Origin of the sequence: Sorangium sp. So ce131 (genome assembly GCF_051519095.1) — a bacterium.
Taxonomy (GTDB): Bacteria; Myxococcota_A; Polyangia; order Polyangiales; family Polyangiaceae; genus Sorangium.
Window position 1 is genome coordinate 4,246,201 of the sequence record NZ_CP150455.1, and the last position, 230,686, is coordinate 4,476,886.

Consider the following 230,686-nt stretch of genomic DNA (forward strand, 5'->3'; position numbering starts at 1 on the left):
GAGGTGGCGAAGGAGACCGGCAAGACCGTGGCGCAGATCGCGATCAACTGGCTGCTGCAGCGGCCGACCGTCGCGACGGTGATCATCGGCGCCCGGAACGAGGAACAGCTGCGGCAGAACCTCGGGGCGGTCGGCTGGAAGCTGACGGCGGAGCAGGTCGCGAAGTTGGACGAGGCGAGCAAGACGAGGTTGGCGTACCCGTACTTCCATCAGGCTACATTCCAGCAAGAGCGAATTCCGCCCATTGTGGGGTGAGCGCCGGGGAGGGCGCTGAAGTGATGGGGGGCGACTGGGGTAGGGTAGGTTATTGTGGTTGTTTGTGGTCTCTGGGGCGAGGAGACTCAACCTGGAGGAGGCTCAACCTGGGTCGGGTGGATGGGCCTCAACCTGGATCGGGTAGCTGCTGTAAATTTTGTGAAAAATCTCACCTCCGCGAGGGCTTAACCAGGTTCACCTCGGTGAGAGTTCAACCCGGGTGGATGGCGTTGGGTCGGGTGGGGGCGGGTGGGGGGCTCGACCCGGGTCGAGCAACGCAACGTAGGTAGCCGCAACCTCGGTCGGGCAGCCGCGACCTGGGCCGCTCGGGGCCAGGTCGTGCAACCTGGGTCGGGTCGCAACCCGGGTCGGGTCGCGCGCAACCTGGGTCGGGTCGCGGGTAGCGGGTGGCGGTATGCGTCCCGGGCATGCACACTCCGCACCGTGCTCATCCTCTGTGACTTTGACGGAACCATCACCAGCGATGACCTGACGAACCGGATCTGGGACGCTCATCTCCGCTACGACTGGCGGCAGGTGCTGCTCTCGCCCGCGGGGGGCGAAGAGCTCACGGCGCTGGAGCTCCTCCGCCGTGGATACGCCGACGTCGATCGACCGGAAGCCGAGCTCCTCGCCGAGCTGCGACCCCACGCCGCGCTACGCCCCGGCGTCGAGGACCTGCTCTCATTGTGCGCCCGCCGGGGGTGGATCTTCCACGTGGTCAGCCACGGCTTGCCGTTCTATATCCGCGAGTTCCTGCCGCCCGGCACCGCGTTCTCCTGCTTCGATGCCGTCTTCGACGGGCGCTGGCGCGTCACCGTGCCAGCGGCGGTGACGCTCGGCCCGGGAGACGACTTCAAGATCCGCGTGCTCGACCAGCTGAAGGCGGCAACCGGCGAGACCGCGACGGTTTACATCGGCGACGGCCGCCTGGACTACCCGGCGGCGCGGTGCTGCGACCGCGTGTTCGCCGTGCGGGGCAGCGCCCTCGACGCGCTCTGCGCTCGCGACGGCGTGCCGTGCACACCGTTCGAGCGCTTCGGCGAGATCTGCGCAGCGCTCGATCACCAGAGCGCAGTTGACGAGCGGCGCGCGCCGTAGGCCGCCGCTTCCTGGACATCCACCGCCGCGCCGCCGTCAACTCGCGCCGGCGGCACGCGCGCCGTGACGGAGTCGCCCCCGCGCAGCCCGAGCGTCGCGCCCGGCGAGCCGCCGGCCCATGGCGCCATCGCGTGAGCTCCAGGGCACACCCGCAGACCCGGCATCCCGCTGCTCGACGGCGAGCGATGGCGCCGCGGCGGCAGCAAACGAAAAGCAAACGATGCCGTCGTTGACTTGAGGCCTGTCCAGGCTATCTCATGACAGCTTGTCTTTTTTGAAACAACGTAAGTGACCCGTCCATCTTGTCTCCTGCGCGGCGGCGCCCGCGCCTCGGGCGGCCCGCAGAACGCCCCGCCGTTCTCCGGACGTCCGCACCGGAGGTGAGCAGCGCGCAAGGAAACGTGGGCGTGAATGACCTATGAGCAGCGGCCCGCGAGGGCCAGCAGGAGGAGATCTCATGAACAGGCGAGTGATCTGCGTGGCAGCTCTGATGTCCGTTGCGGCGTGCAGCGATACTCCGGACGCCGAGGTGGATGTAGGGATCGAGCACGAGCAGAGCGCCGTCGCGTTCGGCGGTCGAGGGGTGGTGGTCATCCACAAGGACGCCTGGGGGATGTCCCACGTCAGCGCGCGAGACGAGGACGTTGCGTATGCCGGCCTATGTTACGCGACGGCGCGCGACCGCCTCTTCCAGATGGATGTGAACCGTCGGAGCGCTCAGGGGCGCCTCGCGGAGATCTACGGCGCCGGCGACGGCGACAGCATCCTGGGCCAGGATCTCCTCGCGCGCGCGCAGAACCTGACCGCGTTCGCGGCCGCCCGCTACGCAGAGGCGGCGCCGCGGACGAAGCGCGTCCTCAGGGCCTGCGCCGATGGCGTGAACGAGTACATCGCCAAGGCGAAGGCGTCGAGGGGCGGCCTGCCACTCGAGTTTCAGATCCTGGGCTACGAGCCGGAGGCGTGGACGCCGGAGGACAGCGTCCTCGCTTATATCCAGGTAGGGGTCACCTTCGACACGCTGACCTGGTTCACCAAGCTCGAGCGCGCGGCCGTGGCGGGCATCGCAGGGCCGGAGGTCGCGGCGACGTTGATCAAGGAGGCCTCCGACGAGGTATCGATGTTCGACGCCGACGGCGACTTGACGCCGCTCGAGCGGTTCCTGGTGCCGCCCGGCCCGAGCGAGCCGACGGCGACCATCGTCCATCGGCCGCCGCCGTCTCCGCTGCTCGGTCCGCGCGCGCTCACGCAGCAGCTGCGGAGCATGGCGCCGGCGGGCGGGCGCGCGAGCAATGCCTGGGCGGTGGACGGGCACCGCACCTCGACCGGTAAGCCGCTCTTGGCGACCGATCCGCACTTCCCCCACGCGACGCCGTCCGCGGTCTATGTGGCGCAGCTCGAGGTGACCGGCCGATACAGCGTGACGGGCTGGATGATCCCTGGGTTCCCCGGGTTCATCAGCGGCCACACCCAGAAGATCGCATGGGTGCCGACCTACTCGCTGTTTGACAGCGTGGATCTGTACGTAGAGACGCTCCGCGAGGGGAGCGGCGGGGGCGAGGAGGTCTTGCACGAGGGCGAGTGGCGCCCGGTCACCACGCGCGTCGAGACCCTCCATGTGAAGGGGGGAGAGGACGTGGTGCGGACGTTCCGCACGACGTCCCACGGCCCCATCCTCAACGACGGCGTGGACGGGCTGGAGGCGTTCGGCGCGCTCGCCCTCAAGTCGATTGCGGGGCAGAAGGAGTGGAAGGTCGACGGCTACTTCGAGATGCCGGCGGCGCAGAACTGGGGGCAGTTCAGGCGGGCGGCGCTGAGGCAGGGGATCGGCTGGAACTTCATCTTCGCGGATTACGAGGGCGCGCATGGCCACATCGGCTACCAGAACTCGGGGCTCGCGCCGCAGCGAGAGAGCCCGGACAACGCGCTCTACCCGGTGCCGGGCGAGGGCGGGCACGAATGGACGGGGTACGCGACCGACGCCGAACTGCCGTCGGTGTACGATCCGCCTTCGCACATCCTGGTGACGGCGAACAACCGGATGGTCCCGCGCGATTATGCGCCTGAGGGGCGGCGGGTCCACCTCGCGAACTACTGGGACATGCCGTGGCGCGCGCAGCGGATCGCGACGCGGCTCGCATCTGCGACGGAGCCGCTCACGCCGCAGGACATGGCGTCGATCCAGCTCGACACGCAGACGACGATCGGCGTGCCGCTGCGCGACGGCTACCTGGCGGCGCTCGGGCGCGCCGGGTTGCCGGCGGGGGATCCGAGCGCCGCGGCGGCGGTTGCGGCGCTCGAGGCGTGGGACGGGAACGCGGCGGCGAGCAGCCAGGGGGCAGCCGTGTACGAGATGCTCACGCTGATCCTGCTGCGCAACACGGTACGAGGCGTGATCGGGCCCGAGGAGTACGCGCTTTTCGCGCCCAACGTGTTCCTCACGAACCAGCTCAGCGGGCTGATGGATGTGCTCGATAACCCGCGGGCGCCGTACTTCGGCATCCGCGATGGTGTCGATCCGGTCGCTGCGCGGGACGAGGCGGTGCGGGTCGCCCTGAGCGAGGCGAACGTGATGCTCCGCGACGCCTTGGGCGAGGACGTGAGCGCCTGGACTTGGGGAAGCATGCATGAGCTGACCTACAATCACCCGCTCGCGGGGGAGGACGATCGTTTCCGGATCGGGACCTTCCCGGCGACCGGCGATGTGGAGACGGTGAACCTCGGCGGGTGGTTCGCGAAGGTCGGGATCCTGGCGCTTTCGCCGGACGACTTCGAGGCCGCTGGCGGCGTGCGGGCGGCGCTGACTCAGGACGCGCTCAGCGCGACGCGGTTGGTCTGGAACCTGGCGCCGCTCGAGGGATCGCTCGGGGTGATGAGCACCGGCTTCAGCGGGGATCCGCGCTCGCGCCACTTTGCGGATCACGCGGCGGCGTGGAGGGCAGGGGAGATTTTTCCAATCCAGTGGCGATGACCTCGGGCCGATCGGACCGGGCGACATGACCGTGGGGGCGACCTGACCGTCAAGGCATGGCGGAGACGGGGGCGGGTCCAACTTGACCGGGCCAACCTGACCGTGGTTGGAATCCTGCCGGGTTGACCGGACCAACCTGACCGTGGTTGGAATCCTGCCGGGTCGACCTAGACCACCTGACCACCTGATCGTGGTTGGGTCGACCTGACCGCGGGGGCGACCGTGACCGTGGTGGAGGGGATCGACCTGACCTTGGTTGCGGTAGGCGGCGGTCGGCGGAGGCTGCGTTGGCGGGCATTCTGACCGAGGTTGTGTTGGGCGTGGGCGGGGACAGGGGGCCTGGCCGTGTGTACTGGCGCGAGCAGGCAGTGCGGCTCGGGCTGGCGGACGCGCGGTGAGGGGTGGCGGCCGCCACCTGCGGAACCACATCAACTCATCCAAATCGCGGCGTTTCACGCCTGGCACGGAGCTTGGTTACATCGCAATGCATGAGCCAGCCCCGCTCGATCGTACCAGGCGCTACGTACCTGCTCACCCGCCGCGTCCTGCGCCGCCACCTGCTGCTGCGTCCCGACGCCGCCATCACCCAGCTCGTGCTCTACTCGCTTGCCGTGTCAGCACGTCGTTTTGGCATCCAGGTACACGCGCTGTGCGCCATGTCCACCCACCTTCATCTTGTCATCACCGATATCAAGGGAGAATTGCCGTTATTCCTGCAGCTTTTTCATCGCCTCGTCGCGCTCGGGACGAAGGTGTTGCGGGCGTGGGAAGGTCCGATGTGGGGACCCGAGCCGACCAGTGTTGTGCACCTGATGACGCCCGAGGCCGTGGTGGAAAAAATAGCATACACGCTGGCCAATCCGGTGGCGGCGGGCCTGGTGAGGCGCGGGCGCGATTGGCCAGGCGCGAAGGTGCTCGTCGACGACTTAGGCCGTGGCACCCTGCGCGCCCAGCGTCCAGCCGTGTACTTCAACCCGGCCAATCCGCGGTGGCCCGACGAGGCGACCCTGCCGTTGGCGCTACCGCCGGGCGTCACCCCGGACACCGCCGACAGCTTTCGCCGGGCAGTCGGGGCGGAGCTCGAGCGGCAGGAGGCGCTGGCGTACGCCGAGGTGCAGCAGCGTGGCTATGATGTCCTCGGCGCCGAGCGCGCGCGCAACGTCTCGCCTTATGAGCGCGCTACGAGCCGCGAGCCGCTGCGCGACCGCAACCCGACGTTTGCGGTGGGCCGGGGGCAGCCGGGGGCTTGGGAGCGTGCGGCCACTACGGTGCGTGCTTTTCGTGCTGCCTACCGGGACGCACTCGTCCGCTGGCGTCTCGGCGTGCGCGACGTGGTTTTCCCTGCGGGAACATGGTGCATGCGTGTACTGCACGCCGCCTCGATCGAGACCTGCGTCCTCATCGTGTAAGCGGCTCAAGACAATCGGAGCTACGAGGGGGGCGGTTTGAGCTGACCTCAGCCCCGGGTCTACTGGATCACGGGATCGCGGCTCTGCGCGGTGAGCTGCATCTGAGGGCCACGTTATCGGTGAGTTCGTGGTGAGCGGTGGGAGGTGATCTGACGTTTGCCTTCTCCGCTTCACGTACCCCGGTGGCCTTCCTGCGTTCCGGGTCGCTCCGAGTCAGGCCTCAGGCTAGGTCACGTCCTGGATTGCCCCGAGTGCTGTCCAGATTTTCCTGGCTGCTGGCCTGGTGCCGAGCAACCTGGGCAGGAGCTCGGCCAAATGACGCCCGGACACCGAACGAGTAACAGAAGGATCTACCTCCTTGACCTGACCTGGTCGGGTTGCTCCTCATGGACCGGGCCGGGCTGCTGTTGAGCAACCTGGGTCGGGTCGCCCCTCCTCGACGGGTCACCTCCTTGACGTAGGCTGGCGCCGCACCAGACGACCGAGGGATGACGGAAACCAGCGAACACGACCTACGGGAGGTCTGCGTTGAACCCGAACGTGAGTAAGTTAACAAAAAATCACATCTCTGCCCCGCCTACGCTGGGGAGCCAGGAGGCTCGCGACACACTCTTCGCGGCGAGGGCGAGATCGATATGCGCCCCCGAACTGTTCGGCCATCGGCCCCGGCTTGAACTCGGTGCTCCAACCACGGCGCGCTCGCACCATCTTGCTCGCCCCACCAGATCTGTGCTCCTCCGTCGTCAAGTGCGCGACATCACGCTGCAACAGGGGACGCTTCACGCAAAGCCCGCGGCTGCCGCTCAGTGCCAGCGCCTCTCGCCGTAGTTGGCACGCTTGCTGCTCGTTCTCGTTAGGGATGGACGGTTCACAGGTGAATGAGGAACAGGAGAGATCACATGACAGCGACGACAGTTGGAGCTGAGAGCATCACCGTGAGGGCCTGTGGTGTCACCGACGTTGGGCGGGTGCGGAAGAACAACGAGGACACGCTCCTCATCGCGCACCTCTCGTCGGTCGCAAAGACCGCACCGCCTGCCCATACGGTCACCTTCGAGGCCGCCTATCCCGTCCTGCTCGCCGTCTCCGATGGCATGGGCGGCGCGGCGGCCGGCGAGATCGCGAGCGCCCTCGTGGTCGAGTCGCTCCGTCGGGCGATGGCTACGGCGCGCGGCAACTGGGACGATGCAACCCGGGTGGCCGTGGAGCGCGCGAACCGCGAGGTGTGGCAAGCCTCGCATCAACCTGGTCGCCATGGCATGGGGGCGACGCTCACGGCGGTCTGCGTGCACGGCCCCGAGGCGCACATCGCCGAGGTGGGCGACTCGCGTGCCTATCTGATCCGGAGCGGCCGCATCCGCCAGATCACCCACGACCAGAGCTTCGTGCAGGTCCTCCTCGACGCCGGCATGATCCAGCCTGAGGACGCGGAGCAGCACCCCATGAGGAGCATGCTCCTGCAGGCGATGGGCCTGGACCCCGACGTAAAGGCCAGCGTCGCGCGGCTCGAGCTGCGCCGCAATGATCGCCTCCTGCTTTGCTCGGACGGACTCTCGAACAAGCTCTCGGCCGAGGACATGCTCGCCGTGATCGAGCAAGGTCCCTCGCTAGAAGCGGCGTGCGAGCGGCTCGTCGCGCTCGCCAACCAACGCGGTGGGGAGGACAACATCACCGCCATTGTTGCCGAGCTCTACGGCGATGGCCTCATGCTGCCGATGAGGGGCGAGAAGGTGACGCAGACGCTCCACACCGTCGCGGAGTTCGAGCCGCCTAAGAAGCTGTGAGGGCAGCGCTCCACGCACGACCGTCACACCGCGCGCGTCACGCGCACCACCTTAATCAGAAAATTTCAGCAACTCGGATAGCTGGCGCCTAGGCAGGGGAGTGACCGTTGCGGGCGGAATACTGGTCAGGGCGGTGCCTCGCCCGGGTTAGCAACTACGGTGCCTCGGGGGGGGAACGCAATCGCGGTGCCTCGGGTGGAACGCAACCACGGTGCGGGTGACTACGGGTCCGCAACCACGGTGCCTCGATGGGGAGCGCAACCACGGTGCGGGTGGCTGGTCGCTGGCGGAGTGGGAACGCAACCACGGTGCGGGTGGCTCGGGTGGCTGGCAGGGTGGGAACGCAACCACGGTGCGGGTGGCTCGGGTGGCTGGCGGGGTGGGAACGCAACCACGGTGGGCTGGTGGCTGGGTGAGCACGCAACACGGGGTGCGCGCGGCTGGTGGGCACACAATTCCAGGATACAGCCGTTCCGGACAGATCTACAGCCCTTGACCCCCACCAGCCTCGCGCCCCCCCTCCATCCAAAAGCCCGGCCCACCCGGACCCTCACTGATGTCGCGCGCCCCCGCTCACGTGTGCTACGGGCGGACGGTATCCCAGGAGAGCCCACATGACGTCAGGTCCCTTCCGCGGTGTTGCCTTCGACTTGGACGGGACCCTGCTGCGATCCGACCACTCGATCTCCGCGGAGATGCGGTCCTTGTGCTCCACGCTGGCCGCCCAGGGCGTCCTGCTGACGTTGATCAGCTCGCGGCCACCCCGCTCCGTGGAGCAGCTCGCCCATGCCCTGGGCATCGGCGGCCCCTGGGCGGCTCTGAACGGCGCCCTCATTTTCGGCGCCGGCGGTGTGATACTCGACCGCTCACCGCTGCCGGAGCGCACCGTCCAGCACATCCTGGCGCGCCATGGACGCGGCGACAGCATCAGCGTGAACCTCTATTCCGGGTTCGACTGGATCGTTCATGCCATGGACCGGCGCGTCGCGGCCGAGGCCGAGATCGTGGGCTTCCTGCCCTCGATCGACCCCGGATTCGCAAGCCGCCCCGTCACCGAAAAGATCCTGCTCATCACCGACGCGGAGCGCTGCGCCGCCGCGCAGCTCGCCCAAGAGCTCGCGGCGTTCGACGAGGGCATCGCGGTCGCGCGCTCCAAGGAGAACTACATCGAGATCACCCGCCGCGCTATCGACAAAGGTCGCGCGCTCTCATTCATCGCCGCCTCCCGCGGGCTGTCGGCCCGCGACATGGTGGCGGCCGGCGACGGCGAGAACGACATCCCCATGTTGAAAGCCTCCGGCTTCCCCATCGCGATGGGACACAGCCCGCAGTCGCTCAAAGAGGTGGCCGAGCTCATCGTCGGCAGCAACGACGACGACTCGCTCACAAAAGCTGTCGGTCGTGCCTTCGGCGTGACCTCGCCTCGCTGACGTCCGTCAAGCGAAGGCGGAGCCTCTGTCCGTCCGGCCGTCTGTACTCGGCGTCGCCTCGCGAGCGCGCCCCTCCATCAGGCGCGGACATGCCTGGGCTCACTGCCAGTCCAATGAAGGCGATGTCGGCGCATCATCGGCCGAGATCGGCGCGTACACCGTAGGCGATCATTCGATGTAACCGTCCTCCCTGCTCCCGCGTGCTCGTCGGATCGCAGCGCGTCATCCCGCTCCTGACGCCGCTTCTGGTATTGAAGAAACTCACGGTTCAGGAGGTACGTTCATGGTTCGACGACGACGAGCGCTCAATACCCCCATTGCCGCGTTGCTCGCGCTTCCGCTCTCGTCGCTGCTGCTGCATTGCGGCGACGACGAGTCCACGACGCCGGTGGAGACCACGGCCGGCTCCGCCTCGACGACCGCCGCCACCACGGGCGCCGGCGGCGAGGCGGGGGCGACGGCCAGCGGCGGCGGCGGCGGCGGCGGCGGCGGCGGCGGCGGCGGCGGCGGCGGCGCGTTGCCCGACCTGGATCCGACGCTCGAGTGGTACGGCGACAACCGGCAGCGGCTCGACGCCCTGATCGACGAGCTCGGCGCGCTGAACCCCGCCTACGACCCCGACAAGAAGCCGGTCAGCGTGTTCGACTGGGACAACACCGTCATCAAGAACGACGTCGGCGACGCGACGCTGTTCTGGATGCTGCTCCACGACAAGGTCCTCCAGCCGCCCGACGGGAACTGGGCGCTGACGAGCCCCTACCTCACCGACGCCGCGGTCGCCGCGCTGGGCGACGCGTGCGGCCCCGCGGCCGATCCGGGCGAACCGCTGCCCACGAGCACGTCGGCCGCCTGCGCGGACGAGATCCTGAGCGTCTATGTCGACCACGAGACGACGGGCGGCGACGCCGCCTTCTCCGGCTACAACCACCGCACCATCGAGCCCGTGTACGCCTGGTTCGCGCAGCTCGGGGCGGGCTACGCGCCGGACGAGATCGCCGCCTTCGCCGCCGCCGCGATCCAGGAGAACCTCGCGGCCGAGGAGGGCGCCGTCCAGACCGTCGGCACGCGCGAGCGGCTGACCGCCTGGCTCAGGATCTACGAGCCGATCCGGGACCTCATCGACACGATGCAGAAGAACGGCTTCGACGTCTGGGTCGTCTCCGCCTCCCCGCAATCGGTGGTCGAGCCGTTCGCGGCCATGGTGAACATCGCCGCGGACCACGTGATCGGCATCCGGCAGGTGGCCACCGATAACGGCACGCTGACGTACGATCTCCAGGGCTGCGGCCCGATCCCCGACGGCACCAACGACGGCGCCGGCAGCTTCACGGGGAACAGCATGATCACCTACATCGAGGGCAAGCGGTGCTGGATCAACAAGGTCATCTTCGGCGACGCGGGCCCGACCGCGTTCCAGAGGAACCCGGACCTGTCGAAGCGGCCCGCCTTCGGAGCCGGCGACTCGGACACCGACCTGAGCTTCCTCCAGGACTCGACCGGGCTCAGGCTCGCGATCAACCGCAACAAGAAAGAGCTGATGTGCAACGCGTACAGGAACTACGCCGGCACCTGGCTGATCAACCCGATGTTCATCAGCCCGCGGGGCCGCCTCGACGCCGGTTACGCGTGCTCGACCAGCGCCTGCGTGGACGCGGCCGGCGAGCCCGTCCCGTGCCTCGACGAGGCCGGCGAGGTCATCCCGGATCAGGCTGACAACGTCTACTGATCTTCACCCCCGCTCTCCGCGCTGACCACGCTGGTCCGGGCGGCTCCCGTCGCGGAGAGTTTGCGCATCGGGGCAGCGCGATGCGGCGCCTCGACGCGCGCCCGCTCGGCAGGCGCATCCGTCTGCGCGACGCCGCGTACCACGTGACGGACCCGCGCCCCGCGGCACGCGTCATGCTTTTTGCAAGTGCACATCCCCATCCTGCCAACGGGCTCTGCCATGACTGCACTCTGCAACGACCCCGGCGATGGCGCCCCCGCCGCCCTCCTCCGGGACGACACCACCCGGCTGCACGAGGAGTTCCTCCTGCTCGCCGCCCACGAGATCAGGACGCCGCTCACCTCGCTGCTCCTCCAGCTCCAGCTGACGAAGCGGATGAGCGAGCGCGAGCCGGAGAACACCCCGGCGTGGGCCGCGACGATGCTGGCCGTCTTCGATCGTCAGCTCGGTCGGCTGGCGAGGTTGTGTGACGACATGCTCCAGGTGTGGCGCGTCACACCGGGCTCGTCCGTCCACCGCGCGCCCGCCTGCGAGCCGGTCGACCTCGCGGCGCTCGTCCGGGAGGCGGTCGCGGCCGCGGTCGCGCAGCGGCCGGCCGCACGCGGCGCGATCGCGATCGCGATCGCGGCCGACGGGGCGGTGGTCGGCCGGTGGGATCGGGCCCAGCTCGAGCGTATGGCGTTCCACCTGGTCAAGAACGCGATCACCTTCGGCGAGGACAAGCCGATCACCATCGAGGTGCGGGCGACGCGCGCGCACGCCCGGCTCATCGTGCGCGACCACGGCATAGGGATCGCGCGGGAGGACCAGCAGCGGATCTTCGCGCGGTTCGAGCGGGCGGTCCCGGTCGATCGCTTCGGCGGCCTGGGGCTCGGCCTGTACATCGCGCACGCGGCGGCGCGCGCGCACGGCGGCGCGATCCGCGTCGAGAGCGAGATCGGCCGGGGCGCCGCGTTCATCGTCGACCTCCCCCTCGCGCCGCGGTCGCCCGAGCACGTCCACCGCGGGCGCGCTCCCGGCGCGGCCCGCGCGCTCCCGTCGCGGCGCGCCCTCGCCCGGCGCGCGCCCGAGCTGCCGCGCGCCGAGCACCTCCGGCTCGCCCACCTCCGGCTCGCCCACCGTCGCCCGCCCCCGTGACACGCCCGCCCGATGGCGCGCCCGCCCGGTGATGCGCCCGCGCCCGGCCGCCGGCCGTGCTCGTCGCGGCTCGCCCGGCCGCCGCCCGCGCCCGGTCAGCCCTCGAGGAACCGGACCAGCAGGCGAAGCCCGATGTCCTGGCTCTTCTCGGGGTGGAACTGCGTCGCGGTCACGTTGTCCCGCTCGATCGCCGCGGTGATCCGGTGCGGGCCGTGCTCCGTCGTCGCGGCGACCAGCGCCGGATCGCTCGGGACGGCGTGGTAGCTGTGGACGAAGTAGACGAACGGGCTCTCCCCCGAGAGCACCCCGAGCGGGCCCGCGGTCTCCCGCGTGAGCGCGACGCGGTTCCACCCCATGTGGGGGATCTTGATCCCGGCCGCGGCCCCGGCGGCCCCCGGCGCCGCCTCGGCCGGCGCCGGGGTGAGGCGCTTCACGATCCCGGGGAACACCCCGAGCCCGCGCGCGCCCTCCGCCTCCTCGCTCGCGTCGAAGAGCGCCTGCATGCCGAGGCAGATCCCGAGGTACGGCGTGCCCTTCTGGATCTGCGCGCGCAGCGCCTCACCGATGCCGGCCGCGAGCGCGGCCGCGCAGTTGCGGAAGGCGCCCTGGCCGGGCACCACGACCTTGTCGGCCCGCGCGATGGCGTCCGGATCGCCGGTGCGCGTCACCGCGCACGGCGCGCCGGCGTCCCCGGCGGCCTGGAGCAGCGCCCGCTCCACCGAGCGCAGGTTGCCCATGCCGAAGTCGACGAGCGCGATCGATTGCATGATCAGAGGCTCCCCTTCGTGGACGGGATGCCGGCGACGCGCGGCTCGATCCGGGTCGCCTTCATCAGCGCTTTCGCGAACGATTTGAAGCAGATCTCGACGATGTGGTGCAGGTTGTCCCCCTCGATCAGGCGGACGTGGAGGTTCGCGCCCGCCCCGCGCGCGAAGCCCTCGAAGAACACGGGGGCGAGCTCGACGTCCCAGGTGCCGAGCTTCGCCTTCGGCAGGGGCACGCGCCAGACGAAGTACGGCCGCCCGGAGAGATCCAGCGCGCACTGCGCGAGCGCCTCGTCCATGGGGAGCGTCGCCTCGCCGTAGCGCGCGATGCCCGCCTTGTCGCCGAGCGCCTGCTGCACGGCCGCGCCCAGGGTGATGCCGCAGTCCTCGGTCGTGTGGTGGCCGTCGATCTCGACGTCCCCCTCGGCGTGGATCGTGAGATCGAACAGCCCGTGGCGGGCGATCTGATCGAGCATGTGCGTGAGGAAGGGCAGCGGCGTCTTGATCGACGAGCGGCCCTGGCCGTCGAGATCGATCTCGATGCGGATGTCGGTCTCGCGCGTCTTGCGCTCGACCTTGGCGGTGCGGGGCATGGCGCGTAGCGTAGTCGCCCCGGGCGGCCGTGGGGAGGCCTTGGAGGCCGGCGCGGGATCGCCTAAGGTGGCGCAGATGGGCGGCGTGCCCGCCGCAGGAGCTTGCGTGAGCGCACCGGTTGCCGAAGGTCAGGTTCTCTCGGGGAAATACCGGGTCGAGCGCATCCTCGGGCAAGGCGGCATGGGGGTGGTCCTCGCCGCGATGCACGAGCAGCTCCATCAGCGGGTCGCCATCAAGCTGCTCCACCCCGGCGCGTCGGCCGAGATGGTCGAGCGCTTCGAGCGCGAGGCGCGCGCGGCCGTGCGGCTGAAGAGCGAGCACGTCGCGCGCGTGCTCGACGTCGGGACGCTCGACACGGGCGCGCCGTTCATGGTGATGGAGTACCTCGAGGGGAGCGATCTCCAGCAGACGCTGCGGGAGCGGGGCCCGCTCGAGGTCGACGAGGCGGTGGCTTACGTGCTCGAGGCGTGCGAGGCGATCGCCGAGGCGCACGCGGCCGGCATCATCCACCGCGACCTCAAGCCGGCGAACCTCTTCCTGACGCGCGGGGCCGACGGCAGCGACATGGTGAAGGTGCTCGATTTCGGCATCTCCAAGGCCCTCGCGGAGCCGTCCGCGGCCGGGGGTGAGCCGGCGCTCGGCCTGACGAGGACGGCGATGGTGCTCGGATCGCCGCTCTACATGTCGCCCGAGCAGATGCGCTCGGCGCGCACGGTCGACGCGCGCGCGGACATCTGGTCGCTCGGCGCCATCCTTTACCAGCTGCTCACGTGCCGCGTGCCCTTCGACGCGACGTCGCTCTCCGAGCTCATCCTGATGATCAACAGCGACCCGCCGCCGCCCCCGAGCGCGCACCGGCCCGACCTGCCGCCCGGCCTCGAGGCGGCGATCCTGCGCTGCCTCGAGAAGGACACGGCGAAGCGCTTCCGGTCGGTCGCGGAGCTCGCGAGCGCGATCGTCGACTTCGGCCCTCCGCTCGCGGTGGCCTCGCTCGAGCGCATCGAGCGGACGCTGGGGCTCGTGCCCGCGGTCCCCTGGCGCGACCGGGCGAGCTCGCTGCGCGACCGGAGGAGCCAGCATCCCGGGGCGGCCGCGCCGGACCGGGCGAGCGGCGTCCCCGCGGCGACGGCAGAGGCGCGCAAGAGCAGCGTCGCGCCGCCGGGGGTCGCCGCGCCGCCGGCGGTCGCCGCCGCGACGGCGGGCGCCGCGGGCGGCCACATCGCGGGCGCCGCGGGCACGGCGCCGGGCTGGACGGCCGCAGGGGCGGCTGGCCCGGCGGCCGGCGGCGGCAGGCGGCGCGGCTTGGTGCTCGCGCTCGCCGGGGTGGGCGTCGCGGCGGTGCTCGGCGGGGTGCTGCGCCTCGTCACGTTCTCCGGCCACCCGGAGGACCCGGCGTCCCAGCAGCAGGGCACGGCCTCCTCGGCCGAGCCGTCCGTGCCCGCGGCGGCGCCGCCGGTGGTCCAGGCCGAGCGCGCGGCGACCCCGGCCGCGCCGGAGCCTGCTGCACCGGCGTTCGCGGCCGCGCCGGCGTCCGCGGCCACGCCGGCCGCCTCGGTCGCGCCGGCCGCCTCGGTCGCGCCGGCGTCCGCGGCCTCGGTCGCGCCGGCTCCAGCGGCCTCGGCAGCGCCGGTGACGTCGGCAGCAACGCCTACGGCCGCAGGGCAACGGCCGAGGCCCCCAGGGGCGACGTCCACCCGACCGAGCTCGGCGGCCTCGTCTGCGCCGGCCGTGTCGACCCCGGCCGCGCCGTCGATCCGCAACCCGCTCGACATCATCGATGGGAAAGTAGAATGAGCTTGTCGCGAAGCCGCAGGTGCGTCCCCCTCTGCGCCGCGCTCGCGCTCGGCGGCGCCGCGCTCACCGGGCCCACGCCCGCTGCGGCGCAGCCTGCGCCTGCACCTGCGCCGAGCGTGGCCCCGCCCGGCGCGAGCGCGACGGCCGCCGCGCGGCCGCTCTCCGAGACGCTGACGGGCGAGGCCAGGGCGGAGTACGAGGCCGCGCGGATCCTCTTCGCCGAGGGCGATTACCTCAACGCGATCATCAAGTTCGAGCGCGCCTACGAGCTCTCCGGCGACGCGCGGCTGCTCTGGAACATCGCCCTCTGCCAGAAGAACCTGAAGCGCTATGCGCGCCTGCTCGCGACGATCGAGAAGCTCCTCCGGGACGCGGGCCCGCAGCTCGCGGAGCAGGACCGCAAGGACGCGGCCACCCTCATCGAGGCCACGAAGGCCTACGTGAGCCGCCTCGATCTCCAGGCGAGCGAGGCGGGCGCCACGGTCCTCGTCGACGGCGAGGAGGTCGGCCAGACGCCGCTGCGCGAGCCCGTGCTGCTCGACATCGGCATCCGCAAGATCCGGGTGACCAAGAAGGGCTTCAAGGACGTCGAGGTGACCCAGCAGGTGCCCGGCGGCAGCGTCGTCACCATCACGGCCAAGCTGGAGCCGGAGGTCCATACGGGGCGGCTCATCGTCAAGGCGGGGCCGAACGACGTCATCTCGATCGACGGCCGCGTGCTCGGCCGCGGCGCCTACGACGGCCCGGTGCCGAGCGGCGGCCACGCGCTCCGCGTGACCGCGCCCGGCATGGTGTCGCACCAGTCCGAGGTCATGATCCTGGACAACCAGACGCGCACCGTGACGGTCTCGCTCGCGCCGAAGCCGAAGGAGGGGAACATCGAGCGCTGGATCTGGATCGGCGGCGGCGTGGCGGTGCTCGCCGGCGCGCTCCTGGTCGGCTTCGGGGTCTTCCAGGCGGATGAGCCGGTCCAGGGCAACACGTCCCCCGGCTCGGTCCCCCTGTCCGCGCCCGCGCGCGGCGGCGCGCCCTTCGTGATCCATTTCGGAGGCGGCCGATGACCCGCGCCCGCCGGGCCGCGCTGGTTGCGGCCGCCGCGCTCGCCGCGCTCGGGGTCGGCGGCTGCTCTCCGCCCGACGAGATCGTCGTCGCCGTCCCGACGGATCTCTCGTTGCCCGACGACCTCGACACCGTGCAGATCCAGGTGTTCGAGGGCGGCAGGCCCAGGTTCTCCGCGGCCTACGAGCGGCTCGGCGAGGACGACGCCGGGACGCTGCTGCCGGCGACCATCGGTTTCTACTCCGCGACGGGCGGGGGCGACTCCATCCGGATCAAGGTGACCGGCCGGACCGGCGGCGAGCTCGGCCCGGTGCGCATCCTGCGCGAGGCGGCGACGCGTATCCCGAAGAACCGCATCGTGCTCCTGACGATGCCGCTCAACTTCCTCTGCGACGGCTCGGGGCGCGACGACGGGCAAGGCAGCGTCGAGGACGAGCGCTGCGGGGAGGGGCAGACCTGCGTCGCGGGCGCGTGCGCCTCGAGCGAGGTCGACTCGAGCGCGCTGCCCGACTACTCGGTCAGGGACGTCTATGGCGGCGGTACCGGCGACGGCGACGGCGACTGCTTCGACGTGCCGGCCTGCTTCCAGGACGCGGCGCCGGCGGAGGTCGACGCGGCGGCGTGCGCCATCGCCGTCGATGACGGGGCCGCGCTCAACGTGGCGCTGGAGCTCCCGAGCGAGGACGGCATCTGCGGGAACGGCCGCTGCCTCGTGGCGCTCGACGCGGACAGCGACGACGGCTTCCGGGTGGACGGCGGGCGGATCCAGCTGCCGCCGGCGGTGTGCGAGCAGATGGCGGGCGGCAAGATCGGGGGCGTGGTGACCGCGCCCGTGACGGCGGCGTGCGCCCGGAAGACGGCGGGGCTGCCGACGTGCGGGCCGTGGTCGGCGTCGGGGTCGAAGGACCCGTGACCCGCGGCCCAGCGGCCGACCCGTCGAGGAGCCGCCCTGGCGACGTGATGCCCTGCGGCGCCTCGGCGGCTGCTCCCTGGGACACCTGGGACACCGATCACGTTGATCAAACGAGAATTTGAATCGCCAAGGCGCCAAGAGCGCCAAGAGCGCCAAGAGCGCCAAGAGCGCCAAGAGCGCCAAGAGCGCCAAGAGAAAAACATGTCTTGGCGCCTTGACGGTTTGAAATTCTGCTCGTTTCAAGCGGGTTCAACCCGTTTGCCCCTTTAGAGGCTCGCCCTCGTTCCGAGGACTCGAGCGACCGCGCCGAGGACTCGAGCGACCGCGCGCGGCGCGCAATGGCCCCCGCGCTCGGCGCGCGATGGGCCCTCGGTCGTCGCGTGCCGCGCCTCAGCGCCGCCGCCGGCGCCGGCCGGCGAGGATCGCCGCGGCGAACGCCCACGCCGCCGCCGAGGCCCCGGCCGCGCCCGCGCCGGCGCCGCCGGCCGCGAGCCCGCAGCCGTTGCCGTGCGCCCGCGGCCTGCCGCCTCCGCCCTCGGGCGCGCCGCCGTCGCCGCCGGCGCTGTCGCCGCCGGCGCCGCCTCCACCACCCGCGCCGCCCGCGCCGCCCTCCGCGCCGCCGCCGGCGCTGTCGCCGCCCGCGCCGCCTCCACCACCCGCGCCGCCCGCGCCCCCGCCGGCGCCGGTCGCGTCGTCGGGCACGCAGCCGCCGGCGATGCAGGTGCCGCCGGGGCAGCGGGCGCCCTCGTTCGAGAACAGGGCGCACTCGCCGAGCCTCGGGTGGCAGCGCGCCGCGGTGCACACGTTCCCGGAGGGCGCGCACTCGAGCGGATCGCTGCCCTGGCAGACGCCGCCCTCGCACGTGTCGGTCAGGGTGCAGGGGTCGCCGTCGTCGCACGCCGTGCCGTCGGGCTTCCGCGGCGCGTCGCAGGCGCACGCGTCGCCCGTGCCGTCGCCGTTCGTGTCCTCCTGCCCGCGGTTCGCCAGAAGTGGGCAGTTGTCGTCGGCGTCGATCACGCCGTCGTTGTCGTCGTCGTCATCGCACCGGTCGCCCGCCTCGTCGCCGTCGGTGTCGCGCTGGCTCGGGTTGGCGGAGGTGGGGCAGTTGTCGGCGCCGTCCGGCGCCCCGTCCCCGTCGTCGTCGCCGTCACACACGTCGCCCTCGCCGTCCCCGTCCGCGTCGAGCTGGTCGGGGTTGTAGGTGGAGGGGCAGTTGTCGGCGTCGTTCGGCGCGCCGTCCTCGTCCTCGTCCTCGGCGTTGATGTCGCACGCGTCCCCGGCGCCGTCGCCGTCCGCGTCTCTCTGATCCACGTTGGGGACGAAGCGGCAGTTGTCGGCCTCATCCGCGACGCCGTCGTTGTCGTCGTCGCCGTCGCACGCGTCCCCGAGCTCGTCCGGCGGCGACTCCGCGGGGTTGTTCTCCTGCCCGGCGTTGGGTGCCGACGGGCAGTTGTCGCGGTCGTCCGCCACGCCGTCGCCGTCGTCGTCGGGATCGCAGGCGTCGCCCGCGCCGTCGCCGTCGAGATCGACCTGGTCGGGGTTGCTCGCCAGCGGGCAATTGTCCGCCTCGTTCGGATCCCCGTCGTCGTCGGCGTCGGGATCGCAGGCGTTTCCGTAGCGGTCGCCGTCGGCGTCCAGCTGGTCGGGGTTGCTCACCAGCGGACAGTTGTCGTCCACGTCAGACACGCCGTCGCCGTCGTCGTCCGCGTCGCAGTCATCGCCCCGGCCGTCGCCGTCCATGTCGGACTGATCGGCATTCGGCACGTCCGGGCAGTTGTCGCAGGCGTCGCCGTCGCCGTCGCCGTCCACGTCCGCTTGATCGCGGTTCGACGCGAGCGGGCAGTTGTCGCCCGCGTCGAGCACGCCGTCGTCCTCGTCGTCGACGTCGCAGGCGTCGCCGGCGCCGCTGCCGTCGGTGTCGGTCTGCTCGGGGTTCGGCACGGACGGGCAGTTGTCGTCGAGGTCGCGATGCCCGTCGCCGTCGCCGTCGCCGCCGCCGTCCGGCAAGCTCCAGTTGATGACGCTGGCGCGCTCCGCCGCCGTCATCCCGTACAGCGTCCCGGCCGGGAGCGCGTCGATGGCGACGGCGCTCTCGTGGGCGGCGGCCCGGCTGGTGCGCTGTCCGCCGAAGTGCAGGAGGACCCGGGTCGCGCCCGGCGGCACCGGCACGACGAACGTCACGGCGGGCCCCTGTGTGCCTGTGCACTCGAAGACGGTCATCCCGACGCGCTCGGGCGTCGTCGCCGCGGACGGCCCGAAGAAGTTGAAGTGGAGGCTAGGATCCCCCGCGCCGTCGGCGTCGTCCGTGGCGAGCCACCGGTCCGCCGTCGTGAACTCGACATCCCCGGTGTGGGATTGCGTGATGGTGGTGCCGGCGTCCGACCCGAGGTTGGTCGCGATCTGCACGGCCGCCGTGATCGACGCGTCGGTGGGGTTGTGGAGGATCTCCAGGAAGCGGGCCCACCCCTCGGTCGTGGGCACGTACACCTTCCGCGTGACCGCCAGGTTGCCGAAGGTCGCCGGCCCGTGGACGAGCTGCCGCCCCTCCATCTCCACGCTCCGGGCGGCGGCGCGGAAGAAGGCGCCGTCCACCTGCAGCGTCATGCCGATGTCGAACGCATCGCCGTTCCCGTCGACGATCGTCCCCTCGGTCGCGACGTCCCAGCGGAAGCCGAGGCCGTCCGAGAGCAGCGCCAGGGGCTCGGAGCCGGTGCACTGCGCCGCCGCCTCCTGCGGCGCGGCCGCGATCCCCAGCGCGGCGCCGAGCGCCGTGGCCATGATCCTTCGCCTCATGATCTCCCTCGCTCCTCGGGTCTCTGTCCCATGGCCCGACCGCCCTCGTCCCCGCCGCGGCGCTCGGCCGCCGCTCCCGCCGGCGGCATGTTCGCCGCCGCTCCTGCCGGCTACTTCTTCTCCAGGACGAGGAGCTGCACCCGCCGGTTCTTCTCTCGCCCCGCCGCGCTCTTGTTGTCCGCGATCGGGCGGCTCGACCCGTACCCCTTCGCGACCAGCCGCTCGGCCGCGATCCCCTTGCCGACGAGCCACCTGCGCACGGCCTCCGCGCGCGCGGCCGAGAGCGTCTCGTTGAACCTCGCGTTGCCCGCGTCGTCCGTGTGCGCCTGCACCTCGATCTTCGTCCACTCCGGGTGCTGCTCGATCACGTCGCGCACCTCCGCGAGCACGGCCTCGCTCCTCGGATCGATCGGCGCCGGATCGTTCTTCAGCACGCGGAACACGACCGGCGAGAGCAGCACGACCTCCTCGCCCTGGACGCGCACCCGCGTCGGGCAGCCGCGCGCGGCCGCGTCGTCGCTCGCCGGGCCCCGCTCGCGCGGGCAGGCGTCGGCGTCGTCGAGCAGGCCGTCGCCGTCCTGGTCCGCGGGCTTCGGCGGCGCCGCGGGGCACCCGGGCCGCGCCGCGCCGCCCGCCGCCTCGCCCTTCTCCGCGGGGCACAGGTCGAGCGCGTCGGTCACGCCGTCGCCGTCCTGGTCCGCGGGGCAGCCGGGCCGCGCCGGATCGCCGCCCCCGCTGCCCGCGGCCGCCTCGGGGCACCGGTCGTCGGGATCGGCGATGCCGTCTTCGTCCTGGTCCTCGACGGGGCAACCGTTGCGCCGCGCGTCCGCGCTCTTCGGACCGTGCGCGTACGGGCACACGTCCGCCGCCCCGCTCACGCCGTCCTCGTCCGGATCCGGGCTCTCCGCGCGCTCGGGCGGCGGCGCGGGCGGCGCCCAGGCCACCATCCCCACCGCGCGGAACGACGGCGTGCCGATCGCCTCGCCGAGCCCCGGACCGGCGGCCGCGCCGACCACGAGCCCCGGGATCGGGCGCACCCGGGCCCCCACGAGGAGCTCCGCGCTCGTCGCCTGCTCCACCGCGACCCGCTCGCGCGCGGTGAGCGACAGCGAGCTCCCCTGCAGCATCGTCTCGGCGTGGAGCTCCGGGCCGACCTCGATCCGCTCGTCCCAGAGCAGCGCGGCCGCGCCCCCGCCGTAGGCGAGCGTCGACGGGTTCTCGGACCCCCGCATCACCGCGCCGCCCGCGACGCTCCACACGAGCCGCGCGGCGCGCCCGCCGATCACGAGCTGCGGCGTGACGCGGACCGCGCCCTCGCCCACGTACACGTCCGAGCTGCCGGTGGGCAGGTGCAGCGTCGCGCCCGTGCCGATCTGGAACGGATCGCGCTCGCCGCCGAGGAGCCGGACGCGCGCCCCGAGGCGCAGATCGCCGAGCGCGGGCGACGACGGCGCGGCGGGCTCGCCCGCGCCGGCCGCCGCGGCGGGGCCGTCGCCGCTCTGGGCCAGCGCGAGCGGCAGCGAGGCCGACACGAGCAGCCGGTCCCAGAGCGACAGCGATCCGCCGAGGTGGAGCAGCGACTGGCTGCCCACGATCACCCGATCCTCGGACGAGGCGCTCCCGCCGGAGAACGACAGCGGATCCTCCGCGTGGTCGAGCACGACGACCGCGCGCGGGACCAGGTGCCCGCCGACGAAGGGGGACGGCACGCCGAAGAGCGGGTCGCCCGCGGGGGTCGGCTCGAACCGGCTCAGCGCGATCGCGCCTGGCCCGTCCGCGCGCGCGGGCGACGAGCCCAGGGCGATGCCGCCGAGCGCGCCCGCGATCGCGGCGCCGACCGTGATGAGGCCTCTCATGGGCGCTGGATGGTATCCTCGCCAGCAGAACCTGAGCAGACGATTTGTCTACGACGTTCGTTGTTGCTCGCGCCGCGCGCGCATCGGTTAGCATCGCTCGCAGTGTTCGGAGCCCGGGCCGCGAGGCCGGCGCGGTCGCGCGTGAAGGGCGAGCGTGAAGTGCGTGCGTGGAGGAGGAGCATCGATGCGAGGCAAGCATCTGGGCCGGTGGGGGCGCGCCGTCGCGGTCGCGCTCGGCGTGGGGCTCGCGGCGGCCCAGCCCGCGCCTGCGGCGGCCCAGCCCGCGCCTGCGGCGGCCCAGCCCGCGGAGACGGCGGAGCAGCCGCTCTCCGCGTCGCTGACCGGGATGGCGAAGGCCGAGCACGGCGCGGGCGCCGCGCTCTACAAGGAGGGCGACTACGTCGGCGCCCTCGCGCGCTTCGAGCGCGCCTACGAGCTGTCGCGCGACCCCCGCGTGCTCTGGAACGTCGCGGCCTGCCAGAAGAACCTCCGGCGCTACGCCAAGATGCTCGCGACGCTGCGGCGGATCGAGACCGAGTCGGGCGACGCGCTGTCGCCGCGCGACAGGAAGGACATCGCCGAGCTGGTCCAGGCGGCCGGCGCCTTCGTGTCCCACCTCGAGGTGACGGCGAGCGAGCCGGGGGCGACGGTGTTCGTCGACGACGAGCCGGTCGGGACGACGCCGCTCGCCGCGCCCGTGCCGATCGACATCGGCGAGCGCCGCGTGCGCGTGTCGAAGCCCGGCTTCGTCGACGTGGTGCGCCGCGAGAAGGTCGTCGGCGGCGGCAGCGTCGCGGTCGCGGCGCGGCTCGAGCGGGCGGTGCACCGGGGTCGGCTCGCGATCACGGCCGGGCCGGACGACCTCATCGCCGTCGACGGCAAGGTGGTGGGCAAGGGCCGCTGGGAGGGCCCGGTGCCGAGCGGGACGCGCGCGCTGCGCGTCACCGGCCCCGGGAAGACGCCGCACGAGGCAGAGGTCCTGGTCCGGGACGACGAGCGCCGCCGCATCGACGTCACCCTGGAGCGCGCCCCGGAGCGGGGCGGCGCGGACCGGTGGCTGTGGATCGGCGGCGGCGCGGCGATCTTCGCCGGCGCCATCGTGGCGGGCGCCCTGCTCTTCGAGCCGGGGCGGCCGGCGGAGCAGGGCAGCCTGGGCACGGTCCCGCTCGGGTTCGGAGGGAGACGTTGATGCGGATGAAGCGGACGAAGGCGGCCTCGGCGGCGGCGGTGGTGCTCCTCTCGCTCGCGGGGGCGGCGGGGGCCGCGTCCTGCGGCGGATCCAAGGGGCAGCTCATGGTCGTCTTCCAGACGGACATGTCGCTGCCGAAGGACATCGACACGATCCGCGTCGAGGCGACGCTCGACGGATCCGTCGTCTACGACGAGACGTTCGAGCGGCTCGGGACCGAGGGCTCGATCCGCCTGCCGGCCACGCTCGGCTTCCTCACGCCGGACGACCCCACGCAGTCGCTCCGGGTGCGGGTCATCGCGAGCCGCGGCGGCGCCGACGGGGTGCGCCTCCTGCGCGAGGTGCTGACGACCGTGCCCGAGGGCCGCACCGCGACGCTCCACATGCCGATCCAGTTCCTCTGCGACGGCTCCGGCGAGGTCGAGCGCGACGCCGAGGGCAACCCGCTGCGCGACGCGCAGGGCAAGGTGCTCGTCAAGAACAGCACCTGCCTCGCGGGCGAGAGCTGCGTCGCCGGCTCGTGCGTGGCGCGCGAGGTCGACTCGAAGGTCCTCCCCGAGTTCGAGCCCGCGGACGTGTTCGGCGGCGGCGACGGCGACAATGACGGCCTCTGCTTCGACACGGTCCGCTGCTTCGCGAGCGCCGCGTCCGCGCCGCTCGACCTCGATGCGTTCGAAGAGGACGGCTCCGCGTGCAGGGCCGTCGCGCCGGGCCCGGACGTCAACGTCGCGCTGCTCACGCAAGGCGGCGGCATCTGCGGCGGGAGCGCGTGTTTCGTCCCGCTCGACGCCGAGAGCGACGCGGGCTACCGGGCCGAGGCGGACGGCACCCTGCTGCTGCCCGTCGCCGTGTGCAAGCTGGCCGCGGAGGGCAAGCTCGCGGGGATCGCGGTCGCGTCCGCGGGCGAGGGGACGTGCCGCAGGAAGGGCACGGACCTGCCGACGTGCGGCCCCTGGTCGTCGACGGGCGGGGGCGAGTACACGCAGCCCGGCGAGGCGCAGCCCACCCCGATCGCGGTCGCGCAGGTCCACCCGGTGTCGCTGCGCGTCTCGGCGAGCGGCGTGACCTGGGTCTCCGGCGCGACGTTCGAGGCCGACGTGCCCAGGCAGGACGGCGCGCTGAAGACGACGCCGCTCGCGGGCGGCGAGCCGCTCCTGGTCGGCGAGGCGCAGGCGTCGCCGCGGGATCTCGCGGTCGACGCGGAGCGCGGGCTCGTCTTCTGGACGAGCGCGGAGGCCGGCGCGCTGATGGTGGCCCCGCTCGGCGGCGGCGGCGCGCCGCGGGCGCTGCTCGACGATCGCGACCAGCCCGAGGGGCTGTCGCTCTCGGGCGACGAGCTCACCTGGACCGAGCTCAGGAGCGGCGGCGTCTTCAGGGCGACGCTGAGCGGCAGCGGCGCGGACGTCGCGCTCGGCCCCGTGGAGGAGCTCCCCCCGCCCGCCGTCTCCGGCGTGGAGCTCGCGTCCCCGTACCGCGTGGCCAGCGCGCCGGGCGTCGCGTGCTGGACCTACCAGGGCACGCTGGGCAGCGAGGAGGGCGTGGTCGCGTGTTACCTGGGCGGCGAGACGCTGACGGTCGCCGCGGCGGGGCAGTTCACGCCGCGGGAGATCGCGCTCGACGTGGACGACCAGGGGAACGCGACGGCGGTTTACTGGGTAACCTTCTCGGGCGGCAGCGTCTTCCGGGCGGACATCCAGGGCGGCGACGTCAGCGCGCCCGAGGAGATCGCGGCGGGGCAGGGCGACCTGAACGGCATCGCCGTGGACGACGCGAACGTCTACTGGACCAGCCGCGACGCGGGCGAGGTCGTGCGGTTGCCCAAGGCCGGCGGGGAGCGGGCGGTGCTCGCCTCGAAGCAGCTGCGGCCCGGCGACATCGCGGTGGACGACGCGGCGGTCTACTGGATCAACGAGGGCTCGTCGGCCCAGGAAGACGGCACCCCGGCGAGGGACGGGGCGATATTGAAGCTCGCGAAGTGACGGGAGCGCCGGCGGCGGTCCGTCCAAGGTCGGCGACGTGTCGGCGCGCGTCCCCCCACGCGGGGCGACGTGTCGGCGCGCGTCCCGAGCCCTCGGTCGTCCAGATCCTGCGCGCTCGGCGCCCCGTATGCTATGGCCGACCCGTGAAGCGCACGCTCCTTCTCCTGGTCCTCCTCGCGCTCCCCGCGTGCGGCTCGAGCTACGCGCAGCAGGGGCCGAGCGACACGCTCAGGGCCTACGCGCAGGCGCTCCAGGAAGGGCGCGTCGACGCGGCCTACCGGCTCCTGTCGGACGAGGCCAAGCGGTCGATGTCGCTCGAGGCCTTCCGGCGCGCGGTCCGCGAGAACCCGGACGACGCGCTCGAGATTGCCCGCGCCATCGCGCGGCCCGCGGCCGATCCGGTCGTTACGGCCACGGTCACCATGCCGAACGGCGAGGAGCTCCTGCTCGTCTTCGAGGGGGGTCGCTGGCGGCTCGACGCGGCGGCGGTCGACCTGTACGGCCAGGCCACGCCCCGGCAGGCGCTGGTCGGCTTCCTGCGGGCCTTCGAGCGCCGACGGTACGACGTCATCATGCGCTACGTGCCCGACGCGGAGAAGGAAGGGCTCGCCGAGGCGGCGGCCGCCGCCGCTCCCGGCGACGCCGCGGGCGGCGCGCCCGCGGCGCAGCCGGCCGACGCGGCGGGCGCGGCCGGCGCGGCGGACGCGGCAGGCGCGGCGGGCGCCGCCGGCGCTGACGCGGCGCAGAAGCCGGCGGATCGGCCGGGGACGGCCAGGGCGGCGGCCGGCGCGGCGCAGCTCACCCCCGAGAAGCTGAAGGCCGCGTGGGAGGGCCCGCAGCGGGAGCAGATCAACCGGATCGTGCAGGCGATCAAGGCGGCGCTGCCGACCGCGACCATCGAGGAGACGGGCGACAGCGCCTCGATGGCGTATGGCGCAGGCGGCACGGTCGCCTTCACCCGCGAGCACGGGGTCTGGAAGATCAAGGACTTCTAGCGGCGCGCCCGCGTCATGGCTTCGAGAAGAGCGCTGTACTAGGGTTGTCGGTATGCCGACCGGCGATCCTCCCTCGCGAACGCCCCCCTCGCCCGACGCCGACAGCGTCCCGATCCTCCCGCTCCGCAACTCGGTCCTGTTCCCGATGTCGGTCGTGCCGATCAACGTCGGCCGCCCGCGGAGCGTGCGCCTCGTCGAGGACCTCCTCGGCCGCGAGCGCGCGCTCGTCGGGGTGATCAGCCAGCGGTCGCCGGACGTCGACGAGCCGACGTTCAAGGAGCTCTACTCGGTCGGGACCATCGCGCGCGTCGTGAAGGTCATCCGGCTCGGCCCGAACAACTATTCGGTCGTGCTGAACGGCCTCGGCAGGTTCCGGGTCAAGGCGGCGTTCTCGCTGGAGCCGTACATGCGCGCGCGCATCGAGCGCATCCCCGAGTCGCTCGTGCGCGACGTGGAGCTGGAGGCGCTCGGCGCGGGCCTGCGCGAGGCGACGCGCGAGGTGCTCGGCCTGATGCCGAACCTCCCGCGCGACACCGCGGGCATCCTCGACAACGTGCGCGAGCCCGGCGCGCTCGCCGACCTCATCGCCTCGAACTTCCCGCAGGCGCAGGCCTCGGTCGGCGACAAGCAGGAGATCCTCGAGGCGTTCGACGTGAAGGCGCGCGTCCGCCTCGTGCTCGCGATGGTCGGCCGGCAGCTCGAGGTGCTGCGCGTGAAGAAGGAGATCTCCTCCATGGTCCAGGAGGAGATGGGCAAGTCGCAGCGCGAGTACATCCTCCGGCAGCAGATGAAGTCGATCAAGGAGGAGCTCGGCGAGGGCGGCGACGACGACGAGATCGAGGAGCTCCGCGAGCGGATCCGCCGCGCCAAGGTGCCGGCGGAGGTCGACAAGGTCGTCCGCAAGCAGCTGAGCCGCCTGCGCTCGATGGCGCAGCAGTCGGCCGAGTTCAACGTCACGAAGACCTACCTCGAGTGGATCGCGGATCTGCCGTGGTCCAAGACGACGGTGGACAAGCTCAGCGTCGACGACGTGCGGCGCTGCCTCGACGAGGACCACCTCGGGCTCGAGAAGGTGAAGAAGCGGATCGTCGAGTACTCGGCGATCCGGCAGCTGCGCGCGGACAAGAAGGGGCCGATCCTGCTCTTCATCGGGCCGCCCGGCGTCGGCAAGACGTCGCTCGGCAAGTCGATCGCGCGCAGCATGGGCCGCCGGTACGAGCGCATCGCGCTCGGCGGCGTGCGCGACGAGGCGGAGATCCGCGGGCACCGGCGCACGTACGTGGGCGCGCTGCCCGGGCGCATCCTGCAGGCGCTGAAGAAGGCGGGCACCAAGAACCCGGTGCTCGTGCTCGACGAGGTCGACAAGATGGGCGTCGACCTGCGCGGCGATCCGGCCGCGGCGCTGCTCGAGGTGCTCGATCCCGAGCAGAACTCGACGTTCCAGGATCACTACCTCGACCTGCCGTTCGACCTGTCGCAGGTGATGTTCCTGGCGACGGCGAACAACTGGGACGGCATCCCGGGCCCGCTCGTCGACCGCATGGAGGTCATCGAGGTGCCCGGCTACACGCGCACCGACAAGCTCGGGATCGCGCGGGAGTTCCTGGTGCCGAAGCAGCTCTCGGCGCACGGCCTGACGGACGAGCGCCTCGAGTTCACCGAGCCGGGCATCGCGTCGGTCGTCGACCACTACACGCGCGAGGCCGGCGTGCGCGGCCTCGAGCGGCAGATCGCGGCGGTGTGCCGGGCGACGGCGGTGAAGGTCGCCGAGGGCCACGACGTGCGCGAGGTGGTGACGCCCGAGCACGTCGAGCAGGTGCTCGGCCCGCACAAGCACCGCCCCGAGCTCGCCGAGCGGACGCTCCAGCCGGGGGTCGCGACCGGCCTCGCGTGGACGCCCGCGGGCGGCGAGATCCTCTTCATCGAGGCGACGAAGATGCCGGGCAAGGGCAACGTGGTCCTCACGGGCAACATGCGGAACGTGATGCAGGAGTCGGCGAGCACGGCGGTGAGCTTCGTGCGCAGCAAGGCCGACCGGCTGCACCTCGATCCGGAGTGGCTCCGGGAGATCGATCTGCACGTGCACATCCCGCAGCACGGCACGCCGAAGGACGGGCCGAGCGCCGGGGTGACGATGTTCGCCGCGGTGTCCTCGCTCCTGCTCGGCGCGTCGGTGCGCAGCGACGTCGCGATGACGGGGGAGATCTCGCTGCGGGGACGCGTGATGCCGGTCGGCGGCATCAAGGAGAAGCTGCTCGCGGCCCACCGGGCCGGCATCCGGCACGTGCTCATCCCCGCCAAGAACCGGCGCGATCTCGAGGACGTGCCGCAGGACGTCAAGGACCAGGTCAAGATCACGATGATCTCGACGATGGACGAGATCCTGCCGCTCGTGCTGGAGCCGCCGCGGAGATCGGCCTCGCAGAGCGCGGCGGCGGACGAGCTCGAGGAGCAGGCCGGGGCGTAGGCGGCGAAGGGTCGTCGAGGGGGGCGGCCCTCGTGGAGGGAGCTCGTCGCGCGGGGCGGCGATGGGCGGAACTCGCCTTGGACGTCGTGTCCCCTCCGTGCTGCGCACTCCGGAGACACGACGTCATCCGGGCTCAGACAACCGCCCATCGCCGCCCCGCGCGACGAGCTCCCTCCACGAGGGCCTGACGACATCGCGAGAGGGCTCGTCCGTGAGGCGGGGGGGTATAGTCCGGCGCATGCGGCGGATCGCGGTGGTGTCGGGCGGCAACCGGGGGATCGGGCTCGAGATCTGCCGGCAGCTCGCGGGTCGAGGGATCCACGTCGTGCTGGCGAGCAGGGACGCGGGGCGAGGGAGCGCGGCGGCGAAGGTGCTGGCGGAGCAGGGGCTCTCCGTTGAAGCACGGCAGCTCGACGTGTCGGACGAGGCGAGCGTCGCGGAGCTCGCGCGCGGGATCGAGGCCGAGCACGGGGGCGCCGACATCGTCGTCAACAACGCCGGGATCGCGATGGACGGGTTCAACGCCGAGGTCGCCCGCAAGACCATCGACGTGAACTTCTTCGGGGCGCTCCGGCTGACCGACGCGCTGCTCCCGCGCATGCGGGCGGAGGGCAGGATCGTGATGGTGACGAGCGGGCTCGGAGACCGGCGCAGCCTCTCCAAGCCGCTCAAGGCGCAGGTCGGGAAGGCCGACCTGACGCGCGACGAGCTCATCCGGCTGATGCGCAGGTTCGTCGACGATGTCGCCGCGGGGCGGCACACGGCCGAGGGGTGGCCGTCGTCCGCCTACGCCGTGTCAAAGATGGGGCTCAACGCGCTCACCGGGGTCGTCGCGCGGGAGCTCGCGGGGGACGGACGCGGGATCCTTTGCAACGCGGCCTGCCCGGGGTGGGTGCGCACGGACATGGGCGGGGCGCACGCGCCGCGGTCGGTCGAGGAGGGCGCCGAGACGCCGGTGTGGCTCGCGACGCTGCCGCCCGGCGGGCCGCAGGGAGGCGTGTTCCGCGACAAGGCGCCGGCGGCGTGGTGAGCTGGTCCCGAGGTCGCCCTGGCGCCGGTCGCTCCTTGGGCGGCCGCCCTGGCGCAGGCCGCGCCGCGCGCCAGCGCTAGCCGTGGCACGCCCGCACGAACCCGCAGCGCAGCCTGCGGCACGCCTCGACCGGCACCCCGTCGAAGCGGCCTTCGCTGGTCGCCTCGGAGAAGCGCTCCGCGAGCCGGGCGAGCTCGCGCTCGAACCGCGTGTGCTCCTCGTCGGACAGGGCCCCGCGCGCCCCTGAGCCCTTCAGCCACACGGGCTCCGCCTCCGCGCCGACGAACAGCACGCCCGCGCGGACCGGGCGGTCCGGGTAGCGCCGCTTCAGCGCGAGCGCAGCGGCGCGCAGGCGGAGCTCGTACGGCGCGAGATCGAGCCGCGGCCGCGCGCGTTTGTACTCGACGACATCGACGGGCCCGTCCGGGCGCAGCACGGCGAGGTCGATCGCGAGCGAGAGGGCGAGCCTCGCCCCGCGCCGCTGCCCGGCCGCGCTCGGCTCCACCTCCAGCACGAACGCCTCCTCCCGGACGAGCGCCGCCTCGTCCTCCCGCACCTGCCGCGCGTAGGGGCCCCCCAGGAAGCGGGCGATGCCCTCCGCGGTGCGCAGCGCCTCCGGGCTGCTCGGCGCGAGCCCCTCGAAGGCGAGCCGCGCCACGACGTCCGCGGGGTCGGTCGGCTCGCCCCAGCGCGCGCGCGGCCAGCGCTGGAGCACCCGGTGCGCGGCGCGGCCGGGAGGGCGGGGGTCCGCGCCGTCCTCGAGCTCGATCCGAGCCTCGCCCGGCAGCTCGGGCGGGCCCTCGACGTCGAACAGGCCGAGCTGGCCCTCGCCGGCCGGCTCGCTGATCCCGAGCAGGTGCCCGAGGCGGAAGCGGCGCGCGCACCCCTGGAACGCCGCGAGCGACGCCGTCGCGATCTGCACGGTCTGCGCGCGCGCCGGCTCCCTCGCCGGCGCCGGCCGGGGGATCGGCGCCGCGCGCGCGTACACGTCCGTGCCAGGGGCGGGCGGTCTGGCGTCCGCGAGCAGCGCGCGGGCCTCGAGCGTGGCGCCGATCGCGGCCGCGAGCAGCGCGGGGACCTCGCCCTCTCCCTTGAGCGTCAGCCACGCCGAGCCGCTCCGCGGCTTCGCCGCGCTCCCGACGAGCACGAGCTCGCGGCGGGCGCGGGTGATCGCCACGTACGTGAGCCGCTGCCGCTCCGCGCGCTCCCGCGCCCGCACCTCGGCGCGCGCCGCCTGGAGCGCGGGCGTGCTGATCGGCAAGAGCGGGCCGAGCGCCGCGGCGTCGTGGAGCGCGCCGGGCCCGGGCGGCCGGTCGAGGCGCCGCGCGTGGTGGCGCACGAGCAGCGCGGCAGGGCGGTCCGCGGCGGCGGGGATGTAGCTCAGGCCGGGGTGATCCGCGCGGGGCTCCGCGTTCAGGTCGAGCAGCACCACGGCCGGGAAATCGAGGCCCTTGCTGGCGTGGATCGTCGTGAGCCGCACGGCGTCGTCCTCGGGCGAGAAGACGGCCGCCTCGGGCTCGTCGGCCTCGTCGCGGATGCGGCGCTCCAGCCACCGGACGAAGCTCGCGAGCGCGCCGCCCCGGCGGCGGGCGATCGCGATCAGGCGGTCGACGTTGCCGAGCCGGGCCTGGGCCCGGGGGAGCGCGGCGAGGACGCGGTCGAGATCGAAGGCGGAGACCGCGGCGCGGATCGCCTCGCCCGGGGTGGAGCGGAGCGCCGCGCGGCGGAGCCCGGCGTAACGCGCGCGGAACAGCTCGAGGCGCTCGCGATCGGCCGCGGGCAGCCGCGCGAGCACGGGGGCAGGGCGCCCGTCGTCGGGCCCGTCGTCCTCCGGCCAGGGCGCCCGGTCCGCGTGCGCGGCCGCCCCGCCGGGCCAGCGGCCGAGCAGCGGGACCGTCAGCCCGCGGCCCGGCGGCGCGAGGATCGCGAGCGCCGTGTCCGAGAGGGCCACCATCGGGCCGCGGAGGACGGCCGCCAGGGCCAGGCGGTCGTTCGGATCGAGCAGCAGGCGGAGGATCGCGGCCACGTCGCGGACCTCGGCCGCGTCGAAGAGCGCGCGGCCGGCCACCACGTACGGCACCTCCAGCCGGGCGAGGGCGAGCTCGACGAGCGGGATCGTGCTGCGGCGGCGGGCGAGCACGGCGACGTCGCGGAAGCGAAGGTCGCCGCGCGCGCCCTCCTGTCCCTCGCCGCGCGCGCCCTCGAGCGCGCCGCCGCGCACGCGCCGCGCGATGTACGCGGCCGCGATCAGCGCCTCGCGCAGCTGCCCCTTCGCGTCCCGGACGAGCGCGTCGACCCCGTCCGGCGCGCTGCCGTCGTCCGCGATGAGCACGACCTCCGTCGGGCCCGCCGCGGCGCCGCCCCGCGCCGGCGCCGCGACCAGGTGCTCCGCCGCGCTGTAGGCGATCTCGAACTCGCGCCGCGCCGCCGCCGCGCCGCCGTTGTCGTTCGCGGCGGCGCCCTCCTCCCGCGCCCCCGCGGCGCTCCCCTGGGCGAAATCGCGCGCCGAGAACGCGTTGATGAACGCGAGCAGCTCGGGCGTCGACCGGCGGCTCTCGCGCAGCGCGACGAAGTCGGCGCTCGGATCGGGGGACCAGAGCGACGGCGCGAGCTCGAGCGCGCGGCCCGCGGCGGCGCCCGCGAGCTCCGCGCAGACGCGGCAGAAGATCGACACGTCGGCCCCGCGGAACCCGTAGATGGACTGCTTGCGATCGCCGACCAGGAACAGCCCGTGCCCCCACAGGCTCGCCGCGGCGGGGGCGGCGCCGGCCGGGCGCGCGAGCGCGGCGTCGCTCCGCTCGCGCAAGAGGTACACGAGATCGCGCTGCACCGCGCTCGTGTCCTGGAACTCGTCGACGAGCAGCACGTCGATCGACTCGCGGACCGCAGCGCCGATCGCCCTGTCGTCGCGCAGGCCGTCGCGGGCCGCGCGCAAGAGGTCCCCGAAGCCGAGGCCCCCCTCGGTGCGGCGGATCTCGGCCAGCCGCTCGCGGATCTCCTCCAGCAGATCGACGATCCGCGCCTCGCGGCGCGAGAGCCCGGGCGCCTCGCGGAGGAACCCGAGCAGGTGCTGCGCCTTGTCCCGGTGGGTCTCGCCCGGCAGCGCCTCCCGGAAGGCGAGCAGCGCCTCGTCCGCCGGCGTGCACTTGCTCTTGTGCGGCCGCCGCTGCGTCAGGAGCTCGATCAGCGCGGCGCTCGCCGCGCCCGCGGGCAGCGGCGCGCCCTCGCCCGCGCGGCCGAGCGCCTCGGCGAGGGCGGCCGCCGGCTCGCGGAACGCGGCGCTGCCGAGCGCGGCGCTCTCCGCGGCGAGGCGGCGGAGCTCCCGCGAGAGCGCGCGCGCCTCGGCGGCGTGGTCGGACAGCGCGAGCCGCCGCGGCGTGAGCCCGTCCTCGTCGAGCCGGTCGAGCAGCCGCGTGACCTCGCTCCGCGCGGCCTCCACGCTGCCCGTCGCGGCCACGAGCGCGCGCGCGGCCTCGGCGCGCTCGCCCCCGTCGGCGAGCGCCCGGCTCAGCGCCTCGTCGACCGCGAGGTCGCTCAGCGCCTGCGCCTCCTCCTCGTCGAGGATCCGGGCGGAGGGCGAGAGCCCCATCGCGATCGCGTGCCGGTCGACGATCTGCTTCGCGACGCCGTGGAGCGTGTCGATGCGCGCCGCCGGCAGGCGGGCGAGCGCCTCCTCCGCGCGCTTCCGCAGCTCGGCGAGCGGCAGCGCGCCGGCGTCCCCGAGGCCCCGAGCGCCGGATCGCCCCGCGACGGCCGCGCGCCGCGCGCGGAGGATGTCGGCGAAGGGGATCTCCGCCTCGCCGTCCCAGCGGGCGATCTCCCGGAGCGAGCGCTCGACGCGGTGGGCGATCTCGCGCGCCGCGGCGCGCGAGAACGTCGTCGCCACGATGCGGTCCGGCGGGACGGGCGGCGCGGCGGACGCGGCGTCCGGCTGGCCGACGGAGGTGAGGCCGAGCGTGAGCAGCACGTAGAGCGCCGTGAGGCGGTGCGTCTTGCCGGTGCCGGCGCTCGCCGCGACCACCACGTTGCGCCGGAAGGCGTAGATGAGCGCGTCGCCTTCGTCGAAGGACGCCGCCGCGCTCACGCGCCCTCCTCCGCGGCCTCGTCGGCCGGCACGACCGCGGGGCGCCGGCACACGTCGCGCGCGTCGCAGCGCGCGCACAGCGTCGGCAGCGCGGGCCGCGGCGTGGCCCGCCCCTGCCAGAGCGCGACGACGGCCGCCCGCGCCGCGCGCGCGGCCTCGGCCCAGCCCTCGGCGAGCGCGCGCTGCTCCTCGGCCGTGCGCGGCCACAGCTCCACGAGCCCGCGCTGGCGCACGCCGACGTAGACCGCGCGCACCTCCTCCGCGCCGAGCGCGCGCGCCGCGATGGCGCTGTAGAGCGGCAGCTGGAGCGCGCGCCGCCGCTCCTTCGCGTCGGGGAGCTTGCCGGTCTTGTAGTCGACGACCCGCACGACGCGCTGATCCGTCGAGCGATCGATCCGGTCGATCTGGCCGTCGACCCACAGGCTCGGCGCGCCGACCGCGCCCTCCTCGTCGTCGTCCGACGGGGGCAGCTCGAGCGGCTGCCACGGCGCCGGCTCCCCGGCGCCGAAGCGCCGCTCGGCCAGGAAGAAGCGGAGCTCCGGCGAGGCCGCGTCGTCGCCGAAGGCGGCGCGCGCCACGACCTCCATCACGTCCGCGATCGCCTTCTCGATCGCCTCGCGGCGGAGCGGGGCCATCGGCGCGGCGACGCCGAGCGCCTCCTCGGCCGCCGCGCGCGCCGCCGCGAGCTGCTCGGCCGGATCGCGGTCCGGCCCGAGCTCGCGCAGCGCCTCGAACGCGGCCTGCAGCGCGCGGTGGATCAGCGTGCCGCGCTCGCGCGCGTCGGCCGACTCGGCGAGGTCGTCCGCGCGGCGCACGTGCAGCACGCGGCGGGCGAACGCCGCGAAGGCGCAGCCCACGGCGCGCTCGATGTGGGTGACCGCGATCGGCCGATCCGGGCGCGCCCCGCCGATCGCCGCCGTGAGCTGCGCGACCAGCGCGGGATCCTGATCGAGCAGGACGCGCCCCGTGTGCCGGTCGATCGGCGCCCTCGGGTCCAGGAAGAAGTCCGCGCGGGCGCGCTCGACCCGGACCTGCTCCGCGATGTCCGGACCCGGCCGGGCGCCGGACGCGAGGGCGATGAGCTCCGCGTCGCGCGGCCCGAGCGCCGTCGCGTCCGCGGCGACGCGCGAGGCCGGCTCCGCGCGCTCGCGCACGCCCGCCGCCACGGCCGCCGCGAAGCGCGGGTGCGGCTCGTTCGGCTCGCTCTCGTCGCCCCGCGTGAAGCAGAGGGCGACGCTCCGGGCCCCGGCGAGCGCCCAGCCGAGCTCGGCGCGCTGGGCTGCCTGGCGCTCGCGCCCCGACGCGGGGCGGCTCGGCGCCGGCAGCCGGGCGCGGAGCGCCTCGCCGAGCAGCGTCTCGTCCGCGCCCGGGCTGCCGCCGTACGCGCGCGCGTCGAGCCCGGTGACCACGGCGACGTCGTGCTCGAGCGCCGCGAAGCCGGCGGCGACGTCGACGCGCACGGCGCCGGCGCGGCCCGCGTCGCCGCGCGCCCCGGCGCCCTGCTCGGCCGCGGCCCGCTCGAGCTCCGCGTACACCTCCGCCACGGCGGCGGGGCGCTCCTCGCAGCCGAGGTCGCGCGCGGCCCGGGCGAGCGCCTCGGCCTGCTCGCGGATCGCGCGCGCGGCCCGGGCGCCCTGGCCCATCGCCTCGAGCGCGATCCCGCCCGCGCCCCGCCGCTCGGCGCGCAGCGCGGCGCGGAGCTCCTGCGCCCCCGGCTCTCCGAAGCCCAGCTTGTCGAGGAGCGACAGGAACCGCCGCACGATCTCGGGCCGCGTCGTCGCCTCGCCGATCCATCGGGCGCTGGCGAGCAGCCGCTCGAGCGCGTGCGGCATCCACGCCTCGTCGTCGTCCCCGTGCGCGTCGCCCGCGGGGTGGGGCGCCTCGAGGTCGAGCTCGAGCTCCGCCCCGAGCGGCGCCGCGCGCGGCGAGGACGCCGTCCGCGCCGCCCGCGCCGGCCCGGCGCGGCGGTCTCTGCGCCGCGCGGCCACGACGGAGATGAGGCCGTCGATGAGCAGCCGGCCCGTGCGATCCACCTCGACGGGCACGTCGCGCAGCCGGTGGGCGAGATCGGCCGAGCGCTTCTCCGCCTCGGCGGCGGCGGTGCGGTCCATCCAGGCGCCGGCGTGCACGCCCGGCGCGCGGAGGATCTCGATCGCCTGCTCGCGGCGCACCGGCCCCACGGCGAGGCGGAGGATCGCGAGCGCGACGCGCCCGTCGGGGCAGCTCGCGGCGGAGCGGCCGCGCGGCTCCGAGGAGCGGATGCCCGCGTCGGCCAGCGCGGCCCGGAGCGGCTCGAGCGCGGCGTCGTCCAGCGCGGGCACGACGACGGCGATCCGCTCCGGCGGGATCCCGCGGCCGAGCGCCGCGGCCACCTCGGCGGCGGCGGCGCGCGCCTCCCCTTCGGGCGTCTTCGCGCTGATCGCGGCGAGCGGCTCCGCACCGGCGTCGGGCACCCAGGTGATCTCGGGCGGATCGCCGAGCGAGGCCCAGCGCCGCTCCAGCAGCTCGGCGACCGGCGCCGCGTCGTCGCCCTGGAGGGCGGGCAGCTCCACGGTGACCCCCGCGCCGCCCGAGGCGCGGACGGCGGCGTGCAGCGCCTCGACCCAGGCGAGGTCGTCGGGCTCCCAGGCGACGGCGCCGCGGATCGTGACCCTGCGCGGGAGGGGGAGCGCCCCGGACGACCCGGCGGCGCGCAGCGCCCGCGCGAGCAGGAACCCCGCGCAGCGCGGGTCCACGAGGCGCGCCGCCCGGAGCGCGGCGTCCGCCCGCTCGAGGACCTCCGCGACGGCGCTCGCGTACGGCGCGCCGAGCGCCCGCAGCTCTGCCGGCGTCGTGCCGGCGCGCCGGAAGCTCCCGACGGCGCGGTCCAGGGCGTGCGCGAGCGCCACGCGCGCGGCGGGCTCAGCCGGTTGCCGCAGCCGGCCTGGCGGCAGCGCGTCGAGGGCGAGCCGCGTGGCCAGCCGGGTGGCCTGCGGGCTCGCGATGGCGACGTCCGGCGCCAGCAGCGCGAGCGCCTCGGAGACGAAGCTCCACCGTGAACGGACTTCCTGGTCTGCGGCGCGCGCCTCGCGCGCCCCGGCGGCGGCGAGCTCGCGCTCCACGTGCCGCTCGGTCGGGACGATGAGCAGCGATGGCCTGCTCACCGCGGCCCGACGGCCAGCCGCCGCCCCTGGGGAGCGCGAGCGCCGCGGCCGGCAGGCCGCAGGGAGAGCGCCGGTGCGCCTGAATGCTCGTCCGGCAAGGGAAACCTCACCGCACAGGCTTTACTTCATGCATCCGTCCCCTCGCAACCTCCACCAGACGCCTGGCGTGTTGAATAAGTCGCGCCGAGCGTGGGAATTCCTGTGGGAAGATCGGAATGCGTGTTGAAAACCCTGTCGAGAACCAGGGACGGCACAGGTCAGGATCTTCCGTAGATCCGCGGATTTGCGCGCGAAACGAGCGCGTCAGCGCACGTCCGAGGCGCTTCGGAGTTCTCAACAGGCTCGGCGCTCATGGGTCGGCTCGAGCGACTGCGCACCACGACAGGCACCGTGACGAGCTCTACCGGGTGGAGCTCGGCCGCGAGCACACGTGTTGTACGGAGGGAAACCAGACGCTCGGTGAGAGAGAGGGGCTCGCCGGACGCCCTGTCAGGGAGCGCCCAGCGGGAGGAGGAGCTCTACCGACGCGCCACGTCCTTGTAGCGACGCACGTTGTCCTCGTCTGCCTCTGACAGCTCGGACACGCTCTCCTGCGGCGCGGCGGGGGTCGCCGCGCCGCTCTGCTCGCCTCCTTGCCTGGCAGCATCGGTGTTGCTCTCGGCGGCGGCGGGCGCGCTCGCGGCGGCGGCGGGCGCGCTCGCGGCCGCGCTCGGCGGTGTGCTGGGCGCGGCGGCCGACGTGGCCGTCCGCGCGCCGGCGGGCGCCGCGCCCTGCGCGCGGTTGCGCACCGCCGTCACCGCCTTGTCGGCCGCCCTGACGAGCTGTGCCGTGACCGCCGAGGGCGGGAACGGGAGCTTCGGGGCGACGAGCAGCTCGAGCTTCACGATCGTGTGGTGCTCGTCCACGGCGCGGAGCCGCCACCGGGCGCGGAAATCGGCGACGTTGCCGCGCTTGAACCGCCCGGTGATCACCTCGTCGGCGCCGTCCTTCGTGGGCGGCGACATGTCGGCGACGGTCCAGATGTGCGCGGCGCCGTTCAGGATCGGCACCTGGAGATACACCTCGCTCGTGCCCTTGCGCTTCGAGAGCACGCGGCTCTGGTCGAAGGGCGTGATGAACGTCTTGTAGCTCCCATAGGAGGTGACGATCTTCCGGACGGTCGCGAGGGGAGCTTTCACGAGGATCGCCGCGCCGCCCGTGTCGATCGCGGACGTTGGCTCCGTGGTCTTGAGCGTGTAGCGGAGCGCCTTGCCGAGGGCAGCGAGCTTCTCCGACTCGGCGTCCCCGGCGCGCGCCACGCGCGGCGAGAACGCGAAGGCGAGCACGGCGAGAGAGAAGGCGATCAAGGACACAGACCACAGCTTCTTCATGGGCTCTCCTGCGCAGCCGCGTCCGTCGCCGCGTGAGCTGCGGGCGACGTCGCGGGCGCGCGCCTCGGACGGCGAGGGCGCAGCTTTTTCACCATTTGTAACGCGCAGATCGGCCGACCGCACGCGGGCCCGCTGCAGAAAAGTTGTTGTCCGTCGCCCGATGTCGGACGTCAGCGCTCGTTATCCGCTCGTCCGGATCACTTCGCGGCGGCGCCGCGTTGCGCGACGCCGTCCTCGCTGCTCTTCGCGGGCTGTGCCGTGGCCTCGGCGTCCGGCTCGGGCGCCTCGGCGCGCTGGGATCGCTCACCGGGCTCTTCCTCAAGCGGAGCCATCTTGCAGGACCCATCGAACTGCACGCCGCGATCGATGAAGATGGCGGGCGCGTGCAGGGCGCCGGTCACCTTGGAGGGAGCGTAGAGCTCGATGGCGTCGCGGGCGCGGATGCTCGCCTCGACCTCCCCGCCCGTGACGATGCACGTCACGACGTGGATCTCGCCGACCACGAGCGCCCCTTCGCCGATCACGAGCACGTCCTCCCCGCGGATCTCGCCGCGGAAGCTGCCGTCGATGCGGACCCGCCCCTCGAAGTAGAGCTTGCCCTCGAAGTGGGTACCGCGGCCCAGCAGGGCGTTGATCTCGGTGGGCCGGTGGCCGCCGGCGTCGTCGCCGCGGGCGCCTCCGGGCGGTCGCGGAGAGAGGGGCGAGTCCCTGTCGCCCGGGAACGAGATCGGCTCCATCGACCGATGCCTTACTTCAGGCATCGTCACATTCGCAACGGGGGCGCGCGTCAGCCGCGTAACGCGCGCGCCGGCGGGACCGAAAAATTGCAATGGTTTCAGGTGTTTGTGCGGGTTTTGCGGCGGGGTACGTTTTCTGCATTAGGGGGCGGCCTGAGCGGAGCCTGGCGCGTGGACGCGCCGGGCGACGTGCGAAGCGCGGGCGGACCTCGGGTCCGGGCGCTTGGTGGAGAGCGGTGAGGGTCCGAGGCGACCAGGAGAGGGAGTGGAGATGACGTTCCGATCGTTGCTAGTGGCTGCCGGTGTCCTGGGCAGCATCTCGGTGGCGTCTGCGCAGACGCCGCCCGAGCCGCCGAAAGCTCCCCCGGGCGACGTGGCGCCGCCCGCCTCGCCGGCGCCGCCAGCCGAGCAAACCCCGCCGGTCGATCCGGCGGCCGCCGCGCCCACCGCCGCGCCGGGCGCGCCCGCCGCAGCCCCGGCCGCCCAGGCGGCGCCCGATGGGCCTGGGGCTCAGCCTGCCGAGCCGCCGCCTGCGCCGGAGCCGCCGCCCGAGACGAAGATCCCGGAGCCGAACGCCGGGGCGGTCGCGTCGCCGGCGGTGCGGTGGAGCCAGACCACCGGGGCGGACACCGTGCTGGAGGAGGAAGAGGAGACGCAGCTGCGGTGGCGCGGCTCCACGTTCACGTGGAACCAGGGCGGCACCACGACGATCTTCGGCGTCGGCCGGGACAACATCGGGAGCGAGGGCGAGTTCTACGGCTGGGATTTCACCCTGCGCCCGAACTACTACCTGCTCGATCGCCCCAAGGACAAGGTGACGCTCAACGCCGAGATCGGCTGGGTCACCGAGCTCACGAACAGCGACACCACCCAGTATTACCGGGAACCGCAGCTCAAGGACATGGCGCTCGGCGTCCGGTACGGCCGCGAGCTCTGGCAGCGCGGCAGCGCGGAAGGAGGCGACTACCGGACGGAGGCGGCGATGCGGCTGCGCGTGCTCCTGCCGACGTCGCCGACGAGCTGGAACGCCGGCAGGTACTTCTCCCTCTCGGTCGGCCCGCAGGTCGTCCAGAAGGTGAAGCTGCTCGGCTCGAAGGCCGACGGGCTCAACCATGTGACGGCGACGCTCGGCGTGACCTACGCCCACCTGTTCGCGGAGTCGTACACGCCGGTGAACGGCGACCTCAGGCGGACGCGGCGGATCGCGACCGGCGAGACGGTGATCGACGATCAGCTGAGCGGGTGGTCCCAGGACATGGATCGGCTGACCACGAGCCTCGATATCGACCTGCCGCTCTACAAGGATCTCTCCCTCGGGACGAGCTTCGGGCTGATCAGCCGGTTCAAGCACAAGTTCACGCACGGCTGCGACGAGGACTCGGGCGCCGACTGCACCGAGTACCGCTCCGTCCGCAACCCGGACCCGACGACCTACCTCGCGAACACGGTGTTCGACGTGAACCTGAGCCACCCGATCTACGACGTGGTCAACGTCACGCTCGGGTACAACAACACGTCCCCGCAGCTCGGCGAGGACGGCAAGCGCAGGGTCATGTTCTACAGCCCCGAAGCGCAGTTCTACCTCGACATCACCGCCAACCTCGACGCCATCTACTCGAAGGTCACCGGCCGCGGCGAGAAGAAGGACAAGCCGGGGACGGCGCGCGCGGCGCGCCAGCAGAACCTGTAACCAGGGGAGCCGATCGGGCGCCCTGCGAGGCGCCCCCGATCGATCGGGCGCCCCGTCAGGCGCGCCCGCGGCTCTCGCCCGTCGTCAGCCCGCCGGCGATGAGGTGCGCGGCGCGCAGCGGCTCGGGCAGGTTGCCGTGCACCGAGAGCCGCGCGATCAGCGCGCTCGTGTCCTCCAGCGAGATCCCGGCGCGCTGCACGTACACGCCGCCGACGGGCTCCATCGCGCCGGCGCGCTCGATGAGCGCCCACTTGCGGCGCCCTCCGCGGACGCGCGAGAGCAGCGCGTCGCGGATCGCCTCCAGGTTGGGGAGGCGCCGCGCCACCACCACGACGGGCAGGGAGAGGGCGTCGCGCAGTGACGCGATGTCGACCACATTGAAGCCCGCCACCGCGATGCCCTGGAGCATGACCACCTGCACCTGGGCATAGAACCGGGAACCGGAGACCATCGCGGCGATCGCCGTCGTGGCGTTCCGTCCGTCGCGGCGCACGCGGGTGGAGAGCACCCCCTCGAGGCGCAGCCCCGCGAAGACCGTCCCGACGACGGGCACGTCGCCGCGGTGGTCGCGGGCGAACGGCGCATCGTCGACGCCGATGACATGCGACAGGCGCCGGGGTCGAGCGGACACGGGGCGAGCTTACGCGCTCCCCGGACCCTCTGCGCCCTCCGCGCCTCGACGCATTCGACGTATTCGACGTATTCGACGTACTGTTCCGGGGCGAGCCGTCGTGCTGTACTGCTATCGTGCGACCCCCCCGGCATCTCTCCCTGGTCCTCCCGCTGGCCCTCGCCCTCGCGCCGTCGTTCGTCCTGGCGCAGGGCTCCGCAGGCGGCGCCCCGACGCCGGCCAAGGCCGCCGCGGCGCCGCCGAAGCCCGCCGCGGCTCCGGCGGCGAGCGCGCCGCGCGCGGGCAACGCCGGTAGGCCGCAGGCCGCCCCGCAGCGGTCCGGCCGCGCGCGCAAGCCGAAGCAGAAGGACGCGCAGCTCGCGGCCGACGGGAGGCCGCTCGCCACCTTCCCGGGCTTCCGCATGCTCCCGACCGGGGGCTCGCGCATCTTCGTGCAGGTCCACGGCGGCAAGGTGGACGTCGCCGAGTCGAAGGCCGCGGGGCGCCTCGTCTACCGCATGAAGGGTACAGGGGCGATCCAGACGAACCGCTTCCCCCTCGTCACCGCGTTCTTCGCCACGCCGGTGACCCGGGTGCAGCTGGTCGATCGCGGCGACGACCTCGACGTGGTGATCGACCTGCGCGCGGAGACCGACGCGGCCTACCGCGTGATCGAGACCGACCAGGGGAGCGTGCTCCAGGTCGATTTCCCCGCGGCCGTCCCCGAGCAGCGCGCCGCGGCGCCGGCCGAGGAGTCGCGCAAGCGCGCGGTCCGCCGCACGATCGGGAAGGAGCCCGGGGGCGACGAGGGGAGCTCGTCGGAGCCCTAGAGGGTCGCGACGGCTTCGGGCTGCGCCTTGTCGCCGCGCGGGCCGGAGGCTACCGCCGCGGCCGGCTCGCCCAGCGCGGCGGCGGCGAGCGTGACGAGGACCATCCACAGGAGGTCGGCGAGCAGCAGGTGGACGAGCTGCATCCACACCGGCGCGAGCAGGAGCAGGTTGAGGATCCCCGCGCCGAGCTGCAGCAGCACGAGCGCCCCGGTCGCCGCCCCGAGCCGCGCGACGAGGGGCGAGGGGCGCCGGGCGGCGATCGCGCCGCGGGCCGCGAGCAGGTAGACGCCCACGAACACCGCCGCGACCGGGTGGAGCGCGCGCAGCCGCAGCAGGAAGTGCGCCGCGGGCGAGAGGTCCTGGGCGATGCCCTCGCGGAGCGAGCCCGCCGCGAAGAGCGTGTCGCCGAGCGCGGCGATCGCGCCCGTCACGCCCACCACGAGCACGCCCGCGAGCGCGGCGCCGAGGAGCGCGCCCGTCGCGCCCTGGCCGCGCAGGCGCACGCGCCGGCCGCCGCGCCCCCAGTACAGCGTGCACGTCATCGCGCCGACGAGCAGGAAGGTGTTGATGAGGTGCACGGCCATCCAGAGCGCGCGGGCCGCCGACGCGTCGTGCGCGACGTACTCGAGCAGGACGATCCCGGCGCCGACCGCCGCCTCGGTGACCATGAGCAGCATCGACGCGGCCGCGCCGCCCCGCGCCGGGTGCCCCGACGGGAAGGCGCGGAAGGCCCACACGAGCTGCAAGGCCACGAGCAGGAACGCGAGGCCCGAGGTGGCCCGGTGCGTGAACTCGATGAACGTCGCCGCGGTCGGCGAGCGCGGGATCACGTCGCCGTTGCAGGTCGGCCAGTGGCTGCCGCAGCCCGCCCCCGAGCCGGTCGCGCGCACGAACGCGCCCCACAGGATCACGCCCAGCGTGAAGGCCAGCGCGACGGCCGCGAGCTTCCAGAACCGCGCCTGATTCATGGGGTCTCCTTACCGCGAAACCTGCGCGACGGCAGCCCGTGCGCGATCCGCAACGCGCGCGCAATTCATGCGTGCTCTCCGCGCGGGGGGCGCGCGTGGAACACGTGTCCGGACGCGTGGGCGAGCGCGCATCCGCGGGGCGCCCGCGCGGCGGCCGAACAGGCGGCCGGCGCCGCCGCGCGATCCCGTTGCGCCCGGCCGCGCCCGAAGGGAGGATGTGCCCGTGCCGCTGAGCGAGGACCTCCGGGGCGCCCTGCCTCCCATGCCCGTCGAGCTTACGGGCCCCCGTGCCGCCAGGATCGTGGTCGCGGACGACGACCGGCTCGCGCGCCAGATGCTGGTGAGCATCCTCCAGAAGGCCGGCTTCGTGGTCGACGCGGTGGACGACGGCCAGGAGGCGATCGAGCTCATCGGCCGGGGAGGGGTCGACCTCGCGCTGCTCGACATCGTGATGCCGAGGCTCACGGGCCTCGAGGCGTGCCGGCTGCTGAAGGGCATGACCTCGGAGACGTTCCTCCCCGTGGTGCTGGTCACGGCGAAGACGGACACGGCGAGCCGGGTCGAGGGGCTCAAGATCGGCGCCGACGACTACGTCTGCAAGCCGTTCGAGGAGGACGAGCTCCTCGCGCGCGTCGGCGCGATGCTGCGGATCAAGCGGCTGCACGACCACGTCGCCGCGCAGCGCTCCTACCTGGAGCAGCTCTCCATCCACGACGAGATGACCGGGCTCTACAACTACCGCTACCTCTTCACGCGCCTGAACGAGGAGTTCAAGCGCGCCGAGCGGTACCACGAGCCGTTCGCCTGCGTGCTCGTCGACATCGACCAGCTCAAGGCGCTGAACGAGGCCGGCGGGCGCACGCTCGGGGACGCCGTGATCCGGCGCGTCGCCGACGGGATCCGCCGCTCGGTCCGGGAGGTGGACGTGGTCGCGCGCTACGGCGGCGAGGAGTTCCTCGTGGTCCTGCCGAGCACACATTTCGCGGGGTCGCTGACGGTCGCCGAGCGGATCTGGCGCGAGGCCTCCGGCAACCCGGTCGAGTTCGGCGGGGCGGCGAGGCCCTGCAGCGTGTCGATCGGCGTCGCGCTCTACCCCTCGCGCGACGTGCGGACGAAGGACGCGCTGATCCGCGCCGCCGAGAGCGCGCTCCACCAGGCGAAGCGCGAGGGCGGCAACCGGATCTGCGTCTTCCAGCAGCACGGCCACATCTACACGCCGACGGGCGGCGGCGAGGCGCAGGCCCCGCCGCCGCCGCCGCCCAAGCTCCGGAAGTCGAGCGACCCGGCCTTCGCCGCGGCCCAGGACGAGCCGAGGGAGGCGCCCTCGCGGCGGCCCGGCGAGCTCTCGCCGCTCGCCTCGACGCGCAAGCCGATCGACCAGCGCTAGCCGCGCCGGCCGCTCCCCCCTCGGTTCCGTGCCCCGCCGCGAGCGCGCGGCCCGCTCGTGCTACGGTGCGCCGAAAATGGCCCGCCGCGCTGCACGAGGTGCCCTTGCCGCCGCCGCCGTCTCCCTCGCGGTCTCGCTCGCCCCGTCCCCCGCCGTCGCGGACACCCCCGGCGCGACGGCCCCCGCGCAGCGCGCGGCGGTCGTCCACGACCTCCCCCGGGTCCTCGCGCTCGCCGACCGCAATCACCCGAACATCGCCGCCGCCCGCGCGAAGCTGAGCCAGGTCCGCGCGCAGCTCGACGAGGCCCACTACGCGCCGTTCTCCCAGTTCAAGCTGACGGGCGGCGTCGCGCTCGCGCCGACCGTCCGCGGCAACAACGTCTTCAGCCCGAACACCGACGTCTCGCTCACATCGAGCCTCGGCGTCGCGTGGCGCGCGGGCATCGACGGCGTCGTGCCGCTCTGGACCTTCGGGAAGATCACGAGCCTCTGGGACGCCGCCGAGGCGAACGTCCGGGTGAACCAGGCGACCGTCGAGAAGGAGCGCGACGCGGTGCGGCTCGACGTCCGCAAGGCCTACTTCGGCCTCCAGCTCGCGCGCGACTCGCGGAGCCTGCTCAGGGACGTGCGGTCCGAGATGGACAAGGCCCTGCGGCGCCTCGAGGAGCAGGTCGAGGCCGACGAGGGCGACCCGATCGAGCTCCTCAAGCTCCAGACCTTCGGGGCCGAGCTCGAGGCGCGCGGGGCGGAGGTCGACAAGTTCATCGCGATCGCGCTCGCGGGGCTGCGCTTCTACACGGGCGTCCCGGACCTCGACATCCCCGACGTCCCCATCCGCCCGCCGGCGCACCGGCTCGGGCACGTCACCCGTTACCTGACGGCGGCGCGCCTGTACCGCCCGGAGCTCGCGCAGGCGCGCGCCGGCCTGGACGCGCGGACGGCGCAGGTGCGGCTCGCTCGCGCCCAGCTGTTCCCCGACATCGGCCTCGGCCTGCAGGTCGGGATGAGCGCCGCGCCCGAGGTCGCGAACCAGCTGAACCCGTTCGCCAGCGACCCCGGCAACTACTTCCACTACGGCGCCGCGCTCGTGCTGCAGTGGAAGCTCGATCTGCTCCCGCAGTCGGCCCGCGTCCGCTTCGCCGAGGCGCAGCTCGACGAGATGGCCGCGACGCAGCGCTTCGCCATGGGCGGGGTCGCCACCGAGGTCGAGACCGCCTACGCCGAGGTGGTCGAGGCGCAGCGGCGCCTCGACGCCTACGCCAAGGCAGCCAAGTACGGCAAGCGGTGGCTCGTGATGGTGCAGCAAGGAATCGACGTCGGGACCATGGCGGACAAGGATCTGATCGATCCGGCCAAGGCATACGCCACGAACCGATTTAACCAGCTGAACGCGACGATGGATCTCGACATGGCGATGTCGCGCCTCGCGAAGGCGACCGGCTGGGATGCGATCGCGCCGGACGGCACCTGAGCCTCGGGCCGGCGCGCCTCGTCTCGGCCGTCCGGGCATCACCCCGGCTTGAACGCGGCCGTCCTTGGCACTACGGTGGCCCGCCATCATGGGAGCCGACGACGGGCAGGCGCCGCGGAGGGCGGCTTTGGCAACGGGCGGTGAGGCGGCGAGGGGCGGCGCGCGAGGCGCCGGCGCGGCCTCCACCATCGGGTTCTCGGTGCTGCTCGCGGCGGCCGCCGCCGCGATCATCGGCACGCTCCACTTCGTCGCCTACGTCGTGCCGACGGAGGCCTCGATGGGGATCGTGCAGAAGATCTTCTACTTCCACGCCCCTGCCGGCTACGCGATGTACCTCGGCGCGACCGCCTGCTTCATCGGCTCCGCCGGCTACCTCGCGCGCGGCACCCAGTGGTGGGACTCGCTGGCCAAGTCCGGCGCGCAGGTCGCGGTGGCGATGGGCCTGATCGTCCTCATCACCGGTCCGCTGTGGGCCGCCAAGGCCTGGGGCGTGTACTGGACGTGGGACCCGCGCCTGACCACCTCGCTGCTGAGCGTCCTCATCTACGTCGCCTATGTCGTGCTCCGCGCCTTCACCGGCGACAGCCACGCCGAGCGCAAGTTCGCGGCGGCGCTCGGCGTGCTCGGCGCGGCGAACCTGCCGATCATCCACTACTCGGTGAAGATGTGGGGCGGCAACCACCCCACGGTCATCACGGGCAAGGGCGGCGGCCTCGGGCACCCTGACATGAAGCTGGCGCTCGGCTTCGGCTTCCTCTCGTTCACCCTGCTCGCCGTCGCGCTCCTGTGGGCGCGCCTCCGCGTCGATCTCGCGTCCGCGCGGCTCGCAGAGGTCGAGCAAGAGGCCCTCGAAGCCGGGATCGGAGAGGACTGAGAACGTGAATCCCCATCATCCCTTGTTCGCGCACGCGGCCCTGCAGCAGCAGCCGGCCACCCCCACGACCGGCACGACGACCGACGCCGGCACCGCGGTCGATGATCGCGCGCAGGCGTTCCGCGCCGTGCAGGGGGGCAACGATCTCCAGAGCGGGGAGAAGCTGCTCGTGGAGGCCTACGCCGCGATCTGGCTCATCATCTTCGCGCTGGTCTTCCTGTCCTGGCGCCGGCAGAAGCAGATCGACCGGCGCATCGACGCGCTCGAGGCCGCCTTGCAGAAGGCGCGCGCCGGCTCGGGCCAGGGGACGAGCTGATGCCCAATATCGGGGAGATGACCCCGCAGCACGCGCTCTACATCCCCGTCGTGCTGATGCTGGGGCTGATCGTCGGCTACATCCTGGGCAGCCGCGCCGTGCGCGCCGAGCTAGAGCGACGTAAGCGCAGAATGAAGGAGTGACGGGGGCGCGAGCTCTCGCCCCGTGTCGCCAGCGGAGCGCGGCCGTCGCCGCGCCCCGTGTTGCCAGCAGAGCGCGGCGTCGCCGCGCCCCGCCATCCATTCCGGAGGTCCAAGGTGGTCGATTTCTCTGTCAGCGAAGAGCACAAGGCGCTCATCGACACGGCGCGCCGCTTCACGAAAGAGCGCATCATCCCGATCGCGGCCGAGTGCGACCAGAAGTCGTACTTCCCGATGGACGTCTTCAAGGAGGGCTGGGACATCGGCCTCGTCAACCCGACGTGCCCGGCCGAGTACGGCGGCCCGGGGATGGGCGAGCTCGAGAACGCGCTGCTCGCGGAGGAGCTCTCCTACGGGTGTACCGGCATCCAGACGAGCTTCCTCGCGAACGGGCTCGCGCTGACGCCGATCAAGCTCGCCGGCAGCGAGGAGCAGAAGAAGAAGTACCTCGGCATGCTCACGGCCGAGCCGATCATGGCGAGCTACTGCACGAGCGAGCCCGACGCCGGCAGCGACGTCGCCGGCCTCAAGACCCGCTTCACGAAGCACGGCGACGACTACGTGCTGAACGGGCAGAAGTGCTGGATCACGAACGCGAGCTACGCGCGCTACTACGTCATCTTCGCGACCTCGAACCCGGAGCTCCGGCACAAGGGGATCGCGGCGTTCATCGTCGATCGCGACACGCCGGGCCTGCGCGTCGGCAAGAAGGAGGACAAGCTCGGCCAGCGCGCGAGCGACACCGCGCAGGTGTTCCTCGAGGACGTGAAGGTGCCGAAGGCGAACCTGCTCGCGCCGGAGGGGCAGGGGTTCAAGCTCGCGATGGAGACCTTCAACCAGACCCGCCCCGACATCGGCGCGGCGGCGACCGGCCTGATGCGCCGCTGCGTCGACGAGTGCGTCGCCTACGCCAAGGAGCGCAAGGCGTTCGGCCAGCCGATCGGCAACCACCAGCTCGTCCAGTGGATGATCGCGGAGATGGCGATCCGCGCGGAGGGCACGCGCCTGCTCTACCAGAAGGCCGCGTGGAACCTCGACCACGGCGTGCGCGACCCCATCGTCTCGAGCTTCGCGAAGGCGTACGGCGCCGACAGCGCGATGCAGACCGCCGTCGACGCCGTCCAGGTGTTCGGCGGCAACGGCTACGTGAAGGAGTACCCCGTCGAGAAGATGATGCGCGACGCCAAGGTCCTCCAGATCTACGAGGGCACGAGCCAGATCCAGCGCATCGTCATCGCGCGCCAGCTCCTCGCCTGACCGCGGCGCGCCGCCCCCGCCGGCCCCGGGGTCACGTCTGGGGGTGCCAGATCAACGTCAGCTCGGGCCCCAGCGTGAGGGCCAGCCCCTCGGCGGGGATCATCACCCGGCGGACCTTCTGGCCCCCGTACCTCGTCCCGTTCGTCGAGCAGAGGTCGAGGGCCATGATCTCGGCGCCGTCGCGCAGGAGCAGCAGGTGGGTCCGCGAGATGTGCGTGCTCAGGACGGCGCGCAGCCCGCGGTCCAGGCAGTTGTCGGCGCGCCCGAGCAGCACGCCGTCGTCGAGCGCGTGCTGCGGCAGCTCGACCGCGGCGCTGCGCTCGCTCGACTGCAGCGTGAGCCGCACGTAGCCCGACTTCGCCCGCGACGCGATCATCTCCTCGATGTGCGACACCGGCCGCACCGACGTGATGTGCGAGATCTCGCCGCGGGCGAAGCGGTGGCTCGTCGTGATGCCCTCGGTCGGAGACGGCACCGGCACCGGCAGCGGCGGCGGCGCGGCGTCGACGTCGGCCTTCGCCGAGACGCTCTCGAGGGCGCGCGGCGGCTCGCTCATGCCGCACGAGCTCACCTGCAGCACCTTCGACGCGGCGCGCGATCCGACGGGGAGCCCTCCGACCACGTGCTTGCCGATGCGCACGAGCAGCGGGCCGCTGACCACGATCGAGCGCCGCGGCACGTCGTCGTCCACGAAGAACGGGATCGAGGTCTGGAGATCCATGAGCCGCAGGCCGAAGCTGCCGTCGCCGAGGTTGCAGCAGGTGGCGACGAGGTGGCGGACGCACACGTCGTCGCCCGGCGCGAACTTCACGTCGCAGCGCGGGTGCGAGCCGAAGACGGCGTACGCGCCGCTGTTCGCGGGCAGGTCCATCCACGCGACGTCGCCGCCCGACACGCGGAACAGCCGGTACCCCTCGGCCATCGGCGACTCGGGCGGGTTCAGCGCCATGACCGCCTCGGCGGTCGACAGGGCGCGCCGCATCGTCGCGACGTCGATCCGAGGCTCCGCCATCATCGCGCGGCCTCGGCCCGGCGCGGCGCCGCGCCCGGCATCGTTCTGCGCGCCGGCCCGCCGATCTCGGGCGTGGACGGCGGGATCGCGGTGTGAGCCTGCGGCGACTCCGCGGCCTGAGCGAGCGTGGTGAATGGCAGACAGCAACGAGGCCTCATGCGGTCGAGCTGAATCCTACCGGAATTTTTTGGCTGAGGCTCTTTCGCTGCGCGCCTCGAATCTGCTGGGCCGGCGGGCTCGGGCCGAGGCGACGGCTGTCCGGCTCAGCCCACGCCGACGTTGACCTCCGCGACGAGCTCCCCGCCCCAGCGCCAGAAGGCCACCGAGCGGCTGAACAGGAGGATCACCTCCAGCCCGAGCCCACCGCCGAATTCGAGCCGAAATCGCCCGGCGTCCACCTCGATGAGTTGCATGCCCTCCGGTGACGCGAGAGTCGGGCCAGGCGTGAATCCGTGCGCATCGGACGCCGGTGTGTCCGCCGGGGGCACGGGCGCGCGCCGCGCCCGGCGAGCGGGGCGAGCGCGAGGGGCACGGGTGAGCGGGACGAGCCCGGGGACCACACGGGCGAGCGGCGCCTGCGCGGACGGCGGCGCGTGCGCGGACGGCGGCGCGTGCGCGGACGGCGGCGCGTGCGCGGACGGCGGCGCGTGCGCGGACGGCGGCGCGTGCGCGGACGGCGGCGCGTGCGCGGACGGCGGCGCGTGCGCGGACGGCGGCGCCTGCGCGGACGGCGGCGCCGCGTGAGGCGATCTGGCGCAGGGGGCGCGCTTCCGCGCGAGGCGAGCCGGCGCAGGGGGCGCGGTCCCACGCCAGGCGGGCCAGCGCACGGGGGCGCGCTTCCGCGCGAGGCGAGCCGGCGCAGGGGGGCGCGGTCCCACGCCAGGCGGGCCAGCGCACGGGGGCGCGCTTCCGCGCGAGGCGCGCTCCCGCGCGACGCGCAAAGAAGCGAGGCCGCCGCACGAAGCTGCTTTTGACGCCGCTCCCGCGGTGTCTATCCTGGTCGCGGTGTCCCGGATCCTCCCGCGCTTCGACTTTCGCATCGAGTTCGCCTCATCGACGGACGTCGGCCTCGTTCGTGAGAGCAACGAGGATCGGCTCCTCTGCTGCCCCGAGCTCGCCCTCTTCGCCATCGCCGATGGAATGGGCGGCCACGCCGCCGGCGAGGTCGCGGCCCAGATCGCGGTCGACACCGTGCGGGACGAGGTGCTCCGCCCGCCCGCCGCCGCGATCCTCGACGCGTACGTCGCCGACCCGAACATCGAGGCGCGCCGCGAGGTCTTCGCCTTGCTCCGCCGCGTGACCGAGGCCGCGCACGCCGCCATCCTCGAGGCGCGCCGGAAGGAGCCGAGCTACCAGGGCATGGGCACCACCCTCGACTTCGTGGTGCTCGCGCACAGCCGGGCCTTCTTCGCCCACGCCGGGGACAGCCGCGCGTACCTCGTCCGCCCGACGACGACCGTGCAGCTCACGCAGGACCACGCCCTCTACGACACGCTCCGCGCCGCCGGCAAGGCGACCCCCCCCAGGAACCCGCAGCGCAACCCGCTCGTCAACGCGATCGGCCTCGCGGGCACGGTCGCCGTCGACACCGTGTTCGTCGATCTCTCGCGCGGCGATCGCATCCTCCTCTGCACCGACGGGGTCCACAACGCGATCGAGAGCGAGGCGTCGCTCTCCCGCTTCTGCGCGAAGGGCAGCCCGGAGGAGGTCGCCGACGGCCTCCTCAAGCACGCCCGCGAGCGCGGTGGGCGCGACAACGCGAGCGTCATCGTGATCGACATCAAGGAGCGCTTCGTGAAGCGCGCGGACGACGCCGGCCCGTCCTCCCGCGAGCTCTCGGTGCTCTCCGCGTGCCCGCTGCTCTCCGGCATGAGCCCCGCCGCCGTGCTCGGCGCGCTCGCGGCCGGCGTCGAGGTGGAGCTCGCCGCGGGCGATCGGATCCCGCGCGACGTCGCGAACGATCTCGTCGCGTACGTCGTGCTCGACGGCGCCGTGGATCTGCCCGACGGCCGCAGGATCGCCTCCTCGAGCCTGCTGTTCCCGGAGTCGCTCGTGGGCGCGCGCAAGAAGGGCGACCTGCCCGTGGCCGCGGCGCGCACGCGGCTCATCCGGATCCGCAAGGACGACTTCGCCGAGGTCTGCGAGCACGATGCCGAGCTCGGCGCCGCCCTGTACCAGCGGCTCGCGCGGTACCTCGCCCTCGGGACCGGCTGAGCGCGGCCCGGCGCGATGCAGCTCCCCCTGCTTTACCTCGACGATCGCGTCGCGGCCTTCGCGAAGCCGTCCGGGCTGCTCGTGCACCGCGGCTGGGGCGACGCGCCGGTCGTGTTCGTCGATCTCGCCGAGCGCGCGCTCGGCCGGAAGGTGTTCCCGGTCCACCGCCTCGACCGGGCGACGAGCGGCGTGCTGCTGGTCGCGCTCGACGCCGTCGCGGCGGCGCAGCTCGGCGCGCAGTTCGAGCAGGGCCTGGCGCGGAAGCGCTACCTGGCGCTCGTGCGCGGCGTGCCGCCCGAGCGCGGGTGCATCGATCACCCGATCCCGCGGCGCGAGGGCGGCCCGCGCGTCCCGGCGGTCACGGAGTTCGAGCGCCTCCACGCGCTCGATCGCTACGCGGTGGTCGAGGCGCGCCCGCGCACCGGCCGCCTGCACCAGGTGCGCAGGCACCTCAAGCACATCAGCCACCCGATCATCGGCGACGTGAACTACGGAAAGGGCGAGCACAACCGCCTCTTCCGCGAGCGTTACGCGCTGCACCGCCTCGCGCTGCACGCGGCGGAGCTCGCCGTCGCCCACCCCGAGACGGGCGCCCCGCTGCGCATCGCCGCGGCGCTGCCGGACGACCTGCGAGGCCCGTTCGACCAGCTGGGCGTGCCGGCGTGGATCGGCGCGGCGCCGCCGGCCTGAGCGACGTGTGTAAGTGCCCGAAATCATTTGATTTTTTAGGATGGCCGCCGGGGCTGCGGCGGCTCAGCGCGCCGCGGCGTCCGGGTCGCGGCGCCTCGGGACGACGCCGTGCCCGGCGCGGATCCCGTCGAGCGAGAGCGCCGGGCCTGCCTGGGCGAAGCCGCCGTCGAAGGGGTTCTCGGCGAGGAACATCGGCGTGTCGAGATCGACGAAGGAGAACCCGCCGAGGCCGGCGGCGAGGCACGCCGACGTGGTCATCGCGAGCACCGACTCGACCATGCCGCCGATCATCAGCCCGAGGCCGGCCGCGCGGGCGGTCGCGGCGATGTCGAGCGCCTCGGCGATCCCGCCCTTCATCAGCTTGATGTTGACGATGGTCGCCGCGCGCTCGGCCGCGATGCGGAGCACGTCGCCCGCGCAGGTGACGCTCTCGTCGGCGGCCACGTCGACGCCGGCGCGGCGGGTGACCTCCTTCATCCCCTCCCAGTCGTCGCGCGGCACCGGCTGCTCCAGCAAGGCGACGGTCGCGCCCAGCCGGCGCGCGTGCGCGACGAGCGCGATCGCCCCCTCGGCCGTGAGCCCGCCGTTGCCGTCGAGGATCAGCGACGCGGACGGCGCGGCCGCGCAGATCGCCTCGATCCGCGCGGGGTCCGACGCGGCGAGGACGCCGCCGACCTTCACCTTGAGGACGCCGAAGCCCATGGCCGCGGCGCGCCGCGCGGCCTCCTCGGCGCGCTCCGGCGAGCCCGTGGTGATGGTGATGTCGGTCGTGAGCGCCGTCCCGGAGCCGCCGAAGAAGGCCCAGAGCGGCATGTGCGCGCGCCGCGTGAGCGCGTCGAGCACCGCCGTCTCGATCGCGCAGCGCGCCGCGCCCGCGCCCCCGCCGGCCGTCGCGCGGAGCGCGCCCGCGACGCCGCGCCACGCGCGCGCGTCGGCGCCGACGACGCCGGCCCCCAGCTCGAGGGCGGCGGCGCGCGACGCCTCCTGCGTCTCCCCGTTGAACGCCGGGAGCGGCGCCGCCTCGCCGAAGCCGAACGTCCCGTCCGCGAGCTCGACGGTGACGAGGAGGTTCGCCGCGCGCTCGTGCGCGCCGCCGGCGATGCCGAACGGCTCGTGCAGCGGGATGTCGAGCGTCTCGACCAAGACGCGCCGGATCTGGGATGGGGACATCGGGGGTGCCGCCGCCTCTGGAGGGCCTCAGGGGGTGGCGCCGGCGGCGTCGCGCGGCGCCGCCGCTGGACCTGGCGCCGCCGCGCCCGGAGCACCCGGCGCCGGCGCTGCACCCGGCGCCGGCGCTGGACCTGGCGCCGCCGCGGCCGGAGCACCCGGCGCGGGTGGCGCCTCCGCCGGAGGACGGCTCGCCGAGCGGAGCAGCGCCTCGATCTCGCGCGCGACCGCCTCCTCTTCGCCGTCCTCGTAGCCCGCGTGGACGTGGCGTACGACGCCGCCCTGATCGATGAGGAAGGCGGTCGGCATCCTCCGGGGGCGATACTGCTTCTCCGCGCGCTGGTCCTTGTCCCAGAGGATCTTGAACTTCACCTCGGCCTCGGTCGCGAACGCCGCGATCTGCTCCTTCGAGACGTCCTCCGGCGCGTCGACCGAGACCGCGAGCACGGCAAGGGACCCGCCGAAGCGATCCACGAGCTCCTGGTACTTGGGGAACGACTTCCTGCACGGGTGGCAGTACGTCGCCCAGAAATCGACGATCACCACCTTGCCGCGGGCCTCCTGGATCGTGGAAGGGCCCTCGCCCGTCACGACCTCGGCCGCGAGCTCGGGCGCCGCGGCGCCGATCAGGTCGCTGCCGTGTTCGGGCGCCGGCGTCGGGCCGACCGGCGCGGCGCCGCCGCAGCCGGCCGCGGGCAAGAGGGCGAGCGCGCCGCAGAGGACGGCGGCGGCGCGGGCGAACGACGGTAGCGAGCTCCAGCCCATCTCGACTCCTCCCTCCCTCAGGGCTCGCGATCCACGATGGACGCGAGCATCTCGCCCTCGGCGCAGAGCGTCCCGTCGACGCTCGCCTCGCCGCGCAGCTTCCAGACGTTCGAGCGGTGGTGCAGCACCTCGACGTAGAGGTCGAGCCGGTCGCCGGGCGTCACGGTGTGCCGGAACTTCGCCTTGTCGATGCCGAGGAAGAACATCAGGTTCGACGTCGCGTCGAACGGGTCGGACGCATAGGCCAGGATGCCGCCGAGCTGCGTGAGCGACTCCAGGATCAGCACCCCGGGCATGATCGGCCGCTGCGGGAAGTGCCCCTGGAACCAGGGCTCGTTGTACGTGACGCACTTGTAGCCGCGGATGCTCTTGTTGGCGTTCACCTCGGTCACCCGATCCACCATGACGAGCGGGTAGCGGTGCGGCAGGATCGACAGGATCTGATGGATGTCGAGCGTCACGGGCTCGTGGGTTCGGTCAGGCAAGGCCCGCTCCTTTCACGGCGTGGAGCGCGCGGGCAGCGCGCTACTTCGCGTCGTCCTTCTTCTCCGCCTGCTCGTCGCCCGCCTCCTCGCCGCCGCCGCCGGTGTTGTAGAGCTGGATGACCTGCTCGGTGAGATCGAGATCCGCGCGGACGTACGGGGCCGCCTGCTTGTCGAGGATGATCTCGTAGCTCGACTTCTTCGCGACCCTGGCGACGATGATCATCATCTTCTTGATGATCGGCCCGGTGAGCTCGCCCTGCTTCTTCTGGAGCTCCTTGTTGTAGTCGACGAAGACGGTCTGGAGCTCGACCATCTGGCGCTGCCAGTCCTCCATCCGCTTCTGCATCGCCTCGCGCGAGAGCACGCGCGACTGCTTCTCGATGTCCTCGCGCGCCCGCTGGAGCTCGGTCTGCTTCGCGTCGAGCTCCTGCTGCCGCCGGTCGAAGAGCTTCTTCAGCGTGGCCTGCGCGCGGATGCCGTCCTCGGTCTGCATCACCGCGTGCTGCACGTCGACCACGGCGATCCGGCTCTGGGCGGCGGCGACGCTCGGCGCCGCGAGGGCGACCAGCGCGGCGGCGGTGCGGGCGAGTCGGAGGAGGGACGGCGCGGGCCGATGCACGGGGGAGCGGGCGACCATCCGAGGCGATTACCCGCCGCGTGACGGACGGTCAAGGTGCGCGGGAATTGTGCGGGGAGGATGCGGGGAACACGCGGGATGGTGCGGGAGGACGCGCGGAATGACGCGGGGCGCGTGCGGTGAATGACGCGGGGCGCGTGCGGTGAATGACGCGGGGCGCGTGCGGTGAATGACGCGGGGCGCGTGCGGGGACGACGGCGGAGGTCCGGACTCATCGGTCGTCGTCCCGGATGGGGCCCGGGGCGTCGGGGCGGCGCGGCGCGCGCCGCCGGTCAGATGCACTCGCCGGAGATGCAGTCCTCGCCGTCGGGGCAGGGCGCGTCGATCGTGCATTCGGGCGCGATCTCTTCCCGCGTCTTGCAGAAGCCGTCCTCGCAGCGGACGAAGCGGCTGTCGTGCAGCAAGCAGGCCTGATCGCTGCTGCAGGGATAGTGGCAGTAGCCGTCGTCCATGCACTCCTGGCCGAGGGCCGCGCAGGCCGTGCCGCCGCAGCCGGGCTGGGTCGAGGGGTCGGCCATACACGCGCCGGTCGCCGCATTGCAGACCTCGCCGGACGCGCAGTCCGCGTGCGTCTCGCAGGCGGCGGTGCAGGCGCCGTCGACGCACCGCGCGCCGCCCTCGCACGGCGAAGCGTCGCTGCACTCGGGGTTCTCCGGGTCGGGGACGCAGACCCCGCGGTCGCAGCGCGCGCCGGGCTCCGCGCAAGGGACGCTGTCCGTGCAGCCGTCGGCGCAGGCGCCGTTCACGCACACCCTGCCGGCGCCGCACTCGTAGCTGAACTCGCAGGCCGCGATGCAGAGCCCGTCGACGCACCGCGTCCCGTCCGCGCACGCCGCGTCGCCGTCGCAGGGGCAGGTGGTGAGCTCCGCGTCGCAGGCCTCGCCGCCGCCCTCACCGCCCGCGCCAGCGGCGCCTGCGCCTGCGCCGCCCTCGCCGGCGCTGCCATGACCCCCGGCGCCGGCGCCGACGTCGGGCTCCGCCGGGCGACACCCGTAGCCGTCGCAGAGGAGACAGTTCTCGCCGTTGTCGTCGCACTCCAGCCGAGCGTCGCCGCAGCCATGACAGCCCGTCGCGGCCGCGGCGATCGCCGCGAACAGCACGCCTCGACCCAGGATCTTCGCAAGGGGTGAGTGAAGAAGCATCGAAGTCCTCCAGCGGCGGCCGGCACCGGCGCGGCCCTACCGCACGACTACCACGCCGCGCGCTATCACGCAGCGTGCCAGGGGGGCGGCGGCCGGGGAGCGCGGCGACGTAGGAGAGGTCGCTCGCGTTGTGAACCCGGGTTCACCTGTCCGGGGCGCGCGAGGTTCACTCGACGTCGGGTCGCGAAAGGTGGGGGCGTGAGCGGCCCGCGCCGCGGCGCGCGAGGGGACCTCCGCCGGCGCAGCGAGCGCGCGCTCTCCTCGGAAAGTGAGCGAGAGGGGCGCGCTCGCCGCGAGGACCGGGGCGGACGCCCGTGAGGCTCAGGAGCGGTAGCCGGCGTTCACGTCGACGTAGCCGTGCCCGAGATCGCTCGTCAGGTAGGCGAAATCGCCGGGGCCGCTGCCGAGGACGAGCTCGATGACGTAGGTGTCGCGCGCGAGCACCTCGTTCGCCTTCAGCTCGGCTTCGGGGCCGACCGGCCCGCCGCGCTGCACGATCGGGATCCCGCCGACGAGGATCTGGGCCTCGGCCGGGTTGAAGGGGACGCCGGCGCGCCCGGCGGCGGCGAGCAGCCGCCCCCAGTTCGCGTCCTTGCCGAACAGCGCGGTCTTCACGAGCATCGACGTCGCCACCGTGCGCGCCACGGCCCGCGCCTCGTCCCGCGTCGAGAGCCCGCGCACGCGGATCTCCGCGACGTGGGTGCTGCCCTCGCCGTCGGCCACCATCGAGCGAGCGAGGTCGCCGCAGACCTCGGTGAGGCGCGGCAGGAGCTCGTCGCGCGACACGCGGCGCTGCGACGCGCCGGAGGACAGGAGGAGCACCGTGTCGTTCGTGCTGGTGTCCCCGTCCACGGTGCACGCGTTGAAGGTCACGTCGCTGGCGGCCACGAGCGCCTCGTTCGCCTCGGCGAGGTCGAGCACGGCGTCGGTGAACAGGAACACGAGCATCGTCGCGTGAGGGGGCCCCACGTCGGGGTGGATCATGCCGGCGCCCTTGCCGATTCCGAGCAGCGTGCCCGCGCCGAGCTTCCGCTGCGAGAGCTTCGGCCAGCGGTCGGTCGTGCAGATCGCCTGGGCGAAGTCGAGGTAGCCCTTCGGCGACAGGCTGGCCGACAGATCGGGGACGCGCTCGACGATCCGGTGCGCCGGCAGCACGGCGCCGATGACGCCCGTCGACGCCGGCAGGACCTCGTCCTCGGAGGCGCCGACGGCCTGCGCGATCGCGCGCGTGGTGTCGAGCGCCGCCTTCCAGCCGGCCTCGCCCGTGCAGGCGTTGGCGCAGCCGCTGTTCGCGACGACCGCGCGGGCGCGCCCGGACCGGACGCGCTGCATGGCGATCTCCACCGGCGCCGCGCGGACCAGGTTCCGCGTGAACACGCCGGCCACCACCGCCGGCTGATCGGCCACCGCGAGCGCGACGTCGATCCTCCCGTCCTTCCGAATGCCGGCGCTGACGGCGCCGAAACGAAACCCTGCAACAGGCTCAAAGCTCATAGCGGCGCGGAGTCTACGCACGAAGCCGCGCCGGGAGAAAGCGGCAAGGGGACCTCCGCCGCGCGTGGGTTTGCAGGGACATGGAGGCGCGCCGCGCGAGCGTTCCCGCCGCTGCCGCCGCGAGCGCTTGACTTCCAGGCCGCGTCTGGCGTCCCTGTCCTCGCTTCGGCCGCCGGATCACCGGCAGAGGAGGACGCCCGTGCACATCGGTTTGCTGCTCTATCCGAGGTTGACCCAGCTGGATCTCACCGGGCCCTTCGAGGTCTTCGCCCGCATGGAAGGCGCCCGCGTGCACCTCGTCTGGAAGACCCTGGAGCCGATCACCTGCGACCGCGGGCTCGCGCTGCTGCCGACGACCCGCTTCGCCGAGTGCCCGCAGCTCGATGTGGTCTGCGTGCCCGGCGGGCCCGGGCAGATCGAGCTGATGGAGGACGACGAGACGCTCGAGTTCCTGCGCCGCCAGGCGAAGGGCGCCCGCTGGGTCACCTCGGTCTGCACCGGCTCGCTGGTGCTGGGCGCCGCCGGGCTGCTCCGGGGGTATCGCGCCGCCTGCCACTGGGCGTCCCGCGATCAGCTCGCGCTGCTCGGCGCGACGCCGGTGGCGGAGCGGGTCGTGATCGATCGCGACCGGGTGACCGGCGGCGGCGTGACCGCCGGGATCGATTTTGCGCTCCAGCTGGTCGCCGACATGGCGGGGCGCGACCAGGCCGAGGCGATCCAGCTCAGCATCGAGTACGACCCCGCCCCGCCGTTCCAGGCCGGCGCGCCCGAGCGGATCGACCCGGCGGCCCTGGAGCGGATCCGGCAGCGGATGGCGCCCATGATGGAACGGCGGCTCTCGGCGACCCGGCGCGCTGCGGCGCGGCTGCGCTGAAGGCCGCTCGCGGGGCGCGGCGCGTCGCTGCGTGCCCCTTGACCGCGGCGCGCCGGGTTCCGAACATCAACCGGTGAAGGTTCGCTCATGATCGACGCCTCGACGCTCGGCAAGGAGCTCGCGGGCCGGTACAGCGTGGAGGGGTTGCTCGGCGTGGGCTCGATGGGCGCCGTCTTCCGCGCGCGCCACCTCGCGCTCGCGCGCGACGTGGCGATCAAGGTGCTCACGGGGCGCACGGACCCGAACGCCGGGGAGCGGATGCTGCGCGAGGCGCGCATCTCGGCGCAGATCAAGTCGCCGCACGTGGTGGGCTGTTACGACTTCGGCTTCCTCGCGAACCGGTCGCCGTTCATGGTGATGGAGTACGTGGGCGGCCCGTCGCTCGCCGCGCTGATCGAGCGCGGGCCGCTGCCGCTCGACGACCTCCGGCGGTACATGCTCCACGCGGCGCGCGGGATGGCCGCGGCGACGGAGCTCGGGGTGATGCACCGCGACCTCAAGCCGTCGAACATGCTGATCGCGCCGTCCGGGGAGCTGAAGGTCGCCGACTTCGGCCTCGCCCGCCTGACCGCGACGACGGGACCTTCGGCCCTGCGGGAGCAGCCCCTCACCGCGATGGGCACGGTGCTGGGCACGCCCTTCTACATGGCGCCCGAGCAAGCGTGGAGCCCGCAGGAGAGCGACACGCGGGCGGATATTTACAGCTACGGTGCGTCTTTTTACCACGCGGCCACGGGGCAGCGGCCGTTCGAGGAGCAGGAGCTCTTGCCGCTGCTGCTCGCGCACCGGCAGGACATCCCGGCCCGGCCGCGGGCGCTCCGGCCCGAGCTCGACGAGGACGTGCAGGTGATCCTCGAGCGCTGCCTGGCCAAGGATCCGAAGGATCGTTTCCAGTCGTTCGACGAGATCGAGGCGATGCTCGTCGGGGCGGAGAGCACCCGCTGGGGAGATCCGCACGATCTGACGCTGCGCATGTACCTGGAGCAGTACCAGCGCTTCCGCCCCGTGCTCCTCTCGGGCGGCCCGCCAGGGCCGGTCACGGTGTTCCAGTTCCACGGGGACCGGACGCTGGCCATCGTGCGCGCGAACATCGCGGCCATGTCGGCCGACGCGCTCGTGAGCGCGGACGACGGGCAGCTCACCATGTCGGGCGGCGTGGCGCTGGCGCTCAACCTGGCGAGCGGCGGCGTGTGCATGATGGAGACGCGCAAATACGTGCCGGTGCGCCACGGCGGGGTGGTGGTGAGCTCCGCCGGCAGGTTGAACGCGCGGTTCGTGTTCCACGCGATCACGCTCGACTGGGATCACGTCGCGACCTACCGGCCGACCCGGGACCTCATCGTCAGGATGCTGGAGGGGTGCTTCTACCACGCGGACACGATGAAGCTCCGGAGCATGGCGCTGCCGCTGCTCGGGGCGGGGCGGGCGGGCTTCTCACCGGCCGAGTGCCTCGACACGATGGTCGAGTTCCTCGTCAAGGCCATGCTCCTCGGCGGCACCGGGCTGTCGCACGTCACCATCGTGCTCCGCGATGGTCCGTCGCTCTGAGCGCGCTCCGCGCTCGGCCGGGCCGCGCGTCGGCGCGAGGGGGCCCGCGCAGGCGCCGAAGGAGAGGAGGGCGATCGGGTGCCATGACCGGTGGATCGAAGACGCTGTCATCGTGACCTCGGAGCCCTGCTGCGTCCGGCGCGACCTCCGTCGGGAGGCACCGCGGCGACCGCAACGAGCGGGTGGAGCGACGTGCTCGCCCGGGGGTCAGTGCACAGGGCCTGCCACGCCGGGCGGCGGGCGAGCTGGTCCGACCGGCCGCGGATCGCCGCCCAGGAAGGGGGCGACGCGGGCGTTCGCTCGATGCCGGAAGGCCGCAGGCGCGGGCCGGCGGGTGAGCCGGGCAGGCAGCACCGACTCCCTATCTCCGAGAGGGCGTGTCCACCTCGCGCCGGTGATCCCGTGTCCTAGCGCGCGCTCGCGCCGTTTCCCCGCGCCGCGACCGACACGCGCAGCGCCCCGATCCCGCGCGCCCCGGCCGCCGCGCCGACGACGTCGATCACGAGCTCGTCGCCGGACACGAGCGGCCCCACGCCCTCGGGCGTGCCGGTCGCGATCACGTCGCCGGGCTCCAGGGTCATCACCCGGCTGATGTAGGCGACGAGCGCGGGCACGCCCCAGATCATCTGAGACGTCGCGCCGTCCTGGCGCACCTGGGTGTTCACGAGGCCCCGCACCCGGAGCGCCGCCGGGTCGAGCTCCGTCTCGATCCAGGGGCCTACCGGGCAGAACGTGTCGAACCCCTTGCCCCGCGTGAACTGCACGTCTTTCCGTTGCAGATCGCGCGCGGTGATGTCGCCGACGCAGGTGTAGCCGAACACGTAATCGAGCGCCTCCTCCGGGCGCACCGCCTTGCAGCGGCGGCCGATGACCACGCCGAGCTCCGCCTCGTGCTCGACCCGCTGGCTCTCCGGCGGCAGCACGATGGACTGGCCCGGGCCGATGAGCGACGAGGGCGGCTTGAGGAAGAGGAGCGGCTCGACCGGCACCTCGTTGCCCAGCTCCTTCGCGTGCGCGGCGTAATTGCGCCCCACACACACGATCTTCGTGGGGAGCGCGGGGCAGGCGAGGTCGACGTCGGTCCACGCCACCGCCTCCCCCGTGGGCTTGCCGCCGAGCCACGGCGGCGCGTCATGGACGAGCGCGGCCGCGCCCTCCAGACGGGCGAAGAACGGGGGGCGATCCTGATCCGGGGGCGCGAGGCGGGCGAAGCGCATGGCCGAGCAAAGCGCGATCCCCGCGCCGCGGCAAGCCGCGTCCCCCCCGGGGACATCACATTACATCACGCCGGCGACCCCGAGCGCTGCCGCCGCCGCGAGCACCCACAGCGGGTTGAGCCGGGTGCCGTACGCGACCACCGCGGCGACCGCCGTCACGCCCGCCGTGATCCAGTCGCGGTCGGCGGCGCGGCACAGGAGATAGGCGCTGGCGCTGATCAGGCCCGCCGTGATCGGCGCCAGCGCGGCCTGAACGAGCGCGCGCCACCGCGCCTCGCGGAACCGGTCCCACACGCTCGATACCGCGTAGGTCAGGAGACACGTGGGCAAACACATGGCGGCCGTGGCCACGAGCGCGCCCAGGACGCCGGCCGCGCGCCAGCCGACCAGCGTGACGACCAGGACGTTGGGCCCCGGTGCGGCCTGCGCGATCGCGAACAGGTCGGCGAACTCCTGGTCCGTCATCCAGCGCTGCACGTCCACCGCTTGCCGGTGCATCTCGGGGATGACGGCGCTGGCTCCCCCGATCGCGAGCATCGACAGCGCCGCGAACTGGACGGCGAGCGTCCCTATCGGCGAGGCGCCGCTCATCGGGGGCCCCTCCCGCCTCGAGCGCGCGGCGCGCGGGCAGCGTCGAGGAACGCCGCCGCGACGCTGAGGGGCGTCACGAGGAGGAGGATCCACGGGAGCGGCCAGCGCAGGAGACCCGCGCCGACGAACGCGAGCAAGGCGATCGGGGCGGTGGCCAGCGGCCGCTGCCGGACGAGGGGGGCGGTGATCTTCGCCGCCATGGCGACCACGAGGCCGGCCGCGCCGGCCGCGACGCCGCGGTAGGCGCCGCGCAGCACGTGCACGTGCTGGAAACGGGCGTACAGCGCGCCGAGGGCGATCGCCAGGAGCACCGGCGCCCCCAGGAGGCCCAGGACCGCCGAGGCGGCGCCGGCAGCGCCGTGAAAGCGCCGCCCCATCGCGACCGACAGGTTCACGATGTTGGGTCCGGGCAGGAACTGGCACGTGGCGAGGAGGTCCGTGAACTCCTGCGCCGTCAGCCAGCGCCGGCGCTCGACGATCTCGCGCCGCGCGAAGGGGAGCACGCCGCCGAAGCCGGACAGGGACACGCCGAGGAAGCCCAGGAACAGATCGCCCAGGCTGGGCGCGGGGGCGGGGACGGAGGCCGGAGCCTCGTCGGGCCCCGCGAGCGGCGCGCGCGTCATGCCGGCCTTGTAGGTGACGCGCCGGCCGCTTCAAGCGCGCCGGCGCGGCGCCGAGGCGCGACCGGTCACGCGCCGGCCGGCGAAGCGCCCGGGCGGCGCGCGACGAGCCGGGCCTCGTGCCGCCCTTCCTCCAGCCACCCCTCGTCGTAGCGGACCACCTCGATCGCGTCGCCGAGCAGCCCCGGGAGCTCGCCGTCCTCGAGCAGCCAGCGCGCGCTCGGGTGCGGGTGCCGGAGCAGGTTCGACCGCGTCGGATGGACCACGACGAGGTGGCCGCCGGGCGCGAGCTCCGCGGCGCAGGCGGAGAGGCGGCGCTCGAGGAAGTAGAAGATGAGGATCAGATCCCAGGGCCCGCGAGGCAGCGGATCGCGCTCGACGTCGAGCGCGACGGTGCGGATCGCGAGCCCGTCGCGGTCCGCGGCGCGCCGCGCGACGCCGAGCCCGACCTCGGAGATGTCGGCCAGGGTCACGTCGAGCCCGCGCCGCGCGAGCCACAGGGCGTGCCGCCCCGCGCCGCCGGCGAGATCGAGCGCGCGCCCGCGCCGGGGGAGGAGCGGATCGAGCGCCGTGAGCACCGCCGAGGGCTCCCCCGGAGCGGCGCCCGCCTCGCGATAACGAGCGTCCCACTTGATCCGATCGTCGTCCGACACACTGGCCTCCTGCGCGCGTCGCCAGCGTGTTGATCGCCGCGTTCCCCCGTGACGACAGCCCGCGGCGATGCGCTGTTTCATGGATGGCGACGGAAAGGAAGGGCGAAGGGCGAGCGCCCCTTCCGGGCCCGGATCGCTGCGTCGCCGCGCCGCGCTGCCCCCGCCGCGCCGCACGCCGCCGGCTCGCGCGCCGCACGCCGCCGGCTCGCGCGCCGCACGCCGCCGGCTCGCGCGCCGCACGCCGCCGGCTGGACACGCGGGACGACCTGGCCTAGCTAGCGGCGCTCCTGCCCATGCCCGAGTCCCTGACCCTGGCCCCCACCTCGGATCCCCGCTGCTTCCGCGCGCCCGACGGCGCGCTGCTCTCGCCGCCGGAGGGCTGGGCGTGCCTGCCGCCCGGGGACGCCGGGCTCACCCGCCGCGTGAAGCAGGCAGGCCCGTCGTGGGTGGTGGTCGAGAAGCGCGGGCGCAAGACGTTCTCGCGCGGGCTCTGGGCGCCGGCGGCCACGATCGAGGAGGCCCGCGCGGCGCTCGAGGCCGAGCGGAGCACGCCCGCCTACGCCAAGAAGCGGGAGGCGGACGCCCGGCGGCGCGAGCGCGAGCAGGAGGAGTACGTGCGCGAGTTCGAGGCGGAGGTCGCCGCGTTCCTCCGGTTCTCGCCGCGCTACGAGGCGCTCGCGCGGGCGCTCGCGGCCAAGGTGACGCAGCACGCGACGCCCGTGGGCAGCGGCACCGTCGCCCGCACCGAGCGGATCCCGGTCGGGCAGCGCGCGGAGAGCGCCGTGATCGCCTGGATGCGGCACCAGACCACGGCCTACGACCGGATGGCCATCCCGCGCGTGAAGGGGATGCGCCGCGAGGTGCGGCGCGAGCTCGCGCAGATCTCCCGGGCCATCCTCGACCTCCACCGCGGCGACGCGCCGCACGCGCGCGCGTCGTGCCCGCTGTGCGCGGCGCTCTGACCCGGCCGGCGCCGCGCCTCGCGGATCGCGCGGCCGCAGCGCCCTGATCCGGCCGGCGCCGCGCCTCACGGCCTCACGGCCGGCGCCGCGCCTCGCCGCCTCACGGATCGAGCAGCCCCTCGCGGACGAGCCGGTCGCGGAGCCCCGCGGCCCCGTCGAACAGGTGCGCGCGCATCCCGACCGCGGCCGCGGCGTCGCAGTTCTCCGCGCGATCGTCGATGAACAGGCAGCCTTCGGCGTCGACCCCGATCCGGCTCACGAGCCGGTCGAAGAACTCGCGCGCCGGCTTGCGCACGCGCAGGTGATGGCTCGAATAGATGCCCTCGAACAGGCGGTCGAGCGCGAACGTCGCGCGCAGCTCCTCGACCCAGACCGGGTAGTTGCTCGCGATGAACCGCGGCGCGCGGCCCGCGAGCTCCTCGAGGATCTCGCGCACCCCGGGCAAGAAGCGGTACCCCTCGCGGCGCACGCGGTGGAAAGCGTCGATGTCGAACGAGACGCCCTCGGCGCCCTCGCGGAAGAACCGCCGCGCGAACTCGGCCTCGTCGATCGCGCCGATCTCGAAGTCGGGCCAGCACGTCGGGTCGCGGTACTTCGCGAGCTCGGCCGCCCGCGCGCGCGTCGCCGCGGCGAGCGCCTCGCGGTAGGGGTCGTAGAGGACGGTATCCATGAGATCGAAGCACACCGCGCGGACCATGCGCGGCGCAGCCTAGCACCGGGCCGCCCGCCGCGGCGCGGGCCGGACGCGCGCCGCCGCGCCGGTGCGAGCGCGGTGCGAGCGCGGACGACGCATAAGGGATCTCCGGCGCGCGGGAGCTGCGTTCATTCGGGGCGCGACGCCCGCGGCGCGACGGGCGCGGCGCCCCGGCGCGCATACCGCTGTGGCGTTGTAAGAATGAAGAGTGGATGAACGGGTGGATGGATTGGGACCATGATTCGATGTGTTGCACTGTGGGCAACGTCGCGCAAAAAGGCATCTTCCTCAGATCATAAGTCGCACGACGTGCCGCAAAATGCCTTATACTGGTTGGAAGCCCTGGGGCTTCACGGCGAGGGATCCGACGCCGAGACGGCCGCGGGAGCATCCTAGATTCAGTCGCTTACATGCCGGCGCATCGGCGCTGGCGCGCGCTCACCTGCCGGCGCATCGGCGCTGGCGCGCGCTCGAGAGGAGTCATGCCATGCGGTTGCCTAGAGTTGCTCTTGCTTTGTTGATGACGGCTGCAGTCGGGACGGCGTGCGGTGGGAACGCAGGCAGCGAACCCGGCGGCGGCGGCAACGGTGGTGGCAGTGGCGGCGTCGGCGCCGGCGCTCCTTCCACGGGCTCGGGGCCCTCGAGCTCCAGCTCCGGGGACATCTTCGGTGAAGGGGGCGATCTGAACCTGGGCGGAAACTCTCCGACGGGCGGCGACGGGGGCACCGGCGCGGGCGAGGCGTGCGCCACCCAGACGGCCACCGCCGAGATCCAGCCCGTGTACCTGGCCTTCGCGTTCGACGTGTCGGGCAGCATGGGCGCGAACAACGAGCCCTGGCACGACCGGACGCTCAAGTGGGATCCCATCGTCGCGGCGACAAAGCAGTTCTTCGCGGACCCCGAGTCCGAGGGCCTCACGGCGTCGCTCACGTTCTTCCCCAGCGGGCGGAACATGTGCTCAGGCCGCAGCTACGAGAGGCCGGACGTCGCGATGACGCCGCTGCCCTCCGAGGAGTTCGCCGCCGCGATCGACGAGGTCACGCCGGAGACCGACGACGACTGGCGCATGGGCACGCCGACGTCGTTCGTGGTGGCAGGCACGTTCTCGTTCATCGAGGCGCAGCGGGCGGAGCACCCCGGCAAATACGTCATCGTGCTCGTGACAGACGGCTACCCGCAGCTGTGCGACCGGGAGAACTCGATCAGCGCCGTCGTGAGCCGCGTCGAGACGGCGCTCGAGAGCAACGTCTCCACCTACGTGATCGGCGTCGCGAACCCCGATGTCGAGGACGCGCCGGACAACGTCTCCAACCTGCACGAGATCGCGGCGGCGGGCGGGACGGAGGACGCCTTCATCATCGACACCGGCGATCCCGTCGCGACCGCGGCCGCGTTCAACGCGGCGATCGACGAGATCCGCGGGTCCGCGATCTCGTGCACGGTCCCGATCCCCGAGGCGCCCGACGGCCGGACGTTCGACAAGCAGCGGGTCCGGGTCACGTACACGAGCGGCTCGAACCCGCCGACGAACCTCGAGTACGACCAGGAATGCGAGGCCGAGGGCGCCTGGCGCTACGACAACCCCCAGAGCCCGTCGCAGATCGTGCTCTGCGACAGCACGTGCGGCACGATCCAGGCCGACCCCGCGGCGTCCCTGGGCGTCAACTTCACGTGCGAGGACGTGATCCAGATCCCGCTCTGATCTCCCCGGGGCCGTGATCCTCACGGCCCGTTCCTCACGGCGGGCAGGCGGCGGGCGGGCTGAAGAGCGCCGGGGCGAGGCGCCGGTAATCCTCGTTCGGCACGCCGCCGCGGAGGTCGCCGCTCAGCTTGTAATAATAACACCGCTCCGGGGCGATCCCGGCGGCCGAATAGGTCGTCACGTCGCTCGGCATGTTGCCGAAGGCGAAGGACGGCACGACGCCGGTGCGCGCCCGGAGCCACTCGAGCTCGATGGTCTTGTAGTTGGCCGCGGCGCGGCCGAAGGCGCCGGTGACGCCGACCGTGGTGTGGAGGATGCCCGGCGGGAAGCCCTGCGCCTTCAGCCACGCCCTCGTGCTCGCCACGAGCCACTCGGGGCGCGCGGTCAGGTAGAGGAGGTGGACGCCGCTCTCGGCGAGGGCCTGCATCGTCGCGGCCGCGCCCGGGTGGGCGTCGGGCGGCCCGCCGCCCACGAGCTCGCCGAGCACGGCCATCTCGCTCGAGGTGAGCGTCCCGTCGATGTCGGAGACGGCGACCCGCGCGCCGGGCGGGAGGACCTCGAGGAACAGGTCCGCGCTGGTGCCGTCGCCGACCACGGCGAGGTGGACGCGGTGCCGGCCGACCTCGAGGCGCCGCACCGCGGCGAGGTCGAGGTAGACGCGCCCGCCGGTGTCCCGGATCCCCTCCGTGGTCGGGTGCGGCCGGTCGTCGCCGCTGGTCCTGAAGGCGCCGAGCCGCTCCCACGCACCGCCGCAGCCGCGGAGGAGGTAGGCCTCGACGTCCTCGTCCTCGAGGTCCTCGTCGTACGGCCCGTACGCGAACTTCGCGATGGCCCACTGTGGCCCCTCGGGGCGCACGAAGAGGTCGCGCCCGCGGTGGCGCGGCCACCCGGACGCGACGGCGCGCGAGCGCGTGTGCCTGAAGCCGCGCGGCAGGGCCGTGGGCGGCGGCGCGTCGCACGCCGCGCGGGCAGGGCAGGCCCCCGCGCGGGCCGGCGCGCGCGCGGGCGGGGCGGCGGCGCGCGGGGCGGAGCAGGCGGCGAGCGGCAGGGCCGCGAGGGCGAGCGCCGCGAGGGCGAGCAGGGCGGACCGGAGGGGGCGCATGCCGTGCTGGGGAGACGCGCGCTCGGGCGCGTTCAGGTCCAGTAGCCCGTCGCGTGGCCGAGGAGCGAGGCGCCGGCCTGGCCGAACCACCCCTCGGCGGCGGCCGCGTGCTGCGAGAACGTGTGGATGTCCCGGAACCGCCGCTGCATGGGCGACGCGTCGCGGGCCGCGCCGCCGCCGGCGGCCTGGTAACAGGCGTCCACCGTGCGGATCGCGGCCTCCGTCGCCCAGGCGAGGGCGCCCGAGATGCGCGGCGCGAGGGCGGCCGCGGCCGCGGGGTCGTTGACGCACGCGTCCCAGAGCTCGTCGCCCGTCTCGCGCAGGAGGGCGCGCGCGGCCCGCACGGTCATCTCGGCGCGGCCGAGGTGCACCTTGAACACCGGCGACTCGGCGAGATCGGCGCGCGCGTAGAGCCGCTTCTTGCCGGAGCGCGCGAGCGTCACCATCTCGTCGAGCGCGCCCTGCGCGATCCCCACCGCCACGGCGCCCATGTGCAGCACGAAGTGCAGGACGGGCGCGACGAAGCCCGGGATGGACACGGCCGGCCGGCCCTTGAAGATGTCGAAGCTGTTCTCCGCGGGGCAGAACGCGCCCTCGACCGCGATGTCGTGGCTGCCGGTGCCGCGCAGGCCGAGCACGGACCATGTGTCGATGATGCGCACCTCGCTCGCAGGGAACAACATGCCCCGCGTCTCCGGCGCGCCGGTCGCCGCGTCGATCCGCGGGCGGCCGCCGTCCATGAGCACGCAGTTCCCGAACTGGAAGCTCGCGTGCTCGCAGCCGCTCGCGAAGCTCCAGCGCCCCGTCACGCGGTAGCCGCCCTCGGTCTCGTGCGCCTCGCCCTGCGCGTTGAAGGCGCCGCCGATGATCACGTCCGGCCCGGCGGCGTAGATGGCGTCGAAGCGCTCGCGGGAGAGCAGCGCGAACAGGTGCGGGCTCTCCGAGCCGATCATCACCGCCCAGCCGGTGGCCCCGTCCGCCCGGGCGAGCGTCTCGAGGACCTCCATCCCGGTGCGCATGTCCACCTCGTAGCCGCCGTGGCTCCGAGGGAGGAACATCCGGAAGCAGCCCGCCGCCTTGAGCTCGCCGAACAGGTCCGGCGGGAGGCGCCGCGCCCGGTCGATCTCCGCGCTCCGGGCGGCGATCGCGGGGGCCAGATCTCGGACGGCCTGCAGCACCTTTGCCGCGTGTTCGTTCTTCATCGCTCGCTCCTTGCCACCCTCGTGGCAGCGACGCCGAGAGGCGTCCCAAAGCGGCTCATCTTAGTTCGATCCCGAGGGCGCGGCGCCGACTTTTCAGGCGGCCTCGCCGCCGCGTCGTCGCGCCATAGCGCCATAGCGCCATCGCGCCATCGCGCCATCGCGGTGTGGTCGGCTTCGGTATAAGGCGGCTCGATCGGCGGCGCTGTCCTACCGCGCGGTCCCCTGGTCTACGTCCGCGTGCGCGCCCGGACGTTCGCGCGCCAGGACGCTCGCGCGCGCGGCTCAGCGCGGGTCGGTGACGCGGCCCATGAACAGCACGGTCCCGGTCGCCGTGTCGCGGATCAGGAACACGAACGGGTGATCGGCGCGGAACACCGGGATCGCCGCCGGAGCCGCCCGCGTGGACACGACGACGCCGGTGGCCGCGGCGGCCTCGGTGCCTTCCTCGTTGACCTCCACGAACGCCTTGTGCCGCACCTGGGAGATGAAGAGCTTGTCGCTCGCCGTGATCCCGGAGAAGTCGGCCTTCCTCTCGTCGAACGCGAGCGGCATCCCCATCTCCGCCAGGGTCTTCGAGAGCTCGAACTCCGCGGCCATCGTGAAGCGGGGGAGGGACACGTCGACCCGGGCCGGCCGCAGCGCCTCCACGTACTCCTTGAGATGCCCGGCCGCGAGGCGCTGCTCCACGCCCGGCAGCCCGTCCACCTTCGCGGGCAGGATGACGACCATGGCGAGGGAGCGCTCGGGGCTCGGCGCCTCGTACGCGAGCTCCAGCACCGCGGCGTCCGCGGCCTGCCCGAGGCGCGCCGGGAGGGTCCTGCGCATCGTCGGCACCGCCGGCGAGGCGCCGGGCGCAATCGTGAACGGCTGGTCCTTCGTGGCCTTCTTGTCGAAGGGCGTCGCCCACTTGCCCTTGAAGTAGACGGCGTTCGTGAGGACGAGCCGGGTGAGCGGGGTGACGCTTCGGGCCGGCAGCAGCTCTTTGATCTTCGCGTTCGTCTGCTGCTCGACCCACTGGTTGATCTGCCCTCGCGCCTTCTCGCTCGCGCCCTTGAAGTCGACGAGCTCGATCCCCGCGCCGTAGTGCCGCTGGGTGGTCTCCTGGAACGCGGCCTGGATCGGCATCCCGGCCTGGCCCCACAGTCGGTTGGCGATCCGGAGCTCGGGCGCCTTGTCGCCGGTCGCCTGCGTGAGCTCCTTCGCGAGCGCGCCGAACGCGGGGTGCAGCGCCTCGGGCGCGAGCGTGAGCTCCAGCGCCTTGGCCATCTGGGCCGCCGTCTCGCCCCGGGCGCCGGCGTAGGTCATGGCGAGCGCGGTCGAGATGCTCGACGGCGAGAAGAAGAGCTTGCCCTTGGCGGCGGCGAGCCTGCCGTAGAGCCGCTGCGCGAACGTGGTGTTCGCGTCGACGAACCCCGCGGGCAGCGCCGCGGGTGCGGCCGGCTGATCCGCGGGCGGCTGATCCGCGCTCGGCTGACCCGCGGGCGCCTGACCCGCGGGCGCCTGACCCGCGGGCGCCTGACCCGCGGCTGGCTGCTCGGCGACCGGCTCGGCGGTCGCGGGTCGGCTCGGCTGGGCGGCGCCTGTCGGGGCGGTCGGCCCCGGCGAGGTGTTGTCCCGGGGCTGGCACCCGGGGCCGAGGAGGCTGCACAGCGCGGCGGCGAACAGGATCCGTTGCGACATGCCGCCTCGGTACCAGCGCGGGAGGGCGCTGGGAAGCTCTCGTGCGCTCGCGCGGGCGCGCGGGCGTCGGAGCCGGGCGGGGTCCCGCCGCCCAGGCTGGAGTTGCTGCCGGAAGAGGAGAGTTTGCGAGAGGCGCCGGCGCGGCCGGCCGCGCCTCAGAAGTTGTGGATGAACGTGAACCGGCCTGCGAGCTTGTTGCCCTCGGCCTGCGTCTCGTAGCCGAGATAGAGGAGGAGCTTGTTGCCCGTGCCGTAGTTCAGGCCGACGACGCCGCCGACCTGCAGGCTCAGGACGTCGGCCACGGAGGGCAGCACGCCCGCGGCCTCATCGCCCGCGCTCTCATTGAGGCCGTAGGTGAGCTCGAAGTGCGGGCCGATGCCGAAGTCGTCGATCGGATAGACGAGGAGGAAATCCCGCGTGTAGAAGTAGTCCTGCGCGCCTTCCGTGAAGATGCTGGAGAACGACGTCGAGAGCCACGACTCGAAGTAGACGGGCTTCACGTCGATGAAGGTATAGAGCTGCGGCGCGATCAGCGCAGCGGGCTCACGGTTGATGAAGTTGAACCCCACGCCGACCATCGGGTTGAGGATGACGGGGCCCAGCGTGAACGCAGGCCCGATGTCGAACTCCGCGAAGCCGGACGTGGTCAGGAAGATATCGCTGGCGAGGTCGACGGGGCCGACCTTGTGCGTGGCGCCGGCCCAGGCCGCAAAGCCGGCGCCGTCCGCGTCCAGCCGGAACCAGCTCGGGATCTGGCTCTCCGGGGCCGGCGGCTCCGCGACCGGCTCCGTGGTGCCCGGCGCGGGCGTCGGGGCCGCCGCGTCGCCCGCGGTCGCGGTCGCGGTCGGCTCCACCGGGGGAGCGCTCCCCTCCGCCGGGGCCGCGGCCGTCCCCGGATCCGCCGGGGCCGGCGCGGGATCCTGGGCCCAGGCGGGCGGCGACGCGAGCAACCCCACGACGCAGGCGAGCGCCGAGCAACCTCTCCCCATACCGTTCTCCATCATCGAACTGCCTCCTATGGGTTACCAGGAAACATAACGGCATCGTCAGGAAACATGACGGCAACCATGAAACGTCACGGCAACATGAATTGTTACGGCAGCGGGCAGACAATAACGTAGAGGACGGGAATTAAGCAAAGCGGATGTGCACCGAGCGAACGATCACCGCTGTGCCCGCCGTGTGCCCCGCGCCGCCACGGCGGGCCGCCCACGGATCGCCGAAGAGGACGTCTGTTGCCATGTATTTTGCATTACAAACTCGCCGATGGCCTTCTGCTCGAGCAGGCGCGTGGGGCTTGGCTCGGCGCGCTGCTCGCCGCGTGCAGGAGCGCTCTCCTGCGGGGCGCCCGCGCGGCCTCCTCGCGCCGAGCTCGCCAGTCGCGCGGCGCCGCTCGCGCGCCGGGGGCGGTCCGCGCGGCGCCGCTCGGGCGCCGCGTGCTACGGTCTGGCCTCGCTCTACTGAGACCACCGAACGCTACCGAACGGAGCGCGCGATATGCATGGATCACGCTGGTGGCAGCGCGGCGTCATATACCAGATCTACCCGCGCTCGTTCATGGATTCGAACGGCGATGGCGTCGGCGATCTGCGCGGGATCCGGTCCCGCCTCGAGTACCTCTCGTGGCTCGGCGTCGACGCGATCTGGATCTCTCCCATCTATCCATCGCCGATGGCCGATTTCGGCTACGACGTGTCGGACTACTGCGGGATCGACCCGCGCTTCGGCACGCTGGACGAGTTCGACGCGCTGGTCCGCGACGCGCACGGCATGGGCCTCCGGGTGATCCTGGACTACGTGCCGAACCACACGTCCGACCGTCACCCCTGGTTTCTGGAGTCCCGCGCGTCGCGCGAGAGCGACAAGCGCGGCTGGTACATCTGGCGCGATCCCGCGCCCGGCGGCGGCCCGCCGACGAACTGGCTCAGCGAGTTCGGGGGCTCAGCGTGGGAGTGGGACGCCGCGACGGGCCAGTACTACTACCACGCGTACCTGAAGGAGCAGCCGGACCTCAACTGGCGGAGCCCCGCCGTGCGGGACGCGATGCACGAGGTGCTGCGCTTCTGGCTCGATCGCGGCGTGGACGGGTTTCGCGTGGACACGATTCACCACCTCATCAAGGACGGCGAGCTCCGGGACAACCCGCCGAACCCGAGCTACCGGCCCGGCATGCCGCCGCACCGGCGGCTGCTCCGGCTCTACACGACCGATCGTCCGGAGGTGCACGAGGCGGTCGCCGGCATGCGCCGCGTGCTCGACGGGTACGACGATCGGGTGCTCATCGGCGAGGCCTACCTGCCGTTCGATCGCCTGATGGCCTACTACGGGCAGGACCTGTCCGGCATGCACCTGCCGTTCAACTTCCACCTGATCGGCGCCCCCTGGAACGCGCAAGCGATCGCGGAGATCGTGCGGGAGTACGAGGCGGCGCTCCCGCCGGGCGCGTGGCCGAACTGGGTGCTCGGCAACCACGACAAGCCGCGCATCATGAGCCGTGTCGGCGCCGCCCAGGCGCGCGTCGCGGCGATGTTGCTGCTCACGCTCCGGGGCACCCCGACGTTGTATTACGGCGACGAGATCGGGATGAGCGATGTCCCGATCGCGCCCGAGCAGGTGCAGGACACGTTCGAGAAGAACGTGCCCGGCCTCGGCGTCGGGCGGGACCCGGAGCGCACGCCGATGCAGTGGGACGGCGGCGCGGGCGGCGGCTTCACGACCGGCGCGCCGTGGCTGCCGCTCGGGTCCGACCTCGCGCGCACGAACGTCGAGGTGCAGCGCGCGGACCCGGGCTCGATCCTGTCCTTGTACCGCGCGCTCCTCGCGCTCCGGCGCGCCGAGCCGGCCCTGTCCATCGGGCGTCATGCGCCGCTCGCCGCCGGCCCGGATCTGCTCGCCTACGCGCGCGAGCACGCTGGCCGGCGGCTGCTCGTGGCGCTCAACCTGACGTCGCGCCCGCGCCGGCTGGAGCTCCCGGGCGGCGTCCTCGGCGGCCGCGTCCTGCTCGCGACCGGCCTCGACCGTACCGGCGAGCTGCTGGGCGCGGTGGTCGACCTGCGGGCCGACGAGGGCGTGATTGCCGAGGTCGCGTCCGCGCAGGGGTGATCCCCCCGCGCGGGGAGGCCGCGGGGCGCGCGGCGCGGCATACTCTAGACATGAGCGATCGTCTGGTTGCCGGTCCCTACCGTGAGCCGCTGGAGCGCTCGCGGGAGGAGGACGAGGCCCGCTTCGTGGTCGAGCCGGAGCTCGCTCCGGGAGAGCGGCTCCTCTGGGCCGGTCGACCTGTCCAGGGCCCGCGCTTCACGATGAAGGACGTGCTGTTCTTCTTCGTCTGCATGGCCTGGCTCGGGTGCGTGGTGCTCGTGGCTCCCCGTGGCCCGTCGTGGTTTCTCCTCTTCGCCCTTGCGGTCGGTCTCTACAACATCGTCGGCCTCTTCTTCTGGGACATGGTCCAGCGCGCGCGCACCTTCTACGGCCTGACCGATCGGAGGGCGCTCCTCGTGGAAGGCCGCGGCCGGCCGCGGGTCACCTCGCTCGAGCTCGACGGATCGTGCCCGATCCATTTGCAGGAGGGTCGGCAGGGCAGGGGTACCATCCGTTTCGGCGGCTCCGGCGCGACCAGCTGGTGGAGCTCCCCCGAGTCCTCATGGCCTCCCGATCGGAAGGACCAGGTGCCGAGCTTCCGCGGCATTCGTGATGCCCGAAAGGTCTACGAGCGCCTCTGCGAGGTCCAGCGCGAACGGACGGCCGGCGAGCTCGGCGTAGGATCCTCGCCCCCCTCGTCAGCGCCGACGCGCTGAGGGGCGCCCCACGAAAATGGACGTCCCCAACCGCCCCGCCTCTCCGGTCTCATCGGCGCAGCGGTAGCGCCGGCGGGGGGCTGTGCGCGGCGGGGCGCGGAGGGGCGCGTCGTAGCACCGACCGAGGTGCCATAAGGTCCCAGCGGGCTCCACGTCCCAGGCGCGCCTTGTGTGGCGCGCACCATAAGTTCTCAGCCAGCAAGGCCCGAAGGGAGACATGCCGGGCGGTGGTTCATGCGCAAGCTCCCCCGCCCCCGTCTTGCGGATGGCCAGCGCCCCTCCGCGCCCCGCCGCGCACAGCCCCCCGCCGGCGCGGCCCAGTTCAGATGACCCCGAACTTCTTCCCGACCTTCTCGAACGCCTCGAGCGCATGGTCGAGGTGCTTCCGCTCGTGCGTCGCCATGTAGCTCGTCCGCAGCACCTGCTGCTTGGGCGGCACCCCCGGCGTGATGAACGGATTCACGTACACCGCGTAGTCGTCGAGCAGCGACTTCCACATCATGACGGTCTTGAGGTCGTCGCGGATGTAGATAGGGATCACCGCCGTCTCGGTCTTGCCGAGCTCGAACCCGAGCCGCTTCAGCTCCGTGCGCATGTAGGTGAAGTTCTCCCGGAGCTTCTCCTGCCGCCACGGCTCCTCCTGCATGACCTCCAGCGAGGCCATCGCCGCGGCCACGCACGGCGGCGCCGCGCTCGCCGCGAAGAGGAAGCTGTAGGCGAAATGCTGAATGTAATCCAGCACCTTGCGCTCTCCGACGAGCCACCCGCCGATCGAGGCGAGCGACTTCGAGAAGGTCCCGCCGATGAGGTCCACGTCCCCGGACAGCCCGAAGTGCGCCGCCGTCCCGCGCCCGCCCGGCCCGATCACGCCGAGCGCGTGCGCGTCGTCGACGAGCAGCCGCGCCTTGTGCTTCTTCACCACCTCGACGATCCCGGGCAGCGCCGCGATCTCGCCCTGGGCGCTGAACACCCCGTCCGTGATCACCAGGGCGCCCTCGGTGTCGGCGAGCTCCGCGAGCGCGCTGTCGAGCGCCGCCGGATCGCTGTGCTTGTAGCGCACCATCCGGGCGCCGGCCGCCTGCGCGAGCCGCACCCCGTCGTAGATCGACGCGTGATCGTCCTTGTCGATCAGCGCGACGCTCCGCTTGTTGCTCAGGAGCGCCGAGATCGTCGCGATGTTGACCTGGTAGCCCGTCGTGAAGACGAGCCCCGCCTCCTTGCCGTGGTAGGCGGCGAGCTTCTGCTCGAGCTCGTTGTGGAGGCGCATCGACCCGTTCACGAGCCGCGAGCCCGTCATGCTCGTGCCGTACTTGTCGATGGCGTTGCGCGCCGCCTCTCGCACCTTCGGGTGGGTCGTCAGCCCGAGGTAGTTGTTCGAGCCGAGCATGATCACGCTCCGCCCCTCCAGCTGCGCCTCGGGACCGTTGTTGAAGTCGAGCGGGCGGAAGAAGGGGTAGACCCCCATGGCGCGGGCGTTGTCCGCGGTCATGAACTTGTACGCCTTCTCGAACACGTCGCGCCCGCCGATGCGCGACAGCGACGTCCGCGCGGCCATCTGGGTCGCGAGCTGCTGCTCGGCCGCCGCCGCGACGTACGTGCCCGCGCCGTTCGCGCCCGCGCCGTTCGTGTGCTGGCGGGCGGCGGCGCCGGCGGCGTCGCGCGGCGCCGCCCCGTTCACCGCGACCTCGGCGGCGACGGCCGCGGCCCCGGCGGCCCCGCTCGCGACCGCCGCCCGGGGCGCCGCGCCGCGCGGCGCGGCCGGCGCCGCCCCGTGCACGCCGGCCTCGTCGTCCAGCGCGGGGTCGATGTTCGGCAGCGCGTGCCCGTTCAGCAGGATGTCCCACGCCTCGGCCGCCCGCTCCCGCGCGGCGCTCAGGCGGTTCTTCGCGTCCATGATCCCGGTGGCCAGCCGCATCACGCGATCGTTGCTGACGGCACGGACGACCCTGCCCGATGAGGCGAGCTTCTTTGCCTGGTCGACCAAACGATCCTTCATGCTCATGCCCTGGCTCCTCACGCGATCTGGTTAAGGGGCGCGGCCCTGCCGCGAAAGCCGCTCCGGCGCGCCCCGCCGGGCCAGCCACGGCCCCGCGCGACGCCCGTGCGCGTCGCCGCTAAAGCAGCCTGCGCGACGTGCGTCAACTGGCACCGCGCCACGCGGCCGCCCGCGTCGATCCCGCGCCGCAGCGATCCCGCGCCGCCGCAATCTCGCGCCGCACGATCCCGCGCCGCGCGATCCCGCGCCGCGGCGATCCCGGCGCCGCGCAGGGCGCTGCCAGCGAGCGCCCTCGGGCGACGGAGGTGGCCGATGGCCGCGCTGCGGCATGGCTCCCGGACGCAACTCGTTGCGGAGTGGTGTACATCGGTGTAGAAAAGTTTTCAGGGTCTATGCGCCGCGTCCTAGTCGTCGATGACGAAGAAAACCTGCGCCTCGTCGTGCGCACGTTCCTCAAGCGGGACGGCTACGAGGTCGAGGCGGTCTCGAGCGGCGAGGAGGCGCTCGTGATGGTCGAGACGTTCGGGCCCGACGTGATCCTCACCGACGTCAGGATGCCCAGGATGGGCGGCCTCGATCTGCTCGCCACGCTCAAGGCCAAGGGGAACGAGGCCACGGTCATCGTGATGAGCGCCTACGGCAACGTCGACCTGGCGATCGAGGCGATGAAGGCGGGCGCCTACGACTACATCCAGAAGCCGTTCAAGGCGGAGGAGGTGCTGCTCACGCTCCGGAAGGCGGAGGAGCGGGAGGCGCTGCGCCGCGAGAACCGCGCCCTCCGGCAGGAGATCCGGCGGGAGAACCTCTTCGAGGAGATCCTCGCGAAGAGCCCGCCGATGCAGGCCATCTTCAAGACGATCGGGAAGGTCGCCGACTACAAGACGACCGCGCTCATCACGGGCGAGAGCGGCGTGGGCAAGGAGCTCGTGGCGCGCGCGATCCACCGCCGGTCCGGCCGGCGCGGCGGGCCGTTCGTGGCGGTCAACTGCGGCGCCATCCCGGAGAACCTCCTGGAGAGCGAGCTCTTCGGGTACAAGCGGGGCGCGTTCACCGACGCCGTGAGCGATCGCGCCGGGCTGTTCGAGCAGGCGAACCACGGCACGCTCCTGCTCGACGAGATCGGGGAGCTGCCGCTCTCGCTCCAGGTGAAGCTGCTCCGGGTGCTCCAGGAGGAGACGATCCGCCGCCTGGGCGACAACAAGGACGTCAAGGTCGACGTCCGCATCCTCGCGGCGACGCACCGCGACCTCACGGCCGAGACGCAGGCCGGCAGGTTCCGGGAGGACCTCTTCTACCGGATCAACGTGCTCCCGATCGCGATCCCGCCGCTCCGGGAGCGGCGCGAGGACATCCCTATCCTCATGGACCACTTCCTCGCCCGGAACAACGCGCGGTTCGGCATCAACATCCGCGGCTTCGAGCCCGAGGCGCGGAGGCTGCTCCTCGAGTACCGGTGGCCGGGGAACGTGCGGGAGCTGGAGAACACCGTCGAGCGCGCCATGGTGCTCTGCGAGGGCGAGCGCATCGGCGAGGCCGACCTGCCCGAGCGGATCCGGGAGGCGCGCGACCCGATCCAGATGCACCTGACGAGCGGCGAGCTGTCGATCAAGAAGACCTCGCGCGTCATCGAGGAGATCCTGATCCGGCGCGCGCTCCAGAAGACCAAGGGCAACCGGACCAAGGCCGCCGAGGTGCTGGAGATCAGCCACCGGGCGCTGCTCTACAAGATCAAAGACTACCGGATCGACCTGTAGCCGCGCGGCGCGCGGGGGGCGACGGCCGGACTCCCGCCGCACTCCGGCCGACGCCCGCGCGCCGCCTCCGGGTGGTCCGCGGTCGACCAGGACGATGTGCCGCGGAACACGGCAGGGTTCACGCGTCCGCTCCGTCGGACCTCTCTTGCGCCCGTCGCCTCAGGGGGGTACGCCGTCGCGCTCCCCCATGAAGAAGAATTACGTTCTCGACGCGAACGTCCTGCTCCACGATCCCCACGCGATCTTCAAGTTCGAGGACAACGACGTCATCATCCCGATCTACGCGATCGAGGAGATCGACCAGTTCAAGCGGGAGGGCTCCGAGCGCGGGCGCAACGCGCGGACCATCGCGCGGCTGCTCGACGACGTGCGCGGCTCCGGGACGCTCGCGACCGGGGTGCTGCTCGAGAGCGGCGGCAGCCTGCGGATCGCGATCCCGGAGCGGCGGCCGGAGCTGCTCGTGGGGCTGGAGTCGGGCTCGCAGGACAACGCCATCCTGCAGACGGCGATCGACATCCGCGACCGGCACAAGGACCGGCCGACGATCTTCGTGACCATGGATACGAACCTGCGGATCCGCGCCGACGCGCTGGGTGTGCCGGCCGAGACGTACGAGAACACGCGGGTGCACGATCCGGCGATCGAGCAGTCGGTGGTGGAGCTGGAGGTGCCGGGCGCCGAGGTCGACGCGTTCTTCCAGAACGGGTACCTCGCCGGCGCCAACCTCGCGGATCTGTTGCCGAATGCGGCGGTGCTCCTCCGCGATGCGGGGGCGCCGAGCCACACCGCGCTCGGCCGCTTCGACGCGACGCGCGGGCAGATCGTCGCGCTCCGGGTCGGGCGCGAGGGGGTGATGGGGGTGCGGCCGCGCAACAAGGAGCAGGCCTTCGCGCTCGACCTCCTGCTCGACGATTCGGTGCGCCTGATCACGCTGATCGGCAAGGCGGGGACGGGCAAGACGCTCCTGGCGCTCGCCGCGGCGCTGAAGCGCACGACGGAGGACAACGCGTACAGCCGCCTCCTGGTGAGCCGGCCGATCATGCCGCTCGGCCGCGATCTGGGCTTCCTTCCGGGCGACGTCGACGAGAAGCTGAACCCGTGGATGCAGCCGATCTTCGACAACCTCGAGTTCCTGTTCTCGAACGGCGGCGCGAAGCCGGGGCGCGACGCGCGCGGCTTCGTCGAGCTCCTGGAGAGCGGGCGGATCCAGGTCGAGCCGCTGACGTACATCCGCGGGCGCAGCCTGCCCCACCAGTACCTCATCGTGGACGAGGCCCAGAACCTCACCCCGCACGAGGTGAAGACGATCATCACCCGGTGCGGCGAGGGGACGAAGATCGTGCTGACCGGGGATCCGCAGCAGATCGACAACCCGTACGTGGACCACGCGTCGAACGGCCTGCTCGTGGTGGCGGAGCGGTTCAAGCGCGAGCGCATCGCGGGGCACGTGGTGCTCGCCAAGGGCGAGCGCAGCGAGCTCGCGGAGCTCGCGGCGAACCTGCTCTGAGGCGGGCGGAGCCGGGCGGGAGGTGAGCGGCGTGGGGCGGCGTGCTCGGGCGAGGGCGGCGGCGCCCGCCGCGCCGGCGTGGGTGCCGGACGCGGACCGGCTGCTCGGCGCGGCGGCGCGGCGCGTCCGCGTGGTCGGCGCGAACACGCCGGTGAACCTCGGGGAGGAGCTCGCGCGGCTCGCCGACGCGTGGGAGCGGCGCGGCGCGGAGCCTCCGCGGTTCACCTACGCGCCCGCGCAGGACCACGGCGAGCTCCGGCGGGCGATGGAGACCGCGGCCGAGCGGCTCGAGCGGCAGGGGGAGCTCGGCGCGGTCTACGCCGGCCGCGCCCGCGAGATCGCCGCGGAGGCCGCGGTCTGCGAGGCCGCGGGGGGGCCGGGGTGCTGGGCCGCGGCGCGCCGGCGCTACGCCGCGCGCGACGGGTTCGACGAGCGGGCGGACGCGCTCGCCGCGGCCTGGCTGGAGGAGCCGGCGGAGGCCGCCCCGGGCGACGGCGAGCGGGTGCGGAGCGACGACGAGCGCGCGCCCGGGTCGCTCGTCTCGCGCATGCGGCGCGAGATCGGGGCGCAGCGCTTGCCGCTCCGGGTCGTGATCGCCGACATCGCGCCGCTCGCCGCGACGGGCGACGGCGTGATCCAGGTCGCGCGGGGGCGCATGCTCACGCACGACGACGTGGAGCGCACCGTGCTCCACGAGATCGAGGGGCACGCGGCGCCCAGCGTGCGCGCCGCGGCGCTCCCGCTCGGGATCTTCGCGATCGGGACGGCGCACGGCGGCGACGATCAGGAGGGCTGGGCGCTCGCGCGCGAGCGCGCCGCGGGGTACCTGACCGGCCTGCGCCGGACCGAGCTCGGGCTGCGCCACCTGGCGGCGCGCAGCGTGGAGCGCGGCGCCGGGTTCGTCGAGACCGTGCGGCTCCTCGAGGCGCGCGGCGCGCGCTCCGCCAGGGACGCCCTGCGGATCGCGGCGCGGGTGCACCGGGGAGGAGGGCTGGCGCGGGAGGTCGTCTACCTGCCGGCGCTGCTGCGGGTCGAGGCGATGCTCCTGGCGCAGCCGGCGCTCGGCCAGGTGCTCGCCTCGGGCAGGGTCGCCGTGGGGGCGGCGGCGTCGTTATCGTCCTGGGCGACGGCGAGCTCCTGAAACGGATCCGAGGCGCGTGGGTGGCGTGTACAAAGGGGGTTGCGTGAAGCGAGGGATCACGCCAGGCGTGCGAGCGCGGCACGAAATGCGCTTGGGGGGACCGGCGGGGACCGGATAAGGAGGCGCCGCGCGCGCGGCGCCGCGGCGAGCTGCTCCGCCGGAGGCCGCGCCCCCGCCGGGGGGCGGCCGCGAGGGCGGGCGGCGTGGACGGGGGGAGGTCGGAGGAGCCATGAACTCGAAGAAGACGGTGGAGAGGGGCCCAGGACCGGCGCCGAGGGTGGACATCGCCCCCGCGGCGTTGCTCCGGGACGACCTTCATGTCGTCGAGCTCGGCGCCGGCGTGATGCTCGACGTGTTCATCAACGTCGAGGGCGGGCTCACGACGTTCATCAGCGTGGATGGCCAGCTCATCGCGGAGCTCCGGGTGGCGGGTAACGCTTAGAGCTGCCGGCGCTCTCGGCGCCACGGCCCGGCTTGGGCGGCTCGCTACTGGCCGGAGAACTCGCGGACGATCCGGAGGATGCCCTCGCCGTAGGTCGAGATCTTCGCCTGCCCCATGCCGCGCGCGAGCGCGAGGTCGTCGAGCGACACCGGGCGGATGAGGGCGATCTCGCGGAGCGTCCGGTCGTGCGCGATGACGTACGCGGGCAGCGACTTCTCCTTGGCGAGCGCGGCGCGGTGGGCGCGGAGCGCCTCGAACAGCGGGATGTCCCGCGGCTCGAGCTCCACGGCGGGCGGGGGCTGCGCCCGCGAGGCGGGGAGGGGAGCGGTCCGCTCGAGGGGCGGCTCGGCGTCCCCGGCAGGGGGCGCGGCGGGGGACGCCGTCGCGGCCCGCGGCGCGCGGGCCGGCGCCGGCGGGGCGGCGGGAGAAGCGCTGGAGGCGAGCGGAGAGGCCGCGGGAGCCGAGCGGGACGCGAGCGACGCGGCCGCGGCCGGCGGGGGGCGCGCGCCCGGCGCGGGGCGGCGCGCCGACCCGCGCCGGGCGCGCGCGGCGGGGAGCGGGAGCCGCACCCGGGAAGGCACCTCGCCGCGCATCACGCGCCAGCCCGCCGGCGTGATGAGCGGGACGGGGAACTCGCCCGTCGTGAGATCGATCCACGCGTTGGCGAGCAGCACGCGCAGGATCGACATGGCCTCGGTGTGGCTCTTCCCCTGGAGGACGCCGAAGGTGGAGAGCCGGTCGAGCCCCATGCGGCGGACGCGCTCGTTCGACTCGCCGATCAGCATCGACGCCACGGCCTGCATGCCGGCGCCGCCCTTCACCCGGGCGACGCCGGCGAGCGCGCGGCGCACGAGGTCGTTGTCGCGGTCGAGCGCGGCCGGGTCGCTCGCCTCGAGGGCGTCCACCTCGAGGCAGACGTCGCAGTGGCCGCAGCCGCCGAGCGACTCGGCCTCGTCGCCGAAGTAGCGGAGGATGAAGTCGTGCCGGCACGTGGCGGCGTCGATGTAGCGGAGCAGCTCGCGGAAGAGCCGCCACGCGCGCGCGGCCTCCTCGGCGCTCGCCTCGGCGCCCCCCTCGCCGAGCTGGCACAACCTCCGGCGCAGCGCGATGTCCACGGGCGCGAAGAGCAACAGGCCGCGAGCCGGGGCGCCGTCGCGGCCCGCGCGGCCGACCTCCTGGTAGTACGCCTCGATCGACGACGGCGGCTGGGCGTGCACGACGAGGCGGACGTCCGGGCGATCGATGCCCATGCCGAAGGCGTTCGTCGCCACGACCACGGAGAGGGTGCGGTCCGCGAAGCCGGCCGAGAGGCGGGCGCGCGACTCGGGGGCGAGGCCGGCGTGGTACGCCTCGGCGTTCCAGCCGGCGTCGCGGAGGGCGTCGGCGAGGCGCTCGGCGCCCTTGCGGGTCGCGGCGTAGACGATGCCCGCCCCCCGGGGCCGCCCGGGGTCGCCGAGCGCGTCGGAGAGCGCGCGCGCCGTCTGGCGGCCGGCCTCGCGCGGGCCGTCGACGGCCGAGACCTGCAGGTGGAGGTTGGGCCGCGCGAAGCCGCGCAGGATCACCTTGGGCGGGGGGCCGTCGGGCCCGGCCTCCTCGTCGCCTGACGGCGAGGGCAGCGGCCAGCCGAGCCGGCGGATGATCTCGTCGCGCGCGTCGGGGGTCGCCGTCGCCGTGCAGGCGAGGACCCGGGGCGGCCGGAGCCGCGCGAGCGCGTCGCCGATGCGCAGGTAGTCGGGCCGGAAGTCGTGGCCCCACTGGACGATGCAGTGCGCCTCGTCGACGGCGACGAGCGAGAGCCGGCTCCCGGCGAGCGACTCGAGGAAGCCGTCGAGGGCGAGGCGCTCGGGCGCGGCGTAGACGAGCTTGTACTCGCCGCGGCGGAGGGCGGCGAGGCGGCGGCCGTTCTCCTCGCGCGGCAGGCTGGACGCGACGAACGTGGCGGGGATGCCGCGCGCCTCGAGCGCGCGCACCTGATCTTCCATCAGGGAGATGAGCGGGCTCAGGACGAGCGTCGTGCCGGGGAGGGCGACGGCGGGCAGCTGGTAACAGAGCGACTTGCCGCCGCCGGTCGGCGCGACGACGAGGACGCGGCCCGCGCCGCCGAGCAGGGCGTCGATCGCCTCGCGCTGCCACGGGCGGAACGCAGGGATCCCGAAGCGCTCGGCGAGCACAGCGTCGATCGACGGCGTCTGGCTCTCGGGCGACGGCGGCTGGCTCGCCTGGGGGCTCAACGAGGGGGAGGCGAGGCGCTCGGGCACGATCGGCAAGGGGGGCTCGGCGAGGACCATGGCGCCGGCGTCGAGCGAGCGCCGTGCCCGCGGCGAGCCCTAGCATTTCCGCGCGCTTGCGTCGCGCCGGCCCGGGCAGGGCCCTGGCGGCGCCATGGCGGCGCGGGCCGCCCGCGTCGCCGCGGCGGGCCCTGCGCGGGCGGCGGCCGGGGCCTGCCGACCCGGAGGCCAGGGGGCCGAGCTGCGGCGGATGCGGCGGAGGGCGGGCGTGGGCGGCGGTCAGGCCTGGACGACGTCGAGGCCCTTCGCGAGCGCCTCCATGTCGTCGAAGTGGTACACGTGGCGGCCGGGTTTCCCCTGGAGCGCGGCCGCGACCATGGCGCCGGCGACGGTCCTCGCGTCGATGGGGCGGTACCTGCGCAGGCCGCCCTTCATGGTGAACCGGAGCGTCTGCGCCGCCGCGACGCCGATGGCCTCGCCCTTCCTGACCTCGCCCCGCTCGCCGAGCAGCAGGCTCGGGCGCAGGACGTGGACCGAGGTGAAGCTCGCCGCGGAGAGCTCCTGCTCGAGCTCGCCCTTCACGCGCAGGTAGAAGCTCGTGGAGCGCGGATCGGCGCCCACGGACGAGACCAGCACGAACTGCTTCACCCCGGCCTTCTCGGCGAGCCGGGCGATGGCGATCGGGTAGCCGTAATCGATGTGGTAGAAGGCCTCTTCGGAGCCTGCTTTGGCGATGGTCGTCCCGAGCGCGCAGAACACGTCGGTCGCGCCGGCGAACTCGGCGCCGTCCAGCTGGTCGAAGTCGACGATGCGCTGGGAGAGCCGCGGGTCCTCGATCGGCGCGGGGCGGCGCAGCAGCGCGACGACCCGCGCGTAGGCGGGCTGCTGCACGAGGAGCCGCAGGCAATGGCCGCCGACGAGGCCTGTCCCTCCGACGATGAGCGCTGTCTTGTCGACCGTCATGAGCCCTATATCCCCCGCGGAGCCGACCGCGGAGAGCGCCGCCGCGGTGAGCCCCGTTATTTCCGGGCAGCGTAACCCAAGCTGCGCGCGATCGATAGCGGCCGGCTGGGCGCGGCGGGCGTCGATCGCAGGGCAGGCAGGAGCCCACGTTTCCGTCCTGCGTGCGAGCCAGCTCTACAGTCCCCTGGACCCTCGCTCGTTGTGCTCGCATGTCGCGCGGCCCACGCAGGCTGGGCGCGACGTGCCTGGCTGAGGCGCGCGCGTCGGGACTCCCCAGGGAGCTGGCCGGACGGTTCCTGTTTGGGACTCCCCAGGGGCCGGCCGGACGGTTCCTGTTGGGGACTCCACAGGGGGCTGACCGGGCGTATCCTGCTCAGGTATCCGGGAGCGGTGGAATCGCGCGCCGGCTCACTGTCTGGGGCAACCGCTGTGTCGGAGGACGTGAGGCGAGGTGTCGCGGCGGGGGGGCGAGCGACGTCGCATTCGATCGCTCGCCGCTGGGCCGCGCGTCACATGGCCGGCGCGCTCGCCTGGCGCGAGAGCTTCGCGCGCTGGGCGTGGAACGCCTTGACCGCCATCGGGATGACCTGCTCCCGATGCTTGGGCACCGTGTTGTTCGGCAGCTGCTCGACCGGCCACCAGGCGCCTGTCGCCGGCACCTCGGCCAGCTTCGCCTGGTGGACCCGGGAGACCATCCAGCCGCGCGCCGCGGCCGAGAAGTAGTCGCCGAGGAAGGTGAAATCGGAGATCGTCACCCCGAGCCGATGGAGCACGTGCTCGGGCTGCTCCCCCGGCGAGAGCACGCTCCCCGGGCAGCACCACGCCCCCGGGTCCGACTCCGATGCTCCGCGCTGGGTCAGGAGCACCTCCAGGGCGCCGGAGTCCGCGTTCTTCCGGAGGCACACGGCGTCCGCGGCGAGGTGGATGGGCAGACGGGAGAGGGCGGAGATGAGCGAGCTGCCGAGCGGCTCCCTGGGATCGGTGCGCCCCAGCAGCCAGCCGGCGACGGATTTGACCAGCTTCATCGGGTCGCCCTCCTCGCCTTCATGAGGTAAGAAGGCTGGGTCCCCGGCGCGTGGCGCCCGCCCAGGCGAGCGGACCGGCGCTGTTCAGGGCTGGACGTCGCGCCGGAGCCATCCTTCGCGCCGCTTTCCGAGCGGCTCGGTCGGGTCGATGGAATCGCGTGTCGAGTTGGTCCTAGCATAGTGGGTTGCGGCTGTGTGAACGTGCGTGGTCGCGTCGTGCCATGCGAGAACTTCAGATCTTCATGATGCGAACTCTCCTGTTTTGTCGGGCTCCCCCGACGACGTGGAGGAGCATACAACAGGCATTGTTTCTTTGTCGTTTCGGTCGTGCTGCCCGGGCGTGAAAGAGCAAATTGCGTTGTTGCTCTCGCGCCACGAGCTCTTCCGACAGCCGTCTTCAGGCGCCCTGCGCGCGCGAGCCAGCGAGTGGCGCTCTCGCCCGGCGGCCCCCGGCGCCTGCGCCCGGGGCCGCCCGGCCGTCATCGCCTCTCAACCTGGCAATCGCCGCGTCGTCGGCGCCGGCCCGCCGCGCTCGTCGTCCTCGGTCACGACCGCCTCGACGTCGATGACCTCCCGCGGCGCCTCCCAGCCTGAGGTCGCGCCGCCGCCGGGCCCCCCGGCGCGGCCGCCGAACGGCCCGCCGCCGAACGCGCCGCCGAACGGCCCGCTGCTGAAGTCGACGACCCTCACGCTGAAGAGCCCGCCGCCAGGGCCGCCGAGGCCGCCGGCCGCGCTCGCCGCGGCGACGCGCCGCTCGAACCGCTCCTGCACGACCGCGGCGATGCGGCGGCGCGCCGGCGGAATCAGCAGCAGGAGCCCGGCGACGTCCGTCAGCACCCCCGGCGTGATGAGCAGCGCCGCGCCGAGCAGCACGAGCAGCCCGCCCGTGAGCCCCTCGTCCGGGGCGCGCCCCTCCGCCATCGCACCTTGCCAGCCGGCGAGCACCCGCAGCCCCTCGCGCTTCGCGAGCGCCGCCCCGAGGACGGCCGTCCCGAGCGCGAGCGCCACGGTCGGCCAGAAGCCGATCTGCTGGCCGATCGAGAGGAGCAGCCAGAACTCCACGATCAGGATCGCGGCGAAGAGCAGGATCAGCTTCCCCATGACCTCCGTCTCTAGCGCCGCCCGCCGCGCGGCGCACGCCGGCGCGCAGGGCGACCGCGCCGCCGCGGTGTCGCGTCGCTTCCGCCGTTCGCCGTGACGCCGCCGACGCCGGGCCGCCGTACCTCTCGCCCGGCCGCTCCGCCGCCGATCCCGCGCCGGAGTACCGGCCGCGGTGAGAGTGCGCTAAGACCGCTTGCCCCGGAGAAACCCATGACCACCGTCCCCGTGGAGCAGGAAAAGGTGGAGGCGTGCCGCGCGTTCGCCGCCGACATCGCCGACGAGGTGCAGCGCTTCATCGACCGCCACACCACGGTCGGCGTCGAGCGCACCGTGGCCCGCGCCTACGGCGTGGTCGGCGCCGACGCCGAGGGAACGCCGCTCGTGAACGCGCTCGTCGACCGGATCCACCGGGCGGGGCAGGCCGGGCGCGGCGTCGCCTACCACCTCGGCCGGGCGCTCTGCGAGGGCGCCGGCTCCGTGCAGGAAGCCGCGGAGATGCTGGCGTTCAGCGAATCCGCCGACTTCGGCCCCGGCCCGTCCACGAGCGAGGCGCGCGGCGCGCTCGAGGCGGCCACGCGCGAGGCGATCGCCCGGATCGACCGGGCCCGCGACGAGCGGGAGGCGATGAAGGCCGCGCACCGGGTCGGCGCCGCGCCGCTCAAGTACGTCATCGTCGCGACGGGCAACATCTACGACGACGCGGTCCAGGCCAAGGCGGCCGGGTTCGCTGGCGCCGACATCGTCGCCGTGATCCGCGCGACGGCCCAGTCGCTGCTCGACTACGTCCCGGAGGGGCCGACCACCGAGGGCTACGGCGGCACGTACGCGACGCAGGAGAACTTCCGGATCATCCGCCGCGCCACCGACGAGGCGACCCGCGACACCGGCACCTACCTCGCGCAGACGAACTACTCGTCCGGCCTCTGCATGAGCGAGATCGCCTGGATGGCGGCCGTCGAGCGGCTCGACATGCTGCTCAACGACGCGATGTACGGGATCCTGTTCCGCGACATCAACATGCAGCGGACGTTCATCGATCAGTACTTCTCCCGCAGGATCATCGCGAGGAGCGGGATCGTCATCAACACGGGAGAGGACAACTACCTGACGACCGCCGACGCGGTCGAGAAGGCGCACACGGTCCTCGCGTCGCAGTTCATCAACGAGGCGTTCGCCCGGCGCGCGGGCCTCCGCGAGGAGCAGATGGGCCTCGGCCACGCCTTCGAGATCAACCCCTGGCTCGAGGACAGCCTGCTCTTCGAGCTCGCCCAGGCCCAGCTCGTCCGGCAGATCTTCGACAGGCACCCGATCAAGTGGATGCCGCCCACCAAGTTCAAGACCGGCGACATCTTCCACAGCCACGTCCACGACGCGATGTTCAACCTGGTCGGGATCACGACGGCCCAGTCGATCGAGCTGCTCGGGATGTTCAGCGAGGCGGTCCACACGCCGCTGCTCATGGATCGGTACCTCTCGCTGAAGAGCGCCCGCTACATCTTCACGGCGGCGCGGCACCTCGGCGACGAGATCCAGTGGAAGCCGGGCGGCATCGTCGAGTCGCGCGCCCGCGAGGTCCTCGACAAGGCGCACGCGCTGCTCCACGAGGTCGACCGGGACACGCTCTGGGACGCGATCGGCCGCGGGGCGTTCGGCGACGTCAAGCGGACGCGGACGGGCGGAAAGGGGTACTCGGGGGTCGTGGCGCGGCACCCGGAGTACCTGAATCCGATCCTCGAGGTGCTGGAGCGGTCCTCGTAACAATCCCCGGCGGGCTCCCCGGCGCGCGAGCCCAGGCCGCGCCGAGGAGGACGGGAATCTCGGGACATCCCTCCAGGGAGACCCGCTGTCAGCGCGCCAGAGGACATTCTTCCTGACTTGGCGCCTTCTTCGCGCAGGCGGCGCGCGCGCCGCCCTCCGATGGCCCTAGCCGCGCGAGCCTGCCTGGCGCTAATGTCCTAATCTCAACGAGGGATCGGCTCCTTCCGCCCCCTGAAACAGAGGTGAGCATGACACCGCGAAATCTCCTGCGCGCGTACGGCGATCGCGAGGGCGACGGGATGGTCCAGATGTCGTTCACGCTCCGCGTCCTGCCGGGCGACCGCGCCCGCGAGGCGGCGAAGCGCTTCGCCGAGGCGCACGGCCTGCGCGAGCCGCTCGTCACGGCCATGGAGCAGGCGAGCCGGGAGCACACCTACTTCGTCGTCTACGGGCACTCCCAGCACGGGGTCGACGTCTCGGACATCGAGGTCGAGGAGCTCGCCGCGCAGCCGCTCACCCGGGACGACATCGAGGCGCAGGCGAAGAAGCTCGGCCGCAAGATCGTGGTCGTGGGCGCCTGCACGGGCAGCGACGCGCACACCGTCGGCATCGACGCCATCCTGAACTACAAGGGATTCGCTGGCGAGAAGGGGCTCGAGAGCTTCAAGTGCTTTGACGCCCACAACCTCGGCGCGCAGGTCGAGAACGCCGAGCTCTGCGAGAAAGCGAAGGCGCTCGGCGCCGACGCCATCCTGGTCTCGCAGGTGATCACGCAGCGCAACTGCCACAAGGAGAACGCGGCGGCGCTCATCGAGATGGCGACGCGCCAGGGCTTCCGGGACAAGGTGATCATGCTGCTCGGCGGCCCGCGGATCGATCACCAGCTCGCCGTCGAGCTCGGCTTCGACGCCGGGTTCGGCCCGGGGACGAAGCCGATCACCGTGGCGTCGTTCCTGATCGAGCGCCTCGTGGGCCGGGCGTAGGCTCGGCTGGGCTCACGCCACGAGCAGGTGGTAGGCGGCCGAGAGCTCCGCGAAGCGCGCCGTGGCGGCGCCGAGCTGCGCGCCCTTGCCGGCCAGCGCGGCGCCGCGGTCGGGGTGCAGGTCCGCGGCCAGGCGGCGGAAGGTGCGGCGGATCTCGGCCTCGGTCGCGCCCTCGCGGAGGCCGAGCAGATCGAGCGCGCGGCGGCGCCGCTCGTCGACGCGGCCGCCGCTCGGCGCGGCGCCGGGCGCGCCGGACGAGGCGCCGCGCGCGCCGGTCGCGCCGCCCGCGGACCGCGCGCTGCCCGCGCCGGTCGCGCCGCCCACGCTGGCCGCGCCGCCCACGCTGGCCGCGCGCCGGTAGCGATCCCGCGCGCGCGGGCGGCCGTGGAGGAAGTCGCTCGGCGAGAGCGGGCCGACCTGCTGCAGGGACCACGCGAGCGGCCTCGCGGTGTGGAAGCAGATGGTCGCCTCCTCGATGGCGAAGAGCGCCTCGAGCCGGGCGCGGAGCTGGGACCGGAGCGCGCGCTCGACCGCGCTCGAGGGGATGAGCCCCGCGGCCACGAGCACCTCGCCCGTCCGGCGCCCCCGGTGCGCCGCGACGAGCGCGGCGAGCCGCTGGATCGACGGCGCGGGCGCGGAGCCCTCGCGGGCGAGGATCTCGCCGAGGCGGGGCACCTGGAGCGGCGTCTCGATGGCGGTGACCAGGCCGGAGAGGAGCTGGATCCGGTGCTGGCGGCCGGGCACCGTCGAGCCGCTCGGCGTCCGGAGCTCGCAGAGCTCCAGGAGCCCGGTCGTCTTCTGGCGGTGCAGCGCGCCGAGCAGGTCTCCCAGGGTCGACGTGGAGAGGCGGCTGGGCAGTTGCATCGAAGGCGCCGTTACCATCGCCGCGCGCGATCGGGCAAAGAAGCGGCGCCGTGCGCCCCTTTTGGCAGAATGTGCGCGCTGGCCGAGGGGCGCTGTGCGAAGCTCCGCGCGAAGGACGGCCCGGCGCGCCGCCGGCGCGCGCAGCAGGAGGAAGCAAGGATGGGTTTGCTCGATGGAAAGGTCGCCATCATCACGGGAGCCGGCGGCGGGATCGGCCGCGAGGAGGCGCTGCTCTTCGCGCGCGAAGGCGCGAAGGTCCTCGTCAACGACCTCGGCGGCACGCGCGACGGGGCGGGGTCGAGCGACGCGATGGCGGCGCAGGTCGCCGAGGAGATCCGCGCTCTGGGCGGGCAAGCGGCACCGAGCTTCGACTCCGTGGCCACCCCCGACGGGGCGGCGCGCATCGTGAAGGCCGCGGTCGAGGCGTTCGGCAGGGTGGACATCCTGGTGAACAACGCGGGGATCCTCCGCGACAAGACGCTCCTCAAGATGGATGAGGCGATGTGGGACGCCGTCATCGCCGTCCACCTGAAGGGGACGTTCCTGTGCACGCAGGCCGCGGCCAAGCAGATGATCGCGCAGGGCGGGGGAGGGCGGATCGTCAACACCACGAGCGTGTCGGGGATGCTCGGCAACTTCGGCCAGGCCAACTACGCCGCGGCCAAGGCGGGCATCTACGGGCTCACCCGCACCGCCGCGATCGAGCTGCAGAAGCAGCGGATCACGGTCAACGCGATCGCGCCGATCGCCAAGACGCGGATGACCGAGGATCTGCCCATGTTCCAGTCGGCGGGCGACACCCTCACGCCGGCGCACGTCGCCCCCGCGGCGCTGTTCCTGGCCTCGGACCTGTGCGCCGACAGGACCGGCAACGTCCTCGCCGTCGCCGGCGCGCAGATGTACGTCTACAAGGTCGCGCAGAGCCCCGGGAAGTTCAAGGACGAGGGCGGCATCTGGACGGCGGAGGAGATCGCCGAGCACTGGGACTCCATCAACAAGCTGTGACCGCGGCGGCGGCGCGCTCCGCTGCGCTGCGCTCCCCGCGGACTGCGGACTGCGGACGCGGACCGTGACGCACGCGCGGCGGACGCGGCGGCTGCGGCGGGTCCGGGCGCACCGACCGTTGCTGTGCTGATCCCTGGATGCTAGGTTCGAACCGCTTCATGGGCGCGGCTTTCGCGTCGCTACACGGTTCGAGCAGGTCGTTCACGCGGAGTCTGGAGGTGCCACCGGTGACCGTCGTTCGCTGCTGTTACGGCTGTGCCGGCTGGCGCGGTGCGGCCTCTGCAGCGTGGAGGCGTTGAGCGCCATGTCGCGTGAAGCCCACATCCCGCTCGCCCTGTGGATCTGCGCGGCGATCGTGGCGCACATGGCGGGCGGCGGCGGCGCGGTCGAGGTGGCGCAGGTCATCGAGGATCGGGCGCAGCTCCGCTGGATGGTCCACGCGGTGCGGGAGGGCCTCCGGCCGAGCGACACGACGTTCGAGGTGTTGACGGACGGGATGGCGCCCACGCCGCCGCCCACCCCGCTCGCGCCCCCGGAGCGCGCCGCGGACGACCCGGCGGACAGCGAGCCGGACAAGGACGCGCCGCCCGATCCGAAGCAGAAGCCCGAGCCGGCCAAGGTGGCGAAGGAGACCCCGCCGAAGCCGCCGCCGACGCAGGAGCCGCCTCCCCAGGTGAAGGCGCCCCCGCCGCCGAAGCCGCCGCCGCCGAAGCCCGAGCCGCCGAAGCCGGAGGTCGCGAAGGTCGTGCCGGTCCAGCCGGCGCCGCCGCCTCCTCCGCCGCCCCCGCCGAGCCGGCGGCTCGCCGTCCGGCAGCACGTCGAGAAGGACCAGGAGGACAACCCCGAGGCGAACCGGATCGCGGACGACGCGAACAAGGTCGCCGAGGAGACGATGGCGCAGATCCGATCGAAGGATCAGGACGATCCCGCGCCGACGCCCGGGACGCCGTCGGGCCCGAGCGGGCCGAAGGACATGGTCGGCGACAGCGATCACGATCACAGCGGCCACAGCGAGCAGCGGGCCGGCGACGAGAAGCGCGCGCCCGGCGAGCGCAATCCGGAGAGCGAGAGCGCCGAGCACCACAGCCCGGCGTCGCCGAAGGGCGCGCGCACGGCCGCGGCGGGGCCGCCCCCGAGCGTGCCGGGCGCCAAGGGCGGCGGCCGCGTCGCGCAGGCGCCTCCCGCCCTGCCGGCGCCGGCGCGGGGCGCCGAGGGCGGCGCGGGCCCCGCGTCGCCCGAGGTCGTCGACGGCGCGAGCGGGGGCTACACCCTCAACCCGGCGAACCCGGGCGGCGACGGCAAGGGCCGCGTCGCCGGCAAGAAGGTGACGCCGCAGCCCTACCAGAGCCCGGTCCGCGTCGGCTCGCTCGGCCTCGGCGCGCCCGGGATCCCTGGCGGGCCCAACCTCAACCTGAACATGGCCCGCGTGCAGGAGGCCGTGGGCAACGAGAAGCTCATGGCGGAGCGCGCCGCGGACGGCGCCTCGCGCCGGAGCGCGCACCGCGGCTCGTGGGAGGTGGCGGACAAGTGGAAGAAGTGGCGCGCCGCGATCGAGAACTACGACCCCTCGGTGAAGCCGGGCAACCAGACCTCGCTCAACGCCGCCCGGGCGCCCTTCGCGACGTACATCAACATGATCCACAACCGGATCCACCCGATCTTCGCGGAGGAGTTCCTGATGGCCCTCGAGGGGCTGCCGAAGGGGCACGCGTTCAATCAGAACCTGGTGACCCACGTGGAGATGGTCCTGAACAAGGACAGCGGCACGATCGTGCGCCTCGGGGTCACGAGGCCGAGCGGGATGACGGCGTTCGACATCGTCGCGCTGAACTCGGTGAGCCGCGCGTCCCCGTTTGGCAAGGCGCCGGACGTGATCGCCTCGCCCGACGGCAACGTGTACCTGCACTGGGAGTTCCACCGGGATCCGGTCGACGCGTGCGGCACGCGCAACGTCTACCCCTACCTGCTGAAGGATCCGCCCGCCGTCGCCCCGGCCGAGCCGGCGCCGGTGCGCAAGGCGCCGCGCGCCGTCCCGGGCGACGAGAAGACGCTGGCGCCCCGGGGGCCGCTGCTCCCGCTGCGCCCCTAGCCTCGACGTGGGCATTCCTGGCGGCGCTTCGTGCGCCCGCGCCAGGTCCCGGCTCTGCATCGGGACCGCGGCGATGTATCCTCCGCGCCATGTCGAAGGAATCCGACGCGGCCGTGCAAGTGACCAATGCCCGCATCGAGGCGGCGCTCGCGGACTCCCCGGCGTTCGCCCGGATCGAGCCGCAGTTCTACGTGGTGCGGCAGGGGACCGCGTACGTCTACCTCCACGTCCTGCCCTGGGAGCCGGGCCGCGCGCTCGTGCGGCTCGTCGCGCAGCTCGCGCGCGGCGTCGAGATGACCCCGGATCTCGCCATGAAGCTGCTCCGCCTCAACGCGCGGATCCGCTTCGGCGCCTTCGGCTACGTGGCGCAGGGCTCGTGTGTGGTCATCGTCCACTCGCTGCTCGGCGGCGAGACGCTCGACGCCGAGGAGATCCTCGTCGCCCTCCGCGATCTGTCGGTGCTCGCGGACGAGTACGACGACCGCATCGTCGAGGAGGCGGGCGGCCAGCGGATGCAGGACCTGATCGACGCCTCGGCGACCGCCGCGGTCTTCACCGATCTCGACGCCCCTCGCCCCTGGGATAAAGGCTGAGCGACCGGCCTTCTTTCATGCTCCTGAACATCGATCTCCCCCCTGCCGCTCCTCCTCCCCCCGCCTCGCCGGACCCGTCCGCCTCGCCGGATCCGTCCGCCTCGCCGGATCCGTCCGCCTCGCCGGATCCGTCCGCCTCGCCGCGTCGCGACGAGGGCAGCGCCCCGCCGGCCGAGCGGCGGCCTTCCGGCTCCGATCGGCCGCCGCTCGCCGGCCTGCCGGTGCTCAGGCTGATCCGGCCGCTCGCCGCCCTCGCCCTGCTCGCGATGATCCTCGGCCGCATGATCGCGCCCGCGACGGTCGGCCTCGCCGTCGGCATCGAGCGCACCGCCCGCGCGGTCGAGATCGCCGGCGCGGCCGCCTCCCAGCTCTTCGCGCTCGGCGCCATCGTCACCGCGATGGCCCTGATCGGCGCGGTCGTGCGCAGCCGCAGCCCGTACGCGCTGCGGATCGCCGCGATCGTGGCGGGCAGCTTCGTGATCCTCGTCGTGCTGCACGCGACGGTGCAGCGCGTGCCCGATCTCTCCGCGGCGCTCATCGGCGTGAGCGCGGCGGTCCTCGCCCTCGGCGGCGCCTGGGAGGCGCTCCGCGCCCCGTTCATGCGCCCGGTCGCGGCCGCGCTCGGGCTCATCGGCGCCTCCGCGCTGGTCCGGCTCGCGGGCGTCTTCCTGGCCGTGTGGGCGAACGAACGCGGCTCGAAGTCGCTCGCGACCGCGTCGGGCTCCCTCGCCACCGCCGCGTTCGCGATCGACGCGCTCGCGGTCCTCGTCGCCGCGGTGGCGCTCGGCCAAGGCCGCGCGGCGCGGCCAGAGTCCCCGCCCGACCCCGGGCAGCCGCGGCCGGCGCCGCGCCTCGTCACCCCGCTCTCCATCGCCGCCCTCGTCCCCGCGCTGCTCGCCACCCGGGCGGCGCTCGCCGGCGCGGCGGACGACGCCTCGCTGCTCGAGGTGCTCCTCCGCCGCGCCCTCGATCGCCTGCTCGCGCGCCCCGCGCCGTCCGTGGCGCCCTCGGTGCAGCTCTTCGCCGCCGCGCTCGCGGTGGTGGTCGCCGCGCTCGCGCTCATCGCCCCGCCCCGGCTGCCCGCGCTGGGCGGCGCGCTCGCGCTGCTGCTCGTCGCGCGCAGCGCCCCCGAGGTGCCGCTCAGCGCGCTCTCCCTGGTGATCGCCGCGCTGTGCGTCGCGCTCGCGGCGCGCGACGATCGGGGCTTCTGGGCCGCGGTGCTCGCGACCGGGCGCGACCGCCCGTCGGGCGCGCTCCCGGGCGCCGGGAAAGCGGATGTCGCCGCGGCGCCTCAGGTTGACGCGGGCGGCGACACTCGTTAAGCACGCCGTCGCTTCGCGGCAGGTCGGCGCGCAGCCCGCAAGCTGCGCGATCGCCGCCGGGACGACGCGGCGCCGTCCGCGTCCCGACGGTCGCTCCCTCGCCGGCCCGGACGACCGAAGCCGGGGCGCGCCGTCGCGCGCTCCGGGCACGGAAGGACCCTCATGCACCTTCGCGATCTCGTCTCGCTCTCTGCTCTCGCGCTCGCCGCGCTGGCGTTCGGCGCCGGGTGTCCCGAGGAGGCCCCGCGGCCGTCCGGCGGGACGGCCCCGACCGGCGAGCCCGCCGCGACCGGGGCTGCGCCGGCGGCCTCCGCCGAGAAGCCCAGCGCGGCCGCATCCACCACGGGACCGGCCGCGGCGCCCGCGGCGCCGCCGGCGCCGGAGGGCAAGGGGACGATCAAGGGCGTGGTGAAGCTCGCCGGCAAGCCGGTCGAGATGAAGGTCCCGGCCGGGCGAAAGGACGCCGAGGTCTGCAAGGACAAGGAGCTCACGCACAACGCGGTCGTCGTCAACGACGGAAAGCTCAAAGACACCTTCGTCCGCATCGAGGTCGGGGGCGTGAAGGGCGCCTTCCAGGCCCCCGAGAGGCACGCGGTGGTCGACCAGAAGGACTGCACGTACGAGCCGCGCATCCAGGGCGTCGTCTCCGGGCAGCAGGTCGACATCAAGAACAGCGACCGGACGATGCACAACGTGCACACCTACAAGGGCGCTGAGACGCTGTTCAACAAGGCGCAGCCGAGGAACGCCGAGCCGATCACCGAGGCGTGGAAGGACGGTATCATCAAGCTCACCTGCGACATTCACCCGTGGATGCGCGGCTTTGTCGTGGTGACGGATCACCCGTTCTTCGCGGTGAGCGGCGAGGACGGCTCCTTCACGATCGAGAAGATCCCTGCCGGCAAGTACAAGCTCGAGGCGTGGCACGCCCGCTACGGCCTGAAGACTGCCGAGGTCGTGGTCGCGGACGACAAGCCCGCCCAGGTGACGTTCACGTACAGCGGCAACGAGCCCGAGCCCGCGGAGAACAAGGACGAGCTCAAGGGCCTTTGGTGAGGCGCGCGGCGGCGCCGACAGGAGCGACGCGGCGTGCCATGGCCCGCACGAGATCGCTCGACTGGAATCGAGCAAACCGAGCAGCGCAGGGGGGTGATCCTCCCCGCCCGCCTCGGCCAGCGGAGCGATGATGGAAGCGCCTCGACCGTTGCCCGCAGCCGACCTGTCCCCTAGAGGCGCGCACCTCGCGCAGCAACTGACGAACTCGACTCCCCGAACCGCGTTGCGCGCGCTAGTCTCCCGGCCCAGATGCTGTTCCTCTCAGCTGTCCTCACCCCGACGATGATGCCGTTTTCCAGCCTGGCTGTCCCACCTGCGGGGGTCTTCGGGGGCGCTGCGCTGGCGCGCGTCGGTGAGGTGCACGCGTGACCATGCATGTCGAGCGGGCCTCCGAGCAGGCCGCGGTCCCTTACGTCCGCCCGTCCGATGCGCCGGAGAGCGGCGGCGGCGCGCTGCCCGCGAGCGCGCGCCCGCTGCTCAGGGTAGCGGCCGATCTGGTGAGCCTCACCAAGCCGCGCGTCACGAGGATGGTGGTCGCGACGATGCTCGGCGGCATGTGGGTCGCGAGCCGGTATCTCCGCTCCGGGCTGGCCGGCGAGGCCGCAGTCGAGCGCGCGGCGGTGCCGGCGACGCAGCTCGTGCTGGCGCTGCTCGGGACGGTCCTCGTCGTGTCGGGAGCGAACGCGCTCAACATGTACATCGAGCGCGACACGGATCGCCTGATGGCGCGGACGAAGACGCGGCCGCTGCCGGCGGGGCGGCTCGCGCCCGAGGTGGCGCTCTGGTTCGGGGTCGCGATCTCGGCGGCCTCGCTCCCGCTGCTGTTCCTCGGGGTGAACGCGACCACGGGCGCGCTCGCCGCCCTGGCGCTGCTCAGCTACGTGCTCGTCTACACGCCCCTCAAGCGCCGGACGACACTCGCCCTGCCGATCGGGGCGATCCCCGGCGCGATCCCCCCGCTGCTCGGGTGGACGAGCATCACCGGGCGGATCGACGCGCCCGGCTTCCTGCTCTTTGCCGTCCTGTTCCTCTGGCAAATTCCGCATTTCCTGGCCATCGCGACCTTCCGCCGCGACGACTACCGGCGCGCGGGGCACAAGGTGCTGACCGTCGAGAAGGGCGACCGCACGACGCGGATCCACATCGTCGGTTACCTCGCGCTGCTCGTGCTCGCGTCGGTGCTGTTCGTGCCGTTCGGGGTCGGAGGCCCTGTCTACCTCGGCGCCGCGATCGTCCTCGGCGGCGGCTTCTTCGGGTTGGGCGCGGCGGGCCTCCGCCCAAGCGCGGGTGATCGCTGGGCTCGCAAGCTCTTCTTCGCCTCCATGGTTTACCTGGTGCTGCTCTTCGCTGCGCTGATGATCGGCGCGTGAACGGCGCGTGATTTGCGCGTGATTTGCGCGTGATTGCCTTGACTCGCCGGGGACCGGCTCCCATCGTCCGTGCGATGGTGTCCCTAGAGCCGGCGCGCCAGGAGAACGGCGTCCCTTCCCGCGCGGAGCCTTCCCGCGCAGAGCCCGCCGACGTGTCGCTTTCGTCCGGTCGCGGCGGCGCGCCGAGTTCTCGAATCGCGGCGCTCGCCGGGCGTCCGATCTTCTGGATGGCGCTCGCCGCGCTGGTGGCCCTCGCCTCGGTCGGCGGCGCGGTGCTCGGCCGCGCGGCCGAGCCGCCCGCGCTCCGGCTCCCGCTGCCCGCCTTCGAGCTGACCGACCAGCGGGGACAGCGGTTCGGCCTGGAGCAGCTCCGAGGCCGCGTGTGGATAGCGGACTTCATCTTCACGACCTGCCCGACCGTCTGCCCCAAGCTCACCGCGCGCATGAAGGAGATCCAGCGTGAGGGGCGCGGGCTCGGCGACGCGCTGCACCTCGTCACATTCACGGTCGATCCGGAGAACGACACGCCCGAGGTACTCGCGGCGTACGCGGCGGCGCAAGGGCTCGACCTCGATCGGTGGACGCTCCTGACAGGCCCCCTCGATCAGATCGAGTCGACGATCGTGAAGGGCTTCAAGATCGCGATGGGCAAGCAGGAGTCGAGCCCCGGCCTCTTCAGCATCTTCCACGGCGAGCGCCTGGTGCTGGTGGACAAGGAGGGCGTGATCCGCGGCTATTACGAGGCGAACGACGAGGGGATCGACGCGATCTTGCGCGACGCCCGCGCCCTCGCGGACCTCTGATCACGGCGCGATGGCCAGCCGCTTGATCATCTTCTGAAGGCCGAACCGCGACAGGCCGAGCAGCTTGGCGGCCTGCGTCTGGTTGCCGCGCGTGCGCTCGAGCGCGTCGCGCACGAGCTCCGTCTCCAGCGCGTCGATGCGCGCGCGGACGTTGAGGCCGAGCTCGCGCGGCGCCGCGCCGCCGTGCGCGACCTCCGGCGACAGGTGCTCCCGATCGATGGTCCCGTCGCAGAGCACGATCGCCCGCCGGATCTCGTTCTCCAGCTGGCGAACGTTGCCCGGCCACCCGTGGGCCGAGAGCCGCTCCATCGCCGCGCGCGTGACCCGGATGGGCCCGCGGCCGTGCTTTGCGAGGAGGTGCTGGACGATGAGGGGCACGTCGGTCGCGCGCTCGCGGAGCGGCGGCACCCGGATGGTGATGATGTTCAGCCGGTAGAGCAGGTCCTCGCGGAAGGCGCGGGCGCGGACCATCGACTCCAGGTCCCGGTGGGTCGCGGCGATGACGCGCACGTCGACCTTCCGCGCCCGCTCCGAGCCGACCGGGCGCACCAGCCCGTCCTCGAGGACGCGGAGCAGCTTCGTCTGCATGGCGAGGCTCATCTCGCCGATCTCGTCGAGGAACAGCGTGCCCCGGTCCGCCACCTCGAAGAGCCCCGCGCGGGGCCGATCGGCGCCCGTGAAGGCGCCGCGGACGTGGCCGAAGAGCGCCGACTCGAGCAGCCCCTCCGGGATCGCGCCGCAGTTCTCGCTCACGAACGGGCGCTCCGCCCGCGGGCCGTTCTGGTGGATCGCCCGCGCCACGAGCTCCTTGCCGCTGCCGGACTCGCCGGAGATGAGCACCGGCACGTCGGCGGCGGTCACGCGATCCACGAGGCGCAGCATCGCGCGGACCGGCTCGCTCTCGCCGATGATGGCGTCGTAGCGGTACCGCGTGTCCCGGCCGCCGCGCGCCCTGGCGAGCTCCAGCGCGGCCGCGTCGAGCTCCGCCTCGCGCCGCGCGAGCGCCTCGGCGAGCCGCGCCGAGGCGCGCTCGGCCCGGCGCGCCGCGCGGCGGAGCCGCACCTGCGCGTGCGCGTCGGCGATCGCCAGCGCCGCGACCGACGCGATGGCGCGCGCCCACCGGAGCTCCTGGGCCCCGAACGCGCCCCGGCGCACGCGGTCGTCGAGGTAGACGACGCCGAGCGCCTCGCCGCGCGCGATGAGCGGCACGGCGAGCACGCTGCGGAGCTTCAGCGCGTGCACGCTGCGGTGCACGCTCGGCAGCTCGCCCGCCGCGTCCACGGCGACCACCGGCTCGCGGGCCTCCAGCGCGTGGCGCGCGAGGGTCTCCGACAGCTCGAGCTGCTCCGCCACGAGGTGGGAGCGCGCCAGGTTGCGCGCCGCCCGCGGGACGAGCCGCCCGCTCGGGGCGCGCAGCAAGAGCAGCCCCCGCTCCACGCCCGTCCAGAGCACGAGCGCGTCCACGACCCGGTCGAGCAGCGGCGCGAGCCGCTCGCGCTCGCCGAGCGCGGCGACCAGCGCCTCCAGATCGCGCGCCTGCTCGGGCCGCATCCCGGCCTCCGGCAGCGCCCGCGCGCGGGCGACCCACGGCAGCGAGCGCACCGCGCCCGCGAGCTCCGGCGCGCGGGGCGAGGCGGCGGACGCCCCGGCCGAGCCCGCGTCCGCGTTGCGCCGGCAGAGCTCCCGCGCCGACTCGGCCAGCGCCGCGAGCAGCCGGTGCGCGACGTCCGTCCGCCCGGCCCTGACCGCGAGCGCGTGCGCCGCGGCGAGCGCCGGCCCGCGCGACGCGATCGGCGCGCGGACGCCGGCGAGCGCGGCGAGCGCGGCGAGGACGCGCTCGCTGCCCCCGGGCAGCGGCGCGTGGCCCGCCGCGCCGTCCGCCGCGCCCGGCGCGTCCGGCGCGGCGCTGCCGCCCTCCGCCTCCAGCGCGCGCGCCGCCCGCGCGCCCCACCAGTCGAGGCGCGCCGCCGCCGCGAGCTCCGGGCGGCTCGCCAGCTGATCGAGCTCCTCGACGCGCGCGCCCGCGAGCTCGCCCGCGCCGTGGCGCAGGAGCCGCGCCGCCGCGCGGAGCTCGTCTTCCGCGGAGCCGCCGGCGAGGAGCGCCGCGGCCCGCGCCGCCGCCGCCCGCGCGCCGGCCCGCGCGCCGTCCTCCGCCCGCGCGCCGTCCTCCGCCCGCGCGCCGTCCTCCGCCCGCGCGCCGTCCTCCGCCCGCGCGCCGTCCTCCGCCCGCGCGCCGCCGTCCTCGCCGTCGTCTCCGCGCGCGGCGGCCACGTCCGCGATCGCCCACAGCGCGTACGCCTCCGCCTTCGTGTCGCCGGCGTCTCGGGCCCTGGCCGCGGCGTCCTCGGCGATGCGGCAGGCCTCGTGCGCGAGGCCCGCCGTGGCGTACGCGGCCGCGCACGCGAGCAGCGCGCGCGCGGCCTGCGCCGGCCGGCCGAGGTGCTCCCAGAGCAGCGCGGCCCGGGTCGCGGTCGCGATCGCGCCGTCGAGATCGCCGAGGTCCACCGCCGCGGCAGCCTGGCCCGTCCGGTAGGTCGCCTCCTCGACCACGGCCCCGGCGCGGACGGCGTAGTCGACCGCGGCGCTGAACGACGCGTGCGCGCGCTCCGGATCGCCCGCGTGCCACGCGTAGCCGCGCACGGCGGCCATCCTCGCGAGGTCCTCGACGGAGCCCGCGAGCGCCTCGCCGCGCGCCGCCTCGGCGAGCGCCCGCGCGGCGTCGCCGCGCAGCGCCGCGATCAGCGCGCGCACCTCGCAGAGCGGCGCGGTGACCGCCTCGCCGGCGAGCGCCTCGGCCGCGTCCAGCGCCCCCGCGTCGATCGCGGCGCGCGCGAGCACCGCCCGGGCGCGCCCGTCCGGGTCCGCGCCGGCCTCGACGGCGGCGCGGGCGCGCTCCTCGGCGAGCGCGCGATCCCCGGCGCGGCGCAGCACCTCGGCGGAGAGCGCCGCGGCCTCCCTCGCGTCCCGCACGCACGCCCGCAGCACCTGGCTCCGCGCGCGCCCGAGCTCGCCGTGCAGCCGCAGCGCGTTGGCCGCGGCGACCACCAGGCTGGCGGGCGCGTCGTCGCGCTGCTCGATCGCCTCGATCGCGAGCGGATCCGGCGGCACCCGCGCGATCGCGAGCGCGAGCTCCGCCGCCTCCGCCGCGCCGATCCCGCGCGCGCCGCCCGCCGGTTGCTCGGGCCGCCCCGGCGCGCCGTCCCCCGCGCTGCCCGGCGCCCACGCCGCCGCTCGCCGGCGCGGCCCGCTCCCCAGCACGGCCGCCTCCACGTCCGCGAAGGTCCAGGCCCGCGGCGGGATCTGCCGCGCCAGGGCCACGAGCGCGTCCGCGAGCGCGGGCTCCGGCGCCGCCGCGATCGCGCCCATCGGCCACGCCGCGGCGCTCGTCCCGACGAGCGCGGTGAGCCACCGCGCGACGCGGTCCGGATCGAGGCGCCCGAGCCGCGGCCCGTCGCCCTGCGGCGAGCCCGCGCGCGCCGCGCCGCCGCCCTCGCTGCGCCCGCGGGGCTCCGCGCCGGCGATCGCGCGCGCCCGCTGGACCACCGCGAACGTGTCCGCGAGCCAGGAGGCCACGCCGTCCTGCACGCCGGACGCGGCCTCGAGCTCGTCCCGCCGCAGGCGCAGGTAGGCGGCGCGCACGCGGCGCGCGTCCCGGTCCTGCCGGTCGCGCTCCTCGCCGGCCGCGCCGGGATCGCGGCCGGCGCGCCCGAGCGGCGCCGCGCGCGCGGCGGTGGCCGCGGAGGGCGCGGCGGGGGCGCGCCCCGCCTGCGCGCCCGCCAGGGCGGCGCGGGCCGACTCGGTGACCCACGCCGCGGACGGGCGCGCCGTCGGGCATGGCGACAGGAGGGCCCTGCAGAGGGCGGCGACCGGCGCCCCCGCCGCGCCTTCCGCGGCCACCGCCGCGCGCGCGGCGCCGATGGGGTCCTCCGCCGCGGCGACGCCGGGGAAGGCGAGCTCGGCGAGCAGCGTCCCCAGCGCGAGCAGGTCCCTCGACCGCGCGTCGCCGAGCTCCGCGTCGCCGCGCGCGAGGTACCTCAGCGTCGCCCCTTCGACGGAGCGCTGGTGGATCGAGCAGGCGAGGCCGAGATCGATCACCCCGATCCGCCCCTCCGGCGTCAGGATCAGGTTCTCCGGCTTGAGGTCTCCGTGCGCCAGGCCGATGCCGTGCAGGTCCCCGAGCGCCTCGCCCGCGTCGCGCGCCACGGCGAGCGCGAACGCCGCGCCCGCGCCCGCAGGCAGGCCGCGCGCGGCCTCGGCCACGGCTTGCCCCTCGACCCAGCGCATCGCCACGAACGCGCGGCGCTCCTCGCCCGCGGCGCCCTCGCCGCGCGCGCCCCCGGCCCGCGCCGCGAGCCAGCCGACGTCGACGAGCTCCGGCAGCCGCGGGGACAGCGCGAGCGCGGCGTGCAGCGCCTCGCGCGCGAGCGCCCGCCGCGCGGCGGCGCGATGCACGTCGTCCGCGCGCGACGCCGGCCCGCGCCGCTCGATCTTCAGCGCCACCACGCCGCCCCGCTCCTGGTCGACCGCCCTCCAGACCTCGCCCGACCCGCCGGAGCCCGCGAGCTCCAGCATCCGGAAGCGCTCTGCCAACCGCGGTGCCAGGATCGACGCCTCGATCATCCCAGGATGCTCCCGGGAGCATGGCCGCCCTGTCAACCCAGTTACGGCCCCGGGGGACCTCCGCCCGCCGCGCCGGCCTCGGGCGCGGCGCCGTCGGGCGGGCCTGTGTCGGGCGGGCCTGCGTCGGGCGGGCCTGCGTCGGGCGCTGCGTCGCCGCAGCGGGGCGCGCTGCCGGCCGGGTCATCCACGTCGACGGCCGCCGCGTAGCTGCACGTATCCTCCGGGCCTTTCGCGTAGTTGTCCGCGAGGAACCGCGACAGCGACGGCGCGTCGAGGCAGGTCGCGGTGTACGTGGCTCCCCACGCTGCGGCGGCGACCGGGCTGTCCAGCGCGTCGTCGCGCGTCACGACGACGCGCGCCTCCGGCCCTCCGGGCGACGCGAGGCACCTCGGATCGGAGGCGGCCTCGCTCCGCACCTGGTCGAGCGCCGTCTTCACCTCCGCGCACCCGGACGAGGGACACCGGTACGCGAGGACGATCGCGCCGTGCTCGAGGCTGTGCACGTAGATCTCTCGCGGGACCGGCGCCTCGTAGCTCTTGTACTCGGCCCATAGGGGCCAGTGATCTCCGCCGCTCGGCGGGTTCGTCTCGTACTGGACGGGCGTGCACACGGACAGGTGCCGCGCGGGCGCCACGGCGATCCCCGTGCGGATGACGACCTTGCACTCGCGCTCGCCCGGGAGCGGCGGGGCGTCCGGGAACAACGTGACGGTCTCGGGCGGCTTCGGCTCGACCGCGGCGTCGCTCTCCTCGATCGGCGGTGTGTCCGACCCGCAGCCGCTCAGCGCAGCGCCGAGCACAGCTGCCGCCACGGTGGCAGCGAGGCGCATCTGCCCAAAACTGCAGCGCTCCATGGCGGAGTTCTATCACGTCCGTCCCGTAACGCGCGTTGCCCTGGAACGCCGGCTCTGGTGTACTTGGGCCCTCAGCGTGGCGAAGCAAGAGAACGATTTTCGGCAGACGCTCGTGACCTGCAGCTCGATCGCGCCGCCGGCGCCTCAGGTCGAGCCTGGCACGGCGTGCCTGGTCGTCATCTACGGCACGGAGCTCGGGCGCCGGATCGCGCTGAACGCCGGGGCGATCGAGTGCGGGCGCTCGATGCAAACGGACATCCCCCTCGACGACGAGGCGGTGAGCCGCCGCCACGCGCGCATCTCGTGGAACGGGATGAGCTACGTTGTCCGCGACCTCGGCTCGACCAACGGCACGTACGTGAACGACGTCTCGGTCGACGAGCGCGCGCTCCGGGACGGCGACCAGGTCAAGATCGGGCGGACCATCTTCAAGTTCATCCAGGGCGGGAACGTGGAGCTCTCGTACCACGAAGAGATCTACCGCCTGATGACCTTCGACGGGCTGACGCAGGTCCACAACAAGCGCTCGTTCGACGTCGCGCTCGAGCGGGAGGTGTCGCGCGCCTGCCGCTACCATCGCCACCTCTCGCTCGTCATGTTCGACATCGATCACTTCAAGAGCATCAACGACACCCGGGGACACCTCACGGGCGACGCCGTGCTCCGCCAGCTGGCCGCGCTCGCCTCCGCGAACGTCCGCCGGGACGACATCCTCGCCCGCGTCGGCGGGGAGGAGTTCGCGCTGCTCGTCCCGGAGATCGCCGTCGACGGCGCGCGCCACATCGCCGAGAAGCTGCGCGCCCTCGTGGAGCGCACGCCGTTCCGCTTCGAGGAGGGCGAGATCGCCGTGACCGCGAGCTTCGGCGTCGCCGGCATCACGCCGGACGCGCCGGTCTCGCCGATGGAGCTCTACCGCCGCGCCGACGAGCGGCTCTACCACGCGAAGAAGGGCGGCCGGAACCGCGTGATGTGACGGGCTCCGGCGCGCTCAGGGCGCGGCGGCGGTGCAGTCCCGCGTCTTGGCCCCGTCGAGGATCCACGCGGTCAGGATGTCCATGCCGTCCACGTGCGGCACGAGCAGCGGATCGTTCGGGTCCTCGGCGAAGAGGCGGAACGACTGGTTCGACTTCGGGGGCGGCATCGGCAGCCCCATGACGAACGCGCCGCGGAGCCGCTCGATCTCCGCGCGGACCTGCTCGGCCTGGTCGGGGCTCAGGAGCGGGTCGACCGCGTTCTGGCCCACGATGATCTTGTAGAGCAGGTAGCTGTTCCCCGGGTCGCCCGGGTCGATGAGCGGCATGGCCGTCCCGAAGCGCTCCGGGTTGTGTTCGCCGACGTGCGCGCGCTCGCCCGTCTGGGTCTGGTGGGCGGCGTGCCCGATCGCGGTCGCGTGGAGCGGATCGAGCCGGTTGAACATCGCCCCGACGTCCAGGTTCAGGCCCACGGCCGTGTCCGCGTCGCCGTGGCAGCCCGCGCAGGCCCAGAGGTACAGCGCCGCGCCCCGCACGCACGTCGTGCAGACCGGATCACTCTCGCACATGCCCGCGACGCACTCGAGGTCGCGCTGGCAGAAGAAATCGCCGCTAGGCGGCCGCTCGGGCTGCGTCTCGGGCGGGTCCATCGCCGCCACCGTGAACTCGATCCGCACGTTCTGGGCGAGGGGCGCGCCGTCGAACGCGCGGATGCCCGCCGGCGCCGCCTCGTCGACCGGCGCGAGGACCGTGAGCGCGTACCGGGTGCCCGGGAGGAGGCGCGGCATCCCCTCGACCTGGCGGAAGGTGACCTCGCGCCGCACGGGGTTGTACGACGGCGACAGGGCGATCGGGTTGAGGCAGTCGGCGTATGTCGTGACCTGGGTGGCCAGGTCGCCCGACAGGCACACGGCCTCGTGGCCGAGCGCGGCGCCGACCGCGCTCGGCAGGAGAAAGCGGTCGAACTTCAGGACGAAGCTGGCGGTCGACAGCACCGTGGTGGCGCCGCTCGGGTCGAGCGGGGTGCGCACGGGCTGGTAGTTCTGGTCGAGGCTGGTCGTCGCCCGCGCCTCGATCAGCCGGACGGGGGGGCCGTCGATCGGCTGAACCGCGGGCTCTCCCACGTCGCAGCCCGCCGTGGCGAGGGTCGTGTGGAGGCAGAGGGTGAGGGGAGCGAGGCGGGCCGCGGCGGCCGGCCCGCTCAGCTTTCGGAGTAGAGCGAGAGCTGCTCGCGGACAACCTTCTCGTTGACCCCGGTCTGGATGTGCTCCTTGAGACAGTCGGCCAGCGTGATCAGCATGTCGTCGACCCCTTTCTCCTCGATGAGCTTCGACAAAAGTTGCCGCGCTTCCCGCCCGTCGTCCTCGCGGAGGAAGCCCCGCACCGTCTCCAGCGTGATTTCCCCCTGGAAATCGAGATAGAGGTTGTCGATGAGGTACTTGATCAGCTCCTTCACGCCCGTTCTCCTTGGCGTTCGCGGCGTTCGTTAGGGAAGCCGCGCGCACTTCGCTATACCCGTCGCTGGAAGGCCAGGGCAAGGAATATACTGACCGGTTTTGTCTTTTCATTGGCAACGCTTCAGGAACGTGTCGCCCGACTGATGGCACACCAGGCACGGCCGCGGGTTCCGGGAGAACGCTGTCTTGCACTTGTTCTCGAAGCCGAGCGGATGCGGGTTCAACCCTTGCCCGCCCGAGAGCCCCCGGGTCGCGTGGCAGGTCGCGCAGTCCCGCTCGGTGTGGCAGGAAACGCACGCGTTCAGGTTTCTCTCGGCTTCCCAGGCGTGGTGTTTCGCGCTGCGCGGCGCGGTGGTCCACTCCGCCGGCGGGGGGTGGAAGCGGCGCCCCGCGGGCCGGATGCCGCTCGGCGCGTCGCGCGCCACGCCCGTCCGCCGGTGGCAGTCCGCGCAGAACGTCTGCTCTTGATGGCACGTCACGCAGCGCGGGTTGTCCTGCCGGGCGGCCTGCGGGTGCATCGAGAGGAAGTCGTTCGGGTGCACCGAGCGCGGACGGATCTTCCCGTCGTGGCAGTCGGTGCAGTAGTTCTCGGTGTGGCACGTCCCGCAGAAGGCGCTGTCGTTCGCCGCGATCTGCTTGTGCCGCTCGAGCCAGTCCGGCGTGTGCCCCGCGTTGTGCAGCCACCGCGGCGGCAGCAGATCGCCCGTGGCGAACGCGGTCACGAGCAGGCCGTCGGGGCGCGTCAGGTGGCACGTCTCGCAGTCGCTCTTCGCGTCGCCCTGGGCCGGGCCGGTCATGTTGTGGCAGCTGAAGCAGCCCGCCATGCGGGGGAGCTGCTCGCGCGTCGCCATCTCCAGCTTGGAGACCTGGCCGTGGCACTGGCTGCACTTGATGTTGCGATCGACGTGCTTCTTGTGCGGGAACCGGAGGTTCGCGTGCGGAAGGACCAGGGGCGCCACCTTGCCGCCGGCGCCCGCGTTCTCGCCGATGTGGCAGTAGGCGCACTGCCCGTTCTCGTTCGTGCCCGCCTTCACCTGGGTGAGGTCGGAGTGATCGACGTCATGGCAGTTGTCGCAGGTCTGGCCCGGGCTCGGCAGCAGCCGATCCGACACCGCGCCGCTCGTGTAGGCCCCGGCGTGGCACGACTTGCACGTCTGCCGCAGCCCCTGGACGTGCTTCTTGTGGTTGAAGCGGATCGTCAGCGTCTGCGGCGGGTAGATCTCGTCGCTCGGCACCGGCGTCGCGCTCGTCCCGGGCGGCATCCACGCGAGCGGCACCTCGGCGTCGCCGGGCATCGGGTGCAGGCCCGACGTGTACCCGCCGCGCGGCGGCTTCGCGGGCGCAGCTTCGTCGCCCTCGCCCTCGCCCTCGTCGCCCCCGCCTTCGTCGCCCTGCTCGCGCTCGTCTGCGGCGCCGTCGGCCGCCGCCGCGCTGGCGGCCTGCGCCCGAGGCTTCGGCTGCGCGGCCGCCTCCGGGCCCACGACGGCGAGCGCCAGCGCGCCGAGGCACGCGACGATCGCGACCCACCCGGGGACGAACCTCGCGTCGCTCCGCCGCGCGTCGCGCCGATCCTGCTTTGCATCCATCTGCTGTTCGTTCACGGCGCCACCCGCAGGTTCACGAGGCCGACGACCCGGAAGCGCTGGCCCACCAGCCGGTTCATGTCGTGCTCCCACTCGATCTTGAAGTCGGCGGCCTCGCCCGGCCGGTACCCGGCCCCGAGGACGTACCCGAACGAGGTCGCGCCCCGGTCGGGCCGGAGCGGATCCTCCCAGTTGTACAGCGACACCCGCGCCCCGAGCGCGTACCGCTGCCCGCTGAGCCGCTTCTCCGCCCCGAGATCGGCCCCGGTCCGGCGCCCGCGCTCCCCGGTCTGCAGCATCCCGCGGAGCTCGACCGAGGTCGTGCGCGTGCGGTAGCGGCCCGCGAGGTTCGCCAGCACGTCGGTCGTGATGCTCGCGGCGCGGTTCGCCTCGTCGCGCGCGTAGTCCTCGAGGTCGTCCTCGCCTGCCGGATCGAACGCCGTCTGCCCGATGCAGTCCGGCCCCTCGCCCATGACGTCGCACTGGCCGATCCCGAACTCCTCCGGGTTCCCCTCGGCCATCCAGAGCCGCGCCCCGCCCCAGGCCGAGAGATCGACCTCGCGGGTGATGTCGACCGACGCCCGCCCCGTGATCGTCGTGACGGGATCGTGGGTGAACCAGTTCCAGATCGAGTCGGCGTCGAACGTGGGAACGAAGTAGTCGACGTCCACGCCCAGCGTGACGCGGCTCCCCGCGTAGACCTCCAGGCCGCCGTAGGCCGAGCCGACGAGCTGGCTGTAGAGGTCATAGCTGAAGCCGCCCTTGATCCCGCCGAGGTCTGCCTTGTTGATGTCCGCGGCGTACCCGAGCCGATCCTGCGAGATCCGCAGGCCCTTGAGCGTCCGGAAGCCCCCGCCTGGATCCGGGAACTGCTGCGTGATCGCGGTCCCCGTGTTGTAGACGCGCCGGTAGGTCAGCCGGCCGTGCAGGAAGCTCGGGCCGGCGCTCTCCAGCGCGACGCCGAACGCGGGCGCCGGCTGGGCGTACTGGTACGACGGGAAGTCGGCCGCGGTGTCGGGCTGGGTCTTGTCGCGGCCGAAGCCGACGTGGGTGCCGCGCCAGACGCCTTGCCGCTCGAAGCGCGACGTCGAGAGCGGCAGGCCGCCGCGCTGCTCGAGCCCGCCGTAAGCCTCGATCCGGAAGAAATACGGCGTCGTCACCCGGACGAGCGCGCCGTCGAACGACCACCACCCGAGCACGTCGCTCACGTACTGCCGGCCGACCCGGAAGCCGAGCCACCCGCCGGCGACGTTGCGGCCCTCGGCGTAGGCGTACATCAGATCGAGCGGCGCCTCGCGCAGCCCCGGGATGAAGCGCGAGCCGCCGGCGATGCTGTAGTCGGTCTCGCCGCCCGCCTCCGCGCCTTCGAGGTGGCCATTCACCCCGAAGTCCGCGTCGAGCCGGAGCCGCATGGTCACCGAGTAATCGGCCTCGCCCGGCGTGAACTTGCCCTGGAGATTGTAGACGGCGAACCCCAGCGTCTGCATGAGACGCCGTCGCTCGATGTTCGTGTCCCCCCAGGGGCTCGCGACCTCGTAGGCCTGGGCGGCCGTCGTGGACTCGATCTCGAAGTCCGCCGCGGCCGCGCCGCGCGGCGAGAGCGCGGCCCCGAGCGCGCAGGCTCCCCCGAGCGCGGCGGCCGGCGCGGAGCGCCAGGCCGCCCCTCGCCGCCCGCCCGGCCGCGGCGCGCGCGGTGCGTCGGAAGAGGGACATTCCTCGTGGGGTCGTGACGGGAGCGCCGCCACCGACGAGCGGTGCTCACTCACGGACTCTGCGCTCGCTTTCCTCGTGTGCAGGCCGGTCTGCGCGGCCCTGCGCTCTCTGCAGCCACGCGGGCTGAACAAGCATGGTGCGGAGTGTCGTCCACGCGCCGCGATGCTGTCAACCCGATGCTGGCCGGGCGATCACGCGATCAACACGCCCGCAACAACGTGCCCGCAAACGTGCCGGCAGACGTGATCGCAAGCGCGGCCGGTCAGCCGTATCCCGCGCCCTTCCGGAGCTTGCCGTCGGGGCCCACGCTGAAGCCGTTCGAGTCCTGGAGCGCCTGGTTCGTGCTGCTCCGCAGCTCGGTGGGCACCGTCCAGCCCCGGCTCAGCAGCCCCTCGGCGACCTTGTTCTTCACCCGGACCGACTCCTCGTCGGCGAGCATCTTCACGAGCGCTGGCACGCTCGCCTCGTTCCCCTGGGCGAAGATCGTCTGCACGGCGTGGAACCGGACCGTCTCGTTCACGTCCTCGAGGAAGCGCTCCACGGCGACCCGCACGTCATCGCCCTGGATGTCGCCCAGCGCGACGATCAGCTGCTGCTTCGGCTCGACGTTGCGCGCATACTCGGTGTCGAAGCGCTCGAGCAGGCGGACGAGCTCGATCCGGTAGGCGGCCTCGTCGAGCAGCTCCCGCAGGATCTTGAGCGGCCAGGTGAGCGCCTCGGCCTTGAGGCAGAACTCGACCACGGCCGGCACCGCGTCCTTGCCCGCGTCGACGATCCCCCGGAAGGCCAGATCTTTCTCTTCCTGATCCGTGATCGACGGGTCGATCGAGAACGTGAAGCGCCTGAGGAGCGCCGCCGCGGCGTCCGCGTTCTTCATCGCGGCGAGCGACTGGATCGCGTCGAGGCGATCGTACGTCTGCGCGCGTTTGTCCGCGACGACCTTGGCCGGCCCGGCCACCTTCTTGTCGGAGGCGGCCCCTCCAGCAGGAGGGCTGCTTTTGCGGAGAAAATCGAAAATACCCAACGCTGACCTCTGGTGGCTGTCCCGCCGCCGCGGTCCGAGCTGCCCGGCGGTGCCGCCGGCGGCCCCCCGCGGGAGGCCGCGCCTGCGGCTCCCGGCGGGTGGGCTTGTCCGCCCGAGCTGCCTCGGGCGAGCCGGCGCGGCCGACTACTCCGTCGTTTTGATGGCGGTGGGGAATTGAATGCTGAGGCTGACCGTGACCATGCTGGTGAAGTGGAACTCGCGATCCTTGTCGTCCACCTTGTTGTCCGGGAAGGCCTCGTCCGTCCCGAACCCACCGTTGTCGAAGCCTGAAGTATTCCACGAGAACGGCAGGCCGCGCCACTCCACGCCGAGGCCGAGGAAGTCGCCCGGGTAGAAGTTCAGGCCGAGGCCGAACGTCGGCGCGAACGCGACCCGGCTCGCCAGCCCGAACGAGCTCTCGTCCGCGCACGGCGTCCCCTCCGCGCCGCACTGCTTGCGCTCCTGGACGCCGATGACCGCCGGACCGACGAAGAAGTTCACGTCGGTGTCGACGAACAGCTCGGCGAACAGCGCCAGCTTGCCGCGGAAGGGCACGAACGTCACCTGCGGCGCCGCGACCCACTGGATCCTGCCGAGCTGGTCCTCCGTGAGGTCGCCCCGCGTCAGGTTGACCTCCGTCAGCCGGCACGCCTTCGTGAACGGCCGGCTCGTGCAGTCGCGTTGGTCGATGGCCACGCGCTGGAGCTCGTCCGTCAGCCCGGTGTTGTACTGGAACCCATAGCCGCCCCAGGCACCGATGCCGAGCCAGTCGGTGAGGTGGTAGGTGAGGCGCATCCCCGGCATGATCGTGCGCCGGTACTCGTCCAGGAGCGTGAACGACGCGCCTGGAGCGACCTCAAACCGCCCCTCGCGGTGCAGCCGGAGCTTTCGCACGGCGGGCGCGCCGGCGAGAGGGCCCGTGAGCTGGATCTCCTGCGCCTCCGCGGGCGAGGCCGCCATCATAAGTGCACAGCCGGTAAGCCCTGCCACCACGGTGCAGAGGCCCTGGACGAATCGACGCATCATGCCTGTCCCCGTCTTTGGCTGAATCATCCCATGTCTCGCGCTCGGCGTCCGCGCGCCCTCACGTCCAAAGGCCTCACTTCGGCAGCCGGTATTCCCACGAGAACGGCAGGAAGACCGAGAACCCGACCTGCGCCGCCACGTTGTTGGTGAAGCTCTTGCCCTCGTCGAGCCACGTCTCCGGGTCCTGCTCTCTGCCCTGCACGACCCGCGGGTTCTCGAGCTCGTCGAAGAAGATGTAGTCGCTCACCTCGAACATCGCCGCGAACCAGCGGTTGAAGAAGATGCGGAGGCCGCCGCCGACGTGGAAGGCGAGCTTCGGCTTCCAGTCGAAGGTGCGGTTGTCCGGATCGACGACGGCGATGGGCCGCGTCGAGATCGCGCCGACGCCGCCCAGCACGTAGAAGTCGTAGTGGAAGATGAAGTCGCTGAACCCGGCGAACTTGCCGTACGCGGGGACGTACGTGAAGTTCGCGTTCGCGTTCCACTGATACTCGGTGATCGGCTCACCGATACGCGCCGCCCTGCTCGTCTGGAAGTTGAAGTCCGACGGCGTGTTCAGGCCCTGGTAGAAGTTGCCGTTGACGCCGATCGCGAGGACGTTCGTGAGGTACCAGTTGACGGCGAGCCCCGGGCCGTTGTGACCGACGAACTGGTCGTTCATCGTCAACCCGAAGTAAGGATTCACCTCAAAGCGGTGATAGCGCAGCGCGTAGATCTGCTGCACCGCGTAAGTCTCCGGGTTGAGCTCCCGGGCCGCTTCCTTATTTAAGTCGATCGTGGGGCAAGCCGACGGGTCAATCTTACAGATATCGCCGAGCCCCGCATCATCACCACCCTCAGCGTCCCCTTCGGCCCCGGCCTCGGGCGTCTCGGCTGCCTCCGTCCCCTCGGCGGGAGGAGTCTCTGGCTCGTCGAGGTTGATTTCCTTGGGTTGCTGATTTGCCTTTGGTTGAGCCGACGCCGTAAGCGGCACCGCGACCAGCGCAGCCGCAACGAGAAGCCCCACGCGAGCCTGGTTCATCGCCATCCCTTCCGAAGTCCGTGCGATGCGAGCATCGATCGCCCAGCTAGTATAGCCCCCAACTACTCGATTTTATTGAACAAATCGGCCAACCGCCAAGCCCGACGGACTATATCACGCCGAAAATCGAAGGATCAACAACCAAATCCTTTTGCCATCGACCCCCCGGCGAGCACGCCCATGTCGCGACCGGCGAGCCCGCGGATTCGTTGCAACTTCGCGGCTCGCGCGGAACGGCGCGGGGGCGCTGGCGGCGCGCGTCGACGGCGCCTCCGGATGGACGTGGCAGGGCTCGGCGGAGGTCCGGCTGCCCGGACCAGCGCCCGTTCTCTTTGACCGATGTCGTGGGGAGTGATTGGGAGCTGGGGTGGCGATCGGCCGACCGACCGCCGCCGTGCGCCGCCGCGCCGGCCGGTCGGCTCAGGCGGCCGCGTCTTCGGCGCCGCTCGCGCGGCCGAGCATGGCCTCGACGAACTCGTCGGGCTCGAACTCGCGGAGGTCCTCGGCGCGCTCGCCGATGCCGACGTAGCGGACCGGCAGCCCGTGCTCGGCGCAGATGCCGAGGATGACGCCGCCCTTGGCGGTGCCGTCGAGCTTCGTGAGCACGATGCCGGTGATCGGGAGCGCCTCCTTGAAGAGCGCGGCCTGCTGCATGGCGTTCTGCCCGTTCGTCGCGTCGAGCACGAGCAGCGTCTCGTGGGGCGCGCCCTCGAGCGCCTTGTTCATCGTGCGCGCGACCCGGGCCAGCTCCTCCATGAGGTTCGTCTTCGTGTGCAGGCGGCCCGCGGTGTCGGCGAGCACCACGTCGGCTCCCGTGTCCTTCGCCTTCTGGATCGCGTCGAAGATCACCGCGCCCGGGTTCGCCCCGTCCTTGCCGCGCACGACCTCGCATCCGACGCGCTTGCCCCAGACGTTGAGCTGCTGCACCGCCGCCGCTCGGAACGTGTCGCCCGCGGCGAGCACCACCGTCTTGCCCTCCGCCTTGAGCCGCGTCGCGAGCTTGCCGATCGTGGTCGTCTTGCCGACGCCGTTCACCCCGACCACCATCACCACGGTCGGCTCGGCCTTGAGCGAGAGCCCGCCGCCGGCGCCGACGCGGAGGATCCGCTTCGCGTGCTCGCGCAGCGCGTCCCAGACCTTGTCGGTGTCGGCGAGCTCGTTCCTGCTGAGCGCCGAGCGGATCTCGTCGAGGAGGAGCTCCGTCGTCTTCACGCCGACGTCGGAGGTGAGCAGCACCTCCTCGATCTGCTCGACGATGTTGGGATCGATCTCCTTCTTGCCGGCGAACAACGCCCTGAGCCGGCCGAAGAAGCCCTCGCTCTCCCGCACCTTCGTGAGGCCCTTGCGGAGCCCCTCGATGTCGCGCTTGCGCGCGGCCGGCGGCGTGGTCTCCCGCGCCGGCCTCGCGGCCGGCTTGGCGACGGGCGCCTCGACCACGGGGACGGGCGGAGCCTCCGCGACCACGGGCGCGACCGGCTCGGCCGCGGGCGGCGGCACGACGGGCACCTCGACAGGGAACGTCGGCGCCGCGGGCGCCTTCTCGACGACGGGCGCGGGCTTCTTCGCTTCCGCCGGGGGCGCCTCCTCCGCCGGCGGCTTCGGCTCCGGCGCCGGCTTCTTCTCGGGGCGCGGCCTCTCGGTCGTCTTGGCTTCGGGCTGCTTCGGCTTCTCGCGCAGCTGCTTCGGTTCGGGGGACGCTTCGATCTCGGGTGGTGCCGCCTTCTTCGTGACGAAGTAGACGATCGCGGCCACCACGACGAGGCCGACGATAATTAGGGCGATTTCCACGTTGGCGTTCTCCGGCGGGGGAGCCGACTATATGGGACGCTCCCCATACGTCAACGTGCGCTCGCGGTGCGGCCCCATCGGGGCACCGAAAACGGCGGGTCGGCGCGCCCGACCGCCCCCGCCGCGCGGGCCGGATCCGGCCTCCGCGCGGCGTGGTAACGCGCGCCCGCCCGGCTCACGACGTCAGCTGCGGGGCGCCCGGCTTCGGCTCGGACGCGCCGAGGTCCTGCTCGATCCGCTCGTCGACGGGGTCGGGCCCGAACGCGGCGTGCTCGATCCGCGTCGCCCAGAGCTCGACGTCGTGCTGCTGGTTCCGGCTCGCCACGCGGCGCACGTGCCCCGGGGTCGGCTCCGACGGCCCCTCGAAGGGCGCGCCGTGGCGCCGGGCCCAGCGGACGAGGCGATCCAGCACGGCGCGCCGGCGCGTGATCAGCGCGACGCCCAGCTGGCTCGGCGGCGGCAGCGGCTGCTCGTAGCCGCTGTGCGTGGGCGCGCGGACGACGAGCCTCGCGTCGCTCCGGTGCGGCGCCTCGATCGAGAACGCGCCGACGTCGTCGCTCAGCGCGCGCGCGACGACGCCGCTGCCCTCGAACGCGGGCACGACGATCGTGAGCTCGGCCTGCGCGATCGGCGTGCCGTCGTGGGCGTCGGAGACGACGCCGCGCCAGCCGGTCGCGTGCTCGCTCGGCCCGAGGACCCGCACGCCGGCCTTGCCGGGCGGCGCCGCGGGCTTGTCCTCCGCGGCCCCCGGCGCCGCGGTCTTCGGAGCCCGCCGCCAGCCGCCGAGCACCCAGCCCGCGATGGCGAGGACGACCGCGGCGAGCGCGATCTGCCGCCACACGCCGGGGCCGGCGATCGGCGCGTCGACGGCGAGCTCCGGGCCCGGGATCCAGAAGGGCGCCGCCGGCACGTAGCGCAGCGTGAGCGGCACGGTCCCCTCGCGCTCGGCCGTGAACGCGGCCACGACCCGCGCCTTCCCGCCGGCCACGGGCGCCGCCCCGACGGACTCGCCCGCGCGCAGCGCCTCGACCACGCCGCCGTCGACCGGCCCGCGCGACGAGGTCACGTCGACGTCGATCGGCACGCCGTCCTCGGCGCGCGCCGGCTCGAGGGGGCGCGAGAGCGCGAGCGTGACCTCGGCGTAGCGGACGACCGCCTGGCTGACGCTCGCCTTCGCGAGCACGGCGCTGCCGTCGAAGCGCGCGCGCAGCGCGCCCTGCCCGGGGCCGGCGAGGCGCTCTGTGGCGAGCTCGAACCTCGCCCGACCGTCGCCGCCGGTCTGCGCCTCCGCGAGCTTCTCGCCGCGCTCGTCCTCGAGCGCGACGGTGAGCCGCTCGCGCTCGAACGGCGCGCCGCTGGCGAACCCGCGCGCGCCGCTGCGATCGATCCGGAGCGCCACGGTGACGTTGACGGAGGGGCGATCCAGATCGATCGCGTCGACCGGCGGATCGATGCGGAGGATCACCGGCGCGAGGGGCGCCGCGAGCGCCTCGATCGGGATCTTCGCCTCGGCCGGCTCGTAGAGCGGTCCTCCCGCGAAGCGGACGCGCAGCGTCGCGTCCGCGAGCGGCGCGCGCCCCCGGAGGCAGAACCCGCCGCGCTCGTCGGTCGTGATTGCGTACCCGCCCTGCGACGCGCGGTGCTCGCGCGCGCCGGCGCCGGCCGGCGCGCACGCCTCCGCCGCCGGCAGGTCCACCGGCGCGCCGCCGCTCGTGACGGCGTCGATGGAGATCGGCTGCTCCGTGATCGCGCTCCGCGCGTCGTCGACGACGCTCCCGTGCACCACGAACCCGCCGGGCTCGTTCCACGCGACGGCGTCGATCTGCGCGCTTCCCCGCACATGGATGCGGAGCTTCGCACCTTGCGGCTGCGCGTGCGCCGTGAGCGCCGCGGCGAGCGCGGCCGCCGCGAGGAGCGCCCCTGGAGCGCGTCGTCTCAAGCCCTGCATCGCCCGCACGCCTCCGGCGCGTCGCTCGTCATGGTCGCGCATTATTGGCCACGCGGGCGGCGCCCGGAAGGACAAGCGGCGCCGCCGCGGCGACGAGCTCGAGCTCGCTCGGCGCGAGCTTCGGTGGACGTTCGCGACGTTCGCGACGTTCGCGACGTCTGCCGAAGGCCCGACACGAGAGGATAATGAAGCGGCCGTGGTAGTCCCGAGCCCCACATGTTTTGCGCCTTGAAGCCCCGCGAAGAAGCGGCGTCAAACCGTTCAGTTCGGCGGCTGGCAGCAGCGAGGAGCGAGCGAATGCAAGGCAAAAGTGCGAGCGTGTGCGCACCAAAATTCGATTGTCGACCCGATCATCCGATCGCCACGGCGACGATGCGCTCGTGTATTGTCACGAGTGGAATGCGTCGGCCCTCTCCTGCGCTCGTGCTCCTGCTTTTGACGCTCGTACTCTCGCTGGTGCCCGCGAGGCTCCACGCGGATCAGAGGACGAGCCGCCTGGCCGAGCAGCTCAAGGCCAACGAGGACTACCGCGTCCGCACGCAGGCCGCGCTCGCGCTCGGCGCCTCGGGCGACGACGCCGCGGTGAAGCCCCTCTGCGACGCGCTCGCGGACAGCAACGCGTCGGTCAAGGTCGCGGCGGCCGCGGCGCTCGGCAAGCTCGGCAAGCCCTCCGGCCTCCCGTGCCTCCAGCGGGCCGAGGCCCGGGAGCAGGCGCCGGCCGTCAAGTCGCAGATCCAGAAGTCGATGGCGGCGCTCTCGGCCGGCGGCGGCTCGGCGCCGCCGCCGCCGACCGCGGACACGAAGTACTACGTGGCCATCGAGGTCACGAACAAGACCGGCCGCCCCGAGGGGGAGATCGAGGCGATCGTCCGCTCCGCGATGCAGACGAAGATCCTCTCGCGGCCCGGCTACGCGGTCGCCCCGAAGGGCGAGACGGTCGCCCAGGGGAGGAAGATCGTGAACGACAAGAAGCTGAAGGGCTACTACCTCCTCGCCACGGTCGAGCCCGCCGCGTACCAGAACGGCAACCTCACCCAGGTGGTCCGCGTCAGCATGTGGACCTATCCGGCGAAGTCGCTCCAGGGTGAGTTCGCGCCCAAGCTCACGCAGAGCGGGACCCCGCAGAAAGACGTCCAGAGCGAGAACATCTTGATGAAGATGTGCGTCGAGAGCGCGGTCGACACCTTCCACAAGATCGCCGCCTCGATGTGACGCACCTCCGCCGCGCGATATCGGCTCTGCTGCTCCGCTTACTCCGTTTTCTCCGCCACGATCATCGTCATCTCCAGCCAGCTTCGAGGTTCCCATGAGCGACGCTTCCACCACGGCCCCGCAGACCTCCGCGCCCGAGGTCAGAGCGCGCTACCAGCGGAGCGCGCGGAACTACCTGATCGACCAGAGATTCCAGCTGAAATACACGGGGTTCCTCGTGGGGATCAGCCTCGCGCTCTCCGCGGCGCTCGGGATCCTCCTCTGGAACGCGAGCTCGAAGATCATCGAGCAGAGCCGCAGCGCCGTCGAGCAGGGGCAGCAGACCGTGCGGCAGGGGCAGGAGACCGTGAAGCGCGGCCAGGAGGTGATCGTCCAGAGCCGGCGCGTGAGCGAGGTCGTCGCGATGAACATCGCGAAGGAGTACAAGGACGACCCCGAGCTCTCGAAGACGTTCGGCGAGGCCGCGCAGCGCGACGAGGCGAAGCTCAAGGACGAGCAGGCGCGGCTCGAGCGCGACGCCGCGGTGCTGCAGCAGCGCGCCGAGGCGCTCGGGCGGCAGGCCTCCGAGGTCGCGCACAACCAGCAGATGCTGCTCCGCCTGATCGTCGCGCTCCTGTCGCTGCTCGTGATCGGCGTGGGCATCGCGGGCATCATCTTCACGCACAAGATCGCCGGGCCGATCTTCAAGATGAAGCGGCTGCTCCGCCAGGTGGGCGAGGGCAAGCTGGTCGTGCGCGAGCGGCTGCGCAAGGGCGACGAGCTCCAGCACTTCTTCGAGTCGTTCGAGAAGATGGTCGACGACCTGAGGGCCCGCCAGCAGGCCAAGATCGCGACGATGGACGCGGTCATCTCGAAGCTCGACGCGGAGGCGCGCGCGCAGGCGGAGCCGAAGGGCAGCGAGCCCGAGGGCCTCGCGCAGCTGAAGCGGCTCCGCAGCGAGATGCAGGAGCAGCTCGACGCGTGAGCGCGTGAGCGTCGAGCTACGCCGCACGCCGCACATCGCACGCCGCGCCCGCGCTCGACGTGGACGCGGCCGCCGCACATCGGGCAGCCGTGTCCACGTAAAACCTAAAAGGCGGCCTTCACGATCTCGACCGCGGCCTCGCCGCTCGGGAGGAACGTCACCGACGCGGCGTCGAAGCGCATCCGCTCGACGCCGCGGAGGCGCGAGAAGCGGGCGCGCCAGAGCACCTCACCGGCCCTCCGCACGCGGGCGCGCTTGCCCGCGTCGATGCTGTCGAGGGCGCGGACGTACGAGCCCGCGCCGCGCGTCCGCACCTCGACGATCGCGATGACCGCCCCGTCGCGGGCGATCACGTCGATCTCCAGCCGGCCGACCCGGGCGTTGCGCGCGACGATCTCCATCCCCAGCGCCGCGAGGTGCGCGACAACGGCGTCCTCGGCGCGCGCCCCGAGCGCCTTGCGCGCGTCCGGCGCGGCGCGCCCCGTCACACCGCGCGCGGCGTCCGGGCTGTCATGGGGGGTGGGAGCGTCGCTGGAGGGGGGCGCGCTGCCGGCCTGATCGGCCGGCGTTCGCCGAGGGCTGCGCGTCGCGCGGCGGCCGGTCACCCGACGCCTACGGGTTGCCTTCGCACTGCTCCGAGTCGTAGCGGCCCTGCACCTGGCCGCAGGCCTGCCCGTTCTCGAACTCGGACTTCTCCTTGATGCAGTACTTCCCGGTGATCTTCTCGTCGCCGAGCCCGACGTTCGGGCGGATCTCCCTGCATGCGAAGCCCTGCGGGCACTCGCAGAAGTTGAAGTTCGGATCCGGTTCCTCTCCCTCGGCGACGCCGCACCGGCAGGAGCAGTACACCGCCTGCTCGGCGTTCCGGTTCGAGTCGGGCGCGCACTGCCCGCAGACGGGCGACGCGACGGGGAGATCGGTCCCCGGCACGCAGCACGCCTTGCCTTCGTTCTCCGCGTTCGGCCGGCTCGGGTCCTGGCAGCCGGTGAGGCCGTCGCGGCAGACGTGCAGCTTGCACTGGCCCTCGATGCAGGTCCAGTCATCGCTGGGGCAGTCGCCCCCGGTCTCGCAGCGGCAGAACGCGCCCTGCGGATCGCACTGCCCGCTGATGCACTGCGCGGCGGCGTCCTCCGCCGGATCGCAGTCGGGCGCGTAGGTCGACGTCTCGACGCAGTCGGCGCACCCGCCCTCGCCGGGCTTGCAGATCGTGGGCGCCTGCTGGCCGAGGGGGCAGCTCACGCGCCCCTGGAAGTGGTTCACCAGGCAGATCCGCGTCTGGCACTGGAAGGACCGCGATTCGATGTTCTCTTCCGTCACCTTGAAGCCAGCGAACTGCGGATCGTACTCGTCTTCGGGCAGGCACGGATCGCCCACGCCGCCGCTTTCACATGCGGCGGGCAGGCTCGCCATGGCGACGACGCTGAGCAGGCCGAGCAGGCCGGACAGAATGGAACGGGTCATCAGAACGTGCTCCTTCGGCGGCGGTGCGCGCCTCGCCTCGGCAGAGGCGCGCGGACGGGAGGCAAGAAAACGCTCAAGTCGAGGTGCTCAAAGGCACAACGTCAGCGGTTGGACCCTAGACGAAGGGCGGCTGGAGCGTCAACAGGCGGATGGCCGCGCGTTTCGCCGAGGTGGGATGCCGGCCCGGGCCCGAGGCGTTCGACCCGGCCCCCCGCCGCGCCCTTGGTATTGAAACGGATGGGAGCGCCCGCCGGCGACCGACCCAGACGCATGGGCGCCGAGCGGGCGAACGTGCATCCGTTCAATAATTCCACCGTCGACTCCTACGCAGTGCGCAACCCCAAGGCCGACGCGGGGCCCCGTGTCTCAGGGCGAAATGGCGTGCACGCCTCCGGCTGGCATCGCTTGACAAGGCGCGCGCCACAATCCTACCATCCCCCGCCACGCGTAAGTATCCGTTGATTCTCATTAAACTTTTTGGTTCTCGACCGAGCTGCCTCGGGGGTCTACGGCGCGCGCTCCCCACGTGTGGGGCCGCGAACGGGGCGAAGGGGCCACGATCTTTACGTCGCCGAAAGCGAGGAACGACGATGCGGAACCGGCTGGCGAGTGTCTGCCTTGTAGCTTCTGCCCTGTTGCTCTCCCCCGCCGTGGGGCATGCGCAGGCCGGCAAGGGTAAGCCCGTTGCGGCGGAGAAGGCGGACGCCAAGGGCGGCAACAACCCCAAGAAGGAGATCAACCTCGACGACGAGGCGGACTCGGGGCCCGTCACCGCGGGGCAGATGACGGAGGAGGCCGCGCAGGGCAAGCGCCTCTTCGACGGCGAGCGGTGGAGCGACGCCGCGCTGCAGCTGAAGCGCGTGGTCGACGGCGACACCGGCGACGACGAGGGGAACCGGCAGATCGCGCAGTACCACCTCGCGATCGCGCTGTACCGGCTGCAGTTCTACCAGGCGAGCTACGCGATCTTCTCGCAGATCGCCGACAAGCCGAACCACCTCAAATTCAACGAGACGCTGCTCTGGCTGTCCAAGCTCGCGACGCAGCTCCCCGAGCCCGCCGACATCATCGAGCGCGTCGGCAAGTACAAGACCGAGCAGGTCGCGCGGTTCAACAACCCCCAGCAGCGCGACCTGTACTGGCAGCTCAACTACCTGCTCGGCCGCTACAAGTACCGGAACCGGAACTACGAGGAGGCGATCAGCCTCTTCGCCAAGGTCGACCAGAAGAGCAAGTACTACGTCCAGGCCCAGTTCTTCAGCGGCATCTCGTACGTGCAGCTGCGCAAGTCGGTGCCGGCCGTCAAGTCGTTCCAGCGGATCGTCCAGGCGATCGACGACGGCGTCGAGGGCGTCGAGGACGAGGCGCGCATGCGCGACCTCGCCTTCCTCTCGATGGCGCGCACCTACTACTCGGCGTCTGTCCGGCTCGACGACAACAACGTCCCGACGATCGACGCCGCGAAGCTCTCGGCCGCCGTCAAGTACTGGAACCGCGTCGACATCGCGAGCGAGTACTGGCTCGACAGCCTCTTCGAGCAGTCCTGGGCCTACTTCATGGCCGGGCTGTACCCGCAGGCCCTCGGCAACATCCACACGATCGAGTCGCCCTACTTCCCGAACTCGTTCTATCCCGAGGCCGACATCCTCAAGGCCGTCGTCTCGTTCACGATCTGCCAGTACGGCGACGCGACCACGATCGTCGCGAAGATGAAGAAGAAGTACGAGCCGATCAAGAAGGAGCTCGAGTCGATCCTGAACCGGTTCCAGGGGGAGGGGAACGAGGAGCGCTTCTTCCAGTTCCTGAAGGACGTCAGCGCCGGCAAGGCGAACCTCTCGCCGACGGTGCGCCCGATCGTCGAGAACGCCCTCTCGGATCGCCAGCTCCGCCGCAACATGGAGTACGTCCGCGTGCTCGACGAGGAGGACGCGCGCTTCAAGAAGGCGCCGGCGAACTTCCGCAACTCGCCCGTCGGCAGCGAGGTGACCGACGCGCTCGACTTCGCCAGGAACCTCGCGATCCGGAACGCCGGCACGCTCGGCCGGGAGCGGTACCAGCGCAACCTCGACGAGCTCAACGAGCACCTCCGCGACTCGTCGAAGATCCTCATCGACATCACCGCGGCGGAGAGGAACAAGCTCGACCAGCAGGTCGTCAGCGGCCAGCTCTCGAAGGAGGACGCGCTCACCTACGGCGTCGTCAAGCCCGACGACGAGCACGTGCTCTGGCCGTTCGACGGCGAGTACTGGCGCGACGAGCTGGGCTTCTACCGGCAGGTCGTGACGTCGAAGTGCAGCAAGTGACGGATATCTTAACGGCTCACCCCGCGGCGGGAGGCCGCGGGGCAGGCATCGCTTCCTCACGGGGGTCCGTGGCGGAGGGACGGAGATGGAGATGAAGCAGTCGAAGTTCGATGTACTGCATGCGCTCCGCGCGGCGGCAGGCACGCTGGCCGTGGCGGCGTGCGCCGTCGCGACGAGCCCCGCGTCGGCCGCCGACGCGTGCATCACGCAGCCGGCGAAGGACGCGATCGCCGCGTGCCCGGGCGGGAAGCTCCAGGTGTCGGCGGGCAAGAAGCCCCAGGTGAGCTTCAAGTCCGCCCCGCAGGGGATCCAGCTGAAGAAGCGGGACGACCTCACGAAGCCGGCGAACCCGACCGCCACCCAGGCGTCGGCGCAGCGCGACGAGCGGCGCAACCGCCTCGCCCCGAAGGTGAGGAGCCTCCTGGTCACGGAGATCCAGGGCCTCGAGGGCCTGTACTCGTCCACCCCCAAGAACGCGCCGGACCGGCCGAAGCTGATGCGGCGGCTCGCCGAGGGCTACGTCGAGCTCGAGTCGGCGGCGTTCCGCGACAAGACCGAGGGGCAGATCAAGGCCGACGAGGCCAAGCGGAAGAACCCGAAGGCGGTCGCCGCGATCAACGCCGAGGTCGGCAAGGCGGACAAGATCCTCGTCGCCGCGCGCAAGAGCGCGATCAAGTACTACACGCAGCTCAAGACGCAGTACCCGAAGTACTGCCAGAGCACCAACGCGGCCGACCCCGCGAAGAGCACGGGCTGCACGGACGAGGTCCTCTACTACCTCGCGTACGAGTACGAGCAGGCGCAGCAGCTCGAGGACGCGCGCAAGGTCTACTTCGAGCTCATCAAGAACTGGCCCCAGTCGAAGTACATCCCGAACGCGTACCTCGCGTTCGGTGAGCTCTTCTTCAACGAGGCGCAGGGCGACCCGTCCAAGTGGCAGCTGGCCGAGCAGTCGTACCTCGAGGTGACGAAGTACCCGCCGCCCGAGAACAAGGTCTGGGGCTACGCCCACTACAAGCTCGGGTACGTCTACTGGAACAAGGGCGAGTTCGGCCGCGCGATCAGCGAGTTCAAGAAGACGATCGAGTACGGCCAGCAGTATGCCCAGATGCCCAACGCGGCCCAGCTCGCGGTCTCGGCGCGTCGCGACATCGTCCCGGTCTACGCGCTCGCCGGCGACCCGCGGAAGTCCCACGACTTCCTCCGCCCGCTCAGCGGCGACGCGAGCGGCAGCTCCGAGAAGACGTTCAAGATGATGGACGACCTCGGGCAGAACTACCTCGACACCGGTCATTACAAGGAGGGCATCGAGCTCTACACCGACCTGATGACCCGCGATCGGGGCCCGAAGTACTGCGTGTACCAGGGGCACATCGCCGAGGCGACGCTGGCCATGAAGTCTGGCAACAAGGACCAGATCATGGGCGAGCTCGGGAAGCAGCTCGACGTCCACAACAAGTTCCAGGGCGAGGGGCACCCGGCGGACGCCAAGCTGAAGTGCTCGAACATCACCGCCGGCCTGCTGACCGAGACGGCGATGGCCTGGCACCTCGAGGCGGTGGGCTCGGGCGGCGTGCGCGGCACCGGCGACAAGAAGACGATGCAGCTCGCCGCGCAGCTCTACGACAAGGTCGTCAACAACTTCAAGCAGGAGCAGTTCGCCAAGTTCGAGTTCCCCCGCATCCTGAAGGAGGACTGGCCGAACATCTTCAAGATCAAGTACGCGATGGCCGACCTTCTGTACTTCCAGAAGGACTGGGCCAAGTGCGGCCCCGCGTTCGACTCGGTCGTGGCCGAGGATCCGAACGGCCCGCAGGCGGCCGAGGCCGCGTACGCGTCGGTGCTCTGCTACCAGAACATCTACACCGAGACCCACAAGGACGGCTCCGACAAGAAGGGGGGAGGCAACCTCCCCGATCCGGGCACGGGCAAGAAGGGCGACAAGGACAAGAAGGCGGAGAAGGCGAAGTTCCAGCCCAAGGAGTTCAACGAGAGCCAGAAGGGCATGATCACCGCCTTCAACCGGTACGTCTGCTACATCAAGCCGGCGGCGAACGACAAGGAGGCGCAGGAGCAGTACGTCGAGGTGAAGTACGCGCGTGGCCGCACGTACTTCGAGGCGCAGCACTGGGAGGAGGCCGCGCTCGCGTTCCGCGACGTGGCGCTGAACCACGCCGACAAGGAGGTCGGCATCTACGCCTCGCAGCTCTACCTCGAGTCGCTCAACGTGCTCGGCGCGAACATGGATCCGCCGCGTCCGTCCTGTTACGACGACATGGCCGCGGACGTGCCCAAGTTCATCGACCTGTACTGCAAGGGCGGCAAGGAGAAGGAGAACGCCGAGCAGTGCGGCATCCTGATCCGGATCCAGCGCGACATCGAGCGCCTGCGCGCCCAGAAGCTCGTCGAGGCGGCGGACGCCGGCGGCGGCGTCGAGGCCCTCAAGAACTACGAGAAGGCCGCCGTCGCGTACATGGACATGTGGAAGAAGTACGGCGAGGCCGCCTGCGAGGCGAAGCAGCCCGCCTGCGAGAAGAGCGAGGAGGTCCTCTACAACGCCGCGAAGGCGTTCCAGGCCGCTCGCCTCATCGCCAAGTCGATCGCGGCGCGCCGCATCCTGATCGACCCGAAGTACAACCTCCACAACACCGAGCTCGCGAAGCAGTCGATCTACGAGATCGGCGGCAACTACCAGGCGATCGCCGTCTACGACGAGGCGGCCAACTGGTACGAGCGCTTCGCCCGCGAGAACCCGAAGATGGACAAGGCGCCCGAGGCGCTCCAGGACGCGGTCGTGCTGCGGCTCGGCCTCGGCCAGGAGGACCAGGCGATCAAGGACGCCGACCTCTTCAACAAGAACTACGGCAAGGCGAAGCCGGCGCAGACCGCGCAGATCGCGTTCGCCATCGGCGCGCACTACATCGACCGCGAGGACTGGGATCAGGCGCGCCGGCGGCTGTCGACGGCGATGCCGCAGATCGATCGCAACGCGACCTTCGACATCCAGGTGCAGGCGCACGCGATGTACGCGCGCGTCCTCCTGCAGACGAAGAGCGTCACGCCGGCGAACGGCGAGTACAACAAGGTCCGGGGCTACTGGAAGGACCCGGCGGCCGCGCTGAAGAAGCTCGACGCGATCGGCGGCGAGGAGCCGGAGCGGCTGCGCCGGCTCGGCAAGGTGCTCACCGCGGTGGGCGAGGCCTACTTCCACTTCGCCGAGCAGAAGCGGAAGGAGGTCGATAAGATCAAGTTCCCCGAGTACAAGGGCGCCGGGACGCGCGAGGACGTCCTCAAGCACATCAACACCAAGGTCGCCGACTGGGTGAAGAAGAAGCGCCCGGCGATCGAGGCGGCCGACGCGGAGTACCAGAAGATCCTCAAGCTCGAGCCCACGCCGCCGCCGCGGTGGGTCATCGCCGCCGGCGCGCGCGTCGGTCAGATGTGGGGCAAGTTCGTCGCCGAGTTCCGGGCCGCGCCCATCCCGAAGGAGTGGAAGGGCCACGGCATGGTCCCGGGGACGGACGTCTCGTACGACGAGATCCGGGGCGAGTACTACTCGCGCCTCGACGAGGCGAGCGAGCCGCAGAAGCAGATGGCGAAGGGCGCCTTCAAGACCTGCCTCGATCTGTCGGTGAAGTACCAGTACTTCGACGACTACTCGCGGACCTGCGAGGTGTGGCTCTCGAAGAACTACGGCGCCGAGTACCACCTCATCGACGAATTCCGCGGCTCCCCGTCGCGGGTCAACTCCGGCCTGAGCGATCGTCCCGCGCCGCTGAACCTCGACGGCACCCCGTACCGTGAAGCCCCGACCGTCACCGACAAGCCTGCTGCGAAGAAGGCCGAGGAGGACGACAAGAAGGAGACGCCGGCGGCGTCCGGCGGTTCCAAGGAAGGCTCGGCGATCGAGCGGGCCACGACCCGATCCAAGAAGTGATGGAGCGAACCATGAGAAGCATCACCTCACTCGCAGCGGTCGCGGCGCTCCTTCTGGCGGCGACGGGTTGTGGCGGCGGCGGCGGCGCCGGCCCCTCGGGCCCGACGGCGAAGGACCCCACGACGGGCAAGGCGATCACGAACAGCAAGGGCGAGGCCGTGTCCGTCGAGGCGGCCAACAAGTTCAAGAACGCCATGGACAGCATGGTCCAGCACGACAAGGCCGGGGACTGGAACGAGGCCTCGTGCCGGTCCACGGCCGAGCTGTTCCTGGACGCGGCGGACGAGCAAGGGGACAAGACGTTCGCCGAGGCCATCTACAACGCGGGGCTCGCGTACCAGCGTTGCAAGAACGACGCGGAGGCGAAGAAGTACTTCCAGCAGGCGCTCCAGACGAACCCGAAGTTCCACCCGGCGCGGGTCCAGGTGGCGCTCTACAACCTGGCGGACTCGGGCGAGAAGAACATCGACAAGGCGATCGCCGAGATGCGTCAGGCCGCCGTCGTCGACGCCCAGTACAAGAACGTCGAGGCGCTCGTGCACCTCGCGCTCCTGTACATGAAGCGCGGCAACAACGAGCCCGACAGCGACGGCCCCAACGACTTCCAGCGCGCGAAGCGGTACATCCAGAGCGCGCTGGCCGTCGATGACGCCTTCATGCCCGCCTTTAACCAGCTCGCCATCTACTACCTGGAGACGGCGAAGCAGAAGGCCGGCAGGAAGTCGGGCAAGTCGGTCGCGACGAACGTCAGCAAGCAGAAGAAGGTCGACACGCAGGCGCTGGAGCTCGCCGCGCTGGTCTGCTCGCAGGCCATCCGGAAGAACCCCAACTACGCGCCGATCCACAACACCGCGGGGATGATCCAGGTCGAGCTCGCGAACCTGAACGGCGCCGTGCAGGCGTTCAACACGGCGCGCAAGCTCGATCCGACCTTCTACGAGGCGCAGATGAACTACGCGGCGGTGAACCTGCAGTTCCGCGGGTTCCAGCAGGCGGAGGAGGCGTACCGCGCCGCGCTCCGGATGAGGCCGAACGACTACGACGCTCACCTCGGACTCGCCCTCGCCCTGCGCGGCCAGATCGACGACTCGAACTTCGACAAGTACGTGGCGGCGGCGAGCGCGGAGCTCGACGCCGCGAAGAAGCTCGCCCCCGAGCGTCCGGAGACCTACTACAACGAGGCGATCCTGACGCAGGAGTACAAGGCGAAGTCGGGCGGCAAGGCGGCGGAGGGCGCGCTCCAGTCGGCGAAGGGGCTCTTCGGCCAGTTCATCCAGAAGGCGGGCGCCAGTGCTGAGTTCGCTGACGCGGTGAAGCGGTCGAAGGAGCGCATGGAGGAGATCGACCAGATCATCGCCTTCAACAAGCAGACCGAGGCCGAGCGCAAGGCCGCGGAGGCCGACCTGAAGACGAAGGAAGCCGAGCAGGAGGCCGCTGCCGGCGCCGAAGGCGAGGCTGGCGCCGAAGGGGCTACTCAGTAGCCACCTGGAGCCGCCTTGTCCCGAGCCCCCTTCTCTCGCCGTACGAGGAGAGGGGGGCTCGTCATTTCTTCGTGTCGCTCCGGGAACCTTGGGTCCTTTCTGTTGTCGAGGCAGGCATGGGTCGCGTTCTCGGACGCCTCGACGGATTGCGAAGCTGGTTGACCGACCGCCGCGGTAGGCGGTACAATGGCACTGTAACTGCGTCGGAACATTCTGAGGAGGCTGAAATGAGAGGGTTGACCCGTTTGGGTGCGGGAGTCGTGGCTGCCGTTCTTGTGAGCGTGGTCGCCTCGTCGGCGTTCGCGCAGGACGCCAAGGCCGGAGGCGGGAAGAAGGACGAGGGCTACGGGTACGAGTTCTCCGACGATCCGCTGAACGCAGGGGGATTCGGCCCCAACGACGCCACCATCCGGGTGCGGCCTGGCCCGGTCCGGACGACGCTGATTCGGCCCCGCACCTCGTTCGTTCCGGAGATGCTCAAGTCGGTCGAGAACCTCTGATGTACCGGGCAGGTTGGTCCCTGCCCTGACGATTGATCCCCCGGTCGTGGGGGCGTGCGCCGCGGAGCGCATAGGGAAGGCTGGCGGAGATGGAAGGCAAGCAAAGGGTCGCTCTCACATTTGCCCTCTACCAAAACGAGGCGCTCGTCCGTCGCGAGACGATCACGCAGGATATCGTCAAGGTAGGCAAGGACGCGAAGAGCCATCTGCGTGTCGATGACGAGCTTGCCTCGCGCATGCACGCGGTCATCGAGGTCGCCTCCCCGCAGGACATCACGCTGATCGACCTCGGCAACGAGCCGGGGACGATGGTGAACGGGGCGCGCGTCAACAAGTGCAAGATCAGCCCAGGCGATCAGCTCCAGATCGGCGGCACGAAGATCATGCTGGAGCGCGCCGAGCCGGTGGCGGTCGCCGCGGCGGCCGGCCCGGCGAAGCCGGTCCCCGCGAACCCGTTCGCGGCGGCGCCGGCGGCGGCGCCGGCGAACCCGTTCGCGGCGGCGCCGGCGAACCCGTTCGCGGCGGCGCCGGCGAACCCGTTCGCCGCGACGGCGGGCGCGGCGGACCCGTTTGCCTACAACAACCCGTTCGCGCAGTCCGCGCCCGCGGTCGACGAGGTGCCCCCGGACGCGCCGGAGGGGTCGTACACGTACACGCTCGTCAAGAACGGGCCCGACGTCCCGGCCGATGAGACCGAGGTCCCGGCGGCCTCCGTCGAGATCATGATCCTGTGGGACGCGGCGGTGCTGCACGTCGCGCACCTCACGCCCCCGCGCTCCTTCTACGTCGGCGAGGAGGAGGGCAAGAACTTCAAGTGCGACTTCTTCATCCCCTCGGAGAAGCTGGGCACGACGCGGGCGCCGATCGTCCTCGCGGACCGCAGCGGCTCGGTGTCCGTGGTGCTCCTGCCGCGCGCGACCGGCACCATCGAGATCCCTGGGCAGCCGAAGCTGACGGTGCAGCAGGCGATCGACGGGGGCCGCGCGCAGCCGAGCGCCGAGCTCTCGGGCGCCTACCAGATGGCGCTCCCCTCCGGCGCCAAGGCGAAGGTGGAGCTCGACGGGATCGTCTTCCAGGTGTCGGCCGTGAACGCCGGCCGCGTCGTGGCCGGTCACTTCCAGCTGGACACGCAGAGCCTGCTCTACACCGGCCTCTCGATGGCGGTGCACCTCGGGCTGCTCGCGGCGATGGCCTTCTTCATGCCGCCGCTCGGCGCGACGGACGAGGACGGGATCTCCGCGGATCAGCAGTTCCTCATCCAGCAGTACCTCGCGGCGGCCGCCGAGAAGGAGATGGAGGAGAAGGAGACCGAGCAGGTCGCCGAGAACGCGGCGGACAACAAGGAGGGCGGCACCGGCACGCGCGCCAAGGGTGAAGAGGGTTCGATGGGCAACCCGAACACCAAGGCCACCGGCAACCGCTACGGCGTCCAGGGCCCCGCGGACAACCCCGACCCGCACATCGCGCGCCAGGCCGCGCTGCGCGACGCCGCGGAGTTCGGCATGATCGGCCTGCTGAACGCCGGCGCCGGCGGCGATCCGAACGCCCCGACCGCCCCGTGGGGCCGCGACGACTCGCTCGGCAACGACGCGCTGAGCGCCCGCGGCAACATGTGGGGCGACCAGATCGGCGACTCCTTCGGCGCCGGCGGCCTCGGCCTCTCCGGCATCGGCGAGGGCGGCGGCGGGCGCGGTGAGGGCATCGGCCTCGGCTCGATCGGCACCATCGGGCACGGCGCCGGCACCGGCACGGGCCAGGGCTTCGGCTCCGGCCACGGCCGCCTCGGCGGGTCGCATCGTACCAAGCCGCCGCAGGTGCGCATGGGTGCGACGAGCGTGAGCGGCCGTCTGCCGCCCGAGGTCATCCAGCGTATCGTGCGTCAGAACTTCGGTCGTTTCCGGCTCTGCTACGAAAACGGCCTCAGGAATAACCCGAACCTCCAGGGCCGCGTCGCGGTGCGCTTCGTCATCGGGCGCGACGGCGCGGTGTCCAACGTGGGCAATGGCGGCTCGGACCTGCCGGACAACGGCGTGGTGTCCTGCGTGGTGCGGGCCTTCTACGGCCTGTCCTTCCCGCAGCCCGAGGGCGGCATCGTCACGGTCGTCTATCCGATCATGCTCAGCCCTGGCGGCTGAGCTAGCGCGCTCCGCTCGGTCAGCGCAGACGCCCCGCACGCACCGTGCGGGGCGTTTGCCGTTTCAGCGGCGGCAATGCCCGAGGCGAGGTCGCGTTCGGTGTCCAGCGCCGCCCGCTGCGCGGCGGGCGAGGTCGCGTTCGGTGTCCAGCGCCGCCCGCTGCGCGGCGGGCGAGGGGACGGCCGGGGCGACTTGCCACACCCGCCGCAAGGGGCGGTGCGTCACCGAGAAGGCGCGCAGACGGCGCGCCCGGCGGAAGCCTAAGCCCTGGACTTCCTCGGTTGGCTCCGCCTATTCTCGCGACGCCGAGCGAGGTTCACGCGCGCACCTCAGGATCACGTTTGACGGTGCCACAACGGAGCCGGTGCAACCGTCTCCGAGATTGAGGACGGGGCGGCGCAGCCGTCTCCGGGATGGTTGACGAGGCGGCGCACCCGCCTCGGGGAATGTGGACGGAGCGGCGCAGCCGTCTCCGGGTCGTTAGCGGAGCGGCGCAGCCGTCTCCGGGTCGTTAGCGGAGCGGCGCAGCCGTCTCCGGGTCGCTGACGGAGCGGCAGAGCCGTCTCCGGATCGCTGGAGGGGCGGCTCTGCCGCCCCGGATCGCTGAAGGGGCGGCGCAATGCCCACGGTCACGTTAGGAGCCGGCGGAGCCGATTCCATTCGAAAGGTGAGGTCGATGAAGCTTGGGGCATTCTTGATGGTCGGGCTGGTCGCGACGAGCGCGGCGGGGCTGGGCTGCAGCAGGCACCGCCAGGAGGCCGTCATCCTGGCGAATCAGGCCGATAAAGAGGTCGCGGTCAACCCCGACGGCGCGGCCAACAAGTACGAGCAAGCGACCAAGCTCGACCCTAGCAACCACCGCATCTTCTACAAGCTGGCGATGGCCCAGAAGAAGCAGGAGCAGTGGGACAAGGTCGCCTCCACGCTGGCGCGCGCCACACAGATCGCCCCCAAGTACGCGAACTACTGGTTCGAGCGGGGCTGGGCGCTCGAGCAGCAGGCGAAGAAGAAGACGATCTCGTACGAGGAGGCCAAAGAGCCGTACCAGAAGTGTATCGAGAACGATCCCAACTTCGCCGACTGCTACTCCCAGCTCGGGAACGTTTACCTCTGGACGGACGACGAGCAGAAGGCGCTCGAGAACCTCACGAAGGCGATCGAGCACAACCCGACGGAGATCCGGTACTACGCGGCGCTCGCCGACCTGTACGCCCGCCTCGGCTACACGAAGGAGGCCGAGCAGGTGCTCAAGGAGGCGAAGAGCTTCGCGAAGGAGGGGGACAAGTACCTCTTCGGCATCCACAGCCTGCTCGCGTCGGTCTACCAGGACCGCGGGTCCACGGCGGAGATGGTGGCCGAGCTCGAGGCCGCTCGAGCGGTTGCGCCGTCGGATGGTCCGGAGTCAGTACAGATCCTCTGGAGTCTTGGCAGCACGTACGCGACCCTGGATCCGCCGCGCAAGCAGGAGGCGATCCAGATGCTCAAGGGGTTCACCACGCGCGCCTGCAAGGGATCGAAGGCAGCGAGCTTCAAGACCGAGTGCGAGACGGCGAACACGCTCGTCGCGCGCCTCGGTGGCCAGGGGCCGTGATGCCGCGCGCGGCGCGGGGTACGTAAGGCGTTTCAATCCGTTCGAAGGTCGGGGCCGAGGGTCGATAATCAATGGATCTTGCGCAGCGTCTCAATCATCTCGAGTCGGTTCATGACTGGCAAGGGCTCGTCGAGGAGCTCGAGAAGGGGATTGCGGCCGAAGGGGACGCGACCCGGAAGGCGGCGTATCACCTGAAGCTCGGGCGGCTGCTCGAGGAGAAGTTCCTTCAGGCCGTCAAGGCGCTGAAGCACTTCCAGGACGCCTACAAGCTGAATCCAGCGCTGCTCGAGGCGCTGGAGTCGGCGCGTTCGATTTACTGGGACCTCGGCAAGACCAACATGGTCCAGAAGCTCCTGGAGCTCGAGCTCCGGAACGCGCCCGAGGGCACCGCGGCCGCCGAGCTCCTCGTGGAGCTCGGCGACGTGCTCTGCGACGCGGGCGATTTCGAGCGCGCGACGGCGACGTACGCGCGCGCGCTCGGCGTCTCCGGCGGGACGAGCGAGGAGGCGCGGGCCTCCCTCGGCGACATGCAGGTGGATCAGTCGTCGTGGGCGGGGCACATGGCGGAGCTGGTCGAGGCGGCCGACGCGGCCGCGACCGTGAGCGAGCGCAAGCGGCTGCTCCTGCGCGCGGCGCGGCTCGCGAAGCGCTTCGATCGCGGCCAGCTCGAGGGGCTGCTCCGGCAGGCGTACGAGGCGGCGCCCTCCGACAAGCAGGCCGCGGCGATGTTCGAGGGGCTGCTCGCGGAGGAAGAGCGGCCGCAGTCGATCCTGGAGACGCAGCGCCGCATCCTCGACGCGCGCACCGGCGTGTCGCGCGGCGAGGCGGCGTTCAAGTTCGGCGTCCGCTGGGCCACGCGGCACCAGAACGTCGAGATCGGCTCGAAGCTCCTGGAGGAAGCGCTCCGGTACGACCCGTCCAACGAGGCGGCGTTCGCGTACCTGCGCGAGCTCTGGGGTACGAAGGAAGGCAACTGGGAGCGCGTCGCGTCGCTGGCGGAGAGCGCGGCGAACCAGAACGGCAGCTCCCCGTTCATGATCGCGCAGGCGGGCGGCATCGCCTGGCGGCAGCTCGGCAACCTCATGCGGGCGAGGAGCTGGTTCGAGCGGCTCTCGGCGGTCGCGCCGACGCACCCGAGCGTGAGCGCGTTCGAGGCCCAGATCGGCGAGCGCCTCACGGCCGCCGCGCCGGCGGCCTCCGGGTCCGTCGCGCCGGCGGCCTCCGGGTCCGTCGCGCCGGCGGCCTCCGGGTCCGTCGCGCCCGCGATCGCTGCGCCGGTCGCGCCCGCGATCGCTGCGCCGGTCGCGCCGGCCATCGCCGCGCCGGTCGAGCGCGCGGACGTCACGCCCGTCCCCGTGAGCGCGCCGGCGCCTGTCAGCGCGCCCGCGCCCGTGAGCGCGCCGGCGCCTGTCAGCGCGCCCGCGCCCGTGAGCGCGCCGGCGCCTGTCAGCGCGCAGGCGCCCGTGAGCACGCCGGCTCCCGCAAGCGGCAGGGCCAGCGCGCCCGCCGACGAGCCGCAGGCGAACGGCGCCGCGGCGCCCGCCGTGGCCGCGCTCGCGGCCGAGCCGGCGCCGCGTGCGCCCGCCGAGAGCAGGCCCGCGGACTCCGAGGTCGGCCGGCGGCCGACGGCCCCGCCGCCCCCCGCCGCGGAGACGGCGGAGCGGGTCGAGGAGCTCAAGGCGAAGGCCAGCAAGCAGGAGCAGGCCAAGCGCTACAACGAGTACGTCAAGACGCTCATCGAGATCGCCGAGGCGGTCTCGGATCCCGCCGAGAAGATCGAGCACTACGCGAAGGCGGCCGAGCTCTATTCGGGCAAGTTCTCGAACGCGGCCGAGGCGGTGAAGTGCTACGAGGCGATCCTCGCGATCGACGGCGAGCACCCGCAGGCGGTCGAGTTCCTCCGCCAGAGCTACGAGAAGCGGCGCGACTGGGAGAAGCTCATCGGGCTGCTCCGGCGCGAGGCGTCCACGCTCCCGTCCGGCGCCGAGCGCGCCGCGAAGTACCTCGAGATCGCGAAGCTCGCGTCCGAGCGCGTGAAGAAGGTCGACGTCGGCATCGAGCTCTGGAACGAGGTGCTCGAGAACGACCCGGAGAACCCCGAGGCGCTGAACGCGCTGGCGGGCCTGTACGAGAAGAACAGGGACTACCAGGCGTACGCCGTGATCCTGCAGAAGCAGGTCGACACGACGTACGACAGCGCCCAGAAGCTCGCGCTCCTCAGCAAGCTCGCGCAGCTCTACGGCGAGCGGCTCAAGGACGACGAGGCCGCGGTCCGCGCCTGGCAGGAGGTGATCGCGCTGAACCCCCAGGACCGCAGGGCCCAGGAGGCGCTCAAGAAGGCGTACCTCCAGCTCCAGCGCTGGGACGACCTCGAGGTGTTCTACGCCGAGAGCGGCAAGTGGGACGAGTTCATCCGCGTCCTCGAGTCGCAGGAGGCGAAGGAGACCGACGACAGCGCCAAGATCAGCCTGCTGCTCAAGATCGCCGAGCTCTGGATGGTCCAGAAGCAGAAGGCGGATCGCGCGGCGCGCGCCTACGAGAAGGTGCTGTCGATCGATGGCTCGCACCTCCAGGCCGCCGAGGCGCTCATCCCGATCTACACGCAGGCGAACAACTCGAAGGGGCTCGCCGGCGCCATCGAGGTGAAGCTCTCGCACGACCAGGACGACGCCTCCCGGCTCGACCTCTACCGCCAGGTCGCCGCGCTCTACGAGACGCGGCTCAAGGAGCCGCAGAAGGCGTTCGAGCGCTACCTGTCGGCGTTCCAGATCGCCCCGCAGGACGAGCAGTGCATCGACGACGTCGAGCGGGCCGCGCGCACCACCGAGGGCTGGGACGCCCTCATCACGGCTTACTCCACGGCGATCGCGCGCGCGGAGAGCGAGGGGGACATCACGCTCGGCGTCGACCTCCGGCTCCGGCTCGGGCGCGTCCTGCTCGACGAGGTGAAGCGCATCGACGAGGCGCTGTCGCAGTTCCGCGCGGTCTACGAGGCCGACAGCGAGAACCAGGCCGCGATCAGCGCGCTGGAGCGGCTCTACCGCGAGACGGGCCGGTACAGCGAGCTGCTCGGCATCTACGAGAAGAAGCGGGACATCGTCACGGAGCCCGAGGAGAGGAAGCGCATCCTCTACGGGATCGCCGAGCTCTACGAGGGGGAGCTGCGCGACCCGGCGCAGGCGATCGCGACGTACCGCCAGGTGCTCGACGACGAGCCGACCGACCCGCAGGCGCTCGCCGCGCTCGACAAGCTCTACCGCGAGCAGGAGGACTGGGAGTCCTACGTCGACGTGCTCCGCAAGCGGATCGACTCCGACGTCGGGGAGCAGGCGCTCATCGACCTCAAGTTCCGGCTCGGGAGCACCCTCGAGAAACACCTGAACGATGCGGCCGGAGCGCTCGAAAACTACAAGGAAATCCTGATCCTCGATCCGGGCAACGACGCCGCGCGCCTCGCGCTCGAGGCGCTCTTGTCGAACGAGTCCCTGCGGGCCGAGGCGGCGGCTATCCTGCAGGAGATCTACGAGGGGCGCGGCGACTGGGAGAAGCTGATCCAGGCGCTCGAGATCCTCGCGGCGGCCGAGGGCGACACGGCGACGCGGGTCTCGCTCCTCCGCAAGGTGGCGCGGACGGCGGCCGACAACCTGAACGATCTCAACCGCGCCCTCGACGCGCAGTCGCGGGCGCTCAAGGACGACCCGTCGCACGCCGAGACGCGGGTGGAGCTCGAGTCGCTCGCCGCGCAGGCGGGCGCCTGGGATCGGCTCGACGTCATCTTCAGCGAGATCGCGGACTCGCTGAGCGACGCGCGGCTGAGCCGCGAGTACTGGATGCGGCTCGCGAGCACCCACGAGCGGCTGGGGAAGGTCGAGGAGGCGGCGAACGGCTACCTGCGCGTGCTCTCGATCGACCCCGGCGACTCGGAGGCGCTGGAGGCGATGGACGCGCTCTACCGGCGCACCGAGCGCTGGAGCGATCTCATCGGCGTCTACCGGCGCCGCATCGAGCTCGTGCACGAGCCCGGCGAGCGCGAGGGCCTCTACGCCCAGATGGCCGAGGTCTACGAGCAGCGGCTCGGGCAGCCCGAGGAGGCGATCGCCGCCTACCGGGAGGTCCTGTCCATCGACGACACGAGCCTCGTGGCGCTCACGGCGCTCGACGGGCTCTTCAGCCGCCAGGGCATGTGGGAGGAGCTGGCCGACAACCTCGAGGCGCAGCTGAACCTCGCGGTCGAGGAGGAGGCGCAGATCCGGCTGATGCTGCGCCTCGCCGCGCTGCGGGAGTCGCGGATGCGGCTCGTCGAGTCGGCGATCGACATTTACCGGCAGGTGCTCGAGCGCGAGCCGACGAACGTCGAGGCGCTCGCCGCCCTCGAGCGCCTCGGGAAGCTCCCCGAGCACGAGGTCGCGATCGCGGAGATCCTCGAGCCGCTCTACCGCCAGTCGGGCGACTACCAGAAGCTCATCGGGGTGCACGAGGTGCAGGTGCGCCGCAGCGACGACGTGACCCGCCGCGTCGAGCTGCTCCACCAGATCGCCGTGCTCTACGAGGACGCGGGCAACGATCTCAGCTCGGCGTTCGACACCTACGCGCGCGCCCTGAGCCAGGATCCGGCCTCCGAGTCGACGCAGGAGGGGCTCGACCGGCTCGCCCGCGCGACCGGCCGCTTCGCCGACCTCGCGCGCGTCTTCGAGACGCTGGCGGCGCAGCAGACCGACGCCGAGCTCGCGAGCACGCTCTACACGATGAGCGCGCGCATCTACGAGGGCGACCTCGGCGACATGGACAGCGCCGTCGGGCACTACCGGCGCGTGCTCGAGATCGATCCGCGCAACCTGCACGCGGCCGAGTCGCTCGAGCGGCTGTTCCGGACCTCGGAGCGCTACAACGAGCTGTCGCAGATCCTCCAGCAGAAGGCCGAGATCCTCGAGGAGCCGAACGAGAAGAAGCTCGCGCTGTTCCAGGCCGCGAGCATCGAGGAGGAGGTGCTCGAGCGGCACGACCAGGCGATCGCCGTCTACGGCAAGGTGCTCGAGCTCGACGCCGAGGACCTCAGGGCCATCGACGCGCTGACCAAGCTCTACCTCAGCCTCTCGCGCTGGCAGGAGCTGCTCTCGGTCTACGCGAAGAAGGCCGACCTCGTCCTCGATTACAACGAGAAGAAGCGCATCTACTACCAGATCGGCGCGGTGTACGAGCGCGAGCTCGGCGACGTGGCGAGCGCGATCGACACGTACCAGCGGGTGCTCGAGATCGATCCGGACGACCTCCAGGCGCTCGGGCGGCTCGACGTCCTCTACCAGACCTCGCAGAACTGGCTCGAGCTGCTCAGCGTCCTCCAGCACGAGGCCGAGCTCGCCTCGGATCCGGCGGAGGGGATCAGCTACCAGTACCGGATCGCGGAGCTCTACGAGAAGCACCTCGACGACGTGACGAGGGCCATCGAGCTCTACCGCGATCTGCTCCAGCAGATGCCCGATCACGAGCCGACGCTCCGCGCGCTCGAGCAGATCAAGGACGGCACCCGGGATCCGCTCGGCGCGGCGCGGGTGCTCGAGCCGATCTACGACGCGTCCGGGGAGTGGCAGAAGCTGATCAGCGTGCTCGAGGTCCAGGTCCGGGTCGCGGAGGACCCGTACCAGAAGGTCGACCTGCTCCACCGCGTCGCGCGGCTCTCGGAGGAGATGCTGAGCGATCACGTCTCCGCCTTCGAGACGTACGCGCGGGCGGTGACGAGCGACATCGGCAACGAGGAGTCGCTCTCCAACCTGGAGCGGCTCGCGATGGTGGTGAACCGCTGGCCGCAGGTCGCCGCGCTCTACGACGCGGAGCTCAACCGGCTCGGCGACGACACGGGCAGGCTCGTCGAGCTCGGGCTCCGGCTCGCCCAGATCTTCGAGACGCAGCTCGAGGACATCGACAGCGCCGTCGCGCGCTACCGGCGCGTGCTCGAGGCCGATCCGGAGAACCAGACCGCGATCGCGTCGCTCGACCGCCTGTTCACCGCGACCGAGCGGTGGAGCGATCTCGTCGAGATCCTCGCGCGGGAGGCGGAGCTCGGGCAGTCGCCGGACGAGATCCTCGAGTTCAAGTACCGGCTCGGCGTGGTGCACCAGACGCGCCTCAACGACCTGCCCGCGGCCATCGCGGCGTACCGCGAGGTGCTCACCGCGGCGCCCGAGCACTCGCCCACGCTGGAGGCCCTCGAGGGCCTGTTCGCGGCCGGGATCAAGCAGATCGAGATCGGCGCGATCCTGGAGCCGCTCTACCAGGCGGCGGCGGAGTGGGAGAAGCTCGGCGGGGTGCTCGAGGCCGAGCTCACCCACCTCACCCAGGAGCCGGACCGGCTGGCGATGTACTACCGGCTGGCCGAGCTCCAGGAGGAGCGGCTCATCTCGCCCGACGGCGCGCTCAGCGTCTACATCCGGTCGCTCAAGGAGTACCCGCGCGACGAGAAGACGCTCGAGGAGGTGGAGCGGCTCTCGGGCTCCGTCGACGGCGGCTGGGAGCTGCTCGCCAACGCGTACGCCGACGTGCTGGGCATCCACGGCGACAAGGAGGTCCAGACCAGCATCGGCAAGCGGCTGGCGCGGGTCTTCGAGACCGACCTCGGCGACATCGCCAAGGCCGAGGAGACGTACCGCTACGTGCTCGGGATCGAGCCGCTCGAGGCGGAGGCGCTCTCCAACCTCGACCGGATCTACACGCTCCTGGAGCAGTACCCCGAGCTCGCGAGCGTGCTCGAGCAGCGGGTGCGCGCGACGGAGGACCGCCCGGAGCTCGTCGACCTGTACCTCCGGCTCGGCCAGACGTACGAGGAGCGGCTCGGGCAGCTCGACGACGCCATCCGCGCGTTCCGGCGCATCTTCGACGAGCTCGAGACGACGAACGAGCAGGCGATCAGCGCCCTCGAGCGCATCTACACGACGAAGGGGGCCTGGACGCAGCTCAAGGTGGTGCTCGAGCGCGAGCTCGAGAACGCGATGGGCGACAGCCAGGAGGCGGACATCCGCGCCAAGATGGCGCACCTGCTCGCCGATCGGCTGAACGACGTCCAGGGCGCCGTCGAGACGTGGAAGCGCGTGCTCGACCTCCGCGGCGAGGATCCGGAGGCGCTCGGCGCGCTCTCCAACCTCTACGAGCGGGTGGGGCAGTGGGCCGAGCTCTGCGACGTCCTCGAGCGGCACTACGACATCGCGATCGACGACGAGTCGCGCGTCGCCGTGCTGCTCCGCCGCGCCAAGCTGTTCCACGAGCAGCTCGGCCGCGACGACTCGTCGCTCGACGACTACCAGCGCGTCCTCGACATCGACTACGCGAACCTCGAGGCGCTCTACGCGATCGCGGCGATCTGGCGGCTCCGCAACGAGCCCCAGCAGATCGTCAGCGCGCTGCACCAGACGGTGGATCGGGCGCGGGACGTCCTGCCGGTCGAGAACCTGATCGCGCTCTACCGCGAGCTCGGGACGACCTACCAGCACGTCCTCGGGCAGTCGTACGACGCCATCGACGCGTGGAGGAAGCTGCTCGAGGTCGACCCGAAGGACTTCGAGGCGATGGCCGCGCTCGAGAACCTGCTCCGGGCCGAGGAGCGGTGGGTCGAGGTCATCGACGTGAAGATGGGCCGGGCGGCGGCGTACGAGTCGCCGGCGGACAAGGTGCGCGAGTACCTCGAGGTGGCGCAGATCTGGGAGCACCAGGTCGGCGAGAAGGACCGGGGCACGCTCGCGTACGAGAAGGTCCTGGAGCTCGACCCGACGCACGACCAGGGCTTCGCGGCGCTCGAGGAGCTCCACGACGCGGCCCGCCGGAGCGAGCCGCTCATCGAGCTCTACCTCGCGCGCCTCGAGTCCCGCGAGGAGGTCGAGGAGAAGACCGACATTCTCCGCAAGGTGGCCCGCGTCTTCGAGGAGCAGCTCGAGGACAAGCCCCAGGCGTTCGACGCGCTCCTGACCGCGTTCGAGATGGACTTCTCGGACATGGAGACGGTCCGCTACCTCGAGCGCATGGCGCAGGCGACGAACCGCTGGCCCGAGCTCGTGCAGACGGTGAACGGGTGGCTGCAGCAGCAGACGGCGCCGCTCCAGAAGATCACCCTCTGCCTGCGCCTCGCCAAGTGGTACGCGGAGGACCTCGGCCGCCCCGACTACGCCCAGCCGTACTACGAGCAGATCCTCGCGCACGACCCGAACAACGTCGCCGTGCTGCGCCAGATGGCGAACTTCTTCAAGAAGACCGGCCAGTGGCAGCTGCAGGGCCAGCGGCTGACGAGCGCCCTCAACGTCGCGGTGACCGACGTCGACCGGAAGGAGATCCTGACGGAGCTCGGCGAGGTCCTCGAGAAGCACATGGGCGAGGTCGAGCAGGGGCTCAGCTTCTACAGGCGCGCCCTCGACGTCGATCCGCTGCACCTGCCGGCCCTCGAGGCGCTGGAGCGCATCTACACCGATCGCGATCAGCCGAACGATCTCGTCGACGTGCTGCTCCGCAAGGCGCGCAGCGTCAGCGATCCCGAGGTCGTCGCGTCGGTGAAGCTGCGCACCGCGGGCCTCTACGAGACCAAGCTCGGCCTGATCGAGAAGGCGGGCGCGGTCTACCGCGAGGTGCTGGAGATCGACGCGTCGAACCTCCTCGCCATGCGGGGGCTCGAGCGCGTCTACACGACCACGCACCAGTGGCCGGACCTCGTGCGCGTCCTCGAGATGCAGCTCGACGTCGTGACCACGGAGCGCGAGCGCATCGACGTGCTGATGAAGATCGCGACGCTCCAGGAGGAGCAGTTCCTGAAGCCGGACCTCTCGGCCGCGCGGCTCGAGCAGGTCGTCGAGATCGACCCGACGCACGAGGCCGCGCTCGAGGCCCTGGAGCGCTGCTACCGCCGGCTCCGGCAGTGGCACGACCTCATCAACACGTACGATCGGCACATCAACGCGTCGAACGATCGCAACAAGAAGATCGAGCTCTGGTCGCAGACGGCGAAGGTCTACGCCGAGGAGATCGAGGACCTCGATCGCGCGATCGACGCGTACCTGAACATCGTCGACATCCAGGACACGCACATCCCGGCCCTGGAGGCGCTGGCGAAGCTCTACGAGAAGCAGGACGACCCGGCGAAGGCCATCGAGTACATGACGCGCGTCGCCGACCTCACGGCCGACGGCAAGCAGCGCGTCGAGATGTACTACCGGATCGGCAGGCAGCTCGACGAGAAGCTCGGCGACCGGGCGCTGGCGCAGGACCGCTTCGAGATGGCGCTCGATCTCGATCCGGCCCATGTGCCGACGCTCTCGGCGCTGCGGGTCATCGCGATCGACGCGGCCGACTGGGACCGGGCGGCGCGGTACCTCGATCAGGAGCAGATGAACACCGACGCGCCCCGCGCCAAGGCGCGGCTGCTCGTCGAGCTCGGCAAGCTCCGCGACGACATGCTCGGCGAGCACGCGCTCGCGGTGCAGGCGTACGAGATGGCGCTGCAGAGCGACCCCGACAACGAGGACGCCGCGATGCCGCTCCTCACCGAGTACGTCTCCACGGAGCGGTGGGCCCAGGCCGAGCCGCTCGCGGAGATGCTCGTCAGGAAGAGCAGCAAGCGCGATCGGTCGGAGCAGCACCGGCTGCAGCGGACCTTCGGCAAGGTCCTCGAGCGGCTCGGCAAGGACGAGGCGGCGCTCAAGGCGTACACGGCCGCGCACAACCTGGATCTGACCGACCACGAGACGATCCGGGGCCTCGCGGACGTGAGCTTCAAGCTCAGCGACTGGGCGAGCGCGCTGACCAACTACCAGAAGGTGCTCACCAGCCTCGACGAGGGCGAGACCGAGGAGCGGGCCACCGTCTACTACAAGCTCGGCTGCATCAAGCAGGCGCAGGGGCAGTCGAAGCAGGCGGTCAACAACTTCGAGAAGGCGCTCGGCGCGGATCCCTCGCACCGGCCGACCCTCGAGGCGCTCGTCTCGGTCTACGACGGCCTCAAGGACTACAAGCAGGTCTGCCACTACAAGCGGCAGATCCTCGACAACGTCATGGACGGCGCCGAGCGGTTCAAGATGTTGAACGAGATCGGCGACATCTGGGTCGAGAAGGAGAACAACATCCCGAAGGGCATCGAGGCCCTCGAGGAGGCGCTCGACCTGGAGCCGCAGAACCACGTGCTGCTCCACAAGCTGCTCCCGCTCTACCAGAAGACGGGCCAGTGGGAGCGGATGGTGGACTGCATCCAGCGCATCGCGGATCTCGAGCCGCAGCCGGATCGCAAGAGCCGCTACTTCTACACGATGGCGCAGATCTACCGCGACAAGCTGGAGGACCAGGCGCGCGCGGTGGAGCTGTTCAACGAGGCGCTGGACCTCAACCCGCACTTCCTCGAGGCGTTCGAGCGCATCAACAAGATCCTCACCGCGCTCAAGGAGTGGAAGCAGCTCGAGCGGGCGTACCGCAAGATGCTGCACCGGGTCGCCGGCAAGGGGAACACGGACCTCGAGTACAGCCTCTGGCACGCGCTCGGGCTCATCTACCGCGATCGGCTCGGCGATCAGACCGCCGCCGTCGAGACGTTCCGCATGGCCTCGCGGCTCAAGCCCGAGGACGAGACGGAGCACCTCATCCTGGCGGAGCTCTACGAGCAGGGGCAGCAGTTCGATCAGGCGATCGGCGAGTTCCAGGCCCTGGTCAAGCTCGATCCGATGAAGATCGAGCCGTACAAGCGGCTCTACCGCCTGTACGTCGACAGCAAGCAGTACGATCAGGCCTGGTGCGTCGCGGCGGCGCTCGCGTTCCTCCGCAAGGCCGATCCCGACGAGCAGCAGTACTTCGAGGACTACCGGCCTCAGGGGCTCATCCCGGCGAAGAGCCGGCTCGACAACGAGCAGTGGATCAGGAACCTGTTCCACGAGGAGGAGAACCTCTACGTCGGCAAGATCTTCGAGATGATCGCCGGGGCGGCGCTCCGGGCGAAGATCGAGACCCTGAAGCAGCGGCGCGAGCTGCCCGTCCTCGACCAGCGGTTCCTGCAGGATCCCGCGACGTCGACGGTGACGTTCGCCCGGACCTTCGGCTGGGCGGCCAACGTCCTCGGGCTGCCGGCGCCGCGGCTCTACGTGCGGAGCGACGTGCCCGGCGCGCTCGTGGCGGTGGCCAACGAGCAGCCGGCGTCCGTCGCGGGCCAGACCGTCCTGACCGGGTTCTCGCCGCAGGAGCTCACCTTCATCGTGGGCAAGCACCTCGCGATGTACCGCGGCGAGCACTACATCAAGACGCTGTTCCCGACGGTCACCGAGCTGACGGTGCTCCTCTTCGCGGGCATCAAGCTCGTCGCGCCCGACACGCCGGTGCCGCAGGACATCGAGAAGCAGATCATGGCCACGGCGCAGACGCTCCGCGGGTTCATGCAGCCCATGCAGCTCGAGGGGCTCCGGATGGTGGTCAAGAAGTTCCTCGCGGAGGGCGCGAAGGCCAACATCAAGCGGTGGGTTCAGTGCGTCGACGTCACCGCCACGCGCACCGGCCTGCTCCTCTCGGGCGACCTCGAGATCGCCAAGAAGATCATCGCCGCCGAGCCGCAGCAGCCCGGCGATCTGCCGCCGCAGGACAAGCTCAAGGAGCTGCTCGTCTTCTCCACCAGCGACCAGTATTTTGCGCTGCGTCAGGCGCTCGGGATCGCGATCGGGGAAGGCTGAACGCGCGGGAGGGCCGTGCCCCTCAACTCTCGGGGATCACTACGTTAACCGGAGCAGCCGGGGGCCCTGCGCGCAGCGCGTTCGGCCCCCGGAGCTCCCCCCAGCGTCGGCGGGATGTACATCTCCATGAGTCTTCTTGACGGGGCATCAATCCTTACAGACGATCGGGTGCTGTGACCTCCTCATCGATGATCGTCCGGCTCCCCGTGCAGTCGGCGAGAGGCTTCGGGAGATACAGGCTGATCGCCAAGTTGGGGCAAGGCGGGATGGCCGAGGTCTTCCTCGCCGCCCACCGCGGCCCGCTCGGGTTCGAGAAGCTGGTGGTGATCAAGCGGCTCAAGCCGGGGATCGCGACCGAGCCCGAGGTCAACGCGATGTTCCTCGACGAGGCGAGGCTCGCCGCGCGGCTGAACCACCCGAACGTCGTGCAGACGTACGAGTGCGGCCAGATCGACGACCAGTACTACATCGTGATGGAGTACCTGGAGGGGCACTCGCTCGATCGGATCTGCCGCAAGCTCGATCCGTCGCGGCACCGCGCGGTGTACCTGGCGATCCTCTCCGACGCGCTCGCCGGGCTGCACTACGCGCACGAGCTGATGGACTTCAACGGGCAGCCGCTCCACGTGGTCCACCGCGACATCAGCCCGCACAACATCTTCGTCACGTACGACGGGCAGGCGAAGGTCGTCGACTTCGGCATCGCGAAGTGGGCGACGCGCGACGCGGACACGAGCACCGGCGTCGTCAAGGGGAAGATCCGGTACATGGCGCCCGAGCAGGCGCTCGCGACGATGGTGGACCGCCGCGCGGACATCTTCTCGATGGGGCTCATCTTCTGGGAGCTCGTCGTGGGCGAGCGCTTCTGGGGCGAGCTCTCCGACGTGCAGATCCTCCAGCGGCTCACGTTCGGCGAGATCCCGCAGCTGCGCGAGCGGTGGCCCGCCGCGCCGGACCAGCTCGAGCGGATCTGTACGCGCGCGCTCGCGATGGCGCCCGAGGACCGCTACGCGACGGCGGCCCAGATGCGCGAGGACATCGAGGCCTACATCGCGACGATGGGGCGGCGGCCGGCGGCGGCCGAGATCGGCCGCCTCGTCGGCGAGACCTTCGCGCACCGGCGGGCGGAGGTGCGGTCCGCCATCAGCGAGCAGCTGGGGAAGCTGCACGCCGCCGCCGCCGCGGAGGGGGGCGAGGAGTTCGAGATCCTGCCGGTGCTCGAGGAGCGCGGCGCCGTGCCGTGGTCCCAGCGGATGCCGGTGTCGCAGCACTTCACCACGCCGATGCCGGACGCGATCCTGGGCGAGGAGGGGTCTCGCGAGGACAGCATCTCGAGCCGCAAGACGATCCCCACGATCATGGTCGCCAACACCCACCTGAGCCGGCGCCGGACGCTGGTGTGGACGGCCGCGATCGCGGCGGCCGTGGTGGCGCTCGGCGGCGCCGTGGGGCTGGGCGTGGTGCTCGTGGGCCGCCGCATCCTCCCTCCGCCGGAGGAGCCCAAACCCGAGGAGCGGCAGATCGAAGAGCGGCGCGAGGAGCCGCAGACGAACCTCATCGAGCTCCGGATCATCGCCACGCCGCTCGACGCGAAGATCTTCCTCGACGACATCCCGCTCGAATCGAACCCGTTCTACGCGAAATTCCAGCGCGACGGCACGGGGCACCGCATCCGGGTCACGGCCGACGGCTACACGCCGGAGGCGCGCTTCGTCGTCTTCACGCGCGACGAGGTGCTGACCATCAACCTGCGCCCGCTCCCGCCGCCCCCGAAGCCCGGCAAGACCGGCGGCGCCGCACCCCCGACGAAGTGAGCGCGCCCGCCCCGGCCGCGCGCCGGGGTCAGGCCTTGCTGTTCAGCATCGCCTCGATCTGGGGCGGCACGCAGCCGTAGGCCTCGGCGGCGGCGAGCAGCGCCGAGTTCTGCGGCAGGTTGAGCAGGAACGAGCTCGCGTAGGGCGTCCCCTCGAGCCCCTTGAGCCGGCGCAGGAGCGGCGGCATCGCGCGCTCCATCGCGTCCCGCGCGCCCTCCAGGTCGCCCAGGTCCACGCAGGCGTCGTGGAGCGCGAGGTAGATCGGCGCCTCGTTGAGCAGGCTCGGCGCGCCCGCCTCGACCAGGGCCGCCGCCTCCCGCGCGATCTCCCCGGCCAGCTCGGCGTTGCCGAAGCGGCGCTCCGCCTCGGCGCAGAACCCGAGCGCCACGGGCAGGACGTCGCGGTTCTCCGTCACCCGGTAGGCTTCCGTGGCCTTCTTCAGCAAGGAGCGGGCCCGCGCGAGGCCCGACGACTCGGAGCGCAGGAGCTCGCACCCCCGGTAGAACAGGATGCCGAGCGTCACCCGGTCGCGCACGACCCACATGCTACCGGCGGCCTCGTCGGCGCTCGCCCGCGGCTCCGCGAGCACGGCGTCGAGCCGCGGCTCGGGGCCGAACGTCGCCGCCCAGCAGAGCAGGATCATCTGCCCGTGCCGCACCGCCCCGGAGCTGCCGATCGCCTGCGCCCTGGTGATGCCGCCCTCGATCTCCTGGAGGGCCTCCTCCCGCGCGCCGATCGTCGTCAGGGCGAAGCCGACGTTGATGGTCAGCGTCGCCTCGCGCTCCTGCAGCCCCGCCCGGCGCGCGGCCCGCGCGGCGTTCCGGCGCGCCCCGAGCGCCGCGGCCGGCTCGCCGCGCGTCTGGTGCGCGACCGCGCGCGTCTGCCACGCGTCGACGGCCGCCCAGACGAGGCCCCGCCGCGCCGCCAGGTCGAGCAGCTGCGCCGCCTCCTGCTCGGCCATCGCGAGCTGCCCGGCGAACGCGTGGAAGTGCGCCAGCGTGGCCGAGCACTGGGCCTCCTCCTCGACGAGATCGATCGCCCGGGCGCGATCGCGCAGCGCCGTCAGGCGCTCCTCCAGGTCGATCCCGGAGCCGCACGCGTGGTCGTAGCGGGCGCGGGCGGTGAGGGTGCGGAGCTCGCTCGCCTCGTCGAAGACGTTCTCCCCCATCGCCCGGATCGCCGAGTCGCGCTCGGGCGAGCGCGCGTCGAGCCGGGAGTACGCCTCCTCGAGGAGGACGGCGCGGGCGAACGCCGTCGGCTTGTCGGGGGAGAACACGAGCGCGCGGTCGGCCATCGTGACCGCGTCGCGCAGGGAGTTCGTCGCGAGGGCGCGCCGCGCCGCCGCCTCCCAGCGGATCGCGGCCTCCTCGTGCTCGCCGCCGAGGTCGAAGTGCTGCGCCACCGTCGCGCTGTCCTCGCCGAGCCGGTCGAGCCAGCGCGCGGCCGCGGCGTGCAGCTCCTCGCGGAGCTCCTCGCCGGCGGAGGCGTACGCCACGTCGCGGACGAGCGCGTGCTTGAACAGGAACTCGCGCGCCGCGGGGAAGCGCGACGCGGGCTGCTCGACGAGCAGCTCCGCGGCGATGAGCTTCTTCAGCGCGGCCTCCGGCTCGACCACGCCGACCTCGGCGAGGCCCGCGTCCCACACCGACAGGCCGAACACGCTCATCCTCACGACGGCCTCGCGCGTGCTCTCGTCGAGCGCGTCGAGGCTCACCTGGATCGCCGCCTCGATGGTCGGCGCCGTGGCCGCGTCCTTGCCGGAGGCGATGACGCGCGCGAGCTCCTCGGCGAAGAGCGGCGAGCCGGCCGCCTGCTGCGCGACGCGGTCGAGCGTCGCCTCGTCGAACGGCCGCGCGGCGGCGCTGAAGACCGCCCGCGCGATCTCGCGCGTGGCCCGGCGCGCGATCGGGCGCAGCTCCACGCGCACGTGGTCGCGGCCGGCGAAGCGCTGGCCCTGGTCGCGCCAGAACGACGGGCGCACCATCAGCATGATGAAGAGCGCCCGGCCCGTCGCCCGCCCGAGGAGGTGGTCGAGCCACGCGACGCTCTCCGGGTCGGCCCACTGCGCGTCCTCGACGAGCAGCGCGCACGGCTCGATCGACGCGGCGCCGACCGCGATCTCGGTCATCGAGAGGTAGAGCGCGTCACGCGCGCCGCGCAGGTCGACGCCGTCGGGGAACGGCTGGTTCGCGAGCAGGCGCGCGAGCAGCCCGCCGTCGCCGTGCAGGAGCCGCCGCGCGCGGACGGCGTCGTCGGCCTGCTCCATCGACGCGCCCTTCGGCAGGCCCATGAGGACGCGCAGCACGTCGGTCGCGACGCCGAGCGCCTGCGCGCGGCCGAACGACTCGCAGCGCAGCTGGACGAGCCGGGGCGGATCCGGCCGCTCCGCGATGCGCGCGACGAACTCCCGCGCGAGCCGGCTCTTGCCGATCCCCGGCGGCCCCGAGATGCTCGCGAGGACCGGCGTCCGGTCCTCGACGCAGCGGTCGAAGGCCGCGACGGTGGTGATGAGCTCGGCGTCCCGGCCCACGAAGGGCGTCTGGGCGTCGGGCCGCTTCGGCGCGCGCGCGAGGACCCGCAGGGCGCCGCCCTCCTGGGGCTCGCACGTGAAGCGCCCGCGGGACAGCTCCACCGTGGTCGCGTCCGCGAGCACCCGGCCGAGGCCCGCCTCGCGCGCGAGGGCCACCGCGCGGTCGACGACCTCGCCGGCCGACCGCGTCCGGTCGACGCGCATGCGGCCGGAGGCGACGCCGACGCGGCCGCCGCGGTCGCCGAGCGCGAGGCCGTGCTCGAGGGCGCGGGACGCCTCGTCGCCGTGGGCCTGGCGCACGCCGAGGTGGGCGACCACCGAGTCGGTGCCGAGCGGCAGCGCGTCGGCCCCGCGGCGCCGCAGCGCCTCGATCTCGCGCTGCCGATCCTCGCCCGTGGCCACGTGCAGCGCCACGATCGTGGTCACGAGCCGCGTGCCCATGACGCCCGGCGGGTTGTCGCTCACGCGCAGCGGCGACGGGGTGGGCAGGAACGGATCGCGGACGAGCGCCTCGAGCGTCTGCGCCACCGCGCGCGCCGAGCTCGGCCTGAGCTCGCGATCGGTGAGCAGGAGCGCGTGGATCAGCTCGTCGAGGGTGGGCGCCACGTCGAGCAGGAACTCCGACAGCCGGGGCGCGGGCGTCGTTGCCAGGCGCACGAGCGTCGCGATCGAGGTCGGCCCCATGTGCGGCGGCCGCCCGGCGACGAGCTCGAACAGCGTCGCGCCGAGCGAGTAGAGGTCGCTCCGCGCGTCGACCGTCGCGTCGCCGCGCGCCTGCTCCGGCGACATGTACGCCGGGGTGCCGACGAGGCCGCCGGGGTCGGTCGTGAGCACGACCTCCCGCGACGCCGCGACGCCGAAGTCGACGAGCTTGATCCGGAGCGCGCCGCCGGGCGCGCCGTGCAGGAGGAGGATGTTCGACGGCTTGATGTCGCGGTGCACGACGCCAGCGTCGTGGGCGGCCGCGAGCGCGCTCGCCACCTGCCGCCCGACCTCGAGCGCGTCGCGCAGCACGAGCGGCGAGCGCCGCTGGCGCGTCGCGAGGTCCTCCCCGTCGAGCCACTCCATGGCGACGAACGTCGCCCCCTCCTCGATCCGCCGCCCCTCCGCGTCCCACGCGCTCGACTCCAGCGTCCCGAACGCGACGACCCGCACGATCCCGGGGTGATCGAGCTCCGAGAGGATCTGCCCCTCGCGCGACAGCCGGGCCTGGCACGCGGCGTCCGTGGTGGCCGCGGAGATGATCTTCAGCGCGACGTAGCGCTCGGTCTGCGCGTCGAACGCGCGGTGCACGGTGCCGATCCCGCCGCGGCCGACCTCGCGCTCGATGTGGAACCGGCCGGCGATGAGCGGGGCTAGAGGCTCGCTGCGCGCGGGGTTCATGCGCTAGCCGAGGGGGGCCAGGAGAGGGGCGCCGGAGGCGCTCGCGCGACGGAAGCGCGGCGTGCACGTGGCCTCGGGGCGCTGGGCCGAGCGGGCCTGCGGTGTTCCGACAGGGCGCATCGCAAAGGAGATTACGCTTTCCACGCTAGCTGTTCCAGTGTCGCCGTCGCGCCGCAGGCCACGTCGAACGCGCCAGCCGGGCCGCTTCGACCGGCGCCTCTGCATCTCTGCATTGCGGCCGGCGCCGCCGTCGTGCCGCGCGCCCGGCCGGAGCTGCCGTCGAAGTCCCGGTCGAACACGCGCGCCGGGCGTCTCTTGACGGATCCAGCGGCTCCTCTTACGGTCGCCTCTCGTTGCTCGATCGCGTCGCCGTTCATCAGACCCGGCTGCGCACGCCTGGCCTCGGGCTCGATGCCAAGGGCGTCGCGCTCGGGGCCAAGGGCCTCGTCCTGCTGCCCTCGATCGACCGGCTCGTCGCCTTCCTGGCGCTCTACACGCGGCAGGGATCGCTGGCCGACATCCTCCGCTCGCTCGTCGTCGAGATCGTGCGCTCGAAGCTCGGCGCGCGGGAGGTGACGCTCCTGTTCGCGGCGGAGAGCAGCGATCGGCTCGACCGGGTGGCCGAGGTCGCCCGGCTCGCCGGCGGCTACTGCTTCACGGGCACGAGCCGCCATTTCGTCCAGTACCGCGACGCCGCGGCGCCGTTCGGGTACGACGTCCCGCAGATCCTGCCGAGCGACGCGGCGCTCTCGCTCTACCACAACGCGTTCTCGCAGACGTACGAGGTCGAGCGGCGCCTCGACGTGCGCGCGCTGCTCCTCCGCCTGGAGCCGCACCTCGATCCGTCCGCGGGGCGCGAGCCGGGGCCGCGGTGGCTCCTGGCGGAGTCGGGGCTCGGCCCCGCGCTGATCCGGTATCTCTCCCGGAGCAGCGTCGAGGCCGAGGTGGGCCTGTGCGAGTGGCCGCCGGAGTCGAGCTTCGATGACGCGCCGGTGCTCCGGTACCTCTTCCGCGTGCCGGCGGTGCCCGACCGGATGGTCCCGCTGCTCACGAGCACGCCCGGCCTCGGGTACTTCGTCCCGGTCGCGCCGGGCGCCGCGGTGGAGGTGGGGTTCCGGCACCCGGTGAACCTCCGCGCGTGCCCGGTGTTCAACGAGGCGGGCCTCGTGCTTTTCCGCGGCCGTAGCCGCGAGGCGCTGGAGATCCCGAAGCTGCCGGCGATGGGGGACGTCTCCGCGTTCGCCCGGGTCGAGCTCGGCCGCGAGCCTCTCGTGGCCAGGGCGACGCCGGATGCGCTGCGCCCCGAGTCGGTCGTGCTGCAGCTCCGCCTCGTCCCGAGCTCCGAGCCGTGGCGCTCGGTCACGGCCTCGTGGATCCGGCCTGAAGAGATGCAGCTCCTCCGGCACGTCGCGTACGCGCTCGGCCCCGAGACCCTGCGCCGCGCCCACATCGCCTTCACCGCGGCGGGCGCGTTCCTCCGGCACCCGACGGGCATCGAGGGCATCCCGGTCGGCGAGTTCTTCCGTGAGGTCCACCCTGGCCTCTACATCCCCGCGGGGTACGACGCGGTGCCCGCGGTCGCGCCCGGCGTGCTCTTCCGCGCGCTGGGCGCCCCCGCCGGGCAGGCGCTGTTCATCGGGCGCGACGGCCGGGCGGTCGGCGTGCCCGAGGACGCGTTCGTCTCGCTCGAGACGGCGCTGCTCGAGGCGCAGCAATGGTCGCCGGTCGCGGCGCGGTCCACGGGCCTCACGGCGGCGCTGGCGACCGAGCTCCCCGAGGTCGTGCTCGGCGGCGTCGGCATCCGCCCCCTGCGCGATCTGGCCCCCTCCGACGCGCCCGCCGAGCCGAAGGCCCTCCCGCCGGGCGCCGGCCGGCCATGACGGCGCGGCCCGAGGCGATCGCCGAGCGCCTCGCCGAGCTCTCGGCGAACGTGCTCGCGCCGCTCGTCCTCGGCGGGCCGCTCCACCCGGTGCGCCCCTTCGGGGTCCGGCTCGCGCTCCTGCTCGGCGACGGCGCGCCCGCGATCGATCGCGACCTCGGCGCCCGCGTCGAGCTCGCGCGCGTGCGCGTGGCGCGGCTGATCGCCCCGATCGACACGCTGCCGGAGCTCGCGTCCGCGGACTGGGCGCTGCTCTGCGCGCTGAACGACATGCTGCAGCTCACGAACCACGAGCTCGCCGGCCCCCTGACGCGCAGCCGTTATCCCCGCCTGCTCGCGAGCGTGCGCGATCTCTGCGAGCTCGTGCCGGCGCCGCCGGACGTGGCGACCGCGCTCTCGCGGCACGCGACCTTCGCGCGCGTGCTCGACTGTTTCCGCACCGACGCGCAGGTCGCCTGGTGGACGGGCAACGCGAGCTTCCGCGGACAGCCCCCGCCGGCGCGGCTGCTCCGGTGGCGGCAGCTGCGCAACGTGACCGTGAGCACGCGGCGCGTCGGCCTCGCCGAGATGGCGCAGGGCATCCCGGGGCTCGCCGCGCCGGACTACGCCGACGCGCTCGCCCTCTGGCTGACGCGCACGCCGCTCACGGACCTCGCGACCGCCACCCGCAAGGGCCCGCCGTTCGCGTGGTCGGCCTCGACGCTCGCGATCGTGGCCACCGTCCCCGGCCGGAGCCTCGCCTACCGCGCCCTCTTGCGCCAGCCGCACGACCTCGCGGTCGCGGCGCTCGCCCGCGCCGCGAGGGAGGTCCCGCTCCGGTTCGGCCAGGCGAGGGCGCTCGCCGAGTCGTTCGCCAGCGAGGTCGCCGCGGGCATCAAGCTGCTCGACGAGCGCTCCGGGGCGGCGTGATCCGCGGGATCGGCGCGTTGCTGCCGCGGGATCGGCGCGTGATCACCGCACGGTTGCCGCGGAGCCGCCGCGTGGTCATGGCGTGGTCGCCGCGTGACCGCCGCGGGCGCGCCGCGCGCCGCGCAGCTTTGATCGGCGCAAACGCGGCGTGATACGCTCCGGCCCCCGCGTGGACCTTTCCGTCCTAGCTCCCCGTGCCGTCGACTTCCTTGCAGAGCATCGCTCCAGGCGAACCCCGTTGAACCGCCACGACGAAAAGCGCACCGAGAACTCTCCCCCCATGTCCTGCCGTGTCCGGCGCACCGGCGCTCGCTCGTTGCGGACGGGGGGTTGCCTGCGGCGTACGTGGGCGCGCGCCGCGGCCTGCGCCCTCGCGCTCGCGCTGGCGGTGGTCCCGCGGGTCTCCTTCGCCCAGGCGGAGACGCTGCTCGACGAGGGCAAGAAGCTCATGAAGAAGGGCAACCTCGCGGAGGCCTGCCCGAAGCTCGAGGAGAGCTACCGGCTGAGCCCGAGGTCGGCCACGCTCCTCCAGGTCGCGAGCTGCCACGAGAAGCAGGGGAAGCTCGCGACCGCTTGGTCCGAGTACATCGACCTCGGGGCCGCGGCGCGCAAGGAGGGGAACAAGCGCCTCGAGGCCGACGCGAAGGCGAGGGGAGCGCGGATCGAGCTGCGGGTCCCGCGGCTCACGCTCAACGTGCCGCGGGCGGCTGCCGTCGAGGGGCTCGAGGTGATGCTCGACGGGGCGCCGGTCGACAGGTCGGCCTGGGGCCAGGCGAGGCCGGTCGACCCTGGCCAGCACAAGGTGAGCGCGAGCGCCCCGGGCAGGAAGGCGTGGGAGCTCACGGTGACGATCAAGCGGGGCGAGCGGAAGTCCGTGGCGGTTCCGGTGCTCGCCAAGGATCCCTCGGCCGCGCCGGGGCCCGAGAAGGTGGCGGAGGCGCCCGCGGCAGCGCCGCCCGCGGCGCCCGCGAAGGACCCGGCGGCGCCCGCGGCGGCGGCGCCCGGGAAGGCCGGAGCGGGGGCAGGGAAGGCGGAGGCAGCGACCGGCAAGGCCGGGGCGGCGCCTGGAAAGGCCGAGGCGGGGAAGGCCGGGGCGGCGCCCGGGAAGGCCGGAGCGGGGGCAGGGAAGGCGGAGGCAGCGACCGGCAAGGCCGGGGCGGGGACGGCGAAGACCGCGGCCGCGCCGGAGGAGGACGCGCCGCCCGCGGCCGAGGAGCCCGAGGCGGCGCCGGACGCCTCGCCGCGCCATTCCAACCGCTACGTGCTCGACGTCGGCGTGTCCGGCGGCTTGCTGGTCGGGCTGGTTGACGCCGGCACCCTGGGGAATCTGAGCTCGTACTCGTACAGCTACAACGTCCCGGGGGGCGGAGAGCTCATCGCGCCCTGCAACGAGGACGTCTGCCACGCGGGCTTCGAGCCGGCGATCGGACCGTTCGCCGGCGGTCACGTGTTCTTCGGGCTCGCGCTCTCCGAGGAGGTGCACCTCGGCGTCCGGGCGCTCGGTGGCTACCGGTTCGGCGGTGGGTACCTCGTCGCCGGCGGTCCCTCCGGCTCGATGCGCTTCGGTCCTTTGTGGGTAGGCCTCTCGGGGCTCGTCGCCGCGGTGGCCCAGAACGCGAAGGTCACGGGCATCAAGGGAGAGATCCCCTCCGATCTGGTCGACATCAACTATGGCCGGAGCGAGGTCGACGTCACCGCGCGCGAGGGCAGCCTCCCCGAGACCGCGCTGCTCCAGACGCTCGCGTTCGGCGGGAGCGTCGACCTGTCGCTCGTGATCGCGGACTGGCCGAGCTCGAGCTGGACGTCGGGCGCGCTCCTCTTGAACGCCTCGCCGACGTTCATGAAGGGGCTCGACGGCTTCGTGATTGCGGCCCCGGTGAGCCTCGGCTACCGGTTCCACTGAGGGCGGTCCCCCCCCGGGCGTGACGAGTCGGCGGCGGGCCGGACCAGCCCGGGCTCATCGGCGACGCGACGCCGTCTTGCCAGCCCGCGTGGCGTGAGCGCCGGCGGGTGGGGCCGCGCGGCGGGGGCGGGCGGGCGCGCCGAGCGCCGACCGAGGTGCCATAAGGTCCCAGCGGGCTCGAGGTCCCAGGCGCGCCTCGTGTGGCGCGCAACGAAACGTCTCAGTCATCAAGGCCCGAAGGGAGACATGCCGGGCGGTGTCCTCAGCGCAAGCTCCCACGCCCCCAGTCTTGCCGGATGGCCAGCGCCCGCCCGCCCCCGCCGCGCGGCCCCACCCGCCGGCGCGTCCCGCTCGGAACTCCCTCGTTGCTTACCCGGCCTTCTCCGCGCGCCGCCGCCGCGCCCGTCGCGCCGCGCTCCGCCCCATCTCGGCCTGCCCCGGCGGCGCCGGCTGCGGGCTGAACCCGATCGCCGCGAGCTCCTTCTCGCCGATCACGTCGCCCTCGGCCACGAGCGCCGCGCGGAGCAGCACCGCGCCCATCTCGGCGTCGTTGCCCGGCCACGGGTGGTCGAGGACCGCCTGCAGGGCGCGCAGGTCGAGGCCGAACGGCCGCCCGCGCAGGCGCACGCCGATGCGCGCGAGGTGGTCCAGCGCGAGCGCCCGCAGGTCCTCGGCGCGCGACGAGAGCGGGGGCAGCACGACCGCCCGATCGCCGAGCCGATCGGCGAGCCGCTCGTTCATCTGGCCGGCCTGGGCCAGCGCCGCGGGGGGCTGCGGCACGGCCACGACGAGGCCCACGTCGTCCGGCAGCGCCGCGGCGAGGTAGCTCTGGACCTCGGCCGGCAGCGCCTGGGCGTCGAGCACGAGCAGCGTGCCCCCCTTCGCCGCCTCGATCGGCGAGCTGTCCGGATCGCGCCACACCGCCAGCGCGGGCGGCGCCTCGTCGGCGCCCGGGCGCCCCGCCGCGTCCTCGCGTGCCGCCGAGGCGCCGCGGGCCTGCGCGAACGGCCGCGCAAACGCCTCAGGGACGGGCGCCGCGCCGTCGACGATGGCCAGCGGGCCCCCCGCGCGCGCGAGGGGTGACGCCAGGTGGACGACCGCGCCCCACGCCACCGCGTCGATCCCGGGCGACGTCAAGAGCGTCACCGGCCCGCCGGCGGCGCCGAGCCGCTCCAGCTCCTCGAGCGCCGCCCGCGCCGCCGGGCTGTACGCCGCCGCCCGCGCCGGCCGCGAGAGCAGCGCCGCGATCGCGCGGAACCGCCCCGCGCTCAGCGCCAGCGCGCGATCCAGCCGGTCGATCTCCCGCGCGCGCTCCTCGGCCTCGCGGCGGGCGGCCACCTCCCGCCCGCGCGAGCCCGACAGCATCGCCGACACCGCGATCACCGCGCCGAGCCGGTCGGCGACCGCGCGCAGGCCGCTCACCTCCTCGAGCGTCATCGGCGCCGCGCGCCGGCCCCGCGGGATCGCGAGGGCCCCGATCGGCCCTTCCGCGTCGTTCACCAGGGCCACCACGCCGATGTCGCGCTCGCCCAGCCAGTTGAGCAGCGGGCGCACCTCCGGCCGCCGGACCTCGACCGCCTCGGCGGCCTCGACCCGCAGGACGCGCTCCGGCTCGGCCTGGCAAAGCTCGATCAGGCGCGCCGGCACCGCCGCCGCCTCGGTGTGCGCGTACCCGGCGCGATCGACGGTCACGCGCTCGGGCGGCGAGAGCAGGTAGAGCGCCGGCGGGGCCTGCCCCGCGGCGCCCGCGTCCGACGCCTCGCGCAGGGCCGCGAGCGCGGTCTCCAGCGCGGCCTCCGGCTCCGGGTTCATGGCCGCGCGCGTCGCGGCGTCGAAGGCGCCGAGCCAGCGCGCCCCCTCCGGCGCGAACCGCCGCGCGAGCGCCGGCGCCGCGAGCCCCGCGATCGCGCAGAGCGCGCACGCGCTGAACACCGCCACGCCCACGGAGGACTGCGGCGCGCCGCGCAGCCCGAGGTCGCCGCGCGGCGCCCCGTGCACCACGTACACCGCGAGCAGCGCCGGCGGGGTCGCGAGCGCGGCGATCGCGAGCGTGAGGCGGAGCGCGCGCGAGACGTGCGCCGCGTCGGCCGCCACGGTGCAGAACGCGACGCAGACCGCCGCGGCGGCGCTCGTGACGGGCAGGATCGACTCCGGCGGCGCGACGCCCACGAACGCCGCGGAGACGCCGACCGCGAGCGCAGTAGCGGAGAGCAGCAGCGCGGCCTCGACGCGATCGGCGACGCCGAGCTCGAGCCGCCGCGCGATGCGCACGCGCGCGATCGCCACGAGCGTCACCGTGAGCGAGCCGAGCGACGCGGCGGAGGTCGCGTAGTCGACGAGCAGCGGATCGAGCTCCGCGGTGCGCGCGGGCGCCACCGCGGAGATCGCCGGCAGGGCGACGGCCACGGTCCAGAAGAGCGAGGCGAACGCGGCCGCGTCGAGGCGCCGCGTGCTCGGCGGCGGCTCGAGCAGGCCGCCGAGGCCGGCGATGCGCGCGAGCCCGACCAGCGCGGCCATGGACGCCGCCGCGGCGCCGAGGTTGCCGAGCGCGATCAGCGCGAGCCCGCGGGGGCCGCTGCGCGCGGCGGCGAGCATCGCGGCGCCGGTGAGGCAGACCGCGGCCGCGCTGCGGGCGGCCGGCTCGATCCGGTCCTCGCCTCGCGGCGGCCGCTCGACCCACCGGAACCCGAGCGACAGGAGGGCCGGCAGCCCGAGCAGCGCGAGCCAGGCAGGCCCGTGGCCGCCCGACGCGCGGAGCGCCGCGAAGGCCGTGTAGGCGACGGCGGCCGCGGCGATCCAGAACGAACGCCGGCGCAGCATCGCGGCGAGCCTAGCGGGTGACCGCCGCGCGGTCCACGAGCGTCGGGGCTGGGGACGGACAGGGCCAGCGAGGGCGCGCGGCGCGGGAGGCGCGCCGGGCCCTCGCTGCTCGCGGGGCTACAGCGACATGATCCACTCGCGCACGCACGCGATGTCCGCGTCGCTGAGCGGCATCTGACCCCGCGGCATCCGCTCGCCGCACTGGGCAGGGGGAGTCGCCAGGAGCTTCGTGTAGATCGCGCTGGCGTCCGGGTTGCCCGGCACGAGCAGCTGCGCGCCGTTGCAGCCCTGGGTCCCCCGGTTGACGACCATGGTCTCCCAGCCCGTCTCCATCGCGAGGCCGGCTATCGCGGTGCTCGCGTCGTGACAGCCGCCCTGAGCGCATGACTCCGTGAGGAACGCCGGGACGCTGGGGGGGCACGTCTCCTCCACGCCGCCGCTGCTCGCGCTCGCCGTGGTGGACGCGGCGTCCCCGCCGGTGGACGCGGCATCCCCGCCGGTGGACGCGGCGTCCCCGCCGGTGGTCGCGGTGGGGGTGCCGCCGGTGGTCGCGGCGGGTGTGCCCCCGCCAGACGGGCTGCCGCCCGAGCCGTCGCTGCTGTCGCCGTCGCGGTACTTCTCGATATCGTCCAGCGTCCCCGCGCAGCTGATGAGCAACGCGGCGCCGGTCGTGACGGCGAGGGCGACGAGCGCATGGCGCCCGCGAAGGGAAGTGCTCCACGTCATAAGTACAACCTCTCTCTCAGCAGCAGCTCAGTGGACGTAAGCTCCAGCGAGCCGGATCCCCAGGTACTGATCAGTGGCTCCGCCGGCGACGTACTCGTCGCCGACCGCGGGGGAGAACGAAGAGAAGAACCGGGCGTAGTCGAGGATCAGCCGCCCCTCGATGCCGCTCGCGATGGGGACGATGACGCCGGCCGTCGCGCCGATGCCCTGCACGCTCGCCCCCTCGAACCGGTCGTACACGTCGCCCGACGAGAGCGGCATGAGGTAGTCGGCGCCGAAGGCCAGCGCGACCGGGCCGGCCGGCACCCGCGCGTCGAGGCCGCCCCGGATCAGCGTGTACGAGACGTTCGGCACCGTGCTGGCGAGGCCGCCGTCCGCGTCGATGTTGAACGTCAGGAGCCGGAGCCCGGCGGAGATCCCGAGCACGGACTTCTCGCCGAGCGCGATCCGCTCGCGGAGCCCCACGTTGATGCGCTGGTAGGTGGTGGGGATCGGGTCGGAGCCCTCCACCGCCGAGTTGAGGCCGAGCGCGAGCGTGTACCCGGCGGTGAGCCCGAGGCCCTTGAGCACCGGGATGTCCGTCGACGCGAGCGGGTAGATCTCGCCGGAGATCGACAGCGCGGGCTGGCCGAAGACGTTGTAGGGCCGGAGGTTCAGGGTGACCGGATCGGAGTAGTCGAACCAGCGGCCGACGAACTCGACGCCGAGCTCGACCGAGAAGAGCGCCGAGGCGATCTCGTGAGGCTTGCGCTTGCCGCCCTTCCCCTTGTCGCCGTCGTCCTTCTCGTCGCCGCCTTCCTTGTCGGCGTCTTCCCCGTCGCCGCCGTCTCCCTCGGCGTCGCCCTCTCCATCTCCCTCGTCGCCGCCCTTCGACTTCTTCTCCTCTTCCGGGGGCGGCGGCGCGATCTCGGCCAGCTTCGGGCCGAGCAGCCCTTCCAGCGCCTTCTTGCGATCGTCGCGCCCGCCGGCCGTCGGCACCGCTTCGTCCACCGCGAGATCGCCGGCGTTCTGGTCGACGTAGATGAGGTGGACCTCTTTCTTCTTCTTCTTGTTCGTCCGCGACACGCCGAAGATCACGCCCTCGACCTTGGCCGCCTTGGCCGCCTTGCGGAGGCGGTCGACGAGCTTCTTCCGCTGGGCCTTGTTCACCAGCGTGTCCCCGGCGGGCTTGGTCTGTCCGGCGCCGCGCAGCGCCTTCGAGAACGCCTCGGGGCTCACGACCTCCAGCGTCTCCGGGACGAACGAGAGGATGTCTTCGCGGATCGCCTCGGCGTTCGGGCCCTCGATGTGGACCGCGATCGACTTCGAGCCCTTGGGGGCAGCGTAGGCGGGCGGCGAGAGCGCGAACGTCGCGGCCGTCGCGGCGGCGAGGCCGAGCAGGAGCCTCCCGCAGAGGCTCAAGGAACAGGACAGCGCTGCGACACGGGGCGGCTTGCGCGACGTCGGCTTCGCCGCGGCATCAAGAAACGAAGCTTGCACGCGCGGAGCCTACAGTCGACGGCACGCCAGAATCCAGGGTCTTGCGAGGGGGGAGCGATCTTTCCCGAGACGAGCAGTGACGCTACGACTCTACATCTCAATCGAACGAGCTTGCGCGGGGGCCGTGGTTCGGAACACAGGATACGACCTCGCCCGTCGCGGCCGCGCCGGGGGAGAAATCCCCCGCAGGAGATCGGGAGAACCGGTTAGGAAAGCAGAGGGAGAATGGAGCACGCAGCAGGACGAACCCCGACGGCGAAGCGCGGCCCGGGCGGAGTCATGACGATCGCGCTGGTGCTCGGGGTGGCGGTGTGTGCGTGCAAACCCGACGGGGCGGCGCGGACGGGCCGCGAGGACCCGCGCTGCGCGGTGATCCAGCCGGGGGCCTCCCCGCTCCGGCGGATGACGCGGTTCGAGTACAACAACACGGTCCGGGACCTGCTCGGGGACGACAGCGCGCCGGCCGACGCCTTCGTGACGGAGGAGGAGGCGCTCGGCTTCAACAACCAGGCCGCGGCGCTCGGCGTCACGCAGCTGCTCGCCGAGCAGCTCATGAAGGCGTCGGAGGAGGTCGCGGAGCGGGCCGCGCGGGATCTCGATCGGCTCTTCGAGGGCTGCGACCCCGCGATGCAGGGGGCCGACGTGTGCGCGGCCGAGCTCATCGAGCGCCTCGGCAAGCGCGCGTTCCGCCGGCCCCTCACGCCGGCGGAGGTCGAGCGGTTCGCGCGGCTCTTCGCGTGGGGCAACGACGAGCACGATCTCTCGACCGGCGTCTCGGTCGTGATCCAGGCGATGCTCCAGTCGCCGCACTTCCTCTACCGCGTCGAGCACGGCATGCCGGACCCGGACGCGCGCGGCGTGGCGCCGCTCTCCGACCACGAGATCGCCTCGCGGCTCTCGTACCTGCTCTGGAGCTCGATGCCCGACGACGCGCTGTTCGCCGCCGCCGACTCGGGCGAGCTCCACACCCCGGAGCAGATCGCCGCCCAGGCGCGGCGCCTGCTCGAGGACCCGCGGGCGCGCGCGGCGGTCGCGGACTTCCACGCGCAGTGGCTCGGGCTGACGCACATCGACACGCTCAACAAGGATCCGGCCGTGTACCCGAGCTTCCGCGAGGGGATCGGATCGCTCCTCCGCGCCGAGACCGAGGCGTTCCTCGATCACGTCGTGTTCGAGGACGACGCCGGCGACGTCGCCACGCTCCTGTCGGCGCCCTACTCCCTCATGAACGCCGAGCTCCGCGCGTTCTACGGGCTCGGGGCCCCGGCGGGCGGCGCGGGCGCGCCCGACGCGTTCGAGGTCGTCCCGCTCGATCCGGCGCAGCGCGCCGGCGTCCTCACCCACGCGAGCCTGCTCGCGGTGCACGCGAAGCCGGACCAGTCCTCGCCGATCCACCGCGGCAAGTTCGTCCGCGAGCGGCTGCTCTGCCAGACGCTGCCGCCGCCGCCGGCCAACATCGAGATCCGGCCCCCCGAGGTGAAGCCGGGCATCCCGACCCGCAGGGGGTTCGAGCAGCACGCGGACAACCCGGGCTGCGCCGGCTGCCACCGGCTCATGGATCCGATCGGCTTCGGGTTCGAGCGCTACGACGGCATCGGCCTCTACCGCGAGGTCGACCAGGGCGCCCCGGTGGACGCGAGCGGCGAGATCCTCGGGAGCGCCGAGACCGACGGGCGCTTCGACGGGGCGGTGGAGCTCGCGCACAAGCTCGCGCAGAGCGACGAGGTGCGGAGCTGCGTCGCCACGCAGTGGTTCCGCTTCGGGTACGGACGCGCCGAGCAGGCGGAGGACGAGTGCAGCATGGCCCAGATCCAGGAGGCGTTCGCGGAGAGCGGCTACAACATCAAGGAGCTGCTCGTGGCCCTCACCCAGACGGACGCGTTCCGCTACCGCCGGGCCCCGGTCGAGCAGGGCGAAGGGAGCGCGCCGTGAGCCGCGCCGCGCGGTCCCGGCCGTCGGGGCGACGCCTCGGCCGCCGCGCGCTCCTGCGCGGCGCCGGCGGGCTCGCCGTCGCGCTCCCGTTCCTCGACGCGATGAGCGGGTCGGCGAGCGCCGTCGAATTCCCGAAGCGCTTCGTCGTGTTCTTCACGGGCCTCGGCACCGTCAAGGAGGCCTGGTTGCCCACCGGGACCGAGACGGAGTTCGAGCTCGGGGAGATCCTGGGCCCGCTCGCCCCCTTCAAGGACAGGCTGCTCGTGCTCGAGGGCATCGACATGGAGTCGGCCCACCACGGCCCGGGCGACCCCCACCAGCAGGGCATCGGCCACGCGCTCACCGGCACGGAGCTGCAGGAAGGGGACCTGTTCCCGTACGCGTGCAACGCCTCCGCGAAGGTCGGCTGGGGCGGCGGCATCTCCGTCGATCAGTTCCTCGCCGCGCAGCTCGGTCAGCACACGAAGCTCCCGTCGCTCGAGCTCGGCGTCCAGGTCCAGTACGCCAACGTCTCGTCGCGCCTCTCGTACCTCGGCCCCGGCCAGCCGGTCCCGCCCGAGGACGACCCGCGCGCCGCGTTCGATCGCCTCTTCCTGGATCTCAGCGCCGACCCGGAGGCGCTCGCGCGCCGGCGCGTGCTGCGTCGCCGCGTGCTGCACGACGTCATGGAGGACTACGGCGCCCTCGCGCGCGAGCTGGGGGGCGAGGATCGCGCGAAGCTCGAGCACCACCTCGAGGCGATAGACCAGATCGAGAAGCGCCTCGACGCGCCGGCCCTGCTCGGCGGCGCGTGCGCGATCCCGTCGCTCGGCGAGCGGCTCGACGTGTACACGAACGACAACTTCCCCGCGATCGGGGCGGCGCAGATCGATCTGCTCGTGATGGCGCTCGCCTGCGATCTCACCCGGGTCGCGTCCATCCAGTGGAGCGCGACGCAGGCGGGGAAGGTGTTCACGTGGCTCGGGCAGTCGGAGACGCACCACGCGCTCTCGCACTCGGACGTGAACAGCGAGGAGAAGCAGCGGCAGCTCATCGACATCGGCCGGTGGCAGGCGGCGCAGCTCGCCGACCTGCTCGGGAAGCTCGACGCCGTGAAGGAGGGCACGGGCACGCTCCTCGACAACACGATCGTCCTCTGGTGCACCGACGTCGCCGTGGGCCAGACCCACGCGCGGCGCGACATGCCGTACGTGATCGCCGGGGGCGCCGGCGGGGCGCTCCGGACCGGGAGGTACCTGCGCTACGGCGGCGACCCCCACAACAACCTGCTCGTCGCGCTCTGCAACGCGATGGGCGTGGGCGTGTCGACCTTCGGCAACCCCGCCTACTGCACGGGGCCGCTCCCGGGGCTCCTGGCCTGAGCCCGAGGCGGGCGGCGCGCCGCCCCCGGGCGCCCTGGACTGAGCCCGAGGCGGGCGGCGCGCCGCCCCCGGTCGCCCTGGCCTGAGCCCGCGGCGGGCGGCGCGCCGCCCCCGGAGCGGGCGCCGCGCGGGCCGACCCGGCCCGTCCCGCCGGGTGTTTTGGGCTTTTCGTCGCGCGCTGTTTTTGGCAAGTACGCCCGCATGGGCGGCCTGCTGTCTTCCGGGGAGCCTCGTCGTGCGCTGCGCTCGATGCGCGTGGAGCGTCTCCTGCGCCTCGCGGCGCTCGCGGCGGCGGCCGGGGCGGCGTGCGCCGCCTGCAAGAAGCCCGCGGATGTCGCCGGGGACGCCGGGGCCGCGGCCCTCGCCGGCGACGCGGGGGAGGCGGCGCCGGCGGCGCTCGCGTCGACCGCGGCGCCTGCGGCCGGCCCGGGGGAGGCGGAGCCGGCGGCGCCGGCGTGGCCGCCGACCGACAGGCCGCTGCTCGGCGTCACCGCCTTCGTGGCGACCGTCTACAAGGAGCCGCGCGACACCTCGAAGAAGCTCGGCTACCTGCGCGTCGGCGCCCGGGTGCCCCGCGCCGCGGAGCCCGCCGGCACGGCCGGCTGCCCGGGGGGCTGGTACGCGATCGAGCCCCGCGGGTTCCTCTGCGTCGGCGAGGACGCGACGCTGGATCTCGACGACCCGATCCTCAAGGCGGCCGGCCCGGGGCCGAACCTGAGGACCGCGCTCCCGTACCGGTACGCCTTCGTCCGCGCGGTGCTGCCGCTCTACCTGCGCGTCCCCACGGCCGAGGAGCAGCGCAAATCGGAGTTCAAGCTCGACGAGCACCTCCAGTGGTTCGAGGAGAACAAGGCGACGGTGCAGCGGGTCGTGCTCGGCGCGAACGACGTGCCGATCGACGGGCGCGGCGTGCCGCTGCCGGGCAAGCAGCTCGGCGAGCTCGGCCTCGCGAAGAACTCCCTCGAGCTCGGCGAGGGCGCCCTGCTCGGCGCCGAGGGCGACAACGACCCGATCCCGTTCTGGCTCGAGGGCGGAAAGCGCCACATCCGCAACATCAGTGACTTCAAGGTCCCGGACTACGCGGTCTTCGCCGATCGCGCGCGGCGCTTCACGGGGCTCTCGCTGATCGGATCGTTCCCGACCGGACCGGAGTCGCTGAACCGGCGGTTCGCGATCACGACCGATCTCCGGCTCGCCCCGGCCACGAAGATCAAGCCGGACATGGGCTCTCCCTGGCACGGGGTGGAGCTCAACGACGAGCTCACGCTGCCGCTCGCCTTCGTCCGCGCCCGGAGCGCGCGCGACGTCCAGATCCAGGGCGACAAGGCCACGCCGGGCAAGGAGCTGCCGTTCCGTGCCGTCCTCCCGCTGACGGGCAGGATGCGCCGGATCGAGGGGGTGAAGTACTACCGCACCAAGGACCAGCGGTACGTCAGCCAGCTCGACGTCGGTCTCGCCGTCGCCCCGTCCTCCTGGCCCGAGGTCGCCGAGAAGGGCGAGAAGTGGATAGAGGTCTCGATCCAGCACCAGACGCTCGTGCTCTGGGAGGGCAAGCGCCCGGTCTACGCGACGCTCGTCTCGACCGGCCAGGCGGGGGTGGCCGACCCCAAGACCACGACCGCGACGGTGCGGGGCATCTTCCGGATCCGGAACAAACACATCACCGCGACCATGGACTCGAACGAGTCGTCGAGCGTCGGCGGCCGCGCGGACACCACGGCCGACGCGCCCTCGGCCTCCCGCGGCGCGAAGCCGGACAAGGGCGGCTCGTCGAAGGAGCGCGACGCGAAGAAGCCGGGCGCGGCGAAGGCGAAGGCGGGCGCGGCGAAGCCCGCGGCCGGCCAGCCGGCCCAGCCGGCCGTCCCCCGCAAGGGCGACGGCGAGTACGGCGTCACCCGGCGTCGCGGCGAGGGGACCTACGCCCTCAAGGACGTGCCCTACATCCAGTACTTCGCGAGCGGCTACGCGCTCCACACCGCGTACTGGCACGACGTGTTCGGCACGCCGCGCAGCCACGGCTGCATCAACCTGGCCCCGATCGACGCCCACCGGCTGTTCCTGTGGACCGAGCCCCAGGTGCCGCCCGGATGGCACGCCATCAACACGGGCGAGGAGCTGGGCGAGGGGACCACGATCATCGTCCACGAATGAGAGGCGGTCGCCCGCTTCGGATACGGGCCCATCTCGACGTTTTCGGTGCTCGGCGTAAAGGAGTACGCCTCCGCGCCGAAAACGCCGATCTGGGCCCGTCTCCTGTGCGGGCGACCGCCGCGGGGCGCCGTCATGGATCAACGGCGAGGAGGGGGAACGCCGTCAGCCGCGCTTCGGCGCGGTGCGGAGGAGGTCGTCGAGCGCCTCGTCGGCCGCTCCGGCCAGGTCGTCGAGCAACGCGGCGAGGCGGGCGTGCTGCTCGGGGGTGAACGGGGGGAGGCCGAAGCGCGACCGCACGCCCGACAGGCGCAGCGCGAGGCCGGCGCCGTCCTGGTAGCCGGCGATCCAGGGGCCGCGGGCGAGCTCGTCGCAGATCCGGCGGAGCCGCGCCTCGAAGGCGGGGCGGTCGGCGAGCGCGCCGGCGGGGGAGGGCGCGCGCTCGAAGTGGTGCAGGGAGGCCGCGGCCTCGCTCGGCGCGCCGTCGATGGCCGCGAGCCCGGCGCGCAGGTCGTCGAGCACGGGGGCGAGGCCCGCGCGGCGGAGGAGGGCGCCGTCGAGGCACATCTCCCAGAGGACGTGGGCGAAGAGCGGGAGCCGCGGCGCGCCGAGCGCGGCCCCGCGCAGCGCCCCGGCGAGGCGGCGCTCGCCCTCCACGAAGACCGGGGCGGCGTGGAACCAGCGGTCGACGGCGACGTGGTGCTCGACGCCCGCCAGCACCTCGGCGACGCCCGGCGCCGCGGCGGCGGGGCGCTCGGCGCTGCGCGAGGGCCGCACCCGGCGGTCGGCCATGCGCCAGAGGTCCGGGAGCATCGCCCCCGCGCCGGCGGCGGCGGAGCCGAGATCGCGCGCGGCGAGGTGGCGATGAAGCAGGAAGTTCATGCGTTCAGGATGGCGCCGCCCCCGCAGGCGGTCGACGGTAATAAACCGATGGGCCCCTCCCTCCCTCGCCTCTCGCTCTTCGAGTGGAACGACTCGCCGTGGTCTCCCGGCCCGCTGCGCGAGCTCATCATCGAGTCGCTGAGCCGGGCGATCCGGTGGGGCGGCATGCTGCGCGGGCTGATCGAGCCCTTCCGGGCCTTCCTCGCCGGCTCGGGGGCGACCGAGGTGATCGAGCTCGGCGCGGGCGCGGCGGGGCCGTCGGAGGTGCTCATCGGCGAGCTCCTGCGCGCGGGCGCGACGCCGCCGCGGTTCGTGCTCACCGATCTCCTGCCGCAGCCGGAGGCGTGGGCCGAGGCCGCCGCGCGGCACCCGTCGTTCGTCTCGTTCGAGCCCTCGCCGGTGGACGCGACGCGCATCCCGCCGGCGCTCGCCGAGGGCCGGGCGCGCGTGATGATCAACGCCTTCCACCACTTCTCGCCCGACCTCGCGCGCGCCATCCTCGCGGACGCGGCGCGCGGCTCCTCGGGCATCTTCCTGTCGGAGGGCTTCGAGCGGAACCCGCTCGGTTTCCTGCCGATGGTCCCGGTCGGCGCGGCGGCGCTGCTCGCGAACCCGCTGCTCGCGCGCCGCTCCCGGGCCGCCAAGGCGTGGCTCACGTGGGCGACGCCGATCGCGGTCGCGGCCAGCGTGTGGGACGGCGTCGTGAGCACGCTGCGCGTCTACTCGGAGGCCGAGCTGCGCGAGATGGTCGCCCCGCTCGGCGACGCGTTCACGTGGGAGTACGGCACCTACCGCTTCCCGCTCGGGGGTAAGGGGTACTACTTCTTCGGCGTTCCTGCGCGATGAGCTGGCGCCGAGGGCACTCGGCGATCCAGCGCAGGAGCCTCCGACGAGCAGCTCACCGGGGATGGGTGAGCCAGCGGTATTTTTGCCGCCGGAACGTCGGTCACTTTGTTGAAAAAAAACTGACCCGCTCCACCCACCCCCGCGCACAGGGGCGGAAGCTGGCGACGCGGTGTCTCCGACATCGTTCCATGCGGATTCGACGGCTTCTACCGCTCGGGAAAAGGGGCAAGACATGATGGCTTATCGACGGACCATGATGGCGGTATCGGCGATCGTCGCCCTCGCGGCGACCGCGTGTGGGTCGAGCGGCAACGACACGACGGGGCCCGGGGCGCCGAACGGCAGCCCGAGCGGCGGCACCGACGGCAGCACCAATGGCAGCACCGATGGCAGCGATTTCATCGACGATCCCTTCGAAGGGACGGACGACCCGGACTTGGGCGATGAGGCGTGCGGCAGCGACCTCATCGCCATCGTGCGCGACTTCAAGGACTCACATCCCGATTTCGAGGAGACCGTCGCGGAGGATCGTGGCCTCGTGGAGGTCCAGCTCGGCCAGGACGGCAAGCCGGTGTACGCGGGCGGCCCGGAGGGGACGCGGACCACGAGCGGGCCGGAGGCCTTCGATCAGTGGTTCCGCGACGTGCCCGACGTGAACATGGCCGTTGAGGTGTCGATCCCGCTCACGAGCAACGGCGACGGCACGTCCACGTACGACAGCTCCGACTTCTTCCCGATCGACGACCAGGGGTTCGGGAACGAGGAGCGCCGCCACAACTACCACTTCACGCTCGAGCTACATACGAAGTTCGAATACAAGGGCGGCGAGGTGTTCACCTTCCGGGGCGACGACGACCTCTTCACCTACATCAACGGCCGGCTCGCCATCGATCTCGGAGGCGTCCACGGGCCCGAGCTCGCGACCGTCGACCTCGACGCGCAGGCGCAGGAGCTCGGCATCACGCCCGGCAACTCCTACACGCTCGACTTCTTCTTCGCCGAGCGCCACACGACCGAATCGAACTTCCGCATCGACACGTCGATCGGCTGCTTCACGCCCGTCGTGCCCAGGTGACGCCGGCCGGCCGCGCGGGCGGGGCCGAGCCGCGCTCCACCTGACCCACCCGCGCGCGGGGTCAGCCCTCGCCGGAGTAGACGCACCCCGAGGTGCACGTCTCGCGGACCACGACGCGGCACAGCTCCGGCAGCGTGGGCTTGACCTTCTGCCAGACCCAGCGCGCCAGGTTCTCGCTCGTCGGGTTCTCCAGCCCCGGCACCTCGTTGAGGTAACGGTGGTCGACCAGGGCATGGATCGGCTCCCACGCCGCGGTCAGGTCGGCGAAGTCCATCACCCAGCCCTGGGGCTCGCGCAGGCTGCCCTCCGCGTGGAGCTCGACGCGGAACGAGTGGCCGTGGAGGCGCTGGCACTTGTGGCCCTCGCGCACGTGCGGCAGCCGGTGCGCCGCCTCGAATCGGAACTCTTTGAATATCTCCATAACAGTGGCTCCGGTGTCCCCGCGGGACTCCGCGAAGAAGGGGCAGAGACGCGCGCCGGTCAGTCGTGCACCGGCTCGTCCGTGGACGGCTGGGCCCAGCCGAGGTGCTGGCCGCCGTCCAGGGCGAGCATCTGCCCCGTGATCGAGGGCGCGCTCAGCAGGAACCGGACGGCATCGGCGATCTCCTCCGGGGTCGTCCCCTGGCCGAGCGGCATCCGCGCCGCCTGCTGCGCGAACTGATCCGGGTCCTGGTAGGCGCTGGGCAACGCCGGGCCGGGGCCGATCCCGTTCACGCGGATCCGCGGAGCGAGGGCCATCGCCAGCGTGCGCGTCAGCGTCCAGAGACCCGACTTGCTCACCGTGTACGACACGAAGTGAGGGGTGAGGTTGAGGACGCGCTGATCGATCACGTTGATGATGGCCCCGCGGGCGGCCTCGGGCAGCTGGCGCGCGAAGGCCTGGGACAACACGAAAGGCGCCCTGAGGTTCACCTCCATGTGCGCGTCCCATGACGCGCGCGTCGCCGTCTCCGCGGCGTCGAACTCGAACAGCGACGCGTTGTTGATCAGGCACCCGAGCGGCGCGCCCAGGGCGCCGGCGGCCCGCTCGACGAGGCTCGCCGTCTCGGCCTCGGCGCGCAGGTCGGCCGCCACCGCCGCGGCCTTTCCGCCGGCGCCGGCGATCGCGTCCACGACCGCCTCGGCCTCCGCGGCGGACCGGTGGTAGTGCACGGCCACGGCCCAGCCGTCCCGCGCAAGGCCGAGCGCGATCGCCCGCCCGATCCGCTTGCCGGCCCCGGTGACCAGCGCGGTCTTCAGCGAACCCTGCATGGCGCGTAGAATCGTGCAGAAGCAACCCCTTGGCAACCGGTAGAACCGCGCCAGAGCCGCGCAATTTGCGCGGTTCGGCGCGGCTCGCGGGGGCGCCTCGGCCGCGTCGCCGCCGCGGATCACGCGGCGCGCCAAGCGCCGGGCGGCGGCGGATCCGGAGCCGCCGCGCGCGGCGGGCCGCTCTCGCCGAGCCCTCCACGTCCCGGGTTCCCCGCGCCTCCGCCCGCCGCTGCCTCCTTGCTCGTGGTTCGCCGCAACAGGTAGCCTAGGTAACGTGCAGGCCAGCGACCCGTTCGGCTGGGTAGGGTCGATCATCGACGGCCAGTTCGCTGTCGAGGCGCTGGCGGGCGAGGGAGCGTTCGGCGTCGTCTACCGGGGGAGGCACCTCGGCTTCGACGCGCCGATCGCGGTCAAGTGCCTCAAGATCCCGACGGGCCTGAGCCCCGACCAGCAGGACGCCTTCCTCGCCAAGTTCCGCGAGGAGGCGCGCCTGCTCCACCAGCTCTCGCGCCGCACCATGGGCATCGTCCAGGCGCTCGACATCGGCGCCGCCGCCGCGCCGAAGGGGCCGTGGACGCCGTACATCGTCATGGAGTGGCTCGACGGCGAGACCCTCGAGCAGGACCTCAAGCGCCGCCGCGCCGAGAGCCTCCCGCCGAGGAGCCTCGGCGAGGCGATCCGGCTGCTCGCGCCGGTCGCCTCCGCGCTCGCCGTCGCCCACGACGAGAACGTCTCCCACCGCGACGTGAAGCCGGCCAACCTGTTCCTCGCCGGCGACCGCATGAAGGTGCTCGACTTCGGCCTCGCCAAGGTCTTCTCCGAGACGCCGACCTTCGCCGAGGCGCTCGTCCAGACCGGACGAACGTTCCGCGCGTTCACGCCGCAGTACGGCGCGCCGGAGCAGTTCAGCCCGCGGTTCGGCGCGACCGGGCCGTGGACCGACGTCTACGCGATGGCGCTCATCCTGATCGAGGTCGCCAGCGGCCAGCCCGCGCTCTCGGGCGGCGACGTCATCCAGCTCTTCGTGGCGTCGAGCGACGAGGCGGTGCGGCCGAGCCTCCGCGGCCGCGGGGTGAACGCGAGCGTCGAGGTCGAGGCGGTCGTCGGCCGCGCGCTCGCGATCAGCCCCTCGCAGCGGTTCCACAGCCTCGGCGCGATGTGGGCCGCCCTGGAGACCGCGCACCGCGCCAGCGTGTTCGAGGTGTCGCGCGACACCCTGCGCGCGCCCGCGTTCGGCGCGGACGGCCCCGCCCTCGCGGCGCGCGGCGAGGGCGACGAGCTCGACGACGACGGGCTGCTCGACTTCCGCGCCCTGCACGTGCCGCCGCTGCCGCCGCCGCCGCCGCTCTCGGTGCCGCCGCCGTCGCTGCCGCCGCCGCCGCCCTCGAGGCCGTCGCGCTGGGGTCCGGAGAGCAGCGGCGTGCGGGGGACGATGAGCCCCGAGCGCGGCTCGCTGGGCCCGGAGCGCGGCTCGCTGGGCCCCGAGCGCGGCTCGCTGGGCCCGGAGCGCGGCTCGCTGGGTCCCGAGCGCGGCTCGCTGGGCCCCGAGCGCGGCTCGATGCGGAGCCGCGCCATGGTGCCGTTCGAGGGCGGCGAGCACCGGGTCTGCACCGTCCTGTTCGCCGATCTGTCCGAGGCCACCGGGCTCTCGTGGCGGCTCGACCCGGAGGACGTGAAGGACGTCGTCGACCGCTGTTACCGGGCGCTCGCCGAGCACATCGAGCAGATGCACGGGATCGTCGAGCGGCCCATCGGCGGGCGCGTGATGGCCGTCTTCGGCGTCCCTCGCTCGACCGACAACGACGCCGAGCGGGCGATCGTCGCGGCGCTCGGGGCGCAGGCCGCGATCGAGCGCCTCGCGCTGCCGCGCGCGGCCCGATCGATCCGCGTCTCGGTGCGCATCGGGATCACGACGGGGCGGGTCTTCGTCGGCACCGGCGGCTCGGCGCGCCAGGATCTCGCGGTGATCGGCGACGCCGTGGACGGCGCCGCCCGCCTCCAGCAGCTCGCGCCGCGCGGCTCCGTCGTGATCGGCCGCGACACCCACCGCCTCGTGCTCGGGCGCTTCCGCGTCGAGCCGCTCGAGCCGAGCGCGGGCCGGGCGGCGGCGGCCGGGCCCGAGCCGCCGTCGCGCGGCGCGGCGCTGCCGATCTACCGCGTGCTCGGCGAGGACCCGGCTGGCCGCGCGTTCGCGCCGGCCGAGTTCCACGGGCTCGCGACGCGCTTCGTCGGGCGCGGCGCGGAGATGCAGCGGCTCTGCGACCTCATCGAGACCGCCTTCCACGAGCGGCGGCCGCGGCTCGTCACGCTGGTCGGCGCGCCCGGCGTGGGCCGGACGCGCATGCTCGCCGAGCTCGTCGCGGGCCTCGGCGACGGCGGGTCGGGGACCAGCGCGCCCTCGTCCGGGCGGGCTTCGGCGCCGGGATCCGCGCCGGGCTTCACGTTCGCGCCGCCCGGCGATCTGTTCGTGCTGTCGGCGCAGTGCTCGGCCCTCGCCGGGGAGACGGGCTACGGGCTCGCCGCCGCCGTGGTCCGCCGGTGGTTCGGGATCCTCGAGGCCGATCCCGCCGAGGTCATCCTGCACAAGCTGCGGCGCGGCCTGCGGTGGTTCCGGCTGCGCACCGCGCGCGCCCGCGTCGGGCGCGAGGCCGCCAGCTTCGGGACCAGGGCCGCCGCGCTCGCGGGCGCCTCGCCGATCGCGACCCGGACCTCGTCCGTTCCCCTGAAGGGGCCGATCAGCTCCACCCGGAGCGGGCGCAGGGCGCCCAGCTCGGCCCGGTACGACGAGGACGATCTCGATCCTTCCCCGTCGCTGACGAGGCCGCTGGTCTCGAGCGACCTGGAGGACATCGTCGCCCGGGTGGCGGTCCTCCTCGGCGCGCGGCCCGCGCCGGCCGGGATCGTCGACGCCGCGGCGCGCGGCGGCGTTGCGGCGAGGCGCCGGATCTCCTTCGCGCTCGCGCAGATCGTCGGCTTCGCGCTCGAGCGGACGTCGATGGTGGTCGTCTGCGACGATCTCCAGTGGGCCGACGACGCCACGCTCGAGCTGCTCGAGGAGCTCATGGCGCACGCCGACGGGCTCCCGCTCTGCGTCGTCTGCGCGGCGCGCCCCGAGCTCTACGAGCGGCGCCCGGACTGGGGGATGGGCAAGGAGGCGTACCTCCGCCTCGACGCGGCCCCGCTCGCGCGGCGGCACACCGAGGAGATGATCCGGGACCGGCTCCGCCGCGTCCCCGACCTCTCGCCCGAGCTCGTGCGCCTGCTCGCCGAGCGCGCCGAGGGCAACCCGCGCACGCTGGAGGAGATGCTCCAGCTCCTCGTGGACGCCGGCGCCATCGAGGCGCAGGGGGACGTGTGGCGCATCCGCGAGGAAGCGCTCGGCACGCTGAGCCTGCCGCCGACGGTGCTGGGCGTCGTCCAGGCCCGCCTCGACCGGCTGGACGCGGATGCGCGCGGCGTGCTCGCCCAGGCCGCCGTCGTCGGCAGGACGTTCTGGGAGGGCGCGATCGAGCGGCTCCGGAGCGACGCGCCGCAGGGGCGCTCGCCGATGACGAGCGAACGCCTGCTCGCGGAGCTCCAGGACCTCGATCCGCCGTTCTCGGTGCGCCACGGGGGCGGCACGTCCACGGCCGAGCTGCTCGCGCGCCTGTGCGAGCGGCAGCTGATCCGGCTCCGCTCGCCGGCGCAGTTCCCGGGCGAACGCGAGTACGTGTTCACGGAGCAGGCGACGTGCGAGGTCGCCTACGAGATGTTGAGCCTCAAGGTCCGGCGGCGGATCCACCTCCTCGTCGCCGATTGGCTCGAGCAGCGGGCCGCGGGCGACGCGGGCGCGGCGCTCCTGGCCTACCACTACGACCGGGGCGGCGATCTCCGGGCGGCGGCGGCGGCGTACGCCCGCGCCGCGGCGCACGCCGCCGCGGTCGGCGAGGGCGCCGAGGCGCTGCGCCACGAGGCGCGGGCGCGGCAGCTCACGGACGAGAGCGAGGCCGACGAGGCCTAGCTGCGCCTGCGCCTAGCTGCGCCCTCCGCGCGCCCTCGGGAGCCGCGCGCCGGACACGAGCAGCGCGTGGCGCAGGGCGTGCTCCAGCTCGCCGAAGGTCTCGAACGTCCGTGTGTCGCCGCCGAGCTCCACGATGGCCCGCGCGACCGCCGGGGAGATGCCCGAGAGGAGGCAGCGGCTGCCGAGCAGGCTCGCGGCGCGGGCCACCTGGAGCAGGTGATCGACCGTCGGCGCGTCCACGTCCTCCACGCCGGTGAGGTCGAGCACCGCGAAGTGCGCCTGCGTGCGGACGATGTCGCCGAGCAGCTTCTCCATGATCTGCGTGGCCCGGGCGCCGTCGAGCGCGCCGATGATCGGCAGCACGAGCACGCCCTCCCACGCCTTGATGATCGGCGTCGACAGCGCGCGGATCGCCTCCTGCTGCTGGCGCAGGACGCTCGCGGTCCGCTCGCGCTCGGCGTTCTCCTCGGCGAGCATCCGGTTCTTGCCCTCGAGCTCCTCGGCGTACGCCTCGAGGCGCTCGATCGACTGGCGCAGCTGGTCCTCGAGCCGCTTGCGATCGGTGGTGTCCCGCATCGTCACGGCGACGCCGTCCTGGATCGGCACCACCTGGTGGTGCACCCAGGTGCGCGGGCGCGCCGCGTCGGCGGGCGCGGGCAGGAGCACCTCCTCCTCGAGCGCCGCGCCCTTCCTGACGACGCGCAGGCACTTCTCGAGGAGGACGTCGGCCTCCAGCGAGTGGTCGAGCTCCGAGAGCCGCTTGCCGAGCAGCTCCTCGCGCGGCATCGCGAGCATCGCCGCGGCGCGCGCGTTGAGCCCGGTGATCACGAGGTCGGCGACCTCCTCGCTCTCGTCGCGCCGGGAGGTCATCGTGAGGAACGCGTCCATGCTGGCCTCTACGGCCGCGTGGAACCGCGCCTCGCTCTCCCGGCGCTGCTCCTCGGCGCGACGGCGCTCGGTGATGTTCTCGGTCACGACGAGCACGTTCGTGACCTCGCCGTCGCCGCCGATCGCGCTCAGGTGGTGCGCGTACCACGCCCGCCCGCCGTTCGCCCCGACGCCGACCACCTCGAAGTGCGCCCGGCCGCCCGTCTGGAGCACGGCCTGGATCGCCTGCCGCACGGCGTCGTGGTGCTCCGGCGGCGTGAAGTCGTAGAAGCTCCGGCCGAGGAAGCTCTCCTGCCGCACCCCTGGGGGCGGCCGGTTCGCGGAGACGACGCGCGCGTCCTTGTCGACGACGGTCAGGTAGTACGGGATGCCCTCGTAGAGGGCGCGCATCTTCTCTTCCGACTCACGGAGCGCCAGCTCGGCCGCCTTGCGCCGCGTCACGTCGCGCGCGACGAAGTAGACGACGCCCTCGTCGAGCGCGAGCATCGCGTTCCACTCGAGCCACCGGTGCGAGCCGTCCTTGCAGAGGAAGCGGTTCTCGTAGGTGAGCGCCTGCGCGCCGGTCGAGAAGGTGTCCGTCTCCGAGAGCGTGCGCGCCTTGTCCTCGGGGTGGATGAACTCGACGTACGGCCGCGACATCAGCTCCTCGCGGCTGAAGCCGAGCGTGCGCTCCCACGAGGGGCTGAGCTCCTTGAAGCGCCCGTCGAGCGTCGCGATCCCGAGCATGTCGACGGCGAGCGCGTAGAGCCGCCGCTGCTCCTTGTCCTCCTCGCGCACGAGCGCGCGCAGGATCGGCCTCCCCCCGTCCGGGAGGGCGAGGCGCGCGAGCTGCGTGTCGGCCTGGATGACGCCCCCGCCCGGCCGCCGGTAGACCCAGCGAAACCGCTGCGGCAGCCCGCGGCCCGCGGCGTCGATCCGCTGCCGCAGCCCCTCCGCGGAGGCCTGCCCGTCCGGCTGCTGGAGCGGCGAGAGGCTCGCGAGATCGCGCCCCGTGAGCGCCCCCGCGGCCCCCGCGAGCAGCCGCGTCGCGCTCGTGTTCGCGTCGATCACGCGGCCGTCCTCGAGGAGCAGGAGCGCGTCCTCGGCCGCCTCGAACGCGGCGCGGTAGAGATCGCGCTGGCTCATCGTCGGCCCCGCCTGCGGCGAGGAGCGCCGCGCTGCCGGGTTGTCCTCTCGAGCTCGATCGTCAATCAGCACCTCAGAGCGGCCGCCGGCACCCCCGCTCTGTCGCTGCCGCAGCCCGCCACTATGCAGGAACCCTCGGGGGAGATCGAGGACCACGCGCCAGCGGGCGCGCGGCGTCCGTGTGGCGCGCGGCGTCCGCCGCCGGCTCGCGTCATTCGCGGCGTTTGTTGCGCCCGCCACACGCCGGCCGCATCTGTCCTCGACGCGAGCCGCCGCTGTCGTGTTCGCCGGTCATCGCGAGGGGCGCGCGGCTTGCGCGGCGTGCGTCGCCCGTGTGCTGCCCCGTGGACGTCGTGGTAGCGTCGTCCTCGTGTCGCAGCGGTTTCTTCCTGCACGGCCTGCCGGTGAGCGCGTTCTGCGGGGCGCGGGGGGCGCGCGATGATCTCGGAGGCGTGTGGGCTCTGTGCCTGGCCGGAGACCCTCGGGGTCGAGGACGTGCAGCGGCACAAGGGCGCGCTCATCGACGTGGCGCTCAGGATGCGCGCCGAGGGCAAGGAGCCGCTCGCGCGCGTGGCCTTCCGGGGCGCGCTCTACTGGCAGCGCTGGCTCCTCGCGAAGGAGCCGGGCCTGCACGAGGAGGCGCGCGTCGTCTCCGGCCTCGAGTTCGCGCGCGAGGCCGGCGACTGGAAGGAGGCCGATCGCCTCATCGCCCACGCCGACGCGTCGAGCGCGCTCGCCGAGCTGCCGTTCGTCGAGCACTGGAAGAAGCTCATCGCGCAGCACTTGCCGGAGCAGGTCAGCGACGAGCACGAGCTGGAGGAGGCCTTCCAGGAGTTCCGCAAGCACCCGAGCGAGGAGGCCGCGGAGAAGGTGAGGAGCTGCGCGACGAGCATCGCGCCGCTCGGCTCGCCGGTCCCGGTGCACACGATCCTCGCGCGGGTCGCGACGGATCTCGGTCAGACCGACGAGGCCGAGTTCCACCTCGCCGCGCTCGTGGTCTGCCGCCCCCTCTGGATCCCCTACGTGGTGCAGCTGGCCGAGCACCAGGCGAAGCTCGATCTCCCGCGTGCCCTCCGCTCGATCGAGGCCGCCCGCTGCCTCTTCGGTCCCGACTTCTGGCTCCCTCTCTGAGCGGCGGTCACCCGCACAGGAGACGGGTCCAGATCGGCGTTTTCGGCGCGCAAGCGCACGAAAGGGCGCTGAGCACCGAAAACGCCGAGATGGGCCCGTATCCGAAGCGGGTGACCGTCGCTCGCGTCAGGCGCTGGCCGCGAGCGTGCGCATCCAGCCGCTGATCCGCGTGCCCGCCGGCTTGGGCCAGCCCATCTTCGCGAACCGCTCGAGGAGCTGCGGCGTGTGGTCGCCGGTCCGGCTGTCCTTGAAGGACGCCCGCGCCGCGTCGAGCTCCCGGGCCGCCTCGTGGAACCGCCCCTCGTGGTACGCGAGCCACGCGAGCGTCAGGTGCCGGTGCTGCCGCGGCTCCGCCTCCGCGAGCGCCACCGCCTCGCACGCCACGAGGTGCTCGCGCGCCTGCTCCGCGTCCCCGCGGTGGAGCGCGATCTGCGCGAAGAGCAGCCGCGCCTCGACGAGCCCCCACGGGTCCGCCAGCGTCTCGTAGAGCCTGCCGGCCGCGAGCGCGTGCTCCTCGGCGAGCTCCGGCGCGCCCGCGTCGAGCGCCACCATCGAGAGGAGCCGCTCGCACCCCGCCTCGCCGCGCGGGTTCGCGAGATCCCGGAAGCTCTGCCGCGCCGCGATCGCGCCCGCGCGCGCCGCCTCGAAGCGGCCGAGGCGGTGCTCCACGTGCGAGAGCGTCAGGTCGCACTGCGCGAGCCCGAGCCGGTAGCCGATCCCGTCGAAGTCGGCGCGCGCCGTCGTGAGCAGCGCCCGCGCCGCCTCGGAGAGGGCCCCGGCCTGCTCGACCATGCTCTGGAGCAGCAGGCACTGCGCCCGGCCGAGGCGATCGCCGACCTCGAGGAACCGCGCCTCCCCCGACGCGAGCACCGCCCGCGCCCGCGCGTGCTCGCCGAGCTGGAAGTCGATCTCCCCGAGCAGCACCTCGCACTGCGCCTGCCCGTGCCGGTGGCCGATCTCGTCGAAGATCGCGTGCGCGCGCGCCACGAGCCGCCGCCCCTGCGCCTCCGCGCCGACGTCCGACGCGATGTGCCCGAGCAGGCGCAGGCAGTGCGCCTGGTTCTCCCGGTCGCCGGCGTGCTCGAAGATGCGCCGCGCCTCCTCCGCGTCGCGCCGCGCCTCGTCGAGCCTGCCCGCCAGCCGCAGCGCCTCGGACCGGAAGCGCAGCTGCGTCCCGAGCCGCGTCCCGGTCAGCACGGGCCGCGACTCCACGCCGCCCCGGAGGCCCGGCCGCGAGTCGCTGCCGCCCGGCAGCTTGCCGTCGAGCACCGCGAGGTCGCGCAGCGTCGCCGAGATGTCGCGCGAGCTCTGCCAGTGCGCCGCCACGTGCGCGTGCATGAGCTCCGCCGCCTCGTCGGTGTCGCCCGCGCGCAGCAGGTTGACCACGCGGTGCCGGAGGATGCGGCGGCTCGACGCCGCCGGGTGCGCCCCGAGCGCGTCGGCGGCGGCGCGGAACACGCGGGCGGCGTCCGGCTCGAGGAACAGCTGCGAGAGGAGGTGCTCCTGGAGCAGCGCGTGCGGCCAGCGCAGGCGGTCGCCCACGGCGAGCAGGATCTGCGCGCGCTGCATCGCCGCGATCGCGCGGTCCGCGGGCACGTCGAGCGCCTCGAGCAGCGCGCGCAGGATCTCGCGCCGGATGTCGCCGCCGAGCGCCGCGGCGGCGCGCGCGCCGCACCGGAGCTCCGCGGGCAGCGCCGCGAGCCGCTCCTCCCAGAGGTCGGCGGTCGTCGACGCCTGCACGGCCATCGACGCCCGCGGCACGAAGTACTTGCCCGCGCGGAGCTGGAGGTGGCCGCCGCCGGCCCACGCGTGGAGCAGCTGCAGCGCGAAGAGCGGGTTCCCCTTGCTCCGGGCCGTCGCCGCCTCGGCCGCCGCGTCGTCGAGCGGCAGCGTCTCCCGGAGCAGCGCGTGCGTCTGCACGGGGTTCAGCGGCGCGACGTCGAGCCGCTCCCCGCCGTACGCCGCGAGCGCGCCCTCGACCCGCCGCGCCGCCACCGGATCGCACTCGACCGCCTCGCTCCGCACGGTCGCCACGACGAGCAGCCCGAGGTTCGGCGCGTCGCGGTGGAGCGTGAGCAGCCCCTCGAACGTCGTCGACGACGCGTAGTGCAGGTCGTCGAGCCAGAGCAGCACCGGCCGATCGCGGCCGATCCGCTCCAGGGTCTTGCGGATGATCAGCCAGCGGAGCTCGGGGCGGTCCAGCCGGAAGCGCTTCCCTGTCGGCCCGACCGCCTCGCTCCCCGGGGGCGACGGCCTGATCCACTCGCCCGTCGCCGCGACCCACGTCTTGCCGACCTCGTCCTCGGGCGGGATCTCCCAGAGGTTCATCAGCACCTTCTCGACGATCTCGCGCTCGGCCCGCTCCAGCCGGTAGTGCTGGGTGACCGCGCCGAGCACGCCGTCGAGCGGCGCCGCGATCCGCCGGTAGCGCGCGCGCAGCGGCACCATGAGCGCCCGCTCGTGGACCTCCTCGCAGAGCCACTCGGCGAGCCGGCTCTTGCCGACGCCGGCCTCGCCCGCGAGCAGGATGAACCGGTGCATCGGCTTCGGGGCGTCGACCATCTCGGCCACGACCTCCATGAGGCGCGCGCGCTCGCCGGTGCGCGCGACGAACGGGCTCGGCCGGAGCGCGAGCAGCCCGGTCGTCGTCACCGACGGCGGCGGGTCCTCGTCTGGAGGCTCGCAGAGCTCGGGCGTGAGCAGCTCCTTGCGGCTCGGCGGCAGCCGGCCGCTCGTCAGGAGCGCGACCGGCAGCGGCGTGGCGGCCGCGTTGCTGCGCGGCTCGAAGCGCTTCCAGACCCGCCGCGCGTCGCCCGCGAAATCGAACCTGTGCCACGGCCGCTTCGCGAGCAGCCGCTTCGCGAATTTCGCGACGTCGCCGGGCACGCCCGGCGGCAGCGGCAGATCCGGGATCGGCGCGCTCCGGTGCTGCTGGAGGAGCTCGTCGTTCGTGCCGTCGTAGACCTCGCCGCCGGCGAGCAGGGCGTACAGGATGCAGCCGAGCGCGTAGAGGTCCGTCGGCGGCCCGACGTGCGGCGCCGCGAAGCGGATCTGCTCCGGCGCCATCCACCCCGGGGTGCCGGCGCCCCAGCGCACGGTCGGCTCGCTCGCCCGCGAGCCGTCGAGCCGGTGGTCGACCCGGTCCTGGATCAGCCAGGCGAGCCCGAGGTCGAGCACGTGCACGAGGGGCGGCTCGCCGCCGTGCTGCACATCGACGAGGACGTTCGAGGGCTTGAGGTCCCCGTGGATCACGCCCCGCGCGTGCGCGTGTGCGAGCGCGCCGAGGACCTGATCGATGACGCTCCAGATGATCGGCCAGGGCAGCGGCTCCTCGAGCCGGGCGAGGTAGAGCCACTCGTGGAGCGACCGCCCCGGGACGGCGTCCATGACGAGGTAGGGCGTCCCGTTGCTGAGGGTCCCGAAGTCGCGGGCCTTGACGAGCGCCGGGTGCGAGAGCCCGGCGAGCGCCCGGGCCTCCTCCTGGAACCACCACGCGTCCTCGGGGCGCGCGGCCGCGCCCGGCCGGTCGAGCAGCTTCAGCGCGACGCGCTCGTCGATCACGAGATCGCGGCAGAGATAGACGACCCCCATCCCGCCGCGGCCGAGCTCGCGGCGGACCTGGTAGCGACCGGCCAGGATCGTGCCCGGTAGAAATCCTTCGGACATGGCGGTGAGCGGTCCCGATGATAGCCGTGCCCGCGGGGCCCGGTAGGCTCATCTCGCGTGGGCGTCCGGCCCGAGTTCGCCGTGTCGCGAACCTGGAGGGATGCTAGGTTGCTCTCATGAATGCCGCGGTCCGCGTGCTCGCGTTCGCAGGCGCGAGGGATGTGCTCGGCGCCGGAGAGGTGGCGCTGCCGCTGCCAGGCCCCTGCACGGCGGCGGAGCTCCTGGAGCAGGTCTGCGCACGTTATCCGGGGCTCGTCCCCTACAAGGGCTCGATCCGGGTGGCGGTGAACGGCGTGTATGCGACGCCGAGCGATCCGGTAGGTTTCGGTGACGAGGTGGCCCTCATCCCCCCGGTGGCGGGCGGCTAGGGCAGGTCGAGAGCAGCTCCATGTCGTCTTCTTCGTTCGGCTCGTACGGCTCGTTCGGCCTCGATCCAGCGCGCCCCCCGGGCGAAGCGCCGGCGGAGCGGCGGCGGTCGCTGCCGGTCGTCGGCGGCGGGGTGGGGGGGCGCCGCGCCGCCGCCCTGATCCCGTACCGCGGCGGCGCTCTGGACGCGCCGGCCGCGCACGCGGGGCCCGCGCCGCGGAGCGTGCGCATCTCGGTCACGGATCGCTGCGATTTCGCGTGCACCTACTGCCGCCCGTCGCGCCACGACGGCTACGCCGACGGCCGGCTCATGACGGCGGCCTGGCGCACGATGTTCGAGGCGCTGCGCGACGCTGGCATCCGGCGGGTCCGCCTGACGGGCGGCGAGCCGCTGCTCCACCCCGAGATCGTGTCCATCGTCGCGTGCCTCGCCTCGCTCGGCTTCGAGGATCTGGCCCTGACGACGAACGCCTCGCAGCTCGCGCGGCTCGCCGCGCCGCTGCGGGACGCCGGGCTGCACCGCCTGAACGTCTCGATCGACACGCTCGACCCGCAGCGCTTCCGCGAGGTGACTCGCGGCGGCGAGCTCGCCCGGGTGCTGGACGGGATCAGCGCCGCGATCGCGGCGGGGTTCACGTCGATCAAGCTGAACACCGTCGTCCTGCGGGGCGTGAACGACGACGAGATCGAGCGGATCGCGCTGTGGGCCTGGGAGCGGCGGATGGTCCCGCGGTTCCTCGAGGTGATGCCGATCGCCGAGGGCGCGAGGCTGGTCGGCGAGCACCTCGTCACGGCGGCCGAGATGAGGGCGCGGCTCGCCGCGCACCTCGTCGAGGAGGAGGCGGTCGCCGACCCGGGCCTCGGCCCGGCCCGGTATGTCCGCGCCCGCCGCGACCCGTCGCTCCGCGTCGGGTTCATCACGGGCACGAGCGACACCTTCTGCGAGAGCTGCGATCGCCTGCGCGTCTCGTCGACTGGCGTGCTCCGGCCGTGCCTCGCCACGGAGGATGGCGTCGACGCCTCGCGCGAGGCCAGGGACGGCGACCGGGCGGCGATCGGCCGGCGGCTCGACGAGGCGTGGCGCCTCAAGCCGGACGGCAAGGTCTGGAAGGGCTGCACCGAGGAGACGGCGTCCTCGGTGTCGATCCGCGCGATCGGGGGCTAGCCCGTTCGCGGCGCCGGCGCACGGTTCGGCTTTTGGTCCTTCGGGTCGCCGTGTCAGATTCCGGATCGATGTCGCGAACCCCTGATCGCCCCGAGGGCGAAGCGCTCTCGACCCACCTTTCCCCGAGCGGCGAGGCCCGCATGGTGCCCGTCGAAGGCAAGCCAGTGACGCACCGCCGCGCGGTCGCGTCGGGCGCGGTGCTCATGCGCCCGGAGACGATCGCGCGGGTGGCGCGCGCCGACGCGCCGAAGGGCGACGTGCTCGCCGCGGCGCGGATCGCCGGGATCATGGCGGCGAAGCGCACGCCGGAGCTCATCCCGCTCTGCCACGGGATCGCGCTGACGCACGTCGCGGTCGAGCTCGACGTGGACGAGCCGGGCGCGGCGATCCGGGTGACCGCCGCCGCGGAGGCGCTCGATCGCACCGGGGTCGAGATGGAGGCCATGGTGGCGGTGAGCGCCGCGTGTTTGACGATCTACGACATGCTGAAGGGGATCGATCGCGAGATGGTGATCTCGGACATCAAGCTCCTGGAGAAGAGCGGCGGTCGCTCCGGTCATTTCCAGCGGAGCGCGCCGTGAGCCGGATCCGCACCGAGCCGCTCCGCCTCGACGAGCTCATCGAGGCCGTGTCGCATCCGGGCGCCGGCGGCATCGCCACGTTCCTGGGCGTGGTCCGCGACGTCAACGACGGCCGGGCCGTGTCCCTGCTGGAGTACGAGGCCTACGGGACCATGGCCGAGGCCGAGCTCGAGCGGATCCTCGCCGAGATCGCCGCGGAGATCCCCGGCGTGCGTGTTGCGGCGACCCACCGCGTGGGCGCGCTGCGCGTCGGCGACGTCGCCGTGGCCTGCGCCGCGAGCGCGCCGCACCGAGGCGAGGCGTTCCGGGGTTGCCGCCTGCTCATCGACCAGATCAAGGCGCGCCTGCCGATCTGGAAGCGCGAGCACGGCCCGGACGGCCCCTACTGGGTGGGATGGGAGGACGCCCGCTGCGGCGTCGACGAGCACGGCCACGGGGGCCACGAGCACGGCCACGGCCACGAGCACGGCCACGGCCACGAGCACGGCCACGGCCACGAGCACGGCCACGGCGGATCGTCCTCTCGCTAAAACCTCGTCGACCAGGCTCATCCGTCCCTGAGGACGAGAGGCCTGCCGCGAGGGGGCTCGCCGCGCGGTGCGCGGGACAGGGCGTTGTTTGAGCCCAATGACGCCCTGTCTTCGGCGTGCGAAGCGCGCCGGAGACAGGGCGTCCCGGCGAGTTCGCCCTGTCCCGCGCGCCGCGCGGCGAGCCCCCTCGCGGCAGGCCCCCCCGCTCGGCAAGACCTTAGGCGACGAGCTACTACCGCAGCCGCAGCCGCTCCAGGTCCGGCGGCGGCGGCGTCGTGGAGAGCGGATCGTTCTCCCGCAGGCGGTTGTTGTGCCGGATGTCCGTCCCCTTGACGAGGAAGACGACCGACTCCGCGATGTTCATCGCGTGATCGGCGATCCGCTCGAGGTACTTCGCGATCGACTGGATCCGCGTGGCCCGGTACACGGTGCTCGGGTCGCGGCTCATGGTGAGGAGCACCTCCTGGAAGATCCGGGCGTAGTGCTCGTCGATGACGTCGTCGCGGGTCAGGAGCTGCTTTGCCCGGTCGCAGTCGCGGGCGACCAGCGCGTCGAGCGCCTCGTGCACCACCTCGATCGCCTCGTCCGAGAGGCCCTGCAGCTCGGACGCCGGCGCGAGCGGCGGCTCCTCGTTGAGCTCCTGCACCCGCTCACAGACGTTCACCACCAGATCGCCGATCCGCTCCAGGTCGGTGACGATCTTGAGCGCCGTCGTGACGAAGCGCAGGTCGGAGGCGACGGGCTGGCGCGTCGCCAGGATCCGCATGCAGAGCTCGTCGACCTCGCACTCCAGGCTGTTGATCCGGCGGTCGAGCCGGATGGTCGCCTTGGCGAGCCCCGTGTCGCGCGTCGCGAGCGCGGTCGAGCCCTTCTGGATCATCTCCTCCACCAGGCTGCCCATGAGCAGCAGCTTCTCGCGAAGCGTCCGTAGCTCGTGCTCGTAGACCTTGCTCGTATGCGACGTCGGCATGAAATCCCCGCTCCCCTCAGCCGAACTTGCCGGTGACGTAATCTTCCGTCTTGCTTTCCTTCGGGTTGGTGAAGATCGTCTGTGTCCTGTCGAACTCCACCAAGTCTCCCATGTAGAAGAAAGCCGTGTAGTCAGAGCATCGTGCGGCCTGTTGCATGTTGTGTGTGACGAGCACGCAGGTATAGCGCTCCTTCAGCTCGTCGATGAGCTCCTCGATGCGCGCGGTCGCGATGGGATCGAGCGCCGAGCACGGCTCGTCCAGCAGGATGACCTCCGGCTCGACCGCGAGCACCCGCGCGATGCAGAGCCGCTGCTGCTGGCCGCCGGAGAGCGAGAGCCCGGACTGATCGAGCTTGTCCTTCACCTCGTCCCAGAGCGCCACCTGACGCAGGCACTTCTCGACGAGACCGGTCGGATCCTTGACCGAGATGCCGTTCAGCTTGTGTCCGGCAAGGACGTTCTCGCGGATGGACATCGTGGGGAACGGGTTGGGCTTCTGGAACACCATACCGACGCGGCGGCGCAGTCGAACCGGATCGACAGCCTTGTCATAGATGTTCACGCCGTCAATCATCACAGACCCCTTCGCCGTCGCCCCGGGCACCTGCTCGTGCATCCGGTTGAGACAGCGAAGGAACGTCGACTTGCCGCACCCGGACGGGCCGATCACCGCGGTCACACGGCCGTCCGGGATGTCGAGCGTGATGTCGTGGATAGCGTGGAACTTGTGAAAATAGGCGTTCAGCCGGGTGACGCTGATCTTCGCTGGCGGCGCGTCGGCGTCGGGCTCCGGAGAACGGCGGTCGCTTCCGTCCGCGTCGGCCGGCAGGCGGCGGCTGCTGTTCTCTGCACTGTACGGCCTGTCCAGAGGGCTCATCGAAGGTGCCTTCATCGCGCTTTGACGCTCCGGGACGTGGCTATGCGAGCGATCAGGTTCAGAAAGAAGACGAGGAGGATCAGCACGAGCGCGGCGGTCCAGGCCTCCTGCTGCCACTTCGCGTAGGGCGAGGTCGCGCCGCGCCAGATCTGCACGGGCAGCGACGCGATGGGGCGGTCGACGGCGAAGCTCCAGTACGCCGAGCCGAGCGCCGTGAGCAGCACCGGCGCGGTCTCGCCGGCGATGCGGGCGACGGCGAGCATCACGCCGGTCCCGATGCCCGGCGAGGCCGTCCGGAGCACGACGAGCAGGCTCGTGCGCCACTCCGGGACGCCGAGCGCGAGCGACGCCTCGCGGAGGTGCGCGGGCACCAGCTTGAGCAGCTCCTCCGTCGTCCGGGTCACCGTCGGCAGCATCACGATCGCGAGCGCGACGCCCCCGGCGAGCGCGGAGAAGCGCTTCATCGGGACCACGACCAGCGCGTAGACGAACACGCCGATGGTGATCGACGGGACGCCGCCGAGCACGTCGGCGATGAACCGGATGGCGCTCGCGAGCTTGCCCCGCCCGATCTCGGCCAGGTAGATGCCGGCGAGGATGCCAGTCGGCAGCCCGATGCAGCAGGCGATGCCGATCAGCATGAGCGTGCCGACCACGGCGTTGCCCATGCCGCTGTGCTCCTCGCCGACGGGCTTCGGCAGCTGGGTGAAGAAGTCGACGGAGAGCCCGCTGAGGCCCCGGCCGACGACGTAGATGAAGATCAAAAACAGCGGGATCAGGACGACCACGGCGCTCGCCACGCAGAGCGACGCGAAGAAATGGCTGCGCGCGCGGCGGAGGCGCTCGCCGGGGGCGGGGGCGAGCAGGGTGCGCCGCGCGGCGCGCGGGGCGTCCGACGCGCGCGCGGCGGGGGGGAAGCTCTCGCTGCTCATGCGCGCCGCTCCAGCCGGTTCTTGGTCGAGTTCACGAGCCACCGGGCGAACAGGTTGAGGAGGAGGGCCACCCCGAAGAGCAGCAGCGCGATCTCGGAGAGCGCCGACACGTAGATGTCGCTGGGCGCCTCGACGAACTCGTTCGCGATGACGCTCGCCATCGAGTACCCGGGCTGGAAGATCGACGCGCTCACCTGCGGGCGGTTGCCGATCACCATGGTCACCGCCATCGTCTCGCCGAGCGCCCGGTTGAGCCCGAGGATGATCGCGCCGATGATGCCCGAGCGCGCCGACGGGAGGACCGCGTAGCGGATCGTGTCCCAGGCCGACGCGCCGAGGCCGACCGCCGCCTCGCGGTGCAGCTGGGGGACCGCCTGCATCACCTCGCGCGAGACCGAGGTGATCGTCGGGACGATCATGATCGCGAGGATGACGCCCGCCGCGAACATGCCGAAGCCGAGCGGCGGACCCTCGAAGAGGGGCAGGTAGCCGAAAACCTTGATGATGGGCGGCTGGACCGTGTCCCTGAGCCACGGCACGAGGTTGGCCATGCCCCAGAAGCCGTAGACGACGCTCGGGATCGCCGCGAGCAGCTCGACCATGAAGCCGAGCGGCCGCCGGATCCGGTGGGGGGCCAGGTCCGAGAGGAAGATCGCGAGGCCCAGGGAGACGGGCACCGCGAGCACGATCGCGATCAGCGAGGAGACGACGGTGCCGTAGATGAACGGCAGCGCGCCGAACTCCTCGCGCGCAGGATCCCACACGGTGCTGGTGAGGAACGCGAGGCCGAACTTGTCGAGCGAGAGCTGCGACGACCGGACGAGCTGCAGCACCATCAGCCCCGGCACGGCGAGCACCGTCAGGCCGAACAGCGTCAGGATGGCGCGGAACGCTCGATCCGGGCCGCGCGCGCTGCGTGCCGCGTCGGCCGCGGCCTCGGACGAGGCGGCTTGTTCCAGCGGGACTTCTACCGTGCTCATGGGCTTATCCTGCGCTCCGGGGCGGCGAACGGCACGCCGGCCGCTCGCGCCGCGGGACGTTGTCCTTGGGGGGTTGCTATGGGGCGAGCAGGGGCTTGCCGTCAGGGCCAGCCAGCGAGGCGAGCTTCTTGTTGACCTTCTCCACGACGGCCGCAGGCAGCGGCGCGTAATGGAGATCGTTGGTGAACTTCTGGCCGTCTTGTACCGCCCATTTCAGGAAGCTGGCGAGCACCTTCCCCTTCGCGGCGTCCTTCTGCTCCTGGTACGCGAGGATGTACGTGAAGCCGGCGATGGGATACGCGTCCTCGCCCTCGGCGTTGACGAGCGAGATCCGGAGGTCGTCCGGAATCTTGGCGGCGGCGCCGGAGCCCGCGGCCGTCGTGCTCTCGAGCGACGGGGCCACGAATTTGCCGCTCTGGTTCTTGAGCGAGGCGAACGTGAGCTTGTTCTGCATCGCGTACGCGAGCTCGATGTACCCGATCGACGCCGGCGTGCTCGAGATCAGGGCGGAGACGCCGTCATTGCCCTTGGCGCCGAGGCCACCAGGCCAGTTGACGCTGGTCCCGGTGCCGGGCCCGCTCTTCCACTCCGGGCTCACCGCGCTCAGGTAGTCGACGAAGATCTTGGTCGTCCCGCTGCCGTCCGAGCGGTGGACGGTCGCGATGTCCTTGTCGGGGAGCTTCACGTCCGGGTTCTCCTGCTGGATGGCCGGGTCGTTCCACTTCTTGATCTTCCCGAGGAAGATGTTCGCGGCCGCCTCCGGCGTGAGCTTCAGGCCGGATTGCACGCCCTCGAGGTTGTACGTCAGCACGACCGCGCCGAGGCAGGTCGGCAGGTGCAGGATGCCAGCCGCCTTCGCGAGCTGCTCCTCGGTCATCGGCGCGTCGCTGGCGCCGAAGTCGACGGTCCGCTCGGTGATCTGCCGGATCCCGCCCCCGGAGCCGATGGACTGGTAGTTGATCTTGACCTTGGGGTTGGCTTTCTGGAACTCAGAGATCCATTTGGTATAGAGAGGGTAGGGGAATGTCGCACCTGCGCCCGTGAGGGCGACCTCCCCGTCCGCGGTTGGCTGCGGTGAGGAGCTCTTCCCCGAGCCGGGAAGGGAGCCAGCCTCTTGGGGAGCGTCGGATCGGCCGCATGCGGCGGCCAGGAGGAACATCGCCAGGGTGAGCAGAATTCTAGCCATGCGCCGTAAGGCGTAATCGAATTCTGTGTCGGTTGTGTGTCAGCAGGGTGGAAGGGCGAGTACCGGAATTTCCTGATTCCGTGCGGCTCAGGCGGCGCGCGCGAGGCGGACGGTGAACTGGGTGCCACGGCCGATCGCGCTCTCGACCTCGATCGAGCCGTTCATCAGCTCGACCAGGTGCTTCACGATCGCGAGGCCGAGCCCCGTGCCGCCGAGATCGCGCGAGCGGCCGGCGTCGACGCGGTAGAACCGCTCGAAGATGCGACCCAGGTGGTGGGGCGGGATGCCGGGGCCGTCGTCGGCGACGGCGATCGTCACCTGCTGGTCGACCGAGCGCGCCTTGACCGTGACGTGCGCGCCCTCGCCGGCGTACTTGATGGCGTTGTCGAGCAGGTTCATGAGCACCTGCTCGAGCGCGCGGCGATCGCACCGCGCGGGCGGCAGCGCGGCGGCGTCGACCGTGAGCGTGACCCGGCGCCGGCGCGCCGCCTCGGCGAGCAGCTGCGCTACGTGGTCGATGGCGGGGGCGACGTCGAGCTCCGACAGCGCCAGGCGGAAGCTCTTCGCCTCGATCTTCGAGAGGTCGAGCAGGTCGTCGACGAGGTGGCGGAGGCGCTTCGCGTGCCGGTCGATCACGTCGACGAACTCGGCAGCCTCGTGGGGATCCTGGAGCGCGCCGAGCTGCAGCGTCTCGGCCGCGGTGCTGATCGCGGTGACCGGCGTCCGCAGCTCGTGCGACACGTTGGCGACGAAGTCGGTCCGGATCGTCTCCAGCCGCCGGAGATCGGTGACGTCGTGGAAGACCGCGATGAGGCCCGGCTCGGCGGGCGTCCCGTCGAGATCCGCGGCCATGACGTCGCGCGCGTCGCGTGCGTCACGTGCGTCATGTCCAATGAGCGCCGGGCTCTTGCGGCGCGACACGCGCACGAGCAGCCGCCTCGGCAACGTCCGCCCGAGCTCGACCTCGACGTCGACCGGCTCGTCCCGGCTGCCGGCGAGCTGGATCGCCTCGGTGAGCCGCGCGTTGCGGATCGCCTCGATGACCGAGCGGCCGAGCGCGTCGTCCCCGAGCAGGGCCATCGCGCGCAGCGCCCGGTTGGCGAGCAGGATCCGCCCGTCGCGGTCGAGCACGAGGACGCCCTCGCTCATGCCGTCGAGGATGCCCGCGATGAGGTCGCGCTCCGTCCGGGCCTCCGCGATGGAGCGGGAGAGCTCGCTCGTGAGGTGGTTCAGCGCGCGCGCGAGCTGGCGCAGCTCGCCCGAGCCGCGCAGGGGCGCGCGCGTCGACAGGTCGCCCTCGGACATCGCCAGCGCGAAGCGGGTCAGCCGCCGGATCGGGCGCGTGATGAAGAACGTGGTCGCGGCGCCGACCGAGATGGCGACGACGATCGCGGCGCCCATGCCGATCAGCAGGTGGCGCCGCGAGAGCTGGAGGGCCGCCTCGACGGCCGGGCGCGGGCTGCGCTCCGCGAGCAGCGCCGCCTCCATGTGGCGCGACGCGAGGCGCTCGATCGGGACGCCGGCGACGAGCAGGGCGGCCACCGTCGCTAGGACGAGCTTCGCGCCGATACCGAGCCGCCTCACCGCGATCATGCGCACCTGCTCACGCGACGTCGGGATCGGCGCGGAACCGGTAGCCGACGCCGCGGACGGTCTCGATGTAGTCGCCCGCCGCGCCGAGCTTCTCGCGGACCCGCTTCACGTGGGTGTCGACGTTGCGCGCGGTGACGTCGACGTGCGACCCCCACACCTCGTCGAGCAGGAGATCGCGCGAGAGCACCCGCCCGCGGCGATCGTAGAGCATCATGAGCAGGCGGAACTCGAGGGCCGTCAGCGCGATTTCGGCGTCCTGCACCCAGGCCCGGTGCGCGGCCCGATCGACGCGCAGGATCCCGAAGTCGAACTTCTCCGGGGCCGACGTCGGGCTCTCCGACCGCTTCAGGATCGCCCGGGCGCGCAGGATGAGCTCCCGCACGCTGAACGGCTTGACGACGTAGTCGTCGGCCCCGAGCTCGAAGCCGACGATCCGATCGATCTCCTCCCCCTTGGCCGTGACCATGATGACCGGGACCGCGGAGGTCTGAGGGTTCTGCTTGAGGCGGCGGCAGATCTCGGTGCCCGACATGTCCGGGAGCATGAGATCGAGCAGGACGAGATCGAACCGCTCCTCTTTGACGGCCCGGAGCGCGGTCTCCCCGCTCCCGGCGGAGACGACGTCGAACCCAGCTTGACGGAAGTTGTACGTGAGGACGCGCTGAAGGTCGCGCTCGTCCTCGACGATGAGCACGTGGCTCGGCATGGCGGATGTGTGTAGCAGCGCAATGTGACAGCTTCATGGCGATCGCGCGTGCCGCGCGGCGCGCTCGCGAGAGACGGAATGCGGCGGCGAGGACGTGAAGCGCGGAGGGCCGGAAAAGCGTCGAGGGCGGCGCGCGGGAGCATCCGGGCCGATTCGGACGTCGGCGGGGGACCCCCTGGACGTCGCCACGAGGCGGTCACGGATCCGGGCAGGGCAAGAGGGGGCAAGAGGCGATGCGAGCGCCGGGGAGCGCGGCGGCAGGCGGTCCGGGCGCTCGGAGCAGGGAAGCGCGCGCGGCGGCGCGGGGGAACGAAACGGGGACGCGGCGGAGGGGATGTGACGCGTGGCGCTTGCAAATCTCGGAGTTTTCGCCTAACTGGCCCGCCCATGGCCCTCGAGCGAACTCTGTCCATCATCAAGCCTGACGCCGTCGAAAAGAACAAAGCCGGCGCGATCATCGCCCGCCTGGAGCAGGAGGGCTTCACGATCAAGGCGCTGAAGCGCGTCCACCTCACCCGCGCGGAGGCGGAAGGCTTCTACGCCGAGCACCGGGGCCGCGGCTTCTTCGACGAGCTCGTGGCGTTCATGTCGCGGAGCCCCATCCTTGTGATGGCGCTCGAGCGCGAGGACGCCGTCGCGAAGTACCGCGAGGTCATCGGCGCGACCGACCCGGCCAAGGCCGCGGACGGCACCATCCGCAAGCTGTACGGCGCGAACGTGGGCGAGAACGCGGTCCACGGCTCCGACAAGACGTCGACGGCCGCGCGCGAGATCGCCTATTTCTTCGCGGGCTACGAGGTCGCTCCGAGCGCGACGACCTGATGCTGAGCGAGCGGCTCGCGGCTGCGCTCGGCGCGGCGCGGGACGGCGCTGCCGGCATCGAGAGCTTCGCGCACCTGCTCGGCTCGCGCCGCGTCGGCCCGCGCGGGGTCGCCCTCGCGCTGCCGGAGGTGCACGAGGGGGGCGCGGCGCTCGTCACCGCCCTCGACAGCCTCTCCGCGGCGGTCCGCGACGGCTTCGTCGAGACGGCGGACGCCGCGGCCGCCGACGCCGCGTGCGCGGTGCTCGGCCACGCGGGCGTCGAGGTCGCGCGCCTCACGGACGAGCTGTCGCGCGCGGCGGCGCCGGTGAGCGCGCCCGGGCGGAGCCCCGGGCGCGGCCGCGGGGAGCGCGGCGCCGCCGAGCGCGGCATCGACGCGCGGCAGCGGCTCGCGCTCGAGGCGTCGGTGCGCCGGACGGCGCGGGAGCTGAGCGGCGCGCTGCGCCTGTCCGAGCTCGTGATCGCGACCCTCGAGCTCCGCCCGACGCCGCTCGATCTCATCGACGTGCTCCGCAACTGGAGCGCGTCCCCGGCCGAGGGGCGGCCCGTCGTGAAGATCACGGTCGCCCCCCCGGACGGCCGCGCCAACGAGGTGGAGGGCGACGTGCGCGCCGTGAGCGGGCTCCTGGAGCTCGCCGTCGGGATGGTCGGCGCGGCCGGCGTCGCGGGCCCCCACATCACCGTGTCCCGCCGGCCCGACGGGCGCTCGGCGGTGCGCATCGCCGAGCGCGCGCCGCGCGAGGCGGCGCCGGCGATGGCGCTCGACGTGGTGGTGCGCGACGGCGGCGAGCGCGCCGTCGCCGTGGCCCGCGTCGTCGCGCGGCGCGCGCGCGTCGAGCTCGTCGAGGCGCCCGGCGGCCGCGCCGTCACGATGACGTTCTGACGCCGGTGCCGGAGGCCGCCCGGCCGTGCTAAAGGCGGCCCCATGTCCACCGAAGATCCCTTGAAGCCCCTTGTGGAAGCCGCGTTCCGCGACCGCGAGCTGCTCAAGTCGCCCGAGCACGAGGCCGCGGTCCTGCGCACGATCGAGCGCCTCGATCAAGGCCTGCTCCGCGTCGCCGAGCGCGCGGCGACCCCGCAGCCGGGCGGCGCCGAGGGCGCGCCGCACCAGTGGGTGACGCACGCGTGGATCAAGGAGGCGATCCTCCTCTACTTCGGCCTCCGCGGGATGAGCGTGATGGAGGTCGGCCCCTTCGAGTTCTACGACAAGATCCCGCTCAAGCGGGGGCTCGACAAGGCGGGCGTCCGCGTCGTCCCGCCGGGGACGGTGCGTTACGGCGCGTTCCTCGAGCAGGGCGCGATCGTCATGCCCGGCTACGTGAACATCGGCGCGTGGGTCGGCTCGGGGACGATGGTCGACACCTGGGCGACGGTCGGGAGCTGCGCGCAGATCGGCCGCGGGTGCCACCTCGCCGGCGGCGTCGGCATCGGCGGGGTGCTGGAGCCGCCCGGGGCGCGGCCGGTGATCATCGAGGACGGCGTCTTCGTGGGCTCGCGCGTGATCGTCGTGGAGGGGGTCGTGGTCGAGGAGGAGGCGGTGCTCGGCGCCGGCGTGGTGCTCACCGCGTCCACGGCGATCCTCGACGTCACGGGGCCCGAGGTCGTCGAGCACCGCGGCCGGGTCCCGGCGCGGAGCGTGGTGATCCCGGGCACGCGCCCGAAGCGCTTCCCCGCGGGGGAGTTCGCGATCCCCTGCGCGCTCATCATCGGCAAGCGGAGCGAGGCGACGGATCGCAAGGTGTCGCTCAACGCGGCGCTGCGCGACTTCGCGGTGCCGGTGTGAAGACGCGGCTCGATCAGGACGCGGCGACGGCCGCGTCGCTCGCCGAGACGCTGCTCTGGCTGTGCTCCATCCCGTCGCCCACGGGGGAGGAGGACGCGCTGTGCCGCGCGGTGGCCGAGCGGCTCGAGCACGCCGCGCTCGCCGCGCCGGCGCGCCGCCACGGCGACTCGCTGGTGGTGCAGGTGACGCAGGGCACGGGCGGCCCGAAGATCGCGCTCGCCGGGCACCTCGACGTGGTGCGCACCTCGCACGACGGGCCGCCGCGCATCGAGGGGGATCGCCTGTACGGCCCCGGCGCGAGCGACATGAAGTCGGGCCTCGCGCTGATGCTCGACCTGGCCGAAGGCAAGCGGGAGGACATCGCGGGCGTCGATCTCACGCTCGTGTTCTACGCGCGCGAGGAGGGCCCGTACCTGGACAACGAGCTCGCGCTGGTCATCGAGCGCGAGCCGGAGCTCCGCGCGCTCGATCTCGCCGTGTGCCTCGAGCCGAGCGACAACCGGCTGAGCCTCGGCGCGAGCGGCTCGCTCCACGCGGGGCTGACGTTCCGCGGGAAGACGGCGCACAGCGCGCGGCCGTGGCAAGGGGAGAACGCCATCTACAAGGCGGGCCCGCTCCTCGTCGAGCTCGCCGCCCTCGCGCCGCGCGAGGTGGAGATCGACGGGTTCGTCTACCGGGCCGTGACGACGGCGACGATGGCGCAGGGGGGCCGCGGGCGGAACGTCGTGCCCGACGAGTTCACGATGAACCTGAACCACCGCTTCCCGCCTGGAACGTCGATCCAGGAGGCGCAGCGCACCATCGAGGCCCTCGTGGGCGGCCGCGCCGACATCGAGTGGCGCGACCTGAGCCCCTCGGCGCTGCCGCACGCGTCGCACCCGCTCGTCGTGGCGCTCCGCGAGGCCGGCGTCGCCGCGGTCGAGCCGAAGCAGGCGTGGACCGACGTGGCCCGCTTCGCCGAGCTCGGCGTGCCGGCGGTGAACTTCGGGCCCGGCGAGAACGCGCAGGCGCACCAGCGCAACGAGTGGGCGTCGCTGCAGAAGCTGTCCGAGGGGCGCGCGATCCTCCGCCGCTGGCTCTCGCGGCTGCGGCCGGCCTGAGGGCGCCCGCCGCCGACCGCGAGCGCGCTTCAGGGGGCGCGCTCGGCGAGCTCGGCGGCCGGGATGGTGAAGAAGAACGTGCTGCCGCGGCCGGGCTCGCTCTCGACCCAGATCGTGCCGCCGTGGGCCTCCACGATCCCCTTGGTGACGAACGCCGAGAGCCCCATCCCTTGCCCCATGGGGCGTCGCGGCGGCGCGTGGCGCGCGAAGAGCAGCGCGTGCTGCTCCGACGCGATGCCGGGGCCGGTGTCCGAGATCGAGAACCGCGCGCCGTGGCCCGAGGGCTCCGCGCGCACCGTGATGCGCCCGCCCTTCGGCGTGAAGCGCAGGGCGTTGCCGAGCAGGTTGGCGACGACCTGGACGATGCGGTCACGGTCGCACGTGATGGGCGGCAGGTCGTGCGGCACCTCCTTCGCGATCTCGAGGGGCTTCAGCGCGACCGTCGGCGCCACGAGCTCGATCGCCCTGTCGACGATGGGCGCGATCTCGTGCGCGCCCATGCCGACCCGCAGCGAGCCGTTCTCGATGCTCATGGCGTCGACCAGATCCTGAGCGAGCTGGTTGATCTCGTCGGCCGCGCGGGTGATCGCGTCGAGCTGCCGCCGCCCCGGGCCGTCCTGCGGGATGGAGCGCATCAGCATGCGGGCGCTCACCACGATCACGCTCAGCGAGTTCCTGAGGTCGTGAGAGATGGTCGACACGGTGTCGCGGAGCAGGCGCTCCGCGGCCTCGGCGCGGCGCTCCAGCCGCTGGCACTCCTCCGCGAGCTGCTCGCGCTCGGACGCCTTGCCCCGCGGCGCGCGCCGCTCCACGTCCGTCGTCGATCGCCTCGGCGCCCTGGTCCGCAGCGCGGCCGATCCCGACGACCTGGGGCCGTTCGCGGCGGCGGAGGTCGAGCCCCTCTTGGCGGCCCGCAGGGGCGCCGCCGCGGGGCGCTTGCGGAGCGTGCGGGCGTGCGCTGCTTCCGCCGTCTCCGCCGCGTTCTTTCCGGCTTTTTTTTCTCGTCACCCCCGCCATCCTTGTTCCCTCATGTCTCTCTCAACCAGTTAGCCAGAAAGACTATGCCGGGAATAGTCAGGTGGTGCCGGAGTCAAGTCCTGGCAGCGCGGGAGCGCACGTGCGTTGTCCCGGGGCTTCACGCGCCCCGCGAGCGCCGCGCGCAGGCTTCGTCGCAGCCTCGGAGCGGAGGCTCGACGCGGATTAGGGCGTCCTCTCGGGCTGCGCGGGCGCCCCTCGCGCCTCGGCGTCACCGCGCGACAGCAGGCGGCGAATCTCGAGCACGAGCGCGTCCGGGAGACACGGCTTCGTGAGGAAGGCGTCGCACCCCGCGTCCTTCGCCTCGCGCGAGTGCCCCGCGAGCGTGTGACCGGTGAGCGCGACGATCGGGATCCGCCTCGTGCGCGGGTCGTTCTTGAGGTGGCGCGTCGCCTCCCAGCCGTCGATCTCCGGGAGCGACAGGTCCATCAGGATGAGATCCGGGATGAGCTCGAAGGCGCGGTCGAGCGCTTCCCGCCCGGTCGCCGCCTCGGCCACGCGGAACCCGGAGAAGGCCAGGTATTCCGCGAACATCTCGCGATTGTCTTGAAAATCGTCCACGACCAGGACGAGCGGCGAGAACGCGTTGTCGTCATACTTCACTTCCATCCCAGTGAGCCTTTCCGTTCATCAGCGCGCCGGCTGACCGGTGGCGCTCGCTTCCGGCACCGCTCGGCCGGCCTCGGATGCACCCATGGTGGGGGGCAATCCGCTCGGGTCACGTAGGCTTTGTATACCCTATTGCCGCCTCGACGCCGGGCATTTCCCCCACCTTCGCAGGGACTTCCCGCAGCCCGGCCTGAAGGTCGATAAGGCAGAACCCTATGCGGCCTGGGTGGCCCCTTAGGGGCGGCGCAGGCCGACGATCTCGCTGAGCAGGCGCGCGGCGCTGTCCCAGTCGACGGGCTTCACGAGCACGCCGTCGAAGGCCGACGCGTTGAGGGCAGCCCGGGCTTCGAGGTCGCGCCGGCCGGTGCACGCGAAGATCGCGACGTGCTGCGTCGCCGGATCGGCGCGGAGCGCCTCGGCGACGACGAAGCCGTCGATCCCGGGCATCCGCAGGTCGCAGAGGATCACATCCGGCACGTCCTGTGTGGCGAGGAACACCCCGCGCAGCCCCCCGGCCGCGCGCTCGACCAGGAACCCGTGCGCGGCGAGCGCCGCCTCGGCCACGGCGAGGAAGTCGGGATCGTCATCCACGATGAGGATCCGGCGCTGCGCCTCCGCCGCGCGGCTCTGCTCGTCGCGCCGCTCGTCGCCCTGCTCGGTGAACTCTGCCTCGGACATGCTCCCCCGCTCGCGCATCGGATGATCGCGCGTCCCCAGGCGCTCGGGCCTCGGCGCACGGGCGGGGCGGGCAGCCACGCCCACCCGGCGTCTCTGGAAACGTTGCCCCTCGTTCGTGGAGGCTGGACTGAGCCCGATGTACACCTTGTGCCCAGGTCGCTTATCCGCAACCATCCATGTCCAGCGTTGAGGGGGGGTGCGCGCGTGCGCCCGCGGCGTCCGGGGACGGCTGTTTCGGGTGGGTCCCGACCACGGTTGGCTCGCCAGTCGGATGCTCGAGGCCCGCGCTGCTGCATATTCGGAGCAGGCGTTTTATGTGGATGGATGACGAGTTCTTCGGTCGTGTAGGCCACGATCTTCGGGGCGAGCTGGCGACCATGCTCGCGGGGATCCACTATCTCTTGCGTTATCAGAAGGATCTCGGGGCGGGGTCGCGCGACATGCTGGAGCGCGTGCGCGGCGCAGGCGAGCGGCTGAAGCGGCTGCTCGACGAGTTCGACAACGCCGTCTGGCTGCGCGCGGACACGAGCCGCCCGATGTCGATCGCCCGGTGTGACGCCGGCGAGCTCGCCCGGCTGGCGGCCGCGCACCTGGGGGAGATGGCCGCCGCCCGCGGCGTGCGGGTGTCGCTCGACGCCGAGCCCGATGGGGCGACCACGCTGGAGGGGGATCCGGAGCTGCTGCGGGTGGCCCTCGAGTACGTGCTCGGCTTCGCGATCCTGCGGTCGCGCGATCGGCCGGTCACGATCCGCGTCGCCGGCGCGGAGGGCGGGCCGGTGGTGACGGTCGTCGACGAGGCGGGCCCCGTGTCTCCGGAGCCGCTCGCTCGTCTGCTCGATCCGTTCGGCGAGCGGGCGGCCATCCCGGCCGATCCTGTCGCACCGCGCCGTCGCGAGCGGCTCGGGCTGGGGCTCGCGATCGCGCGCGGGATCCTCGACGCGCACGGGGGCGGGCTGACGGTCCAGCCCTCGACCGAGCGCCGGGATGGCGGCGCGTCGGCGTCGGCCGCCGACATGTCCGCCGCCGGGCTGCGCTTCACGTGCACCCTCGGCGGCATCGGAGGGGGGGAGCGTCCGAAGCTTGCCTGAGGCGCAGGGCGGCTGCTACGCCGCGGCCGGGGGGGACGGAGAGAATGTCCGTATCCGGGGGGCCAACGCGCGGATCGTGTCCGATGAAAACTTCGTCTAGGATGGACTGGGCCGCACGTCGCGAGCGTGCTCCATCTTCCACCGCACACGGATGAATGCGCCTCGATGCCGACGCTGAGCTCTCTCCTCGTGCAGCATGGGGTTACCTCGATGCGTGTGGTCGAGGAGGCGATCGCCCGCCAGGTGATCCATGGCGGCGATCTCGCCACGAACGTGCTGGAGCTGGGCGCGGTGCGCGAGCGCGAGCTCACCACGCTGCTCGCGGAGAGCCTCGGGTTCCCGCCCGCCGTGGGCCGGCTGCGGCCCGCGTCCGCCGAGGTGATCCGGACGCTCCCGGCAGAGCTCGCGATCCGGCACCGGGTGTTCCCGCTCGACGTGCGGACGGTCATCAACACGCGGGCGACGGGCGCGTCGCAGCCTGAGGAGACGCTGGTCATCGCGACGGCCGAGCCGCTCGCGCCAGCGGTCGTCGAGGAGCTGAGCGCCGCGCTCGGCGTCAGCTTGCGGCAGGTCGCGTCGCCGCTGGCGCGCATCCGCCAGGCGCTGGCGGAGCACTACGGGCACGCGCTCGACCGACGCCTGACGCGGCTCCTCACGCAGCTCGACGCGCGTGCCGAGCCGACCCCGGCGACGGTGGAGCCGAGCCCCTCGACGGTGGAGCCGAGCCCCTCGACGGTGGAGCCGAGCCCCTCGACGATGGAGCCGAGCCCCTCGACGGTGGAGCCGAGCCCCTCGACGATGGAGCCGAGCCCCTCGACGATGGAGCCGAGCCCCTCGACGATGGAGCCGAGCCCCTCGACGATGGAGCCGAGCCCCTCGACGATGGAGCCGAGCCCCGCTGCCGCCGCGGCGCCGTCGCCGGAGACGCCGGCGCCGGCCTCTCCCGCTGCCGCAGCGCAGGAGGAGAGAGAGGCGGAGCGGGCGCAGGCGCGGGGCGCGAAGCGGCGATCCAGCATCGAGGATGCGCCGACCGTGGAATCGCTCACGTCGGTCTTCGACGAAGACACGGTCAGCGCGGAGGCCTCGCCCAGCGAGGCCGTGCCCACCCCGAGGAAACCGTCGTTGCATGAGCTGGACGACGAGCCCACCGTCGTCGCCGCGTATCCGCTCGAGCTCCCCGCGCTGACCTCGTGGCCGCTCCGGAAGCCGCGGGATCCGTTCGCTTCTTCCGGTGCGCACAAGCCTCGCGCCGAGGCGATCGCGTCCCCAATGGACGAGCTCGCGCCGCAGCGCGGTCAAGCGGAGGAGCCGCCTGTAGAGGAGACGAGCGCCCCTGCGGAGCCGGACGAGGCGACCTTGATCGCCGGCACCGCGGCAGCGTCGCCCGAGGAGCCCGCGCTCGAACCCGCGGAGCCGACGCCGCGTTCGGCGGAGCTCGCGCCGCGCTTGGCTTCGTTCGCCGCGTCGGCGGATGTGTACCCGGTGCTGGCGGTGGAGGAGCCGGTGCCGCCGGTGCAGGAGCCAGCGCCGGTGCAAGAGCCAGCGCCGGTGCAAGAGCCAGCGGCGCCGGTGGAAGAGCCGGCGCCCGTGGAGGAACCGGCGCAGGAACCAGCGGCGCCGGTGGAGGAGTCGGCGCCGGTGCAGAGGCCAGCGGCGCCTGCGCCCCCCGCGCCTTCAGCGATCCGTCCGTCGGGACCGAGCAACTACCTGCTCACAGGCTGGCTGAAGCGCGCGTCGGGGGCGCCTCGCTCTCCGCTCGAGACGTTGCCGCGAGACGACGCATCTTCCCATCGTCCGTCGGGCGCGCCTGCGCTGGTCGCGCCCGTGGTGGAGCGACAGCCAACCTCGCCGATCGCACCGATCTCGCCGGCGACGAAGGGGCCGATGCGCGCCGCGGGACGGTCCGCTCCGGCGACCCATCGGAGGAAGGGCCCGTTCACCCTCGCCATGGCCGAACAGGAGCTCGCGGCCGTCGACTCCACCGAGTCCGTGCTCGCGATCCTGTTCGATTTTGCACAGCAATATTTCGAGTACACGGTCCTGTTCACGGTGCACGGCGAGCGCGCGGAAGGCCGCAATGCCGCAGGGCCCGGCGCCGAGCGCGAACGCGTCACGAAGATCTCGGTCCCCTTCGATCGCCCGAACGCCCTCGCCAAGGCGCGCACGCTCCGCGCTCCGCTCGTCACCGCCGTCGTCGGCAGCGCCGGCGACGCCGAGCTGCAGCGCGACCTCGGCCGGACACCTCCGTCGGCCATGGCGGCCGTCGTTCCGGTGGTCGTGCGCGGCCGCGTCGTGGCGCTCCTCTACGGCGACGACGGCGCCGCCTCGGTCGAGCTGTCCAGCCTCGGCGATCTCATCGCGCTCGCCGGGGTCGCGACCACGGTGCTGGAGCGGCTCATCCTGCGGAAGAAGAAGCTGAACCGGAGCGGCGCGGCCCGGCAGAGCGACAGACCGGGGCCGCGCGAGTCCGCGCCGCCGCGCGAGTCTGCGCCGCCGCGCGACTCCGCGCCGCCGCGCGACTCCGCGCCGCCGCGCGAGTCTGCGCCGCCGCGCGAGTCCGCGCCGCCGCGCGAGTCGGCGGCGCCGCACGAGTCCGCGCCGCCGCGCGAGTCGGCGGCGCCGCACGAGCCAGCCGAACCCGCCGACGAGCACGCGCACGGGGGACCGCTCTCTCTCCGGACGCGCGCCGCGCTCCTGGAGCTGAGCAGCGTCGTGCGCGCGGAGGCGCACGGATCGCCCGCCGCCGGCGCGAGCGCCGCGCCGTCCGCGGAGCCCGGCGCGCGGGAGCCACGGCGCGCCGACGGCGCGGCCGCCGAGCCGCAGGGCGCGCCGCCTCAGGGCGGGTGGTCCACGGAGGACGGCGGCTCCGGGATCGACGCCGTCGCGCGCGCGTTCGGGCTCCGTGGCACCGGCGTCGAGGCCGAGCCCGTGCAACCGGACGAAGGTGTCGAGCACGGCATCGCGTTCAGCTCGACCGTGCCGCCGGCGCCGATGCCGCCCGTCTCGCCGCTCGCCGTCGAGCCTCAGATCCGGCTGGGCCTCGAGGCAGGCGCGGACGTCGTGTCGGGGACGGCGGTCACCGCGCCGATGATGCCCGCGGTCACCGCGCCGATGATGCCGGTGGTCACCGCGCCGCGCGTGCCGGCCGTCATCGAGGAGATCCCCGACCTCGAGGTCCCCGCGGCGGTGGCCCACGCGCCGCGCGAGGAGCCCGAGCACGGCGAGCCCGAAGAGGGGCGGACGAGGCGGTACTCGCGGCCGCCGTGGATGCTCGACAGCTCCATCACGCCCGGCGCCGAGGAGCACCGGGAGCTCGGGCCGGCGCCCGCCGCAGGGCGCCCCACGTGGCGCCGCCGCACGCCGGCCGGCGTCGAGACCACCGCCGCGCACCCGCGGCCCTCGTCCGAGCGGCGCGCGGCGGTCTCGCCCTCTCCGGCCGGCGCCGGCGAGCTGCGCGCCGAGTACACCTCGCTCCTCCAGCACGTCCTCGCGGGCGGCGAGCAGGGCGAGCGGGCCTTCGCCGAGCTCGTGCGCAACGGCGAGTCCGCGATCTCGCTCATCGCCGCGCGTTTCCCCGGCCCGCTCCGGGTCGACCGCCAGCGCTTCCGCGAGCAGCTCGCCGGCCCGGACGGGACCGCCGGCGCCGCCGCTGCGCCGCCCGCCTCGCAGTGCGGCCCGCTGCTCGAGCTCATCGTGGCAATCCGGCGCCCTGCGCTGCCCTTCATGACGGTCCGGAGCGCCTCGCCCGATCCCGAGGTGCGCTTCTGGGCAACACACGTCTTGGGCGAGCTCCCGTACCAGGAGGCCGCCAACGCGCTGTTGCCTCGGCTCTTCGACGACAACCTCGCCGTGCGGCGGATCGCGGTCCGGTCCGCGGCGCTGCTGATCGCGGCGCCGCCGGCGGGAAACCCGATCCTCCAGGGCCTCGACCACATCGCGCGCGACCGGGAAGAGTCGCCGGCGCGGCGGCTGACCGCGATCGAGACGATGACCGAGATCCGCGCCGGATCGGTCGTGCCGGCGCTCATCGTCGCGCTCACCGACGGGCACGAGGCGATCGTCGAGGCGGCGGCCCGGGCGCTCGTCGTGATCACGCGGGAAGACCACGGCCGCGACGCGCGCAAGTGGGCGTCGTGGTGGGCGAGGAACAGCGAGCGCCACCGCGTCGAGTGGATCATCGACGCCCTCACGCACGAGAAGCCCGCCATCCGCCGCGCCGCCATCGACGAGCTGAAGGGCATCACGAAGGAGTACTTCGGCTATTACGAGGACCTCCCGCGGCAGGAGCGGGAGGCGGCCCAGGAGCGCTACCGCGCGTGGTGGATCTCCGAGGGGCGCTCCCGGTTCCGCAGCGCAGGCTAGGCGCAGCCCGCGCAGCGCAGGCTAGGCGCAGCGCGCGCGACGTGGTGGAGGGCGCGGCGGGTCGCGGAGACCCGCCCGCGCGGCCGACGGCCGGGATCCGCCCGTGTGGCGGGTCGCCGGTCCGCGCGTGAGGGGAGGGGAGGTGGGCGGCTCATCCGGCGAGCGGGAGCCGCCCTTTCGTTGGCGTGGATCGGCGGGCGCTCAGGCCGCGCCGCGGGGCTTCACTTCTGCGCGGGGGCGGGGGCGGGGGCGGCGGCCGGCTGAACGGCCGGCTTCTTCACGGCGTCCACCTTCGCGGCGGCGGGCGCGGTCTCGCCGGCTTCCTTCAGGGCCTTGTCGATGATCTTCTTGAACTTCGAGAACGGCTGCGCGCCGCTGATGAAGTAGCCGTTCACGACGAAGGCCGGCGTCCCGCTGATCCCCGCCTTGTCGGCGACGGAGTTCTCGGAGTCCACGAACGCCTTGTGGGTGTTCGTGTCGAGCGCCTTCTTGAACTTCGTCATGTCGAGGCCCTGCTCCTCGGCGTACTTCTCAAGCGAGGCGCGCGCGAACGCCTCCGGCTGACCCTGGTTCTTGAAGAGGGTGTCGTGGTACGCCCAGAACGCGGCGTTGCCCTTCTGCGCGAACGCCTCCTGCGCGGCCTCGGACGCGAGCGGCGCGTTCTTGTGCATCGGCAGCGGCCGGTGGCGCCACACGATCTTCAGCTTGTCGCCGTAGGTCTTCGACACCTGGGCGACCGTGTCCTCGACGCGCTTGCAGAACGGGCACTCGAAGTCGGAGAAGACCTGCATGACGACCTTCGCCCGCTCGCCGCCCTTCCACGGGCTGTTCGGCGCCGGCGCGGCGACCTCCTTGCGCTCGGGCGGCGGCGGCTCCTTGCCGTCCTTGATGAGCTCGGCGTAGAGATCCTTCGGGGCGATGCCCTTCGCGAGCAGCCCCTCGGCCTTCTTGATCTCCTCGTCGATGATCGTCTTGAACTTCTCGATCGGCTGCGCGCCGACGAGGCGGCGGCCGTTGATGAAGAAGTGCGGGGTCCCGGACGCCTGCAGGTCGTCCGCGAGCTCCTGATCGGCGGCGATCGAGGCGCCGTGCTTCTTGTCGGCGATCGCGGCCTTCACCTTCTCGACGTCGAGCCCGAGCTCCTTGGCGTAGCCGAGCAGGTCCTCGTCGTTGAGCTTCTGCTGGTTCTTCCAGAGCAGGTCGTACGCGTCCCAGAAGCCCTTCTCACCCTTCTGCGCGCGGGCCTCCATGGCGAGCTCGGCCGCGGGCTCGGCGCGCTGGTGGAACGGGAGCGGGTTGTTCTTCCAGACGAAGCGGACCTTGTCGCCGTAGGTCTTGACGATCTCGTCGAGCGTCGGGACGACCTTGGAGCAGAAGGGGCACTGGAAATCGGACCACTCGACGATGGTGACCAGCGCGGTCGCCGGGCCCTTGGCGGGCGCGTCGCCGACGGGCACCTTCCACACGGTCTTGTCGTCCTCCTGCGGGCGCTCGCGATCCTTGGGGGGCGGCGCCTTCGCCTTGTTCTCCGCGGAGAGCTTGGCGTACACCTTGTCGGGCTTGGTCCCCGCGGCGACCGCCGCCTGCGCGGCCTTGAGCTGCTCGTCGATGACGGCGGTGAACTTGTCGATCGGCTGAGCGCCGCTCAGGAACACGCCGTTGATGACCGAGGCGGGCGTGCCGGTGACGCCGGCGGACTTGCCGACCGCCATGTCGGCGTCGATCTTGGCCATGTACTCCTGCCGGTCGTACGCGGCCTTCCACTTCGCCTTGTCGACGCCGGCCTCGCCGGCCCACTTCTCGAAGTTCTCGGGCGTGAGGGCCTTCTGGTTCTGGAAGGCGAGCTCGTGGAACTTCCAGAACGCCTTCGAGCCGCCGAGGCGGAACACGGTCTCGGCCGCGAGCGACGCCGGGCGCGCGTTCTTGTGGAAGGCGAGCGGGTTGTTCTTCCAGAGGATCCGCAGCTTGTCCGGGCCGTACTTCTCCTTGAGCTGGTTGATCGTGGTCTCGACCCGCGAGCAGAACGGACACTCGAAGTCGCTGAAGACGACCATCGTCACCGGCGCCGTGCGCGAGCCCCACATCGGGTCCTTCGACGACACCGGGACCGACGCGTCCTCGTCGGTCCACGGCTGCCCCTCCTCGAACACCGCCGAGATCTCGTGGCCGCGCGAGCCGGCGCTCCGATCGATGCTCCACATCAGCCCCATCCCTGCGATGAAGCAGAGAAGGAAGCCGACGATGGCTGTTCCCTTGTTCATGATGGTTTCCTCTCTCAACGTTGGTGGAGCTCCGCCAGGCGGGGCCCCTCCCTAACGCGGGCGCTCCCTGCGGAGCGCCCGCGACAAGACGGTCAATCCCGAGCTCCCGGGGCGGCAAGCCACCCCGGGCCGAAGGAGCCGCCGCCGCCCCTCTGGGCAGCGCAGGCCCCGGTGGAGCGCTGAACCGGCTAGGGGACCCGCGGGCCGGGCGACTGCGTCGAGACGTCCCTCGCGGCGCGCGCGTCGACCGCAGGGACGGGCGCGCTTCGTTTGGGGTCAGGACGAGCGCCTGCTGGCTCGGGTCAGGCCGGCAACGCTCCAGGGTCTCGCGGCAGAGCCGGCCTCACGGGCCGATCGGCGCTCCATGCCGGCGATCCTCGAGGGATCGCGGCGCGCGATCGGCGGCGGCCTGCCGGCGAGCCCGCCTCAGCGAGGCGGGTGATAGACGCCCTGCTCGACCCCGGCACGCGGCCCTCCAGGCCGCGGGAGGAACGAGACGTGCGCGATGGAAGCGCACGGGGCAGGGAGGACGAGATCGGACAGGAGCAGCGCCTGGTGCGGCGTGCTGGCGAGCTCGCTCGTCGGCACGGGGTGGCGCGAGTTCGGCCCGACGCTCGGCCCGGCGTCGCCGCCCAGACACCCGGGCGCCGCATCGATCCGGTCGTCGGCGATCGGGAGGGTGCGCTGCGGCGCGACCGAGGAAGCGCCGCGGGGATCGCAGAGGGGAGCGTCCCTCGTCTCGCCCGTCTCGTCGTCGACGCTGGTCAACACGGTGCACGAGGGCTCGCTCGGAGGAGCCACGATCGTCATGCGATCGTCCTCGCAGACCGGGACGATCGCGGCGCGCGCACGCAGCGAGACGACCATCGCCAACGCGAACGTCAGCAATGTCATCAGGCGCTGGACAGCGTGCCGCGACATTCGAACCCTGGATGTAGCCGAGGCCCGCCGGGAGAGCAATGGCCGGCTTCCCGGGCGATCGCCGCGTGCCGCCGTCCGGGGACGGCGCCGAGGCGCGCTCGTCAGCTGGTCGTCGCGTCGTCGCGTCGTCGCTGGCCCACGCACGTTTCCACACGCAGGGAGGTCGTCGCCGCCGCCGCCCGCGCGGGAACCCGCCGCCCGTGCGGGAACCGCCGACCGTTCTGGAAGAACGTCCGCCATGCGCGACTTGTCGACAGGGTGGGGATAACCCTGTGGACAATCTGGAGAGCCCTTGTGTCGAAAAGGTGCGCTCGGAGGACTTTCCGCGGGAAATTCGGTGTGCCGCAGCGCGGCGTCGCCGTGGACTACCTGAATTTGGCCCACCTTGTCCTACATCCGGTAGGTTCGCTCCATGGCGAACTCCTCTGCGACCGTGCCTCGCCCGGTTCCTCCGCCCTCGCACGAGCACAACAAGAGCGGCTTCGCCGCGGACGACGTGCCCCGGCCGCTCGGCCGGTACGTGCTCCTGCGGCGCATCGCGCGCGGCGGCATGGGCGAGGTGTTCCTCGCCTCGACGACCGGCCTCGAGGGCGCGGAGCGCCCGGTGGTCGTGAAGATCATCCGCCGCGAGCACGCGTCCGATCCGAGCTACATCGCGCGCTTCCTGGACGAGGCGCGCGTGCAGGCGCAGCTCCAGCACTCCGGCGTCGCGCAGGTCATCGAGGCGGACGTCGACCCGGCGACGGGCGAGCCGTACGCGGTGGTCGAGCACGTCGAGGGCCGGAGCCTCGGCGAGGTGCGGGCCCGCGCGGTGCAGCTCGGCCACCGCTTCGACTGGGCGGAGGCCGTCGCGATCGCGACGATGATCGCCGAGGCGCTCGCGCACGTGCACGAGCGCAGGGACGCCGCGGGCGCGGCGCTCAGCATCGTGCACCGCGACCTGTCGCCCCAGAACGTGATGCTCGGGTTCTCGGGCGACGTGAAGATCATCGACTTCGGCACGGCCCGCGGGCAGAACCGGCGCTGCCACACCGTCGCGGGCGTCGTCTTCGCGAAGCCGGGTTACGTCGCGCCCGAGGTCGCCAACGGCGATCCGGGCGACGCGCGCGTCGACCTCTATGCGCTCGGGATCATCCTCTGGGAGCTGTGCGCCGGCCGGCGCTTCCTCCAGGGCGACGCGCAGGCGCACATGGCCGCGGTGGCCCGCAACGAGAACGATCCGCCGCCCCTCGCCGCCCTGCTCGGGGCGCCGCCGGCGCTCGACGCCGCGATCGCGCGGCTCACCGCGTTCGACAGGGACGCGCGCTACCCGTCGAGCCGCGCCGCCGCGCGCGACCTCGCCGCGCTGCTCGGCGCGGCGGCCGCGCTGCCGGGCGGCGAGCGCGGCGTGCGCGCGCGGACCGCGCACCTCATGCAGCGGCTCTTCCCCGGCGAGCCGGCGCGCTCGCGCGGCGAGTTCGCGGGCCTCATCGCCGCCGCCAAGGCGCACCGCGCGGCGGCGGCGACGCCCGTGAGCCCCCGCGCGGAGGCCATGGCGTCCGCCGAGCGCGGCGACGACGGCATGCTGCCGGGCACGCGCTACCGCGTGCTGCGCGAGATCGGCAGGGGCGCGAGCAGCATCGTCTACGAGGCGGAGCACGTGGACCTCGGGCGCCGGCTCGCGCTCAAGGTCGTGTCCGCCGAGCACTCCGCGTCCGAGGTCGTCGCCGGCCGCTTCCGGCGCGAGGCGCGCGTCCTCTCGCGGCTCTCCCACGAGCACCTCGTGAAGGTCCACGACTTCGGGATGGCCGCGGACGGCCGGCTGTTCTGCGGCATGGACCTGCTCGAGGGCGAGACGCTCGACGTGGCGCTCGCCCGCGGGCCCGCGGTCGACTGGCGGGACGCGCTCGCGATGGCGCTCAAGGTGCTGAGCGCGCTCGAGCTCGCGCACGCCGAGGGCCTCGTCCACCGCGACATCAAGCCCGAGAACCTGTTCCTGACGCGCCCGAGCGGCGCCGCGGGCGTGCCCGCCCTCGCGGACGCCGGCCTGAAGCTGCTCGATTTCGGCCTCGCCAAGCACCTCGCCGACGACCGCGGCGAGGCCGGCGGCGCCGCCGACGCGACGGGCGCGGGCGAGGGTCCCGCCCGGGCCGCGCTCGCGATCGTGGGGACGCCCGAGTACATGGCGCCCGAGCAGGCCGCATCGGGGCGGATCGACGCGCGCGCCGACCTCTACGCGCTCGGCTGCGTGCTCTACGAGATGCTCACGGGGCGGCTGCCGTTCGTCGAGCCGAGCCTCGTCGCGCTGCTCGACGCGAAGATCAAGGGCAGCCCCGAGCGCCTGCGCGAGCGCGCGCCGGCGCGGCAGATCCCGCCGTTCGTCGACGAGCTCGTGATGCGCGCGCTGGCGCGGCACCCGAGCGTCCGCTTCCAGAGCACGGCCGAGATGCGGGAGGCCGTCCTGAGCGCGCTGGCCGCGCCCGCCCGCGCCCGCGCCCGCCGCCGCGCGCTCGGGTTCACCGCCGTGGCCGCCGCGATGACGCTGGCGGGCGTGCTCCTCGCGGGCAAGGGGCGCGAGATCGCGGCCGGCGTCCCCGCGGCCGCCGCGCTGCTCGACGTGGCGGGCGAGGCGGCCGCCCCGCCCGGCGCAGCCGCCGAGGCGCCCGCAGCGGCAGCGGCCGCCGAGGTGACCGCAGCGGCAGCCGCCTCCGACGTGTCCGCCGCCGAGGCGCCCGCCGCTGCGGCGGCGCTCGCCGAGGCGCCCGCAGCGGCAGCGGCCGCCGCGACGGCGTCCACGTCCGATCCGGCCGCGCAGGGGGCCGCCGCTGCGCTCGCCGTCGCGGCCGCGCCTGCCGCTGCGCTCGCCGCGGCGTCCCTGTCGTCGGCGGCGCCGCACGCCGTTGCCCCGCCCGCGCCGCCCTCACCGGCCGCGCCTGCCGCCGTCGCGAAGGGCGACGCCGCGAGGCCGCCGGCCAAGGGCGACGCCGCGCGCAGCCCCGCGCCGGCCGCGCGCGCCTCGGCCGGCAAGGCCGACAAACGTGCGCCGCGGGGCGCGGCGGACCGGGCGCCTCGCGAGATCGCGAAGCGCGACGCCAAGGCGCGCGACCGATCCTCCTCGTCCTCCGCGCGCGGCTCGGCCGCGACGGCGCCGACGACACCTGGCCGTGTCGCGCCCGACACCGGCGATTCAGAAGGGCGCGAAGAGCAAGGCGAAGCGAAGCGGCGCCGTCACAAGCCGCGGTCCCGCCTCGCGAAGGCCGAGTAAGCTGCGCTCCACGCGGCGCATTTCGCTCGCGCGCAGGCTGCGGCGTTGTATACCGCGCAGCCTGCGATGGCTCAGATCGTCCTGCCCGCGTCAGGCTCGAACGCCGTTACATCCGGCCCGCCCCATCGCGCCATCCTGCGGCTCGCGCTGCCGACCGTCGCGGCGATGCTCACGCAGAGCATCGTCAACGAGGTCGACATCGTCTTCTTCGCGCACCTGCCGTGCCCGGAGTCGTCGAACGCGCACGCCGCGCTCCTGCCCTCGCTGATCGTCCTCTGGCTGTTCGGCGGGTCGCTCAGCGCGATCTCGGTCGGCACGCAGGCGTTCACCGCCCGCCGCTTCGCCGAGAAGCGGCCCGAGGACGCGGGCGCGGTCCTCGCGAACGCGCTGTTCTTCGCGGTCGTCGCCGGCGTCGTGTTCTCGGCGCTCGGGTACCTGACGATGCCGTACATCCTGTCGGTCATCATCAAGGTGCCCGACGCGCGGCAGGCGGCGCTCGACTACCTCGGCTGGCGCCTGCTCGGCGTCATGTCGATGGCGGCGACGTTCGCGCTGAAGGCGTTCTTCGACGGGATCGGCAAGACGCACATCCACCTCGTGTCGGCGCTCGCGATGAACGCGCTGAACATCGCGCTCTGCCTCCTGCTCATCTTCGGGAACACGGCGCTCGGCATCCCGAAGCACGGCATCGCGGGCGCGGGCATGGCGGGCTTCATCTCGACCTACGTCGGCCTCGCGATCATGCTCGTGTACGCGCTCCTGCCGCAGTACCGGCGCGTCTACCGCCCGTTCTCCCCGAGCAAGCTCTCGGCCGCGCTCACCTGGTCGATCCTCAAGCTCTCGATCCCGAGCGCCGTCGCGACCATCGCGATCATGACGGGCTTCGGTCTCTTCTACGCCATCGCCAGCAAGCTCGATCAGGTCGCGCCCGCCGGCGTGATCTCGCCCCTCTGCCCGGGCGGCCGCGCGGAGCCGGTCTACGGCGCGGCGACCACGGTGATCGTCGGGATCCTGAAGCTCACGTTCACCGCCTGCCTGGCCTTCGGCACCTCGACCGCGACCCTGGTGGCGCAGTCGCTCGGCGAGAAGGACGGCGACAAGGCGGCGCGCTTCGGCTGGGCGAGCGTCCGGCTGGGCCTCGCGATCTTCGGCGTCGTCGGCGTGCTCGAGGTGATCTTCGCCCCGCAGATCCTCGCGTTCGCCAGCAGCAGCGAGCTCGTCCAGGCCGCGGCGCTCCGGCCGTTCCAGGTGATGGGCCTCTGCACGCCGATCGTCGCGGTCGGCATGATCCTCACGCAGGCGCTCTTCGGCGCGGGCAACACGGTGTTCGTGATGGTGGTGGAGCTCATCCTCCACTTCACGTGCCTCGTCCCGCTCGCGTGGCTGCTCGGCATCACGCTCGGCTTCGGCCTGATGGGCATCTGGGGCGCCGGCGTGATCTACGTGGTCCTCCTCGCCGCCACGATGGTGTGGAAGTTCAGGTCGGGGGACTGGAAGAAGATCCGGCTGGACGTCCAGGAAAAGCCCGCGCTCGACGAGCGCAGCGCCGATCCGCGCGCCCAGGGCCTCTAGATCCATCTCCACCGCCCCTCGTACGCCCGTCGCAGAGCGTCGGTCACCCGCACAGGAGACGGGCCCAGATCGGCGTTTTTGGCGCGCAAGCGCACTCCAGTGCGCTGAGCACCGAAAACGTCGAGATGGGCCCGTATCCGAAGCGGGTGACCGACGCTCACCGGGGGAAGGCGGCGGCGTTGCCGCCGTCGACGGTCAGGACGCAGCCGGTCGTGGCCTCGGCGGTCGCGAGGTAGAGGAAGGCCTGCGCCACGTCCGCCGCGGTGGTCTCGCGCCGGAGCAGGTTGTCGCGGAAGTAGTCGTCGACGGAGACGCCGCGGGCCTTGGCGCGCGCCTCCAGCAGGCCGGCGCCGAACAGCGCGGTGCGGATCCGATCGGCGTTGACGGCGTTCGCGCGGACGCCGTGGCGGCCGAGATCGACGGCGTACTGGCGCATCAGCGCCACGAGCGCCGCCTTCGCGACGGCGTAGGGGCCGAAGTCGGGCCCCTGGTTGAACGCGCTCTTCGAGGCGTTGAACAGGAGCGCGCCGCCCGAGTCCTGGGCGAGCAGCACCCGCGCCGCCGCGCGCGCCACGTTCTGGTGGCCGAGCAGGTTCAGCTCGAGCGACGTGCACAGCGCCTCGTGCCCCTCCGACGTGTGGATCGATCCTGCGAACGGGCGGCCGGCGTTCGAGACGACGATGTCGATCCCGCCGAAATGCGCCGCCGCCTGCGCGAGCGCCCTGTTCACGCTCGCCTCGCTGCGCACGTCGCACGCCACCTTGACGCAGCGGTCGCGGTGGCGCGCCCCGAGCTCGGCCGCGGCCTTGTCGAGCTGCTCCTCGTCGCGGTCGACGAGCGCCACGTGCGCCCCCGCGGCGAGGAACGCCGCCGCGGTCGCGCGGCCGATGCCCGAGGCGGCCCCCGTGATCAGGGCGATCCGCCGATCGAGCGGGCCCTTCTGGCCGGCCCCGACCTTGAGCTTCGCCTGCTCGAGGCTCCAGTACTCCATGTCGAAGAGGTCGAGCTCCGAGACTGGCTGGTACCCCCCGAGCGCCTCCGCGTCCTCGATCACCGTCACGGTGTGATCGTAGATGTCCGCGACGATCTCGGCCTCGGCGCGCGAGCCGCCGACGCACAGCGCGCCCACCCCCGGGAAGAGCAGCACACGCGGGAACGGATCGAGCTCCTCCCGGACGACGCCCCGCGCCTCCGAGGAGCGGCGGAAATACTCGTGGTACTCGGCCACGTACCGCGCGATGGCCTGCTCCACGCTCGCGCGGAACCGCGCCGTGTCGGAGACGTTGTAGTCGCGGACGACGAGCGGCCGCGCCTTCGTGCGGATGACATGGTCGGGCGTCGCGCAGCCGATCTGCGACACCCGCGCGAGGTCGTCGCGCTCGCAGAAGGCGACGATCTGCAGGCTGGTGCGGAGCGTGCACACCCACGGGCGGCCCGAGGCGCGGGCGAGCGCGCCCCGGACGACCGGGCCGATGGCCGCCCGCACGTCCAGCTCCGGCGCCGCGATCGTGGGGTGCGAGAGGATCTGGCCCCGCCGCGCGAGGTACTCCTCGGCGCGCGTCACGGCGTCGATCATCCGCGTGTAGCTCTCCTCGGCGGTCTCGCCCCACGTGAAGACGCCGTGTTTGTCGAGGATCATCAGCGACGGGAGCGCGCCGGCCTCGAGGCGGGCGCGGACGATCTCGGCGACGCGGCGGGCCAGGGCGAAGCCCGGCATGACGTACGGCACGAAGATCACCTCGTCCCCGTAGATCGCCTGGACGGCCTCCGCCGAGCCGCGCTGGTCGATCACCGAGAGCACCGCGTCGGCGTGGGTGTGATCGACGAACTTCGCGGGGAGGATCGCGTGCAGCAGCGCCTCGACCGACGGGGTGGGGCTCGACGGATCGAGCATCTGGCCGCGCAGGAGCGCCACCATCTGCTCGTCGGTCATCTGCTCGAGCTCACACGCGCGCCGGAGCGGCGCGAGGCGGCACGCCGGGAAGCCGCGCGGCTCGATGGCGGCGAGATCCCACCCGCTGCCCTTGATGAAGAGCACCTCGACCCGGTCGCCGAGCAGGTCGACGGCCGTGCTCTTGACGCTCGTGTTCCCGCCGCCGTGGAGGACGAGCGACGGGTCGGCGCCGAGGAGGCGGGAGGTGTAGACGCGGAGGGCGAGATCCTCGCCGTGCGCGGCGTAGGTCTCGATGATGCGCTGCGCTTCGTCCTTGCGGTGGCGGGAGTCCATCGATCGGCCGCCTACCCCAGGGACGGGGGCGCCGAAAGGCCGCCGCTCAGTAGCGGTAGTTCTCGGCCTTGAACGGGCCCTCGGCGGGCACGCCGAGGTACTTCGCCTGCTCCTGCGTGAGCTGGGTGAGCTCCACCCCGAGCTTCGGCAGGTGCAGCGCGGCGACCTTCTCGTCGAGCCGCTTCGGCAGGAGGTGGACGCCCACCGTGTACTTCTCGGTCCACAGCGCGATCTGCGCGAGGACCTGGTTGGAGAACGAGGTCGACATCACGAACGACGGGTGGCCGGTCGCGCACCCGAGGTTCACGAGCCGGCCGCGCGCGAGCACGATCAGCCGCTTGCCGTCCGGGAAGATGAAGTGATCGACCTGCGGCTTGATGTTCTCCTCCTTGATCTCGGGGTTCTTCTCGAGCCACGAGATCTGGATCTCCGAGTCGAAGTGGCCGATGTTGCAGAGGATCGCCTCGTCCTTCATCGCGACCATGTGCTCGGCGCGGATGACGTCGGCGCACCCGGTGGCCGTGACGAAGATGTCCGCGATGGGCGCGACGGTCTCGAGCCGCTTGACCTCGTAGCCCTCCATCGCCGCCTGCAGGGCGCAGATCGGATCGATCTCGGTGATGATCACGCGCGCGCCGAGGCCGCGCAGCGACTGCGCGCACCCCTTGCCCACGTCGCCGTAGCCGCACACGACGGCGACCTTGCCGGCGAACATGACGTCCGTGGCGCGCTTGATCCCGTCGCCCAGCGACTCGCGGCAGCCGTAGAGGTTGTCGAACTTGCTCTTGGTCACCGAGTCGTTGACGTTGATCGCGGGCACCTTCAGCTTGCCGGCGCGGTGCATCTCGTAGAGCCGGTGCACGCCCGTCGTCGTCTCCTCCGAGAGCCCGCGGATCGGGTCGTTCCCGGCGAAGAGCTCCGGGTGCTTCTCGTGCGCGATGACCGTGAGATCCCCGCCGTCGTCGAGGATCATGTTCGGGCCCTTGCCGCCCTTGAAGGCGAAGAGCTGCTGCTCGATGCACCAGTCGTACTCCTCGAGCGTCTCGCCCTTCCAGGCGAACACCGGGACGCCGGTCGCCGCGATCGCGGCGGCCGCGTGATCCTGCGTCGAGTAGATGTTGCAGCTCGTCCAGGTGACCTCCGCGCCGAGCGCCGTGAGCGTCTCGATCAGCACCGCGGTCTGGATCGTCATGTGGAGGCAGCCGGCGATGCGCGCGCCCTTCAGCGGCTGCGTCGGGCCGTACTCGGCCCGGAGCGCCATCAGGCCGGGCATCTCCTTCTCGGCGATGCGGATCTCCTTGCGTCCCCAGTCCGCAAGCGTGATGTCGGCGACTTTGTAAGAGAGCTTCTTCTCGGTCATGGTGTCCCCTTGCTTGTTCCTGTGAGTGCGCCTGCGCGCGCGCCGTGCGCGGATCGCGCGGATCGCCAACCGACGAGCAGCTGCCAGATCAGGTGTCGATCCGGCCCTTCGCCCTGCCAGGCGGACGGCAGCCGCCGGATCTCGACGCCGGAGAGCCCGGCCTCCTCGGCGAAGCGCCGGAGGTCGTCCGGAGCGAAGCCGAGCCAGACGTCCGCCTCCTGCTCCCGCAGGGCGCGGTCCTGGTGCGCCTCGTAGTCGAGCACGCACACCGCGCCGCCGCGGGCGCGCTGGGCGTCGTCGCCGAGGCCGGGCGCGGCCGGCCGCGCGAGCTCGACGAGCGCCCGCATCGCCCTGGCCGGCTGCGGCGCGTGGTGCAGCACCCGCGCCGCGAAGACGACGTCGGCGCCGCCCGCGAGGGCCTGGCCGGCCTCGGGCGGCGCGTCGCCGAGCGCGCGGGCCACAGCCCGGACCACCTCCGGGCCGTCGATCTCGCCGCACACGAGCTCGACGTTCTCCAGGCTGCGCCGCCGCAGGCGCTCGGACGCGAGCTGCAGCTGGGCGCTCGCGCGATCGAGCGCGACGACGCGCTCGAAGACGGGGGACAGCACCTCGAGCAGCGCGCCGTCGCCCGTGCCCGCGTCGACCGCCAGCCGCCGGTGGGGCAGGAGGGGCGCGAGCGCCGCGAGGTAGGCGGCGAGCTCCGACGGCGGCCCCGGGCGCAGCGGCCGCCCGCCGCGCGCGAAGAACTCGCGGGTCTCGGCGTCCCGCGCGGCGAGCACCTCCTCGATGCGCGCGAGCGTCCCGTCCGCCGCGCACGCGCGCCGGCCCGCGCGGACCGCGTCGTCGACCACCGGGTCGGTGGTGGCGCGCGGATCCAGGCGGAGCAGCGTCCACGTGCCCTGGCGCCGCGCGAGCAGGAGGCCCGCCTCGCGGAGCGCGGCCGCGTGGCGCGAGATCTTCGGCTGCCCCTCGCGGAGCAGCTCGGCCAGCTCCCCGACCGCGAGCTCCTCCGCCGCCGCCAGGCCGAGCAGCCGCACCCGCACGGGATCGGCGAGGAGCCGGTACAGCTCACACCGGGCCACCGCCTCTACAGGCTGGGCAGAAGGCTCCTCGATCGCGACCACGGGCGATCTATATGCGTCGATGCGCATGGATGCAAATAGATTTGATGTGGTCCACCTCTCGTCTTCGCGACGGCCGCGAGCGGCCTGTCGGCACGGCAAGCCGGCACGCGGGCGTGGCACGCCGGTACGTGGGCGTGGCACGTCGGCACGCCGGTACGCGGGGTGGCAACGCCGGTGCGCGGGGTGGCACGCCGGCACACCCGCGCGGCACATCTGCCCCGCTCTGCTCTGATCCATTACGTCCACGGCGCGCCGCGACCAGCGGCGTGCCGTGGAGCTCCGCGCGGCTCAGCCGAACGAGCGGACGGCCTTCTCGAGCTTCGCTTCCTCGGCGGAGCGGAGCAGGCCGACGGCGACGACGGTGAGGCGCTCCGGCCGGAACAGCGCGCGCGCGGCGTCGCGCACGTCCGCGACGGTGACGCGGGCGAGCTCTTCGTGCCGCGCCTGCGGCGTCCGGGTGATGTCCGCGAGCGCGGCGAGCCCGTAGAAGCCGGCCGTCGCCTCGGCGTCGTCGAGCATGGCCTCCACGGACCAGAGGTGGCGATCCCGCGCCTTGGCGAGCTCGTCCTCGCGCGGGCCGGCCTCGGCGAGCTCGCGGAGCAGCGCGAAGATCTCGCGGACCACCACGGTCGCGCGGTCGTGCTGCACGCCCGCGGCGATGTCGACGACCCCGTCGTCCTCGTAGGCCTCGAACATCCCCGACACGTCGTAGCAGAGGCCCAGCCGGTCGCAGATCCGCTCGTACAACCGCGTCGACATGCCGTCGTCGAGCACGCGCAGCAGCATCTCCACCGCGGGCTCGCGCGGATCGCGCTCGCTCACGCCGCGGAACGCGATCCTGAGCTCGGTCTGGCTCGACTGGTTCTCCACGAAGCGGAACCTCGGCTTCTTCTGCCCGTTCGGCGGCGGCGCGGCGGGCACGAGCTCGCCGCGCGGCATCGCGCCGAAGTGCCGCTCGAGGCCCCGCGCGCACGCGTCCGGATCGAACCGCCCCGCCACGCAGAGCACCGCGTTCGCCGTCGTGTAGTGCCGGGCGTGGTGCGCGTGCAGCATCGGCTCGTCGAACCGATCGAGCGCGTCGATGTCCCCCGTGATCGTGAAGCCGAGCGGGTGGCGCTCGTACATGAGCGCGCGGGCGTTGTTGTCCGCGTCGATGTCGCGCCCCTCGTCGTCGAGATCCTCGAGGATCTCCTCGCGCACGATGCCGCGCTCGACCTCGATCGCGGTGAAGCGGGGCGACGTGGCGACCTCGCCGAGCAGCGCGAGCACCGGATCCAGGTTCGCCGGCGGTACGGAGATGCTCATCACGCCGTGGTCGACGTGGGTCGCCGCGTAGAGCGTCCCGCCGAGGCGCTCGAAGGCGAGCGCCTGCGCGTGCGCCGACGGCATCGTCGGCGTCCCCCGGAAGACCATGTGCTCCAGGAAGTGGGAGATCCCGTTGTTCTGCGGGGTCTCGAACCGCGAGCCGACGCGCAGGTAGAGCGACGCGACCGCGCGGTGCACGTGCGGCTGCGGGACGAGGACGACTTTCAAGCCGTTGGGAAGGAGGACGTCCTTCGCGTCATGCTGCGGGAGCGACGTCATTCCCCCTCGTCGCCCGCCGGCAGGTCCGGCATGCCCGAGCCGTCCTCGCTCGGCTTCGGCTCCTTGAGGAGGGCCTGGTCGTACTTCACCTCGCTGCCGATGGTCGACTTCAGCCGCCGCATGTACCCGATGAGCGCGTCGTTCTGCTTCGCCGCCCGCATCGCCCCGGTGTAGAACTCCCGGTCTTTCTCCCATTGCTCCTGGCTCGGGGAGCTCTTCTCCTTGAGCTGGATCACCGCGTAGCCGTTCTCCAGCGCCACGACGTCCTTGGGCAGATCGCCCGGCTTGTCGAGCTGGAAGGCGAGCCGCGCCGGCTCGGTGCTGTCCCGCGCCTCGGCGATGGGAGAGCCCGACACGTTGAACGGCAGGCTCGCCTCCACGGTGGGGCGGTTCGGGTGGGTCGCGATCGTGTACGGCGCGCGCGCCTCGCCGGACTCGGGCTTGCCCGCTTCCTTCGCGCCCTCGCCCTTGTCCCCGTCGGCCTTCGCGGCGGCCGGCTGATCCTTCGGCTTCGCGCCCGCCGCCGCGGCGGGGCGCGCTTCCGCCGTCTTCGCCGGGGTGAGCTGGGCCAGGTACGCGCTCAGCGCGTCCTCGAGCGACTTGCCCCCCGCGGCGGCGGCGAGCACCTGCTTCGCGGCCTCGGCCGCGAGCCGCTCCGCCTCGTGGGCCACGTAGAGCTCGCGCGCCGTCTCCATCCGGCCGATCTTCTCGGCCTCGGCGTCCTTCGCGATCTGCTCCAGCTTGACCACGTGGAAGCTGTCCTCGGTCTCGATGATGTCCGACACCTCGCCCGCCTTCATCTCGAGGAGCTTGTCCTCGACGGGCTTGCTGAGGCGGCCCTTGATCACGCAGCCGAGCTCGCCGCCGCGCGACGCGCTCGGGTCGTCGCTCGCGCTGCGCGCCACGTCGGCGAAGCCCTCGCCCTTCTTGAGCCGCTCGACGGCCTTCTCGATCCGCGCCCGCGCGGCGGCCTTGGCCGCCTCCGGCCCCTCCTCGGACGCCTCGGGCTTCACCTCGACGAGGATGTCCCGCACCACGCGGCACTCCGGCTGGTACTGCGCCTTGCGCCCCTCCCACGCCTTGTCGAGCTCCTCCTTGTTGGCGTCGGCCCAGGCCTGGATCGCCTTGTCGGAGGTGTCCACGATGAGGTCGGTGTAGAAGCGCCGATCGAAGCGCACGTAGCTGAGCGTCCGCGTCGACTTCTCGCGCGAGAACTGCTCGAACGCCTCGCTCTCGCCGACCCGGACGCGCGCGCGGATGATGTCGCGCATCCGCGCCGCGACGAGCTCCTTCTTCTGGTAGTCGCGGAAGTCGGTCGGGCTCATCTTCGTGACGGCCCGGATCTGCTTCTCGTACTGCTTGCTGTCGAACTTGCCCGTCTGCCGGTTGCGGACGTCGAGGTAGCGGGTGAGGTCTTCCCGGAGGTTCAGGGCGTAAGCGACCTGGCGGATCTTGTCCGCGGGGAGCGAGACGTGCACCCGGCCGGCCACGAGCTCGGCCGTGAGCTCGTCGTCCGAGACGCTGATCCCGAGGCGCTTCGCGTCCTCGTTGAGCAGCCAGCGCTCGTAGAGCCCTTCCGCCGTGAGCCGCCGGTACCCCATCGCCCGGAGGCGGTTCTCGTCCCCGGTGCGCATGCCGAGGAGGTTCCTCGACGCGTTGAACTCGATCGAGGAAATGCAGCTGCCGCGCACCTCGACGGCACAGCTGCTGCCGGACGACTGCACGGGGCCCGCGTTCGGGCGGAACTGGACGATGAAGACGACGGCGATCGCGATCACGATCGCGGCGCCGAAGATTTGGCTCAGTCTGTTCACGGAGGGCTCGCTCCCGGGGCGCGCGCCGCTCGCTCTTCGAGCGGCGTCCCGCCTTGGCGTGGCGCGGCATAGCACGACGTCGACGGCGTGTCTTTCGGCGTATCTTTACGGCGGTCGAGCGCGGGGTTAGGGGCTGATGCCATGGCAAGCTCGAAGTCACACCTCCCTGATTGCGGCCTCTACCTCACGACGAAGCCGCTCCCCGGAAACGAGGACAAGGTGCCTGCCGGCATCATCGTCTCCTTCCACAACCACTCGGACAACGGTCTGCCGACCGTGACGACGGCCGATCACAACGTCCACAACCGCTGGCACTTCCACGGCCCCGCCGTCGCGTTCCGGGGCACGACGTGGGCGGACTCGCTGCAGCGCCTTCCCGCCGAGGGGTTCTACACGCTGCGCAAGGAGCTCTCGTTCGACGGCGGCAACTGGCCCAAGGGGACGCTGGTCCAGCTCGGCTACACGCAGTCCGGCTCGCCCATCCTGTTCATCGCCCGCGTCCGCTCGCGCCTCCAGGAGAACGACCTCTTCTTTTCCGACAAGGGCGTCGGCATCAAACGCGACCAGCTGTCGCTGCTCGAGCCGGTCTCCGTCTACGAGGAGCCGAGCGACGGCTCCGGGCACAAGCCCGACCACGCCGAGGCGCACTGACCTCCGAGCGCTCCCGTCCACAGGAGAACGTCCGCGGGGTGGTCCCCTTTCTGTCCACGGGCACGGCGTGTGCTTGTAATTTTTCTTCGTGATTCGACGAAGAACCCTCACGCCGCCGTCGCTTCAGGTTCCGCCTGAGCTCTTCGCTAACCGTCGCAGGAACGCCCGCCGCGAGCTGAGCGAGCGGGTCCGCCTGGAGACCGTCGATGGCGCGGTCCCCGGCTGGACCCTCAACGCCAGCGTCGGCGGGCTTCGGGTGGTGATAGAAAATTCACTCGACCCTGGTACGGAGCTAACGGTCTGGATCGACGGGGCAGCCCCGCGCCCCGGCCGGATCGTGTGGGTCCAGGACGAACCCGACGGGTCGATCGTGGGGGTTTGTTTCCTGGACGGGACGTCGAGGCCGGCGGGGCCGAGCGCGTGAGCGCGCAAAGATGCGCCGGGCGCGCCAAAGCGCCACAGCGTCTGTCGGCTTGACGAGACGCCCGTAATTTTGCGATGGATGGTCCTGCTGGCAGCTGGGCGTACCGGGAACCAGCGGAAGATGCCGACACCCGCGGAGATAAAGAAGGCCCTGCTCCAAGCCGGATTTGAGATCTACCGCACCCGGGGCGACGCCGTGCACGTCGCAGAGCGGGTGCGGGAGAACCTTCTCATGGATTCCGGGATCGTCGTGGGCGCCGAGCCGCTGCGCGTCGGCTTCGTCGTGCGCGCACAGCGCAGCGATTTTCCAGGCGCGGCGGACGAGCAGCTCTTCGAGCGGGCACGCGGCCTGGCCGAGCCCGCCGTGGCGCGCGGTTATGCTGAAGGCGGAACGAACGTCCGCCCGATCCGCGACCCCGGCGACGAGGAGCGGACGCTCGACACCTGGTACGAGGTCCAGCTCGAGAAGCCGGTAGGGTCGCTCGAGCTCGCCGTCAGCGAGGTGGGGTTCGCCCTCTCGCTGGAGAAGACTGCCCTGCCGCGGTAAGCGGTGGCCGATGCCGTTCGACCGCGCCGCGAGCCTGCTCGGGCCCTCGGGGCCGCTCGCGCGGGGGCTCGAGGGGTACGAGGATCGTGAGGGGCAGCTCGCCATGGCGAGCGCCGTCGAGCGGGCGCTCGAGGAGGACCGGATCCTCCTGTGCGAGGCGGGCACGGGCACGGGCAAGACGCTCGCTTACCTGGTCCCGGCGATCCTGAGCGGCCGCAAGGTCGTCGTCTCGACCGCGACGAAGGCGCTCGAGGACCAGATCTTCACGAAGGATCTGCCGCTCGTGGCCGAGCACCTCCGGCTGGACCCGCGCGCGGCGCTGGTGAAGGGGCTCGGCAACTACCTCTGCCTGCGGCGCTTCAACGAGCTGCGCCAGAGCCCGGGCGCGGGGGCGGGGACGGCGGGGCGCTCGCTGCCGCTGCTCGAGGCGTGGGCGCAGGACACCGAGATGGGGGACGTCGCCGAGCTCGCCTACCTCGCCGAGGGGGATCCGCTCTGGCGGGAGGTGGCCTCGTCGAGCGAGACGCGGCTCGGCTCGTCCTGCGACTATTACGACGACTGCTTCGTCACGAAGATGAAGCGCGAGAGCGAGGCGGCGCGCCTGCTCATCGTGAACCACCACCTCTTCTTCGCGGATCTCGCGCTCAAGATCGCCGGGGCGCGCCGCGGCTTCGCCGGCGCCGGCGCGCTGCCGCCGTACGACGCGGTCATCTTCGACGAGGCGCACCAGCTCGAGGACATCGCGACCGGCTTCTTCGGCGTCCGCGTCTCGCGCGCGCGCGTGGATTCCATGCTGCGCGACGCGGACCGGGCGTTCATCTCCTCCGGCCTGGCCGATCGCATCCTCGGGCGGGGCGAGGGGACGGCGCTCACGGCGGTGGTGCGCGAGGCCGCGGACGCCCTGTTCGACCGGCTCGCGCGGCTCGGCGGCGCCGCGGGCGCCGGGGATCGCGGCGAGTCCCGGGTGCCGCTCGCGCGGGACGTGTGGTCCGGCGAGCTGCTCGACGCCTACCACCGCCTGGACAACGTGCTCGAGGCGCTCGCGGGGTACGCGAGCGCGAACGCGATCAACGAGGCGGTGCAGCTCGTCGGCAACCGCGCGGCCCAGCTCCGGGACGACGCGGCGCGCGTCGTCGACCCCGCGACGAACCAGGTCACGTGGGTCGAGGTGCGGGGCCGCGCGGCCTCGTTCGGCGCGTCGCCGGTCGATCTCGGGGACATGCTCCGCGAGCACGTCTTCGAGCGGATCGGCGCCGTGGTGCTGACGAGCGCCACGCTGACCACGGGCGGCTCCGCGAGCTCGGGGTTCCGCTTCCTCCGCTCGCGGATGGGCCTCGACGGGGAGGTGGCGGTGCCGGTCGACGAGCTCGAGGTCCCTTCGCCGTTCGACTACCCCGCGTCCGCGCTGCTCTACACGCCGCGGGATCTGCCCGAGGCGACCGACGCGTCGTTCGTCGAGCGCGCGGCCGATCGCGTGGCCGAGCTCATCGCGATCACGGGCGGCGGCGCCTTCGTCCTGTGCACGTCGAACCGCGCCATGCACGCGCTGGCCGCGGCGCTGCGCGTCCGGCTCGATCGCGCGGCGGCCGCCGCCACCGCCGCCGCCCGGGCCGGGGCGGAGGGCGGCGGGGGCGCCCGGCGCGCGCGGGCGCCGCTGCTCGTGCAGGGGGACGCGCCGAAGGGCACCCTGCTCCGCCGCTTCCGCGCGGAGCGGCACGCCGTCCTCGTCGCGACGATGAGCTTCTGGGAGGGGGTCGACGTCCCCGGCGAGGCGCTGCGACTCGTGATCATCGAGAAGCTCCCGTTCGCGGTGCCCACCGATCCCGTCGTCGCCGCCCGGTGCGCGGCGATCGAGCAGGGCGGCGGCAGCCCGTTCACCGCGTACAGCGTCCCGCAGGCCGCGATCACCCTGAAGCAGGGCTTCGGCCGGCTGATCCGCGCGCGCACCGATCGCGGCATCGTCGCGATCCTGGACCGGAGGATCCGCACGCGCGGCTACGGCCGCGTGCTGCTCGACAGCTTGCCCGACGCGCGGCGTACGGAGCGCCTCGAGGACGTGCGCGCGTTCTGGGCGGCCGCGGCGGCGCCGGCCGAGGAGGGCCGAGCGCCGGCCCCGGGCGACGCGCCGCCGTGACGTGCGCCGCGGGCGGCGCGGCGGGCGGGGCCGCCGGCCGTCAGGGGTACGAGACCTTGCCGTAGACGCACCAGGCGGCGCCCTTCTTCAGCGCGAGGGCCTGGCGGAGCTTGTAGTCCCGCTTGAACCGGGGGTCGTTGTAGGAGGCGCGCGACGAGGGGACCGTGGGGTTCTTGCAGTCGGCGCCGGAGGCGATGATCACGAAGTAGCGCGGGTTCTTGGCGAAGAGCGCGTCGGTGTAGCCGGTCCCGACCTTGTTCGTGTACCCGCCGGGCAGGCGCGAGATCTCGGGGCTGAGCAGCCCCAGCATGTCGACGACCGGGAAGCCCGTGCGGTACCCGACGTAGCCGATGTCGGCGATCGCGACGGGGCCGGGCTCGGCGTTCTGGACGAGCCACTCGGCGGTGCGCCCGGCGGCGTCGTCCCAGAAGCCCTTGTCGTTGACGATGATGTTGCGCTGGGCGCGCACGAGCTCCTCGGTGCGGGTCGCGAGCGTGATCGCGCCGAACGCGGCGATCGCGAGCGACGCGACCCGCTCGCGGCGCGCGGCGATCGCGCGGATCGCGTCGTCGGCGAGCAGGAAGGCGAACGGCTCCGCGGGCGCGAGGAACCGGAAGTACGGCATCCAGTCGCCGCCCACGACGACGACGTAGACGCCGAAGAGCAGCGCAATCGAGGCGATCGCGAGGCCGCTCCGGCGCCGATGGACGACGGACCAGGCGACGGAGGCGATGCCGAGCCAGAGGAAGGCGCCGGCGTGGTGCGCGTAGTTGCGGACGTAGTCGCTGCCGCCCTTGAGCTGCTGCGCGAAGTTGCCCGTCTTGGCGGCGAGGGTGTTCGGGAGCCACGCGCCGTAATAGCTGTGGCGCCAGAGCAGGTGCGCGGCGACCGGGAGCGCGAAGGCGAGGAGGCGCAGCACGTTCCGCCGGGTGAACGCCTCGTCGGCGTGCCACACGACGAGCAGCCCGAGGAACAGCGGCGCCTCCGGGCGGGTGAGCGCCGCGAGCGCGAAGACCACGCCGGACCAGGGGAACGTGCGCGCGGAGAGGGTCCACGGACCGCCCGCCGCGGCGGCGTCTTCCTCGCGGAGGAAGAGCTCGGTCCCCGCGAGCGTGAGCAGCAGGAAGAGCGGCGTCTCGAGGCCGAACACCGCGTAGCCGGAGAAGAGGAAGCTCGTCGCGAGCAGCCACGTCGCGAGGCAGGGGACGTTCGAGAACGGGCGCAGCCGCCGCGACAGGAGGTACGTGGGGACGAGCGCCGCGGCGGCGCAAGCGGCGCCGAGCACCTTCGACGCGACCTCGGGCGTCGCCCCGATCTTCACCGCGGCGGCGAGGATCACCGTCCAGAGGAAGTTCGTGTAGCCCTCGACGCGCTCGCCCACGTTGTAGACAAGCCCGTTCCCGTTCGCGAGGTTCTCCGCGTAACGGAACGAGATGTACGCGTCGTCGATCGTGAAGCTCGAGACGCGGATCGCCGCCGCGATCGTGAGCAGCATCGGCGCGACGAGGCCGATCGCGATCTGCATCCGAGCGGGGAGGGGAGCCCCGGCGAGCCAGCCGCGGACGTCGCGCGCCGGCGCGGCGGGCGCCTCTTCATCTTCCTGTTCCGTCGGCTCCTCGTCTTCTGCCGAGGTGTCGTCTCCTGCCCAGTCGCCGGTGTCGGCTGCGCTCCTGACATCATCCTTCATCGGGCGCCGACCATAGCGCGATTGTCACAGCGGTGACCTCGAGCTGCGTAAATCAGGACAGCATGGTGCGCGAACACCCCGACGCAGTGCGAACGAAATTGCGCACTGAACTGTTCGCACTAACCTGACTGGCAGTCACGTCGATGGCTCCGGGCGAGGTGACCCGCTCCGGGGCATGGGCCGGGGTTCCGGCGCGACGGCGGGAGCGGCGGCGGGTGTCGGCGCGACGGCCGAGCGACGGAGCGACCGAGCCCGCGCTGGGAAGAAAGGAGTCGACCGATGAGCGAGCTCGTTGCGCACCTCCCCGTGGTTTTCCTCGTCGTCGCGCTCGCGGCGTTCGCGCTCGCCGCGCTCGTGTTCGCGTTCAGATCTCGGTCTCCGTTTTCCCGGTCGCTCGGCCGCGCGCTCACGGCGAAGGAGCGGTCGATCGTGGCCGCCTGCGCCGACGCGCTGTTTCCCCCGGGCGGTCCGATCCCGCTGTCCGGCACCGAGGCGGGGCTGGTCGACTACATGGAGCGCTACGTGGCGCGGTCGCCGCGGGCCCTGCGGCCGTACCTGCGGCTCTTGCTCCACGTCGTCGAGCTCTCGCCCTTGTTCTTCGGGCCGCGGCGCGCCCGCTTCACCCGCCTCTGCCAGGCGGATCGCATCGCGGTGCTCGCGGCCATGGCGCAGAGCCGCATCTACCTCCGGCGGGTCACGTTCCTCTCGCTCCGGACCGTCCTCTCGATGGGGTACCTCGCGAACGAGAAGGTCGCCGTCGCGATCGGCGTCGCCTGCTGCGCCACGCCGTTCGAGCGCCGCGCGGCGGCGGCGGCGGGCGAGGCCGCCCGCGCGGCGGCCCCGGCGCTCGCGACGGAGGTGCCGGCATGAAGCTCCCCACGCTCGACGGAGCGCCGCGGCGCGCGGACCCGGCGCGGAGCGAGCGGCTCCCGCTCGCCGCGGACACCTCCCGATCGCGGGGGGCGGCGGAGCCCCTCGCGCCCGCCGAGCCGCGCCCCGGGGTCAAGGTGTTCGCCGACTACGACGGCGAGGTGCGGGCGTCGTGTGAGGTGCTCGTCGTCGGATCGGGGCCGGGCGGATCGGTGGTCGCCAAGGAGCTCGCCGAGGCGGGGCGCGACGTGATCCTCGTGGAGGAGGGGCCGCCGCTCGGGGTGGAGGATTTCCGGCAGGAGGCGGGCGAGTCGCTTTCGCGCACGCTGCGCGAGGGGGGGATGCGGGCCGCGCGCGGGCGCATGCTCATCCCGACCATGCAGGCGATCGCGCTCGGGGGCGGCTCGGTCGTCAACTCGGCGATCTGCGCGCGCTCGCCTGCCTGGGTGTTCGACAAGTGGGCGGAGCGCGCCGGGACCACGTCGATCTCGGCGGACGTGATGCGCCCGCACTACGAGCGCGTCGAGCGCCTGCTCGGGGTGTCGCCGACGCCGGTGGAGGTGCAGGGCGAGCGGAACCTGCGCTTCAAGCGCGGCTGCGACGCCCTCGGTCTGACGAGCGAGCCGACCCACCGCAACGTGCGCGGCTGCCGGGGCTCGGGCGAGTGCTTCACCGGGTGCCGCAACCGCGCCAAGATGTCGACGGACATCTCGTACGTCCCCGCCGCGATCCGAGCGGGCGCGCGCGTGTTCACCAGCGTGCGCGCCGAGCACCTGATCACCTCCGGCCGGCGCGTCGCCGGGATGCGCGGCCGCACCGTCGAGCCGTTCACGTGGCGCGAGGGGGCGCCCGTCGAGATCCGCGCGAAGCTCGTGGTCCTCGCCGCGGGCTGTATGGCGACGCCCCTCATCCTGCTCCGGAGCGGGGTCGGCAACTCCAGCGGCTACCTCGGGAACGAGCTGCAGCTCCACCCGGGGCTCGCGATCATGGCGGTGTTCCCCGATCCCATCCACCCGTGGGAGGGCGCGACCCAGGGGTATCACTCGCTCCACTTCCTCGAACAAGGCATCAAGCTCGAGGTCCTCTGGTCGCCCCCCGCGGTGCTCGCCGCGCGGTTCCCCGGCTTCGGCCACGACTACCAGCGGCACCTCCAGACCTACCACCGGATGGCGCCGTTCGACGTGATCATCGCCGCCGAGCAGTCGCGCGGGACGGTCCGTCCGCGGCGCGGCAGCTGGGACCCGGACGTGCGGTTCGACTACGCGCCGCGCGACGTCGAGAAGATCCAGCGCGGCCTCGGGATCCTGTCGGACATCTGCTGGGCGGCCGGGGCCGTATCGATCCTGCCCGGGCTGCACGGCGTGCCCGACGAGCTGACGTCGCCGGAAGAAGCCGAGATCCTGAAGACGAAGCGGCTCGACGGGCGCGATACGGTCACCGCGGCGAACCACGCGTTCGGAACGGCGCGGATGTCGCGGCGTCCGCGCGACGGCGTCGTGGACGAGGAGGGCCGCTGCCACGATCTGGACAACGTTTACGTCGCAGACACGAGCCTCTTTCCCGGGAGCCCCGCCGTGAATCCGATGCTGACGTGCATGGCGCTGGCCGATCGCATCGCGTGCGGCATCATCGAGCGCTGGTGATGCGCGCGCCGGCGTGTCACGACAGGGACAGGCACAGGGACGAGGGCCGGGAGCGTCGCGTCCGTCGCTCCGTCGCGCGTGGCCGTCGCGCGTGGACGGCATGTCACGACGGCGTGTGAGGAGCGCCTTGCACCGAGAAGGAGGCAACTCCCGAGTTGATGTGGGGCTCCCGCGGGCTACAAGTTCAGCGGCACGTCTTCACCTCACACGGGGCCGAGCCGTCCGTCCGCCGAGCTGGGAGGGAAGCTTTGGGACCGAACGCAGTTTCTGCTGCAATTCCGCGCGCACAAGCGCGCTCGCCGCATCGGAGCCACAGCCACCACGGCCGGGTGCTGCTCGTCGAGGACGAGCCCGATCAGGCGGCCATCCTCGAGGCGGTGCTGCGCCATGAGGGGCTCGACGTCGTCGTGGCGTCGAGCGGCGAGCAGGCGCTGGAGATCCATCAGCGGACGCCGGCGGACGTGCTCGTCACGGATCTCAACCTGCCCGGGATGACAGGGGTGGATCTGATGCGCCGGCTCTCCCCGGGCGAGCTCGAGGGGCCCGAGCCGAAGACGCCGCCGCCCGCCGTGGTCATGGTGACCGGCGCCGCGTCCATCACGAGCGCGGTCGACGCGCTCAAGCTGGGGGCGGCCGACTACCTCCAGAAGCCGCTCGATCCGGCGCGCCTCGTGCTGCTCGTGCGCGAGCTGCTCTCGTCGGGCCCGACGCGCGAGTTCGAGAGCGACGACGACGACCCCCTCCACGGGCAGCTCGTGTTCGAGGGGATGATCGGCGGCTCGCCGCGGATGCGCGAGGTGTTCACCCGCATCGACCGCGTCGCCGCGACGATGGCGCCCGTGCTCATCGTCGGCGAGAGCGGCACCGGCAAGGAGCTGGTCGCGCGCGCCATCCACAACCGGAGCCGCCGCCGCACGGGCCCGTTCGTCCCCGTGCACACGGGCGCCATCCCGCGCGAGCTCATCGGCAGCGAGCTGTTCGGGCACGAGAAGGGCTCGTTCACCGGCGCGTTCGCGGCGGCCGAGGGCAAGTTCGAGGCGGCGGCCGGCGGCACCGTCTTCCTCGACGAGGTGGGCACGATGGACGCCGCCGTGCAGGTCAGCCTGCTCCGCGTGCTCGAGACGTACCGGTTCACCCGCGTCGGCGGCCGCAAGGAGATCGAGGCCGACGTCCGCGTCGTCGCCGCCACGAACAAGGATCTGCTCGACCTCGTCGACGACTGCGTGTTCCGCGAGGATCTCTACTACCGGCTCAACGTGTTCACGGTGACGTTGCCGCCGCTGCGCGAGCGCCGGGAGGACATCCTGCCGATCGCCGAGCGCTTCCTCCTCAAGTTCGCGAAGCGCTACGGCACGCCGGCGCGCCGCCTGACGGACGCCGCCGTCGAGCGGCTGACCGAGCACGACTGGCCGGGCAACGTCCGCGAGCTCCGCAACGTGATCGAGCAGACCGCGCTGTTCGCCTCGAGCGAGATGGTCTCGGCGAATGACGTCCAGCTCGGGCAGGGCCGGATCGAGCGGCGGACTGGCCGGCGCAGCTACGACAGCCTGCCGTCCTCGAGGGTCGCGTCCCCGGTCGTGCCGGCCGAGCCGGCCGAGCCCCTCTCGGTGCCGATCGTCCACGCCGCGGACATGGCGGTCCCCTCCGACCCCGCGCCGTCGCACGTCGTGGCGCCGCCTCCGCCGGCGTCGATCGGCCCCGCGTCGTTGCCGCGGCGGCCTCCGGAAGGGAGCATGCACGAGGCCGAGCCGCCGCGGGACGCCGGGGAGGCCGCGGAGCACCCGCTCGTGCTGCGGCTCCCGGTCGGCACGCGCCTGGCTGACGCGGAGCGCAAGCTCATCCTCCTGACGCTGGAGGCGGTGCGCGGCAACAAGCAGCGCGCCGCCCGCGTGCTCGGGATCAGCCGCCGCGGCCTGTACTCCAAGCTGCAGGCCTACGGCGAGCACGTGGGGGGCCACGAGGCCCAGACGAGCGAGGCCGCCGAGCCGCAGGATCCGGCCGACGATGTGCCGGTCGTCACCGACGAGCCGAGCCTGGACGAGCTCGGCTCCCCGCGCGGCGAGGCGTAGGGCCGAGGCAGAGCGGTAGATTCGCTCTCCCCGCTCCGAGAATTCCGAGCTCCCGCCCCGAGAATTCCGAGCTCAGAAGCGGAAAGCAGCGGCATTGCACGCGCGTCGCACTCCGAGCTCAGGCCTGCGCGCTCCTGGGATGGCCCCCGACAACGGCTCGATCGCCGGCCCCGTTCCTTTGTGCTTTACGAAGGGGCGAAGACCTCGGTTATCGTAAAGCGGCGAGCCATGAGATCAGACGCGCGATTGGCACGTCAGAGAGCGAGCCACCGGCGCGGCATCAAGGTAAACTCTACGCGACGCCTCGCCGGCACTACCCCCCTGCGGGTCAGCCCCCAATGAAGATCACCTGCCAGTCCTGTCAATCGAAATACACGGTCTCGGACGAGAAGGTCCAAGGCAGAACCGTCAAGATCAAGTGCCGCAAGTGCGGCGCCACGATCCTCGTGAACAGCTCCGGCGTGACCACCAATGGTGGGCTCACCGACCCGGTCTCCGGGACGAGCGCTCCGAGCGACGGGATCACCTACCTGCTCAACGTGGCGGACGGCGACCAGCGCTCGATGACGCTGCCCGAGATCGTCGCCAGCTACCAGGCGGGGGTGATCAACGCGGAGACCTACGTCTGGGCCGACGGGATGGCCGACTGGCAGCCGCTCGGGCAGGTCGACCCGATCGTCGCCGCGCTGCACGCGGGGAGCGCTCCGGTCTCGGCGGTCGCGGCCCCGGCTGCGGCTGCGCCTGCGCCCGCGCTCGCGCCCGAGCCGGCCCCGGTGCCGTCGGTGGCCGCGGCCGCCGGGCCCGCGGGCCAGACTTCCTCCGGGGTCGAGTCGGTCGCCGCGGCGGCGGCGCCGCGCGCGGCGGTGCGCCGCGACGTGGCGCGCCCGACGCAGGACCTCTTCGGCGGTGGCGCGGCGCCCGTCGAGGCGCACCGGCCGAGCTCCGACGACGTGGCGACGAGCGCGCCGCTCTTCCGGAGCGGCGCCGCGCCCGGCCAGCGCGACGAGAACTCGATGCTGTTCTCGTTGAGCGCCCTCACGGCGAAGGCCGGTCCGGCCGCCCCGGCGAGGCCGACCCCCAGCGCCTCGGAGGACTCCGGCCTGATCGACCTGAAGGCGCTCGCCGCAGGCTCCGGGAGGAGCGCGCCGTCGCCGGTCGCCAGCATCGTCGCCAACGACGGCGGCCTCTTCCAGCTCAGCGCGCCGATCGTGAGCACGGCGCGGGCCCCCTCGGTCGCGCCGCCGAGCATCGAGGCTCCCCCCAAGAACCGCGCGCCGCTCTTCATCGGCGCCGGCATCGCGATCGCGGGCCTCGCGATCGCGGGCGTCTTCTTCGTGATGAAGGGCAGCGGCGAGACCGCGACGACGGCGCCCCCCGTCGAGAACACGGCGCCGACCGCGGCGGCCCCGGCGACGACGACGCCGCCGGAGCCCGAGCCGGCCCCCGCGGCGGCGGCGGCCACGGCGACGGCCACGCCCACGGCAGAGGCGTCTGCGAGCGCGGCGCCGAGCGCCGCCCCGGCGACGGCGGCGCGCCCGTCCACACGCCCGCAGCGATCGACCGGCGGCAGCGCGGGCAAGGCGCCCGCGGCGGCCGCGCCGGCGGCCGCGCCGGCCGCGCCGGCCGCGCCGAAGCGCGGCGGTTGCGGGTGCGCGCCCGGCGATCTGATGTGCGCGATGCAGTGCTCCGCCAAGGGCAAGTGAACGCGCGGCGGGGGCTATCTCCCTGCTCCCCCGCGACGGACAGCTCCCCCGCGACGAACAGGCCGTCGCGATGAACGAGCTTCCCAGATCCCAGAGGTGGGTCGCTCGGTGAACGCTCGGTGAACCTACAGCGGCAACGGCAGTGCGGCGCGTGGAAGGCCGCGCTAGCATCGTCCGTCATGAGCGAGCCGGACGGGCGGCTGCACGCGCGGACTCCGCGATGGATGTCGGGCGCAGCGCCCCCCTTCGCGATGGCGCTGCTGCTCCTCGGCGCGAGCGCCGCGGGGTGCGGCGGGCGGACGGCGGCGGCGCCGGCCGGAGGTGGGGCGCCGAGCGGCCGCGACGGCCGTGCGCGCGCGGCGCTCACGGCGCCAGGGGGGCCGTCCGCGCCAGGCGCGCTGGTCACGATGGTGACGCCGTCGGCGCTGCTCCCGGATCTGGTCGGAGAGCGCGGCGTGGTGGCGAGCGAGGCCGGATCCAGGCGGGTGCTCATCGATCGGATGCGCGCCATCGCGCACGACGATGGCTCGATCGAGCGCGCTGCGGAGCTCTTCCCGTCCGATCAGGTCACCGCGCTCAAGCTGCCGACGCGGCTCGGCGACGGCTACCTGTTCTACGCCTCGAACCGCGGGATCGCGCAGCTCTGGCGGGCCAAGGGGTGGCTCGCGGCGCTCGAGCCGCTCGTCCAGCTGCCGTCGGAGGCGCACGAGGTCATCGCGGGGTTCGATCGGCTCTACGTCCGCCTCGCCCACAACCACCGACTCCTGGCGATCGACGCGCAGAGCGGCGCCGCGATGCCGCTCGGCCCGCTGCCGCCGGCGGGCGCTTACGGCCAGCTCGCGTTCGCCGACGGCTGGCGCGGCGTGGTCGAGGCCGACCTGCGCGGGCTGCTCGTGACCTTCGACGCCGGCACCACGTGGCGCGCGGTCGAGGTCGAGGGGCGCCCCACCGCGCTGAGCGTGATCGGCGGCGATCCCGCGGTGATCACGGCGAACGGGTTCTACTCGGTCGACGCGCGCGGCGGCGTCACGTACCGCGCCCTGGATGTGCCCGAGGACGCGGAGGAGCCGCCGGCGCGCGCCCACGGCCCGCTCGGGAGGCGCCCGCTCCGCGCCGCGGTCGAGGACGGGTGGCCCGACTCGAGCGCGACGGCGGTGGTGGCCCGCGGCGGCGCGCTGGCGCGCGTCTCGCTGCGCGACGGCGCCGTCGTGGACCTCGCGCTCGACGCCTACCCCGAGCGCCAGGCGACCTGCCATGCGGTCCGGACAGGCGCGTCGTTCGGCTTCGTCTGCGGCGAGCGCGAGGGGCCGACGACCCTCTACGCCTTCCAGCCGCCGCTCGGCGTGCGCCGGCTCATGCGCTTCGACAAGCCGCGCTTCGTGGCCGCGAGCGGCAACGGCGCGCTCGTGATCCGCGGCTCGTGCGGCGAGGACAGCGGGGCGCACGGCGGCCGCGCCTACTGCATCGTCGCCGCCGGCGGCGACACGCGCGAGATCCGCGTCAGCGCGCCCGCGCGGGACGTCGGCGTCGAGCGCGTGATCGCGCTCTCCGACGGCCGGGTCGCCGTCCTGTCGCCGCCTCGCCTCGGCGCGGCAGGGCAGCTCACGCTGCTCCAGGGGAGCGACGTGACGACCGTCCCGCTGGTCTTGCCGAGCAAGCCCCGCAGCGCCGCGCGCGACCTCCAGCGCGGGATGTGGCTCGAGGGGTTCGAGGAGCGCGAGCCCGGCGTCCTCGGCGGCTGGGTGGAGGCGGGCGGCCCGATCGCGGGCGTCCGGATCGACGTGAAGACCGGCCACGTGACGGCCGGCGCGGCGCGCCAGGACGGCACCGGCGCGCTGCTGTCGGGGCGCTTCGCGCTCTCCCTCGGCGGGGGAGAGCGCGCCGCCGAGTCGACCGACGGCGGGATGACCTGGCACCCGATCGAGCTCCCCGAGCGGGACGACGACGCCGCGGCGTCTCCGACGCGCGCGTGTGGACCCGTCGGCTGCGTCTTCAAGGGCTGGGTCCGGGTCGGCTGGGGCAAGACCGCGCTGCCAGGCGACCTCGCAGAGGCCAAGCCGCCGCCCGCGCTCCAGACGCCGGTGCGCACGGCCAGCCCGATCGCGATGCGC

Annotated in this window: 161 protein-coding genes (2 of these 161 running past the window's edge); 88 read left to right on the forward strand and 73 right to left on the reverse strand. The window is 72.8% G+C overall.

The features are described 5' to 3' along the window. From WMF43_RS15655 to WMF43_RS15690, 8 genes are all read left to right on the forward strand, one after another. Window positions 1-255: the 3' end of an aldo/keto reductase gene (locus WMF43_RS15655; protein ID WP_437681129.1), read on the forward strand. The gene continues 783 nt to the left of window position 1, outside the view; the window shows 255 of its 1,038 coding nt (coding positions 784-1,038); its start codon lies off the left edge, out of view; its stop codon occupies window positions 253-255. A 444-nt stretch (window positions 256-699) separates the two neighbouring features. Beyond that, window positions 700-1,356: an HAD-IB family phosphatase gene (locus tag WMF43_RS15660; protein WP_437681131.1), complete on the forward strand. Its 657-nt coding sequence runs from the start codon at window positions 700-702 to the stop codon at window positions 1,354-1,356. A gap of 457 nt (window positions 1,357-1,813) precedes the next feature. After that, the gene (locus WMF43_RS15665) at window positions 1,814-4,324 is read left to right on the forward strand and encodes a penicillin acylase family protein (RefSeq protein ID WP_437681133.1); all 2,511 of its coding nucleotides are present in this window, start codon (window positions 1,814-1,816) and stop codon (window positions 4,322-4,324) included. A gap of 488 nt (window positions 4,325-4,812) precedes the next feature. Further along, on the forward strand, window positions 4,813-5,733 hold the full coding sequence (locus WMF43_RS15670; protein ID WP_437681135.1) for a transposase: 921 nt from the start codon (window positions 4,813-4,815) through the stop codon (window positions 5,731-5,733). Between the two features lie 968 nt (window positions 5,734-6,701). Next, on the forward strand, window positions 6,702-7,517 hold the full coding sequence (locus WMF43_RS15675; protein ID WP_437681137.1) for a PP2C family protein-serine/threonine phosphatase: 816 nt from the start codon (window positions 6,702-6,704) through the stop codon (window positions 7,515-7,517). A gap of 614 nt (window positions 7,518-8,131) precedes the next feature. Further along, on the forward strand, window positions 8,132-8,947 hold the full coding sequence (locus WMF43_RS15680; RefSeq protein ID WP_437681139.1) for a Cof-type HAD-IIB family hydrolase: 816 nt from the start codon (window positions 8,132-8,134) through the stop codon (window positions 8,945-8,947). A gap of 283 nt (window positions 8,948-9,230) precedes the next feature. Then, window positions 9,231-10,673, forward strand: a complete 1,443-nt coding sequence (locus tag WMF43_RS15685) for an HAD family hydrolase (protein ID WP_437681141.1) — start codon at window positions 9,231-9,233, stop codon at window positions 10,671-10,673. A gap of 219 nt (window positions 10,674-10,892) precedes the next feature. After that, entirely contained in the window at window positions 10,893-11,810 is a 918-nt protein-coding gene (locus WMF43_RS15690; protein ID WP_437681143.1) for a sensor histidine kinase, read from the forward strand. 95 nt (window positions 11,811-11,905) lie between these two features. On the opposite strand, the gene hisH is transcribed toward WMF43_RS15690, so the two are convergent. Together hisH and hisB are read right to left on the reverse strand one after the other, a co-directional pair. Beyond that, complete coding sequence (hisH, locus tag WMF43_RS15695; protein WP_437681145.1) at window positions 11,906-12,577, reverse strand: imidazole glycerol phosphate synthase subunit HisH; 672 nt, start codon at window positions 12,575-12,577, stop codon at window positions 11,906-11,908. 2 nt (window positions 12,578-12,579) lie between these two features. After that, window positions 12,580-13,167: an imidazoleglycerol-phosphate dehydratase HisB gene (gene hisB, locus WMF43_RS15700; protein WP_437681147.1), complete on the reverse strand. Its 588-nt coding sequence runs from the start codon at window positions 13,165-13,167 to the stop codon at window positions 12,580-12,582. A gap of 106 nt (window positions 13,168-13,273) precedes the next feature. On the opposite strand from hisB, the gene WMF43_RS15705 reads away from it, so the two are divergent. Genes WMF43_RS15705 through WMF43_RS15715 form a run of 3 tightly spaced genes read left to right on the forward strand, consistent with a single transcriptional unit; the run spans window position 13,274 to window position 16,934 of the window. Beyond that, complete coding sequence (locus WMF43_RS15705; protein WP_437681149.1) at window positions 13,274-14,962, forward strand: protein kinase domain-containing protein; 1,689 nt, start codon at window positions 13,274-13,276, stop codon at window positions 14,960-14,962. Further along, entirely contained in the window at window positions 14,959-16,023 is a 1,065-nt protein-coding gene (locus WMF43_RS15710; RefSeq protein WP_437681151.1) for a PEGA domain-containing protein, read from the forward strand. The genes WMF43_RS15705 and WMF43_RS15710 overlap by 4 nt, the downstream gene beginning before the upstream one ends. Beyond that, window positions 16,020-16,934: a hypothetical protein gene (locus tag WMF43_RS15715; RefSeq protein ID WP_437681153.1), complete on the forward strand. Its 915-nt coding sequence runs from the start codon at window positions 16,020-16,022 to the stop codon at window positions 16,932-16,934. Before WMF43_RS15710 ends, WMF43_RS15715 begins: the two co-directional genes overlap by 4 nt. A gap of 390 nt (window positions 16,935-17,324) precedes the next feature. Here WMF43_RS15715 and WMF43_RS15720 read toward each other — a convergent pair whose 3' ends face one another. Further along, window positions 17,325-19,727: a thrombospondin type 3 repeat-containing protein gene (locus WMF43_RS15720; protein WP_437681155.1), complete on the reverse strand. Its 2,403-nt coding sequence runs from the start codon at window positions 19,725-19,727 to the stop codon at window positions 17,325-17,327. Window positions 19,728-19,837: 110 nt separating this feature from the next. Then, a complete protein-coding gene (locus WMF43_RS15725) occupies window positions 19,838-21,583 on the reverse strand; it encodes an OmpA family protein (RefSeq protein ID WP_437681156.1) in 1,746 nt (581 codons plus the stop codon). A 184-nt stretch (window positions 21,584-21,767) separates the two neighbouring features. Between WMF43_RS15725 and WMF43_RS15730 the strand changes: the two genes are divergently transcribed. The 5 genes from WMF43_RS15730 to WMF43_RS15750 all read left to right on the forward strand — a co-directional run bounded on the left by WMF43_RS15730 (window position 21,768) and on the right by WMF43_RS15750 (window position 29,243). Further along, entirely contained in the window at window positions 21,768-22,772 is a 1,005-nt protein-coding gene (locus tag WMF43_RS15730) for a PEGA domain-containing protein (protein WP_437681158.1), read from the forward strand. 5 nt (window positions 22,773-22,777) lie between these two features. After that, window positions 22,778-24,751, forward strand: coding sequence for a hypothetical protein (locus WMF43_RS15735; protein WP_437681160.1), 1,974 nt, complete (start codon window positions 22,778-22,780; stop codon window positions 24,749-24,751). 143 nt (window positions 24,752-24,894) lie between these two features. Then, window positions 24,895-25,746: a hypothetical protein gene (locus WMF43_RS15740; RefSeq protein ID WP_437681162.1), complete on the forward strand. Its 852-nt coding sequence runs from the start codon at window positions 24,895-24,897 to the stop codon at window positions 25,744-25,746. A 52-nt stretch (window positions 25,747-25,798) separates the two neighbouring features. Further along, the gene (gene lon, locus WMF43_RS15745) at window positions 25,799-28,213 is read left to right on the forward strand and encodes an endopeptidase La (RefSeq protein ID WP_437681164.1); all 2,415 of its coding nucleotides are present in this window, start codon (window positions 25,799-25,801) and stop codon (window positions 28,211-28,213) included. Window positions 28,214-28,451: 238 nt separating this feature from the next. Next, window positions 28,452-29,243, forward strand: a complete 792-nt coding sequence (locus tag WMF43_RS15750; RefSeq protein WP_437681166.1) for an SDR family oxidoreductase — start codon at window positions 28,452-28,454, stop codon at window positions 29,241-29,243. Window positions 29,244-29,319: 76 nt separating this feature from the next. Here the strand turns inward: WMF43_RS15750 and WMF43_RS15755 are convergent, their stop codons facing one another. The 4 genes from WMF43_RS15755 to WMF43_RS15770 all read right to left on the reverse strand — a co-directional run bounded on the left by WMF43_RS15755 (window position 29,320) and on the right by WMF43_RS15770 (window position 38,577). Continuing rightward, the gene (locus tag WMF43_RS15755; RefSeq protein ID WP_437681167.1) at window positions 29,320-33,327 is read right to left on the reverse strand and encodes a UvrD-helicase domain-containing protein; all 4,008 of its coding nucleotides are present in this window, start codon (window positions 33,325-33,327) and stop codon (window positions 29,320-29,322) included. Next, window positions 33,324-36,470, reverse strand: a complete 3,147-nt coding sequence (locus WMF43_RS15760) for a PD-(D/E)XK nuclease family protein (RefSeq protein WP_437681169.1) — start codon at window positions 36,468-36,470, stop codon at window positions 33,324-33,326. Before WMF43_RS15760 ends, WMF43_RS15755 begins: the two co-directional genes overlap by 4 nt. A gap of 518 nt (window positions 36,471-36,988) precedes the next feature. After that, the gene (locus tag WMF43_RS15765) at window positions 36,989-37,840 is read right to left on the reverse strand and encodes an SRPBCC family protein (RefSeq protein WP_437681171.1); all 852 of its coding nucleotides are present in this window, start codon (window positions 37,838-37,840) and stop codon (window positions 36,989-36,991) included. A 197-nt stretch (window positions 37,841-38,037) separates the two neighbouring features. Then, a complete protein-coding gene (locus WMF43_RS15770) occupies window positions 38,038-38,577 on the reverse strand; it encodes a bactofilin family protein (RefSeq protein ID WP_437681173.1) in 540 nt (179 codons plus the stop codon). Between the two features lie 271 nt (window positions 38,578-38,848). Between WMF43_RS15770 and WMF43_RS15775 the strand changes: the two genes are divergently transcribed. After that, entirely contained in the window at window positions 38,849-40,267 is a 1,419-nt protein-coding gene (locus WMF43_RS15775) for a hypothetical protein (protein WP_437681175.1), read from the forward strand. A 55-nt stretch (window positions 40,268-40,322) separates the two neighbouring features. On the opposite strand, the gene WMF43_RS15780 is transcribed toward WMF43_RS15775, so the two are convergent. Beyond that, the gene (locus WMF43_RS15780; RefSeq protein WP_437681176.1) at window positions 40,323-40,898 is read right to left on the reverse strand and encodes a DUF99 family protein; all 576 of its coding nucleotides are present in this window, start codon (window positions 40,896-40,898) and stop codon (window positions 40,323-40,325) included. 116 nt (window positions 40,899-41,014) lie between these two features. Between WMF43_RS15780 and WMF43_RS15785 the strand changes: the two genes are divergently transcribed. Next, window positions 41,015-41,707, forward strand: coding sequence for a hypothetical protein (locus tag WMF43_RS15785; RefSeq protein ID WP_437681178.1), 693 nt, complete (start codon window positions 41,015-41,017; stop codon window positions 41,705-41,707). On the opposite strand, the gene WMF43_RS15790 is transcribed toward WMF43_RS15785, so the two are convergent. After that, complete coding sequence (locus tag WMF43_RS15790) at window positions 41,704-42,675, reverse strand: COX15/CtaA family protein (protein WP_437681180.1); 972 nt, start codon at window positions 42,673-42,675, stop codon at window positions 41,704-41,706. The genes WMF43_RS15785 and WMF43_RS15790 overlap by 4 nt on opposite strands. Before the next feature lie 223 nt (window positions 42,676-42,898). Here WMF43_RS15790 and WMF43_RS15795 point away from each other — a divergent pair, with 223 nt between their 5' ends. The 6 genes from WMF43_RS15795 (at window position 42,899) to WMF43_RS15820 (ending at window position 48,120) form a co-directional block, all read left to right on the forward strand. Next, window positions 42,899-44,062, forward strand: a complete 1,164-nt coding sequence (locus WMF43_RS15795; protein ID WP_437681182.1) for a diguanylate cyclase — start codon at window positions 42,899-42,901, stop codon at window positions 44,060-44,062. Window positions 44,063-44,138: 76 nt separating this feature from the next. Then, entirely contained in the window at window positions 44,139-45,533 is a 1,395-nt protein-coding gene (locus WMF43_RS15800; RefSeq protein WP_437681184.1) for a TolC family protein, read from the forward strand. A gap of 127 nt (window positions 45,534-45,660) precedes the next feature. Then, complete coding sequence (gene ccsA / locus WMF43_RS15805; RefSeq protein WP_437681185.1) at window positions 45,661-46,407, forward strand: cytochrome c biogenesis protein CcsA; 747 nt, start codon at window positions 45,661-45,663, stop codon at window positions 46,405-46,407. A 4-nt stretch (window positions 46,408-46,411) separates the two neighbouring features. Then, the gene (locus WMF43_RS15810; protein WP_437681187.1) at window positions 46,412-46,723 is read left to right on the forward strand and encodes a CcmD family protein; all 312 of its coding nucleotides are present in this window, start codon (window positions 46,412-46,414) and stop codon (window positions 46,721-46,723) included. Further along, a complete protein-coding gene (locus WMF43_RS15815) occupies window positions 46,723-46,866 on the forward strand; it encodes a hypothetical protein (RefSeq protein WP_437681189.1) in 144 nt (47 codons plus the stop codon). The genes WMF43_RS15810 and WMF43_RS15815 overlap by 1 nt, the downstream gene beginning before the upstream one ends. A 114-nt stretch (window positions 46,867-46,980) precedes the next feature. Beyond that, on the forward strand, window positions 46,981-48,120 hold the full coding sequence (locus WMF43_RS15820; protein ID WP_437681191.1) for an acyl-CoA dehydrogenase family protein: 1,140 nt from the start codon (window positions 46,981-46,983) through the stop codon (window positions 48,118-48,120). Between the two features lie 31 nt (window positions 48,121-48,151). On the opposite strand, the gene WMF43_RS15825 is transcribed toward WMF43_RS15820, so the two are convergent. After that, window positions 48,152-49,135 (reverse strand): FHA domain-containing protein, encoded by a 984-nt coding sequence (locus tag WMF43_RS15825; RefSeq protein WP_437681193.1) that lies wholly within the window; start codon window positions 49,133-49,135, stop codon window positions 48,152-48,154. A 260-nt stretch (window positions 49,136-49,395) separates the two neighbouring features. Beyond that, a complete protein-coding gene (locus tag WMF43_RS15830; protein ID WP_159396982.1) occupies window positions 49,396-49,545 on the reverse strand; it encodes a hypothetical protein in 150 nt (49 codons plus the stop codon). 121 nt (window positions 49,546-49,666) lie between these two features. Between WMF43_RS15830 and WMF43_RS15835 the strand changes: the two genes are divergently transcribed. The 3 genes from WMF43_RS15835 (at window position 49,667) to WMF43_RS15845 (ending at window position 52,036) form a co-directional block, all read left to right on the forward strand. After that, window positions 49,667-49,876, forward strand: a complete 210-nt coding sequence (locus WMF43_RS15835; protein ID WP_437681195.1) for a hypothetical protein — start codon at window positions 49,667-49,669, stop codon at window positions 49,874-49,876. A 243-nt stretch (window positions 49,877-50,119) separates the two neighbouring features. Continuing rightward, the gene (locus tag WMF43_RS15840) at window positions 50,120-51,346 is read left to right on the forward strand and encodes a protein phosphatase 2C domain-containing protein (protein WP_437681197.1); all 1,227 of its coding nucleotides are present in this window, start codon (window positions 50,120-50,122) and stop codon (window positions 51,344-51,346) included. Between the two features lie 15 nt (window positions 51,347-51,361). Next, the gene (locus WMF43_RS15845) at window positions 51,362-52,036 is read left to right on the forward strand and encodes a pseudouridine synthase (RefSeq protein ID WP_437681198.1); all 675 of its coding nucleotides are present in this window, start codon (window positions 51,362-51,364) and stop codon (window positions 52,034-52,036) included. Between the two features lie 63 nt (window positions 52,037-52,099). On the opposite strand, the gene WMF43_RS15850 is transcribed toward WMF43_RS15845, so the two are convergent. The 6 genes from WMF43_RS15850 to argJ form a co-directional block, all read right to left on the reverse strand. Further along, a complete protein-coding gene (locus WMF43_RS15850; RefSeq protein ID WP_437681200.1) occupies window positions 52,100-53,206 on the reverse strand; it encodes a dipeptide epimerase in 1,107 nt (368 codons plus the stop codon). A 27-nt stretch (window positions 53,207-53,233) separates the two neighbouring features. After that, the gene (locus WMF43_RS15855; RefSeq protein ID WP_437681202.1) at window positions 53,234-53,968 is read right to left on the reverse strand and encodes a TlpA family protein disulfide reductase; all 735 of its coding nucleotides are present in this window, start codon (window positions 53,966-53,968) and stop codon (window positions 53,234-53,236) included. A 17-nt stretch (window positions 53,969-53,985) separates the two neighbouring features. Then, window positions 53,986-54,453 (reverse strand): 3-hydroxyacyl-ACP dehydratase FabZ, encoded by a 468-nt coding sequence (gene fabZ, locus WMF43_RS15860; RefSeq protein ID WP_104980615.1) that lies wholly within the window; start codon window positions 54,451-54,453, stop codon window positions 53,986-53,988. Window positions 54,454-54,493: 40 nt separating this feature from the next. After that, complete coding sequence (locus WMF43_RS15865; RefSeq protein ID WP_437681204.1) at window positions 54,494-55,090, reverse strand: OmpH family outer membrane protein; 597 nt, start codon at window positions 55,088-55,090, stop codon at window positions 54,494-54,496. Window positions 55,091-55,362: 272 nt separating this feature from the next. Then, the gene (locus tag WMF43_RS15870; protein WP_437681206.1) at window positions 55,363-56,232 is read right to left on the reverse strand and encodes a hypothetical protein; all 870 of its coding nucleotides are present in this window, start codon (window positions 56,230-56,232) and stop codon (window positions 55,363-55,365) included. A 321-nt stretch (window positions 56,233-56,553) separates the two neighbouring features. Next, entirely contained in the window at window positions 56,554-57,726 is a 1,173-nt protein-coding gene (gene argJ, locus WMF43_RS15875; RefSeq protein WP_437681207.1) for a bifunctional glutamate N-acetyltransferase/amino-acid acetyltransferase ArgJ, read from the reverse strand. A gap of 199 nt (window positions 57,727-57,925) precedes the next feature. On the opposite strand from argJ, the gene WMF43_RS15880 reads away from it, so the two are divergent. After that, window positions 57,926-58,600: a DJ-1/PfpI family protein gene (locus tag WMF43_RS15880; protein WP_437681209.1), complete on the forward strand. Its 675-nt coding sequence runs from the start codon at window positions 57,926-57,928 to the stop codon at window positions 58,598-58,600. Window positions 58,601-58,687: 87 nt separating this feature from the next. After that, window positions 58,688-60,148 carry a serine/threonine-protein kinase gene (locus WMF43_RS15885; RefSeq protein WP_437681211.1) on the forward strand — a complete coding sequence of 487 codons (1,461 nt, stop codon included), beginning with the start codon at window positions 58,688-58,690 and terminating at the stop codon, window positions 60,146-60,148. Between the two features lie 407 nt (window positions 60,149-60,555). On the opposite strand, the gene WMF43_RS15890 is transcribed toward WMF43_RS15885, so the two are convergent. The 4 genes from WMF43_RS15890 to WMF43_RS15905 form a co-directional block, all read right to left on the reverse strand. Next, on the reverse strand, window positions 60,556-61,365 hold the full coding sequence (locus WMF43_RS15890; RefSeq protein WP_437681213.1) for a fumarylacetoacetate hydrolase family protein: 810 nt from the start codon (window positions 61,363-61,365) through the stop codon (window positions 60,556-60,558). 60 nt (window positions 61,366-61,425) lie between these two features. Further along, window positions 61,426-61,956 carry a chromate transporter gene (locus WMF43_RS15895; RefSeq protein WP_437681215.1) on the reverse strand — a complete coding sequence of 177 codons (531 nt, stop codon included), beginning with the start codon at window positions 61,954-61,956 and terminating at the stop codon, window positions 61,426-61,428. Next, window positions 61,953-62,579 (reverse strand): chromate transporter, encoded by a 627-nt coding sequence (locus WMF43_RS15900; protein ID WP_437681217.1) that lies wholly within the window; start codon window positions 62,577-62,579, stop codon window positions 61,953-61,955. The genes WMF43_RS15895 and WMF43_RS15900 overlap by 4 nt, the downstream gene beginning before the upstream one ends. Window positions 62,580-62,644: 65 nt before the next feature. After that, window positions 62,645-63,229, reverse strand: a complete 585-nt coding sequence (locus tag WMF43_RS15905; RefSeq protein ID WP_437681218.1) for a class I SAM-dependent methyltransferase — start codon at window positions 63,227-63,229, stop codon at window positions 62,645-62,647. A 293-nt stretch (window positions 63,230-63,522) separates the two neighbouring features. Here WMF43_RS15905 and WMF43_RS15910 point away from each other — a divergent pair, with 293 nt between their 5' ends. After that, window positions 63,523-64,191, forward strand: coding sequence for a DUF2293 domain-containing protein (locus WMF43_RS15910; protein ID WP_437681219.1), 669 nt, complete (start codon window positions 63,523-63,525; stop codon window positions 64,189-64,191). A gap of 100 nt (window positions 64,192-64,291) precedes the next feature. On the opposite strand, the gene WMF43_RS15915 is transcribed toward WMF43_RS15910, so the two are convergent. Further along, window positions 64,292-64,888, reverse strand: coding sequence for an HAD family hydrolase (locus tag WMF43_RS15915; protein ID WP_437681220.1), 597 nt, complete (start codon window positions 64,886-64,888; stop codon window positions 64,292-64,294). A gap of 517 nt (window positions 64,889-65,405) precedes the next feature. On the opposite strand from WMF43_RS15915, the gene WMF43_RS15920 reads away from it, so the two are divergent. Further along, complete coding sequence (locus WMF43_RS15920) at window positions 65,406-66,587, forward strand: VWA domain-containing protein (protein ID WP_437681221.1); 1,182 nt, start codon at window positions 65,406-65,408, stop codon at window positions 66,585-66,587. A 34-nt stretch (window positions 66,588-66,621) separates the two neighbouring features. On the opposite strand, the gene WMF43_RS15925 is transcribed toward WMF43_RS15920, so the two are convergent. From WMF43_RS15925 to WMF43_RS15940, 4 genes are all read right to left on the reverse strand, one after another. Continuing rightward, window positions 66,622-67,689 (reverse strand): LNS2 domain-containing protein, encoded by a 1,068-nt coding sequence (locus WMF43_RS15925; protein ID WP_437681222.1) that lies wholly within the window; start codon window positions 67,687-67,689, stop codon window positions 66,622-66,624. 32 nt (window positions 67,690-67,721) lie between these two features. After that, window positions 67,722-68,891: an acyl-CoA dehydrogenase family protein gene (locus tag WMF43_RS15930; RefSeq protein ID WP_437681223.1), complete on the reverse strand. Its 1,170-nt coding sequence runs from the start codon at window positions 68,889-68,891 to the stop codon at window positions 67,722-67,724. A 282-nt stretch (window positions 68,892-69,173) separates the two neighbouring features. Next, window positions 69,174-70,571 carry a serpin family protein gene (locus tag WMF43_RS15935; RefSeq protein WP_437681224.1) on the reverse strand — a complete coding sequence of 466 codons (1,398 nt, stop codon included), beginning with the start codon at window positions 70,569-70,571 and terminating at the stop codon, window positions 69,174-69,176. Window positions 70,572-70,726: 155 nt separating this feature from the next. Beyond that, complete coding sequence (locus WMF43_RS15940) at window positions 70,727-71,575, reverse strand: hypothetical protein (RefSeq protein ID WP_437681225.1); 849 nt, start codon at window positions 71,573-71,575, stop codon at window positions 70,727-70,729. A 493-nt stretch (window positions 71,576-72,068) separates the two neighbouring features. Between WMF43_RS15940 and WMF43_RS15945 the strand changes: the two genes are divergently transcribed. Together WMF43_RS15945 and WMF43_RS15950 are read left to right on the forward strand one after the other, a co-directional pair. Beyond that, complete coding sequence (locus tag WMF43_RS15945) at window positions 72,069-73,673, forward strand: alpha-amylase family glycosyl hydrolase (protein ID WP_437681226.1); 1,605 nt, start codon at window positions 72,069-72,071, stop codon at window positions 73,671-73,673. Between the two features lie 50 nt (window positions 73,674-73,723). Then, a complete protein-coding gene (locus tag WMF43_RS15950) occupies window positions 73,724-74,368 on the forward strand; it encodes a hypothetical protein (protein WP_437681227.1) in 645 nt (214 codons plus the stop codon). 322 nt (window positions 74,369-74,690) lie between these two features. Here the strand turns inward: WMF43_RS15950 and WMF43_RS15955 are convergent, their stop codons facing one another. Further along, window positions 74,691-76,370, reverse strand: a complete 1,680-nt coding sequence (locus WMF43_RS15955) for an aminotransferase class I/II-fold pyridoxal phosphate-dependent enzyme (RefSeq protein WP_437681228.1) — start codon at window positions 76,368-76,370, stop codon at window positions 74,691-74,693. Window positions 76,371-76,756: 386 nt separating this feature from the next. Here WMF43_RS15955 and WMF43_RS15960 point away from each other — a divergent pair, with 386 nt between their 5' ends. The 4 genes from WMF43_RS15960 to WMF43_RS15975 all read left to right on the forward strand — a co-directional run bounded on the left by WMF43_RS15960 (window position 76,757) and on the right by WMF43_RS15975 (window position 81,208). Then, window positions 76,757-78,118 carry a sigma-54-dependent transcriptional regulator gene (locus WMF43_RS15960; RefSeq protein WP_437681229.1) on the forward strand — a complete coding sequence of 454 codons (1,362 nt, stop codon included), beginning with the start codon at window positions 76,757-76,759 and terminating at the stop codon, window positions 78,116-78,118. Window positions 78,119-78,305: 187 nt separating this feature from the next. Then, entirely contained in the window at window positions 78,306-79,625 is a 1,320-nt protein-coding gene (locus WMF43_RS15965; protein WP_437681230.1) for a PhoH family protein, read from the forward strand. Between the two features lie 31 nt (window positions 79,626-79,656). Next, window positions 79,657-80,766 carry a tyrosine/phenylalanine carboxypeptidase domain-containing protein gene (locus WMF43_RS15970; RefSeq protein WP_437681231.1) on the forward strand — a complete coding sequence of 370 codons (1,110 nt, stop codon included), beginning with the start codon at window positions 79,657-79,659 and terminating at the stop codon, window positions 80,764-80,766. A 229-nt stretch (window positions 80,767-80,995) separates the two neighbouring features. Beyond that, a complete protein-coding gene (locus WMF43_RS15975; protein WP_437681232.1) occupies window positions 80,996-81,208 on the forward strand; it encodes a hypothetical protein in 213 nt (70 codons plus the stop codon). A gap of 44 nt (window positions 81,209-81,252) precedes the next feature. Here WMF43_RS15975 and WMF43_RS15980 read toward each other — a convergent pair whose 3' ends face one another. From WMF43_RS15980 to WMF43_RS15995, 4 genes are all read right to left on the reverse strand, one after another. After that, window positions 81,253-83,496, reverse strand: a complete 2,244-nt coding sequence (locus WMF43_RS15980; RefSeq protein WP_437681233.1) for a RecQ family ATP-dependent DNA helicase — start codon at window positions 83,494-83,496, stop codon at window positions 81,253-81,255. 219 nt (window positions 83,497-83,715) lie between these two features. Continuing rightward, window positions 83,716-84,399 (reverse strand): oxidoreductase, encoded by a 684-nt coding sequence (locus WMF43_RS15985; protein ID WP_437681234.1) that lies wholly within the window; start codon window positions 84,397-84,399, stop codon window positions 83,716-83,718. Window positions 84,400-84,908: 509 nt separating this feature from the next. Further along, a complete protein-coding gene (locus tag WMF43_RS15990) occupies window positions 84,909-85,424 on the reverse strand; it encodes an NUDIX hydrolase (RefSeq protein WP_437681235.1) in 516 nt (171 codons plus the stop codon). Between the two features lie 489 nt (window positions 85,425-85,913). Further along, the gene (locus WMF43_RS15995; RefSeq protein ID WP_437681236.1) at window positions 85,914-86,525 is read right to left on the reverse strand and encodes an FxsA family protein; all 612 of its coding nucleotides are present in this window, start codon (window positions 86,523-86,525) and stop codon (window positions 85,914-85,916) included. A gap of 210 nt (window positions 86,526-86,735) precedes the next feature. Here WMF43_RS15995 and WMF43_RS16000 point away from each other — a divergent pair, with 210 nt between their 5' ends. Further along, window positions 86,736-88,283: a lysine 5,6-aminomutase subunit alpha gene (locus tag WMF43_RS16000; protein ID WP_437681237.1), complete on the forward strand. Its 1,548-nt coding sequence runs from the start codon at window positions 86,736-86,738 to the stop codon at window positions 88,281-88,283. 248 nt (window positions 88,284-88,531) lie between these two features. Beyond that, on the forward strand, window positions 88,532-89,266 hold the full coding sequence (locus tag WMF43_RS16005) for an OAM dimerization domain-containing protein (protein ID WP_437681238.1): 735 nt from the start codon (window positions 88,532-88,534) through the stop codon (window positions 89,264-89,266). Window positions 89,267-89,278: 12 nt separating this feature from the next. Here WMF43_RS16005 and WMF43_RS16010 read toward each other — a convergent pair whose 3' ends face one another. Further along, on the reverse strand, window positions 89,279-90,130 hold the full coding sequence (locus WMF43_RS16010) for a J domain-containing protein (protein WP_437681239.1): 852 nt from the start codon (window positions 90,128-90,130) through the stop codon (window positions 89,279-89,281). A 159-nt stretch (window positions 90,131-90,289) separates the two neighbouring features. Between WMF43_RS16010 and WMF43_RS16015 the strand changes: the two genes are divergently transcribed. From WMF43_RS16015 to WMF43_RS16045, 7 genes are all read left to right on the forward strand, one after another. Continuing rightward, window positions 90,290-91,135 carry an SDR family NAD(P)-dependent oxidoreductase gene (locus WMF43_RS16015; RefSeq protein WP_437681240.1) on the forward strand — a complete coding sequence of 282 codons (846 nt, stop codon included), beginning with the start codon at window positions 90,290-90,292 and terminating at the stop codon, window positions 91,133-91,135. Window positions 91,136-91,439: 304 nt separating this feature from the next. Beyond that, window positions 91,440-93,224, forward strand: coding sequence for a hypothetical protein (locus WMF43_RS16020; RefSeq protein ID WP_437681241.1), 1,785 nt, complete (start codon window positions 91,440-91,442; stop codon window positions 93,222-93,224). Window positions 93,225-93,313: 89 nt separating this feature from the next. Beyond that, the gene (locus WMF43_RS16025; protein ID WP_437681242.1) at window positions 93,314-93,817 is read left to right on the forward strand and encodes a T3SS (YopN, CesT) and YbjN peptide-binding chaperone 1; all 504 of its coding nucleotides are present in this window, start codon (window positions 93,314-93,316) and stop codon (window positions 93,815-93,817) included. Window positions 93,818-93,834: 17 nt separating this feature from the next. Then, window positions 93,835-95,139, forward strand: coding sequence for a hypothetical protein (locus tag WMF43_RS16030; RefSeq protein ID WP_437681243.1), 1,305 nt, complete (start codon window positions 93,835-93,837; stop codon window positions 95,137-95,139). Window positions 95,140-95,301: 162 nt separating this feature from the next. Continuing rightward, window positions 95,302-96,195, forward strand: coding sequence for a carboxypeptidase regulatory-like domain-containing protein (locus tag WMF43_RS16035; protein ID WP_437681244.1), 894 nt, complete (start codon window positions 95,302-95,304; stop codon window positions 96,193-96,195). Between the two features lie 452 nt (window positions 96,196-96,647). Then, a complete protein-coding gene (cyoE, locus tag WMF43_RS16040) occupies window positions 96,648-97,565 on the forward strand; it encodes a heme o synthase (protein WP_437684021.1) in 918 nt (305 codons plus the stop codon). Between the two features lie 227 nt (window positions 97,566-97,792). Beyond that, entirely contained in the window at window positions 97,793-98,368 is a 576-nt protein-coding gene (locus tag WMF43_RS16045) for an SCO family protein (RefSeq protein WP_437681245.1), read from the forward strand. Here WMF43_RS16045 and WMF43_RS16050 read toward each other — a convergent pair whose 3' ends face one another. Then, window positions 98,369-102,988, reverse strand: coding sequence for a sigma 54-interacting transcriptional regulator (locus WMF43_RS16050; RefSeq protein WP_437681246.1), 4,620 nt, complete (start codon window positions 102,986-102,988; stop codon window positions 98,369-98,371). Between the two features lie 41 nt (window positions 102,989-103,029). After that, complete coding sequence (locus tag WMF43_RS16055; RefSeq protein WP_437681247.1) at window positions 103,030-103,842, reverse strand: DUF3105 domain-containing protein; 813 nt, start codon at window positions 103,840-103,842, stop codon at window positions 103,030-103,032. Window positions 103,843-103,918: 76 nt separating this feature from the next. Here WMF43_RS16055 and WMF43_RS16060 point away from each other — a divergent pair, with 76 nt between their 5' ends. Next, a complete protein-coding gene (locus WMF43_RS16060; RefSeq protein WP_437681248.1) occupies window positions 103,919-104,815 on the forward strand; it encodes a diguanylate cyclase in 897 nt (298 codons plus the stop codon). Window positions 104,816-104,830: 15 nt separating this feature from the next. Here the strand turns inward: WMF43_RS16060 and WMF43_RS16065 are convergent, their stop codons facing one another. The 9 genes from WMF43_RS16065 to WMF43_RS16105 all read right to left on the reverse strand — a co-directional run bounded on the left by WMF43_RS16065 (window position 104,831) and on the right by WMF43_RS16105 (window position 116,373). Then, entirely contained in the window at window positions 104,831-105,937 is a 1,107-nt protein-coding gene (locus WMF43_RS16065) for a hypothetical protein (RefSeq protein ID WP_437681249.1), read from the reverse strand. A 77-nt stretch (window positions 105,938-106,014) separates the two neighbouring features. Continuing rightward, window positions 106,015-106,269: a hypothetical protein gene (locus WMF43_RS16070; RefSeq protein WP_104980701.1), complete on the reverse strand. Its 255-nt coding sequence runs from the start codon at window positions 106,267-106,269 to the stop codon at window positions 106,015-106,017. A 108-nt stretch (window positions 106,270-106,377) separates the two neighbouring features. After that, the gene (locus tag WMF43_RS16075) at window positions 106,378-107,856 is read right to left on the reverse strand and encodes a cytochrome c3 family protein (protein ID WP_437681250.1); all 1,479 of its coding nucleotides are present in this window, start codon (window positions 107,854-107,856) and stop codon (window positions 106,378-106,380) included. A gap of 11 nt (window positions 107,857-107,867) precedes the next feature. Further along, complete coding sequence (locus WMF43_RS16080; protein ID WP_437681251.1) at window positions 107,868-109,619, reverse strand: hypothetical protein; 1,752 nt, start codon at window positions 109,617-109,619, stop codon at window positions 107,868-107,870. A gap of 209 nt (window positions 109,620-109,828) precedes the next feature. Further along, complete coding sequence (locus WMF43_RS16085) at window positions 109,829-110,524, reverse strand: HEAT repeat domain-containing protein (RefSeq protein ID WP_437681252.1); 696 nt, start codon at window positions 110,522-110,524, stop codon at window positions 109,829-109,831. A gap of 210 nt (window positions 110,525-110,734) precedes the next feature. Next, window positions 110,735-111,553: a hypothetical protein gene (locus WMF43_RS16090; RefSeq protein WP_437681253.1), complete on the reverse strand. Its 819-nt coding sequence runs from the start codon at window positions 111,551-111,553 to the stop codon at window positions 110,735-110,737. A gap of 136 nt (window positions 111,554-111,689) precedes the next feature. Beyond that, window positions 111,690-112,340 (reverse strand): outer membrane beta-barrel domain-containing protein, encoded by a 651-nt coding sequence (locus WMF43_RS16095; protein ID WP_437681254.1) that lies wholly within the window; start codon window positions 112,338-112,340, stop codon window positions 111,690-111,692. 717 nt (window positions 112,341-113,057) lie between these two features. Next, window positions 113,058-114,425, reverse strand: a complete 1,368-nt coding sequence (gene ftsY / locus WMF43_RS16100) for a signal recognition particle-docking protein FtsY (RefSeq protein ID WP_437681255.1) — start codon at window positions 114,423-114,425, stop codon at window positions 113,058-113,060. 175 nt (window positions 114,426-114,600) lie between these two features. Continuing rightward, on the reverse strand, window positions 114,601-116,373 hold the full coding sequence (locus tag WMF43_RS16105) for a carboxypeptidase regulatory-like domain-containing protein (RefSeq protein ID WP_437681256.1): 1,773 nt from the start codon (window positions 116,371-116,373) through the stop codon (window positions 114,601-114,603). Window positions 116,374-116,772: 399 nt separating this feature from the next. On the opposite strand from WMF43_RS16105, the gene WMF43_RS16110 reads away from it, so the two are divergent. Next, window positions 116,773-117,585: a HEAT repeat domain-containing protein gene (locus WMF43_RS16110; protein ID WP_437681257.1), complete on the forward strand. Its 813-nt coding sequence runs from the start codon at window positions 116,773-116,775 to the stop codon at window positions 117,583-117,585. Window positions 117,586-117,679: 94 nt separating this feature from the next. Continuing rightward, a complete protein-coding gene (locus WMF43_RS16115) occupies window positions 117,680-118,549 on the forward strand; it encodes a HAMP domain-containing protein (RefSeq protein WP_437681258.1) in 870 nt (289 codons plus the stop codon). Between the two features lie 104 nt (window positions 118,550-118,653). On the opposite strand, the gene WMF43_RS16120 is transcribed toward WMF43_RS16115, so the two are convergent. Together WMF43_RS16120 and WMF43_RS16125 are read right to left on the reverse strand one after the other, a co-directional pair. Next, complete coding sequence (locus WMF43_RS16120; RefSeq protein WP_437681259.1) at window positions 118,654-119,037, reverse strand: YraN family protein; 384 nt, start codon at window positions 119,035-119,037, stop codon at window positions 118,654-118,656. 124 nt (window positions 119,038-119,161) lie between these two features. Beyond that, window positions 119,162-120,010, reverse strand: coding sequence for a hypothetical protein (locus WMF43_RS16125; protein ID WP_437681260.1), 849 nt, complete (start codon window positions 120,008-120,010; stop codon window positions 119,162-119,164). Between the two features lie 635 nt (window positions 120,011-120,645). Between WMF43_RS16125 and WMF43_RS16130 the strand changes: the two genes are divergently transcribed. The 8 genes from WMF43_RS16130 (at window position 120,646) to WMF43_RS16165 (ending at window position 145,446) form a co-directional block, all read left to right on the forward strand. After that, the gene (locus WMF43_RS16130) at window positions 120,646-122,313 is read left to right on the forward strand and encodes a tetratricopeptide repeat protein (protein ID WP_437681261.1); all 1,668 of its coding nucleotides are present in this window, start codon (window positions 120,646-120,648) and stop codon (window positions 122,311-122,313) included. Window positions 122,314-122,404: 91 nt separating this feature from the next. After that, window positions 122,405-126,250 (forward strand): hypothetical protein, encoded by a 3,846-nt coding sequence (locus WMF43_RS16135; RefSeq protein WP_437681262.1) that lies wholly within the window; start codon window positions 122,405-122,407, stop codon window positions 126,248-126,250. Between the two features lie 11 nt (window positions 126,251-126,261). After that, window positions 126,262-127,731 carry a tetratricopeptide repeat protein gene (locus tag WMF43_RS16140; RefSeq protein ID WP_437681263.1) on the forward strand — a complete coding sequence of 490 codons (1,470 nt, stop codon included), beginning with the start codon at window positions 126,262-126,264 and terminating at the stop codon, window positions 127,729-127,731. A gap of 260 nt (window positions 127,732-127,991) precedes the next feature. Next, window positions 127,992-128,231: a hypothetical protein gene (locus tag WMF43_RS16145; RefSeq protein ID WP_437681264.1), complete on the forward strand. Its 240-nt coding sequence runs from the start codon at window positions 127,992-127,994 to the stop codon at window positions 128,229-128,231. Window positions 128,232-128,320: 89 nt separating this feature from the next. After that, window positions 128,321-130,366 (forward strand): AgmX/PglI C-terminal domain-containing protein, encoded by a 2,046-nt coding sequence (locus WMF43_RS16150; RefSeq protein WP_437681265.1) that lies wholly within the window; start codon window positions 128,321-128,323, stop codon window positions 130,364-130,366. Between the two features lie 676 nt (window positions 130,367-131,042). Continuing rightward, window positions 131,043-131,957 carry a tetratricopeptide repeat protein gene (locus WMF43_RS16155; RefSeq protein WP_437681266.1) on the forward strand — a complete coding sequence of 305 codons (915 nt, stop codon included), beginning with the start codon at window positions 131,043-131,045 and terminating at the stop codon, window positions 131,955-131,957. A 71-nt stretch (window positions 131,958-132,028) separates the two neighbouring features. Continuing rightward, on the forward strand, window positions 132,029-143,632 hold the full coding sequence (locus tag WMF43_RS16160; protein WP_437681267.1) for a tetratricopeptide repeat protein: 11,604 nt from the start codon (window positions 132,029-132,031) through the stop codon (window positions 143,630-143,632). 266 nt (window positions 143,633-143,898) lie between these two features. Further along, entirely contained in the window at window positions 143,899-145,446 is a 1,548-nt protein-coding gene (locus tag WMF43_RS16165; RefSeq protein WP_437681268.1) for a serine/threonine protein kinase, read from the forward strand. A gap of 28 nt (window positions 145,447-145,474) precedes the next feature. On the opposite strand, the gene WMF43_RS16170 is transcribed toward WMF43_RS16165, so the two are convergent. Then, window positions 145,475-149,359, reverse strand: coding sequence for a serine/threonine-protein kinase (locus WMF43_RS16170; protein WP_437681269.1), 3,885 nt, complete (start codon window positions 149,357-149,359; stop codon window positions 145,475-145,477). A 353-nt stretch (window positions 149,360-149,712) separates the two neighbouring features. On the opposite strand from WMF43_RS16170, the gene WMF43_RS16175 reads away from it, so the two are divergent. From WMF43_RS16175 to WMF43_RS16185, 3 genes are all read left to right on the forward strand, one after another. Beyond that, the gene (locus tag WMF43_RS16175) at window positions 149,713-151,239 is read left to right on the forward strand and encodes a hypothetical protein (RefSeq protein ID WP_437681270.1); all 1,527 of its coding nucleotides are present in this window, start codon (window positions 149,713-149,715) and stop codon (window positions 151,237-151,239) included. Continuing rightward, window positions 151,236-152,147: a hypothetical protein gene (locus WMF43_RS16180; protein WP_437681271.1), complete on the forward strand. Its 912-nt coding sequence runs from the start codon at window positions 151,236-151,238 to the stop codon at window positions 152,145-152,147. The genes WMF43_RS16175 and WMF43_RS16180 overlap by 4 nt, the downstream gene beginning before the upstream one ends. Window positions 152,148-152,427: 280 nt before the next feature. Next, the gene (locus WMF43_RS16185; RefSeq protein WP_437681272.1) at window positions 152,428-154,050 is read left to right on the forward strand and encodes a hypothetical protein; all 1,623 of its coding nucleotides are present in this window, start codon (window positions 152,428-152,430) and stop codon (window positions 154,048-154,050) included. A gap of 369 nt (window positions 154,051-154,419) precedes the next feature. Here the strand turns inward: WMF43_RS16185 and WMF43_RS16190 are convergent, their stop codons facing one another. The 3 genes from WMF43_RS16190 to WMF43_RS16200 form a co-directional block, all read right to left on the reverse strand. After that, window positions 154,420-156,870 (reverse strand): hypothetical protein, encoded by a 2,451-nt coding sequence (locus WMF43_RS16190; RefSeq protein ID WP_437681273.1) that lies wholly within the window; start codon window positions 156,868-156,870, stop codon window positions 154,420-154,422. A 117-nt stretch (window positions 156,871-156,987) separates the two neighbouring features. Further along, a complete protein-coding gene (locus WMF43_RS16195; protein ID WP_437681274.1) occupies window positions 156,988-157,596 on the reverse strand; it encodes a hypothetical protein in 609 nt (202 codons plus the stop codon). A 27-nt stretch (window positions 157,597-157,623) separates the two neighbouring features. Continuing rightward, window positions 157,624-159,075 carry a hypothetical protein gene (locus WMF43_RS16200; protein ID WP_437681275.1) on the reverse strand — a complete coding sequence of 484 codons (1,452 nt, stop codon included), beginning with the start codon at window positions 159,073-159,075 and terminating at the stop codon, window positions 157,624-157,626. Window positions 159,076-159,354: 279 nt separating this feature from the next. Between WMF43_RS16200 and WMF43_RS16205 the strand changes: the two genes are divergently transcribed. The 3 genes from WMF43_RS16205 (at window position 159,355) to WMF43_RS16215 (ending at window position 164,519) form a co-directional block, all read left to right on the forward strand. Continuing rightward, window positions 159,355-161,007, forward strand: a complete 1,653-nt coding sequence (locus tag WMF43_RS16205; protein WP_437681276.1) for a DUF1592 domain-containing protein — start codon at window positions 159,355-159,357, stop codon at window positions 161,005-161,007. Then, window positions 161,004-162,368 (forward strand): DUF1552 domain-containing protein, encoded by a 1,365-nt coding sequence (locus tag WMF43_RS16210; RefSeq protein WP_437681277.1) that lies wholly within the window; start codon window positions 161,004-161,006, stop codon window positions 162,366-162,368. Before WMF43_RS16205 ends, WMF43_RS16210 begins: the two co-directional genes overlap by 4 nt. Window positions 162,369-162,617: 249 nt before the next feature. Further along, the gene (locus WMF43_RS16215; protein ID WP_437681278.1) at window positions 162,618-164,519 is read left to right on the forward strand and encodes a L,D-transpeptidase; all 1,902 of its coding nucleotides are present in this window, start codon (window positions 162,618-162,620) and stop codon (window positions 164,517-164,519) included. Between the two features lie 162 nt (window positions 164,520-164,681). On the opposite strand, the gene WMF43_RS16220 is transcribed toward WMF43_RS16215, so the two are convergent. Beyond that, window positions 164,682-165,398 (reverse strand): hypothetical protein, encoded by a 717-nt coding sequence (locus WMF43_RS16220; RefSeq protein ID WP_437681279.1) that lies wholly within the window; start codon window positions 165,396-165,398, stop codon window positions 164,682-164,684. Here WMF43_RS16220 and WMF43_RS16225 point away from each other — a divergent pair. Beyond that, entirely contained in the window at window positions 165,381-166,244 is an 864-nt protein-coding gene (locus WMF43_RS16225; protein ID WP_437681280.1) for a hypothetical protein, read from the forward strand. The two genes, WMF43_RS16220 and WMF43_RS16225, sit on opposite strands and share 18 nt — an antisense overlap. A gap of 232 nt (window positions 166,245-166,476) precedes the next feature. Then, window positions 166,477-167,319 (forward strand): fibro-slime domain-containing protein, encoded by an 843-nt coding sequence (locus WMF43_RS16230; RefSeq protein ID WP_437681281.1) that lies wholly within the window; start codon window positions 166,477-166,479, stop codon window positions 167,317-167,319. 61 nt (window positions 167,320-167,380) lie between these two features. Here the strand turns inward: WMF43_RS16230 and queD are convergent, their stop codons facing one another. Both queD and WMF43_RS16240 read right to left on the reverse strand, forming a co-directional pair. Continuing rightward, window positions 167,381-167,740 carry a 6-carboxytetrahydropterin synthase QueD gene (gene queD, locus WMF43_RS16235; RefSeq protein WP_437681282.1) on the reverse strand — a complete coding sequence of 120 codons (360 nt, stop codon included), beginning with the start codon at window positions 167,738-167,740 and terminating at the stop codon, window positions 167,381-167,383. A 59-nt stretch (window positions 167,741-167,799) separates the two neighbouring features. Next, window positions 167,800-168,570, reverse strand: a complete 771-nt coding sequence (locus WMF43_RS16240) for an SDR family oxidoreductase (RefSeq protein WP_437681283.1) — start codon at window positions 168,568-168,570, stop codon at window positions 167,800-167,802. A gap of 274 nt (window positions 168,571-168,844) precedes the next feature. Between WMF43_RS16240 and WMF43_RS16245 the strand changes: the two genes are divergently transcribed. Next, window positions 168,845-172,570, forward strand: coding sequence for a protein kinase domain-containing protein (locus WMF43_RS16245; RefSeq protein ID WP_437681284.1), 3,726 nt, complete (start codon window positions 168,845-168,847; stop codon window positions 172,568-172,570). A gap of 12 nt (window positions 172,571-172,582) precedes the next feature. On the opposite strand, the gene WMF43_RS16250 is transcribed toward WMF43_RS16245, so the two are convergent. Continuing rightward, on the reverse strand, window positions 172,583-174,583 hold the full coding sequence (locus WMF43_RS16250; protein WP_437681285.1) for a PAS domain S-box protein: 2,001 nt from the start codon (window positions 174,581-174,583) through the stop codon (window positions 172,583-172,585). A gap of 438 nt (window positions 174,584-175,021) precedes the next feature. Here WMF43_RS16250 and WMF43_RS16255 point away from each other — a divergent pair, with 438 nt between their 5' ends. Further along, entirely contained in the window at window positions 175,022-175,714 is a 693-nt protein-coding gene (locus WMF43_RS16255; protein WP_437681286.1) for a hypothetical protein, read from the forward strand. A 126-nt stretch (window positions 175,715-175,840) separates the two neighbouring features. On the opposite strand, the gene WMF43_RS16260 is transcribed toward WMF43_RS16255, so the two are convergent. After that, window positions 175,841-179,380, reverse strand: coding sequence for a protein kinase domain-containing protein (locus WMF43_RS16260; RefSeq protein ID WP_437681287.1), 3,540 nt, complete (start codon window positions 179,378-179,380; stop codon window positions 175,841-175,843). A 116-nt stretch (window positions 179,381-179,496) separates the two neighbouring features. On the opposite strand from WMF43_RS16260, the gene WMF43_RS16265 reads away from it, so the two are divergent. The 4 genes from WMF43_RS16265 (at window position 179,497) to WMF43_RS16280 (ending at window position 182,022) form a co-directional block, all read left to right on the forward strand. After that, window positions 179,497-179,748: a MoaD/ThiS family protein gene (locus tag WMF43_RS16265; RefSeq protein WP_234023748.1), complete on the forward strand. Its 252-nt coding sequence runs from the start codon at window positions 179,497-179,499 to the stop codon at window positions 179,746-179,748. A 20-nt stretch (window positions 179,749-179,768) separates the two neighbouring features. Beyond that, the gene (moaA, locus tag WMF43_RS16270) at window positions 179,769-180,911 is read left to right on the forward strand and encodes a GTP 3',8-cyclase MoaA (RefSeq protein ID WP_437681288.1); all 1,143 of its coding nucleotides are present in this window, start codon (window positions 179,769-179,771) and stop codon (window positions 180,909-180,911) included. Window positions 180,912-180,979: 68 nt separating this feature from the next. After that, window positions 180,980-181,492, forward strand: coding sequence for a cyclic pyranopterin monophosphate synthase MoaC (gene moaC, locus WMF43_RS16275; protein WP_437681289.1), 513 nt, complete (start codon window positions 180,980-180,982; stop codon window positions 181,490-181,492). Continuing rightward, entirely contained in the window at window positions 181,489-182,022 is a 534-nt protein-coding gene (locus WMF43_RS16280) for a molybdenum cofactor biosynthesis protein MoaE (RefSeq protein WP_437681290.1), read from the forward strand. The genes moaC and WMF43_RS16280 overlap by 4 nt, the downstream gene beginning before the upstream one ends. Window positions 182,023-182,254: 232 nt before the next feature. On the opposite strand, the gene phoU is transcribed toward WMF43_RS16280, so the two are convergent. The 7 genes from phoU to WMF43_RS16315 all read right to left on the reverse strand — a co-directional run bounded on the left by phoU (window position 182,255) and on the right by WMF43_RS16315 (window position 189,266). After that, window positions 182,255-182,992 (reverse strand): phosphate signaling complex protein PhoU, encoded by a 738-nt coding sequence (gene phoU / locus WMF43_RS16285; protein ID WP_437681291.1) that lies wholly within the window; start codon window positions 182,990-182,992, stop codon window positions 182,255-182,257. Window positions 182,993-183,008: 16 nt separating this feature from the next. Then, window positions 183,009-183,869: a phosphate ABC transporter ATP-binding protein PstB gene (pstB, locus tag WMF43_RS16290; protein ID WP_437681292.1), complete on the reverse strand. Its 861-nt coding sequence runs from the start codon at window positions 183,867-183,869 to the stop codon at window positions 183,009-183,011. 11 nt (window positions 183,870-183,880) lie between these two features. Further along, the gene (gene pstA, locus WMF43_RS16295) at window positions 183,881-184,801 is read right to left on the reverse strand and encodes a phosphate ABC transporter permease PstA (RefSeq protein WP_437681293.1); all 921 of its coding nucleotides are present in this window, start codon (window positions 184,799-184,801) and stop codon (window positions 183,881-183,883) included. Beyond that, window positions 184,798-185,781, reverse strand: a complete 984-nt coding sequence (pstC, locus tag WMF43_RS16300) for a phosphate ABC transporter permease subunit PstC (RefSeq protein WP_437681294.1) — start codon at window positions 185,779-185,781, stop codon at window positions 184,798-184,800. Before pstC ends, pstA begins: the two co-directional genes overlap by 4 nt. 76 nt (window positions 185,782-185,857) lie before the next feature. Then, window positions 185,858-186,967: a phosphate ABC transporter substrate-binding protein PstS gene (gene pstS, locus WMF43_RS16305; RefSeq protein WP_437681295.1), complete on the reverse strand. Its 1,110-nt coding sequence runs from the start codon at window positions 186,965-186,967 to the stop codon at window positions 185,858-185,860. 87 nt (window positions 186,968-187,054) lie between these two features. Then, window positions 187,055-188,560 carry an ATP-binding protein gene (locus WMF43_RS16310; protein ID WP_437681296.1) on the reverse strand — a complete coding sequence of 502 codons (1,506 nt, stop codon included), beginning with the start codon at window positions 188,558-188,560 and terminating at the stop codon, window positions 187,055-187,057. 10 nt (window positions 188,561-188,570) lie between these two features. Continuing rightward, on the reverse strand, window positions 188,571-189,266 hold the full coding sequence (locus WMF43_RS16315) for a response regulator (RefSeq protein ID WP_437681297.1): 696 nt from the start codon (window positions 189,264-189,266) through the stop codon (window positions 188,571-188,573). A gap of 387 nt (window positions 189,267-189,653) precedes the next feature. Between WMF43_RS16315 and ndk the strand changes: the two genes are divergently transcribed. Genes ndk through dapE form a run of 4 tightly spaced genes read left to right on the forward strand, consistent with a single transcriptional unit; the run spans window position 189,654 to window position 192,969 of the window. After that, window positions 189,654-190,088, forward strand: a complete 435-nt coding sequence (ndk, locus tag WMF43_RS16320; protein WP_437681298.1) for a nucleoside-diphosphate kinase — start codon at window positions 189,654-189,656, stop codon at window positions 190,086-190,088. Then, window positions 190,088-190,969 carry a hypothetical protein gene (locus WMF43_RS16325; protein ID WP_437681299.1) on the forward strand — a complete coding sequence of 294 codons (882 nt, stop codon included), beginning with the start codon at window positions 190,088-190,090 and terminating at the stop codon, window positions 190,967-190,969. The genes ndk and WMF43_RS16325 overlap by 1 nt, the downstream gene beginning before the upstream one ends. 42 nt (window positions 190,970-191,011) lie before the next feature. Next, window positions 191,012-191,869 carry a 2,3,4,5-tetrahydropyridine-2,6-dicarboxylate N-succinyltransferase gene (locus WMF43_RS16330; protein WP_437681300.1) on the forward strand — a complete coding sequence of 286 codons (858 nt, stop codon included), beginning with the start codon at window positions 191,012-191,014 and terminating at the stop codon, window positions 191,867-191,869. Further along, the gene (gene dapE / locus WMF43_RS16335; protein ID WP_437681301.1) at window positions 191,866-192,969 is read left to right on the forward strand and encodes a succinyl-diaminopimelate desuccinylase; all 1,104 of its coding nucleotides are present in this window, start codon (window positions 191,866-191,868) and stop codon (window positions 192,967-192,969) included. The genes WMF43_RS16330 and dapE overlap by 4 nt, the downstream gene beginning before the upstream one ends. Window positions 192,970-192,998: 29 nt before the next feature. On the opposite strand, the gene WMF43_RS16340 is transcribed toward dapE, so the two are convergent. The 3 genes from WMF43_RS16340 to WMF43_RS16350 all read right to left on the reverse strand — a co-directional run bounded on the left by WMF43_RS16340 (window position 192,999) and on the right by WMF43_RS16350 (window position 195,291). Beyond that, complete coding sequence (locus WMF43_RS16340; protein ID WP_437681302.1) at window positions 192,999-193,781, reverse strand: sensor histidine kinase; 783 nt, start codon at window positions 193,779-193,781, stop codon at window positions 192,999-193,001. A gap of 388 nt (window positions 193,782-194,169) precedes the next feature. Next, window positions 194,170-194,613: a response regulator gene (locus WMF43_RS16345; RefSeq protein WP_437681303.1), complete on the reverse strand. Its 444-nt coding sequence runs from the start codon at window positions 194,611-194,613 to the stop codon at window positions 194,170-194,172. Between the two features lie 234 nt (window positions 194,614-194,847). Then, complete coding sequence (locus tag WMF43_RS16350) at window positions 194,848-195,291, reverse strand: response regulator (RefSeq protein WP_437681304.1); 444 nt, start codon at window positions 195,289-195,291, stop codon at window positions 194,848-194,850. Between the two features lie 314 nt (window positions 195,292-195,605). Between WMF43_RS16350 and WMF43_RS16355 the strand changes: the two genes are divergently transcribed. Continuing rightward, window positions 195,606-196,379 (forward strand): sensor histidine kinase, encoded by a 774-nt coding sequence (locus tag WMF43_RS16355; RefSeq protein ID WP_437681305.1) that lies wholly within the window; start codon window positions 195,606-195,608, stop codon window positions 196,377-196,379. Between the two features lie 165 nt (window positions 196,380-196,544). After that, complete coding sequence (locus WMF43_RS16360; RefSeq protein ID WP_437681306.1) at window positions 196,545-200,741, forward strand: hypothetical protein; 4,197 nt, start codon at window positions 196,545-196,547, stop codon at window positions 200,739-200,741. A gap of 221 nt (window positions 200,742-200,962) precedes the next feature. Here the strand turns inward: WMF43_RS16360 and WMF43_RS16365 are convergent, their stop codons facing one another. Next, window positions 200,963-203,002 carry a DsbA family protein gene (locus WMF43_RS16365; RefSeq protein ID WP_437681307.1) on the reverse strand — a complete coding sequence of 680 codons (2,040 nt, stop codon included), beginning with the start codon at window positions 203,000-203,002 and terminating at the stop codon, window positions 200,963-200,965. Between the two features lie 426 nt (window positions 203,003-203,428). After that, window positions 203,429-203,896 (reverse strand): hypothetical protein, encoded by a 468-nt coding sequence (locus WMF43_RS16370; RefSeq protein ID WP_437681308.1) that lies wholly within the window; start codon window positions 203,894-203,896, stop codon window positions 203,429-203,431. Between the two features lie 439 nt (window positions 203,897-204,335). Between WMF43_RS16370 and WMF43_RS16375 the strand changes: the two genes are divergently transcribed. Continuing rightward, the gene (locus tag WMF43_RS16375) at window positions 204,336-207,167 is read left to right on the forward strand and encodes a serine/threonine-protein kinase (RefSeq protein ID WP_437681309.1); all 2,832 of its coding nucleotides are present in this window, start codon (window positions 204,336-204,338) and stop codon (window positions 207,165-207,167) included. Between the two features lie 66 nt (window positions 207,168-207,233). Beyond that, window positions 207,234-208,739, forward strand: a complete 1,506-nt coding sequence (locus WMF43_RS16380; RefSeq protein WP_437681310.1) for an MATE family efflux transporter — start codon at window positions 207,234-207,236, stop codon at window positions 208,737-208,739. Between the two features lie 157 nt (window positions 208,740-208,896). Here the strand turns inward: WMF43_RS16380 and WMF43_RS16385 are convergent, their stop codons facing one another. From WMF43_RS16385 to WMF43_RS16405, 5 genes are all read right to left on the reverse strand, one after another. Further along, on the reverse strand, window positions 208,897-210,966 hold the full coding sequence (locus tag WMF43_RS16385) for a bifunctional aldolase/short-chain dehydrogenase (RefSeq protein ID WP_437681311.1): 2,070 nt from the start codon (window positions 210,964-210,966) through the stop codon (window positions 208,897-208,899). Window positions 210,967-211,012: 46 nt separating this feature from the next. Further along, window positions 211,013-212,326, reverse strand: coding sequence for an adenosylhomocysteinase (gene ahcY / locus WMF43_RS16390; RefSeq protein ID WP_437681312.1), 1,314 nt, complete (start codon window positions 212,324-212,326; stop codon window positions 211,013-211,015). Beyond that, a complete protein-coding gene (locus tag WMF43_RS16395) occupies window positions 212,323-213,450 on the reverse strand; it encodes a metalloregulator ArsR/SmtB family transcription factor (protein WP_437681313.1) in 1,128 nt (375 codons plus the stop codon). Before WMF43_RS16395 ends, ahcY begins: the two co-directional genes overlap by 4 nt. 288 nt (window positions 213,451-213,738) lie before the next feature. Then, entirely contained in the window at window positions 213,739-215,034 is a 1,296-nt protein-coding gene (locus WMF43_RS16400; protein WP_437681314.1) for a M16 family metallopeptidase, read from the reverse strand. Beyond that, a complete protein-coding gene (locus WMF43_RS16405; RefSeq protein ID WP_437681315.1) occupies window positions 215,031-216,848 on the reverse strand; it encodes a peptidylprolyl isomerase in 1,818 nt (605 codons plus the stop codon). The genes WMF43_RS16400 and WMF43_RS16405 overlap by 4 nt, the downstream gene beginning before the upstream one ends. A 141-nt stretch (window positions 216,849-216,989) precedes the next feature. Between WMF43_RS16405 and WMF43_RS16410 the strand changes: the two genes are divergently transcribed. The 4 genes from WMF43_RS16410 (at window position 216,990) to WMF43_RS16425 (ending at window position 220,603) form a co-directional block, all read left to right on the forward strand. Next, window positions 216,990-217,499, forward strand: coding sequence for a hypothetical protein (locus tag WMF43_RS16410; RefSeq protein ID WP_104980850.1), 510 nt, complete (start codon window positions 216,990-216,992; stop codon window positions 217,497-217,499). An 88-nt stretch (window positions 217,500-217,587) separates the two neighbouring features. Further along, entirely contained in the window at window positions 217,588-217,923 is a 336-nt protein-coding gene (locus WMF43_RS16415) for a PilZ domain-containing protein (RefSeq protein ID WP_437681316.1), read from the forward strand. A 231-nt stretch (window positions 217,924-218,154) separates the two neighbouring features. Beyond that, window positions 218,155-218,469, forward strand: a complete 315-nt coding sequence (locus WMF43_RS16420) for a hypothetical protein (RefSeq protein WP_437681317.1) — start codon at window positions 218,155-218,157, stop codon at window positions 218,467-218,469. Between the two features lie 10 nt (window positions 218,470-218,479). Then, window positions 218,480-220,603 carry an ATP-dependent DNA helicase gene (locus tag WMF43_RS16425; RefSeq protein ID WP_437681318.1) on the forward strand — a complete coding sequence of 708 codons (2,124 nt, stop codon included), beginning with the start codon at window positions 218,480-218,482 and terminating at the stop codon, window positions 220,601-220,603. Window positions 220,604-220,643: 40 nt separating this feature from the next. Here WMF43_RS16425 and WMF43_RS16430 read toward each other — a convergent pair whose 3' ends face one another. Then, window positions 220,644-222,290 carry a hypothetical protein gene (locus WMF43_RS16430; RefSeq protein WP_437681319.1) on the reverse strand — a complete coding sequence of 549 codons (1,647 nt, stop codon included), beginning with the start codon at window positions 222,288-222,290 and terminating at the stop codon, window positions 220,644-220,646. 279 nt (window positions 222,291-222,569) lie between these two features. Between WMF43_RS16430 and WMF43_RS16435 the strand changes: the two genes are divergently transcribed. From WMF43_RS16435 to WMF43_RS16455, 5 genes are all read left to right on the forward strand, one after another. Then, window positions 222,570-223,160, forward strand: coding sequence for a gluconate 2-dehydrogenase subunit 3 family protein (locus WMF43_RS16435; protein ID WP_437681320.1), 591 nt, complete (start codon window positions 222,570-222,572; stop codon window positions 223,158-223,160). Beyond that, window positions 223,157-224,803, forward strand: a complete 1,647-nt coding sequence (locus tag WMF43_RS16440; protein WP_437681321.1) for a GMC family oxidoreductase N-terminal domain-containing protein — start codon at window positions 223,157-223,159, stop codon at window positions 224,801-224,803. The genes WMF43_RS16435 and WMF43_RS16440 overlap by 4 nt, the downstream gene beginning before the upstream one ends. Before the next feature lie 329 nt (window positions 224,804-225,132). Then, entirely contained in the window at window positions 225,133-226,872 is a 1,740-nt protein-coding gene (locus WMF43_RS16445; RefSeq protein ID WP_437681322.1) for a sigma-54-dependent transcriptional regulator, read from the forward strand. 338 nt (window positions 226,873-227,210) lie between these two features. Further along, entirely contained in the window at window positions 227,211-228,575 is a 1,365-nt protein-coding gene (locus WMF43_RS16450; protein WP_437681323.1) for a zinc-ribbon domain-containing protein, read from the forward strand. 179 nt (window positions 228,576-228,754) lie between these two features. Next, a protein-coding gene (locus WMF43_RS16455; protein ID WP_437681324.1) for a hypothetical protein crosses the window boundary here: on the forward strand, window positions 228,755-230,686 show its 5' portion. 1,158 nt of this gene lie beyond the right edge of the window; the window shows 1,932 of its 3,090 coding nt (coding positions 1-1,932); it begins with the start codon at window positions 228,755-228,757; the stop codon falls past the right edge of the window.

Excerpts from the sequence above, each read along its gene's own strand:
- WMF43_RS16410 (WP_104980850.1), top strand. The coding sequence starts at position 216,990 with ATGGCAAGCTCGAAGTCACACCTCCCTGATTGCGGCCTCTACCTCACG.
- WMF43_RS15865 (WP_437681204.1), bottom strand. The coding sequence starts at position 55,090 with ATGGTCGCCCGCTCCCCCGTGCATCGGCCCGCGCCGTCCCTCCTCCGA.
- WMF43_RS16440 (WP_437681321.1), top strand. The coding sequence starts at position 223,157 with ATGAAGCTCCCCACGCTCGACGGAGCGCCGCGGCGCGCGGACCCGGCG.
- WMF43_RS15965 (WP_437681230.1), top strand. The coding sequence starts at position 78,306 with ATGAAGAAGAATTACGTTCTCGACGCGAACGTCCTGCTCCACGATCCC.
- WMF43_RS16430 (WP_437681319.1), bottom strand. The coding sequence starts at position 222,290 with ATGAAGGATGATGTCAGGAGCGCAGCCGACACCGGCGACTGGGCAGGA.
- WMF43_RS15665 (WP_437681133.1), top strand. The coding sequence starts at position 1,814 with ATGAACAGGCGAGTGATCTGCGTGGCAGCTCTGATGTCCGTTGCGGCG.
- WMF43_RS16380 (WP_437681310.1), top strand. The coding sequence starts at position 207,234 with ATGGCTCAGATCGTCCTGCCCGCGTCAGGCTCGAACGCCGTTACATCC.
- WMF43_RS15670 (WP_437681135.1), top strand. The coding sequence starts at position 4,813 with ATGAGCCAGCCCCGCTCGATCGTACCAGGCGCTACGTACCTGCTCACC.
- ndk (WP_437681298.1), top strand. The coding sequence starts at position 189,654 with ATGGCCCTCGAGCGAACTCTGTCCATCATCAAGCCTGACGCCGTCGAA.
- WMF43_RS16250 (WP_437681285.1), bottom strand. The coding sequence starts at position 174,583 with ATGAGCCAGCGCGATCTCTACCGCGCCGCGTTCGAGGCGGCCGAGGAC.
- WMF43_RS15885 (WP_437681211.1), top strand. The coding sequence starts at position 58,688 with ATGATCGACGCCTCGACGCTCGGCAAGGAGCTCGCGGGCCGGTACAGC.
- WMF43_RS16315 (WP_437681297.1), bottom strand. The coding sequence starts at position 189,266 with ATGCCGAGCCACGTGCTCATCGTCGAGGACGAGCGCGACCTTCAGCGC.
- WMF43_RS15680 (WP_437681139.1), top strand. The coding sequence starts at position 8,132 with ATGACGTCAGGTCCCTTCCGCGGTGTTGCCTTCGACTTGGACGGGACC.
- WMF43_RS16195 (WP_437681274.1), bottom strand. The coding sequence starts at position 157,596 with ATGACGTGGAGCACTTCCCTTCGCGGGCGCCATGCGCTCGTCGCCCTC.
- WMF43_RS16015 (WP_437681240.1), top strand. The coding sequence starts at position 90,290 with ATGGGTTTGCTCGATGGAAAGGTCGCCATCATCACGGGAGCCGGCGGC.
- WMF43_RS16355 (WP_437681305.1), top strand. The coding sequence starts at position 195,606 with ATGTGGATGGATGACGAGTTCTTCGGTCGTGTAGGCCACGATCTTCGG.
- WMF43_RS16160 (WP_437681267.1), top strand. The coding sequence starts at position 132,029 with ATGGATCTTGCGCAGCGTCTCAATCATCTCGAGTCGGTTCATGACTGG.
- WMF43_RS16450 (WP_437681323.1), top strand. The coding sequence starts at position 227,211 with ATGAAGATCACCTGCCAGTCCTGTCAATCGAAATACACGGTCTCGGAC.
- WMF43_RS15975 (WP_437681232.1), top strand. The coding sequence starts at position 80,996 with ATGAACTCGAAGAAGACGGTGGAGAGGGGCCCAGGACCGGCGCCGAGG.
- argJ (WP_437681207.1), bottom strand. The coding sequence starts at position 57,726 with ATGAGCTTTGAGCCTGTTGCAGGGTTTCGTTTCGGCGCCGTCAGCGCC.
- WMF43_RS16110 (WP_437681257.1), top strand. The coding sequence starts at position 116,773 with ATGCGTCGGCCCTCTCCTGCGCTCGTGCTCCTGCTTTTGACGCTCGTA.
- WMF43_RS16330 (WP_437681300.1), top strand. The coding sequence starts at position 191,012 with ATGTCCACCGAAGATCCCTTGAAGCCCCTTGTGGAAGCCGCGTTCCGC.
- WMF43_RS16030 (WP_437681243.1), top strand. The coding sequence starts at position 93,835 with ATGCTCCTGAACATCGATCTCCCCCCTGCCGCTCCTCCTCCCCCCGCC.
- WMF43_RS15715 (WP_437681153.1), top strand. The coding sequence starts at position 16,020 with ATGACCCGCGCCCGCCGGGCCGCGCTGGTTGCGGCCGCCGCGCTCGCC.
- WMF43_RS16165 (WP_437681268.1), top strand. The coding sequence starts at position 143,899 with ATGGCCGAGGTCTTCCTCGCCGCCCACCGCGGCCCGCTCGGGTTCGAG.
- WMF43_RS15790 (WP_437681180.1), bottom strand. The coding sequence starts at position 42,675 with ATGAATCAGGCGCGGTTCTGGAAGCTCGCGGCCGTCGCGCTGGCCTTC.
- WMF43_RS16370 (WP_437681308.1), bottom strand. The coding sequence starts at position 203,896 with ATGACATTGCTGACGTTCGCGTTGGCGATGGTCGTCTCGCTGCGTGCG.
- WMF43_RS15815 (WP_437681189.1), top strand. The coding sequence starts at position 46,723 with ATGCCCAATATCGGGGAGATGACCCCGCAGCACGCGCTCTACATCCCC.
- WMF43_RS16360 (WP_437681306.1), top strand. The coding sequence starts at position 196,545 with ATGCCGACGCTGAGCTCTCTCCTCGTGCAGCATGGGGTTACCTCGATG.
- WMF43_RS15890 (WP_437681213.1), bottom strand. The coding sequence starts at position 61,365 with ATGCGCTTCGCCCGCCTCGCGCCCCCGGATCAGGATCGCCCCCCGTTC.
- WMF43_RS16325 (WP_437681299.1), top strand. The coding sequence starts at position 190,088 with ATGCTGAGCGAGCGGCTCGCGGCTGCGCTCGGCGCGGCGCGGGACGGC.
- WMF43_RS16205 (WP_437681276.1), top strand. The coding sequence starts at position 159,355 with ATGACGATCGCGCTGGTGCTCGGGGTGGCGGTGTGTGCGTGCAAACCC.
- WMF43_RS16185 (WP_437681272.1), top strand. The coding sequence starts at position 152,428 with ATGTCCTGCCGTGTCCGGCGCACCGGCGCTCGCTCGTTGCGGACGGGG.
- WMF43_RS15730 (WP_437681158.1), top strand. The coding sequence starts at position 21,768 with ATGCGAGGCAAGCATCTGGGCCGGTGGGGGCGCGCCGTCGCGGTCGCG.
- WMF43_RS16000 (WP_437681237.1), top strand. The coding sequence starts at position 86,736 with ATGACCACCGTCCCCGTGGAGCAGGAAAAGGTGGAGGCGTGCCGCGCG.
- WMF43_RS15685 (WP_437681141.1), top strand. The coding sequence starts at position 9,231 with ATGGTTCGACGACGACGAGCGCTCAATACCCCCATTGCCGCGTTGCTC.
- phoU (WP_437681291.1), bottom strand. The coding sequence starts at position 182,992 with ATGCCGACGTCGCATACGAGCAAGGTCTACGAGCACGAGCTACGGACG.
- WMF43_RS16375 (WP_437681309.1), top strand. The coding sequence starts at position 204,336 with ATGGCGAACTCCTCTGCGACCGTGCCTCGCCCGGTTCCTCCGCCCTCG.
- WMF43_RS15850 (WP_437681200.1), bottom strand. The coding sequence starts at position 53,206 with ATGTCCCCATCCCAGATCCGGCGCGTCTTGGTCGAGACGCTCGACATC.
- WMF43_RS15930 (WP_437681223.1), bottom strand. The coding sequence starts at position 68,891 with ATGAAGAACGAACACGCGGCAAAGGTGCTGCAGGCCGTCCGAGATCTG.
- WMF43_RS16005 (WP_437681238.1), top strand. The coding sequence starts at position 88,532 with ATGACACCGCGAAATCTCCTGCGCGCGTACGGCGATCGCGAGGGCGAC.
- WMF43_RS15995 (WP_437681236.1), bottom strand. The coding sequence starts at position 86,525 with ATGGGGAAGCTGATCCTGCTCTTCGCCGCGATCCTGATCGTGGAGTTC.
- WMF43_RS15710 (WP_437681151.1), top strand. The coding sequence starts at position 14,959 with ATGAGCTTGTCGCGAAGCCGCAGGTGCGTCCCCCTCTGCGCCGCGCTC.
- WMF43_RS16225 (WP_437681280.1), top strand. The coding sequence starts at position 165,381 with ATGAAGCAGGAAGTTCATGCGTTCAGGATGGCGCCGCCCCCGCAGGCG.
- WMF43_RS15980 (WP_437681233.1), bottom strand. The coding sequence starts at position 83,496 with ATGGTCCTCGCCGAGCCCCCCTTGCCGATCGTGCCCGAGCGCCTCGCC.
- WMF43_RS15990 (WP_437681235.1), bottom strand. The coding sequence starts at position 85,424 with ATGAAGCTGGTCAAATCCGTCGCCGGCTGGCTGCTGGGGCGCACCGAT.
- WMF43_RS15765 (WP_437681171.1), bottom strand. The coding sequence starts at position 37,840 with ATGAAGAAGCTGTGGTCTGTGTCCTTGATCGCCTTCTCTCTCGCCGTG.
- WMF43_RS15915 (WP_437681220.1), bottom strand. The coding sequence starts at position 64,888 with ATGGTCCGCGCGGTGTGCTTCGATCTCATGGATACCGTCCTCTACGAC.
- WMF43_RS16115 (WP_437681258.1), top strand. The coding sequence starts at position 117,680 with ATGAGCGACGCTTCCACCACGGCCCCGCAGACCTCCGCGCCCGAGGTC.
- WMF43_RS15985 (WP_437681234.1), bottom strand. The coding sequence starts at position 84,399 with ATGACGGTCGACAAGACAGCGCTCATCGTCGGAGGGACAGGCCTCGTC.
- WMF43_RS16135 (WP_437681262.1), top strand. The coding sequence starts at position 122,405 with ATGAAGCAGTCGAAGTTCGATGTACTGCATGCGCTCCGCGCGGCGGCA.
- WMF43_RS16125 (WP_437681260.1), bottom strand. The coding sequence starts at position 120,010 with ATGACCCGTTCCATTCTGTCCGGCCTGCTCGGCCTGCTCAGCGTCGTC.
- WMF43_RS16150 (WP_437681265.1), top strand. The coding sequence starts at position 128,321 with ATGGAAGGCAAGCAAAGGGTCGCTCTCACATTTGCCCTCTACCAAAAC.
- WMF43_RS16420 (WP_437681317.1), top strand. The coding sequence starts at position 218,155 with ATGGATTCCGGGATCGTCGTGGGCGCCGAGCCGCTGCGCGTCGGCTTC.
- WMF43_RS16220 (WP_437681279.1), bottom strand. The coding sequence starts at position 165,398 with ATGAACTTCCTGCTTCATCGCCACCTCGCCGCGCGCGATCTCGGCTCC.
- moaA (WP_437681288.1), top strand. The coding sequence starts at position 179,769 with ATGTCGTCTTCTTCGTTCGGCTCGTACGGCTCGTTCGGCCTCGATCCA.
- WMF43_RS15770 (WP_437681173.1), bottom strand. The coding sequence starts at position 38,577 with ATGGAGCCGATCTCGTTCCCGGGCGACAGGGACTCGCCCCTCTCTCCG.
- WMF43_RS15845 (WP_437681198.1), top strand. The coding sequence starts at position 51,362 with ATGCAGCTCCCCCTGCTTTACCTCGACGATCGCGTCGCGGCCTTCGCG.
- WMF43_RS15720 (WP_437681155.1), bottom strand. The coding sequence starts at position 19,727 with ATGAGGCGAAGGATCATGGCCACGGCGCTCGGCGCCGCGCTGGGGATC.
- WMF43_RS16385 (WP_437681311.1), bottom strand. The coding sequence starts at position 210,966 with ATGGACTCCCGCCACCGCAAGGACGAAGCGCAGCGCATCATCGAGACC.
- WMF43_RS15895 (WP_437681215.1), bottom strand. The coding sequence starts at position 61,956 with ATGAGCGGCGCCTCGCCGATAGGGACGCTCGCCGTCCAGTTCGCGGCG.
- hisH (WP_437681145.1), bottom strand. The coding sequence starts at position 12,577 with ATGCAATCGATCGCGCTCGTCGACTTCGGCATGGGCAACCTGCGCTCG.
- WMF43_RS15925 (WP_437681222.1), bottom strand. The coding sequence starts at position 67,689 with ATGCGCCCCCTCCGGTCCGCCCTGCTCGCCCTCGCGGCGCTCGCCCTC.
- WMF43_RS16090 (WP_437681253.1), bottom strand. The coding sequence starts at position 111,553 with ATGATGGCGGCCTCGCCCGCGGAGGCGCAGGAGATCCAGCTCACGGGC.
- WMF43_RS15940 (WP_437681225.1), bottom strand. The coding sequence starts at position 71,575 with ATGATGGAGAACGGTATGGGGAGAGGTTGCTCGGCGCTCGCCTGCGTC.
- WMF43_RS16020 (WP_437681241.1), top strand. The coding sequence starts at position 91,440 with ATGTCGCGTGAAGCCCACATCCCGCTCGCCCTGTGGATCTGCGCGGCG.
- WMF43_RS16255 (WP_437681286.1), top strand. The coding sequence starts at position 175,022 with ATGATCTCGGAGGCGTGTGGGCTCTGTGCCTGGCCGGAGACCCTCGGG.
- WMF43_RS15775 (WP_437681175.1), top strand. The coding sequence starts at position 38,849 with ATGACGTTCCGATCGTTGCTAGTGGCTGCCGGTGTCCTGGGCAGCATC.
- WMF43_RS16260 (WP_437681287.1), bottom strand. The coding sequence starts at position 179,380 with ATGTCCGAAGGATTTCTACCGGGCACGATCCTGGCCGGTCGCTACCAG.
- WMF43_RS16025 (WP_437681242.1), top strand. The coding sequence starts at position 93,314 with ATGTCGAAGGAATCCGACGCGGCCGTGCAAGTGACCAATGCCCGCATC.
- lon (WP_437681164.1), top strand. The coding sequence starts at position 25,799 with ATGCCGACCGGCGATCCTCCCTCGCGAACGCCCCCCTCGCCCGACGCC.
- WMF43_RS16055 (WP_437681247.1), bottom strand. The coding sequence starts at position 103,842 with ATGGAGCGCTGCAGTTTTGGGCAGATGCGCCTCGCTGCCACCGTGGCG.
- WMF43_RS15935 (WP_437681224.1), bottom strand. The coding sequence starts at position 70,571 with ATGTCGCAACGGATCCTGTTCGCCGCCGCGCTGTGCAGCCTCCTCGGC.
- WMF43_RS15725 (WP_437681156.1), bottom strand. The coding sequence starts at position 21,583 with ATGAGAGGCCTCATCACGGTCGGCGCCGCGATCGCGGGCGCGCTCGGC.
- WMF43_RS16045 (WP_437681245.1), top strand. The coding sequence starts at position 97,793 with ATGGCGCTCGCCGCGCTGGTGGCCCTCGCCTCGGTCGGCGGCGCGGTG.
- WMF43_RS16425 (WP_437681318.1), top strand. The coding sequence starts at position 218,480 with ATGCCGTTCGACCGCGCCGCGAGCCTGCTCGGGCCCTCGGGGCCGCTC.
- ahcY (WP_437681312.1), bottom strand. The coding sequence starts at position 212,326 with ATGACCGAGAAGAAGCTCTCTTACAAAGTCGCCGACATCACGCTTGCG.
- WMF43_RS16365 (WP_437681307.1), bottom strand. The coding sequence starts at position 203,002 with ATGAACAAGGGAACAGCCATCGTCGGCTTCCTTCTCTGCTTCATCGCA.
- WMF43_RS16240 (WP_437681283.1), bottom strand. The coding sequence starts at position 168,570 with ATGCAGGGTTCGCTGAAGACCGCGCTGGTCACCGGGGCCGGCAAGCGG.
- pstB (WP_437681292.1), bottom strand. The coding sequence starts at position 183,869 with ATGAGCCCTCTGGACAGGCCGTACAGTGCAGAGAACAGCAGCCGCCGC.
- WMF43_RS16265 (WP_234023748.1), top strand. The coding sequence starts at position 179,497 with ATGAATGCCGCGGTCCGCGTGCTCGCGTTCGCAGGCGCGAGGGATGTG.
- WMF43_RS16155 (WP_437681266.1), top strand. The coding sequence starts at position 131,043 with ATGAAGCTTGGGGCATTCTTGATGGTCGGGCTGGTCGCGACGAGCGCG.
- WMF43_RS15945 (WP_437681226.1), top strand. The coding sequence starts at position 72,069 with ATGCATGGATCACGCTGGTGGCAGCGCGGCGTCATATACCAGATCTAC.
- pstC (WP_437681294.1), bottom strand. The coding sequence starts at position 185,781 with ATGAGCACGGTAGAAGTCCCGCTGGAACAAGCCGCCTCGTCCGAGGCC.
- WMF43_RS16230 (WP_437681281.1), top strand. The coding sequence starts at position 166,477 with ATGATGGCTTATCGACGGACCATGATGGCGGTATCGGCGATCGTCGCC.
- WMF43_RS16180 (WP_437681271.1), top strand. The coding sequence starts at position 151,236 with ATGACGGCGCGGCCCGAGGCGATCGCCGAGCGCCTCGCCGAGCTCTCG.
- WMF43_RS16140 (WP_437681263.1), top strand. The coding sequence starts at position 126,262 with ATGAGAAGCATCACCTCACTCGCAGCGGTCGCGGCGCTCCTTCTGGCG.
- WMF43_RS15830 (WP_159396982.1), bottom strand. The coding sequence starts at position 49,545 with ATGCAACTCATCGAGGTGGACGCCGGGCGATTTCGGCTCGAATTCGGC.
- WMF43_RS16350 (WP_437681304.1), bottom strand. The coding sequence starts at position 195,291 with ATGTCCGAGGCAGAGTTCACCGAGCAGGGCGACGAGCGGCGCGACGAG.
- pstA (WP_437681293.1), bottom strand. The coding sequence starts at position 184,801 with ATGAGCAGCGAGAGCTTCCCCCCCGCCGCGCGCGCGTCGGACGCCCCG.
- WMF43_RS16105 (WP_437681256.1), bottom strand. The coding sequence starts at position 116,373 with ATGCAGGGCTTGAGACGACGCGCTCCAGGGGCGCTCCTCGCGGCGGCC.
- WMF43_RS15870 (WP_437681206.1), bottom strand. The coding sequence starts at position 56,232 with ATGCTTCTTCACTCACCCCTTGCGAAGATCCTGGGTCGAGGCGTGCTG.
- WMF43_RS16190 (WP_437681273.1), bottom strand. The coding sequence starts at position 156,870 with ATGCTGCGCCGGCGTTCGTTCTGGATCGCCGCGGCCGCCGTCGCCTAC.
- WMF43_RS16010 (WP_437681239.1), bottom strand. The coding sequence starts at position 90,130 with ATGCAACTGCCCAGCCGCCTCTCCACGTCGACCCTGGGAGACCTGCTC.
- WMF43_RS16215 (WP_437681278.1), top strand. The coding sequence starts at position 162,618 with ATGCGCGTGGAGCGTCTCCTGCGCCTCGCGGCGCTCGCGGCGGCGGCC.
- queD (WP_437681282.1), bottom strand. The coding sequence starts at position 167,740 with ATGGAGATATTCAAAGAGTTCCGATTCGAGGCGGCGCACCGGCTGCCG.
- WMF43_RS16170 (WP_437681269.1), bottom strand. The coding sequence starts at position 149,359 with ATGAACCCCGCGCGCAGCGAGCCTCTAGCCCCGCTCATCGCCGGCCGG.
- WMF43_RS15960 (WP_437681229.1), top strand. The coding sequence starts at position 76,757 with ATGCGCCGCGTCCTAGTCGTCGATGACGAAGAAAACCTGCGCCTCGTC.
- WMF43_RS15910 (WP_437681219.1), top strand. The coding sequence starts at position 63,523 with ATGCCCGAGTCCCTGACCCTGGCCCCCACCTCGGATCCCCGCTGCTTC.
- WMF43_RS15955 (WP_437681228.1), bottom strand. The coding sequence starts at position 76,370 with ATGAGCATGAAGGATCGTTTGGTCGACCAGGCAAAGAAGCTCGCCTCA.
- pstS (WP_437681295.1), bottom strand. The coding sequence starts at position 186,967 with ATGGCTAGAATTCTGCTCACCCTGGCGATGTTCCTCCTGGCCGCCGCA.
- WMF43_RS15750 (WP_437681166.1), top strand. The coding sequence starts at position 28,452 with ATGCGGCGGATCGCGGTGGTGTCGGGCGGCAACCGGGGGATCGGGCTC.
- WMF43_RS15900 (WP_437681217.1), bottom strand. The coding sequence starts at position 62,579 with ATGACGCGCGCGCCGCTCGCGGGGCCCGACGAGGCTCCGGCCTCCGTC.
- WMF43_RS16310 (WP_437681296.1), bottom strand. The coding sequence starts at position 188,560 with ATGATCGCGGTGAGGCGGCTCGGTATCGGCGCGAAGCTCGTCCTAGCG.
- WMF43_RS16345 (WP_437681303.1), bottom strand. The coding sequence starts at position 194,613 with ATGGAAGTGAAGTATGACGACAACGCGTTCTCGCCGCTCGTCCTGGTC.
- WMF43_RS15920 (WP_437681221.1), top strand. The coding sequence starts at position 65,406 with ATGACGGCTGCAGTCGGGACGGCGTGCGGTGGGAACGCAGGCAGCGAA.
- WMF43_RS16035 (WP_437681244.1), top strand. The coding sequence starts at position 95,302 with ATGCACCTTCGCGATCTCGTCTCGCTCTCTGCTCTCGCGCTCGCCGCG.
- WMF43_RS16050 (WP_437681246.1), bottom strand. The coding sequence starts at position 102,988 with ATGATCGAGGCGTCGATCCTGGCACCGCGGTTGGCAGAGCGCTTCCGG.
- WMF43_RS16400 (WP_437681314.1), bottom strand. The coding sequence starts at position 215,034 with ATGACGTCGCTCCCGCAGCATGACGCGAAGGACGTCCTCCTTCCCAAC.
- WMF43_RS15950 (WP_437681227.1), top strand. The coding sequence starts at position 73,724 with ATGAGCGATCGTCTGGTTGCCGGTCCCTACCGTGAGCCGCTGGAGCGC.
- WMF43_RS15800 (WP_437681184.1), top strand. The coding sequence starts at position 44,139 with ATGGCCCGCCGCGCTGCACGAGGTGCCCTTGCCGCCGCCGCCGTCTCC.
- WMF43_RS16075 (WP_437681250.1), bottom strand. The coding sequence starts at position 107,856 with ATGGATGCAAAGCAGGATCGGCGCGACGCGCGGCGGAGCGACGCGAGG.
- WMF43_RS15690 (WP_437681143.1), top strand. The coding sequence starts at position 10,893 with ATGACTGCACTCTGCAACGACCCCGGCGATGGCGCCCCCGCCGCCCTC.
- WMF43_RS15855 (WP_437681202.1), bottom strand. The coding sequence starts at position 53,968 with ATGGGCTGGAGCTCGCTACCGTCGTTCGCCCGCGCCGCCGCCGTCCTC.
- WMF43_RS16435 (WP_437681320.1), top strand. The coding sequence starts at position 222,570 with ATGAGCGAGCTCGTTGCGCACCTCCCCGTGGTTTTCCTCGTCGTCGCG.
- moaC (WP_437681289.1), top strand. The coding sequence starts at position 180,980 with ATGTCGCGAACCCCTGATCGCCCCGAGGGCGAAGCGCTCTCGACCCAC.
- WMF43_RS15735 (WP_437681160.1), top strand. The coding sequence starts at position 22,778 with ATGAAGCGGACGAAGGCGGCCTCGGCGGCGGCGGTGGTGCTCCTCTCG.
- WMF43_RS15825 (WP_437681193.1), bottom strand. The coding sequence starts at position 49,135 with ATGATGGCGGAGCCTCGGATCGACGTCGCGACGATGCGGCGCGCCCTG.
- hisB (WP_437681147.1), bottom strand. The coding sequence starts at position 13,167 with ATGCCCCGCACCGCCAAGGTCGAGCGCAAGACGCGCGAGACCGACATC.